207 protein-coding genes, 6 tRNA genes, 3 rRNA genes and 1 riboswitch (1 of these 217 cut by a window edge) are annotated in these 230686 nt (G+C 63.9%); of the genes, 125 read left to right on the top strand and 91 right to left on the bottom strand.

Annotated elements, in window-relative coordinates:
• The 4 genes from EG799_RS05490 to EG799_RS05475 all read right to left on the bottom strand — a co-directional run.
• On the bottom strand, window positions 1–156 hold the 5' end (the start) of the coding sequence (locus tag EG799_RS05490) for a hypothetical protein (protein WP_123879267.1). Its footprint begins 696 nt before the window's first position; the window shows 156 of its 852 coding nt (coding positions 1–156); the start codon lies at window positions 154–156; the stop codon falls past the left edge of the window.
• Window positions 156–890: a hypothetical protein gene (locus EG799_RS05485; RefSeq protein WP_123879265.1), complete on the bottom strand. Its 735-nt coding sequence runs from the start codon at window positions 888–890 to the stop codon at window positions 156–158. Before EG799_RS05485 ends, EG799_RS05490 begins: the two co-directional genes overlap by 1 nt.
• 44 nt (window positions 891–934) lie before the next feature.
• A complete protein-coding gene (locus EG799_RS05480) occupies window positions 935–1825 on the bottom strand; it encodes a 3'-5' exonuclease (RefSeq protein ID WP_123879263.1) in 891 nt (296 codons plus the stop codon).
• Window positions 1826–2035: 210 nt separating this feature from the next.
• A complete protein-coding gene (locus EG799_RS05475) occupies window positions 2036–2398 on the bottom strand; it encodes a hypothetical protein (RefSeq protein ID WP_234029038.1) in 363 nt (120 codons plus the stop codon).
• 139 nt (window positions 2399–2537) lie between these two features.
• Here EG799_RS05475 and EG799_RS05470 point away from each other — a divergent pair, with 139 nt between their 5' ends.
• The 6 genes from EG799_RS05470 (at window position 2538) to EG799_RS05445 (ending at window position 6845) form a co-directional block, all read left to right on the top strand.
• A complete protein-coding gene (locus EG799_RS05470) occupies window positions 2538–2813 on the top strand; it encodes an ArsR/SmtB family transcription factor (RefSeq protein WP_123879261.1) in 276 nt (91 codons plus the stop codon).
• A gap of 206 nt (window positions 2814–3019) precedes the next feature.
• The gene (locus EG799_RS05465) at window positions 3020–3316 is read left to right on the top strand and encodes a plasmid stabilization protein (RefSeq protein ID WP_123879259.1); all 297 of its coding nucleotides are present in this window, start codon (window positions 3020–3022) and stop codon (window positions 3314–3316) included.
• Between the two features lie 9 nt (window positions 3317–3325).
• Window positions 3326–3700 carry a hypothetical protein gene (locus EG799_RS05460; RefSeq protein WP_123879258.1) on the top strand — a complete coding sequence of 125 codons (375 nt, stop codon included), beginning with the start codon at window positions 3326–3328 and terminating at the stop codon, window positions 3698–3700.
• On the top strand, window positions 3697–4215 hold the full coding sequence (locus tag EG799_RS05455) for an HAD family hydrolase (protein ID WP_123879256.1): 519 nt from the start codon (window positions 3697–3699) through the stop codon (window positions 4213–4215). Before EG799_RS05460 ends, EG799_RS05455 begins: the two co-directional genes overlap by 4 nt.
• Complete coding sequence (locus tag EG799_RS05450; RefSeq protein ID WP_123879254.1) at window positions 4208–6178, top strand: protein-L-isoaspartate(D-aspartate) O-methyltransferase; 1971 nt, start codon at window positions 4208–4210, stop codon at window positions 6176–6178. Before EG799_RS05455 ends, EG799_RS05450 begins: the two co-directional genes overlap by 8 nt.
• 106 nt (window positions 6179–6284) lie before the next feature.
• On the top strand, window positions 6285–6845 hold the full coding sequence (locus tag EG799_RS05445) for a 3'-5' exonuclease family protein (RefSeq protein ID WP_123879251.1): 561 nt from the start codon (window positions 6285–6287) through the stop codon (window positions 6843–6845).
• Window positions 6846–7059: 214 nt separating this feature from the next.
• Here the strand turns inward: EG799_RS05445 and EG799_RS05440 are convergent, their stop codons facing one another.
• Window positions 7060–8145 carry a PepSY-associated TM helix domain-containing protein gene (locus tag EG799_RS05440; protein ID WP_123879249.1) on the bottom strand — a complete coding sequence of 362 codons (1086 nt, stop codon included), beginning with the start codon at window positions 8143–8145 and terminating at the stop codon, window positions 7060–7062.
• Window positions 8145–10280 (bottom strand): TonB-dependent receptor, encoded by a 2136-nt coding sequence (locus EG799_RS05435; protein ID WP_123879247.1) that lies wholly within the window; start codon window positions 10278–10280, stop codon window positions 8145–8147. The genes EG799_RS05440 and EG799_RS05435 overlap by 1 nt, the downstream gene beginning before the upstream one ends.
• A gap of 238 nt (window positions 10281–10518) precedes the next feature.
• Between EG799_RS05435 and EG799_RS05430 the strand changes: the two genes are divergently transcribed.
• Entirely contained in the window at window positions 10519–10869 is a 351-nt protein-coding gene (locus tag EG799_RS05430) for a response regulator (RefSeq protein ID WP_123879245.1), read from the top strand.
• Here the strand turns inward: EG799_RS05430 and EG799_RS05425 are convergent.
• Entirely contained in the window at window positions 10866–14243 is a 3378-nt protein-coding gene (locus EG799_RS05425) for a PAS domain-containing protein (RefSeq protein ID WP_123879243.1), read from the bottom strand. The two genes, EG799_RS05430 and EG799_RS05425, sit on opposite strands and share 4 nt — an antisense overlap.
• Window positions 14244–14424: 181 nt before the next feature.
• Here EG799_RS05425 and EG799_RS05420 point away from each other — a divergent pair, with 181 nt between their 5' ends.
• From EG799_RS05420 to EG799_RS05355, 14 genes are all read left to right on the top strand, one after another.
• On the top strand, window positions 14425–15642 hold the full coding sequence (locus tag EG799_RS05420) for an NnrS family protein (protein WP_158611023.1): 1218 nt from the start codon (window positions 14425–14427) through the stop codon (window positions 15640–15642).
• Window positions 15639–16124: a hypothetical protein gene (locus EG799_RS05415; RefSeq protein WP_123879239.1), complete on the top strand. Its 486-nt coding sequence runs from the start codon at window positions 15639–15641 to the stop codon at window positions 16122–16124. Before EG799_RS05420 ends, EG799_RS05415 begins: the two co-directional genes overlap by 4 nt.
• Before the next feature lie 5 nt (window positions 16125–16129).
• Window positions 16130–16852, top strand: coding sequence for a Crp/Fnr family transcriptional regulator (locus tag EG799_RS05410; protein WP_234029037.1), 723 nt, complete (start codon window positions 16130–16132; stop codon window positions 16850–16852).
• A gap of 170 nt (window positions 16853–17022) precedes the next feature.
• Window positions 17023–17658: a helix-turn-helix domain-containing protein gene (locus EG799_RS05405; RefSeq protein WP_234029181.1), complete on the top strand. Its 636-nt coding sequence runs from the start codon at window positions 17023–17025 to the stop codon at window positions 17656–17658.
• Window positions 17659–17747: 89 nt separating this feature from the next.
• A complete protein-coding gene (ccoN, locus tag EG799_RS05400) occupies window positions 17748–19424 on the top strand; it encodes a cytochrome-c oxidase, cbb3-type subunit I (protein ID WP_123879235.1) in 1677 nt (558 codons plus the stop codon).
• Window positions 19425–19435: 11 nt separating this feature from the next.
• The gene (gene ccoO, locus EG799_RS05395) at window positions 19436–20188 is read left to right on the top strand and encodes a cytochrome-c oxidase, cbb3-type subunit II (RefSeq protein WP_123879233.1); all 753 of its coding nucleotides are present in this window, start codon (window positions 19436–19438) and stop codon (window positions 20186–20188) included.
• Window positions 20185–20364 carry a CcoQ/FixQ family Cbb3-type cytochrome c oxidase assembly chaperone gene (locus EG799_RS05390; protein ID WP_123879231.1) on the top strand — a complete coding sequence of 60 codons (180 nt, stop codon included), beginning with the start codon at window positions 20185–20187 and terminating at the stop codon, window positions 20362–20364. Before ccoO ends, EG799_RS05390 begins: the two co-directional genes overlap by 4 nt.
• Window positions 20354–21265 carry a cytochrome-c oxidase, cbb3-type subunit III gene (ccoP, locus tag EG799_RS05385; protein ID WP_123879229.1) on the top strand — a complete coding sequence of 304 codons (912 nt, stop codon included), beginning with the start codon at window positions 20354–20356 and terminating at the stop codon, window positions 21263–21265. Before EG799_RS05390 ends, ccoP begins: the two co-directional genes overlap by 11 nt.
• Entirely contained in the window at window positions 21252–22808 is a 1557-nt protein-coding gene (gene ccoG, locus EG799_RS05380) for a cytochrome c oxidase accessory protein CcoG (protein WP_123879227.1), read from the top strand. The genes ccoP and ccoG overlap by 14 nt, the downstream gene beginning before the upstream one ends.
• 77 nt (window positions 22809–22885) lie before the next feature.
• The gene (locus EG799_RS05375; RefSeq protein ID WP_234029036.1) at window positions 22886–23308 is read left to right on the top strand and encodes a FixH family protein; all 423 of its coding nucleotides are present in this window, start codon (window positions 22886–22888) and stop codon (window positions 23306–23308) included.
• Complete coding sequence (locus tag EG799_RS05370; RefSeq protein WP_123879223.1) at window positions 23305–25434, top strand: heavy metal translocating P-type ATPase; 2130 nt, start codon at window positions 23305–23307, stop codon at window positions 25432–25434. Before EG799_RS05375 ends, EG799_RS05370 begins: the two co-directional genes overlap by 4 nt.
• Window positions 25431–25616, top strand: a complete 186-nt coding sequence (gene ccoS, locus EG799_RS05365; protein ID WP_123879221.1) for a cbb3-type cytochrome oxidase assembly protein CcoS — start codon at window positions 25431–25433, stop codon at window positions 25614–25616. The genes EG799_RS05370 and ccoS overlap by 4 nt, the downstream gene beginning before the upstream one ends.
• A gap of 199 nt (window positions 25617–25815) precedes the next feature.
• Window positions 25816–27162 (top strand): radical SAM protein, encoded by a 1347-nt coding sequence (locus EG799_RS05360; RefSeq protein WP_325051104.1) that lies wholly within the window; start codon window positions 25816–25818, stop codon window positions 27160–27162.
• Window positions 27163–27188: 26 nt separating this feature from the next.
• Window positions 27189–27464: a hypothetical protein gene (locus tag EG799_RS05355; protein ID WP_234029035.1), complete on the top strand. Its 276-nt coding sequence runs from the start codon at window positions 27189–27191 to the stop codon at window positions 27462–27464.
• Between the two features lie 225 nt (window positions 27465–27689).
• On the opposite strand, the gene EG799_RS05350 is transcribed toward EG799_RS05355, so the two are convergent.
• Window positions 27690–28106 carry a hypothetical protein gene (locus tag EG799_RS05350; protein ID WP_123879219.1) on the bottom strand — a complete coding sequence of 139 codons (417 nt, stop codon included), beginning with the start codon at window positions 28104–28106 and terminating at the stop codon, window positions 27690–27692.
• Between the two features lie 121 nt (window positions 28107–28227).
• Here EG799_RS05350 and EG799_RS13960 point away from each other — a divergent pair, with 121 nt between their 5' ends.
• Both EG799_RS13960 and EG799_RS14195 read left to right on the top strand, forming a co-directional pair.
• A complete protein-coding gene (locus EG799_RS13960; protein WP_158611022.1) occupies window positions 28228–28368 on the top strand; it encodes a hypothetical protein in 141 nt (46 codons plus the stop codon).
• A complete protein-coding gene (locus tag EG799_RS14195; protein ID WP_234029034.1) occupies window positions 28365–29510 on the top strand; it encodes a DNA cytosine methyltransferase in 1146 nt (381 codons plus the stop codon). The genes EG799_RS13960 and EG799_RS14195 overlap by 4 nt, the downstream gene beginning before the upstream one ends.
• Here EG799_RS14195 and EG799_RS05340 read toward each other — a convergent pair.
• The gene (locus tag EG799_RS05340; protein WP_123879217.1) at window positions 29507–30586 is read right to left on the bottom strand and encodes a restriction endonuclease, SacI family; all 1080 of its coding nucleotides are present in this window, start codon (window positions 30584–30586) and stop codon (window positions 29507–29509) included. The two genes, EG799_RS14195 and EG799_RS05340, sit on opposite strands and share 4 nt — an antisense overlap.
• An 808-nt stretch (window positions 30587–31394) precedes the next feature.
• Here EG799_RS05340 and EG799_RS05335 point away from each other — a divergent pair.
• On the top strand, window positions 31395–32198 hold the full coding sequence (locus EG799_RS05335; protein WP_123879215.1) for a hypothetical protein: 804 nt from the start codon (window positions 31395–31397) through the stop codon (window positions 32196–32198).
• On the opposite strand, the gene EG799_RS05330 is transcribed toward EG799_RS05335, so the two are convergent.
• The gene (locus EG799_RS05330; protein ID WP_123879213.1) at window positions 32186–33415 is read right to left on the bottom strand and encodes a helix-turn-helix domain-containing protein; all 1230 of its coding nucleotides are present in this window, start codon (window positions 33413–33415) and stop codon (window positions 32186–32188) included. The genes EG799_RS05335 and EG799_RS05330 overlap by 13 nt on opposite strands.
• A 58-nt stretch (window positions 33416–33473) precedes the next feature.
• Between EG799_RS05330 and EG799_RS05325 the strand changes: the two genes are divergently transcribed.
• The 8 genes from EG799_RS05325 (at window position 33474) to EG799_RS05290 (ending at window position 42990) form a co-directional block, all read left to right on the top strand.
• Complete coding sequence (locus tag EG799_RS05325; protein WP_123879211.1) at window positions 33474–33785, top strand: hypothetical protein; 312 nt, start codon at window positions 33474–33476, stop codon at window positions 33783–33785.
• A 327-nt stretch (window positions 33786–34112) separates the two neighbouring features.
• The gene (locus EG799_RS05320; protein ID WP_123879210.1) at window positions 34113–35063 is read left to right on the top strand and encodes a hypothetical protein; all 951 of its coding nucleotides are present in this window, start codon (window positions 34113–34115) and stop codon (window positions 35061–35063) included.
• Window positions 35063–37384 carry a hypothetical protein gene (locus tag EG799_RS05315; protein ID WP_123879208.1) on the top strand — a complete coding sequence of 774 codons (2322 nt, stop codon included), beginning with the start codon at window positions 35063–35065 and terminating at the stop codon, window positions 37382–37384. The genes EG799_RS05320 and EG799_RS05315 overlap by 1 nt, the downstream gene beginning before the upstream one ends.
• The gene (locus EG799_RS05310) at window positions 37326–38330 is read left to right on the top strand and encodes an AAA family ATPase (RefSeq protein WP_123879206.1); all 1005 of its coding nucleotides are present in this window, start codon (window positions 37326–37328) and stop codon (window positions 38328–38330) included. The genes EG799_RS05315 and EG799_RS05310 overlap by 59 nt, the downstream gene beginning before the upstream one ends.
• Before the next feature lie 416 nt (window positions 38331–38746).
• Entirely contained in the window at window positions 38747–40258 is a 1512-nt protein-coding gene (locus EG799_RS05305; protein WP_148085431.1) for a hypothetical protein, read from the top strand.
• A gap of 155 nt (window positions 40259–40413) precedes the next feature.
• Window positions 40414–41868, top strand: coding sequence for a cytochrome ubiquinol oxidase subunit I (locus EG799_RS05300; protein ID WP_123879202.1), 1455 nt, complete (start codon window positions 40414–40416; stop codon window positions 41866–41868).
• Window positions 41858–42865, top strand: coding sequence for a cytochrome d ubiquinol oxidase subunit II (cydB, locus tag EG799_RS05295; RefSeq protein ID WP_123879200.1), 1008 nt, complete (start codon window positions 41858–41860; stop codon window positions 42863–42865). The genes EG799_RS05300 and cydB overlap by 11 nt, the downstream gene beginning before the upstream one ends.
• Window positions 42862–42990 (top strand): DUF2474 family protein, encoded by a 129-nt coding sequence (locus tag EG799_RS05290; RefSeq protein WP_181950873.1) that lies wholly within the window; start codon window positions 42862–42864, stop codon window positions 42988–42990. The genes cydB and EG799_RS05290 overlap by 4 nt, the downstream gene beginning before the upstream one ends.
• Here the strand turns inward: EG799_RS05290 and EG799_RS05285 are convergent.
• Both EG799_RS05285 and EG799_RS05280 read right to left on the bottom strand, forming a co-directional pair.
• Window positions 42987–43970 carry a DUF2891 domain-containing protein gene (locus tag EG799_RS05285; RefSeq protein WP_123879198.1) on the bottom strand — a complete coding sequence of 328 codons (984 nt, stop codon included), beginning with the start codon at window positions 43968–43970 and terminating at the stop codon, window positions 42987–42989. The genes EG799_RS05290 and EG799_RS05285 overlap by 4 nt on opposite strands.
• Window positions 43970–47485: a hydantoinase B/oxoprolinase family protein gene (locus EG799_RS05280; RefSeq protein ID WP_123879196.1), complete on the bottom strand. Its 3516-nt coding sequence runs from the start codon at window positions 47483–47485 to the stop codon at window positions 43970–43972. Before EG799_RS05280 ends, EG799_RS05285 begins: the two co-directional genes overlap by 1 nt.
• 191 nt (window positions 47486–47676) lie before the next feature.
• Between EG799_RS05280 and EG799_RS05275 the strand changes: the two genes are divergently transcribed.
• Genes EG799_RS05275 through EG799_RS05265 form a run of 3 tightly spaced genes read left to right on the top strand, consistent with a single transcriptional unit; the run spans window position 47677 to window position 50368 of the window.
• Window positions 47677–48456, top strand: a complete 780-nt coding sequence (locus EG799_RS05275) for a Crp/Fnr family transcriptional regulator (RefSeq protein WP_234029033.1) — start codon at window positions 47677–47679, stop codon at window positions 48454–48456.
• A 53-nt stretch (window positions 48457–48509) separates the two neighbouring features.
• On the top strand, window positions 48510–49280 hold the full coding sequence (locus tag EG799_RS05270; protein WP_123879192.1) for a hypothetical protein: 771 nt from the start codon (window positions 48510–48512) through the stop codon (window positions 49278–49280).
• A 50-nt stretch (window positions 49281–49330) separates the two neighbouring features.
• On the top strand, window positions 49331–50368 hold the full coding sequence (locus EG799_RS05265) for a mannose-1-phosphate guanylyltransferase (RefSeq protein WP_123879190.1): 1038 nt from the start codon (window positions 49331–49333) through the stop codon (window positions 50366–50368).
• Window positions 50369–50378: 10 nt separating this feature from the next.
• On the opposite strand, the gene EG799_RS05260 is transcribed toward EG799_RS05265, so the two are convergent.
• Both EG799_RS05260 and EG799_RS05255 read right to left on the bottom strand, forming a co-directional pair.
• Complete coding sequence (locus tag EG799_RS05260) at window positions 50379–52964, bottom strand: HWE histidine kinase domain-containing protein (protein WP_123879188.1); 2586 nt, start codon at window positions 52962–52964, stop codon at window positions 50379–50381.
• The gene (locus EG799_RS05255; protein ID WP_123879186.1) at window positions 52961–53527 is read right to left on the bottom strand and encodes a biliverdin-producing heme oxygenase; all 567 of its coding nucleotides are present in this window, start codon (window positions 53525–53527) and stop codon (window positions 52961–52963) included. Before EG799_RS05255 ends, EG799_RS05260 begins: the two co-directional genes overlap by 4 nt.
• Window positions 53528–53654: 127 nt before the next feature.
• On the opposite strand from EG799_RS05255, the gene EG799_RS05250 reads away from it, so the two are divergent.
• Window positions 53655–54113, top strand: a complete 459-nt coding sequence (locus EG799_RS05250; RefSeq protein WP_234029032.1) for a DUF2721 domain-containing protein — start codon at window positions 53655–53657, stop codon at window positions 54111–54113.
• Window positions 54114–54125: 12 nt separating this feature from the next.
• Here the strand turns inward: EG799_RS05250 and EG799_RS05245 are convergent, their stop codons facing one another.
• The 3 genes from EG799_RS05245 to EG799_RS05235 are packed head-to-tail and all read right to left on the bottom strand — an operon-like array spanning window position 54126 to window position 56516.
• A complete protein-coding gene (locus tag EG799_RS05245) occupies window positions 54126–54434 on the bottom strand; it encodes a polyhydroxyalkanoic acid system family protein (RefSeq protein ID WP_123879184.1) in 309 nt (102 codons plus the stop codon).
• Window positions 54434–55252 carry a hypothetical protein gene (locus EG799_RS05240; RefSeq protein ID WP_123879182.1) on the bottom strand — a complete coding sequence of 273 codons (819 nt, stop codon included), beginning with the start codon at window positions 55250–55252 and terminating at the stop codon, window positions 54434–54436. The genes EG799_RS05245 and EG799_RS05240 overlap by 1 nt, the downstream gene beginning before the upstream one ends.
• A 13-nt stretch (window positions 55253–55265) precedes the next feature.
• Window positions 55266–56516, bottom strand: a complete 1251-nt coding sequence (locus tag EG799_RS05235) for a toxic anion resistance protein (RefSeq protein WP_123879180.1) — start codon at window positions 56514–56516, stop codon at window positions 55266–55268.
• A 146-nt stretch (window positions 56517–56662) separates the two neighbouring features.
• Here EG799_RS05235 and EG799_RS05230 point away from each other — a divergent pair, with 146 nt between their 5' ends.
• Genes EG799_RS05230 through EG799_RS05220 form a run of 3 tightly spaced genes read left to right on the top strand, consistent with a single transcriptional unit; the run spans window position 56663 to window position 59650 of the window.
• Window positions 56663–58264, top strand: coding sequence for a DUF389 domain-containing protein (locus tag EG799_RS05230; RefSeq protein WP_234029031.1), 1602 nt, complete (start codon window positions 56663–56665; stop codon window positions 58262–58264).
• Window positions 58265–58266: 2 nt separating this feature from the next.
• Window positions 58267–58662, top strand: a complete 396-nt coding sequence (locus EG799_RS05225) for an MAPEG family protein (protein ID WP_123879179.1) — start codon at window positions 58267–58269, stop codon at window positions 58660–58662.
• A 13-nt stretch (window positions 58663–58675) separates the two neighbouring features.
• A complete protein-coding gene (locus EG799_RS05220; RefSeq protein WP_123879177.1) occupies window positions 58676–59650 on the top strand; it encodes a hypothetical protein in 975 nt (324 codons plus the stop codon).
• On the opposite strand, the gene EG799_RS05215 is transcribed toward EG799_RS05220, so the two are convergent.
• Window positions 59647–61395 carry a fatty acyl-AMP ligase gene (locus EG799_RS05215; protein WP_123879175.1) on the bottom strand — a complete coding sequence of 583 codons (1749 nt, stop codon included), beginning with the start codon at window positions 61393–61395 and terminating at the stop codon, window positions 59647–59649. The genes EG799_RS05220 and EG799_RS05215 overlap by 4 nt on opposite strands.
• A 153-nt stretch (window positions 61396–61548) precedes the next feature.
• Here EG799_RS05215 and EG799_RS05210 point away from each other — a divergent pair, with 153 nt between their 5' ends.
• From EG799_RS05210 to EG799_RS05195, 4 genes are read left to right on the top strand one after another with little or no spacing between them, the layout of a single operon-like run.
• The gene (locus EG799_RS05210; RefSeq protein WP_123879173.1) at window positions 61549–62133 is read left to right on the top strand and encodes a RecX family transcriptional regulator; all 585 of its coding nucleotides are present in this window, start codon (window positions 61549–61551) and stop codon (window positions 62131–62133) included.
• Window positions 62117–62626: a DUF192 domain-containing protein gene (locus EG799_RS05205; protein WP_123879170.1), complete on the top strand. Its 510-nt coding sequence runs from the start codon at window positions 62117–62119 to the stop codon at window positions 62624–62626. The genes EG799_RS05210 and EG799_RS05205 overlap by 17 nt, the downstream gene beginning before the upstream one ends.
• A gap of 48 nt (window positions 62627–62674) precedes the next feature.
• Window positions 62675–63073 carry an NADH:ubiquinone oxidoreductase subunit NDUFA12 gene (locus tag EG799_RS05200; RefSeq protein ID WP_123879168.1) on the top strand — a complete coding sequence of 133 codons (399 nt, stop codon included), beginning with the start codon at window positions 62675–62677 and terminating at the stop codon, window positions 63071–63073.
• Window positions 63070–63600: a DUF2155 domain-containing protein gene (locus EG799_RS05195; RefSeq protein WP_234029030.1), complete on the top strand. Its 531-nt coding sequence runs from the start codon at window positions 63070–63072 to the stop codon at window positions 63598–63600. The genes EG799_RS05200 and EG799_RS05195 overlap by 4 nt, the downstream gene beginning before the upstream one ends.
• Here EG799_RS05195 and aat read toward each other — a convergent pair.
• Window positions 63513–64232 (bottom strand): leucyl/phenylalanyl-tRNA--protein transferase, encoded by a 720-nt coding sequence (gene aat / locus EG799_RS05190; RefSeq protein ID WP_123879166.1) that lies wholly within the window; start codon window positions 64230–64232, stop codon window positions 63513–63515. The two genes, EG799_RS05195 and aat, sit on opposite strands and share 88 nt — an antisense overlap.
• Window positions 64233–64311: 79 nt before the next feature.
• On the opposite strand from aat, the gene EG799_RS05185 reads away from it, so the two are divergent.
• The 3 genes from EG799_RS05185 to EG799_RS14065 all read left to right on the top strand — a co-directional run bounded on the left by EG799_RS05185 (window position 64312) and on the right by EG799_RS14065 (window position 65838).
• Window positions 64312–64387: transfer RNA gene (locus EG799_RS05185), tRNA-Trp, on the top strand.
• 55 nt (window positions 64388–64442) lie between these two features.
• The gene (locus tag EG799_RS05180; RefSeq protein WP_123879164.1) at window positions 64443–65678 is read left to right on the top strand and encodes a glycosyltransferase family 87 protein; all 1236 of its coding nucleotides are present in this window, start codon (window positions 64443–64445) and stop codon (window positions 65676–65678) included.
• Window positions 65679–65691: 13 nt separating this feature from the next.
• Entirely contained in the window at window positions 65692–65838 is a 147-nt protein-coding gene (locus tag EG799_RS14065) for a hypothetical protein (RefSeq protein WP_181950872.1), read from the top strand.
• Window positions 65839–65904: 66 nt separating this feature from the next.
• Here EG799_RS14065 and EG799_RS05175 read toward each other — a convergent pair whose 3' ends face one another.
• The gene (locus EG799_RS05175; protein ID WP_123879162.1) at window positions 65905–67428 is read right to left on the bottom strand and encodes an alanine/glycine:cation symporter family protein; all 1524 of its coding nucleotides are present in this window, start codon (window positions 67426–67428) and stop codon (window positions 65905–65907) included.
• A gap of 260 nt (window positions 67429–67688) precedes the next feature.
• Here EG799_RS05175 and secE point away from each other — a divergent pair, with 260 nt between their 5' ends.
• A complete protein-coding gene (gene secE, locus EG799_RS05170; RefSeq protein ID WP_123879160.1) occupies window positions 67689–67898 on the top strand; it encodes a preprotein translocase subunit SecE in 210 nt (69 codons plus the stop codon).
• Between the two features lie 48 nt (window positions 67899–67946).
• Entirely contained in the window at window positions 67947–68486 is a 540-nt protein-coding gene (gene nusG, locus EG799_RS05165; RefSeq protein WP_123879158.1) for a transcription termination/antitermination protein NusG, read from the top strand.
• Between the two features lie 110 nt (window positions 68487–68596).
• Here the strand turns inward: nusG and EG799_RS05160 are convergent, their stop codons facing one another.
• The 6 genes from EG799_RS05160 to EG799_RS05135 all read right to left on the bottom strand — a co-directional run bounded on the left by EG799_RS05160 (window position 68597) and on the right by EG799_RS05135 (window position 72483).
• Entirely contained in the window at window positions 68597–69679 is a 1083-nt protein-coding gene (locus EG799_RS05160) for a sulfotransferase (RefSeq protein ID WP_123879156.1), read from the bottom strand.
• Window positions 69680–69682: 3 nt separating this feature from the next.
• Window positions 69683–69982, bottom strand: a complete 300-nt coding sequence (locus EG799_RS05155; RefSeq protein WP_123879154.1) for a hypothetical protein — start codon at window positions 69980–69982, stop codon at window positions 69683–69685.
• A 77-nt stretch (window positions 69983–70059) separates the two neighbouring features.
• Window positions 70060–70242, bottom strand: coding sequence for a hypothetical protein (locus tag EG799_RS05150; RefSeq protein ID WP_123879152.1), 183 nt, complete (start codon window positions 70240–70242; stop codon window positions 70060–70062).
• Window positions 70243–70307: 65 nt separating this feature from the next.
• Window positions 70308–71108, bottom strand: a complete 801-nt coding sequence (locus EG799_RS05145; protein ID WP_123879150.1) for an arylsulfotransferase family protein — start codon at window positions 71106–71108, stop codon at window positions 70308–70310.
• Window positions 71109–71132: 24 nt separating this feature from the next.
• Window positions 71133–71630 carry a hypothetical protein gene (locus tag EG799_RS05140; RefSeq protein ID WP_123879148.1) on the bottom strand — a complete coding sequence of 166 codons (498 nt, stop codon included), beginning with the start codon at window positions 71628–71630 and terminating at the stop codon, window positions 71133–71135.
• An 85-nt stretch (window positions 71631–71715) separates the two neighbouring features.
• The gene (locus EG799_RS05135) at window positions 71716–72483 is read right to left on the bottom strand and encodes a CPBP family intramembrane glutamic endopeptidase (RefSeq protein ID WP_123879146.1); all 768 of its coding nucleotides are present in this window, start codon (window positions 72481–72483) and stop codon (window positions 71716–71718) included.
• Between the two features lie 275 nt (window positions 72484–72758).
• Here EG799_RS05135 and rplK point away from each other — a divergent pair, with 275 nt between their 5' ends.
• The 3 genes from rplK to EG799_RS05120 all read left to right on the top strand — a co-directional run bounded on the left by rplK (window position 72759) and on the right by EG799_RS05120 (window position 75824).
• The gene (gene rplK / locus EG799_RS05130; protein ID WP_123879144.1) at window positions 72759–73190 is read left to right on the top strand and encodes a 50S ribosomal protein L11; all 432 of its coding nucleotides are present in this window, start codon (window positions 72759–72761) and stop codon (window positions 73188–73190) included.
• Window positions 73191–73194: 4 nt separating this feature from the next.
• The gene (gene rplA, locus EG799_RS05125; RefSeq protein ID WP_123879142.1) at window positions 73195–73887 is read left to right on the top strand and encodes a 50S ribosomal protein L1; all 693 of its coding nucleotides are present in this window, start codon (window positions 73195–73197) and stop codon (window positions 73885–73887) included.
• A 140-nt stretch (window positions 73888–74027) separates the two neighbouring features.
• Entirely contained in the window at window positions 74028–75824 is a 1797-nt protein-coding gene (locus EG799_RS05120) for an SLC13 family permease (protein ID WP_123879140.1), read from the top strand.
• 4 nt (window positions 75825–75828) lie between these two features.
• Here EG799_RS05120 and EG799_RS05115 read toward each other — a convergent pair whose 3' ends face one another.
• From EG799_RS05115 to folD, 3 genes are read right to left on the bottom strand one after another with little or no spacing between them, the layout of a single operon-like run.
• Window positions 75829–76593: a competence/damage-inducible protein A gene (locus EG799_RS05115; RefSeq protein WP_123879138.1), complete on the bottom strand. Its 765-nt coding sequence runs from the start codon at window positions 76591–76593 to the stop codon at window positions 75829–75831.
• Window positions 76590–78086, bottom strand: coding sequence for a flavin-containing monooxygenase (locus EG799_RS05110; protein ID WP_123879136.1), 1497 nt, complete (start codon window positions 78084–78086; stop codon window positions 76590–76592). The genes EG799_RS05115 and EG799_RS05110 overlap by 4 nt, the downstream gene beginning before the upstream one ends.
• Complete coding sequence (folD, locus tag EG799_RS05105) at window positions 78083–79030, bottom strand: bifunctional methylenetetrahydrofolate dehydrogenase/methenyltetrahydrofolate cyclohydrolase FolD (RefSeq protein ID WP_123879134.1); 948 nt, start codon at window positions 79028–79030, stop codon at window positions 78083–78085. The genes EG799_RS05110 and folD overlap by 4 nt, the downstream gene beginning before the upstream one ends.
• A 237-nt stretch (window positions 79031–79267) precedes the next feature.
• Between folD and EG799_RS05100 the strand changes: the two genes are divergently transcribed.
• The 3 genes from EG799_RS05100 to EG799_RS05090 are packed head-to-tail and all read left to right on the top strand — an operon-like array spanning window position 79268 to window position 82903.
• Window positions 79268–80290: a sensor histidine kinase gene (locus tag EG799_RS05100; RefSeq protein WP_123879133.1), complete on the top strand. Its 1023-nt coding sequence runs from the start codon at window positions 79268–79270 to the stop codon at window positions 80288–80290.
• Between the two features lie 31 nt (window positions 80291–80321).
• Entirely contained in the window at window positions 80322–80900 is a 579-nt protein-coding gene (locus tag EG799_RS05095; protein WP_123879131.1) for a hypothetical protein, read from the top strand.
• Window positions 80901–80935: 35 nt separating this feature from the next.
• On the top strand, window positions 80936–82903 hold the full coding sequence (locus EG799_RS05090) for a TonB-dependent receptor plug domain-containing protein (RefSeq protein WP_123879129.1): 1968 nt from the start codon (window positions 80936–80938) through the stop codon (window positions 82901–82903).
• Here EG799_RS05090 and EG799_RS05085 read toward each other — a convergent pair.
• The 11 genes from EG799_RS05085 to EG799_RS05035 form a co-directional block, all read right to left on the bottom strand.
• Entirely contained in the window at window positions 82891–84423 is a 1533-nt protein-coding gene (locus EG799_RS05085) for a Ppx/GppA family phosphatase (protein WP_123879127.1), read from the bottom strand. The genes EG799_RS05090 and EG799_RS05085 overlap by 13 nt on opposite strands.
• Window positions 84420–86585 carry an RNA degradosome polyphosphate kinase gene (locus EG799_RS05080; protein ID WP_123882804.1) on the bottom strand — a complete coding sequence of 722 codons (2166 nt, stop codon included), beginning with the start codon at window positions 86583–86585 and terminating at the stop codon, window positions 84420–84422. Before EG799_RS05080 ends, EG799_RS05085 begins: the two co-directional genes overlap by 4 nt.
• 81 nt (window positions 86586–86666) lie before the next feature.
• On the bottom strand, window positions 86667–87683 hold the full coding sequence (gene virB11 / locus EG799_RS05075) for a P-type DNA transfer ATPase VirB11 (protein WP_123879125.1): 1017 nt from the start codon (window positions 87681–87683) through the stop codon (window positions 86667–86669).
• Between the two features lie 7 nt (window positions 87684–87690).
• A complete protein-coding gene (locus EG799_RS05070) occupies window positions 87691–88869 on the bottom strand; it encodes a TrbI/VirB10 family protein (RefSeq protein WP_234029029.1) in 1179 nt (392 codons plus the stop codon).
• A gap of 24 nt (window positions 88870–88893) precedes the next feature.
• Window positions 88894–89691: a TrbG/VirB9 family P-type conjugative transfer protein gene (locus EG799_RS05065; RefSeq protein ID WP_234029028.1), complete on the bottom strand. Its 798-nt coding sequence runs from the start codon at window positions 89689–89691 to the stop codon at window positions 88894–88896.
• Window positions 89691–90896 (bottom strand): type IV secretion system protein, encoded by a 1206-nt coding sequence (locus EG799_RS05060; RefSeq protein WP_123879122.1) that lies wholly within the window; start codon window positions 90894–90896, stop codon window positions 89691–89693. The genes EG799_RS05065 and EG799_RS05060 overlap by 1 nt, the downstream gene beginning before the upstream one ends.
• Window positions 90893–93325 (bottom strand): VirB4 family type IV secretion/conjugal transfer ATPase, encoded by a 2433-nt coding sequence (locus EG799_RS05055; RefSeq protein WP_123879120.1) that lies wholly within the window; start codon window positions 93323–93325, stop codon window positions 90893–90895. Before EG799_RS05055 ends, EG799_RS05060 begins: the two co-directional genes overlap by 4 nt.
• Window positions 93326–93383: 58 nt before the next feature.
• On the bottom strand, window positions 93384–93665 hold the full coding sequence (locus tag EG799_RS05050) for a type IV secretion system protein VirB3 (RefSeq protein WP_123879118.1): 282 nt from the start codon (window positions 93663–93665) through the stop codon (window positions 93384–93386).
• Window positions 93666–93677: 12 nt separating this feature from the next.
• Complete coding sequence (locus EG799_RS05045; protein ID WP_123879116.1) at window positions 93678–93983, bottom strand: TrbC/VirB2 family protein; 306 nt, start codon at window positions 93981–93983, stop codon at window positions 93678–93680.
• Window positions 93983–94630 carry a lytic transglycosylase domain-containing protein gene (locus EG799_RS05040; protein ID WP_123879114.1) on the bottom strand — a complete coding sequence of 216 codons (648 nt, stop codon included), beginning with the start codon at window positions 94628–94630 and terminating at the stop codon, window positions 93983–93985. The genes EG799_RS05045 and EG799_RS05040 overlap by 1 nt, the downstream gene beginning before the upstream one ends.
• Before the next feature lie 167 nt (window positions 94631–94797).
• Window positions 94798–95163, bottom strand: coding sequence for a tetratricopeptide repeat protein (locus tag EG799_RS05035; protein ID WP_123879112.1), 366 nt, complete (start codon window positions 95161–95163; stop codon window positions 94798–94800).
• Between the two features lie 229 nt (window positions 95164–95392).
• Here EG799_RS05035 and EG799_RS05030 point away from each other — a divergent pair, with 229 nt between their 5' ends.
• Window positions 95393–96970, top strand: coding sequence for a hypothetical protein (locus EG799_RS05030; protein WP_123879110.1), 1578 nt, complete (start codon window positions 95393–95395; stop codon window positions 96968–96970).
• Window positions 96971–97068: 98 nt separating this feature from the next.
• Window positions 97069–99852 carry a TonB-dependent receptor domain-containing protein gene (locus EG799_RS05025; protein ID WP_123879108.1) on the top strand — a complete coding sequence of 928 codons (2784 nt, stop codon included), beginning with the start codon at window positions 97069–97071 and terminating at the stop codon, window positions 99850–99852.
• A 52-nt stretch (window positions 99853–99904) separates the two neighbouring features.
• Here EG799_RS05025 and EG799_RS05020 read toward each other — a convergent pair whose 3' ends face one another.
• Together EG799_RS05020 and EG799_RS05015 are read right to left on the bottom strand one after the other, a co-directional pair.
• A complete protein-coding gene (locus EG799_RS05020; protein WP_234029027.1) occupies window positions 99905–100630 on the bottom strand; it encodes a response regulator transcription factor in 726 nt (241 codons plus the stop codon).
• Window positions 100631–100662: 32 nt separating this feature from the next.
• Window positions 100663–102201, bottom strand: a complete 1539-nt coding sequence (locus EG799_RS05015) for a tryptophan halogenase family protein (protein WP_234029026.1) — start codon at window positions 102199–102201, stop codon at window positions 100663–100665.
• Between the two features lie 179 nt (window positions 102202–102380).
• Between EG799_RS05015 and EG799_RS05010 the strand changes: the two genes are divergently transcribed.
• The 5 genes from EG799_RS05010 to EG799_RS04990 all read left to right on the top strand — a co-directional run bounded on the left by EG799_RS05010 (window position 102381) and on the right by EG799_RS04990 (window position 111897).
• On the top strand, window positions 102381–105638 hold the full coding sequence (locus tag EG799_RS05010; RefSeq protein ID WP_123879106.1) for a TonB-dependent receptor: 3258 nt from the start codon (window positions 102381–102383) through the stop codon (window positions 105636–105638).
• Between the two features lie 133 nt (window positions 105639–105771).
• Window positions 105772–106851, top strand: coding sequence for a LacI family DNA-binding transcriptional regulator (locus tag EG799_RS05005; protein ID WP_123879104.1), 1080 nt, complete (start codon window positions 105772–105774; stop codon window positions 106849–106851).
• Window positions 106844–108058 carry an MFS transporter gene (locus tag EG799_RS05000; protein WP_123879102.1) on the top strand — a complete coding sequence of 405 codons (1215 nt, stop codon included), beginning with the start codon at window positions 106844–106846 and terminating at the stop codon, window positions 108056–108058. Before EG799_RS05005 ends, EG799_RS05000 begins: the two co-directional genes overlap by 8 nt.
• Before the next feature lie 120 nt (window positions 108059–108178).
• Window positions 108179–110581: a glycoside hydrolase family 3 protein gene (locus EG799_RS04995; protein WP_123879100.1), complete on the top strand. Its 2403-nt coding sequence runs from the start codon at window positions 108179–108181 to the stop codon at window positions 110579–110581.
• Between the two features lie 32 nt (window positions 110582–110613).
• The gene (locus EG799_RS04990; RefSeq protein WP_123879098.1) at window positions 110614–111897 is read left to right on the top strand and encodes an MFS transporter; all 1284 of its coding nucleotides are present in this window, start codon (window positions 110614–110616) and stop codon (window positions 111895–111897) included.
• 57 nt (window positions 111898–111954) lie between these two features.
• Here the strand turns inward: EG799_RS04990 and EG799_RS04985 are convergent, their stop codons facing one another.
• The 5 genes from EG799_RS04985 to gcvT all read right to left on the bottom strand — a co-directional run bounded on the left by EG799_RS04985 (window position 111955) and on the right by gcvT (window position 119113).
• Window positions 111955–114579, bottom strand: a complete 2625-nt coding sequence (locus EG799_RS04985; protein ID WP_123879096.1) for a pre-peptidase C-terminal domain-containing protein — start codon at window positions 114577–114579, stop codon at window positions 111955–111957.
• 89 nt (window positions 114580–114668) lie between these two features.
• Entirely contained in the window at window positions 114669–116231 is a 1563-nt protein-coding gene (gene gcvPB / locus EG799_RS04980; RefSeq protein ID WP_123879094.1) for an aminomethyl-transferring glycine dehydrogenase subunit GcvPB, read from the bottom strand.
• Window positions 116228–117589: an aminomethyl-transferring glycine dehydrogenase subunit GcvPA gene (gcvPA, locus tag EG799_RS04975; RefSeq protein ID WP_123879092.1), complete on the bottom strand. Its 1362-nt coding sequence runs from the start codon at window positions 117587–117589 to the stop codon at window positions 116228–116230. The genes gcvPB and gcvPA overlap by 4 nt, the downstream gene beginning before the upstream one ends.
• A gap of 7 nt (window positions 117590–117596) precedes the next feature.
• On the bottom strand, window positions 117597–117971 hold the full coding sequence (gcvH, locus tag EG799_RS04970) for a glycine cleavage system protein GcvH (protein WP_123879090.1): 375 nt from the start codon (window positions 117969–117971) through the stop codon (window positions 117597–117599).
• Window positions 117972–117976: 5 nt separating this feature from the next.
• Window positions 117977–119113 (bottom strand): glycine cleavage system aminomethyltransferase GcvT, encoded by a 1137-nt coding sequence (gcvT, locus tag EG799_RS04965; RefSeq protein WP_123879088.1) that lies wholly within the window; start codon window positions 119111–119113, stop codon window positions 117977–117979.
• A gap of 171 nt (window positions 119114–119284) precedes the next feature.
• A riboswitch (glycine riboswitch) is annotated at window positions 119285–119387 on the bottom strand.
• Between the two features lie 178 nt (window positions 119388–119565).
• Here gcvT and EG799_RS04960 point away from each other — a divergent pair.
• Window positions 119566–121860, top strand: a complete 2295-nt coding sequence (locus EG799_RS04960) for an FdhF/YdeP family oxidoreductase (protein ID WP_123879086.1) — start codon at window positions 119566–119568, stop codon at window positions 121858–121860.
• A gap of 91 nt (window positions 121861–121951) precedes the next feature.
• Window positions 121952–122713, top strand: a complete 762-nt coding sequence (locus EG799_RS04955; RefSeq protein ID WP_123879084.1) for a Crp/Fnr family transcriptional regulator — start codon at window positions 121952–121954, stop codon at window positions 122711–122713.
• Here EG799_RS04955 and EG799_RS04950 read toward each other — a convergent pair.
• Window positions 122683–123732 (bottom strand): glycosyltransferase family 4 protein, encoded by a 1050-nt coding sequence (locus EG799_RS04950; protein WP_123879082.1) that lies wholly within the window; start codon window positions 123730–123732, stop codon window positions 122683–122685. The genes EG799_RS04955 and EG799_RS04950 overlap by 31 nt on opposite strands.
• Before the next feature lie 80 nt (window positions 123733–123812).
• Here EG799_RS04950 and EG799_RS04945 point away from each other — a divergent pair, with 80 nt between their 5' ends.
• Entirely contained in the window at window positions 123813–125855 is a 2043-nt protein-coding gene (locus tag EG799_RS04945) for an HAD-IIB family hydrolase (RefSeq protein WP_123879080.1), read from the top strand.
• The gene (locus tag EG799_RS04940; RefSeq protein ID WP_234029025.1) at window positions 125852–126730 is read left to right on the top strand and encodes a glycosyltransferase family 2 protein; all 879 of its coding nucleotides are present in this window, start codon (window positions 125852–125854) and stop codon (window positions 126728–126730) included. The genes EG799_RS04945 and EG799_RS04940 overlap by 4 nt, the downstream gene beginning before the upstream one ends.
• On the opposite strand, the gene EG799_RS04935 is transcribed toward EG799_RS04940, so the two are convergent.
• Entirely contained in the window at window positions 126721–127839 is a 1119-nt protein-coding gene (locus tag EG799_RS04935) for a glycosyltransferase (RefSeq protein WP_123879076.1), read from the bottom strand. The genes EG799_RS04940 and EG799_RS04935 overlap by 10 nt on opposite strands.
• Before the next feature lie 91 nt (window positions 127840–127930).
• Here EG799_RS04935 and EG799_RS04930 point away from each other — a divergent pair, with 91 nt between their 5' ends.
• Window positions 127931–128653, top strand: coding sequence for a hypothetical protein (locus tag EG799_RS04930; protein ID WP_123879074.1), 723 nt, complete (start codon window positions 127931–127933; stop codon window positions 128651–128653).
• 116 nt (window positions 128654–128769) lie between these two features.
• On the opposite strand, the gene manD is transcribed toward EG799_RS04930, so the two are convergent.
• Complete coding sequence (manD, locus tag EG799_RS04925; RefSeq protein ID WP_123879072.1) at window positions 128770–129978, bottom strand: D-mannonate dehydratase ManD; 1209 nt, start codon at window positions 129976–129978, stop codon at window positions 128770–128772.
• 312 nt (window positions 129979–130290) lie between these two features.
• Here manD and uxaC point away from each other — a divergent pair, with 312 nt between their 5' ends.
• The 5 genes from uxaC to EG799_RS04900 all read left to right on the top strand — a co-directional run bounded on the left by uxaC (window position 130291) and on the right by EG799_RS04900 (window position 136160).
• Window positions 130291–131706, top strand: a complete 1416-nt coding sequence (uxaC, locus tag EG799_RS04920) for a glucuronate isomerase (protein WP_123879070.1) — start codon at window positions 130291–130293, stop codon at window positions 131704–131706.
• Window positions 131703–133082 carry a mannitol dehydrogenase family protein gene (locus tag EG799_RS04915; RefSeq protein ID WP_234029024.1) on the top strand — a complete coding sequence of 460 codons (1380 nt, stop codon included), beginning with the start codon at window positions 131703–131705 and terminating at the stop codon, window positions 133080–133082. Before uxaC ends, EG799_RS04915 begins: the two co-directional genes overlap by 4 nt.
• A gap of 154 nt (window positions 133083–133236) precedes the next feature.
• On the top strand, window positions 133237–134124 hold the full coding sequence (locus tag EG799_RS04910; RefSeq protein ID WP_123879066.1) for an HpcH/HpaI aldolase/citrate lyase family protein: 888 nt from the start codon (window positions 133237–133239) through the stop codon (window positions 134122–134124).
• A complete protein-coding gene (locus EG799_RS04905; protein ID WP_234029023.1) occupies window positions 134121–135389 on the top strand; it encodes an acetyl-CoA hydrolase/transferase family protein in 1269 nt (422 codons plus the stop codon). The genes EG799_RS04910 and EG799_RS04905 overlap by 4 nt, the downstream gene beginning before the upstream one ends.
• A 3-nt stretch (window positions 135390–135392) precedes the next feature.
• Window positions 135393–136160 carry an enoyl-CoA hydratase/isomerase family protein gene (locus EG799_RS04900; protein WP_123879064.1) on the top strand — a complete coding sequence of 256 codons (768 nt, stop codon included), beginning with the start codon at window positions 135393–135395 and terminating at the stop codon, window positions 136158–136160.
• 373 nt (window positions 136161–136533) lie between these two features.
• Here the strand turns inward: EG799_RS04900 and EG799_RS04895 are convergent, their stop codons facing one another.
• The 5 genes from EG799_RS04895 to EG799_RS04875 form a co-directional block, all read right to left on the bottom strand.
• The gene (locus tag EG799_RS04895) at window positions 136534–137022 is read right to left on the bottom strand and encodes a DUF6692 family protein (RefSeq protein ID WP_123879062.1); all 489 of its coding nucleotides are present in this window, start codon (window positions 137020–137022) and stop codon (window positions 136534–136536) included.
• Window positions 137019–137534 carry a DUF305 domain-containing protein gene (locus EG799_RS04890; protein WP_123882785.1) on the bottom strand — a complete coding sequence of 172 codons (516 nt, stop codon included), beginning with the start codon at window positions 137532–137534 and terminating at the stop codon, window positions 137019–137021. Before EG799_RS04890 ends, EG799_RS04895 begins: the two co-directional genes overlap by 4 nt.
• Before the next feature lie 80 nt (window positions 137535–137614).
• Entirely contained in the window at window positions 137615–138382 is a 768-nt protein-coding gene (locus EG799_RS04885) for a glutaredoxin (RefSeq protein WP_234029022.1), read from the bottom strand.
• Window positions 138379–138858, bottom strand: coding sequence for a DUF411 domain-containing protein (locus EG799_RS04880; protein WP_123879060.1), 480 nt, complete (start codon window positions 138856–138858; stop codon window positions 138379–138381). The genes EG799_RS04885 and EG799_RS04880 overlap by 4 nt, the downstream gene beginning before the upstream one ends.
• Before the next feature lie 43 nt (window positions 138859–138901).
• Window positions 138902–139177, bottom strand: a complete 276-nt coding sequence (locus tag EG799_RS04875) for a metal-sensitive transcriptional regulator (protein WP_234029021.1) — start codon at window positions 139175–139177, stop codon at window positions 138902–138904.
• A gap of 94 nt (window positions 139178–139271) precedes the next feature.
• On the opposite strand from EG799_RS04875, the gene EG799_RS04870 reads away from it, so the two are divergent.
• The gene (locus tag EG799_RS04870; RefSeq protein WP_123879056.1) at window positions 139272–141047 is read left to right on the top strand and encodes a copper resistance system multicopper oxidase; all 1776 of its coding nucleotides are present in this window, start codon (window positions 139272–139274) and stop codon (window positions 141045–141047) included.
• Window positions 141047–142156, top strand: a complete 1110-nt coding sequence (locus EG799_RS04865; RefSeq protein ID WP_123879054.1) for a copper resistance protein B — start codon at window positions 141047–141049, stop codon at window positions 142154–142156. The genes EG799_RS04870 and EG799_RS04865 overlap by 1 nt, the downstream gene beginning before the upstream one ends.
• 20 nt (window positions 142157–142176) lie before the next feature.
• Here the strand turns inward: EG799_RS04865 and EG799_RS04860 are convergent.
• Window positions 142177–142268, bottom strand: a tRNA-Ser gene (locus EG799_RS04860).
• 185 nt (window positions 142269–142453) lie between these two features.
• Here EG799_RS04860 and EG799_RS04855 point away from each other — a divergent pair.
• The 3 genes from EG799_RS04855 to EG799_RS04845 all read left to right on the top strand — a co-directional run bounded on the left by EG799_RS04855 (window position 142454) and on the right by EG799_RS04845 (window position 144892).
• The gene (locus EG799_RS04855; protein ID WP_123879052.1) at window positions 142454–143308 is read left to right on the top strand and encodes a DUF1134 domain-containing protein; all 855 of its coding nucleotides are present in this window, start codon (window positions 142454–142456) and stop codon (window positions 143306–143308) included.
• A gap of 68 nt (window positions 143309–143376) precedes the next feature.
• A complete protein-coding gene (locus EG799_RS04850) occupies window positions 143377–144564 on the top strand; it encodes an amino acid aminotransferase (protein ID WP_123879050.1) in 1188 nt (395 codons plus the stop codon).
• A gap of 73 nt (window positions 144565–144637) precedes the next feature.
• Entirely contained in the window at window positions 144638–144892 is a 255-nt protein-coding gene (locus EG799_RS04845) for a hypothetical protein (protein ID WP_123879048.1), read from the top strand.
• Window positions 144893–144922: 30 nt separating this feature from the next.
• On the opposite strand, the gene EG799_RS04840 is transcribed toward EG799_RS04845, so the two are convergent.
• The 6 genes from EG799_RS04840 to EG799_RS04815 are packed head-to-tail and all read right to left on the bottom strand — an operon-like array spanning window position 144923 to window position 148822.
• Window positions 144923–145546: a riboflavin synthase gene (locus EG799_RS04840; protein ID WP_123879046.1), complete on the bottom strand. Its 624-nt coding sequence runs from the start codon at window positions 145544–145546 to the stop codon at window positions 144923–144925.
• Window positions 145547–145551: 5 nt separating this feature from the next.
• Complete coding sequence (gene ribD, locus EG799_RS04835) at window positions 145552–146532, bottom strand: bifunctional diaminohydroxyphosphoribosylaminopyrimidine deaminase/5-amino-6-(5-phosphoribosylamino)uracil reductase RibD (protein WP_123879044.1); 981 nt, start codon at window positions 146530–146532, stop codon at window positions 145552–145554.
• A complete protein-coding gene (locus EG799_RS04830; RefSeq protein WP_123879042.1) occupies window positions 146519–146989 on the bottom strand; it encodes a hypothetical protein in 471 nt (156 codons plus the stop codon). Before EG799_RS04830 ends, ribD begins: the two co-directional genes overlap by 14 nt.
• Before the next feature lie 53 nt (window positions 146990–147042).
• Window positions 147043–147777: a M48 family metallopeptidase gene (locus EG799_RS04825; protein WP_123879040.1), complete on the bottom strand. Its 735-nt coding sequence runs from the start codon at window positions 147775–147777 to the stop codon at window positions 147043–147045.
• Window positions 147774–148223, bottom strand: a complete 450-nt coding sequence (locus tag EG799_RS04820) for a YcgN family cysteine cluster protein (RefSeq protein ID WP_123882779.1) — start codon at window positions 148221–148223, stop codon at window positions 147774–147776. Before EG799_RS04820 ends, EG799_RS04825 begins: the two co-directional genes overlap by 4 nt.
• 5 nt (window positions 148224–148228) lie before the next feature.
• Entirely contained in the window at window positions 148229–148822 is a 594-nt protein-coding gene (locus EG799_RS04815) for an SCO family protein (protein ID WP_234029019.1), read from the bottom strand.
• Between the two features lie 102 nt (window positions 148823–148924).
• On the opposite strand from EG799_RS04815, the gene EG799_RS04810 reads away from it, so the two are divergent.
• The 5 genes from EG799_RS04810 to ssb all read left to right on the top strand — a co-directional run bounded on the left by EG799_RS04810 (window position 148925) and on the right by ssb (window position 152996).
• Window positions 148925–149545 carry an ankyrin repeat domain-containing protein gene (locus EG799_RS04810; RefSeq protein ID WP_234029018.1) on the top strand — a complete coding sequence of 207 codons (621 nt, stop codon included), beginning with the start codon at window positions 148925–148927 and terminating at the stop codon, window positions 149543–149545.
• A 2-nt stretch (window positions 149546–149547) separates the two neighbouring features.
• Window positions 149548–150222: a COQ9 family protein gene (locus EG799_RS04805; RefSeq protein WP_123879034.1), complete on the top strand. Its 675-nt coding sequence runs from the start codon at window positions 149548–149550 to the stop codon at window positions 150220–150222.
• An 82-nt stretch (window positions 150223–150304) separates the two neighbouring features.
• On the top strand, window positions 150305–150532 hold the full coding sequence (locus EG799_RS04800) for a FeoA family protein (RefSeq protein ID WP_123882776.1): 228 nt from the start codon (window positions 150305–150307) through the stop codon (window positions 150530–150532).
• Entirely contained in the window at window positions 150529–152376 is a 1848-nt protein-coding gene (feoB, locus tag EG799_RS04795) for a ferrous iron transporter B (RefSeq protein WP_123879032.1), read from the top strand. Before EG799_RS04800 ends, feoB begins: the two co-directional genes overlap by 4 nt.
• 104 nt (window positions 152377–152480) lie before the next feature.
• Window positions 152481–152996 (top strand): single-stranded DNA-binding protein, encoded by a 516-nt coding sequence (gene ssb, locus EG799_RS04790; protein WP_123879030.1) that lies wholly within the window; start codon window positions 152481–152483, stop codon window positions 152994–152996.
• Between the two features lie 202 nt (window positions 152997–153198).
• Here the strand turns inward: ssb and EG799_RS13955 are convergent, their stop codons facing one another.
• The 3 genes from EG799_RS13955 to EG799_RS04780 form a co-directional block, all read right to left on the bottom strand.
• Window positions 153199–153432, bottom strand: coding sequence for a DUF6894 family protein (locus tag EG799_RS13955; protein ID WP_407641218.1), 234 nt, complete (start codon window positions 153430–153432; stop codon window positions 153199–153201).
• A gap of 98 nt (window positions 153433–153530) precedes the next feature.
• Window positions 153531–154049, bottom strand: a complete 519-nt coding sequence (locus EG799_RS04785) for a YceD family protein (protein ID WP_123879028.1) — start codon at window positions 154047–154049, stop codon at window positions 153531–153533.
• Window positions 154046–154564 (bottom strand): ubiquinol-cytochrome C chaperone family protein, encoded by a 519-nt coding sequence (locus tag EG799_RS04780; protein WP_123879026.1) that lies wholly within the window; start codon window positions 154562–154564, stop codon window positions 154046–154048. The genes EG799_RS04785 and EG799_RS04780 overlap by 4 nt, the downstream gene beginning before the upstream one ends.
• A 199-nt stretch (window positions 154565–154763) precedes the next feature.
• On the opposite strand from EG799_RS04780, the gene EG799_RS04775 reads away from it, so the two are divergent.
• The 4 genes from EG799_RS04775 to EG799_RS04760 all read left to right on the top strand — a co-directional run bounded on the left by EG799_RS04775 (window position 154764) and on the right by EG799_RS04760 (window position 160196).
• A complete protein-coding gene (locus tag EG799_RS04775; protein ID WP_123879024.1) occupies window positions 154764–155240 on the top strand; it encodes an outer membrane protein assembly factor BamE in 477 nt (158 codons plus the stop codon).
• Between the two features lie 74 nt (window positions 155241–155314).
• On the top strand, window positions 155315–155875 hold the full coding sequence (gene hslV, locus EG799_RS04770) for an ATP-dependent protease subunit HslV (protein ID WP_123879022.1): 561 nt from the start codon (window positions 155315–155317) through the stop codon (window positions 155873–155875).
• Between the two features lie 93 nt (window positions 155876–155968).
• On the top strand, window positions 155969–157267 hold the full coding sequence (gene hslU / locus EG799_RS04765) for an ATP-dependent protease ATPase subunit HslU (RefSeq protein ID WP_123879020.1): 1299 nt from the start codon (window positions 155969–155971) through the stop codon (window positions 157265–157267).
• Window positions 157268–157343: 76 nt separating this feature from the next.
• The gene (locus EG799_RS04760) at window positions 157344–160196 is read left to right on the top strand and encodes a M16 family metallopeptidase (RefSeq protein WP_123879018.1); all 2853 of its coding nucleotides are present in this window, start codon (window positions 157344–157346) and stop codon (window positions 160194–160196) included.
• A gap of 69 nt (window positions 160197–160265) precedes the next feature.
• Here EG799_RS04760 and EG799_RS04755 read toward each other — a convergent pair whose 3' ends face one another.
• The 5 genes from EG799_RS04755 to EG799_RS04735 all read right to left on the bottom strand — a co-directional run bounded on the left by EG799_RS04755 (window position 160266) and on the right by EG799_RS04735 (window position 167546).
• Entirely contained in the window at window positions 160266–161771 is a 1506-nt protein-coding gene (locus tag EG799_RS04755) for a SulP family inorganic anion transporter (RefSeq protein WP_123879016.1), read from the bottom strand.
• A gap of 112 nt (window positions 161772–161883) precedes the next feature.
• Window positions 161884–163695, bottom strand: coding sequence for an ABCB family ABC transporter ATP-binding protein/permease (locus EG799_RS04750; RefSeq protein ID WP_123879014.1), 1812 nt, complete (start codon window positions 163693–163695; stop codon window positions 161884–161886).
• Between the two features lie 56 nt (window positions 163696–163751).
• Window positions 163752–164930: a hypothetical protein gene (locus EG799_RS04745; RefSeq protein ID WP_123879012.1), complete on the bottom strand. Its 1179-nt coding sequence runs from the start codon at window positions 164928–164930 to the stop codon at window positions 163752–163754.
• The gene (locus tag EG799_RS04740) at window positions 164927–166471 is read right to left on the bottom strand and encodes an oligosaccharide flippase family protein (RefSeq protein WP_234029017.1); all 1545 of its coding nucleotides are present in this window, start codon (window positions 166469–166471) and stop codon (window positions 164927–164929) included. Before EG799_RS04740 ends, EG799_RS04745 begins: the two co-directional genes overlap by 4 nt.
• 1 nt (window position 166472) lies before the next feature.
• Entirely contained in the window at window positions 166473–167546 is a 1074-nt protein-coding gene (locus tag EG799_RS04735) for a glycosyltransferase (RefSeq protein ID WP_123879010.1), read from the bottom strand.
• A 571-nt stretch (window positions 167547–168117) separates the two neighbouring features.
• On the opposite strand from EG799_RS04735, the gene EG799_RS04730 reads away from it, so the two are divergent.
• The 10 genes from EG799_RS04730 to EG799_RS04685 all read left to right on the top strand — a co-directional run bounded on the left by EG799_RS04730 (window position 168118) and on the right by EG799_RS04685 (window position 177632).
• A 16S ribosomal RNA gene (locus EG799_RS04730) occupies window positions 168118–169604 on the top strand.
• 174 nt (window positions 169605–169778) lie between these two features.
• Window positions 169779–169855, top strand: a tRNA-Ile gene (locus EG799_RS04725).
• 12 nt (window positions 169856–169867) lie between these two features.
• Window positions 169868–169943: transfer RNA gene (locus EG799_RS04720), tRNA-Ala, on the top strand.
• 245 nt (window positions 169944–170188) lie between these two features.
• Window positions 170189–172976, top strand: a 23S ribosomal RNA gene (locus tag EG799_RS04715).
• Window positions 172977–173107: 131 nt separating this feature from the next.
• Window positions 173108–173222, top strand: a 5S ribosomal RNA gene (rrf, locus tag EG799_RS04710).
• Together the 16S, 23S and 5S rRNA genes with 3 tRNA genes alongside form the textbook arrangement of a ribosomal RNA operon.
• Window positions 173223–173333: 111 nt before the next feature.
• Window positions 173334–173410 (top strand) — tRNA-Met (locus EG799_RS04705).
• Between the two features lie 379 nt (window positions 173411–173789).
• On the top strand, window positions 173790–174161 hold the full coding sequence (locus EG799_RS04700; protein ID WP_123879008.1) for a response regulator transcription factor: 372 nt from the start codon (window positions 173790–173792) through the stop codon (window positions 174159–174161).
• Entirely contained in the window at window positions 174158–175174 is a 1017-nt protein-coding gene (locus EG799_RS04695) for a YaiO family outer membrane beta-barrel protein (RefSeq protein WP_123879006.1), read from the top strand. The genes EG799_RS04700 and EG799_RS04695 overlap by 4 nt, the downstream gene beginning before the upstream one ends.
• Complete coding sequence (locus tag EG799_RS04690) at window positions 175171–176196, top strand: HEAT repeat domain-containing protein (RefSeq protein ID WP_158611020.1); 1026 nt, start codon at window positions 175171–175173, stop codon at window positions 176194–176196. The genes EG799_RS04695 and EG799_RS04690 overlap by 4 nt, the downstream gene beginning before the upstream one ends.
• Window positions 176193–177632, top strand: coding sequence for a glycosyltransferase family 2 protein (locus EG799_RS04685; RefSeq protein WP_199798269.1), 1440 nt, complete (start codon window positions 176193–176195; stop codon window positions 177630–177632). The genes EG799_RS04690 and EG799_RS04685 overlap by 4 nt, the downstream gene beginning before the upstream one ends.
• A 9-nt stretch (window positions 177633–177641) precedes the next feature.
• Here EG799_RS04685 and EG799_RS04680 read toward each other — a convergent pair whose 3' ends face one another.
• From EG799_RS04680 to EG799_RS04670, 3 genes are read right to left on the bottom strand one after another with little or no spacing between them, the layout of a single operon-like run.
• A complete protein-coding gene (locus EG799_RS04680) occupies window positions 177642–177920 on the bottom strand; it encodes an Hpt domain-containing protein (RefSeq protein ID WP_123879002.1) in 279 nt (92 codons plus the stop codon).
• Complete coding sequence (locus EG799_RS04675) at window positions 177917–178285, bottom strand: response regulator (protein ID WP_123879000.1); 369 nt, start codon at window positions 178283–178285, stop codon at window positions 177917–177919. Before EG799_RS04675 ends, EG799_RS04680 begins: the two co-directional genes overlap by 4 nt.
• A complete protein-coding gene (locus tag EG799_RS04670) occupies window positions 178282–180411 on the bottom strand; it encodes an ATP-binding protein (protein WP_158611019.1) in 2130 nt (709 codons plus the stop codon). Before EG799_RS04670 ends, EG799_RS04675 begins: the two co-directional genes overlap by 4 nt.
• Before the next feature lie 143 nt (window positions 180412–180554).
• Here EG799_RS04670 and ku point away from each other — a divergent pair, with 143 nt between their 5' ends.
• The 7 genes from ku to EG799_RS04635 all read left to right on the top strand — a co-directional run bounded on the left by ku (window position 180555) and on the right by EG799_RS04635 (window position 187900).
• Window positions 180555–181403, top strand: a complete 849-nt coding sequence (gene ku / locus EG799_RS04665) for a non-homologous end joining protein Ku (protein WP_123878996.1) — start codon at window positions 180555–180557, stop codon at window positions 181401–181403.
• Window positions 181403–181900 carry an MgtC/SapB family protein gene (locus EG799_RS04660; RefSeq protein ID WP_123878994.1) on the top strand — a complete coding sequence of 166 codons (498 nt, stop codon included), beginning with the start codon at window positions 181403–181405 and terminating at the stop codon, window positions 181898–181900. The genes ku and EG799_RS04660 overlap by 1 nt, the downstream gene beginning before the upstream one ends.
• Window positions 181897–184425 (top strand): DNA ligase D, encoded by a 2529-nt coding sequence (ligD, locus tag EG799_RS04655; protein ID WP_123878992.1) that lies wholly within the window; start codon window positions 181897–181899, stop codon window positions 184423–184425. The genes EG799_RS04660 and ligD overlap by 4 nt, the downstream gene beginning before the upstream one ends.
• A 38-nt stretch (window positions 184426–184463) precedes the next feature.
• Window positions 184464–185786 (top strand): alkaline phosphatase PhoX, encoded by a 1323-nt coding sequence (locus EG799_RS04650; RefSeq protein WP_123878990.1) that lies wholly within the window; start codon window positions 184464–184466, stop codon window positions 185784–185786.
• Window positions 185779–186252 carry a low molecular weight protein-tyrosine-phosphatase gene (locus tag EG799_RS04645; RefSeq protein ID WP_123878988.1) on the top strand — a complete coding sequence of 158 codons (474 nt, stop codon included), beginning with the start codon at window positions 185779–185781 and terminating at the stop codon, window positions 186250–186252. Before EG799_RS04650 ends, EG799_RS04645 begins: the two co-directional genes overlap by 8 nt.
• Window positions 186249–187052: a fructosamine kinase family protein gene (locus tag EG799_RS04640; RefSeq protein ID WP_123878986.1), complete on the top strand. Its 804-nt coding sequence runs from the start codon at window positions 186249–186251 to the stop codon at window positions 187050–187052. The genes EG799_RS04645 and EG799_RS04640 overlap by 4 nt, the downstream gene beginning before the upstream one ends.
• 89 nt (window positions 187053–187141) lie before the next feature.
• On the top strand, window positions 187142–187900 hold the full coding sequence (locus EG799_RS04635) for an SDR family NAD(P)-dependent oxidoreductase (RefSeq protein ID WP_123878984.1): 759 nt from the start codon (window positions 187142–187144) through the stop codon (window positions 187898–187900).
• A 1-nt stretch (window position 187901) separates the two neighbouring features.
• On the opposite strand, the gene EG799_RS04630 is transcribed toward EG799_RS04635, so the two are convergent.
• The 9 genes from EG799_RS04630 to EG799_RS14320 form a co-directional block, all read right to left on the bottom strand.
• Window positions 187902–188639 (bottom strand): 3'(2'),5'-bisphosphate nucleotidase CysQ, encoded by a 738-nt coding sequence (locus EG799_RS04630; protein ID WP_123878983.1) that lies wholly within the window; start codon window positions 188637–188639, stop codon window positions 187902–187904.
• Between the two features lie 22 nt (window positions 188640–188661).
• Window positions 188662–190572: a sulfate adenylyltransferase subunit CysN gene (gene cysN, locus EG799_RS04625; protein ID WP_123878981.1), complete on the bottom strand. Its 1911-nt coding sequence runs from the start codon at window positions 190570–190572 to the stop codon at window positions 188662–188664.
• A complete protein-coding gene (cysD, locus tag EG799_RS04620) occupies window positions 190572–191483 on the bottom strand; it encodes a sulfate adenylyltransferase subunit CysD (RefSeq protein ID WP_123878979.1) in 912 nt (303 codons plus the stop codon). Before cysD ends, cysN begins: the two co-directional genes overlap by 1 nt.
• Before the next feature lie 89 nt (window positions 191484–191572).
• A complete protein-coding gene (locus tag EG799_RS04615; protein ID WP_123878977.1) occupies window positions 191573–192622 on the bottom strand; it encodes an enoyl-CoA hydratase/isomerase family protein in 1050 nt (349 codons plus the stop codon).
• 73 nt (window positions 192623–192695) lie between these two features.
• Window positions 192696–193841 (bottom strand): acyl-CoA dehydrogenase family protein, encoded by a 1146-nt coding sequence (locus tag EG799_RS04610; RefSeq protein WP_123878975.1) that lies wholly within the window; start codon window positions 193839–193841, stop codon window positions 192696–192698.
• Between the two features lie 64 nt (window positions 193842–193905).
• Window positions 193906–194280, bottom strand: a complete 375-nt coding sequence (locus EG799_RS04605) for a hypothetical protein (RefSeq protein WP_123878973.1) — start codon at window positions 194278–194280, stop codon at window positions 193906–193908.
• A 48-nt stretch (window positions 194281–194328) separates the two neighbouring features.
• Window positions 194329–194643, bottom strand: coding sequence for an I78 family peptidase inhibitor (locus EG799_RS04600; RefSeq protein ID WP_123878971.1), 315 nt, complete (start codon window positions 194641–194643; stop codon window positions 194329–194331).
• A gap of 15 nt (window positions 194644–194658) precedes the next feature.
• The gene (locus EG799_RS04595) at window positions 194659–195156 is read right to left on the bottom strand and encodes a hypothetical protein (RefSeq protein WP_199798268.1); all 498 of its coding nucleotides are present in this window, start codon (window positions 195154–195156) and stop codon (window positions 194659–194661) included.
• Window positions 195157–195232: 76 nt separating this feature from the next.
• Window positions 195233–195853 carry a septal ring lytic transglycosylase RlpA family protein gene (locus EG799_RS14320; RefSeq protein ID WP_325051101.1) on the bottom strand — a complete coding sequence of 207 codons (621 nt, stop codon included), beginning with the start codon at window positions 195851–195853 and terminating at the stop codon, window positions 195233–195235.
• 319 nt (window positions 195854–196172) lie between these two features.
• Between EG799_RS14320 and EG799_RS04585 the strand changes: the two genes are divergently transcribed.
• Window positions 196173–197015 carry a GIY-YIG nuclease family protein gene (locus EG799_RS04585; RefSeq protein ID WP_123878969.1) on the top strand — a complete coding sequence of 281 codons (843 nt, stop codon included), beginning with the start codon at window positions 196173–196175 and terminating at the stop codon, window positions 197013–197015.
• A 5-nt stretch (window positions 197016–197020) separates the two neighbouring features.
• Here EG799_RS04585 and EG799_RS04580 read toward each other — a convergent pair whose 3' ends face one another.
• From EG799_RS04580 to EG799_RS14360, 4 genes are all read right to left on the bottom strand, one after another.
• Window positions 197021–198268 carry a type II restriction endonuclease gene (locus EG799_RS04580; RefSeq protein ID WP_123878967.1) on the bottom strand — a complete coding sequence of 416 codons (1248 nt, stop codon included), beginning with the start codon at window positions 198266–198268 and terminating at the stop codon, window positions 197021–197023.
• A 3-nt stretch (window positions 198269–198271) separates the two neighbouring features.
• On the bottom strand, window positions 198272–198724 hold the full coding sequence (locus EG799_RS04575) for a very short patch repair endonuclease (protein ID WP_123878965.1): 453 nt from the start codon (window positions 198722–198724) through the stop codon (window positions 198272–198274).
• The gene (gene dcm, locus EG799_RS04570; protein WP_123878963.1) at window positions 198717–199982 is read right to left on the bottom strand and encodes a DNA (cytosine-5-)-methyltransferase; all 1266 of its coding nucleotides are present in this window, start codon (window positions 199980–199982) and stop codon (window positions 198717–198719) included. The genes EG799_RS04575 and dcm overlap by 8 nt, the downstream gene beginning before the upstream one ends.
• A gap of 100 nt (window positions 199983–200082) precedes the next feature.
• Window positions 200083–200574: a deaminase gene (locus EG799_RS14360; protein WP_123882762.1), complete on the bottom strand. Its 492-nt coding sequence runs from the start codon at window positions 200572–200574 to the stop codon at window positions 200083–200085.
• On the opposite strand from EG799_RS14360, the gene EG799_RS04560 reads away from it, so the two are divergent.
• Both EG799_RS04560 and EG799_RS04555 read left to right on the top strand, forming a co-directional pair.
• A complete protein-coding gene (locus EG799_RS04560; RefSeq protein WP_123878961.1) occupies window positions 200573–201385 on the top strand; it encodes a dCTP deaminase domain-containing protein in 813 nt (270 codons plus the stop codon). The two genes, EG799_RS14360 and EG799_RS04560, sit on opposite strands and share 2 nt — an antisense overlap.
• Before the next feature lie 46 nt (window positions 201386–201431).
• Entirely contained in the window at window positions 201432–202271 is an 840-nt protein-coding gene (locus EG799_RS04555) for an RES family NAD+ phosphorylase (RefSeq protein WP_123878958.1), read from the top strand.
• Window positions 202272–202420: 149 nt separating this feature from the next.
• Here the strand turns inward: EG799_RS04555 and EG799_RS04550 are convergent, their stop codons facing one another.
• Window positions 202421–202627 carry a helix-turn-helix domain-containing protein gene (locus tag EG799_RS04550; protein WP_123878956.1) on the bottom strand — a complete coding sequence of 69 codons (207 nt, stop codon included), beginning with the start codon at window positions 202625–202627 and terminating at the stop codon, window positions 202421–202423.
• Between the two features lie 218 nt (window positions 202628–202845).
• Between EG799_RS04550 and EG799_RS04545 the strand changes: the two genes are divergently transcribed.
• The 7 genes from EG799_RS04545 to EG799_RS04520 all read left to right on the top strand — a co-directional run bounded on the left by EG799_RS04545 (window position 202846) and on the right by EG799_RS04520 (window position 208064).
• The gene (locus EG799_RS04545) at window positions 202846–203448 is read left to right on the top strand and encodes a hypothetical protein (RefSeq protein ID WP_148085430.1); all 603 of its coding nucleotides are present in this window, start codon (window positions 202846–202848) and stop codon (window positions 203446–203448) included.
• A gap of 114 nt (window positions 203449–203562) precedes the next feature.
• On the top strand, window positions 203563–204129 hold the full coding sequence (locus EG799_RS04540; RefSeq protein ID WP_123878952.1) for a recombinase family protein: 567 nt from the start codon (window positions 203563–203565) through the stop codon (window positions 204127–204129).
• Complete coding sequence (locus EG799_RS04535) at window positions 204126–204326, top strand: hypothetical protein (protein WP_123878950.1); 201 nt, start codon at window positions 204126–204128, stop codon at window positions 204324–204326. Before EG799_RS04540 ends, EG799_RS04535 begins: the two co-directional genes overlap by 4 nt.
• Before the next feature lie 540 nt (window positions 204327–204866).
• Window positions 204867–206237: a hypothetical protein gene (locus tag EG799_RS04530; protein ID WP_123878948.1), complete on the top strand. Its 1371-nt coding sequence runs from the start codon at window positions 204867–204869 to the stop codon at window positions 206235–206237.
• Window positions 206238–206669: 432 nt separating this feature from the next.
• The gene (locus EG799_RS14185; RefSeq protein WP_234029015.1) at window positions 206670–206837 is read left to right on the top strand and encodes a hypothetical protein; all 168 of its coding nucleotides are present in this window, start codon (window positions 206670–206672) and stop codon (window positions 206835–206837) included.
• 137 nt (window positions 206838–206974) lie between these two features.
• A complete protein-coding gene (locus EG799_RS04525) occupies window positions 206975–207943 on the top strand; it encodes a tyrosine-type recombinase/integrase (protein ID WP_158611018.1) in 969 nt (322 codons plus the stop codon).
• Between the two features lie 47 nt (window positions 207944–207990).
• Window positions 207991–208064, top strand: a tRNA-Gly gene (locus tag EG799_RS04520).
• 16 nt (window positions 208065–208080) lie between these two features.
• On the opposite strand, the gene EG799_RS04515 is transcribed toward EG799_RS04520, so the two are convergent.
• Window positions 208081–209730 (bottom strand): glycosyl hydrolase family 28-related protein, encoded by a 1650-nt coding sequence (locus EG799_RS04515; protein WP_158611017.1) that lies wholly within the window; start codon window positions 209728–209730, stop codon window positions 208081–208083.
• Between the two features lie 170 nt (window positions 209731–209900).
• On the opposite strand from EG799_RS04515, the gene EG799_RS04510 reads away from it, so the two are divergent.
• The 10 genes from EG799_RS04510 to EG799_RS04465 all read left to right on the top strand — a co-directional run bounded on the left by EG799_RS04510 (window position 209901) and on the right by EG799_RS04465 (window position 221147).
• Entirely contained in the window at window positions 209901–212741 is a 2841-nt protein-coding gene (locus EG799_RS04510) for a TonB-dependent receptor (RefSeq protein ID WP_158611016.1), read from the top strand.
• Window positions 212742–212745: 4 nt separating this feature from the next.
• Window positions 212746–213534 (top strand): 2-keto-4-pentenoate hydratase, encoded by a 789-nt coding sequence (locus tag EG799_RS04505; RefSeq protein WP_123878940.1) that lies wholly within the window; start codon window positions 212746–212748, stop codon window positions 213532–213534.
• Window positions 213531–214547, top strand: coding sequence for a TRAP transporter substrate-binding protein (locus EG799_RS04500; protein ID WP_234029014.1), 1017 nt, complete (start codon window positions 213531–213533; stop codon window positions 214545–214547). The genes EG799_RS04505 and EG799_RS04500 overlap by 4 nt, the downstream gene beginning before the upstream one ends.
• Entirely contained in the window at window positions 214544–215023 is a 480-nt protein-coding gene (locus EG799_RS04495) for a TRAP transporter small permease (RefSeq protein ID WP_234029013.1), read from the top strand. The genes EG799_RS04500 and EG799_RS04495 overlap by 4 nt, the downstream gene beginning before the upstream one ends.
• The gene (locus EG799_RS04490; RefSeq protein ID WP_123878938.1) at window positions 215023–216300 is read left to right on the top strand and encodes a TRAP transporter large permease; all 1278 of its coding nucleotides are present in this window, start codon (window positions 215023–215025) and stop codon (window positions 216298–216300) included. Before EG799_RS04495 ends, EG799_RS04490 begins: the two co-directional genes overlap by 1 nt.
• Before the next feature lie 52 nt (window positions 216301–216352).
• The gene (locus EG799_RS04485; RefSeq protein WP_123878936.1) at window positions 216353–217375 is read left to right on the top strand and encodes a LacI family DNA-binding transcriptional regulator; all 1023 of its coding nucleotides are present in this window, start codon (window positions 216353–216355) and stop codon (window positions 217373–217375) included.
• 110 nt (window positions 217376–217485) lie between these two features.
• Window positions 217486–218118: an RpiB/LacA/LacB family sugar-phosphate isomerase gene (locus EG799_RS04480; RefSeq protein WP_123878934.1), complete on the top strand. Its 633-nt coding sequence runs from the start codon at window positions 217486–217488 to the stop codon at window positions 218116–218118.
• 20 nt (window positions 218119–218138) lie between these two features.
• Window positions 218139–218912 carry a 2-dehydro-3-deoxy-D-gluconate 5-dehydrogenase KduD gene (kduD, locus tag EG799_RS04475; protein ID WP_123878932.1) on the top strand — a complete coding sequence of 258 codons (774 nt, stop codon included), beginning with the start codon at window positions 218139–218141 and terminating at the stop codon, window positions 218910–218912.
• On the top strand, window positions 218912–219934 hold the full coding sequence (locus tag EG799_RS04470) for a sugar kinase (RefSeq protein WP_123878930.1): 1023 nt from the start codon (window positions 218912–218914) through the stop codon (window positions 219932–219934). Before kduD ends, EG799_RS04470 begins: the two co-directional genes overlap by 1 nt.
• Window positions 219935–220106: 172 nt before the next feature.
• The gene (locus EG799_RS04465; protein ID WP_158611015.1) at window positions 220107–221147 is read left to right on the top strand and encodes an alginate lyase family protein; all 1041 of its coding nucleotides are present in this window, start codon (window positions 220107–220109) and stop codon (window positions 221145–221147) included.
• A 6-nt stretch (window positions 221148–221153) separates the two neighbouring features.
• Here EG799_RS04465 and EG799_RS04460 read toward each other — a convergent pair whose 3' ends face one another.
• From EG799_RS04460 to EG799_RS04450, 3 genes are read right to left on the bottom strand one after another with little or no spacing between them, the layout of a single operon-like run.
• Window positions 221154–222503: an efflux transporter outer membrane subunit gene (locus EG799_RS04460; protein WP_123878926.1), complete on the bottom strand. Its 1350-nt coding sequence runs from the start codon at window positions 222501–222503 to the stop codon at window positions 221154–221156.
• Window positions 222500–225601: an efflux RND transporter permease subunit gene (locus EG799_RS04455; RefSeq protein WP_123878924.1), complete on the bottom strand. Its 3102-nt coding sequence runs from the start codon at window positions 225599–225601 to the stop codon at window positions 222500–222502. The genes EG799_RS04460 and EG799_RS04455 overlap by 4 nt, the downstream gene beginning before the upstream one ends.
• Window positions 225591–226715: an efflux RND transporter periplasmic adaptor subunit gene (locus tag EG799_RS04450; protein WP_123878922.1), complete on the bottom strand. Its 1125-nt coding sequence runs from the start codon at window positions 226713–226715 to the stop codon at window positions 225591–225593. The genes EG799_RS04455 and EG799_RS04450 overlap by 11 nt, the downstream gene beginning before the upstream one ends.
• A gap of 366 nt (window positions 226716–227081) precedes the next feature.
• On the opposite strand from EG799_RS04450, the gene EG799_RS04445 reads away from it, so the two are divergent.
• The 3 genes from EG799_RS04445 to EG799_RS04435 all read left to right on the top strand — a co-directional run bounded on the left by EG799_RS04445 (window position 227082) and on the right by EG799_RS04435 (window position 230632).
• Window positions 227082–227522 carry a curli assembly protein CsgF gene (locus EG799_RS04445; protein WP_123878920.1) on the top strand — a complete coding sequence of 147 codons (441 nt, stop codon included), beginning with the start codon at window positions 227082–227084 and terminating at the stop codon, window positions 227520–227522.
• Window positions 227523–227530: 8 nt separating this feature from the next.
• Window positions 227531–228532 carry a CsgG/HfaB family protein gene (locus tag EG799_RS04440; protein WP_123878918.1) on the top strand — a complete coding sequence of 334 codons (1002 nt, stop codon included), beginning with the start codon at window positions 227531–227533 and terminating at the stop codon, window positions 228530–228532.
• A 489-nt stretch (window positions 228533–229021) separates the two neighbouring features.
• On the top strand, window positions 229022–230632 hold the full coding sequence (locus tag EG799_RS04435) for a hypothetical protein (RefSeq protein ID WP_123878916.1): 1611 nt from the start codon (window positions 229022–229024) through the stop codon (window positions 230630–230632).
• Window positions 230633–230686 lie beyond the last annotated feature (54 nt).

The following is a 230686-nucleotide window of genomic DNA, read 5'->3' as shown; positions in this document are numbered from 1 at the left end:
GACCGATTCCCACCGCCGGCCCTCGTCGTCGAGGAGCGGAGGGCGACCGGGCACGTCGCCGATGGAGGTCAGCCAGTATCCCCAGGGCAGGTCCGGATGCCGGCCGTCCCCGTAACGTTCGTCCGCATGGTCGAAGCGGTGGAAAGGACCCGCCATCAGGACCCACCGTCGGGGGAACCGGGCATCGGCAGACGCAAGGGATCGGTCCCATGGCGATCGCCGGACGCCCGGTTCCCGCTCAGGCGCTTCAACCCCCGGGCGAGTTCCACGCAATGTCCGTAGACGAACGACTGGTCGCGGTAGACATCGCCCTTGCGGTTCCGTCCCTGACGGGCGTTGGGTACCAGATCGCCGGGATGATCCGTGTCGAACCCGATCCACCAGAGATCCTCGTGGAACTCGTCCTGCGTGGTCTGCACCATGCGGTAGTCCTGCACCGTCCTGACCCCTGTCGTATGGCAGACGGTGTAGCGTTCCTGACGCGGCTTGCCGTGAGCCCGTCTCTCGAAGCGATTGACCTCGCACGGCTTCGCGTAGGTGATGCCACCATGGACGCTCCGGGACACGTCGTTCGGAACGGCGTCCGGTTCGAAGCCGTACAACGGGTGATCGGTCCCCACGCTCACGTAGCCGCTCATCGTCCCGTTCCGCTGGCGCAGCATGATGCAGCCCAGACCGGTCTCGGCATCGACCCAGGCGACCTTGTCGGCCTCGTCGTTCCAAGGACCGTCACCGTCGGGTCGCCGTTCCGGATTGTGGTACATCTGCAGCGCGGTGATGCTCGTGCCGGCGACCGGATAGACCACGGGTGCCGCGTTCATCAGACCGTCGGGCAATTTCGGCTCCACGATCCGCTTGCCAGTCGAACCGCGCTTCGATCTACCTGCCATGATCACATTCCTCGGGAGTGTCGGGGGGGTGATGCCTTGCGGCATCATGCGGCTCGCGATCGCCGATACCGGCTGTAGGCATCGCGCCTCGTCATCCGGGGGCCGAGGCCCCGCGCGCCCTTGTCGGGGGCATAGACCTCGCGGGCGAGCCACGACTGCTCGGACACCAGTTCGCGGTCGGAGACCTCGCGCCACCAGACCCTTCCCTCCGGATTCCAGCGGTAGCCGCGCAGACGCAGATCGTCCTTCACCGCGAAGGGCGCACCCACGGTCTCGATCAGATGGCTGTCGGAGTGGGCGTTGTCGTCCAGTTCGTAGAGGAGCGGCAATCCGTGCGTGCCCTCGTGACGCAGCAGCTGGACGACCGCGTCGACATCGTGCTGCGCCCGATGCCCGTCGAAGTACCAGCCGGCCTGCATGGCGAGATAGCCCAGCGCCCGACCCTCGAATCCGGCGCTTCGCCAGTCGATCTGTTCGCAGGAGCAGGCCCAGCGCCGGCTCGGAAGCTGCGGAAGCCGCATCTCCATCATGGGTCTGTCGAAGGCGCAATTGTGTGCGATGACGAGATCCGCCGTTGCGATGACCCTCGCCACGACGTCGTCATCGATCCGCTGGTCCTTCAGGTCACGATCGGTGAGACCGGTCAACCCGATGATCTCGGCAGGGAGCGGGAATCCCGGGTCCTCCCGCCACGTCCGGCATCGCCCGATCTCGACGATCACCCCGTCCCCGTCATACCGGATGCGTCGCATGGCGAGTTCGATGACGACGTCCCTGTCGGGATCGAGTCCGGTCGTCTCGACATCCAGGACTACGGCGGTGGTCGTAGGGCCGTCGGTGTTCCCGCGACCGGTGCGGCCGGACCGCAGGTCGATCCGTTCCAGGATCCGGACCTCCGGCGAACCGGAGACGCAGTCGCGATCGTCCTGGATCATGAAAGCCTACCCCCGGCGCGGTCGCAGACAGTCGCCGGTCGGCGGCCTGTAGCTCCTGTCGATCTCCCGATCGGCAAGTGCCGCTGGAACCGCGGGGCGACACCGACCGTCGTGATCTTGCAGGATCGCCGGGCGGTCCCGAGCGAAATCCGGCGACATGGCGGAAGGGTCGTAGGGGCCGGGTCCACCGACCGGACGGCTCGTGGCGGTTCACCGACCATCGTCATCGTCCGACAGCAGGCGATCAAGCACCGAGGGATCTGCGTCCAGACCAAGTCCGAGACCGTGGAGCAGGATGGCCTTCGAGCATTCGTCGCGCTCCATGCAGGCCTCGATCGGCGCACGCCCGTCGAACAGCCCGAGAGGCGTGACCATCCATCCGACGGGGTCGACCGCGAGGCCGTCCCTCTGCATCCGGGCTCCGGTCTCGGCCGCCACGCAGGCGATCCGAACGAGCGAGACGCGGCGCACGGCCATCATCCCCCCACCCGTCTCCTCGAGAGGATCGAGGTTCCAGTCGGACCCGTGCCCTTCAAACCAGGGGTCGAACATGTACTGCGCGGCATCGCCCATGGCACCGCTCCCCACACTCCGCACCGGACAGCCCGATGCCTGGAGAGGCGGAGATAGAAACAGAATACTAACATGTCAATACGCGTTGACAGATTGACGCATCTTGCGCCTGGGGGTATGGCTTGCTATCTGTGGGAGAATGAAAAAGATGGACGTGACCTCCCGGCTATCGGCGCTGGCGCAACCCGTACGCCTGGAGATCCTGACGGCGTTGGCCCGGCAAGGAGAAGGGCTTTCCGCGGCCCAGCTCGCCGAGATGACCGGGGCGTTGCGGACGAACACCTCGGTCCACCTCACGGTCCTGCGGAACGCCGGCCTCGTGTCCTCGAAGCGGGAAGGCCGGGGCATAACCTATCGCGTCGAGCGTGACGCCCTCCGGTCACTCTCTATGTTCATATCCCGGCTGGCCGACTAACGATGCCGCGACCTCCGGGCCAGGATCCGTCGGGTCCGGCGCCAGGATCTCTTGGGCGACGAGGTTGGCACGGCGGATCGAAGACTCCGCATCTCTCCGAAGAAGTATCGAACGGCCAATGAGCGCGGGAACGCTCGCAGCGCTCGGTTGCTTCAACTTCAGCGGGCGAACGCCGGCAACGGGAGAGCGCTGAGAGGAGAACGACGATGGCGAAAGGCGACAAATCGAGCTACACCGACAAGCAGAAGCGCAAGGCCGCCCATATCGAGGAAGGATACGAAGAGCGGGGCGTGTCCAAGAAGGAAGCGGAAAAGCGCGCCTGGGCCACTGTCAACAAGGAGTCGGGCGGAGGCAACAAGTCCGGTTCCGGCCGCGGAAAGAAGGTCACGCACGAGAGTTCGCGCAAGGGCGGCCGGAAGAGCGGCTCCGGCCAGGGTTCGGAAACGCGTTCCGAAGCGGCCAGGAAGGGCTGGGAGACGCGCCGGAAGAACGGGAATGCCTAGGTCGCTCACGTGAAGGCTACCGGATGGAAGCTCGACAGATTCCTACGCGTCCGGCTCCTCGAGCGGTTCCCGCCCGCATGGCCCGACGTGATCGCCGACCACGTGACCCTGACGCCCCCGAAGGCTCGACAGGAAGCGCCTGCGACGGCGGAGGAGGGAAGTATCGTCGGGCATGTGAACGATGGCGAGGGCCTGCAGGCCCTGGTCGTCGAGATCCGCGGCACGACCGCGAGACCGGACGGCGGCACGTATCACATCACATGGTCGATCGACCGTGCACGTGGCCGCGAGCCAAAGGACAGCAACGACGTGCTCGCGCGGCTAGGTTGGAATCCCGTAGACGCGCCAATCACGATCCCGCTCGTTCCGGCCAGCTGGCCATGACGCAGCTGTTCCTCGATTGCGATGGCGTCCTGGCCGATTTCGATCGGGGAGCGGAAGCGGTGCTGGGGATGCACCCGCGACGCTTCGAGCGCCGGTTCGGCCTCCAGGCGTTCTGGTCGCGACTTGCCGGACAACCGGATTTCTACGCCGAGCTTCCTCTCCTGCCTGACGCCCGGTGCCTCTTCGATGCCGTCCGGCATCTCGACCCGATCATCCTGACCGGCTGCCCCCGGGGCCGATGGGCGGAGGCCCAGAAGATCCGTTGGGCGGCCCGTCACTTCCCCGGAACGCAGATCATCACCTGCATGGCGCGCGACAAGCGCGACCACGCCGCGCCCGGCGATGTACTGGTGGACGACACGCTGCGTCATCGGCATCTGTGGGAGGAGATGGGCGGCATCTTCGTCCATCACACCAGCGCCGAAGAATCCCTCGATGAACTGCGCGCATCGGACGTGCTCGAAGGACAGCCCTCCGGACCGATGGACACGGAAGGGCAGGGTCGTGATGGGTGAATCCCGAAAAGATGATCGGCGCCGGATGGTGGAACGGCAGATCGCCGCGCGCGGAATAGACGACGAGGCGATCCTGCGCGCATTCGGCGAGGTCCCGCGCGAGATGTTCGTCGACGAAGGGATGGAGGAGTTCGCCTACGAGGATTCCGCGCTGCCGATCCAGTCCGGACAGACCATAAGCCAGCCCTTCATCGTCGCCTGCATGATCAATGCGGCCGACATCTCGGACGGGGACCGCGTCCTCGAGATCGGAGCGGGCTCCGGTTACGCCGCCGCTGTACTGTCCCGGATCGCACGCGAGGTGTTCGCGGTCGAGCGTCACGAGGCACTGGCCACCCGTGCGGTGCAGAGGATCGACCGCCTCGGCTACGATAACTGCGAGGTCATCCTCGGGGATGGCCTGGCAGGACTGCCCGAACAGGCGCCGTTCGACGCGATCCTGGTCGCCGCCCGGTTCGCCGAGATACCCGACGCGCTCATGAACCAGCTCCGCATCGGCGGGCGCATCGTCATGCCCGTCGGTGGCGAAGAGATCCAACAGCTGACCGTCATGGTCCGCACCGGGAGCGACGCGTGGGCGCGACGCGAGATCGCACCGGTCCGCTTCGTTCCCCTGCTGAAGATTACGGTCCCTGAAGACGGTTCGCGGGCGGCGAGCGACCACCGGGCGCTGCGCGACGCGCCGCTGCCGCAAGTCATCGCCGACGCGTGCCATCCGCTACCGCCGATTGATGACCCCGCATTCGCCCGCGCGTTCGATGGGTTCGCGGAGAAGCGCATCGTGATGCTCGGCGAATGCAGCCACGGCACGCACGAGTTCTACGCCGCGCGCGCCGCCATAACCCGGCACCTGGCGGAACGACATGGGTTCACGATCGTCGCGGTCGAAGGCGACTGGCCGGACGCAGCCGTGTATGATCGCCATATCCGGGGAGTGGAGGAGCGGTCCGGTACTTCGCCCCCCTTCCGGCGCTTCCCGACCTGGATGTGGCGAAACACGGTCATGCCGCCCTTCCTGGAGCGATTGCGATTCATCAACTCGGAACGGGCAGAGGATGCCAAGGTCGGCTTTTATGGGCTCGACATCTACAACATGTCCGGCTCCGTCCAGGCGGTGCTCGCCTATCTCGACGATGCCGATCCCGAGGCGGCCCGGGTCGCACGTGAGCGGTACGGCTGCCTGACCCCCTGGCAGTCGGAACCAGCCGCGTACGGCCGGGCCGCAATGCGCAATGGGTTCGCCGAATGCGAAGAAGCCGTCGTGGAGCAGTGCTGCGAACTCCTGAACCGTTCGCTGGAGGGCGACGGCGGCAGCTTCTCCGCGGCCATGAACGCGCGGCTCGTGGCTTCGGCCGAACGCTACTACCGCGTCATGTACCATGGCGGCGCCGAGAGCTGGAACCTGCGCGACAGCCACATGACCGAGACGCTCGCGCATCTGCTGGAGGAGCGCGGACCGGATAGCAAGGCCATCGTATGGGCGCACAACAGCCACATCGGCGATGCCCGCGCGACCGACATGGGTGCGGTCCGAGGCGAACACAATCTGGGGCAGCTCGCCCGCGAGAGATGGGGCGACGAGGTCGCGCTCATAGGTTTCGGAACGCATGCCGGGACGGTCAGTGCGGCGACGGACTGGGACGGGGAGCGGGAGACGAAGGACGTGGTACCGTCGCGGCGCGACAGCTACGAGCGACTGTGCCACGATAGCGGGGTCGAGCGGTTCCTGCTGGATCTGCGAGGCGACCACGCGGTCGTGAGACGTCTGGAGGAGCCGCGTCTCGAACGGTTCATCGGGGTGATCTACAGACCGGAGACCGAACGCTGGAGCCATTACAGTGAGGCGGTCCTGCCGAGACAGTTCGATGCCTATTGCTGGTTCGACCGGACCCGTGCGCTCGAACCGCTGACCGAGCACGAACCACATGACCGAGGCGCGGACACCTTTCCATTCGGTGTTTGAGAAGCAAATGCCCCAGCGAAGCCGGAAGGATGACGGCACAGCCGCTTTCGCGCCTCGCCATCACGACGGTCGCGATCACTGACCCCTTAACGTATCAGTTGCCCGTATGGAAGCCGAACCCGAAGACACCCGGCCGTTGCCATGGCCACTACACACGATAGATTTCGAGGCCTCGTCCCTGGACGACGGAACCTATCCCATCGAGGTCGGAGTCGCGCGGTGGGTTTCGCCCGACCGGGCCATCGAAAGCTGGTCGAGCCTGATCTCGCCGCCGTCGGCTTGGACAAGACACGGTTCGTGGTCGACCCGGTCCGCCGGAATCCATGGCATCTCCCGCGAGGAGCTGGCCCAGGGTCTCTCGCCGCAGGAGGCAATGAGACAACTCAACGAGATCCTCGGCACGAGCGTGGCTTATTGCGATGGCGGCGGCCTCGATCGCCACTGGCTGGCGATGCTGCAGCACGCGGCAGGAAGGAACGCGACGTTCGATCTCGGCGACTTCGCGATGCTGGCCTTTAGACTTCCCCATGCAGGCCACCAACGCCTCTCGTCCTGGCTGCAGGCCAGTCCGGCACCCCACCGCGGCCGACAGGACGCGGAAAGGTTGATGAAGGCGTTGGCCCGTGGACTGGGCGTCACCTACGGACAAGTCATCGATCTCGCTTGAGCGGTCCGGTCAAGTCGAACCCGGCCGCATCGGCGCGCGGTCGGCAAGGCGCCCTCCAAGGTCCGATCGGACATGGAGAAGACCTCGGAAGGGTCAGCCTAGGGTCGAACGAAGCAACCAACCGGCAATGAGCGATCGCACGTCGCGCCCGGCGCGGGCGCGCACGGACCCGGCCCATCCCGCAGGCCACCGCAGTTTCACCGGGTAAGGGAAATTAGGAGATCAGCGCGCCATCTACCCGGCTTCCACACACGGAAGCCGTGCGACCGCCGACAAGGTCCGTCCAGAAGCTGATGCTCGCCAGCAGGCCCAGGATGGTGAGGGACAGGCCCGCGAACGTCAGCACGATCCTCCACACGAGACCGCCGACCTTCGCCGCGTGGACCGGATAGTATTTCTCGGCGATGCTCGATGCCAGATCGCCCTCTGCCGGATCGGTGCTGGCGACGACGACGGCATCGGCCGGATCGACGAAGACGTAGCTCCGCCCGTTCGGCGTCCACTCGAACTCCTGCCGGTACCTGATCGCGATGGGTTCTCCCGGTGCGGTCGGCATCATCAGCCGACGGGGCTCGGCACCAGGGAAGACCTGCCCGGCGGATACCATGACCTTCAGCCAGTCGGTGCCATCGTCGACGGATCCTGATGCGCGCGGCTGCGAGTCCTCCGGACTTGCCTCGGCGAGTGGAGAAAGCAGGAGGGTCGAAAGCGCGGGAAACACCATCAGGGTCCCGGTCACCGCGACGAGCAGCAGCAGGGGGGAAGCCACCGCACCCAGATCGCGATGCTGCCGCACGATCGCGCTCCTGGTGTAGCGGGCCGGCCAGATGCGGAAGCGGAAGGTCCGCCGGACGCGCCACCACAGGATCAGGCCGCTGACGGTGAACGCCAGCAGGACCAGACCGAGCACGCCCGTCAGCGTCTTTCCCGTCTCTCCCATCAGGAGATAGTGATGAAGGTCGAAGAGCCACAGCTCGGGGCGTTCCCACATTCCGGCCCACCGTTCGACGATCGACCCGCCTTGAGTGATGTAGGCCCCGCTGCCATCGGCGTACATCGCCTGGTTCAGGCCGATCTCGTCCCCGGCGAAAGTGATGCGCGAGAGGGCTGGATCGACCTCCAGCGCTCGCTCCACGACCCGGCCGAGCGTGATCGCATCGGTGACCGGACCGTCACCGGCACCGTCGAGCAGGATCCAACTGTCCTCCCACAGCAGCACCGTTCCGGAAAGGCCGATCACCGCGAGCAACAGGCCGATCAGCCCGCCGGTCCAGCGATGGAGGAGGGCCAGCACCTTCATCAGAACGCGCCGCGCCAGCTCAGCGTGAAGGTCCGACCGCGCCCCGCGAAGAAGCGACTGTCGTCCGTCACCCGGACGGTATCGCTGTCGTAAGTGACGTAGAACTCGTCGGTCAGGTTCTGGACCGCCAGCGCTATCTCGCCGAAGTCCGTGCGATAGGCGACGAACATGTCAAGCAGCGTGTAGCCCTCGAAGTCGGTGGCGGTGGCAACATCGTTGAATTCGCGGGGAAGGTAGAAGCGCGCCTGTGCGCGTGCGGAGAGGCGTCCCTCCTCGTAGTCAGCCGCGAGATTGAGCCGATCGGGCGAGATGTTCGCACCGTCCAGGTCCTCGTCCACCAGTCCGTCGGCGTCACCATCCGTTCGACCGGAGAGAGCGGCGTACCCGCCGCTCAGCGACAGACCGGGCAAGGGCGTCTGCCAATCGACGCTCGCTTCGAAACCCTCGATCTCGATCGGCTGGCGCTCGACCTCGAATACGTCGTTGCGGAGCACGAGGAGCGAGCCGAAGTCGCTCGAGGACCAGAAATAGCTCGCGGAAGCCGACAGCGGTCCCCGGTCCCATTCGAGCCCGATCTCCCGGTTGTTCGAGATCACCGGTTCCAGCGAGAGGAAATCGTCGACGTCGACCCCCGCCCGGCTGATGCCCCGCAGGATCCGGCCGACGTCGGCGATGGTGAAGCCCTCCGCGTAGCTGCCATACGCGCGCAGGCCGTCGATCGGTTCGAGGATGACGCCGCCGTTCCACAGGACGTCCTGGAACGACGGCGATCCCCCCTCCACATCAACCGCTCCGTAACTCGCCAGCGTGGTGAAGTCACCGACCTCCAGCTCGACGTTCTCGTAGCGGAGGCCCCCGGCCAGGCGGACGAGACCATCGGCCAGAGCCAGGTTGCCCTGCAGGAAGGGAGCAAGGCTGCGGAAATCGCTGCGCGGAACCCAGACGCGATCGGTCTGGACCAGCGACTGCTCGGTCCGATCGAAGAGCGCATCGAACCCGGCAGTCAGCACGAGGTCCTCGAGACCCGGCATCGCCCGTTCGTAGCTGATCTTGCCTCCCAGCTTGCGCGAGCGGTTGGCGGACTGGTCGAAGAGCGTGCCGGTGGGATCGATGGTCGGATCCTGGAACGTGCCGAACACACCGCCGCCGAAGACGTCATCGGTCCGGCTGTAGAAACCCTGCAGGACGAACGTCCCCCCGCCGAGGTCGGGATCGGTCAGCGACGCGGAAACGAGCTCGGCGGTGTTTGATGGCGGATCCCCAAGGGTCATCCCGCGTTCGCTCGTCGCCGGGGTCCCAGTCGCCCGGCTACCCGGAACCAGGACGTAGTTGGCATTGCCTTCCAGTTCGAAGCGATTGGCTACCAGTTCGATCCGCGCGCCGCTCGCCAGTTCATAGCCGAGCCGACCGAAGACCGACCAGCTGTCGCTGTCCTGCACCTCTCCCTGGGTGCCGTCCACACCGATGCGATTGCCCCGCCCGTCGAAAAAGGCACCGCGACGTTCCAGCGTGGCTCCGAAGCTCGCGTCGATAGGACCGTCACGATAGCCGAGCAGCGCTCCCGCCTTCGCGCCGATCCCTTCGCCGTCGAATCCATCGGGAAGGGTGATCTGTGCCAGCGAACGAACGGCGATGCCGTCCGCCCTTGGCGCGCCGACGGTCACCTGGTTGACGACTCCGCCAGTGGCACCGATGCCCTGGAGAGCGTTGGACCCGTAGATGACCTCGACCCGATCGATGAAGAACGGATCGATCGTGTAGCCCTCGCGGGAGCCGTCGCGGACGGGCGTCGACTGGGGTATGCCATTGATCGCGTAGAGTGGAGACCGTCCGCGGAGGCTCTCACCGGCACCGGACAGCTTCTCGCGCGTGGGCGAGAACGAGGGAAGCAGGGCGGAGACCGCATCGACCGTCGAACCGGAGACCTGCACCTGTCGCTCCAGCGCTTCGGTGTCGATGACGTCGACAGTCAGAGGCAACGCGCTGGCGGGAAGACGCGTACGGGCCGCCGTGACGACGATTGCGTCATCAAGCATCCTGCCCTCGACCCCCTCATCCGCCGGCGGATCGGCCTCCTGCGCGAGAACGGGCGAAACGGGAACGAGCGCGAGAGCGCCCACGAGACAGCGATACATCATTGACTCCTCGAAAAGGGATGCGTCGCCTATCCCGCTTGCGAATGGTTCGCAATAGCATTTGTCCGAATGCGCTGTGAATTGGTGGAGGGGTAACGATCGCCATAAGGACGATCGCGTGTTTCTCGCATACTGTTCAAACGTGGGGCAAGGTTCATGACGCACACATCCGTAACCTCTTGACTGACTTTCCAAAAACGAAGGATTAGGTCATGGAGGCAGAACAGGGGAGGTCGGTGTGTCGAAAAAGATAATGATCGTCGAAGACGACGGGATGATCGCAATGTTGCTCGAAGACATACTCGACGCTCTCGGTTATGAGATCGTTGGACCGGCGGGATCGATCCCTTCGGCGCTCGAAATCCTCGATGACTGTCAACCCGACGCGGCCATCGTCGACCTGCGCCTGGGGGAGCATGACAGCTATCCCGTGATGGATCGCCTGCGGGAGCTGGACATCCCCTTCGCGGTGGCCAGCGGCTATGGAGCCGACATCGACAGGTCACGTTCCGGGAGCGAGACGGTCATCATACCCAAGCCCTACGTGCTGGAGGACGTCGAAAGGGCGCTGGGAGAGATGCTGGGTTAGTTCTTCCCGGAACCGGAACCGTCGCACCGCACCTTCAGCCGCCGCAGCAACGTGGTAACCTCGGCGGGACGATCGGGCGTCGGGGCGACCGCGACGCACCGATCCTCCAGGTCCTTCAGCCGTTCCCATCCGTCGGACAGGACTAGAATCGGCAGGTCCTCCGCGAAGGATCGCAGGGACCTGACCGTGCGGCGTACATCGATGCGGTGCGACCGGTCGTCGAGGACGACGCAGTCGAAGCGCCCTTCGCTGAGCCGGACCTTGTCCTCCAGCTCGCGCACGGTATGCACCACGTCCACCTCGTAACCGGACGAGCCCAGCGCCTCGCGGGCCGGACCGTGCGCCCGGCCCTCGTCCACGAGAGTCACCGCCCGGCCGAGATTGCCGAGTTCGAGGACGTCACGGACCTTGCGAGCGAGCTCGGCGAAGTTGAACGGCTTCTGCAGGAGCGCGACCCCGGGCTGCAACCGGCCCGAATGCATGATGGCATCCCTAGTGTATCCCGATGCGTACAGGACCTTGAGGTCGGGCCTGTCCTCGCGCAGGTCCGCTGCCAGTTCCTCCCCGGTCATCCCCGGCATCACCACATCGGTAAAGAGCAGATCGATCCGATCCCTCGTCCGCTCGAGCGTCCGCTTCGCCTCCTCCCCGGAGCCGGCCTCCAGCACCCTGTAGCCGAGTTCGCGAAGACAGTCGGCCGTGTAGGCGCGCACGTCCTCGTCATCCTCGACAAGCAGGACGAGTTCCTCCTGTTCGCTCTCCTCGAGCGCCTCCTCCCCACCCTCGTCCCCGTCCGCCTCCGTCTCGTCGAGCAGTCGCGGCAGGTAGATCTTGACCGTCGTGCCCCGATCCTGCTCGCTATAAATCTTCACGTGCCCGCCGGACTGCTTGACCAGACCGTAAACCATGCTGAGGCCCAGGCCGGTCCCCTTGCCGACCTCCTTGGTCGTGAAGAAGGGTTCGAAGACCTTGTCCAGGAGTTCCGGAGGCATGCCGGTACCGGTGTCGCTGATCGCGAGCATGACGTACTGACCCGGCGCGACCTCCGCATGACGGGCGGCGTAGCCCTCGTCCAGCCGTGCGTTGCTGACCTCGATCGTCAGCTTGCCGCCATCGGGCATAGCGTCGCGGGCGTTCACGGCGAGATTCACGATCACGGATTCGAGTTCGTTGGGATCGACCTCGACCTGCCACAATCCCGGCGCACCCACGAACTCGATCTCGACACGCTCGCCGAGCGAGCGATCGAGCAGGTCGGACATTCCGCGGATGAGCCTGTCCATCCTGATCGGCTTGGGATGCAACGGTTGGCGCCGTGCGAAGGCGAGCAGGCGCTGGGTCAACGACGCGGCACGTTGGGCTCCCTTCTGCGCCCCCTCCAGCGCACGCGTGACGCGCGGATTGCCCTCCCCGGCATCCCCGATGGCGCGGGTGGCCATGTCGATGTTCCCGGCGATCACGGTCAGGAGGTTGTTGAAGTCGTGCGCGATGCCGCCGGTGAGCTGGCCCACTGCCTCCATCTTCTGTGCCTGTCGGAGCGCCTCCTCCGCGTTGGAGCGGCGCTCGACCTCCTCCGCCACCCGCTGCTCGAGGGTCTCGGTCAATTCCCTCAGATCCGCCTCGACGCGTCGCCTCTCGGCGAGCTCGTCCTGCGCGGAGCGGTAGAGGCGTGCGTTGTCGATGGCGATGGCCGCCTGCGCGGCGATGCCGGTGACCAGACGCTCGTGCTGCTCGGTGAAGCGGCCCGGCTCGGGATGCCCGAAGAGCAACGCGCCTATGACTTCGGCCTCGCGGCCCATGACGGGCACTGCCAGATAGCTGCGGACCGGGAGGTGGTCCTTCGGCATCCCATGATGCGGGGCGCTCAGACCGTAGCGCGGGTCCTTCGTGACGTCGTCCGAGCGGATCGTGCCCTCTCCCGAGAAGGTCGGACGGAAGATGTCGGTTATGCGGGGACGCCCCAGCTTCTCGAAATCCGACCTGTCCGCACCCGACAGCGTATAGAGGAGATACTGACCTCCGTTCTCGTCCCTCACATTGTAGAAGAAGGCTCCGAACTGCGCCCCGATGAGTTCGACCCCGGCATCGGTGACCTTCTGGACGAGCGACTCCAGTTCGAGTTCCGCCGCCAGTTCGCTTCCCGTGCGACGCAAGGTCTCGAGCCGCGCCTTTTCCGCTGCAAGGGCCTGCGCCGCTTCCCTTCGATCATGGAGATCGACGGCCACGCCTATCCAAGACTCTACCTGTCCGTCCCCGCCGAGAACGGGGCGGCCCCTGACCAGATGCCAGCGCCACGAGCCATCGTCTCCCCGACGCAGGGGCAGTTCGACGGACCATTCGACCGCTTCGCGGCTTCCCTTCTGCCAGGCGGTCCGCAGAGTGGCTACGTGATCGGGGTGGATCGCCGCCTCCCAGCCATTCTCCGCCGATCCTTCGATCGTCTGCCCGCTGTAATCGAACCATTGCCGGTTGGCGTAGGTCAGGTGGCCGCCGGGGTCGGCCATCCAGACGATCTGGGGCGACACCTCGGTCAGGACGCGATAACGCTGCTCGCTTTCCGCGAGCGTCGTCCTCACCTTCCGCAGATCGCTGAGGTCGAGCATCGCGCCGATCATGCGCACGGCCCGGCCTGAGCTTTCCCGCATCACGCTGCCACGGTCGTAGACGGTCGCGAAGGTCCCGTCCCCCCGGCGGAATCGATACTCCGACTCCCATTCGGTGCCATCGCCATCGATCACGGCATGGATGTCGCGGTCCACACGTTCTCGGTCGTTTGGATGGATCTGTTCCAACCACCAGCCGCCCGTCGGTTCGACCGAGTGCGGCGCGTGCCCGAAGGTCGAATAGAGCGCGTCGCTCCACTCGACCCGGTCGCCCTCAAGATCCCAGTTCCAGATCGCGTCGTTCGTCGCCTCCAGGACGCGGCGATGCTGCATCTCGGTATCGCGCAGTTCGTCCTGCGTCCGGAGGATCGACGATACGTCCACCACCGCTCCGACGAAACGCACGGCCTCGCGCGCCCCGTCGCGTTCCTCGAAATAGGCTCGGCCGGTCGCCGCCACATGTCGCAGACGGCCGTCCTCTATGCCGATGGTCCGGTAGGCTATTTCGTAGCTTCCGGGACCACCGGGATCCAGGGCGCGCTGGACAGCGGCACCGGCCTCGTCCCGATCTTCAGGGTGCAGGCCATCGAGAAACGTCTGGTAGTCGACCTCTCGCGAGGACGAGATCCCGAACAGCTCCCGGCAACGTCGATCCCAGTCCAGTTCACCGGAACGGGGGTCGAATTCCCATATGCCGATGCCCGCGGCGCGAGCCGCGTCCTCCAGCCGATCCACGTTGGGGACATCATTGTCGTCATCTTCCGAAGACATGGAAAAGCGGTTTCGACATCATAGCCTGAATGTCAATTCTCCCGTTGCGTCGGCGATGGCCGTCCTGTTTCCGATCCTCCCCGGTGTCTTGCCGCAGGAAACGCCGCGCGGCGATTGATCCACCTCAATGAAGAGAGCGTCGCCACCTGTAGATCAACCGCATACCGCGGATCGACCGAACATGACGACGAACACAGAACGCCTCGAATTGCGCCGTCGCAGGATGGCGCAGAGTCCACCGATCCTCCGGGGCGGATTTCGCCCGTTCTTCTTGGGAGCAGGCGCGTGGGCGCTCATCGCGCTCACGATCTGGCTGGCGTTCCTGTTCGGGTGGGACTCAGCCCGGCTGATCGACGACCCCGTCGCCTGGCACCGGCACGAGATGCTGTTCGGCTTCGCCGGTGCCGCGATCGCCGGGTTCGCGCTCACGGCGGTGCCGAACTGGACCGGGCGTCTGCCCATAGCAGGCGGCGCGCTGGCAGGTCTGTTCGGCCTCTGGCTCATGGGAAGGATCGTCCCGTTGACCACTGCGGGGCATCCGGTGGCCTCGGCGCTCCTCGATGGTGGCTTCCAAATCCTGCTGGCCTTCCTGCTCGGGCGGGAGATCGTCCGGAGCGGCAACCGGAACGTTCCGGTCGTCGCGATCATCGCCGCCTTCGGCATCGCCAGCACACTGGACCGGCTCGAGATGGGCGGGGTCGTCGACGTCGGTGCGATCGGATGGCGTGGCGGCCTGGCACTTGTCGCGGTGCTGATCGCGCTGATCGGGGGAAGGATCGTTCCCAGCTTCACGCGGAACTGGCTCGCCTCGCAAGGGTGCGAGGGCCGCCTTCCGGCACAGGCGGACCGTTTCGACCTCGCCATCATGGTCCTCGGCGGCATGGCGCTGCTGTCCTGGCTGGCGCTTCCCGGATCCCTCTCATCCGGTTGGCTGCTGCTGGGCGCGGGGATCGGACACGCTTTGCGGCTGGCCCGCTGGCAGGGGTGGCGCTGCGCGTCCAACGCGCTCGTGGCGATCCTCCATATGGGCTATGGCTGGCTATCGGCAGGGCTGATGCTGCTCGGTCTGGCCGCCTTCGACCTCGTGACGGAAACACTGGCCGTGCACGCCCTGACCACCGGAGCGATCGCGACCATGATCCTCGCGGTGATGACCCGAGCGACCCTGGGCCATACGGGCCGACCGCTCATGGCGAGCGGAATCACGAAGCTCTCGTACGTCCTCATCACCGTCGCCGCCGTCGCGCGCGTGCTGGCCGGTCTCGCGATCGCGCCGTCCCACGCGCTGATGGCCGTGGCGGGGGCCGCGTGGTGCGCCGCCTTCACCCTGTTCCTCCTCGAATACGGACCGATGCTGTGGTCGCCACGACTGGACGAGCACAAGGTAGCCAGGACGTGACTGCGTACAGGCGTTCCTCGGCGACCGCGATGGTCGCGGTGGCGGCTTGCACCATTCTCTTCGCGCTGTCCTTCCTCGCGACCCCGGTGAAGTTCCTCGCCGATGGCGTACCGATCGAGCACCTACTGGCCGTCGGAAGGGTCACGTTCCGGGCCTCGGCAGCATCGGAGGCCGTCCTACTCGTCCTCCTCGTCATCCTCGCCCCGGGCAGGTCCCGCATCGTCGCATGTTCGGTCGCCGCCCTGCTGGCGTTCCAGTGGCTCGTCCTCATGCCCGAACTCGACGCGCGTACGCTCGCCCGCATGTCGGGAAGGGTCATGCCGTCCTCCGGACTCCACGGCTGGTGGATCGCACTGGATGTCCTGCGCATCGTCCTGTACGCCGCGATCGCCAGAGCCGCGATCGCCCGGGCCATGATGCGGGTCGGCAAAACGCCGCCCGCGGCGAACGACTTGGAAAGGGGATCGCCGACCGCTATCTGAGACCGATGGACGATACCGGAACTAGCGACGAGCTGAACTTCTGCCAGGCGTGCTCGATCCGCAACCGCGCCATCTGCGCCGACCTCGACGACACGGAGATCGCGCTGCTCAACCGCATCGGACGCAGGAAGAATCTCTCGGCAGGGGAATCTCTGCTGTGGGAAGGCGACCAAGCCGTCTTCGTGGCGAACGTCGTCACCGGCATGCTCAAGCTGTCCACGACGACCGGCGACGGGCGCGAGCAGATCCTCGGCCTCTCCTATCCGTCCGACTTCCTCGGCAGGCCCTATGGCGAAAGGACCCCGTACGATGCGCAGGCCCTGACGGAGACGACGGTATGCGTGTTCCGTCGCGTGGACTTCGAACGCTTCGCGCACGAACATCCCCGGCTCGAACGCAAGCTGCTCGAGCGGACCCTGGGGGAACTGGACAGATCGAGACGCTGGATGCTGCTCCTCGGGCGCATGTCGGCCGAAGAGAGGCTCGCCACCCTCCTGCTGGAGATATCCGAACGACTGGCGGCGAGCACGTGCGGAGGCGACGCATCGCCGCTCGACGTCTTCGAACTCCCCGTGTCGCGCCAGCAGATCGCGGACATCCTGGGATTGACGATCGAAACGGTGAGCCGGCAGTTCACCCGTCTGCGGGAAGAGGAGATCATAGGGATGAATGGAAGAAGGGACGTCGAGGTCCTGCGACGCGATCTTCTCGAAGCCATCGTGGGCTAGAGCACCTGCGAACGCTCGCGGAAATTCCGGCGCGTGCAGGCTTCCGCGTTTGACCTGAATCAAGGACCCGACCGCATCGGCATGCGAACGGCGACCCGAAGGGAAACCGGAGGTCCGCCACCTTGTCGCAAGAAGCTTCCAGCCGGACCCGCAACACCGGTCACTTGAGGATGCACGCCTCGCATCCGTTGTCCGCGTTCCTGCCGACACGGCAGCTCCGCGTTCCGCAGGGAGACTTCGACGACGAGATAGGGACGGACGGAAGGACCATCGTCTACATCGAGGAAGGGGTGGTCAAGCTCGTCGGACACCTCGGAGCGGACCGGGAACAGATCGCCGCGTTCGCGTTCGAGGGGGACGTCCTCGTCGTCCCGGCCCATGTGTCCACTCCGCATACGCTCCACGCCCTGAAGGACAGCGTCGTGTACTTCCTGCGATCGGACGATCTGCTTCTGAAGGGAAGACCGGCCACGGGCGCGGGACAGCTGCTCGACCGCATCCTCGCCGATCTCGGGCGCTCCCGCGAACTGTCCGCCCTCCTCGGCAGGAAATCGGCACGAGAACGAATCTGCGGTTTCCTCGTCGAGATGGAAGAACGCATCGGAAGACGGGAGAACGGAGCCGTCACACTCGATCTGCCGATGTCGCGCAGGGAGATCGGCGACCATCTCGGGCTCACAATCGAGACCGTCAGCCGGCAGCTGACCGATCTCCGGGAACGAAGGGCCATCGCGACGTGCGGAAGGTCACGCATCGACATCCTCGATCCGCAAGGCCTGCGTGCGCTCGCCGGCTCGGTTGATTGAGGCGACCAATCTTTTCCCGAATTTGACCTCGATCAATGCAGTGCGCGCGGTGGCCCCATAGGCATGGATCGAAGCGATCGGAGCGATAGATGCAGGCAGAAGCGGCCCTGGGGCGGGCGGGACTATGGTTCGGTGTCCTCATTCTTTCGATAGTCATGGCCGCCACGGCGCGCGATCCGGGCTTCTCTGCCCACGCGACGATCATCGGCGTCGTGGCCTTCGTGCTCATGTGGATGTCGGCGGCGCGGTTCGACCCCATGGGCCGAGCGCGCGGGTTCTTCCGGATGCCCGAAGGGTTCTCGCGATACGACGACGATCCCGTCCGCTGGGGTGTCCTCGCCACCATGTTCTGGGCGATCGTGGGCATGCTGGCGGGAGTTTTCATCGCCTCGCAACTGGCCTTTCCGCAGCTCAACATCGAGCCATACTTCAACTTCGGACGGGTCCGACCGCTGCACACGTCTGCGGTGATCTTCGCCTTCGGCGGCAACATCCTGATCGCGAGCAGCTTCTACGTGGTCCAGCGGACCTGCCGCGCGCAGCTCGCCTTCCCCGCGCTCGCGCGGTTCGTCTTCTGGGGCTACCAGCTGTTCATCGTCCTCGCCGCCTCGGGCTACCTGTTCGGCGTCACGCAGAGCCGGGAATATGCGGAACCCGAATGGTACGTGGATCTGTGGCTGACCGTCGTATGGGTCGCCTACCTGATCGTCTTCGTCGGCACGCTGGCGCGCCGGACGGAGCCGCACATCTACGTCGCCAACTGGTTCTATCTCTCCTTCATCATCACCATCGCGATGCTGCACATCGTCAACAACCTGGCGGTGCCCGTCTCGCTTAACGGCTCGCTGTCGTTCTCCGCCTTCGCCGGGGTGCAGGACGCGCTGACGCAGTGGTGGTACGGCCACAATGCCGTCGCGTTCTTCCTGACAGTACCGTTCCTCGCCATGATGTACTACTTCGTGCCCAAGCAGGCCGAACGTCCGGTCTACAGCTACCGGCTCTCGATCATACACTTCTGGTCGCTGATCTTCCTCTACATCTGGGCCGGGCCGCACCATCTCCACTACACGGCGCTCCCCGACTGGGCGCAGACGCTCGGAATGGTGTTCTCGGTGATCCTGTGGATGCCCAGCTGGGGCGGGATGATCAACGGGCTCATGACGCTCAACGGGGCATGGGACAAGGTCCGCACCGATCCGATCATCCGCATGATGGTCATGGCAATGGCCTTCTACGGCATGGCCACCTTCGAAGGACCCATGCTCAGCATCAAGGCGGTCAATTCGCTCTCGCATTACACCGACTGGACAGTGGGCCACGTGCATTCGGGCGCGCTCGGGTGGAACGGGCTGATCAGCTTCGCCGCGGTCTACTTCCTCGTCCCGCGCCTGTGGAAGCGCGAGCGGATGTATTCGCTGCGCATGATCAACTGGCACTTCTGGCTCGCGACGCTCGGCATCGTCTTCTACGCGGCGAGCATGTGGGTGGCCGGCATCACCCAGGGCCTGATGTGGCGCGAATACGGGGCGGACGGATACCTGGTGAACAGCTTCGCAGAGACCGTCGCGGCCTTGCACGAACTCTACATCATCCGAGCCGTCGGCGGGGCGATGTACCTCGCCGGTGCCATCATCATGGGGTTCAACGTCTGTATGACGATAGCAGGCCGGCTCCGCGAGGAGGCGCCTATGGGCGCAATGCCGGCCTACGACCCGGACAAGGACCGCCCCCTCGCCGGGTCGGCCCTCCCCGAGCCCGCGGAATAGGACAGAACGTCATGGGTCTCGCATCCCAGCACAAAAAGCTGGAGAAAAACATCAACCTCCTCGCGATCTTCTCCTTCATCGCCGTGGCGATAGGGGGGATCGTCGAGATCGCGCCCCTGTTCTGGATCGACAACACGATCGAGGAAGTCGAGGGCATGCGACCCTACACGCCGCTCGAGCAGGCGGGACGCAACATCTACGTGCGGGAGGGGTGCTACTCCTGCCACAGCCAGATGATCCGGCCCTTCCGGGACGAGGTGGAACGATACGGGCACTACAGTCTCGCTGCCGAGAGCATGTACGACCATCCCTTCCAATGGGGATCGAAGCGCACCGGCCCCGACCTCGCGCGCGTTGGCGGCAGGTATTCGGACGAATGGCACGTGCAGCATCTCGAGGATCCGCAGAGCGTCGTGCCGGAGAGCATCATGCCGCAGTACTCGTTCCTCGGCCGGACCAGGCTAGACACGGACAACGCCGCCGACATGCTGCTGGCGCTGCGGCGGGTGGGTGTCCCCTATTCCGACCGCGACATAGGCCAAGCGATGGCGGACATCATCCTCCAGGCCGACTCGGACGCCGATGGCGACGTCGAGGATTTCCAGCGACGCTATCCCAAGGCGCAGGTCCGCGACTTCGATGGCGATCCCGGCCGCGTGACCGAAATGGACGCGCTCGTCGCCTACCTGCAGATGCTCGGCACCCTGGTCGACGTGGACAGCGCGGCGGCGCAGGAACGGCTGGCAGAGGAGAAGGGGCGATGAGCCTCTACGACCAGCTGCGCCACCTCGCCGACGGCTACGGGCTGATCGGACTCCTCGTCCTGTTCCTCGGGCTGTGCCTTTGGGTGTTCCGGCCGGGCGCGAAGCAGCAGAACCGGGAGGCGGCACACCTGATATTCCGCGACGACGAGATCGAAGGGCGAGACGATGGCCGATAAGCGCATAGACGAGCCGACCGGGACGCCGACCGTCGGGCACGAATGGGACGGCATCGAGGAACTCGACACGCCGATGCCGCGCTGGTGGCTGTGGACACTCTACCTCACCATCGTCTGGGGCGTGGTTTATGTCGTCCTCTACCCGGCATGGCCGCTCGTCGACAGGGCTACGGAAGGCGTACTGGGCTGGTCCAGCCGCGGCGAACTGGCCGAGGAGATGAGCGTCGTCGATCAGGCTCGCACCACGATACGCGAGGAGCTCGCCCGCATACCGGTGGAGCGCCTGCCGGAGAACAGCGAACTGTTCGCACAAGCGGTAGCCGGGGGCCGCTCCGCCTTCCAAGTCCACTGCTCGCAATGCCACGGGTCGGGAGCGGCCGGAAGCCAGACGCTCGGCTACCCCAATCTGAACGACGACGACTGGCTCTGGGGCGGCGATCTCAAGGCGATCGAATACACCCTCGTGAACGGCATCCGAGCTCCAGGCGTGGACGACACCCGAACCAGCATCATGCCACCGTTCGCCGGGGCGTTCGAACGGTCCCAGCTGGACGCGCTCGTGAACCACGTACTCTCGCTCGATGGGCGGGGGACGTCATCAAGCGCGGGTGCGCAGACCTACCGGGACAACTGCAGCGCCTGCCACGGCGTCGCCGGGGAAGGGAACCGCGAACTCGGCGCGCCACGTCTGAACGACGCGATCTGGCTCTACGGCAATTCTCCTGCCGACATACGTGCCCAGATACTGGATCCGAGGATGGGAAGGATGCCCCACTGGAGCGGCCGTCTCGATCCGGTCACGATCAAGATGCTCTCGGCCTACGTCTGGTCCCTGGGCGGAGGCGAGGAGCTCGTCGAGGTCGCCGAGAACCCCACGGTGGAGGTCGATGCGGAACCGTGATCCCGGTCGCGCGTCGAGCGCTCCGCCGCGCCGGGAGGGCGGGGACCGCGACTGGTCGGTCGTCGTCGAGGACGGACGGGCGAAGACGAACGAGCCGGTCTCGAGCGCGGTGGCCGAACCCGAAGCGACGACGCTGCGCCACGAACCGCACGAACCACCGCGCCAACAGCTGCCGACGAAACTGTTCGAAAAGCGCACGAAGGTCCACAACAAGCGGATCGACGGACCCTTCCGCCGCTTCAAGTGGTTCGTCATGGCCGTCACCCTGGCGATCTACTACGGCACGCCCTGGATACGATGGGACCGCGGCCCCTACGCACCCGACCAGGCGGTGCTCGTCGATCTCGCCAACCGCCGTTTCTACATGTTCGGCATCGAGATCTGGCCGCACGAGTTCTACTACGTCGCCGGCCTCCTCATCATGGCGGCGCTCGGCCTCTTCCTCGTCACCAGCGCGGTGGGCCGCGCATGGTGCGGATACGCCTGCCCGCAGACCGTGTGGACCGACCTGTTCCAGCACGTCGACCGTCTCGTCGACGGCGATCGCAACGCCCGGATCAGGCTGGACGCGGCACCCCTAGGTCCCGGAAAGCTCGCCAAGCGGACGTTCAAGTATGCGATCTACCTCGTCATCAGCTTCTGGACCGGTGGCGCATGGATCATGTACTTCGCCGATGCGCCGACACTGGTGCGCGACTTCTGGGCGGGCGAGGCGGCGCCGGCGGCCTACATCACCGTCGCCATCCTGACGCTCACCACCTTCACGCTCGGCGGGTTCATGCGCGAACAGGTGTGCATCTACATGTGCCCCTGGCCCCGCATCCAGACCGCGATGATGGACGAGAAGTCGCTGCTGGTCACCTACAAGGACTGGCGCGGCGAACCGCGCGGCAGCGTCAAGAAGGCCCGGAGGAACCCGGGCGAGTTCGGCGACTGCATCGACTGCCTGCAATGCGTCGCCGTCTGCCCCACAGGGATCGACATCCGCGAAGGTCCTCAGGTCGGCTGCATCACCTGCGCGCTGTGCATCGACGCCTGCGACAGGGTGATGGCGGACATCGGCCGCCCCCGCGGACTGATCGACTACGCCACACTGGAGGACTGCGAGAAGGAGGCGAACGGCGAGCCCACTCCCTCCCCGTACAGGACCCTCCTGCGACCCCGTACGATCGCGTACTTCCTGATCTGGGGAAGCATCGGCCTCGCCATGCTGTTCGCGCTCGGTGTCCGCAACCACGTGGGACTATCGGTCTCCCCGGATCGCAACCCGCCCTACATCCTGATGAGCGACGGATCGGTGCGCAACTCCTACACGCTCAGGTTGCGCAACATGGAGAGCCGTCCACGCGAGATGGAGATCGCGATCGACGGCCTTCCCGGCGCAGTGATGTGGACCGACATGGGCGGGCGCGACGCGGCCGCGCGGACCCAGGTGAAGACCGTTCCCGCCGACGAGGTGCTGACGGTGCGGGCGTATGTCGTCGTACCCGAAGGAGCGTCAACGCAGGACTTCGACTTCACCGTGACGTCGCGCGACGAGTAGCGGGAGACCGCTACGGCGGAGGCGCGGTTCGACGCCCCGGGGGGCGGGCAATGAAGCGCGAATTCACAGGCAGGCACATGGCCATGATCATCGTGTCGGGGTTCGGCGTCATCATAGCGGTCAACCTCTTCATGGCGACGCTCGCGGTACGCGGCTTCGGGGGCGTCATCGTCGAGAACTCCTATGCCGCCAGCCAGGAATTCAACGGGTGGCTCGATACCGCGAGGCGACAGAAGGCCTTCGGATGGTCCGCGCGGATCACCCGCAACGATGACGCTCGTCTCGAGGTGGCGACCTCAGCAGTACCCGCCGGTGCCACCGTCACCGCCACGGCGCGTCGTCCCCTGGGGCGACCGGAGACCACCAAGCTGGCCTTCATCGAGACGACCCCCGGACGATACATCGCGCGTCAGCCCCTGGACGAGGGACGTTGGATCGTCCGGCTGACGATCGTCTCCCCGGATCGGCGGACCTGGTCGACCGAGGAGCATCTGCAGTGAATGCTCCGGCAAACCCGGGTTCGCCCCGACCTGCCCAATCCCTCGACAGTCGCTTCGTCGTTCCGGGAATGCGGTGTGCGGCATGCATCGCCAGGATAGAACGCGGCCTGCTCGATCTGGATGGCGTCGAAGCCGCGCGCGTCAACCTGTCCGCCAAGAGGGTCGCGATCAGGCACAACCCCGAAGTGGACTCCGAATTTCTGCTGGGTGCACTCGGCAGGATCGGTTTCGAGGCGCAGGTCGTCGACCTCGGAAGTGTTTCGAAAGACGATGGCGAAAGCCGCATGCTCCTTCGTGCTCTGGCCGTGGCCGGCTTCGGCATGATGAACATCATGCTGCTGTCGGTTAGCGTGTGGTCGGGCGCAGGAGGCGTCACCAGGGAACTGTTCCACTGGGTGTCCGCACTCATCGCCCTGCCGGTGGTGGCCTATGCCGGACGACCTTTCTTCGCGAGCGCGGTCGCGGCAATGCGCCATCGCCGGACGAACATGGACGTGCCGATCTCGATCGGCGTCCTGCTGGCCACCGCGCTCAGTGTCCACGAGACGGTGATCGGAGGCGAACACGCCTACTTCGACAGCGCGGTCATGCTGCTTTTCTTCCTCCTCGCGGGACGTGCGCTCGACGCTACGATGCGCGACCGGACGCGGGCCGGCATCGGTGCGCTGCTTTCGCGGATGGGGAAGTCAGCCCGCGTGCTGGCGGAGGACGGCTCCACCCGAACCCTCGCTGCGGAAGATCTCGAAAAGGGGATGGTCATGCTCGTGGCGGCCGGCGAAGCGCTGGCAGCTGACGGCGTCGTCCAGGACGGGCGGAGCGCGGTCGACAACTCGATGCTCACGGGCGAGAGCGCACCCCAGTCCGTCCGCGAGGGCGATACGGTCCATGCCGGGTCCATCAACCTGGGCGATCCCATTCACGTGCGGGTGGTCGCCGCCTCGTCCGACACGGCGATCGCAGGGATAGCGCGGATGATGGACGAAGCGGGACAGTCGCGCAGTCGTTACGTCCGCGTCGCGGATCGCGCTTCCCGTCTCTACGCCCCTGCGGTGCATACGCTAGCGCTGCTCGCGTTCGCCGGCTGGATGATCGCGGGGGCGGGCTGGCACCAGTCTCTGGTGATCGCGATCGCGGTGCTCATCATCACCTGCCCCTGCGCTCTGGGACTGGCCGTCCCGGCCGCGCAGGTGGTCGCATCGGGCGCGCTCGTCCGGCGTGGGCTCCTGGTGAAGGACGGCAGCGCGCTGGAAAGGCTGGCCGAAGTCGATACGGCGCTGTTCGACAAGACCGGTACGCTGACGCTGGGCGAACCCGTCGCCGCCATCGATCACCTGACGCCGGAACAGAAGGCGATCGGTCTCGCACTGGCGCAGTCCAGCCGGCATCCCCTCAGCAGGGGTATCGCAACCGCCGTCGAGGCGACCGGCATCCGGCCCGCCTCGCTCAAGGCGGTCGCCGAGGTGCCTGGACTGGGCGTCAGCGGAATGCTCGGTGAGGTTCCCGTATCGCTGACACGCGGACGAGAGGATCGAGCAGGCCTCGCCTCGATCCTGCGCATCGGTTCGGAAAGCGTCGAGATCACATTCACCGATCCGGTGCGCGAGGACGCGACCCCGACCCTCGACGCGCTTCGCGCCATGGGCGTGCGCAGCAGGATCGTGTCGGGCGACCGGGACGCGGCGGTCGAAGCGCTCGCCGCGCAACTAGGGCTCGTCGGCGAAGGCGAAAAGCGTCCAGAGAGCAAGCTGGCGCTGCTCGAGGCGCTGAAGGCGGACGGGCATCGACTCCTCATGGTTGGGGACGGGATCAACGACGGACCCGCCATGGCGGCAGCGCACGCCTCCATCGCGCCCGGCACGGCCAGCGACGTGAGCCAGCAGGCGGCGGATGCGGTCTTCCTCGGCAGTTCGCTGATGCCCGTCGCGGCGGCGATCGCAATCGCGCGCCGGACCATGCGCATCGTTCGCCAGAACTTCGGCTTCGCGATCGGTTACAACGTGCTCGCCGTGCCCCTGGCAATCTCCGGCCTCGTCACCCCCCTGATCGCGGCGATAGCCATGTCGGTCAGCTCCCTGGTCGTCGTCGGCAACTCGCTCCGGCTGGCGAAGACCGGAAGCGAGCCGTGAACATCCTCGCCTTCCTCATCCCGGTGGCACTGCTGCTGGGCGGCGCCGGGCTCGCCCTGTTCTTCTGGGCCATGCGGGACGGGCAGTTCGAGGATCTCGAAGGCGCGGCGAACCGCATCCTGATAGACGAGGAGGTGGAGCGGGAAGGAAGTGATGGCGTGGAAAAGGAGACTGGCAGATGAAGACCGGCCTGTTCGCACTGGCGGCGATCGTCCCGGCCTCGGTCGGACCACTTCCGACGCCAACCATCACCATCAAGGCGGAGGTATGCGGCGGGAGCATGGTAGCCATCCGATTCCCTGGGCGGGTACCCCTCGAGTCGCCCTGTCATGCCAAGGGTTGCCACGCTGCCCGTACGCGCAAGCTGTTTGATCGAGCGCAATGATCGAGGCTCCGATCAGACGTACCGGGTCGGCCATGTGGCCCTATCACCCTGACCTGCTGGAGACTCCGGTCCCCCGCTACACGAGCTATCCGACGGCTGCCGAATTCGGACCCATGCCGGCCGCGCGATACGCACAGGCGCTGGAGGGCGCGCAGGGGGACGTGTCGCTCTATGTCCACATCCCGTTCTGCGAGCAGATTTGCTTCTACTGCGCCTGCAACACCGGAAAGGCGGGAAAGCGCCAGCGGCTCGACGCCTATCTAGAGGCGCTCGAGGACGAGATCGAACGCGTGTCAGATATGCTCCCCGTCGATGCCAAGGTGCGCCGTGTGGCATTCGGGGGCGGAAGCCCCAATGCCCTGGAGCCCGGCCAGTTCCTCCGCCTCGTCGATCGCCTCGTCTCGAGCTTCGCCATAGAACGGACCGTCTTCTCCATCGAACTCGACCCCAGGACCTTTTCGCCAGAATGGGCGGAGGCGATCGGGAGCGTCGGGATCGAGCGCGCGAGCCTCGGCGTCCAGACCTTCGCACCCCGCTGCCAGGCGGCCATCGGACGGGTCCAGTCCGGAGCGCTCATCGAACGGACCGTCGATCTCCTCCGGCGGCACGGCGTGTCATCATTGAACTTCGACCTCATGTACGGGCTGCCCGGACAGTCTCACGATGACCTTCGCGACAGTCTGACCAGATCGGTCGATCTCGGACCCGACCGCATCGCGCTGTTCGGCTATGCGCACGTTCCGCACCTCGTCCCGCGACAGCGCGTGATCGACGCCTCAGCGCTGCCGGGACAGGCCGAACGCTTCGGCATGGCCTGGCTGGGTCATGAGATGCTGACCGGGCAGGGCTACGACGCCATAGGTTTCGACCACTTCGCCAAGCCTGGCGACCCGGTCGCCGATGCATGCGCGAAGGACGCACTGCGACGCAATTTCCAGGGCTTCACCGATGATTCAGCCGGGATCGTCATCGGGTTCGGAGGCTCGGCGGTGAGCAGTTTTTCCGACCTCCTCGTACAGAACGAAAAGAACAGCGGGCGGTACCGGATGCTGGTCGGCCAAGGTCGGCTGGCGACGATGACGGGCGTCGTCCGTTCGGTAGAAGACCAGATACGAGGACGCATGATCGAACAGCTACTCTGCCGCGGCGCGACTGATATCGGTCCGATAGCCGACGACATGCTCAGCGACGCCCTCGTTCCTTTCCTCGACCGGGGACTTGTCGCTCTCAACGACGACCTGCTCACCGTCGTGCCGGACGGGCTGCCCTACGCCCGCCTCGTATGCGCGCTGCTGGACGGACACCGTCCGCAGTCCGCGCGCCGTTTCAGTTCGGCCGTCTGATCACGGCTCAACACGGAGATCTGCCCATGCCCCTGTGGTTCCTTCCCGCCCTCATCGCGTTCTTCGCCATCGTCAGCCTGGCTGCGGGGATATGGCTCCTGCTGCACCTGCGCGATGTCGCGCGCGTCTTCCGCGGCGACCGACCCGGCGAGATGGTGCGCGGGCCGGGGCGACGACGGGCGACCTTTGCAGCGGTATGGACGGCCATCGTCATCTTCAACGCCGGCTGGATCGCCTGCATCGTGATCTGGATCTTCGTGCTCGGGGGCGAGGCCAACACGGTGGTGGACGCTGCCGCCTAGATTTCCCTGCTCTAATTCGCTCCTGTGACCGCAAGGATTCTCGTGGTCGGTGAGGACGTGCGGAACCAAGCTTCCATTCGGTTGATCTTGACACGCTCGGCGCATGTCAGCACATCCTCGGGGAGCCTCCATCCGCAGTGGCTGGAACGTCGTTCGACGGGCCACCGGGTCGCAATCGGGGATGGGGGCGCCTTCCGCCCGACTGGAGGCCAAGCGCGAGCCGCTTCAGTCCGGTAGGCAGGTCACATCCATCACATCCAGCCACGCGGTGGCGATGACACTCACCATTGCCACGGACAGAGAGTCGCGGGACTGGAAGCTGCATTCGATGTCCAGATCAGCGATGGAGACCGAGGCGATGACAGACTTGTGGGGGGACCGGGACATCATCACCCCGACGTCCGAGCAAAGATCGAGCAGTATGAGCTCGGATGCATGCGCATCGAACAATCGTTCGACCTGAGCCGAACCGAGCGTGTTCCCGAAGCGTCGCCGCAAGGTCAAGGGTGCTCGGGCGAGCAAGCGGAGCAGCTGCCGCACGATCGACCGGACATCGTCCTCAGTACGGTCGCGCGCGGGATGGCACCGCATGATGAGAGTCTCGACTTCGGCGGACCACAACGTCGGATCGGGATCAGGCAACCAGCGACCTCCAGGCGAACGATCAGATCCGATAGCGTGATCGAGCATCGCGGCGCGACCTCGCTGACCGCACTCGATCGGTTCGATCGACAGCTCGACCAGCTCCAGTGTTTCCGAAGGATTGCTTCAGGGCCACCCGGTGATGGGCAAGGTGCGCACCTCGCAGTTCAGCCGTTGCAGAGATGGCGACGTGACCATCATCGCGATGAACAAGGGAACCGAGAAGTTCGAGCATATCGAAACGCTGGCGTGTCCGCGATGATGATGCCCTCGTCCGGACTTCGACGCAGTTCCCATCATGGATCTCAGCGGATCCAATTAACGGAAACCGACTTCTGCGCAACTATCGGACTTGCGGGAACAGCACGGGAACGTCTACGATTCTCTTATCTACCGAGGAAAGCGGGAAGTGGAGACGAAAAGGTGAGCGATATCACGGCCATAGATCTGTTCTGCGGAGCGGGTGGCCTTACGCTCGGAATGAAGCGCGCCGGTGTCCGCACCGTCGCTGCGGTCGAATACGATCGCGATGCGTGCCGGACGTTCGGGGCATCCTTTCCGGACGTGACACTGGTCGACGACGACATCCGCAACGTGGATTTCCGATCTTACGCCAACATCGACCTCGTGGTTGGCGGGCCGCCCTGTCAGCCCTGGTCGACAGGGGGCAAGAGGATGGGTGAACGGGATTCCCGCGACATGCTCCCCGAATTCGTCCGGGCGGTGCTCGAATCCCGGCCCAAGGCGTTCCTGATGGAGAACGTACCCGGTCTTGCCGGAACCCATCTAGAATATCTCATGGAAACGGTGCGGCCATTGCGCGACCATTACGACATCGGCGAGCCGGCTATGGTCAATGCGGCCGACCACGGTGTCCCGCAGAAGCGTCGTCGCATGCTATTGACCGGATATCGCAGGGACGTGGGCGGATCTTTCAAGGTGCCCCCGAGCCAAGCGATCGTGCCGGCGTCAGCCGCGATCGGAAAGAAGGTCGTCGGCGAACACAATCCTTCGAAAGTCACCTACGCGAAGAATCCCGACATACGCCCCAACCCCTTCGATGGTCAGCTGTTCAACGGCGGCGGCCGTGGGATCGATCTGGCCAGACCTTCGCCCACGATCCTGGCAAGCGCCGGCGGCAACAAGACGCCCTTCATCGACGTGGCCGATCTCGTCCCGGCGTACCATGCTCATCTTCTCGCCGGTGGAAGGCCGCGCAGCGGCACACTCCCGAACGCTCGCAGAATCTCCGTGCGCGAATGCGCAAGGCTTCAGACGTTTCCCGACGATATGGTGTTCCACGGAAGGCGATCATCGCAATACCGTCAGGTCGGGAATGCCGTTCTGCCGGTCCTGGCCGAGGTAGCAGCCCGCGCCCTGCTCCAGGGAATGTGCGTCGTCTAGGCCGTGACACCCGCCGTCGACAGTAGCCGCACATAGGCGTTAGTTCTCTCGATTTCAGGCTGATGGCGATCGAGGAGTTCATAGAGTCTTCGCAGCGCGCTCGCTCGCGCGGGCTTGCGCATGAAGGCGGCAAGACCATGCAACAACGCTCGCAGGTCCAATACGGACACATCCACATCCGATGGCAGAGCGAGCAGAGCGGAGACGTCACCGAGTGAGCCGCCACCCACCTTGCCAGCAATATGGATCCTCGCGAGATCGTGAGCCTTCATGGAAGCCACCGCATCAGCCGGCTTGCCCGACCAGTCGTTGGCCGTCACCTCGAACGCTTCCTCGAATCGGTTGCCCCGTTTGATCTGGACATCCGAGGCAGACCTCGAACTCGCATCGCTGGCGTTGATGTTCTTCGTTTCCACATGCACGCCGCCTCGACCGGTCAGGGAATACTCGTCCAACAGGCCATGGACGAACGCGGCAAGAAGGAACTGTTCGAACGCTCCTCCCGACTGGGTCTCCAGCATTCCGTTGATCAGGCGGACCATCCTTGCGAACGTCAGGTTCGCCACGTGGAGTTCGGGAAACGCGAGCACCGGACGAGCCATGGACGCCGTGGTCGCAGCCAGGAATTCGAAGGCTTCCCTGCGCCGTGACGGCGTAGCGGTATTTATCCAAGCGAGAAGGTCGTCGTAGGCCTCCACATTTCCGCGGACGAGGTTCGTGCTGTTCTTCCCGATGTTCTGAAACGCGTCCTTCACACCCGGGATGTGCAGATCGCTGCATAGAGCGCCCAAGCTCTTCGAAACGTTCCCGCCCCCCTCCTGCCGTTCCCGAAAGTCCGCCTTCTTTTCGACGTCCTTCTCCGCACTCAACGCATAGGCGAGCTGAATGAGAATCCCGTCCCGGTAGGAATCGCGAGCGGAGAGAACGCCCGTCAACATCCTTGCCAGATCCGGATCGGATAGCGCTGCCTTCTGCGGCGGAGTACCAGAAGACGATTGGGTCATGAACTCGTTCAGGGTGCGAGCGAGCAACTTCCATGCCCGCTCGCTCCACCTCTCGATAGCCGGATCGTCCAAGAAGTCCTCCTCGGGCGCGCTTACAACTAGAGCCGGCCCCGTCTCCTAGAACCTCGAACAACACCCGAGGTCAAACGAAACCACATGGCGAGACCGCGCTCGCTATGGTTTCCAAGCCCATTGCGCTCGGGGTCTCCGATCGTGGATGTATGACAGATCGCCTCGTTCACCTCTCGATCCGCCATTCACGATACTTGGCAGATAAGCCTGTCATTCAGAGTGTGAGAGGAAAAATGGAGAACGGTCTTCCACCCGTCCCCCGCGTTGGGTCGTCATCGCGCCCAAGGCGTCCCTGATGCCCAAGCGATACCCGCGCCGACCCGCGACCGCCGTTGCGATCGAACGCAACGGCGCTCCGCCCAACCTTCCCAAGCGCGACCGAGCGCGACCAGAGGAAGCGGCTTCCACGTCCTCATGCTCCCGCCTTCCGGTTCGAGCCTAGACCACGCCGGCGTTCCAATCCGCCGTCCCCATCGAGCGCAGCGTTAATCTTTCAAGGGCGCACGGAACCGCCACCGCCACAACAGGGAAGGACGGTCCACGACCGTGGCCACGCCGGAGAAATCGCCTTCATTGGCGCCACGACCCCAACAAAACTCGGGTTTCTCCTGACCTCAGCGCTCTTGAACCCAGACTCCGCAACATCGTCCGTCGACGTATCGAAGCGATCGGGCGGTTCGAAGCATCACCGGGGCGACTGAACGCCGAGCGGCTGGCCAAGGAGATCGGCCTCGGAACCGCGCAGTTCTACAACCTCGTCAAGGCTTGGAGAACGCTCCGCGATCCGCGGAAGCTGGCAGGACCGGAAATGTCACGCAACAAGCCGGTCGGCCTGGATGAAGAGCAGCAGCGTGTCATCGAACAGGCCATCGAAAGTGCTCCCACGGACGGTCCGGACGAGATCGTCCGGACGGCGATCAGGGAAGGCGAAGCCCAGAACGTCCCCATGCCGACGAGGGAGAAGGTCCGCCGGTTCGTCCTCGCCCGTCGAGAACCCCGCCTGACGGACGAACTCGCATCCCTGGCAAACCTGATCGTCGATCATACGGTACTCGAACTGCCGGTGGACTTCGGCACCGGGATGATCGAGCGCCCACTGGCCACCGTGGTCATCGACGCGACGATCCACCGGATCGTGGCTCTCGAGATCAGCAGGGGGCCGCCATCGACCAAGATTATCGCATCCAGTCTGCGGGCCGCACTCGGACCCGCCCGGAAGCCCGAAGGCGAGCATGTGATCGAGCGCATAGCCGTCCCCCGCGTATCGGATAAGGACTGGCCATTGCTGTGCGACGCGATCGATCGAGCCGGTCTCTCGCTCAACGTCCTGGAGGTCGGCCCCTACGGGCACGGCCGGTGCATCGAGGCTCTTCTCGGCCAGAGGCAGGAAGGCATGCGCTTTCGCCCACGCCTGGTGGAGGCGAGCCCCGACAGGCGATCCATCCTCCCGCGCAGTTCCCACGTCCCGCTGGACGCGGAGCGGACGCGCGATCTGGTCAAGGCGAGATTGAAAGTCGACGATGATACAGGGCTTTCCTGCGATCTGACCGGGCCTTGCTTTCGGGAACTGCTCGATCGCCTCGGCTCGTTGTCCGGGGATCAGGCGTCCTGAATCTCGCGGAGGAAGCCGTCGACCGCATGGAAGACGTCGGACATCCGCCCTATCGGCGAACTCGCAGCGAAGACCCCTGGCCTGTCCTTCCATCGAGCGTCCGCCGCGAACACGCTTCCCGTCTGCATCGCGCGGAAGACCGGATCGTTGTGTCGCAGGACCTCACGGCGCCAAAGGGCGTCCGCCTCCGGCCCCGGCAGCTCGACGATCCTGCGATTGTCGGAGAACGGTACGCTATCGACCGCCAGGGTCCGACGGGGGGCCAAGGGGATCCGACCGATCCTGGGTCCGAGCAACTGCACCAGTTCCCGGCCGAACGCATACCTGCCGGGGCCACGCACCACCAATTCGCTGGTGACCGCGCGCAGCTCGTCGTCGCGGACTGGACCATCGGTCGCAGGGGGGAGCATGAGGTGCAGTCCGCACGGTGGCCACACGCCGGAAGCGCGATCGGCCGCATGGTCACGAACGTAACGCCAGGCGTCGTCGACGGCACTCCGCTGGAGTTCGAGCGTCGTCCTGAGCCGACCGATCGCGGTGCCCAGGACGAGCCCGCTCGCGACGTCGACACAGAAAGCGGCGACCGCGAGTTCCCTCTCGCCCTCCAGGACGATCGAAACGGCGCTGACGTCCACCAATATCCGACGGCCGTAATTGACGCGCAGATATGCCCCGTCCCTCGCCAACGCACGCCGTTCATGCCTGACCAGCCTCTCCGCCCACTGCAGCCGGGTCTGCGCCGAGCCGCCGCCGATCTCGTCGTCCGGGCCGGCCTGCTCGACCAGCCGGCGGGCCAGTTCGGCGTTTCCGCAGGAGAGGCCGTCCTCGATCAGAAGGCGCCTGGCACGTCGCCGGATGGGCGCGTCGGGCGCGGTCTCGATACGCCGCGGTGCCTGCCTCGCGAAAGGGATGACGCCCTCGAGCGATCGCTCACGCCAGTGGCGCCGGAGATTGAAGAACGCCGAGCGCCCGAGACCGAGTGTACGGGCGAGAGGCTTCCAAGCCTCTCCGTTCTCCGCCCTCCAGACCGCCTCGAGTCGGGCGAGGACCTCGGCACGGTCATCGGTCGAGAGGCCCTCGAAGATGACGCGTTCCCTCTCCGGAACGCCGTCCTCCCACACCAGTCCGAAAAGGCGTTCCACGTCATCAGCATCGGGGTCCATGTGCCGTACGTTAACCATCGGCTCGCACGCCGTCCACTGCAATATGCTTGACATGCCGCGATTTCGCATCCAACTCGCAAGTCGTCCACTGCTTTATACGTGTATTGGAGAAATGGCGATGCTGATCGGAAGGTGGTTACTAAGCGCAAGGTGCGACCAGCCGGACGGCGCGAGCCAACCGGAGGTGAACGGCGCGGCCCCGCTCCGTCCGGCAACGCGACCGGTCGCTGGAAGCCAGGAGAAGCACGAAGCTGCGCATCGATCGGATACCGGACCGGGCGATCACGAGCGCCAGCGCGCAATGCACCTGCAGATCGTAAGGGAGGAGCTCGCGTTCCTCGCGGAAGCGTGGAACTCCGATCCCCGGCTGGACAAGGCCACGATCCACGCCCTGGCCTGCGATCTGCTTCGACGGAGCCTCTGACATGGACGAAGATCCCGACCACGATCTTGGATCGACGGAGCGGTCGGACCCGACCGAGACGCTGGCTGACCCCGTTCGCGAGCCCGGACCCAGCCGGACAGGTCCTACCTGCCGGGCGGCGACTAATATCGCATGCCCGCCCCGGTACCGCGTCCTCGACGGTGTGGTTAGGATCGGTGCCACGAGACCCGTCGCCCGCCGTCATGCGACCGTCGAGAGGAGGCTTCGGCTGCAATCACGCGACAGGCACCGCGACGTCTGGTCCCGATGTCACGGAAGCCATCGGAAGCCGCCAGTGAACCCGCGGGACAGGCCGGAGCCGCCGAGATGACCCGCCCGCTCACCGGAAGGGAAGCGATGGCGTCGGCCTACCTCTCCTCGAATTCACCGCTCTGCCCGCCCGCCTACGACCGCCATGCCGCCCGTGTCGGCGACCGGCTTCCCACGCCTCGCGAGCTGCTGCCCCGTCGTCCCAAGCGCCGACCGCGCTGGGTCCCCGGCCGGTCGCATCTTCTGCGCGACGAGGCCCACGTGAGGACCCATGCTCCCGCCGCCGTCCGATACAGATCGAGCGAGGACCTCGGTCACGTGCGCGTGAACTTCAGATACAGGAACTGGTTCTCGACGGCGGCGCACTACTCGCAGAAGGCGCGTCGCGCGCAATACACCGAAGGTCCCCACGAACTCAACTTCCTCCGTTGGTTCTCGATCAATCCCCTGATCAGTGACTTCCAGTTCCAGCCGATCGAGCTGGAGATCTGCGACGAGTTCGGGAACGTGACGGTCTACACCCTCGACGTCGCCGTGGAGCTCGTCTCGGGGGGCCTCGTATTCGCCGAGATAAAACCGGTCGCGAGCTACTTCCATCTGCCGGAGGTCGTCTTCGCGACCGCCGCCGCCGAAGACGCGCTCGCGCGAGAAGGCGCGGCATTCGAGCGCTTGCGCGGCGACCTCTTCGACGAAGTGACCGCAGGCACCATCGCCGACGTCTACGCCCACAGGCTCGAAGCGTTCGACATCGAAAACGACTACGGGACGATCGAGACCGCGATCGAAAGCGGCGGTGGCGTCGTCGACCTGCGCACCGCGAAGGCCGTCCTCGGCGGACGACCCTCCGATGCCCGCGCGAAGCTCGATGCGATGATGGCCGCCCGGCTGATCGCCATCGACGTGTCGCTGCCACCTACAGCCGAGACACCCGTCCGTCTGGCTCCCCCGGCCCGCAGGCCCAGGGCATTGCGCGATTTCCTGGAGCGCTTCGTCCGGCAGGAAGACTGATGGACACGACGCCTCTTCCCGTGACACCAGGCCGAACATTCTTCTGGCAGGAGAAGAAGTTCGTCTACGTCGGTCGGATCCTCGACGATCTGCTCCATATCGACGACGAGGTGGGCAGACCCCTGCTGGTCACGGACGAGGCGACGGGACTGGAGGCATATCCCGACCCCGCCTGGTTCCTCCACGAGCTGATATCCGACCGGATCCGCATACCCACCAGCAAGACCGAGTGCCAGCAGCGTCTGCAGCGTTTCCTCCATCTCGACATGATCGCCTGCGCCACGCGCGACCCGGCCAGTTTCGTCAGGTGGAAGTGGGGCCGGGCGGCCGCCGAGGCGGCCCTGCCGCAGAGTGAACCGAAGGCCGACGCCTTCGTCGCGGCGAACCACCCGCTTCCGCTGCCGAAGCTCTCATGGTTGCACGGGAACCGTTCGCTCACCACGAAGCTCCTAAGGCTCCTGCAGGTCCGACCGAGTGGTCGATCCGTGATGAGGGCGGCCAAGAAGTACCGCCGCTACAACGGAGCGATCGGGGCCTTCGTCAATCAGTCCGGCCGGCTGCCAGGGGAGTCACAGCTGCCCGACCGGGTCGACCGGCTCGTGAATGCGGTCGTCGAAATCTACTGGCGGGATCACGAACTGAGCGACAAGGAGATGGCCGGGGCGCTGGCGGTCCGGTTCTGGGACCTTCTCGATCAGGCGGGACACGGCGACATCGGTGCCAGTCCGCCCTCGTTCGAGGCCGTGCGCAACCGCATCAACCGGGCAGAAACGCGCGCCAACTGGGCCAGGCGCTACGGCGTCGTGGCCGCGGAGAAGAAGTTCGCCCCGAGCGGCGAACCGATCGAGGTCACGAGACCCTTCGAACGCATCTACTTCGATGCGACCGAATTCCGCCACTACACGACGTTCTCGGACGAGTGGGGCGAGATCGCGGGGAAGATGAAGGGCATCTATGCCATGGACGTCTTCTCGCAGTACGTCTTCGAACCTTCCATATTCTGCGGAAACCTGCGGCCCCAGATGGCCCGCATCGCCCTCATGAACGTGTTGGGTCCGCGCCATGTCGACAAGGAGGACATACGGTCGAAGGACCGGTCCGCCCTGATCTACGGCATCGGCGAACTGCTGATGTACGACAACGACAAGGCGATCCTCCCGCCGAGTTCCGTACCGGGGATGTCGACGATCGCGACCACCGAACTGGCGGCCGCCTACCACAGCGACGCCAAGTCGATCCTCGAGAACTTCTTCAAGTTCCCCAAGGCCAAGGTGCGGGGCCTGAAGGGGCTCGTGATGGCTCCCCGACAGAAGCGCGACCCGCGGATCGACCCGGCGGTGGAGGCGAACGTGACCCGGGCGGAGTACAAGGCGATGCTGGAGCAGGGCAGGCACGCCTGGAACACGACGCCGAAGACTTGCCTCAACGGCTGGACGCCGGAGGAGGTCATGCTCGCCCACATCGGCAGCTTCGGTCTGCCCGCGCTGTCGCCGCGCGAGCTGCACCGCCACCTCGCCGACCATCCCGGTGGCAGGTTCGCACTGACGACCGACGGACTCGTCTACGACAACGTCCATTACCGGTGGAACCCCGACGGCACGGCCGAGACGCTCGACAACAACCACCATGCGCACCCCTTCCGACAGCGCCTGCAGGACACGGCCAAATGCATGGTTCCGATCCGAGTCTGGAACGGCGACATCGACATGATCGAGGTGCTGGACGAGACCACCGGCAAGTACCATCCGATGTGGTCTACCGACCCCGAGTACACCGGCGGTCTGAGTCGCTGGGAACACCACCACTATCGCGACATGCTCAAGATGGCGGGGCGAGGACCGGCGACCGACCGGTCCCGCATACGCGCGAAGTCCAAGCAGGAGGTACTGAAGAAGTTCGACTCCCTCCTCGACGAACTCGCGATCCGGGACCGTGCCGTCCCGATGGGGCTGATCGAGAGCGAGGAGATGCGAGAAGCGCAGCTCGCAGCCGGGACAGCGGGGGCGGGCCCGGTCTCCCCCCACCATCGCGAGGCGAGGGTTCCCGACGAAGGAAGGGAGGACGTCCCGACCCCCCCGCCACAGAGCAGGTCCACCGATCGCAAGGGCAGACCCAGATCCAAGCCTCTCAAGCGAGCGGAGGACTACGGGACCGCGAGCACGGCGACGCATACGCGCCCGGGGACGCGACCCGGAATCCGTGTCCCCGGTGGGAACACGCGAAGGGAAGGTTTCATGTTCGACGAAAGAGAGGATACACGAGATGGCCAGGAAGACGGAAAAGAAGCAGCCGGACCCCCTGACGGGACGCCGGACCCCTGACTGGTCGGATCCGACGCTCTCCGCGAACGTGGACAAGGCCAGAACCGCCATGGAGGGCATCTGGATCGATCACGAGCCGCAGCTGGCGATCATCGCTCAACTGCGCGAATACATCGCCGAAACTTGCGGCAAGCTCGGACGACCGATCTCCGGACGCCGGCTCAGTCAGAAGTCGCAGGCCGGCAAGTCGGCCCTGGCATGGCATTTGAAGCATCAGCTCGAAACCGAGGGCAAGGCACAGGGTCTCGCCGTCAATCCTTACCAGCTGATCATAGTGACGATCGAGAAGGGAATGACGCTCAAGGGCTTCATGCAGGCCCTTCTCAAGCAGATGGGGGATGATTTCCTGGACAGTCATGACGACGGTCGCAAGACGGTCGATGATCGGCGCACGATCCCGGTGCTCGAGAAGCGGATAGCGGAATGGGTCCCGAAGCTCGGCGTCGAACTGGTCGTCGCCGACGAGGTCCAGCGACTCAAGGGGGCGCTCGGCGAGTCCAACAGGGTGACCGAGCGCTTCCAGACGATGCTCGATCGCGGCATCGCGCCGCTCCTCCTCATCGGCAACGGCGAGTCGGTGGACTTCTTCAGCAGCAATCCCGACCTGTGCGCGCGTCTGGGAATGCCGCTGGAACTCGCCCCTCTGGATCCCGAGAGGAGGGAGCCGGCCAGGCTGTTCCAGAAGTTCTGCCGCGAGTACGACCTGATGCTCAGGAACCGAGGGGTCTTCGGGATCCCCAGCGACCTCGGCGAGAGACCGATCATCGACGGCCTCGCGCTCGTATCGGGCGGTCATGTCGGAAGGGCGGCCCGGGTCATCCAGGAAGCCGTGCCGCTGGCGGTCAGACGCGGTGCGCTCAAGATCGAGCCGTTCGACCTCAGCTGCGTCACGCAAGGCTATGCGATGGCGAACGGCTGGATCGACGAGGATCCGTTCTCGTCGTGACCGGACAGCGAAGGCACGACGAGCCGGCTCCGCACCCGGACACGAGGGGCCGACCCGCGCGCTCACCGAAGCGGGTCCGCTTCCCGATCGAAGTCGCGGAGGACGAGAGCCTGATCGGGATAGTGTCACGTTCGGCGCGGGAGCACGTCCTGGGGCGTGTGTGGCCGATACTCCATGCGGCAGGCATCGACACGTACACACCGGGCGCCGTCACAGTCGCCGATCCCCGTCTGATCGCAAGACTGGCCGAGGTCCTCCGGCAGGAACCCGCGACGCTGGGAGCGAGACATGCCGTCAAGGGCGGAATGAGCACGACGTTCGGTGACCTCGTTCTGCCGATGGGCACCATCGACCTTCGGATCCGGCGCATCGCTCCACGGTCCCTCGAGTTGTCACCGCACCATAGGGCGCACTGGATGAACCGCCTGCTCGCGTGCTGCCCGGTCACCGGCGAGCGTCTCGTCGACCGCTGCGAGACGTGCGGAGCCGAACTGGGCTGGTACCTGGCATGGGGCATCGACACGTGCGAGCACTGCCTGAACATGATCGAACCCGCGCCCGTTCCGCTGCTCGAGGGCGCGGACCTCGAAGGCTATCGCCTCGTGGCCGATCTCATGTCACCGATAAGAGGAGATCGGATTCGAGCGCTCGCCCCGCTGCCATCCGCGCTCTCGTCGCTCGCGCCCGGGACCATCGCACTGACCGCGATCCAGCTGGCCGCATCCCTGCAGAGCACGCCGGATGCCACCGCGGACATGAAGGCAATCCGGATGCTGGATCCGGACCGGCAGGTCCCCATCGTCTGCGATGCCGGAAGGATGCTGCTCGGATGGCCGCGCACGGTACGGGAGATGCTGCACGAGAGCATGGAGTCCCACGGTTCGGACCACGGTGCGTTCTTCAAGTCCTGGAGGAGGTTGAAGAGGATGGCGAGCGAGAAGCTGAGCGGTCCGGAGAGGGCGGAGATGGTGCTGGCCGGGATCCCGGACCTCGCCGACAACATCTGGAACTCGTTCGCGGCCGGGATGCGTACCTACAACACTTCGGAGGCGATGGAGGTCCTCGGCATCGACAACCGACGCACCAAGCGGCTTGCGGAGATCCCCGAGGTCGTCCTCGTCAGCAAGCCGAGCAGGTATCGCGGCAACAGGCAGTTCATCGCCGACAGTATCGACGACCTCCGTGAGCGCAAGGACCGATCGGTCAATCTGGCCACGGTCGGATACGATCTGCGGATCCCGCTGTACGGGGTCGAACAGTTGGCGGCGTCGAAGCAGCTGGAGTTCAGGGGCGACCAGGCGATGCTGACGGCCTACCCACGCGCGATGGCGAGCCGAGCATCCTTTGAGGAACTCGTCTCCGGTCTTTCCGCAAATGCTCTCGACACCGCGATCCCGGGGGACGCTCGCAGGCTGTCCGACTGCGTCAGGCTGCTGGGCGGAGACCTCAAGCCATGGAGTTCCATCATCGGTGCACTGCTCCGAGGACAGATCGAATACTGGTCCGAAGGCGAGCGGTTTGACACCAGGACATGCTTCGTCATGCCCGACGATCTGAAGGCCTTCCTCGGCGTTCGGTTCGACGAATGCGAGCACGACTTCCCGTTCAGCGCAGTGCTGACGAAGGAGGAGGTGGCCGAAGTCCTGACGATCGACACCCCCCAACTCGCCGCGTCTTGCGAGGCAATGGATCTGGCCTTCGAGAAAAGCGGTCGACGCATGCAGGTGGAAAAGGACCAGGTCAGGTCGATCGCGCGACGGATCATCTCGAACGCGGAGATCGGCGAACACTGGAACCTGTCGCCGAAAAGCGTCCGACATGACGCGAGAACGTCGGGAGTGCGCCGCATTGCCTACGGATGGGATCGTGCCCAGATGGTAGCAGCCGGTCTTGTCCCGGACCATATGCGGCCTAAGGGTCAGTCATGAAGAAGGACGGAGTTCGCGCCACATCGTTGGTTTTGTGACAGGGTAAGGTTGTGCTAGCGTAAGCTGCATCCGGTCGGCTGTTGCGTGTGGTGCAACGGAACGTGCGATGTTCGACATGGCGCAACGTCTCGGGGGCTGTTAAGTCCCCTCCCGCAATGTTCGATACAGCCGACGCACTGGTGCTGGCCCGTATTCAATTCGCCTTTACGGTCAGCTTCCACTTCATCTTTCCCGCCTTCTCCATCGGACTGGCGAGCTACCTCGCCGTTCTGGAAGGTCTGTGGCTGAAGACCGGCAGGCAACTCTACCACGATCTGTTCAAGTACTGGCTGAAGATTTTCGCCATCGCCTTTGCCATGGGCGTCGTCTCTGGCATCGTGATGAGCTACCAGTTCGGCACCAACTGGTCGGTCTTTTCCGACAGGGCGGGCCCGGTGGTCGGTCCATTGATGGCGTACGAGGTGCTGACGGCCTTTTTCCTCGAAGCGGGTTTTCTTGGCGTCATGCTGTTCGGGATGGAAAAGGTCGGGCGCAGGCTGCATTTCGCGGCGACCCTGATGGTGGCGGTCGGAACGTTCATCTCCGCTTTCTGGATATTGTCGGTCAACAGTTGGATGCATACGCCCGCAGGGTTCGAAATGGGTGCCAACGGGCAATTTCTGCCCGGAGACAGCTGGCTGGCGATCATCTTCAATCCCAGCTTTCCCTACCGCCTCGTTCACACCGTCACCGCCGCCTATCTTACGACGGCCTTCGTGGTCGGCGGGGTGGGGGCGTGGCATCTGCTGAGGGACAGGGCCAATCCGCATGCCCGCAAGATGTTCTCGATGGCGATGTGGATGGCGGCCCTGGTGGCCCCGGTGCAGATTTTTCTCGGCGATGCGCAGGGTCTCAACACTCTCGAGCATCAGCCGCAAAAGGTCATGGCGATGGAGGGGCATTACGAAAGCCATCCCGACGGCGCCCCGCTGTATCTGTTCGGAATCCCGAACGAGAAGGAACAGCGGCTGGACTATGCGGTCGGGATACCCAAGGTGTCGAGCCTTATTCTCGAGCACTCGCTCGACGCGCCGCTGGCCGGGCTCGACACCATACCGGACGACGAGCAGCCGCCCGTCAGCATCGTGTTCTGGTCTTTCCGTGTCATGGTCGGCATCGGCTTCGCGATGCTCGGTATCGGGGTGTGGAGCCTGCTGGCCCGCTGGCGTGGCCGACTTTACGACTGGCCCTTGCTGCACCGCTTCGCCGTCGTCATGGCACCGTCCGGCTTTGCCGCTGTCATCGCCGGCTGGATCACCACGGAGGTCGGCCGCCAGCCTTACGTGATCTATGGCCTGATGCGAACCGCCGACGCGGCCAGCCCTCTCGACGCGCCCGCCGTCGGGTCGTCACTGCTGGCATTCATTGTCGTCTATTTCGCCGTGTTCGGGGTGGGCGTATGGTACATCATGCGCTTGATGAGCAAGTCTCCCCAGCCTGGCGAGGTCGGCGTCAAGCGCGGCGACAAGGGGCCGATCCGCACGGCCGGCTTCACACCCGGTCCGACGCAGAACCCCGGTGACGGAGAGAAACTGCCGCGCGGTCCGCACGAGGCGAGCCGTGAACGTTAACGTCGATCTGACTACCGTGTGGGCGTTCATCATCGCCTTCGCCGTCTTCGCCTATGTGGTCATGGACGGGTTCGATCTGGGCATCGGAATACTCTTCCCGGCCTTCGAGGCGGGTCCGGAGCGCGACCGCGCGATGAATTCGATAGCGCCGGTCTGGGATGGCAACGAAACCTGGCTGGTACTGGGCGGCGGCGGGCTTTTCGCAGCCTTTCCCCTGGCCTACGCCGTTATCCTGCCAGCAACCTATCCGCTCGTCATCGCCATGCTGCTCGGACTGGTTTTTCGCGGTGTGGCGTTCGAGTATCGCTGGCGCGACCCGTCGCATCGGCGCTTCTGGGACGCCGCCTTCACCGGCGGATCCCTGGTCGCTGCTCTCGCGCAGGGAATGACGCTGGGCGCGTTGCTGCAGGGCGTGGATGTGACCGGCCGAGCCTATTCCGGCAGCTGGTTCGACTGGCTGACGCCGTATACCCTGCTTACCGGGTTCGGAACCGTCGCCGGATACGCGCTGCTCGGCGCGACCTGGCTTGTCTGGAAGATGGAAGGTCCCGAGCAGGAGCACGCCCGCCGGCTGGCGAAGGTCGCGGCCTGGGCGACCGTGCTGCTCATGGGGGTGGTCAGCCTCTACAACCTTCTCCTGAACGCGGAGTACGCTGATCGGTGGCTCACGGCTCCGGAAATCTATCTGGCCGCACCGGTGCCGATCGTCACTGCGGTTCTCGTCATCGCGCTGCTGCGCGCCCTTTCTCGAGAGCGCCATTCCAAGCCCTTCTGGCTATCCATCTCGCTATTCCTCATGGGGATGGCGGGATTGGGATTCACCATGTGGCCTTACGTGGTGCCGCCCGGGATCACCATCTGGGACGCCGCCGCTCCCGAGCGCAGCCAGATCTTCATGCTGGTCGGCGTGGCAATCACCATGCCGCTCATCCTGATCTATACGGGCTGGGCGTACTGGGTCTTTCGCGGCAAGACGAGCGACGAGGGCTACCATTGATCGGGGACCAGGCAGAGAGCCGCCCGCTCTGGCGCAGGATAGCCTGGATGGCGACCATCTGGGCGGCGAGCGTCGCGGTGGTGGGCGCAGTCGCCTGGGTGCTTCGCGCCTGGCTCGCGCCCTAGGCTTCGGGCGATGCGAGCAGCGCCAGCAGCGCGAAGCTCGCCAGCCAGTGCGACCCCATGTAGTGACCGTCGACCGCCCCGATCGAGGCGGCGAAATGTCGATCGGCGATGCGCTGGACGGCTTCGCCGTGGTCGGGCAGCCCGGCCGCGATAGCGCGCAGACACCAGGCGCGGGACAGGTTGAGGCCGTCGAGATGGGCCATCTTCCCGTCGGCCGGATCCGTGACGCTGACCGGCTGGCAGGTCTCTACGAGCCAGCCATTGCCAAGCGCGCCATCGAACCACCGCGCGAACCCGCCCTGGTCACGAACGCGGGACATCAGCAGCGTGGCGGTGAGAATGGGCGAGAGAAACTCGTCCCCGCCCGGTTCCCACCCGCGATAGTCGGTCACTGGTCCGAAGGCGTCTTCGGCGTAGGCAGCGATCGCGTCCGCCAAGGGGCCATCGTGTTCGCGGCCCCAATCATGGGCCAGCACCAGCGCGAAGGCGGTATTGAAGTGCGTACCGGTGTAGATCGGGAAGGCCAGCTTTGTGAGATAGGGCCGAAAACCGGCTGCAAGGTGGCGAGCCATCGGCGCAAGCCTGTCCGCCCAGTCCCGGTCTGCGTGCCGCGCCGCCTCCGCGTGAAGGGCGAGAAACCAAGCCCATCCGTAGGGGCGTTCGAACCCGCCGCCCTCCGGTCTCGTAAAATAGGCGAGTTCGCCCTCGAGATTGCCTGCGGTGAAGGTTCTGTCCGCCAGGGCGGCGATCGACGCGGCTTCCGGACTGTCCGGAAACAGGCGGCGCAGGGTCAGCAGCGTCCACCACGAATGCACGCAGCTGTGCCAGTCGAAACTGCCGAAGAAGGCCGGATGCATCTGCCGCGGGGTCAGGGCGTCGGCATCGCCCTGCATGACATGCGCGATCGAGTTGGGATATTCGCGCGCGACGTGCGACAGTGCGGTGCGTGCCAGCCTGCCGGCGAAGGCTTCATCCAGCATCACGCTTCGCCGTAGCCCCCGCCGCCCGGCGTGCGGATCACGAACACATCGCCTGGCTGCATGTCCGCACCGCCCGTCGCACCGAGATCAAGCAGGCTCCCATCCGCCCGCTCGACGAAGCTCTCCCCCACCGCCCCGTCGCCGCCACCGGCGATCCCGCGCGGTGCGACCGTGCGGCGGTTGGCGAGAATTTGCGCGCGCATCGGAGTGAGAAACACGATGCGCCGCTCCACGCCCTCCCCACCGGACCATTGCCCTTCCCCGCCCGAGCCGGAGCGAATGGCGAACCGCTCGACGCGAACGGGGAACCGGCTTTCCAGCACTTCGGGATCGGTCAGGCGACTGTTGGTCATATGGGTTTGCACCGCATCGGTCCCGCAATGCCCATTTCCTGCCCCGGACCCCCCTGCGATGGTTTCGTAGTACTGACGCTCCTCGTCGCCGAAGGTGAAATTGTTCATGGTGCCCTGCGCGCAGGCCAGTGACCCGCAGGCAGCCAGGATCGTATCGGTGACGACCTGGCTGGTCTCCACATTGCCGGCCACCACCGCCGCCGGCGGTTCGGGCGCGAGCATGGATCCGGGGGGCACGACGATCTCGACCGGGCGCAGGCATCCGTCGTTCAGGGGGATCTCGTCATCGACCAGCGTTCGCAGCGCGTAGAGCACGGCGGCGCGGGCAATCGCGGCGGGTGCGTTGAAATTGTTCGGCAATTGCCCGCTCGTCCCGGTGAAGTCGAACCGGGCGGTGCGGACATCCCGGTCGATCGTCAGCCTGAGGGAGACTTCGGCCCCGTTATCCATCGCATAGGTGAAGCTGCCTTCGATCAGGCTTTCGAACAGCTGGCGGACTGCCGCCTCGCCGTGGTCGAGGACGTGCCCGAGATAGGCGGCAACAACGTCCGCACCGTGGGTCTGTGCCGCATCGGCAAGAAGATCGGCCCCCCGCGCGCATGCTGCGAGCTGCGCCTTGAGGTCGGAGATGTTGCGATCCGGATTGCGCGCCGGGTACGGACCGGACGAAAGCAGTTCTCGCAAACCGGTTTCGCGAAACACGCCTTCGTCCACCAGCAACACGTCGTCGAGGCGGATACCTTCGTCCTCGATCGTGCGGCTGTCGGGCGGCATGGAACCGGGCGCGATGCCGCCGATATCGGCATGGTGCCCACGGGCCGCGACGAAGGCGTCAGGTACCTTGCCTTCCGCGAAAAAGACCGGGACGATCACCGTTACATCGGGCAGATGCGTGCCGCCGTGAAAGGGATCGTTGAGGCAGAAGGCATCACCCCGGCGGAGGCCGCGCTCGCTGTTCGCACGGTTGCTTATTATCCGCCGCACGCTCTGCGACATGGATCCCAGATGCACCGGAATATGGGGTGCATTCGCAATGAGCGAACCTTCCGCGTCGAACACGGCGCAGCTGAAATCGAGGCGTTCTTTGATGTTCACGCTGCTCGCGGTGGCTTCGAGCACCAGGCCCATCTCCTCCGCGATGGCCATGAACAGGTTGTTGAAGATGGCGAGGCGTAGCGGATCGACGCGTGTCTCGGCCGTGCTGTCGCGTTCGTGAGGCACCCTGCGGGTAAGGACGAGACTGCGATCCTCGGCAAGCGTGGCTCGCCATCCGTCCTCCAGAATGGTGGTGGAGCCGGGGTCGGCGATCATGGCGGGACCATCGATCGCTTCCCCGATCGCCATGCTGGCACGTGTGCGGATATCGCCCGCCGGTTCCTCTGTCTGATCCAGCGCGGCCGCGTCGGATAATCCGCCGCTCGTGCTCCGCGCCTCGACGCTGATCGCTTCGAGCACGATCTCCGCATCCGCGTCCGACCAGCCGAAGCGTTGTCGGTGCGCCTCGCGGAAACGGGCATCGAGGTCGCCGCCGACCGGCAGGTCGATGGTCGTGTCGCTGCCAGCGAAGCGCAAGCGAAGATTTGTAATGGTAGAAATGCCCTCACGCACGATTCCCTGCGCGATCAGGTCGTCGGTGGCGGAGCGTTCGAGATCGGTCCGGGCCTGCGTGAAATCTTCCGTTATCGGCCGGACGATTCCGCTCTCCCGGATGACGGTAACCGGGGCGAGGCCAATGCCATAGGCTGACAGCATCCCTGCGAGCGGGTGGACGAGGACGGTCTCGATGCCCAGTTCGTCCGCCACGCGGCAGGCGAACTGGCCGCCCGCTCCGCCGAAACAGGCGAGAGCATGCGCGGTTACGTCGTGACCGCGCGCCGTACTGATCTTGCGGATGGCATTGGCCATCTCGTCCACCGCCAGGGCCAGGAAGGCTTCGGCCAGATCTTCGGAGGCCATGGGTTCCGGAAGCGCCGTGGCGACCGCGTCGAGCCGTGCCCGTGCGGCATCCCGGGCCAGCGGCTGGTCGCCATCGGGTCCGAAGACCTTGGGGAAGTGTTCGGGATCGATCCGGCCCAGGACGAGATTGCAGTCGGTCACGGTCAGCGGCCCGCCCTTGCGATAGCATGCGGGGCCTGGATCGGCGCCGGCGCTTTCCGGGCCCACCCGCAGGCGCGATCCGTCGTATCGGCAGATCGAACCACCTCCGGCCGCCACCGTATGCACCTGCATCATCGGCGCGGCGATGCGAACGCCGGCGACCACGCTCGCCCCCGTACGCTCGAACTCGCCGGCATAGTGACACACGTCGGTGCTGGTCCCACCCATGTCGAAGCCGATGAGCTTCGTGTGCCCCAGACGCCTTGCGGTCTCGACCATGCCGACCACGCCGCCGGCCGGGCCGGACAACACCGCGTCCTTGCCGCGAAAGGCGCGCGCATCGGCGAGGCCGCCGTTCGATTGCATGAAGCGCAGACTTCCGTGATCGGGCAACCGCTCCGCCAGCTGCTCGACATAATCGCGGATGACGGGTGACAGGTAAGCGTCGACCACGCTGGTATCTCCACGCGGCACCAGCTTTATCAGCGGAGAGACTTCATGGCTCGCGCTTACCTGACGGAAGCCGGCCTCGTATGCCAGTTCGGCCAGTCGTCTTTCGTGTTCCGGGAAGCGCCATCCGTGCATGAGCACGACGGCGATCGCTTCGAACCCCTGTCGGCGCAGATCGGCAAGGTTCCTGCGCGCGTCCTCCTCGTCAAGCGGACGAAGCACGGTTCCGTCCGCGCCGACACGCTCGTCGATCTCGATCGTCGCCGTCTCGAGCCGCTTGGGCAGGACGATGTGACGAGCGAAGATTTCCGGACGCGCCTGATTGCCTATCCGCAGCGCATCGCGATGCCCCGCGGTGATGGCAAGGGCCGTCGGCTCTCCCTGACGCTCGAGCAATGCGTTGGTTGCGATCGTCGTGCCTATGCGCAGCTCGTCCACCGGGGCTTCGCCATGCGTGCGAAGGATGCGCCGAACGGCTTCGCTGGCGGCATCATCGTACTGTTCCGGATTGCTGGACAGCAGCTTCATCGTCACCAGCCCGCCGCCGGGCGTTTGCGCGACAACGTCGGTAAAGGTGCCGCCGCGATCGATGGCGAAGCGATAGGAACTCGTCATGGCGAAAGTCCTATCGGCTTCGGCGCGCCGCGTCGACCAGCCCCTGCCGGCACCACAGACGCACCAAACTGACAAAGATTTATTTCGATCGCCGCGTGCTTGCGAAACCCCTTGAAGAAGTTATCGAAAGCGACGCGACGAACGGCAGGCATTCGCGACCTGACCACGGAAAAAGCATTATGGGGGGCGCCTTGTCCGCGCGACTGGAACTGGATCGCTACCCGCTTACCGGGCGGTTCCTTCTCGGACGCCTTCGCGATGCCATGAGCGAGGATGAAAAGGCGACGATCGAATCGCTTATCGAACGGGTCGAAGACTTCGATGCCAGCCAGCAGATACTCGCCCGGGGACAATTGTGCGACAAGTCCACCGTTCTTATCGAAGGGTTCGCGCTTCGCACCATCGAGGAAGGGAACAAGCGGTTTGTCGTCGGCATTCAGGTGCCGGGCGACTTCATCGACCTGCATGCCTTCGCTCTCAAGCGGCTGGACCACAACATCGTAACGCTCGGACCCGCGCGCGTCGGCTTCTGTTCGCATAAGCGGATCGAGCGGGTGATGGAAACCAACGCCCATCTTGCTCGCCTGCTGTGGTTCTCGACCCTGCTCGACGCGGCCATTCACCGCGAATGGATCATGAAGCTGGAGCAATTGCGCGCGTCGCGCCGTGCCGCGCACATCCTGTGTGAGATCTGGCAACGGCTCGATTTCGTGGAACTGGGCCGCCTGGGCCGCATCGAGACGCCGCTCACGCAATCCGACCTCGCCGACATGTGCGGGACGACCGCCATTCATATGAACCGCGCGCTAGCGCAGTTGCGCAAGGATGACCTCGCCCATTTCCAGCGCGGATCGGTAAAGGTCCCGGACCGCAGACTGCTGGAACGCTATTCCCATTTCGATCCGACCTACCTCTATGGCGAGGGCGTGCTCGGGATGCAGGGCGAACTGACCATGAAGAACGGTGAATGAGAGGCGGGGCAACCACTCGTGCGAAAGCGGGAAAAGTCCGCTAGGCGCCGGGCATGGCGAAACCACGATACGCGCCCCGCAGGAAGCTGAACTGGAAAACGCTGGCGCTCGTCGCCCTCCTGCATGTGCTGGTCGCGATCGGCCTGGTCCGCACCTTCGCCCCCGATCTCACCGATCGCATAGTGGAGACAGCGACGAGCTTCACCAGCGTGACGGTGGCGACTTACGAGGAGCCACCGCCCCCTCCGCCAGAGCCCGAACCCAGCGAGCAGCCCGCTCGCCAACCGTCCGTCCGGGACGAGGGAGCCGCTGCCGAGGCGGGCAAGCAGGCCGTCGCACGGGCCGAAACCGCGCCCGATCCGGCCGTCGTGCTGCCCAACCCGAACCCCGCGCCCCGGGCATCGTCCACCGGCACCGCGAACAATTCCGGCGGAGCGGATCAGGGGAGCGGCACCGGCGCCGGCGGCGAGGGCGAGGGTACCGGAAGCGGAAACCGAGGAGCGGGTCGCGGGTCGGGCTCCGGCGGCGGCGTGGCCGTCGGCCCGTCGGTAAAATCCGGACGGATCGACGCCGTGCGGGACTTCCCCATTCCGGAGGGCGGACGGGCTTCGCGTGCCGGAACCTCGGTCGTCGTCGAATTCACCGTTGGCGTGGACGGACGCGCCCACGATTGCAACGTGACCCAGCCAGGACCGGATCCGGCAACGAATGCCCTCGTATGCCCGCTCGTCATCGAGCGCATTCGCTTCAATCCGGCGCGCGACCGCGACGGAAATCCAGTTCCTGCACGCTACGGCTGGCGGCAGGACTTCTTCCGTCGCTAGAAGGGCCTATATCGCTCTCGCGGCAACCAGGCGGGCAAAGGACAAGACATATGACGAGTATCCACCCGGTAATCCTGTGCGGCGGTAGCGGAACTCGGCTCTGGCCGCGCAGCCGCAAGGCAAAGCCCAAGCCTTTCCTGCCCCTCGTCGGCGACCGGACCTTGTTCGAGGCGACGCTCGCCCGGTGTCCGCCGGCGGAGGGGTTCGCCTACCCCGTCATCGTCACCGGTGCCGTACATGTCCCGCATGTCGAGACGCAAATCGGCGAGGCCACGGACGCGCGCATCGTCGTCGAGCCCGCCCCGAAGAACACTGCGGCGGCGATCGCACTCGCCGCGCAGCGCCTACCCACCGATGCCGTCATGCTCGTATGTCCGAGCGATCACCATATCGGAAATCCGAAAGCTTTCCGACAGGCCGCCCACGCGGCGGCGCGGCTTGCGCGCGATGGGATGATGGTTGCTATGGCGATAGAGCCCACGCACCCCGAAACCGGATACGGCTACATTCGTCATGGCGAACCGATCGAGGGCGGCGGGCGCCGCATCGCGCAATTCGTCGAAAAGCCCGATCTGGCGCGGGCGACGCAGTTCCTGGCCGAGGGGGGATACAGCTGGAACGGGGGAATTTTCGCGTTCCGCGCGGGCGATTTCCTGGAAGAACTGGCGACATACCGGCCGGCGCTTGCCGAAGCAGTGCGCCGTTCGGTGGAGGAGGGGTGCGAAACCGGGTCTGCATTTCATCCAGACGCCGGGCACTTCGCGAAGATCGAGCCGGAATCGGTCGATTATGCGGTGATGGAAGAGACGCGCCGCGCCGCGATGGTTCCGGCCGCGATGGGTTGGTCCGACATCGGCGGCTGGCCCGCCCTTCGCGACACGCTCGAAGGCGACGAGCGTGGAAATCGCACGAGGGGGAAGGTGGAACTGCGAGATTGCCGCAACGTGCTTGCCGACACGGACGGACCACGCATCTCCATCATCGGTATGGACGACATCGCCGTCGTGGTCGATGGGGACGAAGTGCTCGTGACTTCGATGAGCGGTGCTCAGGAAGTCGGCAAGCTCGAAGGGGCAGCCAATCAGTGAGGAACAGCGTTTAGTCGCCGTCCCGCTTTTGCGACAACTGACTGACCAGCCTTTGCAGGTCGTCCCTGGTATAAGGCTTCTGCAACACGCCGCGGGCCTCGCTTTTCGACAGTTGCTGCACCGCGTCGCCATAGCCGGTCACGAACCAGAACGGCACTGACCTTTCGGTCAGCTTGCGGGCAATCGCCTCGCTGGTTCCATCACCGAGGTTGAAATCGAGCAGAGCCAGGATCGGCTCCTTCTTGGCGATCTCGGCCAAGGCCGTTTCGGTGCTGCTCGCGACAACGACATTCGAAAAGCCGATCTGACGCAACATTTCCTCGGCGTCCATCGCGATGATCATGCTGTCCTCTACGACCAGGACGGGGCGATCGGTTTCGTCTTCCGCAAAATCCTCCGCCGCGACGCGTTCCGCTTCCGCTTCAGCCTGCCCTTGCGTGGCGGGCTGTTCGTCCGGCGCGGCCTCGGCGAAGCGCGAAGGAATGACGAAGTCGGCTTCCAGACCGCTCAGCTTGTACCGAACGTCTGCATTGCCCTTGAGTTCGAATGGTATCGACTTTTCGATAATCGTGGAGCCGAAGCCGCGACGCGTGGGGGCCTTGACCGGGGGGCCTCCGTGTTCGCGCCAGGCAATTGCAAGGTCGCGATGCTCGGTGAAGGAGATCTCGATATCGAGCGAACCGCTGCTGTCGCAAAGGGAGCCGTACTTGGCCGAATTGGTCATCATCTCATGCACGACCAGAGCGAGGACGGTATAGGCCTCCGGATTGACCAGGGCATCCTCTCCGGTGATGTTTACCCGGTTCGCCTTACCGACCAGATAGGCCTCCGCTTCCGACTTCAACAGCTCCACCAGCGATGCCGACGCCCAATTCTCGCGCGTGATGTGATCGTGCGCCATGGCGAGCGCGCGGATACGGCCGCCGATAAGGTCGGCGAACTGATCAATAGACTTCGCCTCGCCCTTCGATTGGCCGATCAGACTGCGGATGAGCGTCAGGATGTTCCGCACGCGATGGTTGAGTTCCGCGATCAGCAATTCCTGTCGTTCCTGAGCGCGGGCACGTTCCTGAACCTGTTCGTCCGTCACGCGCAGGATGACCTCGAGCAGGGTCACGCGCAGGCGTTCCGCTATGCCGAGCTCTTCTTGCGACCAGTCGGCAGAGCGGCCGCTGACCGATTCCTGCCAGGCGGCGAAGCTCTTGCGCGGCGTAAGCCGATCGCCGTTAGGGCCGATGGTCGCGACCTTCTCCGGATTTCCCGCCCAGGTGACGGTCTGCTGCAATTCCCGGCGCCAGAGGGTGACGTAATCGCGCGGGCGGCGCGATACCGGGATGATCAGCGCGCCCACCACGCGACCGGCAAAGGCCTGGGCCTTGGGGATGAGGTCCGCCAGCGCATCCGAGTGCACGATCGAACTTGTAGACGAGGTGTTGAGAGCAGGCACCAGAGCCCGGAATTCTTCCTCGTTGGGTGCAGCCCCGCGCGAACGGTATTCCCCGTTGATATACGCGCTCAGCCCGTCATGCGGAATTAACTTCGCCAGCGCATTTTCGATCACTTCCAAATTGTCCGCCAGCGAACTGCCGCCGATCAGCTGGCTCATCAACCGGTCGTGCAGGTCGCGCGCCCGTTCCTTCGCCGCGTTGCCCGCCGCCATGATCGCGATTTCTAGCTGAAGCGAAAATAGCTGCGAGAATAGTTCGGCGGCGGTGCGCTGTTTGAACGGCAGGCGGCGTGCGGAATAGTGATGACAGGCAAACAGCCCCCAGAGTTTCCCCTCCACGATGATGGAAATGGACAGCGAGGCGCCGACGCCCATGTTCTGGAGATATTCGATGTGGATCGGGGAAACCGCCCGCAGCGTGCTCTTCGACAGGTCGAGCGGATCGCCTCCTAGCGCAGTGCGCGGCTCGAGCGGCACCGGTTCGGCGTTCACGTCACTGATGATGCGAAACAGGTTGGTACGGTAGAGTCGCCTCGCCTGCTGCGGGATGTCCGTCTTGGGGTAGCGAAGCGAGAGAAACGTATCGAGATGCGATTCTCTCGCTTCTGCAATCACCTCGCCGCTTTCGTCCGGATGAAACTTGTAGACCATGACCCGGTCAAAACCGAGAAAGCGCTTGAGCTGCGTCGCGGCTTCCTCGCACAGGTCTTTTGCGGATGTCGTATGCTGAAGGCGTTCGACCATAGGTCGCAGGGCGGCGGTGTATTCGATTCCGGCGCCGGTATCGCTCGGTTCGATCTCGATGATATTGTAAGGACCGGTCGAATGGACTGCGATGTCGAACGGGCGCCCGCTTTCATCCAGATCGATACCGAACAGGCGTTCGACGACGCCGAGCTTGCCGGCATCCCCAGCGTGCCTGCGCAGACTCTCGAGTGCAGCCGCGCTGAAATGATCGGCTAGCCTGTCACCGATCTCGACGGGTTTGCGCAACCCCAGGACTTCGTGGCAATTCCGGGATTTGAAAGCGACGTTCCAGTCCGACGTCACCGCAATCAGCGCGCCGAAGTCCTGGATCAGGCCGAGCTGATGGATCGGCTCTCGATCGCAACTCGTCAGATCAACCTCGTAGCTGGTCTCGACATTCATGCCGCGAGCCTGGAGGATGCGCCGTCTACAGCGAACGCCCGGAGAAACCGCGCAAACACCGCCCTGGCACCCAGAACGGCGGCCTTGCCCAGAGCGCGCGAGACATCCCGCTCGATCGCGGGGCGCAAGCTTTTCCAGAACGCCATCATGGCTTGATCGCCGAAGAACGACACCGGCAGGTCTGATTGTGCATCGGCAAGAGACTTCAACATCGCCCGATTACCCAGATGCGACCCTGCCAGTGCCCAGGCAAGACCGATCGGGTCGGCCCCGTCGGGTAGTGTGAAGCCCTCATCAAACTTCGGCGTCGACCGACCGAGTAGGGCAAGGTCGTTGGCAATCAGCGGGCAGGCTGCGGGAGGCGCGCTATGCGAGGCCATCGTCCGCGCGGCCCAGGCTTCGATCGGACGTCGGGCGACGAATTGCCGTTCCAGGAAGCGGACATACTCGTCCCGGTCGCGAAGCGATGCGGGCACCGTTCGACTATCCAGGGCGTCGTGCAGCGCAGCGGTTTCGCCCCTGAGGAAAGTCCGTAGATGAACCTGATTGCCGTTATCGGCCAATGGCGACATATCCCTACATGAAAGGCGGCAGTCAGGCCCCGATAGACCGGACTCGTCAGCCCTTAAAGCACTACAAGCCTCTCATTTGGCAAAACGTTCCACGGATTGAAAGGGCAGGGTAAGCGCAATGAACATGGTGGACGGGTTCATCGCGCAGACCATCCAGCTGTCCCTGGCGCCGGTTTTCGTTCTGGTGGCCATCGGCGCTATCATGAATATCCTGTCCACCCGCCTTGGCCGTGTCGTCGATCGCTCCCGAGCCCTCGTAGAGCGACATGGAGCGACCGAGGGAGCCGAGCATGATAACATAGTTCGCGAAATGCGCACCATAGACGCGCGCATACAGCTGATCGGTGATGCCTTGCTGCGGTTGGTGACGGCGTCACTCATGATCGGCGTAACCGTGGTCCTCCTGTTCCTGGAAGAGTTCGCGCATATCGGGCTCAATCCGGTGGCAGCGGGCACGTTCATCCTCGCCATAGCCTTGCTGATGTGGGCGCTGGTCCTGTTTCTGCGGGAAACGCGGCTTGCGACCGGAGCGCTTCGCATTCCGGCCAGCCTGCTAGAATACGACCGACAGCTTTAGCGAGAAGTGCGTTCAGTCTTTCGGCGCAGCGAGAAGGCGCTGACCCTGGTCCCGGATCGCTCCCTCGACGATCGGTTGCACGAACCCGAGCGCTGGCGGCAGAATCATGTGGAACACGACCTTGTGATCGTGAATGTCGACATGTCCGGTTATCGCCTGTCCGAGCGCCGTGACGGACAACGCCATACGGTCCTCGCTCGGCCAGCTGGTCTTCACCTCGGCCATGCCGCCGGGGATGCCGGCAGCGATGCGATGGGAATTGTCCCTGAACCGGCGGCGAACCTCGTCGCGACCCAGGCTGTGGGGTATCTCTACGTCCATCAGCGATCGTCCAGAGGTACGGAAGACGGTGCCGCTGGCTGCGGGGGTTCGGCCGGAACGGGCGGCGCGGAGGGGGAGGGCAGGGCAGTCTCCGCGTCACCATAGCGGTAATCGAGGTAACGACTCTTGATAGCCAGATCGTCGAGCGAACCTTCGGCAAGCTGCCGCGTAACGTGATCGATCTCGCGGCTTATCTTGTCCAGCGAATCGACAAGCTGCGCGTCGGGTGTCGAGCCGGCACGTTCCTCGCCCCGCAAGTTGCCGGGTATGCGCCGATAGCTGTCAATCGTCTCGGGCAGGTGTTCGCCGACCAGCTTGCGCGTTTCGCGAGCAGCGGGATGGGCAGGATCGACATTGGCCAGTTGTCGCCCGAGTTCATCAAGCTGTACGCCCAGGTCATCGACCAGTTTCACCGCCGGGGGCGGGAGGGCGGGGCGCTGGCTTTCCAGCCACAATTCCGTCTGCGCGACCAGTTTTCCGGCGTCATTGGTGCGTGCGAGGTCGGCGCGCTTTGGCTCCCTGACACGGGGGAACTGGGAAAACAGGATCGCCGCCGCAATCATCGCGAAGGCCGCGATCATGACGCCGACGAACCCGATCCCGTTGAGGATGATTCCCGCCGCGGTCATCGCCGCCAGAATGGCGAACACGGCGATCCCGAAATAGCCCGCCCGCTTCAGCAGGTTGCGAGCCTTCGCCTTGCGCGAACCTTGTCCGATGGATACCCGGCGGTGCCGCCCGCCGGAGCGGTTGTCGCGCACCAGTGCCCGGCTCTCGGCCAGGATCCGGTCGGAATTGCGCGTCAGGTCTTGGACCATCGGAATTCCCTTTTCAGCCTTCCAGGCTCAGCAGGCCGCTGTCGTTGACCTGCTTCGCCGCCTGCGATTGCCCCTCCGCCCGGGCGATATAGCCCTTGGAGCGCTCTACCTCGTCCGACAGCACGTTGACCGTCTGCTTCATCGAATCGAGCGCGCGAAGCTTGAACTGATCGACCTCGTCCATAGTGTCGTAGATGTTCTGGAACGCGCGTTGCAGCGTTTCGAGCGGGATCGTGCTCGCCGCTGCCTGCTCGTGGATCTTGCCGGTGTTGTCGCGCAGCATCTGGCTCGTGGAATCGATTATACCGGCGGTAGTCTCGTTCAGCGCGGTGATCTGCCCCAGAACCAGCTTCTGGTTGGTCATCGCTTGCGCCACCGTCACCGCTGTGCGCAGCGCGCCCACCGTGGTGGTCGAGGCGCGATCGACGCCCTTCACCAGCTCGACGTTGTTCTTCTTCACCAGGTCGAGCGAAAGATAACCCTGCACACTGACCGCCATCTGCGTGAGAAGGTCCTGCGTGCGCTGCCGGACGTAGAACAGAGCTGTCTCCCGGATCGCCTTGGCCTTTTCCGGATCGGTCAAATCGAGCTCGTTCGCCTCTTCCTCGAGCCGGGAATCCAGCGTCTTGCCGATGTGAATCATCTGTTCGAGGTTGCCCATCGCCTCCCACAGCTTCTGGCGCTCCACATCGATGGCGGCATTGTCCATCAGCAGTTCGTCCTTGCCGCTGGAAAGACGCGCGAGGATCGACTGGATGTGGCCCTGAGCGGAGGTGTAGCTGTCGAAATAGTTCTTCAGCTTGTTGCCGAAGGGAATGATTCCCAGGAACTTGCGTCCTGTCAGCTTGCCCTTGCGGCCGGGATCGAGTTCCTCGACCGTACGGCGCAATTCGGTAAGGTCGGCGCCAACCCCTGAATCCTGATCCATCGCGCGTACCGGCCGATCGAGGAAGCGGTTGGACATCTGAGCCGCCGCCTGGATCTCCTTGCGCCCCATATTGGTGATCTGGTCGACCTTTTTGCCGAAGTCGGGAGAATTGGCATCGAGCGCAACCAGTTCGGAGACGAAGCCGTCCACTTTCTCGTCGAGAGCCGATCGTTTCTCCTCGCTGACCGGAACAAGGCCCGCAGCCTTTTCCGGCGCCACGGCAGGAACCGGATCGGGAGGGGTCAGATCGAAATCGGATTTTACCGCCGTAGCCGTCGTTGCCGGTGCGGGCGCGGATGCGGGCGGAGCCGTTTGCGGGTCAAGCTGATCGCTCATTCTCTTTTCGTCCTTCCGTCCGGGTCATATGGCAGCGGCAAGTGTATTATGCAAATACAACAGCAAGAGGATGGCAATGCCCAACGCCCGGCGCAAGAGGCATCGCGCGTTCACCGCTTTACGCGGCCCCGTTCACGGACGTAAGGATGGACTTCGGGCGCATCGGGCGGGGGACGGCATTGGCGAGCGAAGCGGTCAGCGGCACTCCTGACAGGAGCAAGTCGGGAGGACGCGAACCTGACGACGGGCCGACCCTGCCGCTGGACCGGACGCTGACGAAGTTCCGTCGTTGGTGGCGCCTGGCGGTCGTCGAAAGTGTCGATCGCGCCGCGGTCATCGAGGCGCGGCGGGAAGAAGCCTATACTAGTCCGCGCTACCTGTTCATGCTGGCCATGTCCGCCGGCATCGCGATGCTCGGCATGCTGCTGTCGAGCCCCGCCGTGGTGATCGGAGCGATGCTGATCGCGCCGCTGATGGGACCGATCATCGGTGCCGGTTTCGCGCTCGCCATTGGTGATTACAAGTGGCTGCGCGGATCGGTGCGGGCATTGGCGGCGGGGATGATCCTGGCCGTGGCAATTTGCGCCCTGATCGTGTTCGTCTCGCCCATCCAGACGGTGACGCCGGAGATTGCGGCACGAACCCGCCCCAACCTGTTCGACCTCGCAGTCGCCATCTTTTCCGCGCTGGCGGGCGCCTATTCGATGATCCGGGGCCGGGAGGGGACGATTGTCGGCGTAGCCATTGCCACCGCACTGATGCCGCCGCTCGCTGCGGTCGGTTTCGGCCTGGCTACGACGAACTGGACGGTTTTTTCCGGTGCCTTGCTGCTGTTCGTGACCAACCTGATGACCATCGCGCTGGTGGCGACCGTCATGGCGCGCATTTATGGTTTCAGCGCTGCCCTTTCGGAAACACAGACACGGTTGCAGACCATGATAATCGTTGGCGTGTTCGTCGCGCTCGCCATTCCGTTGTACCTGGCGCTCAAGCAGATCGCGTGGGAATCCATAGCGCAACGCCAGATCCGCGATACGGTACTGTCGCAGTTCGATGGCGATGCGCGGATATCGCAGCTGGATTTCGATCTCGAGGCCGATCCCGTCAGCGTTGACACGACCGTCCTGACGCCGACCATTCACGCCGGCGCGCAGCGGGCCACTCAGGACGCGCTTGCCGACCTGCTGGAAGAGCAGGTCGATCTTCGTCTCACGCAGTTCCGCGTCGGCACCGCAGCACAGGCCGAGGCCGCTGAACTTGCCGCGGCGAGCGCGCGGCAGGAACAGCAGGCCGAGGCCGCGATGGCAGACCGGGCTCGTACTCTCGCCCGCGACCTCGCGCTCGTCGCGGGGGTCGATCCTTCGGACGTGCTGGTGGATCGCTCCGAGCGGCGCGCGCTCGTGCGCGCCCGTCCGCTCCCCGGAGCGACGCTGGCCACTTACAGAACGCTCGAGGCGCGCATAGCCGGCGCCTTTGACGGATGGCGTGTCGCGATCCAGCCTCCGCTCGCACCGTTACCATCGATCGCGTTCGCCCAAGGGGAACCGACCGATGAAGGACGCGCGGCCCTCGCCTTGATCTCCTGGGCGGCGCAGCGGCGGGATATGCCGGTGATGCTGCAGGGCGGAACGCCAGCAACTCGCGAACTCGCCGCCGCGATCCTGCGTCAGGAGGGCATCGACATCACGCTTTCGGTCGGCGGCCCGCTGATGCAGGCAAACTGGCGGACCGATCTGGAAGGAGAATAATGATGCCGACCGAACTCCTCGTCCTGGCGCTTGGCGCGCTTTTGCTGCTCGTTCACATCCTGCTGGCAGCGCATTTCAAGACGAAGCAGTACGGCGTCGAGTGGAACGTCGGCGCGCGGGACGAAAACGTGCCTGCGTTGAACGATCTCGCCGCCCGGCTGCAACGGGCGCAGGAGAATTTCAAGGAAACATTGCCTGTCGCGGTGATAGCCCTGCTAAGCGTGGTCATTACCGGAAAGGCCAATGACGTTACCGCCATCGCCGCGTGGACTTGGCTGGCTTCCCGGCTGATCTACCTGCCGCTGTACTGGAAAGGAATTCCGGTCGTGCGAACGCTCGTCTGGGGCGTATCGCTCGTTGCGCTTCTCGTTATACTGGGCGTCCTGATGTTCGGCTGAAAGGATTGCGCGAATGCGGTGGTGGTTACTGGCGGTTGCTGCGGCCTTGTCAGGCGCAACGGGGGTCGCACGAGCGCAAGGGGTCGATCCTCTCGACGCCCGACTCGAAACGCGGGATGCAGAGCGGTTTGCCCAGCTATGGCACGATAGTGACGGCGCGCCCGATGCGCCGGCACTTCAGAGGAATTATCTCGATGGTGCCTCGGATGGCGTGGCGGTGTTCACGCCCCACAGGATCGAAAGCGCCGCGAACCTCGCTGCCGCCATCGCGGCCGAACCGGAAATCTATCGCGACGCGGTGGAACGCTGCCTGCCGTGGGCGGCGCAGACGAGCGATGAACTGCGCGCGACCTATCTCGGTTTTCACGGTCTGCTGCCAGAGACGGAACTTCCGCGCGTCAGTCTGGTGGTAGGGGCCAACAACAGCGGCGGTACCGCCGCGCCGGGCATGCAGGTTCTCGGTCTGGAAGTGATTTGCCGGCTTTCATCCGATGAACAGCAGTTCCGCGACATCATGCGAAGGTTCTACGCGCACGAGACCGTCCATACCTGGCAGGACATCGATTACGACAGCCTAGGTCCGGTCGCATCCGGCATTGCCAATATCCTTGCCGAAGGGACGGCCGACTACCTCGCATGGCTGGTGACGGGTCGCGTTCCAGACCCTGCTCGAGACGCGTGGGCACGCCAGCACGAAGACTTCGTCTGGGGCGAGTTCGCGAAGGATGTCGCGGCCTATCACGATCCGTCGCTGAATGATGCGGGGCGCCGGGCTATCGCGCGGCGGTGGACGGGCAATGCCGGTCATCCGCCGGAAGGCTGGCCGTCCGAACTCGGATATTGGGTTGGGATGCGTATCGCAGAGGGCTACGTCGCCAATTCAGGTGACCGGCACGCTGCCATCCGCGAACTGCTGACGCTCGACGATCCGATGGCGATTGTCCAGGCGAGCGGACTGGCCAACCGGATCGCGCCGACCGCGCGCTAGGCCGCGACGTCGAGCGGCTCGATCTCGCCCGACAGATACAGCTTCTTGGCCTTTGCGCGGCTGAGCTTGCCCGACGAGGTCCGTGGCAGGGTTCGTGGCGGAACCAGCTCGACGACGCAGTTCATGCCGGTGACGGACCGCACCTTGTCCGCGATCTGGTTGCGCAACGAAATGCGCTCGGCCGGGTCGGACACGCGGCAATGCACCAGCACCGCCGGCGCTTCCTCTCCGCTATCGGTTTCGATGGAAAACGCAGCGATGTCGCCATGGTTGAAACCGGGGAGTTGCTCCACTGCCCATTCGATATCCTGAGGCCAGTGGTTCTTGCCGTTGATGATGATCATGTCCTTCGCCCGCCCGACGATGAACAGATACCCGTCTGCCATGTAGCCCATGTCGCCCGTATCCAGCCATCCGTCGACCAGGCAGTCGCGCGTCGCATCCTCGTTGCGGAAATAGGAATGCATGACGGACGGGCCGCGGCACCATACCTTGCCGATCTGGTGATCGCCTTTCGCCTCGCCGTTCTCGCCGCGTATCTCCACATCCATGTCGGGCAACGGCTTGCCGCAATTGACGATGGCGCGGTAACGGGCCGGCCGCGACAGGTTGCGTTCCGAACCTGAAAGCCGCTCTTCCTCGACCAGCTCGATCTTGATGCCTTCGCCAGGGGGCATGACGGTGACGGCAAGGGTCGCCTCCGCAAGACCGTATGACGGGGTGAAGGCGCTGGCCTTGAATCCGGCGGGGGCGAAGGCATTGACGAAGCCCTGCATAACGTCGGGGCGTATCATGTCCGCGCCGTTTCCCGCGACGCGCCAGCGCGACAGGTCGAAACGATCACCGACGTTGCTCTGGCTGGAGATGCGCCGCGCGCAGATGTCATAGCCGAAGGTGGGCGAGTAACTGAGCGTGGTGCCCTCGTTCCGGCTGATGAGGTCGAGCCAGGCCAGCGGACGCCGGGCGAAGTGCTCGGTCTTGAGATAGTCGACGCTGACCTGGTTCGAGATAAGAGACAGGAAGCAGCCGACCAGTCCCATGTCGTGATACCAGGGCAGCCAGCTCGCGACGCGGTCGTCTCCGCCCAGTTCCATGCTGGCGGCATGTCCGTACAGATTGTGGAGCAGCGCCTTGTGTGTCACCGCGACGCCGGTGGGGAAGCGGGTCGAACCGCTCGAATATTGCAGGTAGCAGATGTCGTCGGGCTCGGCTTCCGGCAGGTCGCACGGCGGGGCGGGGCGACTGGCGAAGCTGTCCCAATCCTCCCCCATGCAGCCCTTTCGTGTGGCCGCCTCTTTCGTCATCTCGGCGATCTCCGCCGGGTAGAGCAAAAGCCTGGGGTCGGCGCTTTCAAGCTGCACGGCGAGCTGATCGATATAGTTGTCCCGTCCGCCGAACGTGGTGGGGAGCGGCAGGGGAACGGGCCAGATACCGGCATAGACACAGGCGCAGAACAAAGCGGCGAATTCGGGACTCGTTTCCGCGATCAGCGCGACCCGGTCGCCCTTCTCCAGCCCCATGTCGAGAAGGCGCGCGGCATGATCGAGTGCGTCCTCGCGCATTCGGGTGAAGGTGTAGACCCGCTCGAGTTCACCGCGCATGTCATGGAAATTCATGCCCTTCTCGCTGCGCGCGGCGTAGTCGATCGCGGCATTGAAGGTCGGAAAGTCCGACCGGATGCGGGGCAGGGGGCAATTGTTGGGCGTGGGCGTGAGGCCGCCCTCTGGCGCGGAAGTCTCAGTCATGGAAATTATGGCTTATCCTTCATCACGCGCTCTATCCGGCGCTGTCCCTGTATGACCCCTGTATCAAAAACGGCGCCGAACGCATCCGGTGCCGCCAGCAGGTTCCACATCAAACTTTCCCATTTGAAGGGAAGTGTGGCACGATTATGGCCGATGCCGTTCGATAGCAGACCACGCGAGACGAAGCGACGCCAGCGAAAGCCGCTCGACGCTGCGAAGCTGGACGAACTCGCACTCGCCTACGTCGCGCGTTTTGCGACCAGCGCCCGCAAGCTCGAACAGTATCTCGTCCGCAAGCTGCGCGAGCGCGGGTGGGAGGGTCGGGAAGAGGGTGAGCCGGAACCGGATGTGGGCGCACTCGTCGCTCGCTACGTTGAGCGCGGCTATGTCGATGACGAGGTTTACGCCCGGGCCAAGGCTGGCGACCTGTTGCGGCGTGGGTACGGCGGAAGGCGGGTGAGGCAGGCACTGGGCCAGGCGGGCATAGCCGAAGAAATCGGAGAAAAATTCGCCCCGGGCGAAAGGGCAGCGCGCGAAGCCGCGCTGCACCTCGCCAGGCGGCGCCGGTTCGGCCCTTTCGGAGCCGAGACACCGGAGCGCGACGTCCGCGAAAAACAGATTGCGGCAATGCTGCGGGCAGGTCACAGCTTCGAAAGCGCCCGCGAGCTAGTCGAGGCACCTAGCGAACAGGCCGCGCGGGAGTGGGTGCGGGAGGCAGGCGATGCGCAGGACAGTTGAGACATCGGTCTTTCATGGCGTGATCCTCGCACTGGCAGCCGGAACGCTGGCCGCGTGTTCTCCGCAATCCACCCGGCAGGTCGCCGAACCTGGAAGCACGTCCTCTCCACCCGTCCACCCCCGGTCCGGGCTCGAGATCGTTCCCGTTACCATTACGGCCAATGATGAGGACCACACCATAGCCGCCGAAGTGGCGGCGACACGCGAAGCGCAGTCGCGCGGCCTCATGTTTCGCACCGAACTCGGACCGGACGAAGGCATGCTGTTTCTCTACGATCAGCCACGGATCTTGAGCTTCTGGATGCGCAACACCGTACTTCCGCTCGACCTGATCTTCATCGACGCGACCAGGCGCGTCATCAATATCGGGCATGGCGAGCCTTACAACGAGACGTCCATCACGTCGAACAGGCCCGGGATCGCCGTACTCGAACTCAACGCCGGTCGCGCCGCGGAACTGGGTCTGGAACCTGGCGACACGATAGACTGGTAACAGCAAATCCTTGCCACCCGGACGCGGCCCCGGCTATTGGCGCGGCCTATGGGCTTCTTCTCCAAGATCTTCACCTGGTGGGACGGTGCTACGCTCGGCACGCAGCTTTGGTCCTCTCGCAACGGGGAACATGTCGGCACCGATGCGCAGGGCAACAGGTACTATCGCTCCAGGCGGAAGCACGGCGACGGTCGAGAGCGGCGCTGGGTCATCTACAAGGGCGCCAACGATGCGAGCCGCGTCCCGAGCGAATGGCACGGCTGGCTCCACGGGTCGTACGACGACCTGCCCGAAAGTCACCTTCCTCCGCCAAAGATCTGGGAAGCCGATTATACTCCGAACGCAACGGGGACACCGGGCAAGTATCTTCCGGCCGGAGCCCTGGAGCGCGGCGGCAGCCGTGCCCCCGCGCGCGGCGACTACGAAGCGTGGACTCCGGACGCGTGAGGGCACTGGCGACGGCGATCGTCCTGCCGGCTGTGTTGCTGGCGGCTTGTGATAACGAGGCACCCGAACCCGAGGCGCAGCAAACCGAGATCCCCGAGGGCCTCGGCGGCGGTCCGTTGCCGCCCCCCGCCGACACCGCCGGCGTAGGAACGCCGATGGAAGAGCGAGTGGCGACACTCGGCCTTCTGAACAAGCGGAACAACATCTCGCGCGACATCGAGATGTCGCCGGGTGAATCGCGCCGGGTGGATGATGTCATCGTCCGCCTTTCGGCTTGCGAGCGAACCGCGCCATGGGAGGATCCGGAGGAAACCGGCGCGTTCGTTCAGGTGTTCGTCAACGAACGGGCGGATGCGGATACTGACGCGCAGTGGAACCGTGTCTTCTCCGGCTGGCTGTTCAAGAATTCGCCCAGCCTGAACGTCGTCGAACATCCGATCTACGATGTCTGGGTGAAGGATTGCGCGATGAGCTTTCCGGGTGAAGAGGGTGGCCCGCCCGCTGACGACGCCGACGCGGCCGCCTGAAGCAATCGCGCATGGGCGGCGGGCAGGCCCTCCGCCGGTGCCGCGTCGCATGCGTGGGACAACCGGGCGAGATATTCTTCCCGGGGGATTTCCACGGCCCCCAGCGAAGCGAGATGTTCGGTCATGAACTGGCAGTCGAGCAGCGTGTAACCGGCTCGCCGCAACAGCGCGACAAGCCAGGCGAGTGCGACCTTGCTGGCGTTGTCGGCCCGGCTGAACATGCTTTCGCCGCAGAACGCGCGATGTAGCGACACCCCGTACAGCCCGCCAACCAGCCGCTCCCCCTCCCAGCATTCGATCGAATGCGCGCCGCCGTGATGATGCAGGTTGCGGTAGCTGGCGGCGATCTTGTGGCTGATCCAGGTTCCCGCCCCGTCGGCGCGCGGACCGGCACAGGCTTCCACGACGCCGCCGAAGTCGGCATCAACGGTCACCCGGTAGCGGTCACGACGGACGATCTTTGCCAGCGAACGGGAACAGTGAAAGCCATCGAGCGGGAGGATTGCGCGATGTCGCGGCTCGACCCAGAACACCTCGTCGTCTTCGCGCGAATCGGCCATCGGGAACACGCCGCTGCGATAAGCCAGAAGCAGGACTTCGGGCGGAATGACTTCGGAAGTTGGCGCGTGCATGTCGCGCCGCATACAACATCTCGCGCCGCGCGTCGCTTGCCAAGGACGAGCGGCGGCGATAGAGGGCGCGTCTGGCTGCAGGGGTGTAGCTCAGTTGGTAGAGCATCGGTCTCCAAAACCGAGGGCCACGGGTTCGAATCCTGTCACCCCTGCCACTTGTTCGTTCCAGACCGATCCTGAAAATTAACCATGACCGCGTAACGCGCTTTCATGCGCGCTTCGGTTCTCGATCTTTGTCGCACCGCCGAATGGCTGACGGCCCGGCGCGTACGCGGCTATGCGGTCATCCTGATCCTCGCCAGTATAGGGCTCTTGGCGAATTCATACGTCAAGGCGATGGGGACGGACGGAACCGATTTTCTCGCCTTCTGGGGAGCGGGTCACGTCACCGCGGGAGGCGATCCGAGCGCCGCCTACGATCTTTCGGTACAGGAGCGCGTACAGACAGCGACGGGCAGCAAAGGCTGGTTTGCCTTCGTCAATCCGCCTCCCTTCCTGTTTGTCGCGGCACCGTTCGGCTGGCTGTCTTTTCCCCTCGCCTGGGTCGCGTGGGTGGGCAGTTGGTTCATGCTCTGGACCTGGGCCACGATTCGCGCGTTCCCTCGTTATTGGCTGCCGGTCCTGGCCTTCCCCGGCGCGTTGCTCGCCGCGGGACATGCACAGACGGGTCTGCTCACAGGAGCGCTGCTCGTAAGCGGCGTCACGCTGCTCGATCGGCGTCCCCTCCTTTCGGGAGCCCTGCTTGGCGCGCTCGTCATCAAGCCGCACCTCGCGCTGCTCGTCCCGTTCTGGCTGGCGGCCGGGGGACGGTGGCGCAGCTTCACCGCAGCGGGAACAAGCGCGCTGGCCTTGCTCACCGTGTCCTGGGTTGTCTTCGGGACGCAGACCATGCTCGCCTACACGACCAGTTGGGACGCGAGCGCCGCCATCATGGCGAGCGACGACCCGCAATTCTACCTGCGCATGGCGAGTGTATACAGCCAGCTTCGCCTGTTCGCTACGCCTTCCCTCGCGCTGGCGACCAACGCCGTGGTCATGCTGGGATTGGTTGGCCTCGCAATGTTTTCTTGGCGGCAGGCGGGCGGAGATGCGATGGCGAGTGGGACAGCCATGCTGACCGGCACCGCGCTCGCTTCCCCCTATCTCTTCAATTACGATCTGCCGTTCCTGATCGTCCCGATACTCTGGTTGGCCAATGAAGGGCGAACCCGCGGTTTCCGGTCCTTCGAAAAGCTCGCTCTGATCGGTCTGTTCCTCGCTCCTTACGCAACCCGCGCCGCGGCCCTGCCGCTCGGAGTCAACCTCATGCCGTTGGCATCGGCAATCCTGTGCTGGCTGGTCTGGACGCGCGCAGGACGGACCGCACGCGGTAAGACGGAAGGGGCCGATGCGACGAACCGGGGAACCGCGCACAAATGTGGCGAGTTAATGGCGTCGATGGGTTGATCAGGAGTTTGTCATGGCCAAGATGTTTCGCAGCAGCCGGCCCGATAGCTGGAGCAGCCCCCGGCCGTGGAGCGATCCCAGCTACCGCACGATGTCGCACGGCAAGATCCTGCCGATGGAAGAGCCGGGATTTCTGGAAAGGTTGTTCGGCCGCCGCTGAAGCCGGCCGACGGTAAAAAGAAAGACCCCGCGCCGGATCGCTCCGACGCGGGGTCTTTGTTTACCCTCAGTATTCTTCGGGTTCTTCCGGCGTATTTTCGTAATGGTCGGGTCCGGCGGTCCGGTTTCCCCGGGCAAGCGCGAATACCACGCCCGAAAGCAGGAGCAGCGCCAGGAGGTTCGGCAGAACCATGACGGCGTTCGCGATATCGCCCAGCCGCCAGATGAGGTCGGACTCCCTGCTGGCGCCGATGAAGATGCCAACGCACCACAGGACGCGCCAGATCATGTGCAGCACCTTCTCTCCGCGCAATGTCGAGCCGGGGATGCGGTCGTAGATGAAGGTGATCGCCCGTTCGCCGTAATAGCTCCACGTAAGCAGGGTGGTGAAGACGAACAGGAGCAGCGCGATCGACGCAATGAGCGTTCCGATCGGAATCGAGCCGATGGCGAAGGGGAACGCCGCGGCGAACGCGCCGCTGGTGACTGCGAAGCCATCGAGATCGGTCGATTGCCAGGCATGAAGGACCGGCTGCCCGTTGGCCAGGAAATCCCCCTCGACGGTCAGGATAACGAGCGCGGTCATCGTGCAGATGACGATCGTGTCGATGAAGGTGCCCAGCATCGCCATACGGCCCTGGAACTGGGGATCGTCGGTCTGCGCCACGGCGTGGGCGATGGGGGTGGAGCCCTGTCCCGCCTCGTTCGAGAACAGGCCGCGCGCGACGCCTGCGCGGATTGCCAGGATAACCGCTGCACCGACGAAGCCGCCACTGGCCGCCTGCTGGTTGAAGGCCCCGTGGAAGATGCGCTGGAATGTTTCGGGGATATCCTGAATGTTCAGGATTATGGCGATGATCGCCATGACGATGTAGGCGGCCGCCATGAAAGGGACGACACTTTCCGCGACACGCCCGATCGACTTGATGCCGCCGATGATGACGATGAAGACGAGGATGGCGACGATCAGGCCGCCAAGCCATTCCTCTATGCCGAACAATTCGTTCAGACCGTCGGCTACCGCATTGGCCTGGATGGCGTTACCCGTCACGAGTCCGCTGATGAGCGTACCGACGCAGAAGAAGACGGCTAGCCAGGTCCACTTCTTTCCCAGCCCCATCATGATATAGCTCATCGGACCGCCGCGGTAGACGCCTTCGCTGGTCGTCTCGCGATAGCGAATGGCGAGAGAGCCTTCCGCAAAGGCGAGTGCCATGCCGAACAGGGCGGTGATCCACATCCAGAAGATCGCACCCGGACCGCCGAGCGCTATCGCGGTGGCGACGCCGGCGAGATTGCCCGTGCCGACCTGCCCCGACAGGGCCGTCGACAGCGCCGCGAATGGCGAGATCTCGCCCTTTCCTTCACCCTTGCGGCCCGCGAACAGATTTTTCAGCGCGGGCACGAAATTGGTTACAGGATAGGCGCGCAAGCCGATCATGAACCACAGGCCAGCGCCCAGAAGGACGATGGCGAGCGGCGGAAAGGGAAGCACTTCTGCCCCGTTCCACGTACCGCCCCAGATGAAGTCCGCCACGTTCGTGACGGGCCCCAGCAGCTGCTGGTCGATTGTCGCTGCATCGGCTGCCATGCGTCGATTTCCCCCTTTGCGTCCCTTGGTTCTTCGTGTTGCCTATCGGCGCTTAGCGGACAACGCTACCCCCAATGTCCGGAACAAGGCCGCCCCCTTTACGAGTCAGGCAAGCCTTGCCATGCCCGGGAACCGCGACTAGATAAGCCACCGCTTTCCGACATCGGTAGCTTTGCCAGCCCCTCCCGGACATCTCGACCGGGGCGGCGAAGAACCCTACCCGGAAGGCAAGAGATTTTTGGACACACGAGTTTGAGCAGATGGCAGAAGAGCGCAAGACCAGGACCAGCCCGGGCGAATTCATCCGTCAGGTGCGTTCCGAAACCTCCAAGGTTGTCTGGCCCACCTGGCCGGAAACAGCGCGCACTGCCATCTTCGTGGGCATCATGGTGCTGTTCCTCTCGCTGTTCTTCCTGGGCGTCGATTCGCTGTTCGGCTGGGTCGTCGGCCAGCTGCTCGCGCTGCTCTGAGCGCGCCACCCCTCCCTACCGATCTGAAGCTTTCCGAAAGAGACTGACATGGCTGCCCGCTGGTACATCATCCACGCCTATTCCGGCTTCGAGAACAAGGTCCGCGATTCGATTCTCGCGGAGGCGGAGCGGTTGAACCTGTCGGAAGGGGTCGAGGAGGTCGAGGTGCCGACCGAGACGGTAACCGAGATCAAGCGGGGCAAGAAGGTCCAGGTCGAGCGCAAGTTCATGCCCGGTTACGTGCTGGCCAAGCTGAACCTGACGGACGATGTGTATCACCTCGTCAAGAACACGCCCAAGGTCACCGGTTTCCTCGGGTCGGGCAACAAGCCGCAGGCCATCTCGGAAAAGGAGGCTGCACGCTATTTCGGCGGTGTCGAGGAAGCGAAGTCAGCGCCGAAGAAGGATATCAGCGTCGATTACGAGATCGGCGACCAGGTCAAGGTCCTCGAAGGCCCGTTCGCCAGCTTCAACGGCGAGGTCGAGGAACTCGATTTCGACAAGGCCAAGGTCAAGGTGAGCGTGTCGATCTTCGGCCGTGCGACGCCCGTGGAGCTGGACTTCGATCAGGTTGAACTGGTCAAGTAGTCTCCGTTCGCGGAAGTCCGTTTTCACGGACGCGAACCGGACCGGACCGGACCTTCGGGTTTCATCCTTACCCGCTGACGAAACAGGTGGAGTAACACCCTCGCTTCGGTTCAGGCGGCGCGGTGGGACCTGTTCGCTGCATCGAAACGTGCGGCCCGGCGGCGAAGGTTGCGGTAGAGTTCCAGTGCCTCTTCCTCGAACGCAGTGCAGCCGTCATTATCGTAGCTGGCAATGGGCCTGATCATATCTTGCGCGTGTGCCTGCGCTTGCGGGGCCGGCGCTAGGGCGAGGTCTTGGAAGAGGGCAGCCACGCCTTGCGCAGAGCGGGTGAATGTCGCCATGTCGATGATCTCGCCTATCCCGTTTACGGATATGTGCCGCATCGCGGCGATCCAGTAGGCCAGCCAGTAATCGAGGCTATCGGGCGAATGGTCGGCCATGATCCGTTCCATTCCGGCGAAGCCGATGGGTCGATGATGCAAACCGAATTCGAAATGTCCGACATCGCGCGGCCACGCACTGGTGAAACCTCCCGACGCTTGGCTGGCAAGAGCCCTCCTATGCTGGCGCAACAACGAATGCGCCTGGTCGATCGGATGCCGCAGGGGAATTAGGATCCGTGCCTCAGGAAAGGCCTTGGCGAGGGCCGGCAGACGGGCGATATTGGCGTTGTTCTTCGAGACATAGCGCGTGGCCTCCGGGCCGCGCGCGGTCGCCACCGAATGCATCAGCCGGACAAGCCGGCGAACGGTGTCATCCGGCACCGTCTCCCGTAGGCTTATCTGACCGCGCGCAAAGTCTCCGGGTATTTCTCGCAGCCAGAATACTTCCTCGAACGCTTCCGGGCTCTCGGGTCCGACCATCATGCCGTCCCCGTGACTGCGCTCCTTCATGGGTGAATGTCCACGGTAGCGCTGCGAGAAATTCTGCCAGATCGCCGGGGACAGGACGAAGGGCATGTCGCGACTGATATGCGTCGCAGTCGACGGATGGCATGCCAGTACTTCGAGCAGCAGAGTAGTCCCCGCTCTCGGCAGGCTCGTGACGAAGATCGGCGGTCCCATCTGCTGCGCCGTCATGAGGTCGCAGAACCGGCTCAGCTCGATATCGGTCAGAAGGCGTTGAGGGGTCGACGTGCCGAACGCGATGCGATGGACCAGCCGGTCAGCCCAGGAATAGTCTTCTACCGCCACCGGTCAGTTCGTCGGGAGCCGCGAGCGGAGCCACGGGGCTGCGGCGAATACGGCCACCGTCGCCACCACCACCGCGGGCCGCAGCGAGAAAGCCAGGAAACCGCGCCAGTCCAGCCAACCTGCCATCTCGGCGACCGCGACCGGTGCAGCGGCGGCGAGGAAGGTCGCGGCAAGGGCCGCCGTCACCGTCGCCACGAGGCCGAAAGCTTCGACAGACTGACGGCGCAGCAGGCGCTCTTTTTCTTCATCGCTGAGCGTCCGGTCGCGCAGGATCGAAACCGCGACGCGCAGGGTTTCGGTCATAGCGAGAGTGCGAGGCCAGATACGCAACCCGTTGAAGGCGAAGGCCAGAAACGCGCAACTCAGGATGTAAGCGGCAATCACGTTTGCGTATCGTCATCGCGCCGATCGGCCTCTACCGCGGGCGCGTCCTCGTTCTTTCCGGTGAATTTGCGGATGGCACGCTTCAGCGGAAACCAGACGAAGCCCACCACCATAAGCAGCATGACGCCGAGAAAGCTCAGCATCGAACCGAGGGCGCTCAATCCGACCCCTGCGCCCATGTAAGCGTGCGCAGGAGCCGCCCCTATTGCGAATGCCGCTGCGAGTGCGATGGCGGATGGGTGACCTAGCTTGAACATCGCGGAATTCCCTTGTCGAAATAATCGTCCGGCACGTGCATGCCGAAGGTGAACATGGCGGCGTAATCCTCGTCGTAGGGCAAGCGATAATCCCACACGACCTCGCCCGACGGCGTAACTTCGAAAATTCTTCCCGCCCGTGTTTCGGTGATCAGACGATTGCCGTTCGCCATCGTCTGATGGACCCCCATCGTGTCGGTTTCGAAAGCATCGGCACGGCCCTTGGGAAAGACGACCGCGGTGTTCTCGGTCGCCGGATCGTAGCGAAGGATCTGACTGCCGGGATGTTGCCATCCGATGAGCGGATTGCGGTTATTGAAGATTTCTATGGTCCCGTCCGGCATGATATCCGGGTCGTGCTGGCGCAGCCACGGTCCTTGCTTGTGCCATTCGAGCGCGCCCGTGTCCTTGTCCAGGATGGCGAGCATGTTCATGGCGCGCAAGGACACGAGAATGTCGCCCGGTTTGACACCCTCGATCCGCGCGGCGAGCGGCGCGGTCACGATCCCGATGTCGTTGAGATGCGTCGCGTCGGATGTCGTCTCCACCATCGACTGATAGAGCGCACCTTCGAGACCGGCATCCACTATGGCCTTGAGAACCGACAGCTTCTTCAGGGTTCTGCCGTTGCCATCCATCAACACGACAGCGTCGTGGTAATAGTAGTCCGTCTCGATCTTGTCGTTGAGAGTACGCGGTGTCGTTCCCTGCGGAACCCAGCCGGCGGGCGTTTCATCAGGAGTAAATTGCCCCGGTATCCAGAAAGTCCCGTCGTTTACCGGCGTCACCGAATGGTGGTGCGGTTCCGTCGATCACCAGACCGTGTTCGAGCACGCATCGATCCGGGCGGAGCCGAGCCCGGTCAGGTTCACGATGAGCGATCCGTCGCGCATCGGCCACATGCCTTGCGTGACGTAGTTGTTCTTCGAGACGGGAATGCGCCTCGTTGGGATAATACCATCCGCATCGGGCCAGATCCGGAAGAAATCGACATCCCAGCGGTGCAGTTCGTTACCGTCATGATCCAGCAGACGCACTTGCGGTCCGCCAGGCAGGAGGCCTTGTACTAGCGTCAGCCCGGACTGGCTCCGGGCTGGATCGTTCGCGACCAGTCCCGATCCTGAATAGCGGATGGGAAGCAGAATGTCCGGCCTGTCGGCCAGCGCCCCGCGCGCTGCCTCGACAGTCGTTCGTGCGCCCTCGGCGATCTGCGGAAACGGTGACACGCCGAGGCCGCCGAGCAAGCCCCCGGCGGCAACGGACGCGAACAGCACGAACAGCCGCTCCATCGTGCTTCCCGAATTCGCCACCTGGAACCTCCCCCTTTCGCGAGAAGGATGTTAACGGCTCATGGTAAACGGCAGGTAAAAGCCGTCCGGGGCCGAGACTTGCGGATCAATTCGCGTACCAGCCCAGCTCGCCGGCGTACGCGGAGGCCATGACCACCGTGTCGACCGCGGCATGCGCAATGATTGCCGCCCACAGATTGCCGCGCTGCCGCAAGCGGATGATGCCGAACAACAGGCCGACCACTCCGGTCACGATTACACCGCCCCAGCCTTGATAGACATGCGGCAGGCCGAATAGTGCCGCCTGGATGACCAGCACCGCCGGGGCGCGTCGGCGCAGCCCCGGAAGGCGCGAGAGACGATCCATCAGGAAGCCGCGCCACAGCAATTCCTCGCCGAACCCGGCGGCCGCCCACGATACCGCGATGACCCACAGCACAAAGGCAACCGGGCTTTCGGTCACGAGCGCGAGCACCGCCTGGGGATCCGGGGCGTCGAGGCCGAACGCCTGCACGAGCGGGGCGCCCGCAGCGAAGATCGCGAGCGCGCCAATCGTGCCGAGCGCCGCCCAGCCCAGCGCGCTACGCCAGCTTGGCGGTCGGCCGAGAGCAAAGGCCGGACCGGTTGCACCGTCCCTGTGCAGCCAGAACCAAGCGACCAGCAGGGCTCCCGCCATCGACACCACGGCGGACAGGGCCACGCCCGTGGAAGTCGTACCGAGGATCATCAAGGGCGGCACGGACGCCGCGACATAGACGATTGCGACCGTCGCGATCTGTGCCGCGAACCGCCCCCAGCCGAGCGAACGGCCATTACCGCCCGGCTGATCCGGACGCTGGCCATCCGGCTTTTCGCGATATTGGCTCGCTACCATGTTCAACGCCGACCCGCTCTTTCTGCATCCGATCCCGTGCACACGGTTCATATCGGCCGCGCGGGACGGCTATCGCCAATTCCTTGCGATACCGCCAACACCATCTGCGTTCACCCCGACCCGCTTGCAAAATCGGATGCGCGCGCTATGTGCGCCCCTTCCCGGCGAGAGCGATCGGGAACCCACGCGGGAGGTGCGGCAATTCGCACTGTCTGACCGCTTAACAGGAGCCGGCCTGGTGAAGCAGGGCGGCAGCAGTGTGAAAGGAAGCCATTATGGCCAAGAAAATCGAAGGTTACATCAACCTTCAGGTGCCCGCCGGCACCGCCAACCCGTCTCCGCCCATTGGCCCGGCCCTCGGTCAGCGCGGCGTCAACATCATGGAATTCTGCAAGGCGTTCAACGCTGCGACGCAGGATCTCGAGAAGGGCGCGCCGATCCCGACCAAGATCACGGTCTATGCGGATCGCAGCTTCACGTTTGTGACCAAGACCCCTCCCGCCAGCTTCCTGCTGAAGAAAGCGGCCAAGGTGCAGAAGGGTTCGGGCGAGCCGAACAAGAAGACCGTCGGCAAGATCAAGGCGAGCCAGATCAAGGAAATCGCCGAAACCAAGATGGCCGATCTCAACGCCAACGATATCGATCAGGCCATGAAGATCATCGCGGGGTCCGCCCGTTCGATGGGTCTTGAAGTGGTGGAGGGTTGAACCGATGGCACAGCTGACCAAGAAGCAGAAGAAGACCGCGGAACTCGACTCCGAAAAGCTCTACAGCGTCGACGAGGCGCTCGCCACGCTGAGGGAACACAAGGCCGGATTCGACGAGACGGTAGAGGTCGCGATGAACCTTGGGGTGGATCCGCGTCACGCCGATCAGATGGTGCGCGGAATGGTGTCGCTGCCTTCGGGTACCGGCAAGGAAATCAAGGTTGCCGTGTTCGCGCGCGGTGACAAGGCGGACGAGGCGAGGGAAGCCGGGGCCGACAAGGTTGGTGCCGAGGACCTGATGGAAGAGATGCAGAACGGCGATCTCGACTACGACCGTGTCATCGCTTCGCCGGACATGATGGGCGTCGTCGGGCGGCTGGGCAAGGTACTGGGCCCCAAGGGTCTGATGCCGAACCCCAAGCTGGGCACAGTAACCCCCAACGTGGCCCAGGCCGTGAAGGACGCCAAGGGTGGCCAGGTCGAGTTCCGTGTCGAGAAGATGGGCATCATCCACTCCGGCATCGGCAAGCTGTCGTTTGCGGACGAGGACATCAAGGCCAACTTCAAGGCGCTGACAGATGCCGTCGTGAAGGCCAAGCCGAGCGGCGCGAAGGGCAAGTTCGTCAAGAAGGTGTCGCTCACAAGCACGATGGGACCGGGACTGAAGGTCGATCTCGCCGAGGTCGAAGGCGCCTGACGCGCCTTTCGAACGAAGAAGAGCAGGCTGAAAGGGCCGGGAGGGTAATGCCTTCCCGGCCCTTTTCGCTTTTCGCCGTCATCGAAGTGTGTACCTAGGTCGCGGGATTGGCGCTGCTGGCAGGGGGTGGCGATTCGCTGATGAGGGAGCTGATCGCCAGTCACGCCGCCGCCATCGGGCTGCTCGTGCTCCTTGCAACATTGATAGCTTTCGCCATGGAACGGCGCCCGCCGGTCGTGATTGCATCGGTCGGTGCTGCGGTGATGCTCGTCCTGGGGTTCCTCGACGGGGATGAGCTTCTCGGCGTATTCTCGAACCCCGCTCCGATCACGATCGCGGCGATGTTCATCCTGTCGGGCGCGCTGTTGCGAACGGGCGCGCTGGAAGCCGTTTCGGGCTGGGTGATCCGGCGTACCCTGCGCAAGCCGGGCATGGCCCTTGGCGAGCTGGCCGCGGGGACCCTTCTCGCGTCGGCTTTCATGAACAATACGCCAGTCGTGATCGTCATGATCCCCATCGTCCGGCGGATTGCCCGCGTACTCGGGATCGCCGCGACGCGTTTGCTGATCCCTCTTTCCTACCTCACGATCCTTGGCGGAACGATGACGCTGATCGGAACCTCGACCAACCTGCTGGTCGATGGCGTGGCCCAGGAACAGGGTCTGCCAGCCTTCGGAATTTTCGAGATTTCCGTGGTCGGCCTGTGCGCAGCGGCGGGGGGACTCGTCACCCTGCTGATCCTCGGCCCCTGGCTGCTTCCCGAACGCGGTTCGCGCGGGCTCGACGCGGAACACGAGGGCGACGCCTATCTGTCGCATCTCGTCCTGTTGCCGACCAGCCGACTTGCCGGACAGCGTATCGACAGCACCGGTTTTGCCAGGCGCACCGGGGTGAAGGTTCTGGCAGCGCGGCGTGGTGCGAAACTGGAACGCCGCGGCCTGGGCAGCTGGATTCTGGCGCCCGGCGATCATCTCGTCGTCAGTGCCACGCCCGACGAGCTCGTCTCGCTGGCCGAAGCCGCCGATTTCCGGACCGGTCTGACGGGCCTTGGCGGGGGCGTGGCGACCGTTGGAAGGGACCGTCCGGTGGACTTGCAATACATCGAGGCGATCGTCTCGACCACGCATCCCATCGTGGGACGGAAGCTGTCGGAAATATCGTTGCTGTCGCGAGTCAGAGTGCGTGTCCTCGGCCTGTCACGTCCACGACACGTCGCCGGACCCGAACTGGCGAGCGTTCGCGTCAGGCCCGGCGACCGGTTGCTGGTTGCAGCAGGCGCAGATGCGGCCGAAGCGTTGCAGGCGAATATTCAGCTCACCAACGTCGCGAAGGCCCCGGCGCGGGCCTTCCGCCGCAACAAGGTCGGTTGGGCGGTGGCTACGCTGGCGGGGGTGGTCATCGGCGCGGCGGTTTTCGACATGCCGATACAGGTCACGGCCCTGCTTGGTGTCGCGATCGTGCTGCTCGTGCGTTGTATCGATCCGGAGGATGCCTGGGCCAGTCTTGACGGAAACACGCTCGTGCTGATCTTCGCCATGCTGGCGCTGGGCAAAGGTCTGGAAAATGCGGGAACGGTCGAACTGATCGTAGGAAGCGTCGCACCCTATCTGACCGTCACGTCGCCGGTTCTGGTCCTGATCTGCGTTTACGCGATTACCAGTGCGCTGACCGAGAGCGTGACCAACAACGCTGTCGCCGTCATTATGACGCCCATCGCGATCGGTCTGGCCGAAACTTCTCCGATAGACGCTCGGCAACTGGTGGTGGCGGTCATGTTCGGGGCCAGCGCCAGCTTCGCCACGCCGATCGGGTATCAGACCAATACGCTGGTCTACGGCGCGGCCAGTTACCGGTTCATGGACTTCGTCAAGATCGGCGTGCCCATGAACCTGACGGTCGGTATCGCGACCTGTCTTGCGATTATGCTGGTCTACTGATCTGTCAGATGCCGCCCGGCGTGAAGTCGTAACCTTCTTCGCCGAGCGCTTCGCACAGCGTGTCGACGGCGCTGTCCAGCTCCTCCCGGTCAGTCGAGCGAATGACGAAATTGGCTCCGACCCGGCCTTCGCGGAAGAAGGGGTAGCTACCGACCTGGCAGTTCGCATGCGCCTTCTCCACCTCGCGCAGAATGCCGGCGACTTCGCTTTCTGCCGTCCAGCAGCCAACCGTTTCGGAGATGAGAGGTGCGCCGCCTTCCAGCCTGCCGGTCAGCCAATCGAGCATGCCGGCGGTGATGTGCGGAACCCCCGCCATCAGGAAGATGTTCTCGATACGGATGCCCGGTGCCCCGGACATGCGGTTCTCGATCAGGTCCGCCCCGTCAGGCACGCGCGCCATGCGTAGCCGTGCCTCGGTCAGACCCCCGGGCTTGTCGGCGTAATAGCGTTCGAGGATCGCTCTCGCCTGCGGATGGACGACCACGCCAACGCCGAGCGCCCGTGCCACGGCATCGACGGTGATATCGTCATGCGTCGGTCCGATGCCGCCGGTGGTGAAGAGATAGTCGTTGCGGACCCTCAGAGTGTTCACCGCCTCTGCAATCGCGTCCATGTCGTCGGACACCACGCGCGCTTCGGCCAGGCGAATACCCTGAACCTGCAACCAGCTGGCCAGCTGGGCGATATTCCTGTCATGCGTCCGCCCCGAGAGGATCTCGTCCCCGATGACGACGAGTGCTGCCGTCCAGATCTTATCGGAAGCGTTCATTCGGCGGCATCCTTGAGGTCAAGCTCAGCCGGATTGGAGAAGCGCAGCAATCCGTCCGCCACAGGTCGGTTGCGAAAATCCCGCCGATCCTCGAGATAATCGTGATTGAGTTTCCAGGGCAGGTTCGCCGCGTTCTTGGGCATCAGCGACAGTGCGCGTTGCAGATAGCCCGATGTATAATCGAACGGTTCGGCGACTTGGGGCTCGGCGTCCTTCGCCAGAACCGGCATGGCTACGGTACTGCCCGTGTTTTCCATATGGTTGAGCACGGCGGTCACGTAGCGGGCGACATTGTCGGCCCGCAGCGTCCAGCTGGCGTTGAGGTAGCCGAACACCATCGCCAGGTTCGGGACATTGGAAAACATCGCTCCGCGATAGAAGAAGTGCTCGGTGAAATCGATCGGCTCGCCATCCATGGTCAGGTCGATCTTGCCACCCATCACCAGCTTCAGGCCTGTCGCGGTGACGACGATGTCGGCCGCCAAACGATCCCCCGAAGTCAGGCGGACCGCGTCACTGTCGAAACCTTCGATGTGACCGGTCACGATCCGGGCGCGCTCGTCCTTCAGCGCGGCGAACAGATCGCCATCGGGGACGAGGCAGAGGCGCTGCTCCCACGGGTTGTAGGGAGGTTCGAAATGCTCCTCCGTGTATTTCGGTCCCAGCGCATGGCGCAGACGGCGGCGCAGCATTTCGGCGACCTTGGCGGGTTTGCGGCGCGACAGGTCGAAGAAATAGGATCTGAGCGCGATGTTTTTCTGCCGGGTGAGGAAATAGGCAAGGCGGTCGGGCAGCCAACGGCGCAACAGCTCGCCTATCCTGTCCCGCCGTGGTCCTTCTCCCATCCAGGTCGGCGTGCGCTGGAGCATCGTGACGCTACCTGCCGTCTGCGCCATCGCAGGTACGATCGTCACCGCTGTAGCGCCCGAGCCGACAACCACCACGGCCTTGCCGGCATAGTCCAGATCCTGGGGCCAGAACTGCGGATGCACGACCTCTCCGCCGAACTTTTCCAGCCCGGGCAGGCGGGCGTCGTAGGGTTCGTCATAATCGTAGTAGCCCGAGGCGAGGTAGAGCCAGCGACAGTTGCAAACGCTCTCCTGTCCATCGGTAGTGCGCGAAACCACTTGCCACATCGCCCCGGCGCTGTCCCAGTTTGCCGAAACGACCAGCGTGTCGAAACGAATTCGGTCGAGCGCACCGCACTCGCGCGCCGTCCGTTCGAGATATTCGAGGATCGCCGGACCATCGGCAATGGCGTCTTCGTGCGTCCAAGGCTGGAATTCGAAGCCCAACGTATGCATGTCGGAATCGGAACGGACGCCCGGATATCGGAACAGATCCCAGGTGCCGCCGATATTGGCGCGCCGTTCCAGAATGGCGTAGCTACGCTGTGGGCATTCCAGGGCGATATGCCCGGCCATCGCTATGCCGGAAATACCGGCTCCAACGATCAGGATATCGACATCGGGCGAAGGTACCGGTCCGCTCATCGTTCGCCCGCCGTGGCTCCGCCTGCCAGGACGCTGCGCGTCGGCAGATCTGCGTAGTCGATGCCCGGGTCACGGCTTCGCTCGCCCAGCATCATGGCCCTTGCGGCACGTTGCGTGTTCGACAGGAGACAGGCGATCGTCATCGGTCCGACGCCGCCCGGCACCGGCGAGACGGCGCGCGCATGCTGCACCTCGTCGAAAGCGACATCGCCCGTAAGCCGGGTCTTGCCTTCCGGCGTCTGAACGCGGGTAATGCCGACATCGATGATGACCGCCCCTTCCTTGATCCAGAAGCCGCGCACGAGTTCGGGCGCGCCAGCGGCCGCGACGACGATATCGGCCTGTCGCACGATCTCGGGAAGGCCTGCGGTATGAATATGCGTAACGGTAACGGTACATTCGGCATCGAGCAGCAGGTTGGCGATGGGCTTGCCGACGATGTTGGACTTGCCGATGACCACCGCATCCAGCCCCTCGAACCGGTCGATGACGGTTTCCAGCATCATCATTACGCCCAGCGGCGTACACGGCACGATGCCCCCGGTGCCAGTCGACAATCGTCCGACATTGACCGGATGAAAGCCGTCGACATCCTTTTCGGGAGCGATGGCGCCCAGAACCAACCTCGTATCGATCTGGTCGGGCAGGGGAACCTGGCAGAGAATGCCGTGAACCGTATCGTCGTCGTTCAGTGCTTCGATGAGCGCAAGGAGCTCTTCCTGACCGGTATCGGCGGGCAGCGCGTATTTGCTCGAACGGATACCAACCCTTTCGCATGCGCGGATCTTGTGCCGGACGTAGATTTCGCTGGCCGGATCATCTCCCACCAGAATGACCGCAAGCCCGGGACGCTGGCAGCCCGCAGCGACCAATTCCTCCACCTTGGTCCTGGTTTCCTCGTCGAGCCGGCCGGCGATAGCGCGACCATCGATGATGTCGGCCATGGCCGCTCCTCCGATCGGTTTCGCTGCGTCCTATAAGGGCGCACGTGGCGAATGGCACCCCTTTGCCAGTGGTTTCCCGGCCATTCGGGCGCGGCTTCGCCGACAGTGTTCAATTGCATGCCCGGCATGCCTATCTTGCGAGCCTCACTCGGAATATTTCATAGGCTTTTGAGGGATATCGCAATACATCGGCCCAGTTGGCCGGCATACGCGGCGCTTTGAGGGGTTCGGGTGGCAATGAAGCGGCTTGCCAGTTTCGACGTTAGCCGCCGCTTCGCGCGCGGCAGCAGCCGGCACCTGGTCGAAATCCTGTTCGGCGTGCTCGCCGCACTGGCCATGATTGCGCTACGTTCCTTGCTCGATACGGTAGCGGCACTGGCCGGGCCGTTCGCGCTGGTCTACCCGGCCGTGCTCATCGCGACGCTATACGGGCACTGGCGCGGAGGCCTGACCGCGTTCACCATAGCGTTCCTCTACGCATGGTACTTCGTTCTGCCTGCTCCGCAGTCTTTCCAGTTCGAAGTCGCTACCGATCCATCGCGCGTGGCAATCAATGCCGCGTCCGCTCTGGTGGTCGTTGTCTTTGCCGAAGGCTTCCGCCGCGCGGTGCGAACCGCGATGGCCGAACGGGATGAAGAAATCGAACGGCGCATCGTTCTGATGCAGGAACTCGAGCACCGTACGAAGAACAATTTCGCGCTCGCGGCCAGTCTTCTGGAAATGCAGAAGCGGCGGGCCGGGTCGCAGGAAGTAGAGAACGCGCTCGACACTGCCATAGCGCGCATTCATTCCTTCGCCGGAGCCTACGCCAATCTGGCCCAGACACAGGGCGAGGGTGCGCGTGTCGCCATGCGCGACTACCTCGAGGATGTGGTTGACCGTGTCGGCGCCGGGGCTTTCCATGATGGGATCACGGTAAATGTCGAGGCGGCCAATATATATATGCCGCGCGAAATTGCCGTCGCGATCGGCCTTTTCACGAACGAGGCGCTCACCAATTGTGCCAAATATGCCTTCCCCGACGATCGCAAGGGGCGCGTGGAGGTGGCGTTCCGCGGCAGGGCCGATGATTGGACGCTGGAAATCTCTGACGACGGAGTAGGCATTGCGGGGGCACCCGACGCACTTCGCGGCAAGGACGGAGGCGGCGTGGGGACGCGCCTCATGGACGCGTTCGCCCGTCAGGCTTGCGCGACAAGCGATATTTCCCTCACCGACGGGGGTTGCAGGCTTGTGCTGGCAAGCGCGGATGGTGCCTGAGTAGTCGGGAAGGGCGCTCGTCCATTCAATCATGGCCAAAACGTTCGCTCTTTCCGGGACGTCTCCCGAATTTCCCCGTCGCTCGGTCTTGATTGCCGTTGCCGCTTTGCCCGTGGCTGCGGGGGCGGGTTGGTGGGAACTCGGCCGCGGGAAGCCGACGGTCCAGGTCGCGCCCGGACTGTTTCACGATCCCGGTCAAACCGCCGGAGTACGGTTCGCTGAAGCCGTCAGACAGGGAAGTGCGCGGTCTCTGGCGCTGACCGGCGATGCCGCAGCGGCCGTGCGACCAACACTCCGCGCACGACCGCGCATCGTCGCCGGCCTTGCTTCGTATCGCCTCGCAAACCCGGTGATCGCGCAACTCGGCGAGGCGGGATACGCTCTTGCCGCGCAACTGTCGCCATCCTCGAACGGTTCGTGTGAAGCCTTCACCTGTCAGGCAGAATGGAACGCCTTCAACCGGGCGATCGTAGGCGCCGGGGGGTACTGGCCTGAAGCTTTCGGGTTATGGGCGACCGGTTTCCAGATCGGCGTGCCACCGGAAGTGCAGATCAGCGAACCGGTTGATCGCAGCGACGAGGTAGCAGGCTGGGTGATGATGCGCGCGTGACGCCAAGCTCGCGCGGCGTTAGGGCGAGCTCCGCCATGCGCCAGGTCTTCTATACACTCGCCATTTGTCTGTCCGTTCCCGCCGCCGCGCAGGATGATGACCAGACGCCCGTGATCGTTGTGCTCGGCGATGGCCTGGAGGAAACGCCGGCGACGCCGGCATACGCGACCGTGACCCTTCCACGAGAACGGATTGTCACCACCGCCTCCGGACGGCTCGAGGATGTACTGGCGGACGTGGCGGGAATACAGACCTTCCGCCGCTCTGACAGCCGCGCTTCGAATCCGACGGCACAGGGACTGACGCTGCGCGCGCTCGGAGGCAACGCGACGACGCGCACGCTCGTCCTCCTCGATGGGGTGCCGCTTACCGATCCATTCTTCGGCTACGTTCCCTTCAATGCGGTCGCACCCGAACGACTGGCGAGTGTGCGCGTAACGCGTGGCAGCGGCTCCGGTCCGTTCGGCGCGGGCGCGCTGGCGGGCACCGTGGAACTCGATAGCGCCGATGCCGCGACGCTCGGGCCACTGAGCGCGCAGTCGCTGGTTAACGATCGCGCGGAAACGCAGGCTTCCGCTACGCTGGCACAAAGCCTGGCCGACGGATACGCCGTCTTGTCGGGCAGATGGGATCGCGGCCGGGGCTTTTACACCACGCCAGTCGGCGAACGCGTTCCCGCAACGGTGCGTGCGCGGTTCGATAGCTGGTCCGTCAGCGCCCGGCTGGTCCAGCCGCTGGGAAGCGGGTTGGAAGCGCAGTTGCGCGGCCTGTCGTTCAGGGATTCCCGTACCTTGCGGTTCGAAGGGGCGGACAGCACGAATGACGGGCAGGATATCTCCGCACGCCTGATTGCTCGTGGTTCCTGGCAAGCCGATGCGATCGTCTATGCCCAGTGGCGCAACTTCACCAACGTCGTGATCTCGTCTTCGAGTTTCGAGCCGGTTCTGAATCAGCGTGATACGCCGTCGACCGGACTCGGGGGGAAGCTGGAACTGCGGCCCCCCATAGCCGACGCCCATACGTTGCGAATGGGCCTCGATTATCGCCGGGCGAGCGGCAATCTGGAAGAGGTGAACGCCTTTTCGGGTCTGAGGCAGGCGGGCGGGGTGAACGAAGACGCCGGCCTGTTCGTGGAAGACGACTGGGTAAGCGGCGATATCAAGCTGACCGGCGGGATTCGTCTCGACCGTTCGATCATCCGGGACGGATATTTCGAGACGATCGCTGACGGACGCACGCTCTATCCCGATCGCACCGACTGGCTGTTTTCCTGGCGCGGCGGTGCGGTTTACGCGGCATCTCGCACCGTGTCCCTGCGCGGCGCAGTCTATACCGGTCTGCGCCAGCCGACGCTTAACGAGCTTTATCGTCCCTACCAGATTTTTCCGGTCACTTACCTGGCCAATGCACGACTGAAGCCGGAACGCCTGGAGGGATACGAAGCAGGGATCGACTGGCGCCCTGCCCCCGGCGCGTCGCTGATGCTGACCGCGTTCGATAACCGGGTGAAAGACGCCATCGCCAACGTCACGATCGGCGAGGACACCAATCAGCGCCGCAATCTCGATGCTATCCACGCGCGCGGTATTGAAATTGGTGGTCGCTACGCCCGGCATCATTTCGATGCCTCGGCTTCACTGGCCCTGACTGACGCGGAGGTCGAGGGCACTGGCCTCGCCGCCGCCCTCAACGGACTGCGACCCGCGCAGACGCCTCGCGTCGCGGCAAGCGCCACTCTCGGCTGGAGGCCGGGGCCTCGTACCGCCGTTTCCGCGACGCTTCGCCACACCGGCGCGCAGTTCGAAGACGATCTGGAGACCTACCTGCTGCCCGCGGCCACGACCCTCGACCTGTTCGGACAGATTCCGGTTACGAGGGCGCTGATTCTGGTCGGGCGAGTGGAAAATCTGACCGACGAGAAGATCATCACGCTGAACCGTGGCGACCAGACCGATCTCGGCACGCCTCGTACCGTATGGGCAGGGTTGCGCTACGGGTTCTGACCTTCCGCTCCATGCGCTGGCACGCCTTCCTCGATCCGCCAGTCGAGGTCGAGCCACTCCGCAAGGGTCGCCAGTTCGCTTTTCACAATGTCCGAGACGAGTTCCATCCGCTCTGGCTCGATCCACAACGTCAGCGCATCATCACTTCGATTGAGCCTGCTGGTCAGCAAGGAGGCGCGCGACCCCGCGCCAAGCCTGCGGCACAAACGGAACGCGAGTCCCCAGCCGGCGGCTTCGCGCAGGGACTTGCCGCTGGCCAGCAGGTTCAGCGCATCGGTCGGCTCGGGGTTGCCGCACGCCCCGCGCAGGGCCGCGCCGATCAGGGCCCGACCACGGTGAGAAAGGCCCAGCCAGCGCTTTTCCATGGCCCAGTCGAAACTGTGCGCCAGCCGCATGTTCGGCTCGAGCCGCATCTGGGCCATTGCCAGCATCATCGCCGCCAGTCGAAGCCGCTCCTCGCCTTCATGCGTGCGCTCCCCACCGCGAGCAGCCTCGCTCGTCCAGGCGGCAATCTGGGTAGCATGCGACATGCTTGCCCCGCGCGGTTCGGTGAAATGAGCAATCGCGGCCAACAGGGGGTCGCGTTGCGCTACCAGCGGATCGAGAGAGCGGTATAACAGACCCTCGCGCAGCCCCCAGGAAGAGAAGACTAGCCCATCGGGTCTAAGCGCCTTCAACAGCGGGCGGAGCATGGCCGCGGCATCCGGCAGGCCGGCAGCGCGCGAGGACGAGATGCCTGGTATGTCCTCGAGCTTGTTCGGGTCCGCCTTCTCGAGTTTGCGGGCGATTTTTTCGGCCTCGTCCACACGCAGCGTGAACGCCTGCGGATCGGTAAGGGGATAGGCAGACTTGTGCATGGCGAAGGTTGCCAGGGCGCGCCACGTGCCGCCGACCATGTAGAGGGGACCGTCGTGATGTCGCGCCCAGTCGGCGCGGGTCAGGTCTTTCTTCACCGCCTTGCGGAATTCGGTTGGACCGCGTTCCCTGAGTGCTGGCAGGCGTAGCGTGCCGAGCGGCAGGCTGACGCCGTGTGAGGTTTTACCGTTCTCGATGGCGACAAGCTCCAGACTGCCGCCGCCAAGGTCAGCGACAACGCCGCGCGCGCCTGGGAAACCGCCGATTACACCGTAAGCGCTGGCTTCCGCCTCCTCCTCTCCGGTAAGGACTCGCACATCGAGACCCAGCTTCTCGACCGACTCGACGAAGGCAGGACCGTTGCAGGCGTCCCGCGTAGCAGCGGTGGCCACGGTCTGGACATCGGCGACGCCGATATCGCGGCAGATGAGAGCAAAGCGCGCAAGACCGGCCAGCGCCAACTCTCGCGCGTCCTCCGGTATTCGTCCGGTCGTCGCGAGATCGCGCCCCAGGCGGGCGGTGACCTTTTCGTTAAGCCAAACCGCAGGTGCCCGGGGCGGACCGGAATAGACCACCAGGCGCACGGTATTGGAGCCGATATCGATGACCGCCCGCTGCGGTCCGTCATGCTTCAGGCGAAGGTCTCGCTTTGCCGAAGCGATCATATCGCTCCCTTGCGTAGCGACAGATCCGGCACGCGGCTGTCCTTCAACGCATCGCCGCGCCCGGAGAGTGACGGGTTGGTCATGAAGTAATCGTGGCAGTTGAAGCCTTCGGCGTCATGCGTCATGCGCTCGTATTCCCCCGTTTCCCCGTCCAGCAGCCAGCTCTGCCCGGTATCGAGAAGATTGGCGAGCAACACCTGCTCCAGCACCTGATCGTGAACGGTCGCATTCTCTATCGGGAGAAGGTATTCGACGCGCCGGTGCAAGTTGCGATCCATCAGGTCGGCACTCGAGATGTAGACACGGGCCTTGTCGCCGGGCAGTTCTTCCCCCCCGCCGAACGCATAGATCCGGCTATGCTCGAGAAAACGGCCGATGATCGACTTCACGCGGATGTTCTCCGACAGGCCGGGAACGCCGGGACGAAGGCAGCAGATGCCGCGCACGACAAGCGTGATCTGCACCCCCGCCTGGCTGGCATCGTACAGCAGATCGATCATGCCCTGTTCGGTGAGCGAGTTCATCTTTGCCCAGATCGCGGCGGGCCTGCCTTCGCGGGCGAAGCCGATTTCGCGCTCGATGTCGGCCTGGAGGACTTCCAGCATGTTCACCGGACTGATCGCGAGCTGTTCGAGCTTTTGCGGGCGGACGTAGCCGGTAACGAAATTGAACAGCTTGGCCGCGTCGCGTCCCACCGCCGGATCGGCGGTGAAGTAGGACAGGTCGGTATAGATTTTCGCGGTAAGCGGATGGTAGTTGCCGGTGCCGAAATGGCAGTAGGTGCGATACCCGCCTTCTTCCTCGCGCACGATCATGGAGACCTTGGCATGGGTCTTCCAGTCGACGAAACCGTAGATGACCTGCACGCCGGAGCGTTCCAGCTCTCCCGCCCATTTAAGGTTCTGCTCCTCGTCGAAACGAGCCTTCAGTTCGACGACTGCCGTCACCGACTTCCCCGCTTCCGCCGCGGCGCACAGGGCGCTGATCACAGGCGATTGCTGACCCGCGCGATAGAGCGTCTGCTTGATGGAAATGACCTTGGGATCGCGGGCGGCCTGACGGAGGAAATCGACCACCACCTCGAAACTTTCGTACGGGTGGTGGATGACGATGTCCTTTTCCCCGATGGCGGCAAATGCGTCGCCATCGTGTTCCATGATGCGTTCGGGAAAGCGCGGCGAGTAGGACGTGAACTTGAGGTCGGGGCGATCTTCGGCGACCACGCAATCCAGGCCCGCGATACCCAGCATCCCCTCGGTTTTGGTCACGAACGCCTGTTCGAGCCCCAGCTTGTCGCGCAGCAATTCCTCGGCTTCGGGATCGAAACTCTCGTCGATCTCCAGCGCGATGACCTGGCCGCGGCGGCGGCGCTGGATCGCGCTACGGAAGAAGCGCACCAGATCCTCTGCCTCCTCTTCCACCTCGATGTCGCTATCGCGCAGTACGCGGAACACACCGTCGCCGTTCACGCGGAATCCAGGGAAGAGCAGTTCGGCATAACGACAGACCAGCCGCTCGATCGCGACATAGGTCGCATCTTCGCCCGGAATTCTGATGAAGCGCGGCAGGGCGGATGGTATCAGCACCATTTCAACGAGCGCGCTGCCATCGCTCTCTCGCGTCAGGTTGAAAAGCGCGCCGATTCCCATGTTCGCAACGAAGGGAAAGGGATGGCCGGGATCGATCGCCTGCGGAGTTATGACCGGCATGATCGAATCGATGAAGTACTGGCGCAGCCATTCCTCCGCCCCGTCGTCGATCCGGTCCTCGCCCCTTATGTGGATGCCGGCTTCTTCCAGCAGCGGGCACAGGTCGAGCAGGGCCCTTTGCTGCTTGGCCTCAAGCTCGCGCAAGCGCTGGTTGATGGCAGCGAGCTGCTGGCGCGGGGTACGCCCATCGATCGACGTTTCCGCAACGCCGGTACGAACCTGCCCCGCAAGTCCGGCGACGCGGATCATCATGAACTCGTCGAGATTGCTGCCCGAAATGGACAGGAAGCGCAGCCGCTCGAGCGGCGGGTAATCGAGTCGCGTCGCCTCCTCCAATACGCGGTCGTTGAAGGCGAGCCAGCTTAATTCGCGGTTGAAGTATCGCTGTTGCAGCGTGAGCGCGTCGGGATCGGTGCTGGTGGGAACAGGTGCGGGAACGGGAACGGTGCTCATCGGAACGCTCGACTGGTGACGTCTGACAACGGGTCTGGTCACCGTTTGGTCCCGTCAGATGACAACCATGTGGCGCGCGGGTCAAGCCTCGGCGATGTCTGCCGAGCGCGCGATCGCCGCTATCCCACGCCTGCCATCGTTGCGTTCGAGCTGTACGATCACGTCTATGACGTTGGCGGCATAGGCGATGGTGTCGCTCCGGGTCAGACCGATTCCGGTCTGCATGACCATCAGCGAGAGCTGCTCCAGCGCCCCGCGTAGCGAATTGGCGTGGATCGTGGAGAAACTTCCCGGGTGGCCGGTATTGATGGCGCGCAGGAAGCTGACGCTTTCCGCTCCGCGCAATTCCCCCAGAACGATACGATCGGGCCTGAGGCGCAAGGCCGATTGCAGCAATTCGTTCGGACCGACCTTGGCCTCTCCCAGCTCTCCCTTGACCGCCACCAGGCCGACTCCATTGGCACCCGGCAGCCGCAGTTCGGGCGTATCCTCGACCAGCACGACACGTTCGTCGCGAGGAATTTCACCGAGCATTGCGTTGAGGAAGGTCGTTTTCCCGGTACTGGTGCCGCCTGAAATGAGAATGGTCTTGCGGGCTGCGATGGCGGCGCGGAGAAAGGGAACGGGTTGCTGCACCGGATCGGGCATCTCCGCCTCGTCCCTTGGTTTCAGCGGACCGGAATCGTAGGCATCCAGGGGAAGGTCGAGCCGGCGGTGACGGCGTATCGCCATCGCCCAGTGTCGCCGCGTGGCGGGCGGCCCGCAGAACTGGATGCGCGCGCCGTCGGGCAGGGTCGCGCCGAGAAGCGGATGTTCGCGATTGATACCCTGATGGCTGATGCGGGCAACCTGCTCTGCGAGACGCTGGACCAGCTTGTCGTCCACCGCCGGCAATTCCACTCGCGTCATGCCGGGGCTGGCAGCGTCCTCCACCCACATTTCGCCCGGCCGATTGACCAGAATTTCGGTAACGGTATCGCGGTCGAGCCATTCGCGGAACGGCGCGAGATAGGCGTCGAGATAGACCGAACCGCTGGGTACCTGCGGCAAGTCTTCGGCGACCGTCGCCTCCGTCAGCTCATGGACCCCGGCGCTCATCGACCGGTCAGCGGGCGCGCGGCGCCTGCCCGAAGTCGAGGTCGCGGGCGGTATAGACGCGGATCGGTTCACCCATCCGCACGCGGACTGTCGGCGAACGCTGACCGTCCTGCTGAAGCGCGGTGTTCGCGGCACTCTGCCCGCCACCCAGCACCACCGACGCGCCGCCGGTGGCAAGGTTTGACAGGCCGCCGATGACCGAAAGCAGCATGGCCGAACCAAAGCGCGAGAAGAAATGGCTGTCGACGTCGCCCCGCAACCCGGCGGTGCCATCGAAACTGGTGGCGGGGCTCTGCAGGCTGACTGTAACCCCGTCCGGGCGGATGACCCGCGTCCAAATGACGTAGGCCCGGCGCTGACCGGCCTGCAATCCGGACTGGTACTGACCGACCAGACGGCTGGAGCGCGGGATAAGAACCCGGCTGCCGTCGAAGCTGCGCACATCCTGACTGACCACCGCCCGGACGAACCCGGGCACGTCGGTGTTGATCGCGGTTTCGAGAATGGCGGGGATCATCGTTCCCTGCGTCACCGTGGTCGCGGGATTGACGTCGCGTCGTGCGATCGCGGGACCGCCCCCGACACCGCCGACGCGAGCCGCGAACTCGCCTGCTGCGCCGCCGCCCGGAACGACGCTGCCTTCGGGCGTCGTGGCCATCGCTTGCTCGGCTGCTGCAGCAGCGTTTGCCGCGCTGGTCGGCGCGGTCCCGCCGTCGAAGACCAGCGTGGGCGAGGAATAGGGATTGGCGGTCGGGTTGTAGCCGGGCTGACCGCCGGGTTCGCGCGCCAGCACGGGGCTGGGCGCCGGGTCGGCAACGGGACCGTATCCCCCCGCGGTGCCCTCGTCTGCACCCGGAAGATCGTCAATAAGCGTCGGAGCGTACCCGGCCTGGGTCTGCGCGGAATGGTCGACGGACGCGGTCTGCACAGCGCCGTCGCCCGGGGCGGTCTCTTCCTTCATCCGGCTCGCGTTCAGTCCCCACAAGGTAGCCGCACCGAGCAGGGCGACGAAGCCAACGCCGGCGGCAAGACCAAGCGCGTCGGACCTGCCCTTGCGATTGGCGACCGCCGGATAGGACGTGCGGCTGGCCAGATCTATGATCTCGGTCGATTCGCTATCGCGCGGGTCGGCATCGTTCGCCGCGGCCTGTCGCGTCGTCTCAGGAAGGCGCATTGCGAGTTTCATGAAGCTGTGCTCCGTTTGCCGTTGTCAGGCGCCGCGGGCCGTGCCGTCGGCGGTGGTGGCGCTGGGTGTGCCGTTGTTGACGAGCGTCGCGGCGTTGTCGCCGCTGCGCAGGATGATTTCCCGCGGCACCAGGTCGAGGACGATCGTGTCCCCGCGCACCGCGAAGTTGACAGGCCCCTCGGTACCCTCGTGATCTTTCACCAGTATGGCAGGCATGGGCGTGCCTACCGGCCAGGCGAGGAAGGTCGCGTTGCCATCGTCATAGACTTCCTCGGGCAGGAGCGAAGCGTCGCCCTCGCTGGACCAGTCGAAGTTAAGGCTGGCAGGATCGACCACGGCGTAGTCGTCGTTCGCCGCGGCGACCTCTACCGCATTGGGTAGCACCCCGGGGTTTCGCGCTTCGGCCATCCGGGGTTCCTCAACAGGCTGCAGCTCGACCGGGTAGGTGAAGGTCAGCATGTAGAGCGGGTTGCGCATGTTCGGCGTCGCCACCAGATCGAACAGATAGGTGCGGCGGTTTGTGACGACGGTCATGTTCGTGCTGGCGCGCGGTTCCAGCGGCTTGACGAACAACAGATTGGCGCGGCGGTTGGGGGTCACTTGCCAGGCGGTCGAATCGCCGATGGCGACGTTTTCGATCGCCTCGCCCTCGCCGAAGCGAATGGTCGATTGCACGTTCACCTTGCCCTCCACCCGCACCACCTGACCCGGGTCGTAGAGACGTTCGACCATGCGCGGATCGTCCGCGGCGGCAGGTGCGGCCAGCGGGCCCGCGATCATCGCGACGGCGGCGCAGGCGGTGAACAGGGACTGGCGATGCATCAGAATTTCTCCGTTGATCGGACTGGCGCGGACTTGAAGCGGCTGCCCACCCCCCGCACCCGGCTGACGGCGGCTTTCGCATCGCTATCGCCGTTTCGAGATGACCCTGCGCTGACAAGGCGCGTTTCGCGACTTGTCGAATGACCCGGCCCGCTGTCGTTGGCAGCAACCGGTGTTGCGGCAGGCACGCGGATGTCGCGGCGTGCGATGGACGCGGCGCCCGCTGCCCGCTCCGACGCAGGCAATGGGAGCCCGCGAGGGTCAGAAGCACCGCGCGCGAACGCGCTGGTCTGCGACGCAGCGAAGTCGGGACCGCCGCGTTCGTCCGCCCTGTCATTGGCAGCCAGGCCGAACACGCTCCAGCCCTTCACCATGGTAGCGGCTACCTTGAGGACCATGAACATCAGCGCCAGATGAACCGCTCCGATCATGAAGAAGGCCATGGCCGCCCGCACGTCGATCTTGCCGCCAACCGTGCTGATTCCGGACAGGACCGGGACCGCTAGTTCCAGCATCAGCGATCCGCCGAGCACGGCGAAAAGCGGCGCGAGCGCCATCATCACCACGCCCTTTAACCAGCCCGTGAACAGCCCGCGGGTGGCGGTGAACAGAGCCAGGACGATGAAGATCGGACCCAGGCCCATGAGGATGGCAAGCGCGATCTTGCAGGTCGCCAGCACGCCTACCGTCCCCAGCAGCAGCATGGTGCCGCCCGACCAGAGTAATCCCGGCGGAGAGAAGAACGAGGTATTGGCGTCCATCGCCCCATCGCCCGACGCCTGCATCAGCGAAAGCATCACCACGTCGAGCTTGTCCGCGAAGATCGTGGTGGCGCTGCCATCGGTGCCCATAAGGACAGTGGCGATTTCGTCCGGAGCGCCGACGGCAAGGTTCCAGAACACGCTCTGGAAGGCGACCCAGCTCGTGGCGAAGGTCAGGACCAGCACCAGCGTCACCATGCGCGGCGTGAGCGTGGACAGACCCAGCCGGGTACGGCCGGTGATGAGGCCGAAACCCAGAAAAGCGATCCACAATGTCAGCAGGATGGTCAAGGCGGGGCCGAATGTGCCGTCTGCGCTGAACAGGCGGTTGAAGGCGGCTTGCGCCATTTCGGACGCGGCGCAGTCAACCCCGCGCAGGGACGAGCCGATGCCCGAGCCCACGCCTTCCATCGCGCGCTGGCAGGTTGCCGCTGCATTGGTCATTCCGCCGCCTCGCTATCCGGGAACACACCCGGTATTTCATCGTCGTTGGTCGCACCCGGCCACGCCCTGCTGGTCAGCGCGGGATACCATTCGGCGGGGTTGTCGCCCACCGCCTCCCGCAGCAGATCGAGCCGGCGGACGCTGCTTTCGCGGCCCGACAGCATGGTAAGGACTTCGGGAGCGCCGGACAGATCGAGCCGGACGACGACACTCGCGTCGGGTTGGCGGACGAGGAAGCATCGGGAATGGGCGGGGAGCGACCTGATAAGAGCCAGTTCGTGTTCGGTCAGGCCGAAGCCCTCGCAATAGTCTTCCGCCCGGGCGCGGGCGTTGGGCATGAACACCATCGTGGCGGTCTGTTCGACCAGCGCGGTAGCGATCCGCGAATCGAGCGCGTCGCGCGCGCTCTGAGTCGCGAAGCCGACGAGCGCATTTCTCTTCCGCAGGGTTTTCAGCCAATCGCGAATGCGGGCGGCGAAGACTTCGTCATCCAGCGCCTTCCAGCCCTCGTCGATCAGGATCATCGTCGGATCCCCGTCCAGCCGTTCCTCTATGCGGTGGAACAGATACATCATGGTCGGTGTGCGCAGCTTGGGGTTTTCCAGCAGCGCGGTCATGTCGAAGCCCATCACGCGGGTGGTGAGGTCGAGCCGGTCCTCCGCATTATCGAAGAGCCAGCCATGCTCGCCGTCTTCGATCCAGCCGGACAGGCGATCGGCGAGGTCGCCCGGTTGCGGTCGGCGGGCCCCGGAGACGAGTTCGCGAAAGTGCCGCAGGCGCCGCAGCGAGGAATCGTTGGCATAGGCGGCATCGACCGCGGTGGCGATCGTCGCGCTTTCCTCCGGTCCCTCGGCATGCAGCAGAACGCCCAGCCAGTCGCGCAGGAAGCCCCTGTTTGCGGGCGTGTCGGGCAGGGCCAGCGGGTTGAAGCCGCTCGGCTCGCCGGAACGGATGCGGTCGTAATTGCCGCCGATCCCGCGGATGAACAGTTCCGCGCCGCGATCCTTGTCGAACAGGATGGTGCGGGGCGAGAATTTCTGCGCCTGGGCGGCGAGGAAATTCATCACCACGGTCTTGCCCGAACCAGACGGTCCGATGACCGAGAAATTGCCCAGATCACCGTGATGGAAGTTGAAAAAGAACGGCGTCGCGCTAGTCGTCTGCAGCAAGGTGACCGCCTCGCCCCAGTGATTGCCCTCCGCCTGGCCGAGCGCGAACCCGTGCAGGCTGCCGAAACTCGCCATGTTGGCGGTGGAGATCATCGCCCGGCGCACGACATACTGCTCGTTTCCCGGGAACTGACCCCAGAAGGCAGGCTCGAGATTGGTGTCCTCTCGCACCGCGATGGCGCCGGTGTCGGACAGCGTCGCGGCTACGGCGGCGGTGGCGTCGTCCAGTCGGTCCAGATTGCTCTCGCGCACCAGCACCGTCATGTGGTGATCGCCGAAGCCCACGCTGCCCGCACCGAGCTCGTCGCGCGCGGCCATCATCTCGCCCCGTTCGGCCATCGCCTCTTCGTCCGCGGTCTTGAGGCGGCGGATGGCGAGGTCGATCTTCTCGCGGGCGGTCTGCCGTTCCTGTGGCGCGTAGCTTTCGGAAACCACCATCTCGTAGGGCAGGCGCAGCATCGCGTCGAGCAGGCCGGGGCTGGTCGCCTCCGGATAGTCCTTCAGCGACAGCATCGAAGCGAAATCGGCTCCGCCACTACCGCGAAGTTCCATCGCGTCGATGCCGAAACTGGCGCGGCGGTAGGGCAGCATGTTCCCGATATCGGTATCGAAGTCGGGTCGGCGCACCGGGCGCATTTCCCCGTTGTAGAGCGCGGAAAGCAGTTCCAGCAGCTCGTTGTTGGTGTTGCCCGAAGGTCCGACGTAATCGCCGAGCGGCTGCGCCCCGTAATCGCCCAGGGTGGCGGCCAGCGCCTGCAACGCCGCCCGCAGGCTGCGAGCGTCTTTCGGGTCGATATCGCCAGCATCCCTGCCGCGCCGTTTGAGCATCTTGCCCGCGCGTTCGGCCAGCCCGGCCTTGCCGCGTGCCGGCCGGCGCACCAATGTCACGAACTGGTCGTTCACGAACAGCGATCCCGACGACAGCTTCTCGCGCCAGCGAGCATCGATATGGGCCGACAACGGATCGTCGAAACGCGCATCGAGCGTTACCGCCACCCGCCGGCGGATCACGTGATGATACATGACGAAACGCGCATCGAGGTTGGAGCGAAGCATGACCTCGCGCGTGGCGGCGTGCGCGTTGAGCGCGTCGGTGTCCTCGGTCTCGAACAGCAGTCCGGGTACCTGCAACGCACCCATCAGCGAGCCATCGCGCAGCATCAGCATGTTCGCATCGACGAGCTGCGCGTAGGGCAGGCGATCGCCGGCGACCGCTTCCCTGGCGCTCCATCCGGCGGCTCCGAGCCACTTGGTCTTCATCGCGTTGCTCCCTCGCCGCTGCGATTGGCGCGGCGGAAATTCGTGTAGGCCACGCGCGTCACGCGGCGTAGCTGTTGCAGCCCCAGCGCTTGTAGTTCTTTACCCGCGGGCACTTGCTGACCTTCGTCAGCCACAGGTCGAAGATGCGCGGTTCGCGCAGGCAGGCGAAATAACCGATGACATGCATCACGAATGGCACTGGAACGATCCACCAGCTTTTCGTGATGAGAAACGCCTCCACCGTCACCAGTGCATTGATGACGAAGAAATTCAGCGTCACCCCGGCGAACATCTGCGGTCGGGTGAGCGCGCGGTGGACGGGGTGGCGGACAAGTTGCAAGAGCGTATTTCCTCAGCCCACCGCCGCGCCCTGGATGCCCGCCACGATCGAGCCGGCTCCGAAGATGATGAAGACCCCAAGGATCACGGTCGCGCCAAAGCGCCAGTTCATCCGTCCCGTCAGCATCATGAAGCCAACGGCGGCCACTGCCATCACCGCCACGGTGGTGGCGACCGTCCCCAGAAGCGTACCCTGCATCCAGCCCAGAGCGGCATTGATCGGGCCGGAACCGGCGGGATCCTGCGCAAGCGCTCCGGACGGGAAGGCCACGGCTGAAAGCAGCGTCGCAGCTGCGGCGAGACGGGCAAGAACTTGCATTATCGGTCGGAACTCCGCGAGTGGTCGGACAGGCGGCCCATGACGGCCGCGACGTATCCGCGTGTTTCAGTGATCGCCGGAACCCCGCCTGAACGGATCACCCGCCCGGGTCCGGCGTTGTAGGCGGCCAGCGCACGCTCGATATCGCCGTCGAAGCGATCGAGCTGTTCGCGCAGGTACCGCGCTCCGCCCTCGAGATTGGCGAACGGATCGCGCGGATTGACGCCGAGCTCGCGCGCGGTACCGGGCATCAGCTGCGCCAGGCCCACGGCCCCGACCGGGGAAACGGCGTCGGCGCGCCAGCGGCTTTCCTGCCACACCAAAGCCTCGATGAGGGCGGGGGAAAGGTCGAACCGGGCGGCCAGTTCGGCTACCTTGGCAGCATAGGCCCTTGGGACGATGCGGGCCTGGTAGGCGGTATCGGCGACGGCGGATTCGGGCACGAGAGCCGTCGCATCGACCGGGACTTCCTCCAGCGCGGCGGCCTGTGCATTCGTCATGGCGAAGCTCGGTGCAGCGACGGACGCGCCGGCGATCCAGCGCGCCTCACCATCGTCACCTACTTCCAGCACGTCCGCCCGGGCGCTGCCAGCGCCGAGCACTGCCAGCACGAATGCGGCGGCAGACGTGAAACCACGCAGAATCATCTGTGCAACCCTCCAATGCCCGGGCCTTGCTTACATGAAATGACACAGGCGTGACAGTCCCGAGATCAGGTACTCGCAACGCGCAGTAACGTCGTCCATTCCCGCTGGAACGGACGACGCGTGCGATGGATCGTTCGAGAGGACTTCAGCGTTGGAGGGGCACCGGCCTAGCGCATGGCCACCATGTCACGTTCGAGTTCACGCAGGGCGAGCCGTGCCGCGCTACGCGGATCCATCCATTCGCCGTTGGCGAGTTCGAGCTCGTAGCGGTCGTCGCTGGCGATTGCGGCGCGATAGCATTCACCGGCCTTTTCGAAATTGCCCGTCGCGGCGTAGGCGGCGCCGAGATTGATCAGCAGCGCCGGGTCATCCGGCATGCGCTCTCTCGCGGCTTCCAGGCGCGCGATCGCCTGCTGGGCTTCTCCGGCCGCGATCTGATCGTAGGCCACTTCGTGCTGGTCAGCCTGCGCGGCAAGGACGGGGGCGGCGCTGCCAAGCAGGGCTGCCACACCCAGAAGCAGGGACGTCTTCATCGCTTTTCTCCCAATGCGTTCGATGAAGTGTGCACCGGTACCGGGCGAGGCGCAACAAAAGCGTCACAATGTCACAAAACTGATACAATGGCTCGTCTCGCCGCAAACCCTGTGGAAAGCGACACCGCGCTGTCACACTGACCGAAAACTGTCACCCCACGGTCCTAGCTGGCGAGTCGCGACACGCAATTCGCGATTCATTCACCGGTTTTTGAGGGGACCGTCAGCCGTGACCAACATTTCTCGTAACCTTATTCTCGGGTGCTCCTTGCTGGCGTTGAGCGCCTGCGGTCCCGACGAGATCGCTTCGCCGGGCACTGGTGGCGACATCATCATCAACAATCCCAGCCCGACGCCGAGCCCGACACCCACGCCGACTCCGACGAGTGGCGGCGTGACGGCCGCTGCCGGTTGCCCGACCATCGCCGACGCGCAAGGATTGACCGACGAGGGAACGATTTCCGGCCCCACCGGCGAATACCGCGTCTGCGCCACGCCGATCCGGTTCAACAGCTCGTCCACGCTCTCCTACGTTCCCGGACTGCTCTATCGCCTGCCGGGCCAGGTCAGCGTGGGCACCGACGGCGGTCCCGCTCCCGACAACAGCGATGGCTTCGACGATACCGATGTCGAACTAACTATCGAGCCCGGAGTCATCATCTATGCCAGCGGCTCGTCTTTCCTCAACGTGACGCGCGGCAACTCGATCGACGCCAACGGCACCGAAGATCGCCCGATCATCTTTACCAGCCGTGACAACATCCTGGGTCTCAACAACGACAATTCTTCCGGTCAGTGGGGCGGTGTAGTCCTGTCGGGCCGCGCGCCGGTGACGGACTGCTTCCAGCCGGGCGCGACGCCGGGTACCGTCAACTGCGAACGTCAGGTCGAAGGTGCGGCGGATCCGAACTTCTTCGGCGGAGCCACTCCCGACGACAGCTCGGGTTCGATGAGCTACGTGCAGATACGCTTCTCCGGCTTCGTGCTTTCGGGCGATAACGAGCTGCAGTCGCTGACGACCGGTGGCGTCGGCTCGGGGACCGACCTCAGTTACATCCAGTCGGTCAACAGTTCCGACGACGGCGCGGAGTTCTTCGGCGGCCGCGTCAATCTCTCCCACCTCATCGTCGCCGGTGCGGAGGACGATTCGCTCGACACCGACACCGGGGTGAAGGCGAACTTCCAGTACGTCCTTGCCGCGCAGCGCAGCGGCGTCGGCGACACGATGATCGAGGCGGATTCGAGCAACGGGTTGGAGGATCAGACCCCGCGTCAGAACACCCAGGTAGCGAACTTCACCTTCATCCAGCGCCGATCGGGCGACCAGGTGATCCGTCTGCGGGGCGGAACCGACTACGGTCTGTACAATGGTGTGGTCATCGATCAGTCGTCGTCCGGTACGCCATGCATCCGGATCGACGATCAGGAGACGATCCGGGCCGCCAATGCCGGCCTCGACGACGTCGGCCCGCCGCGCTTTAATTCGGTTGCGCTCGATTGCCAGACCAATTTCCGAGCCGGCAGCGACGGTGTGACGGTCGCCGATGTGGAGGCCATCTTAACTTCCGGGACCGGAAACACGCTCGATTACGACAACACGATCCAGAACGGCTATCTGAACGGAGCGAACGAGGATGGCTACATGCCGATCTTCGATGTCACCTCGCTCAGCAGCTTCTTCGAATCGGCCAGCTTCATCGGTGCGGTTTCCGCATCGAACGACTGGACCCAGGGCTGGACCTGCGATTCGGCCGCGATCACGTTCGGTAACAACACCGGCAACTGCCTGACCCTGCCAGTCTACTGATCCGGAGCTGGTTGAGGGGGCGCGTTTTCCCCGCGCCCCCTTTCCCATAGTCGCGGCCCGCGACGGGCGGGCCGGTCATCCTTACGCGGGATCGTACAATGCTTGATAGAACGTCCAGGATTTCCCGGCGGCTGCTTGCCGCATTCGCGCTGACCACCGCGCTCACCATGCCCGTTGCCGCGCTGGCGCAGGGCACACAGGGCGCGGGACAGACCGGGGCCGGGGGCGCGCAGGCCCCGACCGAGGAGGAGGCCGAGCGCAATGCCGAGAACGAGCAGTCGATACCCGGACCCAATCCGGATGAACAGACGCCCGCCGACGCGCAGCTGCCCGACGAGGGTTACGAGGATCCCGACGTTTCCATCCCCGGGGGCGCGATCGTCGTCACCGGTCGCATCAACCGCGACCCCACACGCAATTCCAGCCAGGTCATAAGCGTCCTGTCGACCGAGGACATTGCACGCACCGGTGAGGGCGATATCGCCGGCGCGTTGAGCCGTGTGACCGGCCTTTCGGTGCAGGGGCAGGGCTTCGTCTATGTTCGCGGTCTGGGCGATCGTTACTCGCTCGCGCTGCTGAACGGCCTGCCGCTGCCTTCTCCGCAACCCCTCAGCCGCGTCGTCCCGCTGGACATCTTCCCGACCAACGTGGTCGCCTCGAGCCTGGTGCAGAAAACCTATTCGGCGAACTTCCCCGGCGAATTCGGCGGCGGTGTCATCAACCTGACCACCAGCGCCGTGCCGGACGAAAGCTTCGTCACGATCAGCGGCGGAATCAGCGCCGACACCGAAACCACCTTCCACAACGGCCTTGCCTATTACGGCAGCGACTATGACTGGTTCGGCTTCGACGACGGCACGCGTGACGTACCGCCTGCCCTGCAGACCTATTTCAACAGCGGATTGCGGCTCAGTCAGGTGCCGCTGGATTCGGCCCAGAACGTCGACGGTACGCCCTTTACCCAAGCCGACATCGCATTCCAGCTGGGCAACCCGAACCTCGTGCTGCTCCAGAAAATCGGCGATCTGCCGGTCAACTTCTCGGGCGGGATAACCGCCGGTACGTCCTTCGACGTGTTTTCCGACGGCCAGCTGGGGGTCATCGCCACCGCTTCGATCAGCAACAAATGGCGCACGCGCGATATCACGTCACAGTCCATCCTCGCGGATTTCTCGCTCGATACCGACTTCAACGACCTGGTGACCGACAACCGCATTCTCGTGAACGGTCTGCTCGGCTTCGGACTCGAGTTCGGCGACAGCCGTATCCGGTGGACCAACCTGTTCATCCGCGACACGGTAAAGCAGGCCACCTTGTCGCAGGGAGAAGATTTCCAGGATGATGATTCCATCCAGCAGCAGCAGACCGGCTGGTTCGAACGCCAGCTGATCGACAGTCAACTGGTGGCGGAACTCGAATTCGGCGATCTCGGTGTCGATCTGCGGGGCGGCTATGCGCGCACCGATCGCGAGGCACCCTACGAATATACCTTCACCTACGTCCGCGACAACGCCAACGGTCCGTTGTCGGATCAGTTCATCAACGTACTCGATCGCCAGACGGGCGATGCGAGCGTCGTGTTCTCGGACCTGCAGGAAGAACTGTATTCGGCGGGCATCGATATCTCCTATCCCGTGCTGGACACCCTGACCGCAACGGTCGGTTATGCCTACAGCGACACTGATCGCTATTCGGAGCGCCGCGAATTCCTGTTCAACGCGCCAACCAGCTTTCCCGACGGCATCGGCCTGTTCCGACCGGACCTTCTGCTTGGCGATGCGGTGATCGAATATTACGATATCGGCCTCATCGAATCGACGGAAGCCAATCCGGCGTTCGCGGCCGCGCTGAAAATTCATGGCGGCTACGGCAAGATCAACTGGCAGATCCTCGACCGCGTCCAGATTGATGCAGGCGTGCGCTACGAGGATGCGAAGCAGACGGTCAATCCGGTCGAGCTGTTCGCCGATTCCCTGACTTCGAACGCCTCCACGCTACTCGAGAACGATTATTGGCTGCCCGCCGCGACCGTCACCTTTGAACCGATCGACGACTTGCAACTGCGTGCGAGCGCCTCGCGCACGCTGGCACGACCCCAGTTTCGAGAACTTATCTTCCAGACCTACTACGATCCCGAAACCAACCGTCAGTTCAACGGCAATCCGCTGCTGATCGACAGCGAACTGACGAATTACGAAGTGCGTGCAGAATACTACTTCGGCGGCGGCGACCGGGTGTCGGTCGCAGGGTTCTGGAAGGATATCGAAAATCCGATCGAGGCGTTCTCGAGCTTTTCCGACAACGCGCAGTTGACGAGCTTTGCCAACGCCCCCAGCGCCACCCTGAAGGGTGTGGAGGTCGATGCGCAGTACACGATCGGCCTCTACGACGTCGGCGGTTTCTTCCAGACAAAGGAACTGGCCCTGTTCGCCAACTATACCTACACCGATTCCGCGATATCGGTTTCGGACGGGGATACGACCCTGCTCTTCCCCGGCGGGGCAACGCCTGCCAGCAACCTGTTCAATGACGGCGTGCCGCTTACCGGCCAGTCCGACCATCTCGCCAACCTTCAGTTGAGCCTGCAGGACACAGATAAGCTGCAACAGCTGACCGTCCTTGGAAGCTATGCGAGCAAGCGGGTAACGAGCCGCGGTACGGCCGGTTTGCCGGACATTATCGAAGATCCCGGCTTCCGCCTTGATCTCGTCGCGCGTCAGGGCTTCGAATTTCGCGGACTGAACGCGGAATTCAAGCTGGAAGCGCGCAACATCCTCGGCCGCCGGCACGAGGAATACCAGACCGACGGAACGCAGCGCGCCGAGATCAACACCTACGATGTGGGCACCACCCTGGGCGCATCGCTGGCGCTGACTTTCTGAACGGGACGCCGGGCGGCATCGGATACCGGGTCCGTTGCCGCCCGGCAGCCTCTCAGGGGCGGTCGAGAACGTAGCCCTTGCCGTGAACCGTGCGCAGCAGGTGGCCGGCATCGACATCGCGCAGGCCCATGCGCAGCCGTTTGATCCAGACATCCACCGTGCGCAGGTAATTCGGATCGCCTGCCTTGCCGAGCGCCTCCACGAGTTCCTGCCGCGACAGCACCCGGTCCGGATTTTCCGCCATGAAGCGCAGCAGGCGAAATTCGTTGGGGCGCAGGACCACCGGGCGGCCCCGCCAGCGCGCCTGCTCTGCCGCGGGATTGATGGAAAGATCGCCCAGCGCCAAGGCCGTCCGGGCTGCCGGGCGAACAGCGCTGCCAAACAGGGCGAGGACGCGATCGAGCATGGCGTTGCGTTTCAGGGGGCCGACCATGTAATCGTCGGCCCCGGCCTTCAGCGAACGGCGCCGCTCGTCCGGATCATCCTCGTCCAGCACCATCGTGATGTGGCTTTCCGCGAAGCGGGGGTCCGCGCGAAGCCGCCGGACCATCTCCAGACCGCTCATCGTGTCCATCACCCAGTCGACGAAGAACCAGCAGGGCTGTTCGACGAGCCCGCCGGGTCCGTGCGGTCCTATCAGCGCGAAGCGTATGACGACTTCGCCCTGATCGAATTCGTCGAATTGTGCCACTTCCCTGTCGGTTGCGAATATCGTTACGCGATCCATCGTGCCGGGCGGCCCCCTGTCTTTCGTCAGGGCACTCTGGCGCGGAAGCATGACTTCCCCGTGACAGGATTGTGGTGTGTGTCTTACGGCGTTCCCGGGCAGTACCCCGCGAGGAAATCAGCATGTGCGGGCATGTGCTGCACGAGAAAACGGATGCTCTTCTCTATTTCGTCGAGTTCCTTGCGGGTCTTCGCCGGATCGAGCGTATCGGCCAGGGCGTTGTGGCCCCGCATGGCGATACCCTGCCCCATCATCACCGCCGCCCAGCTCGTTTCGGTGAACAATTCGTCCTCCTCCCTGAAGATCTGTCCGGTATCGCGGAACAACGCGATCTTCTCGGTCAGGCTGTCGGGGACGGACATCGTGCGGCAATAGTTCCAGAACTCTGAATCGTCGCGCGCCGTCGCGTGGTAATGCAGGATCAGGAAATCGCGGATCTTCTCGTATTCGCGGCCCGTGATCCGGTTGAAGGTGTTGCGCTGCGCGTCCGTGATACCGTCGAGCGAAAGCGTCGCGATCAACTTGGTGACGCCGGTATTGATCAGGTGGATCGATGTCGATTCCAGCGGCTCCATGAACCCCGCCGAAAGGCCCAGCGCCACCACGTTGCGGTTCCAGAACAGCCTGCGCCGCCCCGTCACGAACCGCAGGTGGTTCGGCTCGGCGGTCGGCTTCCCCGCCATGTTCGCCATCAGAATGTCGGTCGCCTCGTCCGCGTCCATATAGGCGTCGCAATAGACATGGCCGTTGCCGTTGCGATGCTGCAGGGGCACCTGCCATTGCCAGCCTGCGGCGTGAGCGGTAGCAACCGTGAAGGGCGGCGGACCGCTCCCGTCGTCCCGATGGCAGGGGAGGGCAACCGCCCGGTTGCACGGAAGCCAGTGCGTCCAGTCCTCGTATCCCGTTTCCAGCGCCTGTTCGATCAACAGTCCGCGAAAACCCGTGCAATCCACGAAGAGGTCGCCCGCGACGACCTCTCCGCTTTCCAGCCTGATGGAAACGACGTCGCCGCGATCGCCATGTAGCGCCACGTCCTCGACACGCCCCTCCTGACGAACCACGCCCCGTTTCTCGGCGTAGCGGCGCAGGAAGCCGGCGTAGCGTGAGGCGTCGATATGGTAGGCGTAGTTGATCGGCGGCAAGTCGTCGCGGTCCATGCCCTGGGTGCGCTGGAAGCGGCCGAAATAGGCGGCCATCGTTTCGGCATTGAATACCTGGATCGGCCTTTTGTCGCCATGTGCGCGGGCGTGGTGCCAGACATGATGGAACCCGACCGAGCCGATCTGGTAGCCGTAATTGCCGAACGGATGGATGTAGCTGTCACCCTGCCGTCCCCAGTTGCGAAACTGGATGCCGAGCTTGAACGTGCCTTGGACGGCGGCGAGCATCTCCGCCTCGTCGATCTCGAGTAACTGGTTGAATTCCACGAAGGGGGGGATCGTGGCCTCCCCCACCCCGACCGTACCGATCGATTCCGATTCAACCAGGGTAATCGCCAGTTCGCGCCCGGCGCGAAGACGCGAGAGCGCGGCCGCGGCCATCCAGCCTGCCGTCCCCCCGCCGACGATGACGATGTGCTCGATTGTCATGCCGAAACCGCTCTCCCTATCCGCCGCGTTCATGCCTCGATGCGCCGAGTAATGCAAAAATGTTACACAAGACGTCCCGCGTTGTGAACGTTCATATTTGCGCTTGTGAACGATCACATCGGTGTTAGACGAGACGTGGAGCCCGGTAACGGGACCGACGTTTAGTGCATCCGCGCCGCGACAAGCTGGCGGGATTCAATGGGAGGAAGCCTGTGTCCAAGTCCAGCCGCGAATCCGATTTCACGCTTGCCAACCGCCTGCGCGTGCTTGGCACCGTATCCCTGCTTGCCGTAAGTCTGGGGAGCGCCCAGCTCGCCCATGCGCAGGATACGCTGGAGGAGGAGCAGGAGCAGGAGGCGGATAACGACATCGTCGACGAATCGCCTAACGTCATCGTCGTCAGCGGTTTTCGCGCCTCACTGGAAAGTGCGCAGGATTTCAAGGAACGCGCCGATACCGTGGTCGACGTCATCACGGCCGAGGACATCGGAGCGTTGCCCGATCGTTCCGTCGCCGAGGCCTTGCAGCGCGTACCGGGCGTCAACATCTCTCGTTTCGCGTCGCCCGACGATCCCGACCGCTTCAGCGTCGAGGGTTCGGGCGTCATCATTCGCGGCCTTTCCTTCGTGCGCTCGGAGTTGAACGGGCGCGACATCTTTTCCGCAGACGGCGGCCGGGTCCTCAGCTTCAACGACGTCTCGCCCGAACTTCTTGGCCGGGTTGAAGTGTACAAGAACACCACTGCCGACATGGTCGATGGCGGTATCTCGGGTACCGTCAACCTGGTCACTCGCAAGCCGCTGGACGAACTCGGTTTCCACATCGGCGGCACGGCAGAGGTCAATTACGGCGACTTGGCGCAGGAATGGTCGCCCGGTTTTTCGGTGCTCGGTTCGAACACCTTCGAAACCGGAATGGGCACGTTCGGCCTGCAACTGGCTTACGCCCAGCAGGAACTGGTGACGCGCACCGATGCGTCGCAGATCACTGACCCCTGCTATCGCCCCAGCGACCTCAATTCCGGTGGCTGTCTGCGCGCCCGCGACGTGGGATCGGGCGGTTTTGCCGGGGACGGTAATTTCGACCAGACCAATTTTCCTCCGGAAGGGAGTGTCGTCGTTCCGAAGGGCGCGGGCGTTCGCACCACCACGCTCAGCCGTGATCGGCAGGCCTATTCCGCCGTCGGCCAGTTCGAGAGCAGCGACCGCCGCTTCCTCCTGACCGCTGAATATCTACGCGCCGAAACGCAGGGGTCGCTGGAAGAATTCGCCATGCTGGCGCTCGTCAACAACGACGCCTTCTTCCCCATTCCCCAGCCCGGGACCAGCATCACTTTCGACGAGAGCGGGCAGTTCCAGACCGGCTATATCACGCAGACCTCGGAAGGCGGTATACCTGGCATCTCGACGGAGAACCTGCGGTTTCAGCAGGAAAGCGAAACGAAGACCGAGGACTTCTCGCTCGACGTCGATATCGAATTCACCGATCGTTTCCGCGCGAATTTCGAAGGCCAGTACATCAACTCGACGCTGAACGCGGCCGGCATCATCCTCAACATGCAGACCTACGCGGACATCTTCCTCGATGCCTCGACGCAGACGCCCCAGGTTCGCTTCCTCCAGCCCGGAACGCAGGAATCGCCGGCGGGGTACTTCACCGATCCGGACCTCACCTATTTCTGGTTCCATCTCGACAACCAGATCGACAACGAGGGCGACCTCTACTCTCTGCGCAGCGATTTCGAATACGACGTTTCCGACTCCGGCTTCTTTCGCAAGGCCCGCTTCGGAGCGCGCTGGTCGGAGCGTGGACGCACGACGCGCAACGCCAATTATTCGAACTGGTCGAACCTCGGCGCGCCCTGGACCGGGCGTGGCGGCAACTGGAACTGCGCGGACCCGCAGGTCTATGGCTGCGGCGGCGCCTACGCCAAGGACTTCCCCGACAGCGCCGGCGTGTTCTCGCCCTTCGGCGATAATTTCCAGCGGGGCAACGCGCCCGCGCCGACCGGCAATGGCTCCGCCATCTACTATGGCGGTGACGATCTGGTCGACGCCTACCTGTCCGGCGAACTCGGCGATGACCTGCAGGCGATCAAGGATTTCACCCTTACGACAGAGGGCCGCCCGCTCATCGGCGGTCGCACGCAGCAGCAGCCCGGCGGCACAGTCGTGGCCTGTGATCCGTTCTGTCCGTCGGAAATCGTACCGATCGAGGAGACGACGGATGCCGGCTACGTCCGGCTGGACTTCGGGCACGATTTCGATAGCGGTCTGGAGTTCTCGGGCAATGTCGGCGTGCGCTACGTGCGCACCAACGTCCGCTCGCGCGGCCTCGTCGGTTTCATCGCGCCCGATTACGTCGACGATCCGGTCGACATGGGGGGCGTCAACGCCGGCGGTAACGGGAACGGCGTTGCCGAAGTGTCCGACCTGCAGAACCGCTGCGCCAATATTTCGACGGGCCAGCAGGGCCCGGGCTACTGCAACCTCTCTCCCGAGCGTCAGGCCGAGTTCGTCGCGGGTCTGACCGGCGACGTGTTCCTGGACCAGTCGGACGAGACTTACGACCATTGGCTTCCGAGCTTCAACGCGCGGTTGAACTTCACCAATGGCGTCGTTCTGCGAGCGGCGATCTCCAAGGGTATCTTCCGCCCCGACCTGGCAGCCTTCCGCACCGGTGGTTTCGTCTACGATAACACCAACAATCTAGTGCAGGGCGGTACCGAGGATACCGGCGCGCTGTTCGGGCTCACCACGGGCAATCGCAGCCTGCGTCCGGTCGAAAGCTGGAACTACGACCTTTCCGCCGAATGGTATTTCGACGCGGTCGGATCGCTGACGGCGGCGTTCTTCGCGAAGGATATCTCCAATCAGGAGATTTCGGGAGCATCACTGCAACCGATCACAAGCCCTCAGGGCAATACTGTCAACGTCATCATCAATGGCCCTGTCAATTCGGACAGCAGCACACTTTATGGCGCGGAACTGGCCTATCAGCAGGTCTACGATTTCCTCCCCGGGCCGTTGTCGGGTTTCGGTTCGCAGCTGACCTATACCTATGTCGATGCGGGATCGTTCTCGAACAACAATATCGGTGCCGAGCGCAGTCCGTTCGCCAACAACCTGCCGCTGACCGGTATTTCCAAGCATACCGTCAACGCGGTACTGTTCTACGAGAAATACGGCTTCAGCGCGCGTGCGGCGTATAACTGGCGAGACGATTACCTGCTGACGACGCGGGACGTGATCTTCCCGTTCCAGCCGATCTTCAACGAGAGCACGGGTCAGCTGGACGCATCGCTGTTTTACGACCTGACGCCCAACATCAAGATCGGCGTGCAGGGTGTGAATCTTCTCGACGAGGTGACGGTCACGAGCCAGGTGTTCGATTTTGACGGTACTCGAGTGACCCGATCGGCATTCCGCAACGACCGGCGATACACCTTCCTCGTCCGGGTGGATTTCTAGGGCGGATAAACTTTTCGCCCCATGAAAAACTGATTATCGACGGGCCCCGGCGTATGCCCTACGCCGGGGCCCGTTCAGCATCGGCCCGCCTCAGCGGCCATGCCGGGAAGGGCAGCCAGCAAGGGAAAGTCTCGTGCCCAGACGTCGCCAGTCCGTGACCATCAAGCACGTCGCCGCTGATGCGGGCGTATCGCTGCAGACGGTCAGCCGCGTGATCAACAACGAAGCGAACGTGCGGCCCCAAATGAAGGAGCGCGTTCAGAAGTCGATAGACAAGCTTGGCTACGTACCCTCCATCGCCGCGCGTCGGATGAGCGGGTCGCGATCCTACCTGATACTCGCGCTCAACGATCGCGAGCGGACCATTGCCGACTGGCGCGCGCGCGAAGGGTCCGACTGGGTCGATCAGATGCTGCTGGGCGGAATGCTCAAATGCGCCGAGCACGGCTATCGCCTTATGGTAGAGCTCGTCGATACCCATTCCGACCATGTGCAGCGCGAGTTGCGCGCGGCGATAGCCGCGTTGCAGCCCGATGGCGTTTTGCTGACCCCGCCGCACTCGGACAACCGGCTGATCACCGATCTTCTGGAAGACGCGAAAATCCCGTTTGCCCGGATCGGCTCGCGCGTTCAGGATGACGCGATCGCCCTTACTATGGGTGACGACCGGCTGGCGAAGCGCGCCGTGCGCCACCTTGTCGAGAAGGGGCACCGAAGGATCGGTTTCATCGCCGGACCGAAGGACTATGCCATCAGCGACTGGCGCAAGGCCGGCTGGATGGAGGCGATGGCGGAGGCGGGTCTTCGTACCGACAAGCTTTGCGAGCGGGGCGACTTCGGTTTTGCGTCGGGCGAACGCGCAGCACGCAAGCTGCTCGAACGCCGCGAGAGACCGACCGCGATCATCGCCAGCAACGATCAGATGGCGATGGCGGCGAATGCCGTGGCGCACGACATGGGGTTGCGGGTGCCGGGTGATTTGTCGCTCGTCAGCTTCGACAACACCCCGGTCGTACGCTTCGTGCAGCCGCCGCTGACCGCAATCGACCAGCCGATCGCCGAGACGGTGGCCCGAGCGGTGGAACTGCTGATCGCGGCGAAGAACGGGGACGAACTACCCCCCATGCCGGTGGTGGTGGAAGGCGAACTGATCGAACGGCAATCCGTTTCCCGCCCGCCCAGCCAGTTGGCCGCCGCCCGCGCGAATGGCTGAGGGGATCGTCGAGCCGGCTTCTGCGAGGCGACAGGATACAAGGTTCCTGATCCTTTATGCGCTGGCGTCGGCGGGCGGTGCGATTGCCTATGTTCCGTTGCTAACGATCCTGCTGCCCGTCCGGGTGGAAGCGATGGCAGGAGAGGAAAGCGTCCGCTGGTTGGCCTATTGCGCATTCTTCGGCGCCGTTTCGGCGAGCCTGGGAAACATCCTTTTCGGCTGGTTGTCGGATATAACAGGCAACCGGCGCGGCTGGATCGTCGGCGGCCTTGTATTGAGCAGCGCGTTGCTGCTGGCCTTGACGCGGATCGATTCCCTGCCGGGGCTGATCTGGATGCTGGTCGCCTGGCAATTGTGCCTCAACATGATGCTCGGTCCGCTGTCAGCCTGGGCGGGAGACGTCGTGCCCGACCGGCAGAAGGGCACTCTGGGGGGTTTGCTCGCCTTCGCGCCTGCCCTTGGCGCCCTATCGGGCACCCTGGTCACGATACCGGGCCTTGCGGGAGCCGACACCCGTCTCACGCTCGTTGTCGTCATCGTCGTGGCTCTCGTCTTACCGGTGCTTTTCGTCGGGCGGCCCGTCACCTTTCCCGAATTGATGCGACCGTCCGAACCCGATTTCTCCGTCGATGTTCGGGAATCCCGCCGGGCCCGCGCGCTGGTCGTGCGCATGTGGCTCGCGCGCCTGCTGGTACAGATCTCGGAAGCGGCCCTGTTCGCCTATCTCTATCTGTGGTTTCGCACCATCGCGCCCGGGATCACCGACAACGGTACCGCCAAGGTCTTCGGCGCGACCTTGCTGGTGGCGGTCCCGCTGGCGCTGTTGATAGGGCGCTGGGCGGACAGGACGGACCGGCCGATCATGCCCCTGTCGCTCTCTGCCGGAATTTGCGCGCTCGCGCTGCTGCTGATGGCGGGGGCCAACGGTTTGAAGGCGGCCATGGCCGGTTATGCCATGTTCGGTCTCGCAGCTTCGGTGTTCCTTGCGCTGCATACCGCGCAGACGCTGCGTGTGCTTCCGCGGCCGCTTCGCCGCGGGCGCGATCTCGGCCTGTTCAACCTGACCAATACCGTGCCCTCGCTCATCATGCCGGGCCTGACGCTCGCGATGGTTCCCGTGTTCGGTTTTTCCGGGCTGTTCGTCCTGCTCTGCGTGCTCGCGGCCATTGCCGCGCTTCTCCTGCTGGGCGCCGCGCGCCCCCGATAGGCGCTTGCTTCACACGAAACGCCGTGCCACAAAACCCGAAATGATAACGTTCCCAAAACGGGGACGCGGTGGGAGAGAACGGTAATGATTGCGCGCTCGGGTAGGGGCAGAATTGCGGCCATGGCCATGATGTTGGGGGTGGGAACCGGGCTGACCGGGTGCGCCACAGTTCCTGCCGAAACGGGCCATGTCGATCAGGCCGCGGCGAGTGGTGATCGCTTCGATACGGCTGTTACCGACCTGCTTTCGCGCATGTCGATAGAAAGCAAGGTCGCGCAGATCATCATGCCCGACATCTCTACCATCACGCCCGCGGACATGGAGCGGTATCGCTTCGGCATGTATCTCAACGGCGGCAATAGCGGCCCGGGTGGCGACGACCTTGCCCCGGCGCGGGACTATCTCGAACTGGCGGACGCGATGTGGGCAGCCTCTACGCGCGCGCGAACCGATGGCGAACCCGTCATCCCCACCTTGTGGGCGACCGATGCCGTGCATGGGCACGCCAACGTGCCCGGGGCAACGGTCTTTCCCCACAATATCGGCCTCGGCGCGGCCAACGATCCCGAGCTCATGCGCCGGATCGGCGCGGCCACCGCGGCCGAAATCACCGTGACCGGCATCGACTGGACCTTCGCCCCCACTCTCGCAGTCGTCACCGATACGCGGTGGGGCCGGACTTACGAGAGCTTTTCGAGCGACCCGGCGATCGTCGGAAGCCTGGGTGCGGCCATGATTACCGGCCTTCAGGGTGAGACAGGCAGCGCGGAATTCCTCGATCAAAGTCACGTGATCGCCACCGCGAAGCACTGGTTCGGCGATGGCGGCACCGGCGGCCTCGATCAGGGCGATACGACGGGCGACCTGTCCGATCTGATCGCGCTGCACGCGGCGCCCTATGCGCCGGCCTTCGACGCCGGCGTGGCGAGTGTCATGGCGTCCTTCAGTTCGATCAACGGGAAAAAGATGCATGGCAATGGCAGGTTGCTGGACGGATTGCTGCGCGATTCCATGGGCTTCGACGGTGTTACCGTTGGCGACTGGAACGGGCACGGTCAGGTCGAGGGCTGCACCGATTCCGATTGTGCGGCTGCGCTGATGGCCGGCCTTGACGTGTTCATGGTCCCCGAACAGTGGCGCGCGCTTTACGATACCACCATTGCGCAGGTTCGCGACGGCACGATCCCGATGTGGCGGCTGAACGAGGCGGCGGGCCGGATGCTGCGGTTGAAGATGGCCTACGGTGCCTTTGACAAGCCCGCACCTTCGCAGCGAGAACTGGGCGGAAAGTTTGATCGACTCGGTAGCGGGGCTCACCGCGCCGTCGCGCGCGAGGCGGTAAGAAAATCCTTGGTTCTGCTCGAAAACAACGGCGTCCTGCCCATCGGATCCGGTGTGCGCGTCCTCGTCGCGGGCGAGGCGGCGGACAACGTCGTGCAGCAATCGGGTGGCTGGACGGTGACCTGGCAGGGAGGCGGCGATCTGACCGAAGCCAACCTGCCGGGCGCGACGTCCATCTATGATGGCATCGCCGAGGCAATGGCCCGGGGCGGCGGCGAGGCGACGCTTTCGGCAAGCGGCGACTACGCGCGGCGGCCCGATGTCGCCATCGTCGTGTTTGGCGAAGACCCGTATGCGGAGTTCGAGGGCGACCGGCCCGACAATCTGATGGAAGGCACCGATGGTCTGGCATTGCTGACCCGATACCGCGAGGCGGGCATTCCGACCGTTGCCGTGCTCTTGAGCGGGCGTCCGCTCTGGATGAACCGCGAGATCGCGATGGCCGACGCTTTCGTTGCCGCGTGGCTGCCGGGAAGCGAGGGCGCTGGCGTGGCGGATGTCCTGATCGGCGATGCCGAGGGCCGGGCGCGGACCGATTTCTCCGGGCGCCTGCCGTTCGCCTGGCCGGCAGACTGCACGGCGGGGGCCAGCTCCCTTCTCGGACGCGGCGCGGGGTTGAGCTACGCGGACAGCCCGATGCAGCTCGATGTCGCGACCGATTGCGCCGAGCTGTCGCGGGGGTCCGGAAATACGCTCGCGATCTTCGAACGCGGTCTCGTGCGGGGCGTAAACGCGACAGCGTTGGCGGGCGGTGTGCGGACGGATCTTCCGGGCCTTCGCGGGGAAAGCGCCGACGGCGCCCTCAGCGCGACCGGCGTCGATCTGAACGCACAGGAGGATGCGCGCGGGATCACCTTTACCGTCCCGGCCTCGATAACTTTCGACTTCGCGGACGTCGGCCGCGTCCCGCCCGATGCGGTGCTCGATCTGACCTATCTCGTCAGCGACCGACCGACGGGCAATGTCACTCTCCGGGCCGAGGGGCGTACGGTCGATCTCACCAGCACGCTGGTCCGCGGGCAGGGCAAGGGTGTGCGCACCGCCCGTGTACCGCTTTCCTGCCTCGGAGAGGGAGATATCGACGCAATCACGCTTTCCGCGGATGGGCCCGCGCAATTGGTGATTGCCGGAATGACACTGGTGAGCCACACCGGTGAAACGGAGTGCACGGGACCGTTCTAAGAAGCGGGTCGCATCGAGGGAGCATGACACACATGAATTCAGGAAGCGAACCGCGCACCGCCGTGCGCGCCGCGTTCATCGCGGTCACGACGCTTTTCTTCGCATGGGGTTTCATCACCTCGCTCATCGACCCGCTGGTCGCGGCGGTGAAGGGTATCTTCACCCTCAGCGACAGTCAGGCGATGCTGTCCGCCTCGGCCTTCTTTATCGCATACGGTCTCATCAGCTTCCCCGCTGCCGCCATCATCGCGAGGTGGAGAGCGGTCCCGTCCATCCTGATCGCGCTGGTGATGATGGTCCTTGCCTGCCTTATCATGCTGGGCGCAGCCAACGTCGCCAACTACAACCTGGTTCTTCTCGGATTGTTCGTTCTGGCAAGCGGAATCACCATCCTGCAGGTTGCCGCGAACCCGCTTGCCGCCGCGCTAGGCGATCCTGAGAAGAGCCATTTCCGGCTTACGCTGGCGCAGACCTTCAACAGTTTCGGTACCATCATCGGCCCCTGGCTCGGCTCGCTGCTGTTCCTCGGCGGCGTGGAGGTCGTCGAGGGTGTCGCGCTTACCGACGAGGTAAGGTCCAACGCGCTGGCCGGTATCGATACGGCCTATTTCTGGATCTGCGGTCTCCTGATCGCGCTGCTCGCCTTCTTCTTTCTCCTGCGCAAGACGGTGTCGGGCGCGGCGCCGGTTATCGGTTCGGGAAAGAACCTGGTGCAACTTATCGGGGATGCCTTCTCCGCGAAGTGGGCTCTCATCGGTGCAGGTGCGATCTTCCTCTATGTCGGTGCGGAAGTGTCCATTGGTGCGCAGATGGCACTGTTCCTCAACAGCGACAACACCTGGGGTATCAGCCTCCAACGGGCCGGCTCGCTCGTCTCATATTACTGGGGGGGTGCGTTCGTCGGTCGGTTGATCGGATCGTTCCTGCTATACCGCTTCAAGGCGCATCGCCTGCTGACCGCATTCACCGCTATCGCTGCGCTGATGTGTCTCTACGTCTTCACGGTCGGCGGCGTAAGCGCCGGTTATGTCGCGCTCGCCATCGGGTTGTTCAACTCGATCATGTTCCCGGTCATCTTCACCCTCACGCTGGAGCGTTCCACCGCCAGCGAGGAGGCGACGTCGGCCATGCTGTGCACCGGCATCGTTGGCGGGGCGGCTATCCCGGTGATCGTGGGTACGGTCTCGGGCGCGAGCAGCTATACCGTGGCCTTTATCGTTCCCGCTCTTTGTTACGCGCTGCTCTGCCTGTTCGCCGTTTCGGCGGGGCGGGCCCGGCCGGTGCACAAGGGCGCCGAGGTCGCCGCCTTCCACTGAGAAAGGCGTTTGAAAAGAGGGGCAGCGGCGCGATGAACCGCTGCCCCTCGTTCCCGTTCAGTTCGCGGCCACCGCCACGCTCTCCATTTGGACACCTGCGGTTTCCGGTTCGCCAAGTTGCAGGAGTACCTGCGAATAGGGCATTCCGTCGCCGCCGCGATCCACCACCAGATGCTGATAGCTCATCGCCCGCTGGCCGAGAAAGTCGCGCCCTTCTGTTTCGAGCGGGGAATCGAGGGCCACGCGGTAGAAGCCCCGGCGCATGTATTCCGACAACTCACCCGCGCTGATGGCATTGTCGGCATTGGCATCGGCATCGCCCGAAAGCGCTTCGCGCAGCAGCGGAGAAACGTAGCCACCGGCCTTGAACTTCGCGGCCACCAGGCTCAGCACGTCACTGTCCGACGAGAAGATTCCCATGCGGTCCACCCGTGCGTCGATCACGTCGTCGAAACCTCCCGAGAAGCATGAATCGAGCACGAGCAACACCCGAGCGTCGACATCGGCGAACATCTCGCGCAGTTCGTAATCGTGGAGGGGCGTGTCGAACAGTTCGATCGTCTCGCTGCTGCCGTCCATCTCCGTGGTGACACCTTCGATCTTGTCGCCGTGGCCGGAAAAGAACAGCAGGAACAGGTCGTCGGGCTTGATCGCCGATGCGATCGCATCGAAGGCCGCGACGAAGTTCTCCCGCGTCGCGTCCGCATTCACCAGCGTGACGCTTTCCGGGGCAAGCCGACCTTCCCGGCGGAGCAGTTCGGTCAGCTTTTGTGCGTCCTCGTCGGTCATGGTCAGCGGACTTGCGCGTTCGTAATCCGCAACGCCGACGCTCAGCGCGTAGATGCGTGCCGCCGGGCCAGTGGGCGTGATCGTGCGGGTGTGCGGATCGGGCTCTGCCATGCTGAGGGTATAATCCCCCGCCTCTCCGCTGCCGTAACTGCTGGCCGTGATGCGGTAAGTGCCGTCCTCGGGCAGCGTTACCGCAAGCTGGCTATCGGTGCTGTCGCCTTCGCCGATACGGTCGTCGTTTACCTCCCGCTCTCCGCCTGGCAGGGTCAGGACGAGATAGGTGTCGAGATCTTCCGACTGCATGGTGAACGCGACCCGTTCGCCCCGGTGGCCTTCGAACGTATAGACATCGCCGTACGATCCATCGTCGAACGTCGCGTCGCCTGCCGCCAGAGTACCCGTTACACTCTGGCCCAGCGCCAGCGTTCCGACGGCCGCGGCGGAAGCCGCATCGCCCGACCCGCCTTCGCGCGCGGCAAGGCGGAACGAACCAGTCTCCGCAGGACGATAGGACGATACGGTGAGACGATATGTGCCCGGGGCGGTCAGTGTGGTGCGGATGCGGCTGTTGCGCGATCCACCGCGGTCGTCGTCGTCGTTTTCCTGGCTGAAGCCGCCCGGTCCGTCGATCCGGAGGACCGGATCGAATGCATCCGATGTCAGCAGGAATTCGACGTCGCGTTCGTCGTCGATGGTGAAGGCGTAGGTCTGCGGCGCGCTCAGCACGCCGTCGACCGACTGGCCGAGAACCAGTGGTTCGGCCTGCGATACGTCGACCGCGCCGCCCCCTTCCACGGTATCCGCGCTAAGCGTGTAGCGGCCCGTCTCGTCGCCGGCGTAACTGGTTGCGGCGACGGTGAACCGCCCCGACGCCGGCACCACGACGTCCAGCGCGCTGTCCGTGCTGTCGTCGGTCGCGTCGTCGTTGCTGCCGAGCACGCCGTCCTCATCCATCGCTAGCAGGAAGGAGTCGAACGCGCCGGACTGCATCCGTACGGCGATGCGCGTGCCGGGGTCGGCGGAAACCGTCCAGACGTCGAAATGCTCACCTTCCTCGAGCACCGGATCGCTTTCTTCGAGCATGCCGGCGACGGGGGTGCCGAGTGTCAACGTGTCTCCGGCACCGCCAGCGCGAATCGTGGCGGCAGGACCGACCTTGGCGACAAGCGATGCCACACCTTCCGCTTCCAGAACGTAGGCTCCATTCTCTCCCGGCTCGAAGGACGTGACGGTTACCGAATACATTCCGTCCGCCGGCAGGACCGCGTCGATCACCGCGTCGCTTCCGCCCGCTTCCGGATCGTCGTTCTGAGCGACCGCGCCGTCGGGACCGGACAACATCAAATAGGTATCGAAGTCGTCGGACAGGGCCGTCAGATGGACTGCGGTACCGCGTCGGCCGTCGAAGGTATAAGCGTCGGCAAATTCGCCGGAGTTCAGTTGCTCGTCCCCGTTCTCGAGCGTACCGGCCTGCTGCGTCGAGATCCCGCTGGCGTCCGCCGCTTCGCTCGTTGCGGCGCGCAGAAGATAGCGGCCCGTCTCGCCGTTCTCGAAGCTGGTGACGGTTATCGCATAGGTACCGCTCGCCGGTAGTCGCTGCATGATGGCCGCATTGGTCGTCCCGTCGCGCGCGTCGTCGTTGTCGAACTGGGCGCCGCCCGGGCCCCGAACCATTAGAAACGCGTCGAAATCGTCCGACATCGCCTCGACTTCGAGCAGCTGACCCTCGGCGCCCTCGATCGTGTAGGTATCCGAATATTCCCCGGTCTCGAGCTGTTCGTCGCCAGCGGCAAGTTCGCCCGCCTCGGTCAGTTCGCTCTGAGCGATTGCCGGCGCGCTTGCGAAACAGGCCAGCGCCGCAAGACAGGTCGAACGCAGCAATAGTGTACGCATAAAAGTGTAACCCCCAAGTTGACCCCGTTACACGCCAGTCGCGCTTGCGAGGGTCATCTTAGTGCAGGTTCGTTAACGCGCCACTGTTTTCAGCCGCCGGGTTCGCTCCATGTCAGCGTCGGCTTTCGAGCTGCCAGGGCCTCGTCAAGTCGGGCACGCGGAGCGTGGTGAGGGGCGGTCTTCAGCGTCTCGTCCCCATCCCGCGCCCGCCGGGCGAGCGAGCGCATGGCCATCACGAACTGATCGAGCGCACCCTTGCTTTCGGTCTCGGTCGGCTCGACCAGCATCGCGCCGTGGACGACCAACGGGAAATACATGGTCATCGGATGGAAGCCCTCGTCGATCAGTCCCTTGGAGAAATCCAGTGTCGAAAGACCGTCGGCAAAGCCATCGTCGCCGAACAGCGCCTCGTGCATGCACGGTCCCGCCGCGCCGAAGGGTGCATCCAGCACGTCATCGAGTGATCGCAGGACGTAGTTGGCATTCAGAACCGCGTCGCCAGAGGCCTGGCGCAGTCCGTCCGCCCCGTGGCTGAGGATGTAGGTCAGCGCCCGGGTGAACATGCCCATCTGCCCGTGAAAGGCGGTCATGCGGCCGAAACTGTCGGGAAATTCCGCCCCCGCGTTCTCTTCCTCGACCAGGTGCATCGAACCGTCGGCATGCTTCGTGACGAAGGGAAGCGGGGCGAAGGGTGCAAGCGCCTCCGATAGCACCACCGGCCCCGAGCCGGGCCCGCCGCCGCCATGCGGCGTGGAGAAGGTCTTGTGCAGGTTGATGTGCATCGCATCGATGCCGAGGTCGCCCGGCCGCACCCGGCCCATTATCGCGTTGAAGTTCGCCCCGTCGCAATAGACCAGGCCCCCCGCCGCGTGGACCGCTTCCGAGATGGTCTTCATGTCGCGTTCGAACAGACCGCAGGTGTTGGGATTGGTAATCATGACACCGGCAACGTCCGGTCCCAACCGGTTCTTGAGCGCGGCGAGATCGACGCGCCCGTCACTGTCGGCGGGAATACCCTCTACCTCGTAACCGGCAAAAGCGGCGGTTGCGGGATTCGTGCCGTGCGCGCTTTCGGGAACGAGCACCACGCTGCGCGGATCGCCGCGCGCTTCCAGCGCGGCCCGGATACACAGGATGCCGCATAACTCGCCATGGGCGCCTGCCTTGGGGCTCATGGCAACGGCGCTCATCCCGGTCAGCGCGATCAGCCAGTGCGAAAGCTGGTCGATCACTTCCAGCGCGCCCTGAACCGTGTCGGTTGGCTGCAACGGATGAACATCGGCGAAACCGGGCATTCGCGCGACCTTCTCGTTCAGCCGCGGATTATGCTTCATGGTGCAGCTGCCGAGCGGAAACAGGCCGAGATCGATGGCGTAGTTCTGCCGGCTGAGCCGGGTGTAGTGACGAACGGTTTCGGGTTCGGACAGGCCGGGCAGGCCGGTCGGCTTCGTACGCGCGAACGAGCCGAGGCGGTTGGGCGCATCGGCGTCGGGTTCTGGCAGGTCGACGCCGGAGGTCTGGTCGGTGCCGATCTCGAAGATCAACGGCTCTTCCAGCATGAGGGCCCGGTTGCCGGTAGCGGTCGGGTAGGCGATCGCTTCGTCGGCTGCGACGGGCGTGCCGGGCCTCCATCCGGACTGGTTGATGTTCATGACAGCGCCTCCTGAAGCGCGTTGGCGAGCGCCTCGATGTCCTCTTCGGTGGACGTTTCCGTTACCGTGACGAGCAACCCGCCCGAAAGAGAGGCTTCATCGGGGAACAGGCGGCCGAGCGAAATGCCCGCAAGGATGCCCTTGTCCGCCAGATCGCGCACCAGCTGCCGCGCGTCGCGGTCGAAGGTCACGGTGAATTCGTTGAAAAACGTGTCGTTCAATACCTTCAGGCCGGGAACCCTTCCCAGCCGGTCCGCCGCCTTGCAGGCCAGCGCGTGATTGACGGCGGCGAGGCGGCTCAGTCCGGCATCGCCCAGCAAGGTCATGTGGACCGAAAAGGCCAGCGCACACAGGCCGGAATTGGTGCAGATGTTGCTGGTTGCCTTCTCCCGCCGGATATGCTGCTCGCGCGTCGAAAGCGTCAGGACGAAGCCGCGCTTCCCGTCGGCGTCGATGGTTTCGCCGCACAACCGGCCGGGCATCTGGCGCACATGCCTGGGGTTGGCGATGGCAAAGAGGCCGAGATACGGGCCGCCGAACTGAAGGCCGACGCCGATTGCCTGGCCTTCGCCCACCACGATGTCCGCACCCAGATCGCCGGGAGCCTCCAGCGCGCCCAGTGCCACGGGTTCGGTATTGACCGCAATCAGCAGCGCGCCCTTGTCGTGCGCGGCATCGGCGATGCGCTGTAGGTCGGGGATGCGACCGAGGATGTCGGGATACTGCACCACGACACATGACGTTTCCTCATCGATCCGATCGATGATCGCGTCTTCCCCGGCACCGGCCTCCAGCACGGGGACGGCAGTATCGACGCTCGCGCGAGTGAAACGCGCCAGCGTCGTCGCGACGGAAACGTAGTGCGGATGCAGTCCGGCGGCGCAGACCACGCGGGTGCGCTTGGTAATGCGTTCCGCCATTACCATCGCTTCCCAGCAGGCGGTCGAGCCGTCGTACATGGAAGCGTTGGCGATCGCACAGCCATAGAGGCGCGCCACCTGGGTCTGAAACTCGAACAGCATCTGCAAGGTGCCCTGGGCGATTTCCGGCTGGTAGGGCGTGTAGGCAGTCAGGAATTCGCCGCGCTGGATGATGTGGTCGACCGTTGCGGGAACATGATGGCGATAGGCACCCGCCCCCAGGAAGAACGGGGTGTCGGCGGCTGCCAGGTTCTTCTTCGACAACCGGCGCATGTGCCTTTCCACCGCCATCTCGCTGGCATGGAGGGGCAGCCCCTCGACCGGACCGTCGAGATAGAGATCCGAAGGCACATCCGAGAACAACGCGTCGACGCTGTCCGCGCCGATCGTATCGAGCATGGCAGCGCGATCGATGTCGGTATGGGGGAGATAGCGCATGGGGCAATCAGTCCAATGTATCGACGAAGGCCTTGTAGGCTTTTTCGTCCATGAGCCCCTCGAGCTCGGAGCGGTCGGCGATGGTCAGCCGGAAGAACCAGCCATCTTCCTCGGGGCTGGAATTGACGAGCGCCGGATCGTCTTCCAGCGCGGAATTGCCTTCGGTCACCGTGCCACCGATGGGGGCATAGACATCGCTCGCCGCCTTGACGCTTTCCACCACGGCCGCTTCCTTGCCCTTGGCGACTTCGGTGCCCTCGTCGGGAACCTCCACGAACACCACGTCGCCCAGTTGTTCCTGGGCGTAGTCGGTGATGCCGATAGTCGCGGTATCGCCTTCGACGTCGATCCATTCATGTTCTTCGGTGAAGTAGCGGGACATAGGCGTCAGGCTCCTTTGCGGTGATATTTGTGCGGGACGAAGGGCAGCGGCACGACGCGCGTCGGCAGCCGCTTGCCGCGAACGTCGATGGTCAGCTGCGTACCGTCGGGCGCATGGCGGGTGTCGACATACCCCATCGCGACCGGATGGCCGAGCGTGGGCGAATGACCGCCACTCGTGACCTTGCCGACCAGTTTGTCGCCAGAGTAGATCTTCGCCCCCTCTCGCGCGGGCTGGCGACCTTCGAGCACCAACCCGACGCGCGTGTCGGCGCAGCCGCCGTCCTCCAGCCTGGCGATGCAGGCCGCGTGGCCAAGATAGCCGCCTTCCTCGCGGCGTTTCTTGCTGAGCGCGAAGCCGAGGCCGGCGTTGACCGGGTTGGTGTCGGTCGTGAGATCGTGACCGTAGAGAGGTAGCCCGGCCTCGAGCCGCAGGCTGTCGCGGGCACCAAGCCCGGCGGGATGCACCCGCTCGTCCGCCACGAGAGCATCGGCAAGCGCCGAAACACCGCTCTCGTGAATCGAAATCTCGAACCCGTCCTCTCCGGTATAGCCGGCGCGCGCGACCCAGATCGGGGTTCCATCGAATTCGAAGGAACCGCCGGTCATGAACGAGAGATCGGCCACGCCCGGAATGATGCTGCCGAGAACCTCGGCTGCTTTGGGCCCCTGCAATGCGAGCAGCGCCTGATCGTCGTAATGGGTCAGGGTGATGGAATCGGGCAGATGCTCGCGCAGATGGGCGATATCGTCCCACTTGCATGCGCCGTTCACCACCATGGCCAGGTTCGGGCCGGTATTGGTCACGATGAGATCGTCGAGAATGCCACCATCCTCGTCCAGCAGCAGCGAGTAGCGCATCCGCCCTTCTTTCAGCGAGGCGATCGCTCCGGGCAGCAGCTTCTCCAGTTCCGTTGCGGCGTTTGCTCCGCTGATCGAAAGCTGGCCCATATGGCTGACGTCGAACAGGCTCGCCGCGTTGCGCGTCCAGTCGTGCTCGGCGACGATCCCGCCGTGTTCGCCGGTGTACTGGATGGGCATGCGATAGCCGGCGAATTCGACCATGCGTGCGCCGTGCCGGCGATGCCAGGCGTCGAGCGGCAGGGTTTGGATCGGCGGCTGCTCTTCGTTCTCGTCACTCATTCGCGAATCCCCGAATCGGCCTGGCAATGCCCCCGCGCCGTGCGGATGCCTTGTGCCATGCCCCCTCTGTCGGGAAACCTGAGAGACTTGACGCCGCCCGTCCCGGACAACGCTTACCCCTTCGGTGGTGGCCCGCAAACACTTGCGAACGCACGCTTTCCAGAGTGCCTGACCAAGTGCGCGGTCCTTTTGGCCTGAGAGTTTCCGGGGCGGTTGCTCCTTCGGCGTCCGTCACCCTTCGAAGGGGGCTGCCGGACTCTCCCGCGCGCCTGGCCGAACGGTGCGGACATCGTTCGACAGACATGGCGCCGGTTTCGCGTAATCTACGCCACCGGTCAATCGCCAATGCACGCGGCTTTCGCTTTCGATAATCGACACCGGGCCGAAAATCCCGTTACACTCGTAGAGTGGGCTCGGGTTCGGGTTCGATGGTGTCATGAAAGGATCGAAGGATGGCAGAGGACGGACGCGAGCCGAAGGGATATGACGGCCCTACCGGCGGCTGGGGTTCGCTGCGCGGCATGACCCGGATCGAATTGAGCGCGAGAGCCGGCCCCGGCGCTACCTTGACCCTCAAGGAACAGAACAAGCCCGGCGGTTACATGTGTTCCTCCTGCGCATGGACCAAACCTGAAGACCCGCACGCCTTCGAATTTTGCGAGAATGGCGCGAAGGCCACCTTCTGGGATCTCACGACCTCGCGCTGCGAGCCGGAGTTCTTCGAAACCCGAACCGTGACCGAACTGCGCGAATGGGGCGACTACCGTCTCGAAAAGGCCGGGAGACTGACCGAACCGCTGCGTTACAATCCCGATACCGACAAGTACGAACGCACCAGCTGGGACGAGGCGTTCAGCGCTATCGGCGCGAAGCTGCGCGAGCTCGATCCCAAATCGGTCACTTTCTACGCCAGCGGGAAGGCGGCGCTCGAGCCATCCTACCTCTATGCCGTGTTCGCACGCGCATACGGTCACAACAACCTCCCCGACAGTTCCAACATGTGCCACGAGACGACGTCGGTCGGACTGAAGAAGGTCACGGGGTCATCCGTGGGCACATGCCAGATGGAGGATTTCGACCACGTCGATGCGATCTTCTATCTGGGTCAGAATCCGGGCACCAACAGTCCGCGCATCCTGAGCACGTTGCAAGAGGTCGTGGAGCGCGGCTGCCGTATTGTCGTGTTCAACCCCCTGCGCGAAAAAGGCCTTCGCGAATTCGTCAGTCCGCAAGACCCGGTGCAGATGACCGTCGGCAAGCCGACCCGGATCGACCACCTGTATTGCCAGGTAAGGCCGGGCGGAGACATCGCCGCCCTCATGGGGGTTTGCAAGCGGGTGCTGGAACGCGACGCCGAAGCCCAGCGCCTCGGTCGGCAGCGCGTGCTGGACCTCAAGTTCATAGAGCAGCACACCAACGGTATCGGTGCGTTCCTGAAAACGCTTACCGACACCAGCTGGGGCGAACTCGAGACAGCGAGCGGCCTCTCAAGGTTCCAGATGGAACAGGCGGGCGACGTCTACGCCACCTCGAGCAACGTGATGGGCATTTACGGCATGGGCTTGACCCAGCACGTGCACGGGTCACAATCGATAGGGATGCTGGTCAACCTGCTGCTGCTGGGCGGCAATATCGGGCGCAAGGGGGCAGGATGTTCGCCCATTCGCGGTCATTCCAACGTCCAGGGCCAGCGCACCGTCGGTATCACGGAAAAGGTGAAGCTGGCGCCGGTCGAGAAATATCGCGAACTGCTCGATCTCGAAACGCCGCAGGAGGACGGTCACAATACGGTCCATTTTGTCGAAGGCGTGCTTGACGGTTCGCAGAAAGGGTTTGTCGGTCTGGGCGGCAACCTCGCGAACGCTGTTCCCGATCATGCGCGCGTGCACGAGAAGTGGCGAGACCTGGACATCACCGTTCATGTCGCGACCCGCCTCAACACCACGCACTGCCTGCCCGGGAAGACGAGCTGGATCCTGCCCTGCCTCGTCCGGGCGGAGGAGGATGAACAGGCCAGCGGCAAGCAATGGGTAAGCATCGAGGATTCCTTCAGCCACATCTACGGCAGCCGGTCCTCGCGCAGGCCCGCCAGCCCTCATCTGAAAAGCGAGACGGCGATCGTCTGCGGCCTCGCCAAGGCGACGCTCGACGGCAGCAATCCCAAGCTCGACTGGGACGGCTGGACAGCCGACTATTCGCGCATCCGCGATCTGATCGCCGCAACCTATCCGGAGGAATTTCACGACATGAACGCCCGGATGAACGAGCCGGGCGGCTTCTGGCGAGGCAATCCGGCGCACGAGCGGAACTGGAAAACCGACAGCGGCAAGGCCGAATTCACCGATCCGACCGTCCTCAATGCTTGCGGCATAGGCGATGCGGACGGACGCTTTCATCTCGTCACCCTGCGATCGAACGATCAGTTCAATACCACGATCTACGGTCATTCAGATCGCCTGCGGGGTCTTTCGGGCAGTCGCATGATCGTGCTGATGAGCCCGGAGGACATGCGCGCGAACGATCTGATCGAGGGCGATCAGGTGACGCTGGCAACCGATAATGACGGACGTGAGGGCGACATGCGCCGGGCGGTCACCGGATTGAAGATCGTCCCCTACGACCTGCCGGGCGGAACGCTGGCGGGGTATTTTCCCGAACTCAATCCCCTGGTCCCCCTCTGGTATCACGAGGAGTTGTCGCAGACGCCAGCGAGCAAGGGCATTCCGGTCCGGATCGAGCGTGGCTGACCGGCGATGACAACACCCCCCGCGCCGCTTTTGACAAGAGGTGCGGGCGAAACTACCGGGCTAGAGCGAACAGCGCGGGAGAAGCTGAGACGTGAAGACCGAATTGTTCCTGAAAGGACGCCTGCGCCACGATCTGACCGATGCCGAAAAGGGCGCGCTGTCCGATGCCGTCTCCCAGACGCTCGATCTCGGTCCGAGAAAGACACTGGTGACGCGCGGCGACCGGCTGGAGAATTCGTACTACATCATCGAAGGCACGATGCTGCGGCATCTCCAGGACAACAAGGGCAACCGGCAACTCGTCGGCCTCAACATCGCTGGTGACTTCGTCGATCTGCACGGCTTCGCCATGAAGCGCCTCGATCACCATGTCGAATCGCTCGGTCCCGTAAAATTGGCGCAGGTGCCGCACAAACGCATCGCCGAACTTCTCGATCGATGGCCACACCTTGCCCGCGCGATGTGGTTCTCCACGCTTCTTGACGCGGCCATGCACCGCGAATGGATCTTCCGCATCGGGCGCCTGAATGCGGAAGGGCGTATTGCCCATCTGATCTGCGAGATCATCACGCGCCTGCGTTTCGTAAATCTCTACGATGGCCAAAACTTGCCTATGCTTCTTCTTCAGCGCGACTATGCCGAAGCCTGCGGTATCACGCCGGTCCATGCCAATCGCAGCTTCAAGAACCTACGCGATCGCGGCATTCTCGAAACGCACGGAGATGGCCGGGTGACCGTACTGGACGAAGACGGCCTGCGCCGTCTCGCTCAGTTCGATGGAAGCTACCTGTACGGCGAGGGGGATCTCGCGCTCGATGGTCTCTACGACGCCCCAGTTAACGCCCGCCGATAGAGGGCAAGTGTCTCCCGCGCCATGCGATCCGCGCCGAAACGACGTTCGAATGTCGCCCTGATCGCCTTGCGGTCGAGCAATCGGATGTCGTTCATCCTTTCAAGCGCCTCCGCCATGCTATCAACCACGAAGCCCGTCAGACCGTTATCCACAATTTCCGCGGCGCTACCGCGCCGCCAGGCGATGACGGGCGTACCACAGGCCATCGCCTCGATCATGACCAGACCGAAAGGTTCGGGCCAGTCGATCGGAAAAACCAGCGCCAGCGCACCGCCCAGCAGGGTCTGCTTGCCCCGCTCGTCGACCAGGCCGATGTGCGTGATCGAATGGTCGAGTTCTGGCTCTACGACCCGCGCGAAATACCCGGGATTGCCGGGATCGACCGGACCGGCGAGCTTCAGATCGAGGCCGGTCGCCTGGGCAAGGCTGATGGCCCGGTCGGGCCGCTTCTGGTCTGTCATCCGCCCGAGAAAAGCCAGATAGCCGCCGCTGCCCGATCCGAACGACAGGCGATCGACCGGGATGCCGTGATGAACGACTCCGGCCAGGCTGGAGGGAGGGACATCGCTCGCTTGCGCGTTTGAAATTGCGATCACGCGTTCTTGCGGAAAGCCTGCGAAGTGTTCGCGGTGGTCGGCTTCGTCGGCGCGCCAGTGAATAGTGCGAAAGGCCGGCAGACCGAGCGATGCGGCCACCGCACTTGCGTGGGCGCTGCCGTGAACATGCAGCACGTCGCACGACCCGGCCCGCTTCAGCAGGTCGCGCAGCTGCTGCGCTTCCAGTTCTGCCGGAAGGCCCGGGGGCAAGTCTCCTTCAGCCTGCCGCCGATGCCAGGCGATCGAATGATAGTCTCCCACCCGATGAACCTGGTCCAGACTGCTGTCCGCAGCGGCGAACAGCGTAACCTCGTGTCCTGCTGCAACCTGCTCCCGGGCAAGGTCGGCAATGACCCTTTCGGTCCCGCCGTAATGGCGAGGCGGAACGGGATAAATAACGGGCGCAACGTGACCTATATGCATGTTTATAACAAAGATCGTCCAATTATTCAGGAACGGCGAGAGCGGAAATGAATCGTCATCCCGTAGAAGGGAAGCCATTCATGTTCATCTGCCATGTCGCTTTGCAGGGATGCCTGACTTTGCGCAACGTGCCATACGGACTGACCGCGGATACGGGCGGACATATCAAATACCTTCTGGAACTCGCGCAGGCCAATGCGGAAGACGAGGCAATAATGCGGGTCGATCTGGTGACGCGCGGTTTCGTGGACGAGATGACCGGAGATCGTTTCGCTCCCGGATGCAGCGAACGAGACGGAAAGATCAACCTCGTACGGCTCGACGACGGCGATCCGACCTATCTCCCGAAGGAAGAACTGGCATCCCGCCACGCTGCCTTATGCGATGCCTTTCTCGCCTATCTCGCTGATCTGCCCCGGTTGCCGGACGTCATTCATTGCCACTACGCGGATGCGGGGATCCTGGGCGCGGCGGCGAAGGAGCGATACGATATCCCGATGATTTTCACCGCTCATTCGCTGGGCGCGGTCAAGAAGGCGGCGAATGGCGGCGGCGATGCGATTCTCGACGAGCGAATAGCCATCGAAGAGCGTGTGCTGGAAAGCGCGGACGCAATAATCGCCAGTTCTAGGGATGAGGCGGAAGCGCAATACGCTCATTATGCGAATGCCGAGGTCGGACGGATCAGGGTCATTCCTCCCGGTTGCGAACTCTCTTCCTACCAGGCCGCTAAGCCGACGGCGAAAGTGCGCAAGGATGTAGGACGCTTTCTCACCGATCCCGACAAGCCGATCCTCCTTGCCATCGCCAGACCGGTGCGAAAGAAGAACCTTCTCGCCCTGGTCGATGCGTATGCCGGCGACAAGGCCCTTCAGAACGCCGCCAATCTCGTCCTTGTTGCCGGATGCCGCGGTCTTCTGACCGATCTGGAGGTAGAGTGCCGCGAGGTTCTCGAGGAATTGATACTGGCGGTCGAGAAGCACGACCTCTACGGCCGCGTCGCCTATCCCAAACGACACGAACCGGACGACATTCCGGCCTATTATGCGCTCGCGCGCGAAAGCGGCGGGGTCTTCGTCAACCCCGCGCTCAACGAACCTTTCGGACTTACCCTGCTGGAAGCAGCGGCAGCGCGGCTGCCGGTCGTTGCCACCGACAGCGGGGGGCCGAACGACATCATCGAGCGGTGTCGCAATGGACTGCTCGTTCCGCCCACAGACAGCAATGCCATCGCGCATGCCTGCAAGAGCATCATCAAGGATCGTCGGCAGTGGCTACGCTTCTCGAATGCAGGGGCGGGCGCGGTTGCGGCGTATGACTGGGCCGGCCATGCCGAGATCTATCATCGTCTTATAGGCGATCTGACAGCGATCCCGACCGCCACACCGCGCTGGAAGCGACTGCTGGTATGCGACATCGACAACACCCTGCTGGGGGACCGCGAAGCGTTGCGCGATTTCCTCGACTGGCAAAGCGAACAGGCGGGGAAGATGGCCCTCGGGATCGCGACCGGACGAAGTTTCAACAGCGCCCAGGCGATACTGGCAGCCGAAGGCGTGCCGACGCCCGACGTTATCGTCTCCGGTGTGGGTACGCAAATTCACTGGTACGATCGCGCAACGCGTCGCTACATCGAGGATGCAGATTGGGCGCAGCGCATGGCGAAGGACTGGAATCCGGCCAGGATCGCCCAAATCGCGCAGACGATCGGCCTTCGCCCGCAATCGCTTCTCGAACAGAAGACCGGAAAGACCAGCTTCTTTCTCGATGACCATGACGAGGCAGACGTTCGGCGTGCCTTTCGGGACGCCGATCTGCCAGTGGAAGTCATCGCCAGCCACTCCCGCTATCTCGACGTGCTTCCCGGCGGCGTCGGCAAGGATGCGGCGGTGATGCATGTCGCCGAACGTCTTGGTCTGCTCCTGTCGCGGGTCGTCGTCGCCGGCGACAGCGGTAACGACCGGGCCATGTTGCGGTCCTGCCCGCATCCGATCGTCGTCGGTAACTGGAGCGATGGCCTGGCCGACGATCCTGCCCTTTCCCACGCCTATATCGCGTCGGCCAGCCACGCCGCAGGCGTGCTCGAGGGGGTCAAGCACTTTCGAGCGCAGGGAAGTTGGTGAGCGCGGTATCCGTCCTGACCCTGATCCGGGGGCGGCAGCGGCATTTCGATCATCTTCTGGCGGGGCTCGCAGCGCAGGATCAACTACCGCTGGAGCTGGTTGTTGCCTACATGCAGGATCACCCGCCTGCGGTACGCGAAGATCTTCCCTTTCCGGTTAGGACCGTGCAGGTTCCGGGAGAGACGATGCCGCTGGCGCGGGCCCGCAACGCTGCCGCTGCCGGGGCGCGGGGCGACATCCTGGCGTTTCTCGACGTCGACTGCATCCCAGACCAGCGGTTCGTGCGCCGCGCGGAGGACGTGGCGTGGATGGACGCGAACGGCGTCTTTCTTCCCGAGGTGCGCTACCTGCCTGGCTGCGAGGCGGGCTGGTTGGAGGGGGACGGCTTGCCCGATTATCATCGGTTGCTCGCATCAGCCCGGCGACATCCGGCGAAGCCCGCCATAGCGCATGCGGATACGCTGCCAATTGACGATTTCGGCGAGCTTTGGGGGCTTGCCTTCATCCTCTCGGCCTCGACCTGGAGCGACGCTGGCGGGATGGACGAGGCCTACATCGGTTACGGTGCGGAAGAAACCGACTTCGGCAGGCGATTGCGGGCAAGCGATGCCCGTCTGCACTGGGTCGGAGGGACGGTCTGTTTCCACCAGCATCACCGCGTCCACAAACCGCCCCTGCAACATTTCAGCTCGATAATTCGCAATGCCCGCCTCTTTCGCGAACGGTGGGGCGAATGGTGCATGCAGTACTGGATCGACGATTTCGCCCGGCGCGGCCTGGTCCGCTTCGATGCGGACGAACTGACAGTATTGCGCGCCCCGAACCCGGACGAGATTGCCGCTACCAAGCAGGGGGCGGACGTTCTCTACAGCTGATCGGCCCACAGCCGATTGGCCTGAGCCTCCAGCCAACGAGCGGCGTTTCGAGCCGCCCCCTCGTCGTGCAGGGCAGCAAGCTTGTCGGTATCGAGCGCATCGGTCCGGGCGAGGACATCTTGCCATTCGGGAATCGAGGCTGGCCAGGTTTCGCAGGTTACTGCCGCACTCAGTCGTTCGAGTTCCCGCGCCTTGGCTCGCTGCTCGTCGAAATAGCGCCATTCCGGGATGCACAGAAACGGTTTTCGCGCCCGTGCTATTTCGTGCACGGTATTGTCTCCTGCCGAAGCCACCACCCGGTCCGCAGCGCACAGGTAGGCAGTCAGATTGTCGATCCAGCCGAGTTCACGAAGATTGCCGAAATCGGTCTCGTGTCCTTCGCGGTGAACGGGGCCGGCGACAAGCCATAGTGCATCGGGTTCGGCCCTGGCTGCCACTGTCAGCGGAGCGTACGGCGTTCCCGATCCGCCACCGCCGGCAATGACCAGGGTTACAGACCGGTCAGGGTCCAGATCGAGACGCTCGCGCGCCTTCTGCTTCGCTTCGATCGCATCCTTCGTCGTGCACAAGCCGCCTGTGTAGAAAGTGCGCGCGCGCAATCGCTCCGGATAGTCGCTTTGCTCCAGCGCCTCGTCGAACGGGGCCAGCATTGCAACGGACGCTTCGTAACCCGCAAGATGACCCGCATCGCTACGCGCGCCATGCATCCGGATCGTGATGGCGGGAACGCTCATGATCCGGGCGAGCAGCGCGATCTCTGCGGATACATCTATCACGAACAGCGCCGGGTCGACGTGCCGCAAGGTTTCGGCGATGATACCCATATGTTCGCGAACTTCCGGCACGCCGAGAGGGACGCAATGCATGACCGATGGTGTCGGCTGATCGTGCAGCGCGGCACTGTGCGAAGGTGCTCCGATCATGTCGGGCAACCTAACGATCTTCGCATCTCTGGAAATTGCATCGAACTGCGACGGCTTTGCGGTGAGCACGACTAACGGGCGGTTCTCCGGAATATGCTGAGCGATGGCCATGATGCGGTTGGCATGGCCACGCCCCTGATGGTGCGCGAAGAATACGAGGGGCCGCGGCCCGGATCGGGTCGTCATGCCCTGGGAGACGAAAGAGGGAGCGGTTCGTTTCATCGACGCAATATAGATTGTATCGATTTTCCGTAAATCGTGCTTAGGCGCGGCCAGAATGAGAAAGCGCAGAACCGAAAGAGCCGAGACGATCAGACGCGTGCAGGTCTATGGCCAGCGTTGCAGCGGAACAAACGCCCTGATCAGTTTGATAGAAGCGAATTTTCCGTCACTGCAGTTCACCGAGGAATTCGGTTTCAAGCACTGGTTCGTACCTGACTGCACAGACATTCCGGCAGACGTGATGGTAATCGCTGTCGCGCGTGAAGCGAGCGACTGGCTGCAAAGCTTGTTCCGCAATCCGTGGCATGCCCATCCCGATCTGAAAGCGATGTCCTTTGCGGACTTCATTCGCGCCGAATGGAACAGCGTCTGGGATACGCATTTCTGGGGCATCGACGCGGATCATCCCCTGCACGGCAGACCGATCGCGGAAGAACTGTGCCCGAAAACGGGGGAGCGGTTCGGCAATGTCTTGCTCAAGCGACGGGCGAAGCTGGAAAACTGGCGCAGCGCGGCTCAGCGCGCGGGTGCTTCTTTCCTGGTTTCCCATAGCCGGGTGGTAGGCGATCAGAAGGGGCTCGTGGCGGACATCGCCAGGGCGGCGGGTATATCGCCCCCCGCCCAATTCACTCCAGTGGCCAGTTACAAGGGGCAGAACAACCGACCGTTCATTCCGTCGCGATACCCCGAACTCGAACCGGAAGATCGCGACTTCGTGCTGAACCATGTCGATCCCGAACTTGAACGCGCGTTCGGTCTGTTCCCGGCCGTTGCGTAGTGTTGAACCGATCGGCGAACGATAACGGTAACACCTCGTCCCAACGTAGTTTCGCACGTTTGGGTATTTGACGGCCTGCTACGCGGCCACCGTATCGAAGGCCGAAATGCGCGGGGCTACCAATTCCACATCGTGCCGTCGTCGAGCCGGGCTACGGGAAGGCATTTCTGGTCATACGGATATTTCGCAGCCAGATCCTCGTCGATGTCGACACCGTGCCCCGGTGTGTTTCCGCAGATGAGGTAACCATCCTCGAAGCGGTAATCGTGAGGGAAGACTGCGTCGGTTTCTTGCGAATGACGCATGTATTCCTGAATGCCGAAATTGGGAACCCAGCTGTCGAAGTGAAGCGCCGCGCCCATCGTCACGGGGGACAGGTCCGTGGCGCCATGACAACCGGTGCGGACCTGATAGAGCGCCGCCAGATCGGCGATCCGTCGCAGGTGGGTTATGCCGCCCGCCCCGACCACCGTTGCGCGAATGAAATCGATCGACTGGCTCTCGATGAGGCCACGGGCCTGCCAGATCGTATTGAATATTTCGCCCACGGCTAGCGGCGTCGTCGTGTGCTGGCGCACGAGTTCGAATCCTTGCGGATTTTCAGCCGGTGTTACGTCTTCCAGCCAGAACAATTGGTAAGGTTCCAGCATCTGGCCGAGGTTGGCGGCTTCCTGCGGCGTGTATCGGTGGTGGCCGTCGTGCAGCAGATGATGCTCGAAACCATAGGTATCGCGCAGCTTTTCGAACAAACGGGGCACCGTGTTGAGCGCCTTGCGCGTGTCCCACCCGCCCACGCTTGGCAGGCGCGTATCGGCCGGTTCGTATTGCAGCTTGCCCCGGCCTACACCGTACGCATCCTCGACCCCGGGTATGCCGGTTTGCGCCCGGATCGCGCGATAACCCATGTCGATATAGGCCCCCACGGCGTCGACCGTCTCGGAGATGTCGGAGCCGTTGGCATGGCCATAGACCATGACCCGCTCCCGGCTTTTCCCACCGAGGAGATCGTAAAGGGGCATCCCGGCCAACTTTGCCTTGATGTCCCATAACGCCACGTCGACGGCAGCGATGGCGCGCATCGTTACCGGCCCGCCCCGCCAGTAGGCACCGCGATACAGATATTGCCAGATATCCTCGATCCGGCGCGGGTCCATGCCGAGGATGCAGGGGATTACGTGATCCTGCAGGTAGGATACCACGGCCAACTCCCGCCCGTTCAGCGTGGCGTCGCCGATGCCGTGAATGCCCTGGTCGGTCTCGATCTTCAGCGTCGTGAAATTGCGACCCGGAGAACAGACGATGACGCGCGCACCGGTAATTTTCACAGGGTGTTACCTCTACAAACCACTCTGGCCGGCAAATTCTTGACATCCCGTATCGGCCTGTCAACTTCTCGCAAACAGTCCTGTCCCCTTCCGCATCGGCATCGCCGGACAGGCACTTCGTTCTGGTTGCAATTGGTAAAGGAGCTTCCCCACCCTTGTGCAATCCCCATCTCGCAGCAGTTTGGCAAGCCATGGGCAATCATCCGAAGCAGGCCTTGGACCTGTCGCATTTTGCCCTGCATCGCGCCCCTGCCGCCAGTCGATCGAATATTTACCGAAAAATGTGTTCTGCATGACCGGCCGAAAGAGAACATGACGACCCGTCCGCTTCATCTTCATCCCGATCGCCTTCTGCCGGCGAACGCTACCGTCCGGACCATTGCGCGAGGGCTTTACGATAGTGTCAGGGATCTGCCCATCGTCAGCCCTCACGGTCATACCGACCCCCGCTGGTGGGCGCGAAATGATTGCTTCGCCAATGCCACCGATCTGTTGCTGGTGCCCGACCATTATCTGTTCCGGATGCTCTACTCGCAAGGCGTCCGGCTGGAGGAACTGGGTGTGCCCGACGCGACGGGCCGATCGAGCGCCGATCCGCGCACCGCATGGAGGACATTCGCCGAAAACTATCACCTGTTCCGTGGAACTCCTTCGCGGATCTGGCTCGATTGGGTGTTCGCCGAGACCTTCGGTATCGATGTGCGGCTCGACGGAGAAACAGCGGATTTCTACTTCGAGACGATAACTGCCAAGCTCGCGACCGACGCATTTCGTCCGCGTGCGCTGTTCGACCGTTTCGGAATCGAGGTCATCGCCACGACGGAGGGACCGCTCGATACGTTGGAACACCATGCCGCCATACGCGATAGCGAATGGACCGGGCGCGTCATTACAGCCTACCGACCCGATGCGGTCGTCGACCCCGAATTCGAGGGGTTTGCCGATAATCTTGGCGCGCTTTCCGACCTGACGGGAGAAGATTGCGGAACCTGGCGCGGCTATCTTGACGCCCACCGGCAACGGCGCGCCTTCTTCAAGAAGATGGGCGCGACATCGAGCGACCACGGACACCCGACACCGCGCACGGCCGATCTTCCCGATACCGATGCGGCGGCTTTGTTTGACCGGGTGAAGGGTGGTGATGCGAGTAGCGCCGATGCCGAACTGTTCCGCGCGCAGATGCTGACCGAAATGGCCGGAATGAGTAGGGACGACGGATTGGTCATGCAGATTCATCCCGGTTCCTTCCGGAACCACAATCGCCAGCTGTTCGACCGGTTCGGTCGCGACAAGGGCGCCGACATACCGGTCCAGACCGAATATGTCGACGCACTGCGGCCGCTCCTTTCGCGCCACGGCAACGCACGCGATCTGTCGATTATCCTCTTCACGTTGGATGAGACGGCGTATTCGCGCGAACTGGCCCCGCTTGCCGGACATTATCCGTGCCTCAAGCTCGGGCCGGCCTGGTGGTTTCACGACAGTCCGGAGGGGATGCGCCGCTTCCGCCGCCGGACGACCGAGACGGCCGGGTTTTATAACACCGTCGGCTTCAACGACGATACGCGCGCGTTTCTGTCCATTCCGGCGCGGCACGACCTTGCGCGGAGGATCGATTGCGGGTTCCTCGCCGAGCTTGTTGTCGAACACCGTCTCGAAGAATGGGAAGCCGCGGAACTGGCCCGGGGGCTCGCCTACGATTTCGCCAAGACGGCCTATCGGTTGTGAGATTGTCTCCCGATACGCTCGCCGGCCGGGGCGGCGTGGCGACGCAACCTTCCTATGATCGCTCCCAGAACGCGGGCATCGTCCATTTCGGCATTGGCGCGTTCCACCGCGCGCATCAGGCGTGGTACACCGACGCGTGCCTCGCCGCGGGGGAGCGCGACTGGATGACAACCGGTGTTTCCATGCGCTCGGCGCGGGTGGCGAACCAACTCAATCCGCAGGGCGGCCTGTTCACGCTGACCGAACGGTCTCGCGATGGAGAGGAAACCCGCGCGATCGGGGCAGTGCAGGGCGTTCTGATCGCGGGGCGAGACCGGTCAGCGATCGCGCAGCGACTGGCTCGGCCCGAATGTCATGTCGCGAGCTTCACCGTAACCGAAAAGGGCTATTGCAGAGCGTCCGACGGCTCGCTCGATCGCGAACTGGCGCGAGCGGGGTTCTATCCGCTCCTCACAGATGCGCTGATGCAGCGCCGGCAGGCAGGCCGAAGCGGGCTTACCCTGCTGAGTTGCGACAATCTTTCGGGTAACGGATCGCAACTGGGCCGGCTAATGCGCGACTGGCTTGCTGGCGAAGCCCCGGGCATGGTGGACTGGTTTGATGCCAATTGCAGCACGCCTGACAGCATGGTCGATCGCATCGTTCCAGCGACGACCGAGCGCGACATCGCCTCGCTCGAGGACCGTATCGGCCTTCGCGACGAAGGGGCGGTTTTCACCGAACCGTTCAGCCAGTGGATCATCGCGGACGATTTCGCCGGGGCGCGGCCGCGTTGGGACGATCATGGGGCAAAAATCGTTACCGACGTTACGCCCTACGAGACCGCGAAGCTGCGGATGCTGAACGGTGCGCATTCGTTGCTCGCCTATGCCGGCCTCGATGCGGGGCACAAATTCGTCCACCAGGCGATTGCCAATCCGGTCCTGCGCGGGCAAACCCTGGCTCTCATGCGAGAGGAGGCCGCCCCCACGATCGCAGCCGGAGAAGGCCAGAATCTGACTGGCTATGCCGACGCGCTCATTGCGCGGTTCGAAAATCCGGGGCTCGATCACCGGCTATTCCAGATCGCGATGGACGGTAGCCAGAAGATTCCGCAGCGCTGGCTGGAAACGCTTGCGATCCAGCGTGAACGTGGTCGCCGATGCCCGGTCATCCTGCAGGGAATCGGCCACTGGCTGTTGCATGTAAGAGGGGATCGGAGGCCGGTCGAAGATCCCCTGGCAGACCGTATGCGGGCATTGTGGCGGCAGGCCGGAGTGGGCGGTATTGTCAATGCGATCTTCGGGCGCGGCGGGCTTCTTGCATCGCAGTGGCAGCCCGATCGGATCGAGGCGGAAACGATCCGCGGCGTCCTTCTGTCCGAAAGCTCGTTGTAGGAATCGACCGGAATGCCTTGCCGATGGTGTCGCACCGCGCTTGCACAAGTTTCGATTTCCGCCCACCGCTTCGGGACATCGCGGGGGTGGTGAACGTCCTCGCCGAGAGAATGCCTGACCTTCCCGAGCTGACCCGAGAGGCACAACGTCGACAATGACCGATCTGAAACAACGGCCGATGCGCTCTTGGTTGTTCTCTCCCGGCGACAGCGAAAGGAAAATGACGAAGTGCGCCAAGAGCGCTGCCGATATCGCGATCTTCGATCTGGAAGACGCCGTCTCCATCGAGAACAAGGCTGCCGCGCGGCAGATGGTGCATGATTTCCTTTCCGGCTACGAAGGCGACGCCAACCGTATCTTCGTGCGCATCAATCCGCTTGACGGACCTTATGCCTTGCTCGACCTCGCTGCGATCATGCCGGCGAAGCCCGGTGGCATCATGCTGCCGAAGGCCCAAGGCAGGCATGATGTCGAGACGCTGGACAAGTATCTCGAGGCCCTCGAGGTCGCGAACGACATCGAACGCGGTACCACGCCGGTTATCGTGCTCGTGACGGAGACTGCCGAAAGCATGTTCCGCTGCGGTGACTTCAAGGATGCGCCGCGCCTCGTGGCGATGACCTGGGGGGCGGAAGATCTTGCCGACGCTATCGGAGCGAGTTCCAATCGCGACGAGAGCGGCGGATACTCCCACACCTATGAGATGGCTCGAAGCCTGTGCCTGCTTGGCGCATCGAGCGCGAATATAGCACCTGTCGAAACCATCGAGGGCAATTTCCGCGATCTCGAGGGTCTGCGCAAACGTGCCGAGCGCGTGAGACGCGACGGCTTTCGCGGAATGCTCGCCATCCATCCGGCGCAGGTCGCCGTCATCAACGAGGCCTTCACCCCGGGCGCAGACGAAATTGCCGAAGCACATGAGATCGTCGCCCTGTTCGACGCGAATCCGGGGGCGGGCGCAATCGGCTACAAGGGCCGGATGCTCGACCGGCCGCACCTCGCTCGCGCGCGGCACCTTCTGGCAACGGCAGAAAGTCGGTGAACGCGAAGTCGGCGGCCGAACTCGACCTGACCTGCGTTCTCAAACCGGGGGATGCCATCGTCATGGGGCAAGCCTGCGGGGAGCCGGGCGACCTGGTTGAGGCGCTGATCCGGCAGGCGGAGGAGCTCACCGGCATAACGCTGTTCATCGCCACGAGCTTTTCCGGCGACCTCACGCCCGATTTCGCGGCTCGAATCGGCGTGTCGAGCATGGGCGCGATCGGCGCTTTGCGGAACTTGGCGAAGACCGGGCGGCTTCAGATCATTCCCGTGCATGTCAGCCAGGTCGCGCCGCTCATCACCGCCGGCATACTCCCCTGCGATGTCGCCATGGTGCAACTGAGCCCGGCGGACGAGACCGGGCGGCACAGTTGCGGCCTGATAAGCGATTACGTCACCGCGGCGGTCGCGAAAGCGCGGTTGGTCGTGGCCGAGGTCAATTCGCGGGTGCCCTTCACGTGCGGAGAGAGCGTGGCCGCTTCGGATATCGACGTGCTTGTTGAAAGCGATCGCGCTCCGGTGGAGGTGCAAGGAACGACGATAACACAAGCCGATCAGGCGATTGCAAGGCACTGCGCCGAGTATATCGGGGACGGCTCGGTGATCCAGATCGGTGTGGGTGGTATCCCCGATGCGGTCCTGCGTCTGCTGGGCGACCGGAAGGATCTCGGCGTACATTCGGGAATGCTCGGAGACGGTATCGTCGATCTGGCAGAGGCGGGTATCGTGACGAATGCGCGCAAGGAAATCGATCGGGGCGTGTCGATCAATGGCGCGCTTATCGGTTCGCGAAAGCTGTTTGACTGGGCGCATCGCAACAATACGATCCGGATGTGCGCGACGAACTATACCCACGACGCGGCGGTGTTGGGAAAACTGTCACGGCTGGTCACCATCAATTCCGCCGTCGAGATCGATCTGACAGGACAGGTGAATGCAGAGCAGGCCGGCTCCGCCTATCTCGGCGGTACGGGTGGGCAGGTGGACTTCGTGCGCGCCGGAGCACGGTCCAGCGGCGGAGCGGCCATCACTGCCCTGGGCGCTACCGCCAGAAATGGCACTCTCAGCAAGATCGTCGAGAAGTTCGACGGTCCCGTGACTACCGCGCGTAGCGAGGTGGATGTCGTCGTCACGGAATTCGGCCGGGCGGAACTCAAGGGCCAGACGCTTGCCGAGCGTGCGAGGCGGCTCGTCGCGATTGCGCATCCCGACTTTCGCGAAGACCTGTCGCGCGCCGCGCGCGACATCGAGAGGAGGGGATACTGAACCATGTCCGATGCCGTAAAATATCAAGCCCGCGATGACGCGATAGCCATCATCACGATTGACCGCCCCGAGCAGCGCAATGCGCTGGGCCGGGAGGTGCGCGAAGGGCTGTTCGCGGCGTGGGACCGGTTCGAGAAGGACGATCGCGCGCGCATAGCTATCCTCACGGGGGCGGGCGACAAGGCTTTTTGTGCCGGTGGGGATCTGAAGGAGATGGTGGAGACGAAACTGCGGGTTCCCCCGCGGGACATGTTTCCCGTACCCTACGACAATATCGAATTGACCAAGCCCACCATCGCGGCGGTCAACGGCGCGGCCCTGGCCGGCGGCTGGATGATTGCCCAGGCCTGCGACCTTTGCGTCGCGAGTACCGGGGCGAAGTTTGGCATCACCGAGGTAAAGGTGGGGCGCGGTTCTCCTTGGGCAGCTCCGCTTATCCACATGATTCCACAGCGGATCATGATGGAAATCATCCTGACCGGAAAACCGATTACCGCCCAGCGCGCCTACGAAATCGGACTCGTCAACAGACTGGCCGAACCGGCGGAACTGATGACCGCCGCAATCACGCTCGCCCACGAAGTGCTGGAGGGTGCGCCGCTATCGGTGAAGGCCGGGCGCGAGACGGTGATGTTGGCGACGGAGATGGGGCGCAGCGCCGCCCTGCAGGCTGCCCGTGCCGTGCATGAGATAACCTATACCAGCGAAGACGCGCAGGAAGGCCCGCGTGCCTTTGCGGAAAAGCGCAAACCCGAATGGAAACGCCGCTAGCTTCCGCGACACCGCTCGAACGGGAGATGCTCCGATCATCTGGAGCCCTGCGTTTGGGAGCCCAACGCATTCGCGCGAATTATCGGGTCCGCCGTTCGAAAAAGGCAACCACGCCCATCCCGCCTAGCATCGCGGCGACTAAGATCACGGCGGACAGGAAGTCCGAGGATAAACAGCCGCGCGCTGGAAAGTGCGATGCTGCTGCCGCCGAGGCCAGCCGCCTTCGCAGCGAGTCAGGACGCGCCCGCGATACGTCCTAGCCCACAGCAGGATAGGCGCCGCTAATCCTATCAGGAAGCAGAACGACATCGGGAAAGCCGGGAATGACCGCGTAATATCCAAAACCAATCAAGGTATGGGGGGCTGACAGGTGTCAGGGTTTGGCACAGGTCGTGTAGCCGCGATAGCCCAGCTCGTCGCCCGCTTGCGGAGGAACGACGAGGATTTCCATCGCCTGCAATCCGGCATTGCCGGTTTCGTCAACGAAACGCGTAGCGACGACAAGCCCGCCGCTGACGAAGCGATCCGCGCCCGTGGCGGATAGCGGGATGATCCTTCCGTTGAGCTTCAGGAAACCCTGTTCGCCCGGACGATAGACGAAAGCTGGAAAGCCGACCTCGGTGAAAGTGAACACACACCGTCCCGAGGTTCCACCAAGGGCGGCGATGTCTGCATCGGTCATGGTTTCGGGTTTGACGAGCGCGGTCGCGATGTTCGCCAGAGCGGTTTCCGCCGGCTCGATTGGTGCGGCCGCTGCCGGCGGGTCAAGCGCCGCTTCCCGGTCGTTGCCGATCGCGGTGTTCTGGTTGCAGGCCGCCAGGGCAAGCGTGCCGCTGACGGCGATCAGGTGCGAAATCTTCATTGCGCCGCTCCTTCGCGAGAGGACGGGTCCGGATCGGACGCGGATGTCGCCCCCGCAAGACCGGCGGGCAGCCGCTCCGACCTTCGCACGCCGTTCTCCTCGATATCGGCGATCAAATATTTCATCTGCGCGATTTCGCGTCGCTGCGCGAGGATGATGTCGTGGGCGAGCTTGCGTACCCGCGGATCCTTCAGGCTCGCGCGTTCGCTGGTCATGATGGCAATGGAATGGTGCGGTATCATCGCGGCCATGTACTCCTCGTCATCCACAGTGGTCTGGCTCCGGACCAGCCAGAGACCCAGGGCGAAGACGACCGCGGCTACCGCCAGGATGATGAAGTTCTTTTTTCGGTCCCGATACATGCCCCACATGAAGAGCAGCATCACGACCATCATCATCGCGCCCATGACGAACATCATCCAGAAGCGCGTCTCGCTCCAGAATATTTGATCGGCGTCATAGGTGTTGGTGTACATCAGGAAGAACATGATGACTGTCGACGTCGCCACCATGGCCATGAAGCGCCAATAACTGCCGCCATCGCGACTGCGATCTCTGCTTCCAGCCGTTTCCATTTCACGATCCCCCAAGGTTACACGGTGATCCAGCCAAGCGCTCTGGCACCCATCCACAGGCCCATGCCGATCATGAACAGGTTTTCGGTCAGCGACACGAAGCCCAGCGGCACGTTCGAGCTGCCGCCGACGCAGGCGCATTTCAGTTCCCGCTTGTCGATGTAGACCGCCTTGAAGACGCTGATCGCGCCGACCGTTCCGATGAACAGAGAAACCGGGACCGATATGATCGGCAAGGCATGAGCGACCATCAGGATACCTGCCAGTGCCTCGCCGAAGGGATAGACAAAGCCGTACCGTACCCAGCGACGCGCCAGGAGATCGTAATTCAGGAACATCGTCGAGAAGCTGCGCACGTCCTGCAATTTCTGGAGGGCGAGCAGCGCCATCGACAAGCTGACGAACCACTCGAGAGTCTGCACGGTCAGCAGCGCATCGAAAACGTACCAGGTGATTGCCATGGCCAGAAGGAAGGCGACCGCAAAGATCGCGATAACCGGTTGGTAAGTGGTTTCGTCTTCGGCCTGCACCGATTTGCCGAAATGCTCGCGCAGATCGTCATAGCCGCCGATGCGCTTGCCACCGATGAAGGTCTGCGGGGTCGTCGCGACACCGTGCTTTTCCTTGAAGGCGTCGGTTTCCTCTCGCGTTTCGAGGTGGTGGTCCTCGATCGCGTAACCTTCCCGCTTCAGCAGATCGACGGTCTTGAGCCCATAGGGGCAAACGTGGTCGGGCATGACCATCCGATAGACGGTGGCAGTCTTGGTTTGGCGGCGGTCGCTCATGCTGCGGTCTCCGGATAGCTGGCCCATAGGGCCCGCCCGGCGGGACCAAAGGCTATGACCTGATAAGGTTGATGACGCCCGCCCTGTTCCATTCCGGGCGATCCGACGGGCATTCCGGCGACGGCGAGACCGGTCACCCCGGCAGGGCGTCGGTCGAGCAAACGCTCGACATCGGCAGCAGGAACATGCCCCTCGATCACGTAGCCATCGACAGTGGCAGTATGGCAGGATCGCAATTCGATCGGCACGCCATGTTCCGCCTTGATCGCGGCCATGTCGGGATGGTCGACCGCTGCGACGTCGTGCCTTCCGCCGTGTTCCATGTGGTCTGCCCAGCCGAGACAGCAGCCACAGCCGGGGTCACGATACATGGTGACGGATGCCGCCTGCGCGGCGCACGCCGTCAACCCCGTGCCAAGCAGCAGGGCGCTGCCGATAGCGCGTCGAAAAAGCGCCGCGCGGATGGTGCCGATCATGCTGATCTCCTGATGATATTCTGACTGCGGCGCAAAACCGATCTCATCGCTTTGCGCGTTCGAAAAGATCGACCAGTTCGCCGAATTTCTGCTGCTGCTCGGCGGGGTCGCCGCTCGCAATCGCCTCTGCAACGCAGCAGCTGGCATGGCGCTTCAGGATCTCGCTCTCCGCCCGGCCGAGGGCTGCCTTCACGGCTTGAAGCTGGTTAAGGATGTCGATGCAGTACCGGTCATCCTCGACCATCTGTGCGACACCGCGCACCTGCCCCTCGATACGGCGCAGACGGTTTACGATCTTGGTCTGATCGGTCGTTGGCACCGACATCTATCTCCTTGGGTCTGAACTCTGGTCGGGCGCCTTGTAATACCCCTAGGGGGTATATATGTCGCTTTTCGAAGGAGTTGCAAGGCTGATGTCCACTTTACCGCTTTCACGCCGCCATCTTCTCGGAGCGGGAACCTTCGGTATCGGAGCGCTGGCGATGCCGGCCTGGGCGAGGGGGGGTGCCATCAACGACAGCGCGATCCGCGCGGGCTTCGACGAAGTTTCCGGTACCAGCATCGATCTGACCGTCGGGGAGGGCATGCGGACCGTTCAGGGTCGCCGCGGCCGCGGAATCGCGGTCAACGGCAGCGTGCCTGGCCCGCTTCTCAGACTCAAGGAAGGCACGAGCGTTCGCCTCAACGTCCGCAATACCCTCGATCACGACAGTTCTGTTCACTGGCACGGCTTGCTTGTCCCCTTCTATCTCGACGGCGTGCCGGGCGTCAGCTTCCCCGGGATTTCGCCGGGAGAAACGTTCACCGCGGAATTCCCCGTGCGGCAGGCCGGTACGTATTGGTGGCACTCGCATTCGGCCTTACAGGAGCAGGCCGGTCATTACGGCCCGATCGTCGTCGATCCCGCGGGGCCGGATCCGGTCGAAGCGGATCGCGACTATGTGCTGTTGCTGAGCGAGTTCACGCCGCTCGATCCGCACACGATCATGAAGAAGCTCAAGAAGGGGGAGGGGTATTTCAATTACCAGCAGACCAGCTGGACCGACGACTATCCCCTGGATGCAGGGCAGCGTCTGATGTGGGGGCGGATGCGGATGATGGCGACTGACATCCTCGACGTCACCGGATCGACCTACACCTATCTCGCCAACGGGCACGGCCCCGAAGAGGGGCTGGAATTCGCCTTTTCTCCGGGAGAGAGGGTTCGCCTTCGCGTGATCAACGGCAGCGCGATGAGCTTTTTCAACGTGCGAATACCCGGCGCGGTAATGCACGTCGTTGCCGCCGACGGGCAGAACGTACGGCCCGTTCCGGTGGAAGAATTTCAGATTGGCACGGCCGAAACCTACGACATAGTGGTCGAACCGGTGGGCGAAGCCATGACCATCGTCGCCGAGGCCATGGACCGATCCGGCATGGCCGTCGCGACCCTCGCCAGGCGGCCCGGTGCGCGTGCGGCAATCCCGCCTCTGCGCGAACCGCCACTGCTGACCGTGGCCGACATGGGAATGAACCACGGCAGTGGCGCCGGCGATATGGAGGGCATGGATCACGCCGCCATGGGGCACGACATGCCGGCGATGACCACTGCGCCGGAACCGATGGGCGGCATGGATATGGGGGGCATGTCCATGCGCGATACCTCGCTGCTGCCGCCAACCGTAAAAGTCGGTCCGGGCATTGACATGGTGGCCATGAACCCTGTCGATCGCATGGGCGATCCGGGTATCGGGCTCGACAGGGTGGGCCACCGGGTGCTGACCTACAACGACCTCGTCTCGCTTGTCCGTAATGACGATCCGCGCACCCCTTCGCGGATGCTGGAAATTCACCTCACCGGCAACATGGAACGGTACATGTGGTCGTTCGACGGAAAGAAATACTCCGCCGTCAGCGACGATCCCATTCGCTTCGCCTACGATGAGCGCGTGCGGGTCAAGCTGGTGAACGACACCATGATGGCTCACCCCATCCACCTGCACGGCCATTTCTTCGAACTCGTAAACGGTGCTCCCGAGGGGTTTCAGCCACAAAAGCACACGGTCATCGTTCAGCCGGGCGGATTCGTGCAGTTCGATCTCACGGCCGATGAGCCCGGCGACTGGGCGTTTCACTGCCACCTTCTCTACCACATGCATTCGGGGATGTTCCAGGTCGTCAGCGTCGCGGAACCGGGAGGGGTCGGGTAATGCGAACCTCGATCTTTTCCGCATTTTTGCTGGGCGCCACCGCGACGCCAGTTCTGGCACAAGGCCATTCCGCGCACGGTAATCAGCAGACATCTGCCGAGACCGGAAAAGACGATCTTCAGGACGAAGAGAGCCGCGCAGGGGAGGATACCGCCGAAGCTGCCAGCGCGCCCGCCGTTCGAAGCGATCAGGCGGACCATCATGCTATGGATCATGGGTCGATGGCCCACGGTGCGATGGAACCCGGCACGGTGGAGGACACCGCTTCGGGCGATGGCGCGATGGATCATTCGGCGATGAATCACGCGGCGGTGGACCACACGGCGATGGGTCACTCCGTCAGCGAGCGCGAGAGCGCGCTAATTCCGATCCTGCCGCCGCCGCCCGAGGCCGGTTTCGGTCCGCCTGTCGCCGCCGATGCGATATGGGGGGCCGAAGCGATGCACGACAGCCGCGGAGCGCTGGCGCGGGAGAACGGTCGGATGATGACCGCCGGTCTGTTCGTCGATCGCCTGGAATATCGATCACGAGAGGGCGAAGACGGGTACCTTTGGGATGCCAGCGGGTGGTACGGCGGAGATCTCGACAGGATATGGCTGAAATCGGAAGGCGAGGGCCGTGCCTCGGGCGATCTGGAGCACGCCTTTGTGACCGTGCTTTACGGGCGTGCGGTATCTCCGTGGTTCGATGCGCGAGTTGGCTTGCGCCGGGATCTGACCGGGCCGACGCGAACCTATATCGATGCGGGAATACAAGGTCTTGCGCCTTATCTCTTCGAGTTAGAGGCGGACCTGTATCTTTCCACGAACGGCGATCTGACCGCGCGGGCCGAAGTCGAACTCGATCAGAGTATCACGCAGCGCCTCATCCTCCAGCCCCGCGCCGAAATCGCCCTGGCGGTCCAGGATGTTCCCGAACTCGGGATCGGCGCCGGTATCGATACCGTGGAGACGGGCCTGCGCCTGCGCTACGAGATCGCCCGAGAACTTGCCCCGTATGTGGGCGTTGCACAGGAGTGGAAGCTGGGCGGCAGCGCGGATTTCGCTCGCGCCGCAGGTGAAGAAGCCAGCGCCACGAACGTTGTTGTGGGCATACGCTTCTGGTTCTGATCGGCGCGCCGGGTTGCCGGTGGCGGAGACGGAGGGATTCGAACCCTCGATACCCCGATAGGGGTATGGTTCCTTAGCAGGGAACTGGTTTCAGCCACTCACCCACGTCTCCGGACACAGCGGCAGGGCACGCGCTATAACGACGGGGATGCTCTGCTTCAAGGCGCGAATCGCGTTGTTCGGGAACGATCTCCATTCGGCGCGAAACGGATTCGGTCTGCCGCCTATTCATTGCCGCTTCAGCCGCGAAGGACTCTGCTGGACGCCGTACAGGTTTGCCAGTCAGGGGTCTTGGCCATGATTTTCCATCTCGCGCGTTCGGTTCGCACCGTGGCAGCCAGAATGTGCCTGGCATCTCTGGGATTGCCGTTGCTCGTCGCGATGACTGTCCCGGCTACCGCCCAGATCCAGTCCGTCGATCCGGATACCGCGATCGACGGCGACCTCATGGACGATACAGACGACAGTGCGGCGCGCGGATCGGGAGACTATGCCTTCGATGGCGCTTACGAAACGACGCGAGCGGATTCGCGGTATGACGAGGCTCAGCCCGTAACGTCTGCCGACGATCGCCCCGCGTCGGACCTTCCCCCCGCCGCCGCGGGCGGGACATACGATTCGGACGAAGCCGTCGAGGCTGTTGCGGTCGAACAGGCGCATAATCCATCCGATACCTATGCCGAAGACGATCTGATCGGAGCGGCGGAAGGGCTGTTCGGTCGCGGTGCGGAAGGCTTGGCCCGCCTGATCCAGGATATCCTCTCCGACCAGGGCGAACCCAACGGCTACATCGTCGGGCGCGAAGGCGGGGGCGCATTCATTCTCGGCGTGCGCTACGGTTCTGGCACCCTGTTCCACAAGGTCGAGGGCAACATGCCCGTTTACTGGACCGGCCCGTCAATCGGCCTCGATGCCGGGGCCAACGCGGGCAACACTTTCGTGCTCGTCTATAACCTGCACGATACGGACGAGTTGTACGAACGCTTCCCGGCCGGAGAGGGGCAGGCCTATTTCGTCGGTGGTTTCAATGCCAGTTACGTGCGCAAGGGCGATATCGTTCTGATACCCATTCGGGTCGGCGCCGGCCTCCGGCTGGGCATCAACGCAGGCTACATGAAGTTCTCGCGCAAACAGCGCTGGTCTCCGTTCTGATTGCGGAAAGCGCGGTCAGTGCGGGGGAACCTTGAAAGCCGGAGCGCAGGGCGGCATTGAACCGCACCATGCTAGACCGACTCGATCAACAGGCTCCCGATGCCCTGCTCGCCCTCATCAAGCTCTACAACGCCGATGCGCGCGAAGAGAAGATCGACCTTGGCGTTGGCGTCTATCGCACGGCGGACGGCGATACACCGGTTTTCTCGGCGATAAAGGGGGCTGAAGCGCGCCTGCTCGAAGAGCAGGAGTCGAAAGGGTATCTCGGTCCCGAAGGGGATATGGGTTTCGTCGAGGCATTGCTACCGCATCTGCTCGGCCGGGATCTACTGGGTACTCTGCGCGAAGAGGGCCGCATCGACGGCATGCAAACGCCCGGCGGCACCGGCGCGGTGCGCCTCGCGGTGGCGCTCGCGCAGCGCGCCGGGGTGGAAACGGTTCTTATGGGAGCGCCCAGCTGGCCCAATCATGCGCAGATTCTGGCCGATGTAGGGGTGGAGACCGTTGCCTTCGACCATGCGCAGCCTGACGGACGCGCGAACATGGAGGCCCTGCGTGCCGCGCTGGAGGGACGCGGTCCGGGCGATGCCCTGCTGCTGCACGGGTGTTGCCACAATCCGACGGGGGTCGACTATACAGACGCCGAATGGGACGAGATCGCCGACCTGCTGCGGACCACGGGCGTCTTGCCGATACTCGACCTGGCTTATCAGGGTCTGGGAGAGGGCATGGCCGAAGACGCCTACGGCGTTCGCCGTGTGGTGTCCGCGGTTTCCGAAGCGCTCATCGCTTATAGCTGCGACAAGAACTTCGGCCTTTATCGCGATCGCGTAGGCGCCTTCTATGCAGTCGGCTCGAAATCGGATGATCTCAAGCGGATCATGTCGAACGCCGCGGCGCTTGCCCGGGCGAACTGGTCAATGCCACCCGACCACGGCGGGGCCGCAGTGCGGCTGGTTCTGGAAGACGATGAACTGACCGGGCAGTGGCGTGAGGAACTCGCTTCAATGCGCCAGCGGATCGGTGCCGTGCGGGAACGACTGGCCGGACATGGGCAGGCGGGTTCGGTGGATCTCACGCCGCTTGCCAAGCAGCGCGGCATGTTCGCCATGCTTCCGGTATCGAAGGAACAGGTACAGCGTCTGCGCGAGGATCACGCGGTGTACATGGCCGGATCGGGACGAATCAACGTGGCGGGGCTGACCATGGCCAATATCGACCGGTTCGTGACCGCCCTGGCGGATGTCACGAGCTGATCGACCGCTCGATTGCGCAATGGCGTTCCCTTTCGTATCCGGGGGAGGGGCGAAGCCTGGGCGGAGGACGCGGATGGCGAACAGGAACGATGTCGACTACAGCGTGCTGGTCGGCTGGACCACGACCGTCGTCGATGCCGATCGCCTCACCCTCAGGATGCAGAGCGTTACGACCCCGCCGCCGCATTCGCGGGAAGATGTGCGTTCGCATGTCTACGTCCTCGATCGAAACCAGGCAGTGCAACTGGGCAACTTCCTGTTCGAACTGGTCGATCAGACGAAGCCGCAAGGCCGGCGAGCCGGGTGGTTCCGGCGAATGTTCGGCTAGATCGGCCTTCTGCCAATCCTGTCAGCGCCGTCAGGTAACGGTTTTCAAAGCCTGCATCCGGTTCAGATATCGGGCGATGGTGTCCACTTCCAGGTTGACCTCTCCGTTCTGTCGCAGACTGCCCAGCGTCGTGACATCGGCGGTATGGGGAATGACGTTGACCGCGAAATGAACCGCGCCGTCGGGCCGGTCGTCCACCGTATTCACCGTCAGGGAAACGCCGTCGATCGTGATCGAGCCCTTCGCTGCGACGAACGGCGCCAGATCCGGCGGGGCGGCAATGGTGATGCGGGTGGAGCCGCCGTCGGGCTGCCAGTCTGCCACGCGGCCCACGGCATCGACATGGCCCGTCACCAGATGGCCGCCCAATTCGTCGCCAAGGCGCAGGGACGGTTCGAGGTTGAGCTTCGCTCCCTGCTGCCACGTCTCGTTCGCGGTGCGCGCTACCGTCTCGGCGGAAACGTCAACCGCGAACCACGCGTCGCCCGCGCGTCCGCCCTTGTCCACGACCGTAAGACAAATGCCGGCGCAGGCGATGGATGCCCCGATCGCGATCGTACCGGGATCGAACGGGCAGTTCACGGTCACTCGCAGATCGCCCCGCCTCTCTATCGCAGTGATCTTTCCGACCGCAGTGACGATGCCGGTGAACATGAACGCTACCCCTCCTGCCGGGAGCGGATGTAGACTTCGAGCGTGTCTCTGCCAAGCGGGCGGATATCCTCGCGTCGCCAGCGATCGTGCGCATCGTTGAGGTCCGTCAGACCGATATCGCCCAGGGCGGGCCGCCCATCACCCAACAGGATCGGCGCGCGGTAGATAAGCAGGCGGTCGACCATGTCGGCGCGCAGGAACGACGCAGCCGCGCCCGCGCCACCCTCGATGAAGAGGTACCGAACACCAGGCATGCTATGAGCCCGTTCCGGAGACGCCAGAACTTTCCACCCCCCGGGTGCAGGGCCGCGCGTGAGCACCCAACGCTCAGGCGATCGGTCTTCGAGACCCTGGAGCCGCACGTCGAGCGAGGGGGTGTCCGAGCGTAGCGTTTCCCCGCCGACGAGGATCGCATCGGCCCGCGCCCGCTCGCGGTGGACGTGCGCCCGCGCTTCCGGACCGGTAATCCAGCGACTGCTGCCGTCAGGCATGGCTAGACGTCCGTCCAGGGTGAGGGCCAGCTTCAGGGTGACATGCGGACGACCGTGACGCTGAAACATCTCGTGCCCCGAAAGACTCAGCCGGGACGCTTGCAATCCCATCTGGGCGACCTCGACGCCGCTTTCAGCCAATGTCGCGAGTCCCGCGCCGGCAGTCCGCGGATCGGGATCGCACATCCCGACGACGACGCGCGCGAGACCGGCCTCGACAACCAGATCGGCGCAAGCCGGACCCCGGGCCGAACGATGCATGCACGGTTCAAGTGTAACGTAGAGCGTTGCCCCGTGCGCTGCTGACCCGGCCTTCTCCAGCGCCATCGCCTCAGCGTGCGGACGCCCGCCGAAACGGGTCCAGCCGCGACCGACAACCCTGCCTTCCTTGAGAACGATCGCACCCACGCCGGGGTTGGGGCGGCTGAGGGGGCGAGCGCGTTCCGCCAGTGCCGCCGCCGCGACAACCCACCGCTGATCGTCAACCGGTGGCACGCGAGCAGTATTCCTCCACCGATAGCGCCAATTCCTCGTCCGAAGGTCCGTCGTCGGGGTTGGCCGCTTCCTCGGCCGCCTCGCGCGCCTTTATTTCGGCTTCCATCTCGTCCACGTCGATGAACGTGGCGCGGCCGAGTGTCTTGTACATTTCGCGCCGCTTTTCGTCGTTGGCGGCGATGCGTGCGGCGATCTCGTCCTTCAGCCGCTGGTTGGCGCAGTTAGCGGCAATGATCTCGCCCTGAGTACGGTTTTCATCGAAGGTGGTGATATAGATGACCTCCGGGCGGGGAGGGGCCATGCGCTGCGTTTCGGGGATGAACAGCGTGAAGATCGCGAAGGTCGCCGCCGCCGCGACGCCGAGAATCTGCCAGCGGTGCGGCGTAGGCTGCCGCCACTGTTCCGCGAAATCCTCGACGGCACGTTTCGGATTAACGCTGCGGAAAAACTCCTTCATGCGACGCTAGATAATGCGCCGAGGGGTAGAGCGCCACCCTCGCCGGCCGGACCTCAGGCGAAATACCCGTAAAGGCTTCGCCCCTTTGTCTTGAGCCAGGCATCGCAGGCACCAAGGTCGTCGTCGAACACATCCCTTAGCCGCGCGTGGAAGGCCGCCGAGTGATCGAAATGCGTGAGATGCGCCACCTCGTGCGCCACGACGGAGCGCCGGACGGAATCGGGAGCCATGACCAGTCGCCAGTTTATGCGGATACAGCGCCCATCGTCACGTTCACCCGAACACGACCCCCAGCGTCGCCGCGCCCGAGAAAGGCGCAGTTCCGGCATTGGGAGTTCGGCGCGCGAGCAATAGAAAGCGAGATCGTCGCGTAGCAGATACAAGGCTTCGTTTTCCAGCCAGCGCCGGATGCGCGGCTCCAGCCCCTCAGAGGGGCCGCCGACCATCAGCCTCTCGCCTTCGATGACCGGTTGCCGCCTGGCCGACGGCTCGTGGCATACGGAAAACGTCTTCCCCCGATAGGGAATCGTCGCCCCATCGCGGACCGTGATCGCGGGCGAGGCGTCGCGCAACTGCCGGGCGATCCAGTCGCGACGCGCCTTCGCAAAGGTCAGCGCATCGAGAGTCCGGCCCCAGCTCGGCAAGGTGATCCGCACCTCGCTTCCATCGGATGCGACCCGCATCGTGAGGCGGCGAGCGCGGGTGTGACGACGCAAGGCAATCGGAACGAGGCGGCCATCGATCTCGATCGAGGGTTCGTTACGGTCCGCACGCAGCCAGTCGATCATGCGCCTGCCCTTTCATCCTCCCAATCGACGATATGGTGTTCGAGCGGTCCGGCTACTGTCTCGCTTACCACCCGCCCGGCAACGCAGGCTCCGGCCTCAAGCATGGCGGTCCGGTCGCCCGTCAGAAGGTGGTGCCAGTCCGGCAACGGCTTTCCCTCCGCGCGGCGGCGATAGGCACAACTGACGGGCAGCCACGGAACCTGGGCGACGAGCCGGGGTGTCAGTCGCAAACAGTCGGGCACGAAGGCCTTGCGGTGAGGGTAGTCGCGGCACCGAGCGGTGCCTGTATCGAGCAGCTTGCATGCCACATTAGTCTCGACGATTTCGCCCGTGTCCTCGTCCTCCAGCTTGTGCAGGCAGCATTTGCCGCAGCCGTCGCACAGCGCTTCCCACTCTTCCCGGGTGAGCTGGTCGAGCTCGAGTTCCCAGAACCGTTCTCTCGGCATGGAGGTCATCTGACGTAGGTTTCCAGCTCGTCCGCCACCGCCTGTCCGCTTTCGTCCACCGGCAACAGGGTAATCGGCTCCCCTCGCGGACCCATCAGATAGCCGGCATTGGAATGGTCCATCAGATAACCGCCGGACTCCGTCGTCTCACCGCGGGAATGGAAGACGCTGAACGCTTCTGCCGCCCTGTCGACCTGCTCCTGAGAACCGGTCAGTCCGATAAGTTCGTCGCCGAAATTGGCGGTGTATTCGCGCAGAACTGCGGGAGTGTCGCGCTCGGGGTCGATCGTGACGAAGAGCGGTTGCACCCGTTCGGCCAGATCGGGATGCGCGTCGGCGAAGGTGCGATATCCCTGCATCATCCTCTGCGTATCGAAGGGGCAGATATTGGGACAATAGGCATAGCCGAAATAGACCATGCGATATTTTCCGTCATAGCTGTTCTGCGTGACTGCCTGCCCGTTTTCGTCCACGAGACTGAACTGTCCGGTCAGCGCCGAGCCTTCCAGGACACCTTCCGGCGGCGGCTCGCTGCCGCAGGAGGACAAGCCCAGAAGAAGCGCGAGGATGGCGGGAACGGCCTTGATAGAAGAGGACATGGCGCGTGCGTTCATGCTCTGCTAACGCCGTCAGCGCAAGACGCCGCGGCCGAAGGGCATGGGCGTATGCCCGATAATACCGTATTGCTACAGGAGGTTGGGTTGGCCCGGCTGACACTTCGCGCTACCGCTCTATTTCTCGCAGGCCCGCTTGTTTTGCTGGCCGCCTCACCCGTAGCCGCACAGCTTTATTCCGATGGCTACAAGTTTCTGGAAGCGGTGAAGGACAAGGATGGCGAGACCGCGACCGCCATGTTGAACGAACCGGGTTCCACGATCGTCAATTCACGCGATCTTACCAGTGGTGAGACGGGGCTGCATCTGGCCGTCAACCGTCGCGACCTGACCTGGACCCGCTTCCTGCTGCAACAACATGCCAACCCGAACATCGCCGACAATCGCGGGCGCACCCCCCTTATCCTGGCGGCCGATGCCGGCTTTCTGGAAGCTGTCCAGACGCTCATCGATCACGGTGCGCAGGTCGACGTAACAACAACCACCGGAGAAACGCCCCTCATCGCGGCGGTCCACGCCCATAACATCGAGTTGATGGAGGTGCTTCTGGATGCGGGCGCCGATCCGGACCGGACCGACAATACCGGTCGCAGCGCCCGCGACTACGCGCGCCAGCCCGGGCAACCGCAGCGATTGTTGTCGATAATAGAACGTCACGAAGTGCCTTCGGACGAGCGCGAGACGCAAGTGTACGGGCCGGTCTTCTGACCATGGCAGACGCGACCCGTGCCGCTTCGCTGGACGATGCCACGCTTGCCGAAATTCGCCTGGCGCTGGCGCCCGATATCGCCATGTCGGCGGTGTTCGACGGTTGGTCCGAGGCTGCGTTGCTTGCCGCGGCTGAAGGCGTGGGAGTCAAACCGGCGCTCGCGCGGCTCGCCTACAAAGGCGGGGCGATGGACATGATCGACGGGTGGGTCGACTGGGTCGACACCATGATGGCCGCCGAATTCGCGGATGGGCGGCTCGATGCCATGCCTGTCCGCGAGCGTATCCGCGAGCTGGTTCAGTTCCGGCTCGACGCGATCGCGGGGATGGAAGAAGCGTTGCAGCGCGCGATGGCGGTGCAGGCCATGCCGCAAAACGTGGCCGCCGCGATCAAACAGGGCTGGTCGAGCGCGGACCGCATGTGGCGGTTGGCGGGAGATGCCGCGACCGATTACAATCATTACACCAAGCGCGCGATCCTGGTATCCATCTACGGTGCGACGCTGGCAATCTTCGCGGGCGACGAGAGCGAGGGGAAGGCGGATACGCGGGCCTTCCTCGACCGCCGGATCGAGAACGTCATGCAGTTCGAGAAGGCCAAAGCCCGCCTGCTGGCGGATCGCGAGACGTTCGATGTTGCCCGTTTTCTCGGCCGGTTGCGCTACCCGCAGCGGTGACGTTTTTCCTATTGCGAAGCAGTTGCAAAAAGACGCCGGCGCGCCTATCGCGCCCTGTGTGACCGAACCCCTCACACTCGACATGCTGGCCCCGCTAGAGCGGGCCGAGATCGTCGCCGTCGACTGGACCGCGCTCGCTCCTGACGAAGGCAAGCGCCTGCGTGCGCTCGGTCTCGACGAGGGTGCGCGGGTCGCCATCGCTCATCGGGGAATCTTCGCGGGCCGCGACCCGATCGCGCTGATTGTCGGCCGGATGACAATCGCCCTGCGTCGCTCCCACGCGCGAGCGATGACCGTGGAGTTCGTATGACCCGGCTTCGCACTGCGGCACTCGTGGGCAATCCAAACGCCGGCAAGAGCGCGCTGTTCAACGCGCTTACCGGCGCGCGGCAGAAGATTGCCAACTATCCGGGCGTTACCGTCGAACGCAGGGCGGGTCGCCTGGTCATGCCCACAGGTGAACCGGTTGAACTGATCGACCTGCCGGGTTCCTATTCGCTCGATGCGGCCAGTCCCGACGAGGAGGTGACGCGGCAGGTCGTTGAGGGGGAGTTTCCCGGCGAACCGCAGCCTGACGTGCTGGTCGTGGTCGTCGATGCCGCCAATCTGGAACAACACCTGGTGTTCGCTCAGGAGCTGGTTGCCCTGGGCCGCCCGATGGTGGTGGCGCTCAACATGGTCGATCTTGCCGAGCGCGACGGACTGGCGATCGACCCCGACGCCCTGAGCGCGGCTCTCGGTGTTCCCGTCGTTTCGACCGTCGCGGTGCGCAGGCGCGGGTTGGACGAGCTGGTGGACGCGCTTGGCAACGCGCATGACCAGGACGTCACCACCCGGCACGAGGTCCGAAACCTGTCCCTGCCAGAGCGTCGGCTCAATGCGCGCAACATGGCGCGCGGCGCGATCCTGTCCGAAAGCGGGCAGCATCGCCTCCACGCCAGCCTCGACAAGGTGCTCCTGCATCCCTGGCTCGGCCCGCCCATCCTGTTCGCGCTGCTGTTCGTTATCTTCCAGGCCGTATTCGCTTGGGCAACGCCCTTCGCCGACGCGCTGGACGCGGCGATCGGCGCGCTCATAGCGCTCGCGAACGGAGCATTGCCCCCCGGCATCCTGCGGGATTTCATCGCCGAAGGAGTCCTGACGGGCGTAGGCAGCGTGGTCGTATTCCTACCGCAGATCGTGATCCTGTTCGCCTTCATCCTGGCGATGGAGCAGTCGGGTTACATGGCCCGCGCAGCCTTCATAATGGACCGGCTGATGGCCTATGTCGGCCTGTCCGGACGCAGTTTCATCCCCTTGTTGTCCAGCTTCGCCTGCGCGGTCCCCGGGATCATGGCAACACGCGCCATCGCCGATCCGAAGGACCGGCTGACGACCATCCTCATCGCTCCGCTGATGACCTGTTCGGCGCGGCTGCCGGTCTACGCCGTCATCATCGCCGCCTTTATCCCGGCGACGACGGTGGGCGGCGGCGTCGGATTGCAGGGGCTGGTGCTGTTCGCGCTCTACATCGCTGGCATTCTCGGCGCGATGGGAGCCGCACTCGTGCTGCGGCGCACGGCGACGAAGGGTGGATCGTCGGGCTTCATCATGGAGCTTCCGCGATACCAGATGCCCCCCTTGCGCGATCTTGCCATCGGTCTGTGGCAGCGCGCCTGGGTGTTCCTGCGCCGCGCCGGCACCATCATCTTCACCGCCACCGTCGCCCTGTGGGTACTGTTGAGCTTCCCGCAGGCGGAGCCGGGCGAGAGCCAGCTGGACGCCAGCATCGCCGGCCATGTGGCGGATGGGCTGCACGTCCTGGTCGAGCCGATCGGCTTCAACCGGGAGATCGCGCTGGCTCTCATTCCGGCCATGGCCGCGCGCGAGGTCGCCGTGTCCGCGCTCGCCACCACCTACGCCGTCGACGCCGACGACGAGGAGGCCGAGGCGCGCGGGCTGATCCCTCAGCTTCGCGCCGGGTGGAGCCTGCCGACGGCCCTCGCCTTCCTCGCCTGGTTCGTGTTCGCGCCGCAATGCCTGTCGACCATCGCGGTCGCCCGGCGCGAGACGAACGGGTGGAAATGGCCAGCCTTCATGGTCGCCTACCTGTTCGGCGCGGCCTACGTCTTTGCCGGATTGACCTACTGGAGCGCGGCCGCGCTCGGTCTGTAGCGCCGCCCCCCGCGCCGGTGTGGACGGCGCGCACGAGGCGGGTAGCGACTCGCCCACCCCTTCGCTAAGCCCGCCGTCACGCTAGTCACGAGAGGAACGGATACATGGCGGGCAGCCTCAACAAGGTCATGCTGATCGGGAACCTGGGTCAGGATCCCGAAGTGCGCAGCTTCCAGAACGGCGGTAAGGTGTGCAATCTGCGCATCGCCACTTCGGAGCAGTGGAAGGACCGCAATACCGGAGAGCGGCAGGAGCGGACCGAGTGGCACACCGTGGCGATCTTCTCGGAGGGCCTGGTGAGCGTTGCCGAACGCTTCCTGCGCAAGGGCTCCAAGGTGTATGTCGAAGGCCAGTTGCAGACCCGCAAGTGGCAGGACCAGCAGGGCAATGACCGCTATTCGACCGAGATCGTGCTGCGCGGCTTCAACGGCACGCTGACCATGCTCGATGGCGCGTCCGGCGGCGGCGGCGGCGGTGGTGGCGGCCAGCGCGGCGGCGGCGAGGACTGGGGCCGCGGCGGCGGCAGCGGCGACTTCGGCGGCGGTTCTGGTGGTGGCGGATCGTCCTCGGGCGGGGGCAATGCCAGTTACGACGATCTCGACGACGACATTCCGTTCTGAGCCTCGTTCAGCTTTCCCGCCTGTTTCCTGCAAAGGTGTGACAGGTGTGACAGTGTCCCGAAACGAAAACCCGCGCCCCATCACGGGCGCGGGTTTTTCGAATGCGGACAGGCAGTTGCGCGGCAGGAGAAGGGCGGAGGAAACCATGCGGCCACCCGTGCCCGGCCATTCGCCCTGTAGGAAAGGGCAGAGGCGGGCGCGCTCAGCTTACATGGACGAAGCGCGTCATCGGGAAGGTCGCCAGCACCGCGCCGCTCTCGTCGGTGACGAGCATGTCCTGTCCCATGTCGAGCCTGCCCACGGCAATCTCGCGCGAGGCCAGATACCGCGCCATCTGCTTCGCCACGGGCGTGACGGCATCGATGTCGGGCAATTCCATAATCCGCTCGCCACCCTTGCAGGAGCCGCGTTCGAGTCGGAAACGGAAATGGGGCATGGGCAGCAGTCGACCAGCCGATCGTTACAGTTTCGGGACTCGCCGGGCGATCCGGGCGAAGGGCCGCTCCGGCTGCGGGCAATTCGCTGGACCGCCGGTCAATCCTTCTTCAGCCCCATCAGCGCCTCGGCCAGCGCACCGGCCTTTCCCTCTTCCATCAACCCTTTCTCGGCCCGCGTGGCGTCGGCGCCGGGGCCGGTGGCGTAAGGGTCTATGCCAAGGCCCAGTTCCTGTGCGATCGCTTCGCCGAGATCGAAGGCGGTGCCGTCGTAGGGAAGGCGGTCGAGATCGCCTTCCTCCAGCTCCACCTCCTCGGCTTCGCTGTCGGCCCAGTCGCTTTCGGGGACGAAGACGAGCGCGATCTCCTCGCATAGCTGCGTCTCCAGATCGTCGCCGGAAACGGCGCAGTCCTGCGTGAGGTCGGCCCAGAGCGTGCCGGAGGCGGTGACATTCTCTCCATCGGCGGTCAGGGTCACGCTCGCTTCGAGCCGATGGATCGCGGTGACGCCGAAGCGCCGCGCCAGCGCCGCGCGTTCGGCGTCTGTCGCCCGCAGTTCGAGCGGCGCACCGGTGATCGAGCGGCGATCGACGATGCGGGAAAATTCGGTCTCGCTCATGGCCGCACCCTTCCCGCCAGCAACCCCTCGTCGGTCTGCCGCGCGAGATCCGCGTGGAGCGCACGGGTGCGGGCGGCCAGCGCCAGCGGCGGAGTGTCCGTGGTCAGCCGCATGTTACGTTCCAGCACGGCGGCGAGTTCATCCTCGTCGTCCTTGTCCAGGGTGTTGCGCAGCGCGCCCATCCGCCCGCCGAGCGCGCTCATCAGCTTGCCCATGTTCTTGCCCACCATCAGATCGCCGACGCCGGTATCGCGCAGCTGGCGGTCCATGTCCTCCACGAACAGCTCCGTCAGCAGCGCGGTGCGCGGCGCGAGCGCCTCGCTGCGCTCCATGCGGATCATCACCAGGGCGAGGACCAGCGCGATCATGTCGAAGCGTCCGTCCACCGTGTCGGCCACCGCGCAGTCGGCATACCATTCGCGCTCCCTGCTGGTGGCGACGGTATCGTGCCACAGCGCTCGCAACTGCTCTCGCGGGTCGCGCGCGGTGCCCAGCAGGCGGGTCAGGAAAGACATGGCGTGCTTCGCTCCATCCTCGTTAAGCGGCGGTTCAATGCGTCGGCAGCACCCGGTTGCGCGACATTGCCGGTCCGCCGCACGTTGCGGCGGCGCGATCCACGCTCTAAGGGCTTGACCAGCATATAGGGCGCGGACACGGGCGGGCAATACGCCGACTGCCGCGAACCGGCGGGACGATTGAAGGACGGATACGATCATGGGTGCGACCAAGCGGATCATGGCGCTGGGGGCGGTGGGCCTCGGGCTGGCGGCGGCGGGATGCTCCTCCATCCCCGATCACAAGGGCTACATCGTGGACGAGACGCTGTTCCAGGCCGTGCAACCGGGCATCGACAATCGCGAATCGGTACGCGGAACGCTCGGCACGCCGACCATGACCAGTGAGTTCGGCGATCCGGTGTGGTATTACGTGTCCAGCCTGACGCGGCAGGCGCCGTTCCGGATGCCGCGCATCGCCGAGCATACGGTGCTGGCGGTGACATTCGATGCCGCCGGCAACGTCGTCTCGGCGGAACGCAGCGGGATCGACCAGGTCGTGCGCCTCGATCCCGAGGATGACGAGACGCCGACGCTGGGCCGCGAACGTGGCTTCCTCGAAGACCTGTTCGGCAATATCGGCACGGTCGGCACCGGCCCCGGCGCGGGCGGGGCGGGGCGCGGCCCCGGCGGGTGACGCCCGGCCTGCCGGTTCGGCGCGGATGATCCGCCTTTCTTGAACCGCGCGGGGCCTTTCCCATATCGCGCCGCATGAGCGACGACAGCGGCAGCCACGGCCTCATCCAGTGGCATTCCACCACCATCATCGGCGTCAAGCGCGGCGAGACGACCGTGCTGGCCGGAGACGGCCAGGTGTCGATGGGCAACACGGTGATGAAGCCCAATGCCCGCAAGGTCCGCCGCATCGGCGATGGCGGCAAGGTGGTGGCCGGGTTCGCCGGCGCGACCGCCGACGCCTTCACCCTGTTCGAGCGGCTGGAACGCAAGCTGGAACAGTATGGCGGGCAACTGATGCGCGCGGCGGTGGAACTGGCCAAGGACTGGCGAACCGACAAGTATCTGCGCAACCTCGAGGCGCTGATGATCGTCGCCGACAAGGACACGCTGCTGGTCCTGACCGGCAATGGCGACGTGCTGGAGCCGGAAGGCGGCATCGCCGCGATCGGCAGCGGCGGCAATTACGCGCTGGCCGCGGCGCGCGCCCTGTCCGATTACGAGGACGACCCCGAGAAGATTGCCCGCCGCGCCATGCAGGTGGCGGCGGACGTATGCGTGTTCACAAATGGCAACGTGACGGTGGAAACCGTCTGATCGCGGGGGGGGGGCGCCCGGGCCGCGTCTCGTCGAGGCCGGTCGCGCGCTTCTTTCCATCCCGCCCGAACCGAACGGAACGACTGGATTTTCATGACAGACACCCTCACCCCCAAGGCCATCGTCGCCGCGCTGGACGAACACATCGTCGGGCAGAAGGACGCCAAGCGCGCCGTCGCCGTGGCGCTGCGCAACCGCTGGCGGCGCCAGCGCCTGCCCGATGCGCTGCGCGACGAGGTGACGCCGAAGAACATTCTGATGATCGGACCCACCGGGTGCGGCAAGACCGAGATCAGCCGCCGCCTGGCGCGGCTGGCCGATGCGCCCTTCGTCAAGGTCGAGGCGACCAAGTTCACCGAGGTCGGCTATGTCGGCCGCGACGTGGAGCAGATCGCCCGCGATCTGGTGGAAGACGCCATCCGGCTGGAAAAGGACGCGCGGCGCGAGGCCGTGCGTGAGGCGGCGAGCAAGGCGGCGATGGAGCGGCTGCTCAACGCGCTGGTGGGCGAGAACGCCAGCGAGGCGACCCGCGAGAGCTTCCGCCAGCGGATCGTCGACGACTCGATGAACGACACCGAGGTGGAGATCGAGGTCGAGGACCAGCCGTCGATGCAGATGGACATCCCCGGCATGGGCGGCGGCGCGTCGATGATCAACCTGTCGGAAATGATGGGCAAGGCGTTCGGCGGCAAGACCAAGCGGCAGAAGCTCAAGGTGCCCGAGGCGTGGGACAGGCTCGTCGACGAGGAGGCCGAGAAGCGCATGGACCAGGACGACGTCGCCCGCGTCGCGCTGCGCAATGCGGAGACGAACGGGATCGTCTTTCTCGACGAGGTCGACAAGATCGCCGTCAGCGACGTGCGCGGCGGATCGGTCAGCCGCGAGGGCGTGCAGCGCGACCTGCTGCCGCTGATCGAGGGAACCACGGTCGCCACAAAGTACGGTCCGATGAAGACCGACCACGTCCTGTTCATCGCCAGCGGCGCGTTCCATGTCGCCAAGCCTTCGGACATGCTGCCCGAATTGCAGGGCCGCCTGCCGATCCGCGTCGAATTGCGCAGCCTGACGGAGGAGGACTTCGTCCGCATCCTGTCGGAAACCCGCGCCAATCTCGTCTCCCAGTACAAGGCGCTGCTGGGCACCGAGAACCTGACCGTCGAGATGACCGAGGATGCCGTGGCCGAGGTGGCGAGGATCGCCGCGCAGGTGAACGAGGGCGTCGAGAACATCGGCGCGCGGCGGTTGCAGACGGTCATGGAAAAGCTGTTCGACGAACTGAGCTTCGAGGCCGAGGAGAAGAGCGGGGAGAGCGTGACGGTCGATGCCGCCTATGTGCGCGAGCGGCTGAGCGATCTGGCCAGCGACACGGACCTGTCCAAGTATATCCTGTGATATGTGTCCGCCCCTTGCGCTGGGCGCGAGGGGCGCGCTAGGCCCGTGCCCGGGACATCTCTCGGGGGAACATCACATGACATCGCGTATCCTGGCCGTCCTGGCCGCCACCACGGCGCTGGTCGCCGCTGCACCGGCGCTCGCCGATCATCACATGGCTTCGGACGGGCAGGCCGCCGCGCTGACCGCGCCGGAAATCCAGTTCACGCAGTGGGAGCTCGACAACGGCCTTACCGTGATCGCCATTCCCGATCCTTCCACCGCCACGGTGATGACTTCGTTGTGGTACGAGGTCGGGTCGAAGAACGATCCGGAGGGCAAGAGCGGCTTTGCCCATCTGTTCGAGCATATCCTCAGCCGCAAGACGCAGAACATGCGCTACAACCTCATCTACGACCTGACGGCGGATGTGGGCGGCACCCGCAACGCATCGACGGGGTCGGACCGGACCAACTATTTCGAGATCGTACCCGCCGAATATCTCGAGACGATGCTGTGGACCCACCGCGAGCGCATGGCCTTCCCGGTGGTGGACGACGAGGTGTTCGACAACGAGCGCGCCGTGGTGAAGGAAGAATTGCGCACCCGCGTGCTGGCCCCGCCCTACGGCATTTTCAGCCGCTTCGTGATCCCCGAGAACGCCTATGACGATCTGCCGCAGCGCCGCCCGGGCATCGGCTCCATCGAGGATCTCGACAACGCCACGCTGGAGGACGCGCGCGCCTTCCATAACGCCTATTACGGTCCCGACACCGCGACGCTGATCGTCGCGGGCAATTTCGACATGGCCAATCTGCGTTCGCTGGTGGACGAATATTTCGCCGACATCCCGCGACGCGAGAATCCGGTCGACGTCACCATCGCTACGCGCGAGGACCGGCGGACCGAGGCGCGCTTCGTTACCGCCCATGCGCCCAACGTGCCGCTGCCCATCATCGGCACGATCTGGCAGACGCCCGAAATCACCGATCCCGCCGACCCCGCGCTGGAAGTGCTGGCGGCCATCCTGGGGCGGGGCGAGAACAGCCGCTTCTATTCCGCGCTGGTGGAGCCGGGGCTGGCGGTGCAATCGACGCAATACGCCTCCTCCGGAGAGGAAGGCGGCATGTTCGCGAGCTACGCCATCGTCAATCCCGACGCCGATCGCGAGGCCATCCGCGCGGTCATGGACGCCGAGATCGCGCGCGTGCGCAGCGAACCGGTAACGCCGGCCGAACTGGCCGAGGCCAAGAACGAGCTGATCGCGGCGTCCCTGCGCAGCCGGGAGACGGCGAGCGGGCGCGCCTTCGAACTGGGCGAAGCGCTGGTCAGCACCGGCGATCCGCGCGCGGCCGACAAGCGGCTGGCCGCCATCGCCAACGTGACCGCCGAAGACGTGATGCGCGTCGCGAGCGAATGGCTGACGGAGCAGTCGCGAACCGAGATCACCTACGAGCGCGGCGAGCACGATCCGGCCGAATACGCCAACCCCGAACCGATGCCGCAATTCGTGACGCTGCCGGAGGCGATCGGCCCGGTCTATTCGGTCCTGCCGGAAGACCAGCGCGAGGCGCCGCCCGGACCGGGCAGCGCGCCCACGGTCGCCCGCCCTGAGATGATGCAGCGCACGCTGGCGAACGGTGTCGACATCATCGCCGCGCAGACGGGCGACGTGCCCATCGCCACGATGACGGTGCTGCTGCCCGGCGGCAGCGCCAGCGATCCGCGGGCCAAGTCGGGCCTGGCGAACTTCGCGGTCGATCTGGCACAGAAGGGGACCGCCAACCGCACGGCGAACGAGATCGCCGCCCGGCTGGAAAGCCTGGGCGCCAGCATCGGCGGCTCGGCCCGCAGCGATGGCACCGTGCTGAGCCTGACCGCACCGGTCGGCAACATGGAGGCGGCGGGAGAAATCTTCGCCGACATCCTGCGCAACGCGAACTATCCGGCCGGCGAACTGGAGCGCGAACGGGCGCGCACGATCGATTCGCTGCAGGTCTCCCTCAGCTATCCGGGTTCGCTCGCCGGCATGGTGCTGCGCCCGGTGATCTACGGCGATGCGCCCTATGGCAGCATCGCCGGCGGCACGCCCGAATCGCTCGCCGCGATTACCCGCGACGATCTGCTGACCCACCGCCAGCGTTACTGGCATCCGGCAGAGGCCGAGGTCATCGTCAGCGGCGGTATCGCGCCCGAGCAGTCCTTCGCCCTGGTGGAGAACCTGCTGGGCGACTGGACGGTCAGCACGCCGCCGCCGCCCGCCATCGCGGATCCCGCCGGCGAGGCGCAACCTGTTCGCACGGTCGTGATCGACCTGCCCGACGCCGGTCAGTCGGCCGTCCTTCTGGCGGGCCGGGGGCCGACGCGGGCGCAGGGTGACTATTTCCCGCTGCTGCTGGCCAACGCCGTTCTGGGCGGTGGATCGAGCGGGCGGCTGTTCGAGGAAATTCGCACGAAACGCGGCCTGTCCTACGGCTCGTATTCCTCCATCGGCTCGCTGGTGGACGATCCGGTCCTGACTGCCAGCGCACAGACCGCGCACGAGACGGTGCCGGAAGTGGTCGAGGTGATGCTGTCGACCTTCGGCGGCATGGGAGAGACGCCGCTCGCCGACGACCTGTTGGACCGCCGCCGACTCTATCTCCAGGGAGGCTACGCCCGCAGCCTCGAAACCTCCTCGGGGTTCAACGGCATCGTCGCCGACCTGCTCGCCCAGGGTATCGACCCGGCGGAGGTGTCGAACTACGCCGACAATCTGCAGGGCGTGACGGCGCAGGCGGCAAGCACGGCGGCGCAGAGCTATTTCGATCCCGAAGGACTGACGGTGATCGTCGTCGGCGATGCGTCGCAGTTCATAGACGATCTGCGCGCCATCCGCCCGAACGTGGAGGTCATACCGGCCAGCGAGCTGGACCTGTTCGATCCGCAGGTGCCGATGAACGGCGGTTGATTTCGCGGGTTGTCTGGCACCCGGGGGCGCCCTCCCGCGCAGGGAGCGGCGCCCTCTTTCGTTGACGCGTCAGGGATGCGGCGCCAGGCCGATCTCCACGCCGGTCTTGTCGGTCAGCGCGAAGCGGTCGACCAGGTCCGTGCTCGCCTCGTTCAGGCCCAGCACCTGCACACTGCGCCCGTTGCGACGCATCCGCTCCACCACCTTGTCGAGCGCACCGATGGCGGAGATGTCCCAGAAATGCGCGCGTGACACGTCGATGACGACGTGGTTGGCCGGATCGGGCTGCCGGCTTTCGGGACCGAGAAAGCCGATGAAGCGGTCGACGCTGGCGAAGAATACCTGCCCGGTGACAATGTAACGCGCCTCCTCCGCCTCGCGCACGCGTACGACCTCGAACATGTTCTTGACCTTGCCGGTGAAGAAGATGCCCGACAAAAGGACGCCGACCAGCACGCCGATGGCAAGGTTGTGGGTGGCCACGACCACGACGACGGTCGCCAGCATGACGACGGAACTGGGCCAGGGATGCTGGCGCAGATTGGGGATCGAGTTCCAGCTGAACGTGCCGATCGACACCATGATCATGACCGCCACCAGCGCGGGCATCGGCACCTGGCCCACGATGGGGCCGAGCAGCCACAACAGGATCAGCAGCGTCAGCCCGGCGGTGAAGGTCGACAGGCGTCCGCGCCCGCCGCTCGTCACGTTGATAACCGACTGGCCGATCATGGCGCAGCCGCCCATGCCGCCGAAAAAGGCCGCGACGATGTTGGCGCCGCCCTGCCCTGCGCATTCGCGGCGCTTGTCGCTGTCGGTATGGGTCATGTCGTCGACGATCTGCGCGGTGAGCAGCGATTCGAGCAGGCCCACGGCAGCCATCGTCAGCGAATAGGGGGCGATAATCCGCAGCGTTTCCCAGCTGAGCGGCACGTCGGGGAGGACGAAGTAGGGCAGGCCTTCGGGTATCTCACCCATGTCGCCGACCGTATTGACCTCGATTCCCAGACCGATGGACAGCGCGCCGAGCACGATGATCGCGACCAGCGGGCTGGGGACGGCGGTGGTCAGGCGCGGCAGCAGGTAGATGATCGCCAGGCCGCCCGCGACCATGATATAGGTGGCGAGGCCCACGCCGGTATTCGCCGGATCGAGCTGGGGCAGCTGCGCCATGAAGATGAGGATCGCCAGCGCGTTGACGAAGCCGGTGATGACGCTGCGCGAGACGAACTGCATCAGCAGGTCGAGCCGGATGACGGCGGCGATCGCCTGGAAGATCCCCATCAGGATGGTCGCGGCGAACAGGTACTCCACGCCGTGATCGCGCACCAGCGGCACCACCACCACGGCCACCGCAGCGGTGGCGGCCGAAATCATGCCGGGACGCCCGCCGGTGAAGGCGATGACCATGGCGATGGCGATGGAAGCGTAGAGACCGACGCGCGGATCGACGCCGGCAATGATGGAAAAGCCGATGGCCTCCGGTATCAGCGCGAGCGCGACCACGATGCCGGCAAGGATGTCGGCGCGCGGATTGCCGAGCCAGTCGCGCTTGAGCGCTCTGGTGTCGATCATGTCAGTCTGTCCGTCTGAAGGGCGCTGGCGCGGTGGGCGCGCGCCGGTGAATTTGGCGCCGCCCCTGTCATACTGCACTGCACAACGCAAGATTTGCGAGGGCTGCGCCCCGCTATTCGGCCGCCTCGCGTTCCTCGCTCGCTTCGTTCTGTTGCCGGTTCCACATCTCGGCGTAGAGGCCATCGGCTTGCAGCAGCCGCGCATGGCTGCCCGACTCGACGATGCGGCCTGCTTCCATGACGTTGATGATGTCGGCATCGGCGATGGTCGAGAGCCGGTGCGCGATGGCGAGCGTGGTGCGGTGTTCGCTGACGCGCTTCAGCGTGGCGAGAATGTCCTGTTCGGTGCGCGAATCGAGCGCGCTGGTCGCCTCGTCCAGCAGAACGATGGGCGGATCCTTCAGCAACGTGCGGGCGATGGCCACGCGCTGCTTCTCCCCGCCCGACAGCTTGAGCCCGCGCTCGCCCACCTGAGTGTCGAACCCGTGGGGCAGGGCGGTGATGAAGGGCAGGATGGCGGCATCCGCGGCCGCGCGGCGCACCGCTTCCTCGCTCGCATCACCGCGACCGTAGGCGATGTTGTAGCCGATCGAATCGTTGAACAGCACGCTGTCCTGCGGAACGATGCCGATCTCGGCGCGCAGCGATTCCTGTCCCACCTGGCTGATGTCCTGCCCGTCGATGGTGATGCGCCCGCTCCACGGATCGTAGAAGCGGAACAGCAGCCGTCCGATGGTGGACTTGCCCGCCCCCGACGGCCCGACCAGCGCGACCGTCGCGCCCGCCGGTGCCTCGAAGCTGAGGTCGTGGAGGATCTGGCGGTCGGGATCGTAGCCGAAGGACACGTTCTCGAAGACGACCACCGGGTGGCGCACCACGATGGCGGGGGCCCCCGGCACGTCCTTCACCTCGGCCTCGGTATCCATGAGGTTGAACATGTCCGCCATGTCGATAAGCCCCTGGCGAATCGTGCGATAGACCCAGCCGAGCATGTCGAGCGGACGGAAGAGCTGCGTCAGGTAGGTCTGGATCAGCACGAGGTCGCCCGGCGTGAGCCGCCCCTGCGCCCAGCCCCAGACCGTCCAGCCCAGCGCGCCGGCCATCATCACGTTCATGATGACGGCCTGCACGATATTGAGCACGCCCAGCGAATTCTCGGTCTTGATCGCCGCCTCGGCATAGCCGCGCGCGGAATCGCCGTAGCGTTCCAGTTCGCGCCGCTCGGCACCGAAATACTTCACCGTCTCGTAATTCAGCAGCGAATCGACGGCCCGGCCCATCGCCTGCCCGTCGAGATCGTTCATCTCCTTGCGCAGCTTGACGCGCCATTCCGTGATCGCCTGCGTAACCCAGACGAAGGTGACGATGGCAACGGCAACGGCGGCAACCATCTCCCAGCCGAACATGGTCCAGAAGATGACCGATACCACGACCAGCTCGATGGCGGTGGGCAGGATGTTGAACAGGATGAAGTAGATCATCGAGCTGATCGAGCGGCTGCCGCGTTCGATCACCCGCGTTATTTCCCCGGTGCGGCGTGACAGGTGGAATCGCAGCGAGAGCTTGTGCAGCCGCTCGAACACGTCCTCGGTAAGGGACCGCACCGCGTCCTGTCCGACGCGGTTGAAGACCATGTTGCGCAAATTGTCGAAGGCGACGGTGGCGAGCCGACCCGCGGAGTAGGCGAAGACCAGTCCCAGCGCGACCCACAGCGCCGGATCGCCGTCCGCTGCCATCGTATCGACCGCGCGGGCGTAGGCGAGCGGCAGCGCGAGGGTCACGCCCTTGGCCAGCAGCACCAGGATGGTCGCGCCGACGATGCGCTTCTTCAGGTCCGGCCGGCCCTCGGGCCAGAGATAGGGCAGGAACCGGCGTATAGTCGCCCAGTCGGCGCGGCTGTCGTCGTTGCTGCGGGGGGCGGGCATGTCGCGCATCCCCGCAAAGGTGGGGCCGCCGCCGTCCGGCGGCAAGGCCGCGGCGTCTATCCGCCCCCGAGTGCGGGGGCGCCATCCGCAGACGCGCCGCGCGTCATCCCCGCCGCCGCGAACGCTTCCGCCAGCGCATCGTCGCGGGGAAGGGCAGAGCCGCCCGCATCGGCCCGTGCCCAGCGATCTTCCTTCCAGCTGTTGCTGATCGCGCGCATGTGGCGGTAGGCGAAGCGGCTATCGAGCGTGGCGTTGGCCTTCGCGCCGAACAGGTTGTGGACCGACCAGCTGTCGCCGCGCCGGTCTCCGCGATTGGGAACGACGCACCACTTGGGCGGGCAGGCGAGCGCGACCGGCGTGTCGCGGTAAACGAAGTCGGCGTGGCGGCAGGTCGCGCGCGAGACACCTTGCGGCGCATGGGTACCGATCCACAGACCGGGAAACTTGACGAAGCCGGCGGGCGAATATTCGGTCGCGGCGAAGATCGACCGGCCGCTTTCGCCCAGCACCAGTTCGTCCACGTCGACATTGAGAACCGAGCGCGCTTCCCTGAGGAAGCGGAAGCGGGCGTGCTGCAGGCTTCCGGTCTGGCAGAAATCGCTGTCCCAGTCCGTTTCCACCCCGTCCACCGCGCCGGCCATTCCGCCCTGCGGCCCGTAGGGGAAGGGCCAGGGCACCGCGAGCGCGATCATGTCCGCCCCCGCCTCCGCAGCCATCGCCGCCTGCAATTCGCCCAGCGAATAGGCCGAGGATCCGTTGTCGTAGACCAGCACGCCGTCGGCCCCGTGTATCTCGCGGTAGAAGCGCATCCAGTCGGCGATCCAGCGCAGATCGTTGTCCTTCGACAGCGTGGTGACGACGCGGCGCCCGGCGAACAGGTGCGCCATGTCCGGCTGCACGTCGATCTCGAACGCACCGAGCGGACCGTCGAAGGCAAAGCTGTCCGCTTCGCTGCGCAACCAGATTTCGCCGCGCTTCTTCTGTCCGTAGTGCCGCGCGGCGAAACGCGGGAAGCCGAACCGCCCGCGAAGCGGGGCGCTGCGCCTGAGTTCGGCAAGCAGGTTCAGGAAGGGCGGCCCCTGGAACACGACGTGCCTGTCTGCACGGAAGACATCGTAGAACAGCGTGTCCCGGTCGAACTGATCGGCATAGGCCGCATCGCGCAGATGCGGCGGGCGCGGCGGTTCCCTGTGGATTTCGCTCCGCGCGCTCGACAGGACGACGGGCGGCGTCACGGCACGGGCACCATCCGCCGGGCGACGGGGATACGCGCGAGAACCGGCGCGGCCATGCGCAGCAGATCGCCCAGCGCCGGATGCCGCATTGCGAACAGGGCCGCCAGCCAGCACGCGACGCCCGCGATCACCGCCAGCATGAGGGTGATCGTCCCGATCTCCCGCGGCCCGGCCCACAGCAGGTAGGTCAGCGCAAGCGGAGCGAGAGCAGCCAGCGTCGCCGCGCCGCTCTTGGCAAGGATCGTGCACCAGCTGCGCATGGGAAAGCCGACGATACGGTGCATGAAGCGCAGGTAAATCGCCATGAAGGCCAGCGCATAGACCATGCGCGAGGCGGCAGCGCCCCATGCGCCCGCCAGCAGCGATCCGCCGACGAGCAGACCGATGGATACCAGCGTCTCGCAGATATTCAGCACCAGCAGGCGGTTCATGCGCCCGAGCAGGATGGGCAGTTCGCTTACCAGCGGCAGCGCGCTCAGCAGCGCGGCCTGCAACGCGATCATGGAGAGCAGCGGCGCGGTTCCGATCCAGTCCTCGCCATACAGGGTCATGACCACCGGCCATGCGGCGAGCGCGAGGCCCGCCATTCCGGGCCAGACGACCGCGGTATAGCCGGCGCAGACCCGCAGATAGGCAGGTCCGAGCGGCTGGCCCGCATCGCGAATCCGCGCGAATGCCGGGTAGAACACACTGCCGATGGCCCCGGCGATCAGCACGCGCACCTGTTCGGCCAGGCTGGTCGCGCGGCTGAACAATCCTACCGCCGTAAGGGTCACGAGCTTGCCGACGACGAGGTCGGGCGTGCGCGATCCGAGTGCGCCGGTCAGATAGAGCGCGCTGGCCTTCCCGCCGAAGCCGAGCACCGGTCGCAACCCGTCCAGGCGCAGGGGAAAGATGCGCGACGGCTCCAGGGCTTGCGCGATCGCGCCCTTGGCCAGCCCCGCCGCCAGGGTGGCCCAGGCGAGGGCGAATGAGGACAGGCCCATCCACGCGAGCGTCAGCGCGACGCACGCATGGGCCGCCGCTCCGCCGACATTGACCGCGAAATGATACTGGAACCGCATCGCCCGCGCCATCAGTGCCAGCGGCACGACCGCCAGCGGCAGGAACAGGTAACTGCCGGCGATGATGAGCAGCAGGGGAGCGAGGTCGGGCAGGCCGTAGGCGAGTGCCAGCGGCCAGGCCAGCGCGGCGATGATCGCGGTGATGACCAGCGAGAACAGGAAGGCGACCGATGAGCAGCGCGCCACCTCGCCCCGGTCGAGGCGGGGCAGGCCCGAGATGTAGCGCGACAGTCCGAAATCCTGAAGCACCGCAACCAGAAGGGCGGCGGCGAGCGCGATCGAGAACAGGCCGACCTCGTCCGGATCGAGGAAGAAGCGCGAGATGACGACGCTGGTGGCGAACTGGATGACGAAACCGGCATACTGGCTCGCTATGGCCCACACCGCCGCGGCGCGTACGCCCATCGCGGCGGGTTCGCGTTCGACCTGCCGGCTCGCCGCCGCCGCCGGGGACCGTGGGGATAGCTCGTCGGCCATCTCAGCCCGCCGGGTTCGCGGTCCAGCGCGAGGCGGGCGGGACCGGCGGCGCCTGCGCGGGGCGCGAGGTCGCGAGCGCGGCTGCGAGGCGCGCGGCCCGCGCCGGTTCGCCAAGCTTGATCAGGCGCGCCGCGGTGCGCCACATGCCGCCGTGCGAACCGCCGTCGCGGATGTGGCGCAGCAGGATGTCGAACCCCTCGTCGCGAAGCGCGACCGGCGAGTGAAGGATGCCGCGCGTTACCGCCGCTCGCACGCGCCGCGAGACGCCCGCCTCGCCGAACAGCGCGTCGAGCTGATCGATGGGCGGCAGCCGTTCGAGATGTTCGGTCGGGTCGGTCCGTCCGGCATCGCGCGCGCGAAAGGCCTCGTAGGCGATGGCCGCGCCAATTTGCTGTTCGGTGGCATGACGCTTCGAGACCTGCTGCATGTAGTGGCGGTAGCGAATCAGCCGCTCGGGAATGTTGGCAAGCTTCGTCAGCGACGCCAGTCGCAGCCACAGGTCGAGATCCTCGCAATGCCGGAAGGCCGCGTGATAGCCGCCCGCTGCCAGCACCAGGTCGCGGCGGTACATCACCGAGGGGTGACACAGCAGCGGTCCGCCGTGACGCATGTTGTCGAGGAAGGCGGCATGGTCGAGCGGGTGATCGCGCCCGCCGGTGGAATACGCGCCGCCGTTCTCGTCGATGTCCTCGCTCCAGCTGCCCACGACACCGTGGTCGGGATGCGATTCGAGAAAGGCGATCTGGCGGGCGAAGCGTTCCGGCTTGCATATGTCGTCGGCGTCCATCCGCGCGACGAGAGGCGCCGAGGCGGTGGCGAGCAGCTCGTTGAGACTGGCCACGAGCCCGCGATTCTCCCGGATGATCGGCCGAATCCGCGAATCGCGCCCCGCGAAGTCGCGGATGATCGCCGGTGTTGCGTCGCCAGAGCCGTCGTCGAGGATCAGGAATTCGAAATCGGCGAAGGACTGCGCCAGCACGCTCTCGATCGCGGGCGCGAGGAAGCGTTCGCCGTCATAGACGCTCATCGCCACGCTCAGCGCGGGCGTGTGGGCCCGATTTTCCGCGGTCTTCATGCTCGTTCGCCTGCGCTCATCGTGCGAGCGCCTTACGCGGGGGTGCGTAAAGATAGCCTCAATGGGCGGGGCGACCCTTGCGATGCGCGGGCCCGGCGCCATTTCTCACGCGGACCGGAGGGCGTTTCCGGGGCTTTGCGACTTTTCTGAAATAAAATTGCAAAAAGGCGTTGACCCGAATCAAGGCCACCCATATATGCCCTCTCACCGACGCGGCGCTGACGGTTTTCACCGGCCTCGCTGAGTTGGTCGCCAACATCGATCGGACAACCGGACCCCCGGTAAAATGGGGGACCGAACGTTGTCCGCCTCTTTTGTTGGATGGCTCTTTGACATTGTCGATTTTTGATGAAGGGACATGTGGGCGACGGCACCCGGTCCGGGGACCTCAAGGCTCCGGATACCGGTTACACCTAAGCCGACGCCACATCCTGATCGGGCTCCACGTCCGGTCTGTGATGATGCATGTCCATTCGTATCCATTACGTTTGACAGTGCAGGTATCGGCTCCTTGAAGCTCTTGCCGTGCCGGTTGGCGAAGTTCGCTTCGTGCCGGTCTGGTGAGTGACACAAACTTGAGAGTTTGATCCTGGCTCAGAACGAACGCTGGCGGCATGCCTAACACATGCAAGTCGAACGCCCACTTCGGTGGGAGTGGCGCACGGGTGCGTAACGCGTGGGAACCTGCCCTTAGGTTCGGAATAACAGTTGGAAACGACTGCTAATGCCGAATAATGTCTTCGGACCAAAGATTTATCGCCTTTGGATGGGCCCGCGTTGGATTAGCTAGTTGGTGGGGTAAAGGCCTACCAAGGCGACGATCCATAGCTGGTCTTAGAGGATGATCAGCCACACTGGGACTGAGACACGGCCCAGACTCCTACGGGAGGCAGCAGTGGGGAATATTGGACAATGGGCGAAAGCCTGATCCAGCAATGCCGCGTGAGTGATGAAGGCCTTAGGGTTGTAAAGCTCTTTTACCAGGGATGATAATGACAGTACCTGGAGAATAAGCTCCGGCTAACTCCGTGCCAGCAGCCGCGGTAATACGGAGGGAGCTAGCGTTGTTCGGAAATACTGGGCGTAAAGCGAACGTAGGCGGCTTTTCAAGTCAGGGGTGAAATCCCGGGGCTCAACCCCGGAACTGCCCTTGAAACTGGATGGCTAGAATCCTGGAGAGGTCAGTGGAATTCCGAGTGTAGAGGTGAAATTCGTAGATATTCGGAAGAACACCAGTGGCGAAGGCGACTGACTGGACAGGTATTGACGCTGAGGTTCGAAAGCGTGGGGAGCAAACAGGATTAGATACCCTGGTAGTCCACGCCGTAAACGATGATAACTAGCTGTCCGGGCTCTTGGAGCTTGGGTGGCGCAGCTAACGCATTAAGTTATCCGCCTGGGGAGTACGGTCGCAAGATTAAAACTCAAAGGAATTGACGGGGGCCTGCACAAGCGGTGGAGCATGTGGTTTAATTCGAAGCAACGCGCAGAACCTTACCAGCCTTTGACATCCTCTGACGGTTACCAGAGATGGTTTCCTCCCTTCGGGGCAGAGTGACAGGTGCTGCATGGCTGTCGTCAGCTCGTGTCGTGAGATGTTGGGTTAAGTCCCGCAACGAGCGCAACCCTCATCCTTAGTTGCCATCATTTAGTTGGGAACTCTAAGGAAACTGCCGGTGATAAGCCGGAGGAAGGTGGGGATGACGTCAAGTCCTCATGGCCCTTACAGGCTGGGCTACACACGTGCTACAATGGCATCTACAGTGGGCAGCTATCACGCAAGTGTGAGCTAATCTCCAAAAGATGTCTCAGTTCGGATTGTTCTCTGCAACTCGAGAGCATGAAGGCGGAATCGCTAGTAATCGCGGATCAGCATGCCGCGGTGAATACGTTCCCAGGCCTTGTACACACCGCCCGTCACGCCATGGGAGTTGGTTTCACCCGAAGGTGGTGCGCTAACCGGTTTTCCGGAGGCAGCCAACCACGGTGGGATCAGCGACTGGGGTGAAGTCGTAACAAGGTAGCCGTAGGGGAACCTGCGGCTGGATCACCTCCTTTCTAAGGATTTATGCGGAAAGCGCCGGCCTTCGTGGTCGGAAGTGCTTCCTCATTCTCCAAAGAACATGCCGTCGTCCTCATGTCCCTTCATCACTGGAGATAACGCCTTTTGCGGGCGTTGTTTGTCTGAGCTGGCCCCACGCCGCAACGGCCCCTTGGCCGGCGCGGGCGAACGGGCCTGTAGCTCAGTTGGTTAGAGCGCACCCCTGATAAGGGTGAGGTCGGTGGTTCGAATCCACCCAGGCCCACCATCATCAGGCTACGGGGCCTTAGCTCAGCTGGGAGAGCACCTGCTTTGCAAGCAGGGGGTCATCGGTTCGATCCCGATAGGCTCCACCAGCCTCATATACTCCAGGGATGAAGAGAAAACGGATCCGGCATCTGGCCGGTAGGCGGTTTCGACCGCTGTCTTTGACATTGTGAATGGGTTTTTAAATCGATGCCGTGAGGTGTCGTCGCGCTGGTTTCGGCCAGTCGATGGCAAATCACAAATCAATCAAATTGATTATCTGGCTGAGATAATTCCTCCGCGCCATTGTATCGGTGAGCTTTTATGCAGGCTTGTCGTTGATGGTGTGGATTCTCAAGCGTGAGGTAAGAGCATTTGGTGGATGCCTTGGCATGTACAGGCGAAGAAGGACGTGGCACGCTGCGATAAGCGTCGGGGAGCTGTGAGCAAGCTTCGATCCGGCGATTTCCGAATGGGGAAACCCACCTTCACCATTTCTTCTCTCATCCGTTCGCGGGTGACTGGAGAGGTGGATAAGGTATCATCAGACTGAATATATAGGTTTGGTGAAGCGAACCCGGGGAACTGAAACATCTCAGTACCCGGAGGAAAAGACATCAACCGAGATTCCCGTAGTAGTGGCGAGCGAACCGGGACCAGGCCAGTGCCTTCAATTCAACTAGCAGAACACTTTGGAAAGAGTGGCCATAGCGGGTGACAGCCCCGTATGCGAAAGTGATGTTGGAGGACTTGAGTAGGGCGGGACACGTGAAATCCTGTCTGAACATGGGGGGACCACCCTCCAAGCCTAAATACTCGTACATGACCGATAGCGAACACAGTACCGTGAGGGAAAGGTGAAAAGCACCCCGATTAGGGGAGTGAAACAGTACCTGAAACCGAATGCTTACAATCAGTTGGAGCCCCATAGGGGGTGACAGCGTACCTCTTGCATAATGGGTCAGTGACTTAATCTACCGTGCAAGCTTAAGCCGTTAGGTGTAGGCGCAGCGAAAGCGAGTCTGAATAGGGCGACAAAGTACGATGGATTAGACCCGAACCCCGGCGATCTAGGCATGACCAGGCTGAAGGTGCGGTAACACGCACTGGAGGGCCGAACCGTTTAATGTTGAAAAATTATCGGATGAGTTGTGTTTAGGGGTGAAAGGCCAATCAAGCCGGGAAATAGCTGGTTCTCCGCGAAATCTATTGAGGTAGAGCGTCAGATTTATGCCGATGGGGGTAGAGCACTGGATGGGCTAGGGCCGCGCGAGCGGTACCAAACCTAACCAAACTCCGAATACCATCGAGTCTTGTCTGGCAGACAGACGGCGGGTGCTAAGGTCCGTCGTCAAAAGGGAAACAGCCCTAACCTACAGCTAAGGTCCCCAAGTCGTATCTAAGTGGGAAAGCATGTGGGAATCCCAAAACAACCAGGAGGTTGGCTTAGAAGCAGCCATCCTTTAAAGAAAGCGTAACAGCTCACTGGTCTAAACAAGGGTTCCTGCGGCGAAGATGTACCGGGGCTAAAGATACGCACCGAAGCTTAGGGTTGCAGTTTACTGCAGCGGTAGCGGAGCGTTCCGTAAGCGAGTGAAGCTCAAGGGTAACCGAGGGTGGACGTATCGGAAGTGCGAATGCTGACATGAGTAGCGATAAAGAGGGTGAGATGCCCTCTCGCCGAAAGACCAAGGGTTCCTGCGCAACGCTAATCGGCGCAGGGTAAGCCGGCCCCTAAGACGAGCCCGAAGGGGGTAGTCGATGGGAACCACGTTAACATTCGTGGGCCTGGAGATGTGTGACGGATGGCGGAAGTAGTTCAACCTTAACGGATTGGTTGGGCTGCCAAGTTGTCCCGGGAAATAGCCTCTCCGTATAGACCGTACCCGAAACCGACACAGGTGGTCAGGTAGAGTATACCAAGGCGCTTGAGTGAAGTATCCTGAAGGAACTCGGCAAATTGCCTCCGTACCTTCGGAAGAAGGAGGCCCTGTATCGACGCAAGTCTTTGCAGGGGGCACAGGCCAGGGGGTAGCGACTGTTTATCAAAAACACAGGACTCTGCTAAGTCGGCTTCAAGACGACGTATAGGGTCTGACGCCTGCCCGGTGCTGGAAGGTTAAGAGGAGGAGTGCAAGCTCCGAATTGAAGCCCCAGTAAACGGCGGCCGTAACTATAACGGTCCTAAGGTAGCGAAATTCCTTGTCGGGTAAGTTCCGACCTGCACGAATGGCGTAACGACTTCCCCACTGTCTCCAGGATATGCTCAGCGAAATTGAAGTTCCCGTGAAGATGCGGGATACCCGCGGTTAGACGGAAAGACCCCGTGCACCTTTACTGCAGCTTCAGAGTGGCATTAGGAAAGAACTGTGTAGCATAGGTGGGAGGCTTTGAAGCGTGGGCGCCAGTCCGCGTGGAGCCATAGGTGAAATACCACCCTGTTGTTTTCTGATGTCTAACCTCGATCCGTTATCCGGATCAGGGACCCTCTGTGGCGGGTAGTTTGACTGGGGCGGTCGCCTCCTAAAGAGTAACGGAGGCGCGCGATGGTAGGCTCAGGCCGGTTGGAAACCGGCTGCGAGAGTGCAATGGCATAAGCCTGCCTGACTGCGAGACCGACAGGTCGAGCAGAGACGAAAGTCGGTCATAGTGATCCGGTGGTCCCTCGTGGAAGGGCCATCGCTCAACGGATAAAAGGTACGCCGGGGATAACAGGCTGATACTGCCCAAGAGCTCATATCGACGGCAGTGTTTGGCACCTCGATGTCGGCTCATCACATCCTGGGGCTGGAGCAGGTCCCAAGGGTTTGGCTGTTCGCCAATTAAAGTGGTACGTGAGCTGGGTTCAGAACGTCGCGAGACAGTTTGGTCCCTATCTGCCGTGGGCGTCGATTGTTGAGAGGAGTTGCCCCTAGTACGAGAGGACCGGGGTGAACGTGCCTCTGGTGTACCAGTCATCGTGCCAACGGTGCAGCTGGGTAGCTATGCACGGAAGGGATAACCGCTGAAAGCATCTAAGCGGGAAGCCTCCCTCGAGATAAGCAATCATCGAACCGTCGTAGACCACGACGTTGATAGGCCGGGTGTGGAAGCGCAGTAATGCGTGAAGCTAACCGGTCCTAATAGTTCTGTTCGCGCTTGGTGGATCCCACCATCAACGTCAGGCCTGCTGGCCCATGCGTTGACCGGAGGAATTCTCCTGGCCGGATGATCGCCCATTGAATGCGTAACGTGCATCGATTTAGAAACCTCACGCTATCCGCCGGCTTCATTGCTTGGTGGTCTTAGCGCCCGTGGCCCACCCGATCCCATCTCGAACTCGGCCGTGAAAGCGGGCAGCGCCGATGGTACTAGTGCCTAAGCACTGGAAGAGTAGGTCGCCGCCAGGCATTGCAGCCGGCGGATGGCGAGAGGTTTGCCCATTCACATGCCAAGGGCTGTCCCGTCAGGGCGGCCCTTTTGGCGTCTTTGCCGCTCGCGTTCGAGGGGCATGATATTGGCGCGGGGTGGAGCAGTCCGGTAGCTCGTCAGGCTCATAACCTGAAGGTCGTTGGTTCAAATCCAACCCCCGCAACCAACCAGCACCCCCGAAAGCCTAGGCTTTGCGGGGGTTTTTGCAGTTTGCGTCATGCGAATCGGTCTCTAGTTGGCCTTCTGCCGGTCGATCTGCGCTTGCGTAGTCAGCGCAGTCTTCCCTTCGGGGGAGGCTGGCGCCTCCGATCTTCTCCATGCAACCCGTAGTGTGCCTGAAAATGGCAATCTGTGCGGCCGCCGTCGGCGAGCTCTCGCGCCGAGCGCTCTCCCGGGATGACCCGCTCGTTTATGCCTAGCGGACTTGCGTATTGCCCTGCCCCGGCAGCCGCGTGCATGGGCGCTTGGCGACACCGCACCTTAGGATTTTCTTAACCACGAACCCTCTAGGGATCGGTGGATTTTGCCCCGGGACACCCCTGCGTATGCCGACCATCCTCGTAGCCGACGACGAGCCGCTATTGCGCGAATTGCTCGAATTCCGGCTGACACAACGTGGTTACGACACGATCCTGGCCGCCGACGGGCGCGAGGCGGTTCGGCAGCTCGAGAATGGGTCGCCCGATGCGGTGGTGCTGGATATGATGATGCCCGTCCATGACGGTCTCGAAATCCTCCGTCGCATCCGGAGTTCGGACGATCATTCCGACACTCCCGTCGTCATGCTGACGGCCCGGCGGGGGGAGAAGGATATTGTCGGCGCTCTCGAACTGGGCGCCAACGACTACCTCGTCAAACCGTTCATGCCGGAGGAATTGCTGGCGCGGCTCGCCCGGCTGCTGAAGGGCGGGCGATGAAGCATGCCCTGTTTGCCCTGGGAGCGATCCTGCTGGCCGGATCGGCGCCCGCCCGCGCCCAGGACGATGCCTACGCCGCGGCGGTGGCCGCCCGGAGGAATGGCGATCCGTTACGGGCGATCTCCATTCTGGAACCGATCATCGCCGCCGACCCGCGCAATAGCGATGCGCGCGTTCAACTGGGCTACGCCTTGCTTGCTGCGGGGCGGCTCGACGCCGCCGAAGAGCAGTTCCGCGCCGTCGTCGCGGCGGCTCCCGATTACACCGACGCACGCGAGGGTCTGGCGCTGATCGCGCAGCGCCGGACACACCCTGCCGATGAACGCGGTTTCGTCCAGGTGGAAGGCGCGCTTTCCGATCTGGGTGAGGGCATCGCCGACTGGCAGGAAACCGCAATCGCCGTCGCCCTGCCCGCCGGCGCCACGGACCGGATCGGGGCCGGCCTGAACTGGTATCGCCGCTTCGGCGGTATCGAGGATACCGAGGCCAGCTTATCCTACGTGCATCGCTCTGGCGACGATACCTGGCTACGCCTTGGCGCGAGCTTTACGCCGCAGGCCGATTACCGGCCTGAAGCCGGATTGAGTGTCGGTCTCGATCACCGGCTGACAGCGGGGCGGAACGCTCTGGTCGCGGGCCTCGAAGGAAGCTGGCGTCGCTTCCCCGCGCAGGACGTCTGGCAGATCTCGCCCTCGCTCACCCGATATGTCGCGTCAGGGCGCGGCTCCGTCACGGTGCGCGTCAACGCACTCGCGCCCGAAGGCGACGATCTTCGTCTGGGTGCCCAGGCGCGCTTCGACTGGCATCCTGCCGAACGCCGGCGGTTGTTCGTCGGCACGGGATACGGCCCCGAAACCGCTCTGGGCGTCGTCACCGATACATGGTCGCTTTACGGCGGCGGCGAGTGGCCGCTGGGCGAAGGCTTGTCGCTGGTCGGCAGCCTGGCGCGCGAATGGCGCGACGGACCGGTCGACCGCACGGAGGCGCGGCTCGGGGTGCGGGTAGCCCTGTGACGTCGCTGCTGTTCCTGTGGGAGATTTCGCTGGTGCTGTGCGGCATTGGCCTTGCCTGCCTGCTCGCCCTGATCGTCGCGCGCCTGTTCTCGACCCATTCCGCCGACGCGCGGCGAGAGGCGCGGCGCGAGATCCTGCCGCTTCTTCTGGAAGACGGCGGATACGCCGGCCAGTTACGGGGAATGGAACTCGACGTGGCGACCGCGCTGACCATGGAACTGGCGGAGATGACCGCCGGATCGGAGCGTAGCGCGATGCTCGCAAGGGCCTCGGCGCTCGGCGTGCCCGGGCATCTTGAACGGCAGATGCATTCTCGTTCGGCGCAGACACGACTGACCGCGGTGGAGACGCTGGCGCTGTTCGACGAATGCGGAAGGCAGGCGCGGGCGGCGCTGGACGACGACAACGCCGACGTCCGCCTCGGTGCAGCTCTCGCCATAGCTCGCCGCGACGATGCCCCGCCGCCCGCCGTGATGGTCGAGAAACTGCGCGTGGGGTCGGAAGAACGCTCGCTTCTGCTCGTCTCGCTGATGTCCGACCTCGCCGAACGCGACCCCGGCGCGGTGGCGGCGATCCTGTTCGAGAAGGACATGCCCTACGATGCCAAGGTGGCGGCGACCGATGCCCTGTCGCGCACGGGTAGCGAATACGCACCGCTGCTGGCGACCATGGCGGCGGCCGCGTCGGGTGAATCGGACCTGCAACCGCGTATTTTCCGGGCGCTCGGACGCACCGGCCACCCGGCCGGACGGGCCTCCATCCTCGAAGGCCTGCACAGCGATGAATGGCCGGTGCGCGCTTCCGCCTCTGAAGCTGCCGGCAGGGCGGTGCTGGTGGATGCCGCGGAACGTCTGGGTGAATTGCTGGGCGACGAGAACTGGTGGGTCCGCTTTCGCGCGGGCGAAGCGCTGCTGCGCCTCGGTCCTCGTGGCATCGCCGTCTTGCGCGTGGCGGGCGACAGCGACGTTCCGGTCGCGCGCCTTTCCGCAGAAGCCATCCTTGCCGAGGGCCGCGCGGCATGAGCCCCGCATTGCCGATCGACTGGGCAGACTGGATGGTGGCGTGTGCCGAGGCAATCGCCCTGGTCGTGATCGTGACGGGTCTTTTGCAGACCGCGTTCTATTTCGTACAGCTCGTCTATGCCGGGGCGGCGCTGGCCGGGCGACCGCCGGTACCGCGCAGCGCGACCCTGTGGCGTCGGTATTCGGAGCAGGCGCCGGCGATCAGCGTCCTCGCGCCCGCCTATAACGAGGAACTCAACATCGTGGAGAGCACGCGCAGCCTGCTGGCGTTGCAATATCCCGATTTCGAGGTGATCGTCATCAATGACGGGTCGAAGGACGCCACGCTGCAACGGCTGATCGACGCCTACGGACTGGCCAGGGTTGATCGCTTCGTCGACGGCGCGGTCGCCCATGCCGATATTCGCGGCTTCTACGCCTCTCCCGACGTGCCGCGACTGCTGGTGGTCGACAAGGAGAACGGCGGCAAGGCCGACGCGCTCAATGCCGGCATCAATTGCTGCCGCACGTCGCTGTTCTGCGCGATCGACGCCGATTCCATCCTCGAGAGCGACGCGCTTTTGCGCGTGATACGTCCCTTCATCGACGATCCGCATCTCACCATAGCGGCGGGCGGCACCATCCGCATCGCCAACGGCTGCCGGGTCGATAGCGGGCGCATCGTGGGCATCGGCCTGCCACGCAGCTTTCTGGCGCTGGTGCAGATCGTCGAATATCTGCGCGCTTTCCTGATGGCCCGCCTCGGCCTGTCGCGGATGCAGGCGCTGACGGTCATCTCGGGCGCGTTCGGCCTGTTCAAGCGCCGCCATGTCGTCGAGGTCGGCGGATACAGCCATGCGACAGTGGGCGAGGACATGGAACTCGTCATCAAGTTGCATCGGCTGATGCGCGACCGGGGGCAGGAATACCGTATCGATTTCATCGCCGAGCCGGTTTGCTGGACCGAATGTCCCGACAGCCTGCAAATCCTCTCGCGCCAGCGCGCCCGGTGGCAGCGCGGCGCGCTCGAATGCTTCGCCAAGCACAAGGACATGCTGTTCAATCGCAAGTACGGCCGTATCGGCTTCGTCGGGTTCGGCCAGATCCTGCTGGTCGACGTGGTCGGCCCCCTGATCGAGGTGCTGGGCTACGCGCTGATCCCGCTTCTGTGGGCCTTGGGATTGCTGGCGCTGCCCTGGCTGCTCGCTTTCCTCGCGATCACCTTCACGCTTGGCCTGTTCCTGTCGATGGCCACCCTTGTGCTCGAGGAAATCCAGTTGCGCCGTTTTCCCAGGGCACGCGAGCTCGCCGTGCTGGCCGCCGTCGCGGTGCTGGAAAATTTCGGCTACCGGCAACTGTCGAACTTCTGGCGCCTGCAGGGCTGGTGGCAATGGATGCGCAAGAAGCAGAACTGGGGCACGATGACCCGCAAGGGGTTCGCCACGAGCGGGGGCTGACCCGCCCGCTCAGTCGGGTAGCGGCGCAGCGTCGAGCAGCGCGATGACCCGGTGCGCCGCGGCGGCGTGTTCCTCTCCTGCATCCACCGTCGCCTCCAGCGCCAGCGCGGCATCGCCAAGCGCGAGAAAGCCGAGCATCGGGGCGATGCCCGCCAGCTTGTGCGCCTGATCGCGCAGCGCGGGGCGATTGCAGGTTGCGAGCGCGGCCTGCAATATCTCGCGTTCCTCGGCCATTCGTTCGGCGAAGCGTGCCTTAAGGCTTGCCATGCGGGTGTCGAACTCGGTCACGCGGCGGCCAGTTCACGAACCTGGGAGGACAGCGTCATCGGGTCGAACGGCTTGGCGATGATGCCCTTGGCATCCAGCGTGGCGAACGTCTGCAATTCCGTCTTCTGCGCGCGGGCGGTGACGAAGATGACCGGGAGGTCCGCCAGTGCCGGTTCCGCCCGCATGCGCGAGAGCAGTTCCGGCCCGTCCATGCCCGGCATCATCACATCGAGCAGGGCTACGTCGGGTCGCCATTCCGCGGCCAGCGCAAGCGCCGCTTCACCGCCATTCGCGGTGCGGACTTCGAAACCGGGATCGAGCGAGAGTGAGATTTCCGCGATCTCGCGGATATCGGGTTCGTCATCGACATACATAACGCGTATCATGCTGCTTTCCTTCGACGTTCCAGCAAGGCCAACGTCGCTGCGACCAGATCGTTCACCGATGCGCGCCCTTTCACGAGCACGCGGTCGGCGCCGGGAGCGAGGCCGGGTGCCTCCTGCGCGCTGAAAACGAGAATCGGGATTGCCCTGTCCCGCCTGCGGAGTGGTACGATCAGGTCCGCGCCGTTGTCGGGATCCAGACCGATATCTATGATGGCAGCGCGGAAATCACCCGATGCGGCCAGCGCGGCGGCGTCCTCCAGCGTGTCGGCCGGCACGACGATCGCCTTCCCGGCGAACGCGGCCGCCACCACGCTGAGGGTGTCGAGATCGTCGTCGACGTGGAGGATACGGGGCAGGGCGTCATCGTCCGCTGCCGGGGCCGGTGCGGTATCGGCCGGGGCGAAGGGCAGATCGAAGCGGAACACGGTCCCGCCCCCGGCCCGATCCTCGAAAGCGACCTCGCCCCCGTGACGCCTGGCGATCTCGCGGGCGATCGACAGGCCGAGCCCGGTGCCGCCCTTGGTCCGGCTGTCAGAGGCATCGGCCATGGCGAACTTTCCGAAGATGCGGCCGCGGAAATCCTCCGGAATACCCGGCCCACGGTCGCGCACTTCGATGCGCACCATCTCGCGGTGGTGGTTGGCGAAGATCTCGACCTCGCCGCCCCTGGGCGAATGCTTGATCGCGTTGGAGACGAGGTTGGTGAGCAGTTGTTCCAGCCGGTCGGGATCGCCCTTTATGCATTGCGGCCAGGGGGGGAGGGTGGCTGTCAGCGTGACCGCGTGCTGTTCGGCAAAGCCGTTCATGGCCGCCATCGTCCGGCGCACGAGCGGGGCGACCTGCATCCGGCGCAGATCGAACTCCATCTTTCCCGATTCGATCTTCTCGATGTCGAGGATGTCGTTGATCAGGCGGATCAGACGCTCGCAATTGGTGCGCGCGATATCGACCAGCCTCGCTGCCTTGTCGTCGAGCGGACCCACGGCGCCCGCCCCAAGCAGCCCGAGCGAACCACCGATGGAGGTCAGGGGGGTGCGCAGTTCATGGCTGACGGTCGAGACGAATTCGCTTTTCAACTGTTCGGCGCGCTTGCGATCGGAGATGTCGCGAACGGCGACGACATAGCGCCGGGCGCCGCCGTCGCCGGAAACCGCACTGATGGCAATCTCGGTCTCGAAGGTGGAGCCATCGGCGCGCAGTCCGGTGAATTCCTGCCGCCGCCCCGCACCGTGCTTGCCGGCCGCCCCGATGGTGGAGAGCCACGCGGCGCTTTCCTCGGGCGAGTATTCGGCTTGCATCAGGGCGAGATTGTGCTGCCCGATCAGCTCTTCCGGACCATAGCCGAACATGCGGCTGACGCTGGGGTTCATGCGCAGGATGCGGCCGCGCTCGTCCAGCAGCATCATGCCGTCCACTGCGCCGTCGAACATCGCCCGCTGCCGCTCGGCGAATTTCTCGGCACGGTCGAGCGCGTCGCGCCGCTGCGCGATCGAGCGACCGATCAGCACGGTCAGCGCGATCAGCAGGAGCGCGAGGCCTGCGAGCAGGGCGAGAACGGTCCGTTCGACATTGCCGCGCGACCCGCGGTTGGCGGCGGTGAGGCTGCGCAGCCGTGCCTCCTCTGCTCCGTCGAGCCGCGCCACTTCGGTTCGAATGGCATCCATGATCCGCTTGCCGCGCCCGGCGGCGATCCGCTCGCGGGCCACTTCGGGCCGTCCCTCGTGGACCAGCGCGATGTTGCGCGCGGCGTTGTCCAGCTTGGCGAGGCTCAGGCGCTCGAGTGCCGCAAGGTCGCCGTCCGAAATGGTGTCGCCGCTTTCCGCCAGTTCGCGAAACACCGCCCCGCGGCGCCGCATCGCATCGTCATACGGTCCGAGGAAGCCCGGGTTCTGCGTGATGACGTAACCGCGCACGCCGGTTTCGGCGTCGATGTGCATCACCAGCAATTCGGCGAGGGCGTCGCGCGTCGATGCAGTCCGCTCGATCGTCTCGCGAAGGTCGCGCACTTGCGCGAATTCCTGGCGTACGAAGAAGAACACCGCCGCCAGGATCAGCGGCACCAGAAAGAGCGCGACCCCGGTCGCGATGCGACCGATCTGACGCGAGGAAACAGGCGATCGAGGCACGGCGGGCAAGGCTTTCGCGGCGGTTCTACCGTACTCCCATAGTCAACACATCCTTAACATCAGGTATCGCAGTCACCTCGCGCCGTTGCGGAACCATCGGCCCTCGCCAAACGCTCTTTCGCTTTAGAAGCAGGAGGTTTTTCATGGCCGCACGCGCCTATTGGCAGGGGCAGATCCGCCTCGCGCTCGTGTCCATCGCGGTAGAAGCCTATTCCGCCGTGAAATCGGGCGCGAAGATCAGCTTCAACCAGATCCACGAACCGTCGGGAAAGCGCATCCATTACGAAAAGGTCGTCGACGGGATCGGCCCTGTCGACCGCGACGAGATCATCAAGGGTTACGAGATATCCAAGGGCAATTACGTCCTGCTCGACGAGGAGGAGATCGAGGCGGTCAGGATCGAGAGCAAGAAGACCCTCGAACTGGTGCAGTTCGTGGAAGCGCACGAGATCGACCCGCTCTATTTCGAAAAGCCCTACTACGTCGCTCCGGCGGACGACCTGGCCGAGGAAGCCTTCGTCGTGCTGCGGGAGGCGCTGCGCAAGGCTAAGAAGATCGGGCTGGGCCAGTTGTCCGTGCGCGGTTCGGAAAAGCTCGTGGCCATCAAACCGTGCGGCAAGGGCCTGCTGATGGAAACGCTGCGCTATGCCGACGAGGTCAGGAAAGGCCAGTCCTTCTTCACCGAGATAGACGACAAGGAAGCACCGCAGGAGGAACTGCTCGATCTGGCGACCACGCTGATCGACAAGCGCACCGCTCCCTTCGATGCCAGCGAATTCGAGGACCACTACGCCGACGCGCTGATGAAGCTCATCGAGAAGAAGGCGAAGGCGAAAGACGGCAAGAAGGTTCTGGAGGAGGTGGACGAGCCTTCGGCTGGCAAAAAGTCCAACGTGATCGATCTGATGGCGGCTCTGAAAGAATCGGTGAAGGAGGAAAAGCCGGCGAAGAAATCGTCCGGTTCGTCTTCGAAAAGGAGGAAAAGCGCCTGATGGAGCTGAACGCGCCGACGAACATTCACTGGCTCGATTTCGATGTCATGTCGCGGCTGGGAATAGCGGCGGCGCTCGGCCTGCTGCTCGGGCTCGACCGCGAGTTGCGCGGACACGCCGCCGGAATGCGCACGCACGGTATCGTGTGCGTCGCCGCCGCCGGCATGGTCGTCTCCGTCCTCGCGCTCTACAACCAGCTCGGCGGACTGCGCATGGACCCGCTTCGCCTGTTCGAGGCGGCAGGCGCGTTCATCGGAATCATCGGTGCCGGCCTGATCGTCTTCAGCAAGGGGCAGGTCCATAACCTTACGACCGCCGCGCATCTCTGGCTGGCGACGATACTCGGCATCGCCTGCGGTGCGGGGCAATGGCCACTGGTCGCGATCCTGTCGGTGGTGAGCCTGGTGATGGTCACGCTGCTGCGCGTGGTGGAGGGCTGGTTCGGCCCGGAAGGCCGCCGCCTTGACCGCGACCTCGATGGGAGGCCCGAGCAATGACGAACACCGCCGATCCGCTAGCGAAATACAATGCCAAGCGGGACTTCGCGAAGACGAAGGAGCCCGCCGGCAAGCGCGAAAGCAGCGAGAGCGGCAACATCTTCATGGTGCAGAAACACGACGCGACCCGGCTGCACTGGGATCTCCGGCTGGAGGCGGACGGCGTGCTGAAAAGCTGGGCGGTAACGAAAGGCCCCTCGCCCGATCCCGACATCAAGCGGCTCGCCGTCAGGACCGAAGATCACCCCATGTCCTACGCCACGTTCGAGGGGACCATTCCCGAGGACGAATATGGCGGCGGCACGGTGATGCTGTGGGATCGCGGAACGTGGGAACCGGTCGAAGGCAAGAGTTGGAAGGATATCGACAAGGGGCATCTCCACTTCACGCTCCACGGCGAACGGATGAAGGGCGAGTGGCTGCTCATCAGGCTCAAGCCGCGCGAGGGGGAGAAGCGCGAGAACTGGTTGCTGCGCAAGTTGCAGGACGAATTCGCAGGCGAGGGCGATACGCTGGTGCAGCGCGAGCTGACAAGCGTATCGACGGGGCGTTCCATGGCGCAGATCGCTGGCGACGAAGAGGGTGAATTCTCGCTTGAAGGCAAGGAGGGCAGGGAATTCGCGAAGCAGATGGAGAAGGCGCACAAGCGGACCAAGACCGTCGGCAAGGGCAAGGCGAAGGGCCCGAAGGCGTCCGGCAAGCCGCCGGCGTTCCGCAAGCCTCAACTCGCCACGCTGGTCGATACGGTTCCCGCCGGGAACGGCTGGATGCACGAGATCAAGTTCGACGGGTACCGTGCCATGATCGCCTGCGCGGGCGAGACGGTAAAGGTCTATACCCGCAGCGGCAAGGACTGGACCGACAAGTTCGCGCCACTGGTCGATGCCATCGCCGGTCTCGATCTCCCGCCGTGCCTGATCGACGGGGAAATCACCGCGCCGGGCAGCGACGGCAACCCGGATTTCTCCACGCTGCAATCGGTGCTCAAGCGCGGCCACGGCGAGCAGGGCGAGGGGGACGCACTGGAGTTTCATGCCTTCGACCTTCTCGAGGCGAACGGCGAGAAACTGGACAAGCTTACCAACATCGAGCGCAAGGAGCGGCTGGAAGGCCTGCTGCGCGGAGCCGGGCCACCCGTGTACATCGCCGACCACGTGATCGGGGCGGGCGAAAAACTCTACGCCGCGATGTGCGACGCCGGGCAGGAAGGCATCATCTCCAAGAAGATCGACGCGCCCTACCGCGCCACGCGAACGAAGGCCTGGGTGAAGGTCAAGTGCACGCGGCGGCAGGAGTTCGTCGTCATCGGCTACAAGGTCAGCAAGGCGAAAGGTCGCCCGTTCTCCTCGCTTTTGCTCGCGCAGAACGAAGGCGGCGATCTCGTCTACAAGGGCAATGTCGGCACCGGCTTCACGATGGACGAATTGCAGGGTCTGGCTGCGAAGTTGCACCGGATCGAACGCAAGACGCCGCCCGCCGATGTCGACAAGGCCAGCAGCCGGGGCGTCACCTGGGTCACGCCGAAGCTGGTCGCAGAGATCGCCTTTGCCGAATTCACCGCCGACGGAAACGTGCGGCACGGTTCCTATCTCGGACTGCGATCCGACAAGGACGCTGCCGACGTCACGCCCGAAAAGCCCGCCGCGGCCCCCTCCGATACCGGGCCCGAGGTGGAGATAAGCAGCCGCGACCGGGTGGTCTTTCCCGAGAGCGGGCAGACCAAGGGCCAGCTCGCGGATTATTATGAAACGGTTGCGCCGATCATGCTGCCGTTTCTCGCCCGCCGACCCGTCAGCCTGGTGCGCTGTCCGCAGGGCAGGGCGAAGAAATGCTTCTTCCAGAAGCACGACGCGGGTTCGTTCGGCCAGCACGTCCATGCGGTACCGATCTCCGAAAAGGACGGCGGAACCGAGGACTATCTCTACGTCGAGGACGGGGCTGGCATTCTCGGCTGCGTGCAGATGGGGACGATCGAATTTCACGGCTGGGGAAGCCATGTGGCCGATGTGGAAAAGCCCGACCGCATGGTTTTCGACCTCGATCCCGACGAGGGACTCGATTTCGCCGATGTCAGGCGCGCGGCAAGGGACATTCACGACCGGCTGTCCGATATCGGTCTGGTCAGCTTTGCCATGCTGTCGGGCGGGAAGGGCGTACATGTCGTCGTGCCGCTGACCCCGGGCCATGACTGGGATACGCACAAGGATTTCAGCCGCCGCTTCGCCGAGGCGCTGAGCCTGGCGGAGCCGGACCGGTTCACCGCGAACATGAGCAAGGCGAAGCGCAAGGGAAAGATCTTCATCGATTACCTGCGCAACCAGCGCGGCAGCACCGCGGTGATGCCCTATTCCGCCCGCGCCCGCGAAGGCGCGCCGGTGGCGGTGCCGATCGCGTGGGGCGAGCTGAAGAAGATGAAGGACGCCCGCCTCCATTCCATCGACGACGCCAAGCGATTGTTGGCGCGGGCGCAGTCCAAAGGCCTGGCCGGATGGGGGTTTGCCGAACAGACGCTGCCCGAGGTCTAGACTTCCAACTGTCACCCGCAGCGCCTACATCGCCACCCATGCTTCAAGACCAGAATCGCCGGCGCTTCCTGCAAGCCACTGGCTCCGCCTTCGCCGCTCTCGCCGCCAGCGGGTGCATGCGTGTCCCCGTCCGGTCCGCCGCCGCGCCCGGCGCCGCCCCCACGACCACGCTCGTGCCCGATCCCGCCGGCATCCTCGATTTACCGCCCGGGTTCTCCTATCGCGTACTGTCCCGGCTCGACGACGAGATGAGCGATGGCAACCGCGTGCCCGACCGGGCGGACGGCATGGGCTGCTTCGATCTGGGCGGCGGCAAGCTGGCGCTGGTCCGCAATCACGAACTGTCTCCGCAGCACGATAATGGCGGGGTTTCGGGCAAGGCCTACGATACCGTAGCGCGCAGCCTCGTGCCGCTTCCCGGCGGAACGACGACGATCGTGCTGGACGCGCATACGCTGGAGGTCGAACGGGTCTATCGCAGCCTGGCCGGTACGATCCGCAATTGCGCCGGGGGGATTACCCCTTGGGGCAGCTGGCTTTCCTGCGAGGAAAATACCGATCGCGCCAATGGCCGCATCAACAAGGACCATGGTTACGTCTTCGAAGTGCCCGCCGATGCCGGCGGACTGGTCGACCCGGTCCCACTGAGGGAAATGGGCCGCTTCAATCACGAGGCCGCCTGCGTCGATCCGGCGACGGGCGTGGTGTACATGACCGAGGACAAGCAGGATTCGCTGTTCTACCGCTTCATTCCCGCCGTCCCCGGCCAGCTTGCGCGCGGGGGCAGGTTGCAGGCGCTGATGCTGAACGGCGTCGACGACACCAGCAATCGGGAAAGCGTGCAGGTGCAGGTCGGTCAGCCCGTCGCGGGTCGCTGGATCGACCTCGACAATGTGGAATCGCCCGAGGACGATCTGCGCCAGCGCGGCCACGCGCAGGGCGCGGCGATCATCGCCAGGGGCGAGGGCATCTGGATGGGTGATGGGGAGATGTACTTCACCGCCACCAGCGGCGGCGCGGCGGAGGAGGGGCAGATCTTCCGCTTCCGTCCTTCGACAGACGAGTTGACGCTGTTTTTCGAGAGTACCGATATCGCGCAGTACAGCTACGGCGACAATCTGTGCGTCGCGCCGAGCGGGCATCTGGTGGTATGCGAGGATCAGTATACCGACACTGTCGACAACCACCTGCGCGGGATCACACCGTCCGGACAGTCCTACGATCTGGGTCGGATCCGCATTCAGACCGAGCCGGCCGGCGTCAGCTTCTCCCCCGACGGGCGCACGATGTTCATGAACATCTATTCGCCGGCCATGACGCTGGCGATCCGCGGGCCGTGGCAGGATCTGTGGAATGGCTGAGGCAGGCAAGCCATCGGTCCTGTTCGTATGCCTTGGCAATATCTGCCGGTCGCCGCTTGCGGAAGGCGCGTTTCGGGAGGCGGCGCGCACACGCGGCCTCGATATCGAAATCGACAGCGCAGGAACGGGCGAATGGCATGTCGGCGATCCGCCGGACGATCGCGCGATTGCGCAGGGGCACAAGGTCGGCATCGACATTTCCGGCCTGCGTGCTCGGCAGGTAGAGGAAGCGGATTTCACACGGTTTACGCACATCTACGCGCTCGATGCGCAGAACCTTGCCAATCTGCGCCAGCTTGCGCCGGATAATTCGACAGCCGAAATCGCGCTGTTGCTCGACGCGGTTCCGGGATGGGAGGGAAAGCCGGTGTTCGACCCCTATGAAGGGGGCGCCTCCGTGTTCGAGAAGACCTGGCATATCGTGAAGACCGCCGCAGACGCGCTGGCGGACCGTTTCGCAGCGTGAGCCGCATCGCGCGCATCGCCGAAATCGCCGGTTCAACGGTTTCGGACATGCGCGAGCTGGCTGGCGGCGATCTCGGCGGGGCGACGTTCGTGACGCTTGCGGACGGGCGAAAGCTCGTCGCCAAGACGGGCGAGGGTACCAGGCGCGAGGCGGCCATGCTGCGGGCCATTGGCGATGCCTGCGGTCGCGCGCCCGAGGTGATTTTCGCCGAACCGGGGCTGTTGCTGATGGAATTCGTCGATGGCGGCGGCAGGCCCGATGCCGAAGGGTGGTGCGATCTCGCCGCCGTCCTTGGTCAGCTTCACGCCGCGAACGGCACCCGCTACGGCTGGGACGCGGACCACGCCTTCGGGCCGGTGGCGATCACCAATACGGCCAGAGACGACTGGCCGACCTTCTGGGCACGCAACCGCTTGCTGTGTCATGGCGAGAAAATTCCCGCGGGCGTCGCCGGGCGGTTGGAGAGCCTGGCGAAACGGTTGCCCGACCTGCTTCCCGCCGAACCGCGCGCCGCGCTGCTGCACGGCGACCTGTGGGGTGGCAACGTCCTGTTCGGCAAAGGCCGCGTCGCCGCGTTGATCGACCCCGCCTGCTATTACGGGCATCGCGAGGTCGATGTGGCGATGCTCACCCTGTTCGATCACCCACCGGCCGCCTTCTTCGATGCGCTGGAGCTTGATGCCGGCTGGCGGCAGCGTCTGCCCGTCTACCGCCTGTGGCCGCTGCTCGTGCATCTGCGGCTGTTCGGCCAGGCCTATCTCGGCGCGGTCGGCCGGGCGCTGGACGAATGCGGGGTCTGAGGGCCGCTCGAACGGGGAAGCCGGAACCGGGGACCGCCCCGCCGCGTCGATAGGGCACGACCCATCACGATCACGATAGGACAAGGCACATGCAGCGTTTCAAGGACAAGACCGTCATCGTCACCGGCGGTAGCTCGGGCATCGGCAAGGCAACCGCGACCCGGTTCGCACAGGAGGGCGCGCGAGTCGTCATTTTCGACATAGCGGACGATCTCGACAGCATGGCAAACGCGATCGAGGGCGACGTCAGCGCCCGCAAGCTCGATATTCGGGACAGCGCAGCGGTGAAGCAGGCGATAGATGCCGTGGCGGGCGAGCACGGCGGCATCCACGTCCTACATAACAATGCCGGTGTCGCCGTCATGAAATCGCCGACCGATCATACCGATGACGATTGGGACAAGGTCATGCGGACCAATGTCGACGGGATGTTCTACTGCTCGCGCGCGGCAATTCCGCATCTGGAAGAGAGCGGCGGATGCATCGTGAACACCAGTTCGGTTTCGGGCCTCGGGGGTGATTGGGGGATGCTGGCCTACAACACCTCGAAGGGCGCGATCAGCAACTTCACCCGGGCCCTGGCGCTCGATCTTGGCGCGAAGGGCGTCCGGGTGAACGCGGTCGCCCCGTCGCTCACCGATACGCCGCTTGCCGAGGGCATCACGGGCGATGAAAAGCTGATGGACAGGTTTCGCGATCGCATGGCGCTTCAGCCGCCCGAACAGCCCGAAGATATCGCGGCGGTGGTCGCCTTCCTCGCGAGCGACGATGCGCGCATGGTGACAGGCGCGGTAGTGCCGGTGGATGGCGGGGTGACGGCGTCGAACGGCCAGCCGCCGATCGGCTAGCTCAGGTCAGACCGGCGACTTGCGCCAGTGCCCGCTCGGCCCATTCGGGGCGGCAGATCAGCAGGTCGGGCAGATAGACGTCGCGCTGGTTGTATTCCATCGGACTGCCGTCGATTCGGCTGCAATGCAGTCCGTGCGCCTTCGCGACGGCAACGGGGGCGCAGCTGTCCCATTCGTACTGACCCCCGGAATGGAGATAGATTTCCGCCTCGCCGCGCACGATCGCCATGGCCTTGGCCCCGGCGCTTCCCATCGGCAGCAGCTCACCCCCCAGGGTCTCCGCCAGCGCGACCGCCTCGGCCGCGGGGCGCGTGCGACTGACGACGAGGCGCGGCCGGTCCGAAGCCGATCGAAGGTCGGCAGGTTCGTCGCTGCGGAGCACCACCCCGCCATCCAGACCCGGCAGCGCGACCGCGCCGATCTCCGCCACGCCGTCGATCGCAAGACCGACATGCACCGCCCAGTCCGATCGGGCTTCCCCGTATTCGCGGGTGCCGTCCACCGGATCGACGATCCAGACACGTTTCTTGTTCAGCCGTTCGAGCGTATCCTTGCTTTCCTCGGACAGCAGCCCGTCCTCGGGGCGCTGCTGTCGCAGGGCGTGCACGAGAAACTGGTTGGCGGTCTCGTCCCCGGCCTTGCCCAGCGCCTTGCCTTCGAACATGCCGCTCTCGCGTACCTGCAGAAGGATCAGTCCGGCCTGGTACGCGAGGTGCGCGGCGAGTTCGCCATCGGTCATGGAACGCGGATGCGATCGAGCATCAGGCATCTCCCAGCAACCGGTCGATGATGATGTCGGCGGCCTCGTCGGGGGTTATCGAAGTGGTGTCGATACGGATCTCGGCGTTCTCGGGTTCTTCGTAGGGACTGTCGATCCCGGTGAAGTTCTTCAGGTTTCCGGCCCTCGCCTTGGCATAAAGACCCTTTTCGTCCCGCGCTTCGGCGACCTCGAGCGGCGTATCGACAAACACTTCGATGAACTCGCCTTCGGGCAGCATGTCGCGCACCATCTGCCGTTCGGCGCGGAACGGGCTGATGAATGCGGTGATGACGATGGTGCCCGCATCCGCCATGAGCTTCGCCACTTCGCCGACGCGGCGGATATTCTCGATACGGTCGGTATCGGTAAAGCCGAGATCCTTGTTCAGCCCGTGGCGGATATTGTCTCCGTCGAGCAGGAAAGTGTGCCGGTTCATCCGGTACAGCTTCTTCTCGACTATGTTCGCGATGGTGGACTTGCCGCTACCCGACAGACCGGTGAACCAGAGCACCGCAGGCTTCTGGTTCTTGAGCGCGGCGTGCTGGTCGCGGGTGATGTCCACGGACTGCCAGTGCACGTTCTGCGAGCGCCGGAGGCTGAAATTGATCATGCCCGCCGCGACCGTCGCGTTCGTCAGCTTGTCGATCAGGATGAAGCCGCCCAGCGGCGCGCTTTCGTCGTAAGGTTCGAAGGTGATGGGCTTGTCGGTGGTCACTTCCGCCACGCCGATGGCGTTGAGCGACAGGGTCTTGGCCGCCAGATGCTCGAGCGTGTTGACGTCGATCTCGTATTTCGGCTGTGCGACGGTGGCCGTCACCTGCTGCGTGGCCAGTTTGAGCCAGTAACCGCGACCGGGAATCAGATCCTCGTCGCTCATCCACACGATATTGGCTTCGAACTGGTCCGCGCGTTCGGGTGGATCGTCCTTCGCGGCGACCACGCTGCCGCGCGAGCAATCGACCTCGTCATCGAGCGTAAGGGTGACGGCCTGACCGGCGACCGCCTCGTCTAGATCGCCATCCGCCGTAACGATGCGCGCAACCGTACTGGTCTTGCCCGAAGGCACGATCCGCACCGCATCGCCCGGCTTCACCGTGCCGGCCGCGATGAGGCCCGAGAAACCGCGAAAATCGAGATTGGGGCGGTTGACCCACTGGACCGGCATGCGGAAGGAGGCGTCCTGTGCCGCGGCGCTTTTCAGCTCGACGGTTTCCAGATGCTCGATCAGCGATGGTCCTTCGTACCACGGCGTATTGGCGGACGGGGCGGTGGTGATGTTGTCGCCCCTGAAACCGGATATCGGGATCGGCGTGAAGTCCGCGATGCCGATCTCGCTTGCGAAACTGCGATAGTCGGCAACGATGTGTTCGAAGGTCGGCTGGTCGTAATCGACCAGGTCCATCTTGTTCACCGCCAGCACGATATTCCGGATGCCGATGAGATGGGCGAGGAAACTATGCCTTTTCGTCTGCGTCAGGACGCCTTTGCGCGCGTCGATCAGGATGACGGCCAGGTCGGCCGTGCTGGCCCCCGTCACCATGTTGCGGGTGTATTGTTCGTGACCGGGGGTGTCGGCGACGATGAACTTGCGTTTTTCGGTGGCGAAGAAGCGATAGGCGACGTCGATGGTGATACCCTGTTCGCGTTCCGCCGCCAGCCCATCAACCAGCAGGGCGAAGTCGATTTCCTCGCCTTGCGTGCCCACGCGCCTGCTGTCGGCTTCCAGCGCGGCGAGCTGGTCTTCGAAGATCATCTTCGAATCGTAGAGCAGGCGACCGATCAGGGTCGATTTGCCGTCGTCCACGCTGCCGCAGGTGATGAAGCGCAGCAGCCCCTTGTTCTGATGCTGTTCCAGATAGGCTTCGATGTCTTCCGCGATCAGCGCGTCGGTCCTGTAGGAGGAATCGGTCATCAGAAATATCCCTCCTGCTTCTTCTTCTCCATGCTGGCGTCGCCCGATTCCTTGTCGATCACACGGCCTTCTCGTTCGGACGTGGTGGTCAGCAGCATTTCCTGCACCACTTCGGCCAGGGTGGAGGCCTCGCTTTCGACCGCGCCTGTCAGGGGGAAACATCCGAGCGTGCGGAAGCGGACGGACCGCATGGTAATTTCGGGCCGCCTTCCCATGACCCGCTCCAGCCGTTCGGGATCGTCGGCCATGAACAGGCCGCCTTCATAGGTATAGGTAGGCCGCTCGGCCGCGAAATAGAGCGGTACGATCTCGATCTGCTCCCGCATGATGTATTGCCAGATGTCGAGCTCGGTCCAGTTGCTCAGCGGAAAGACGCGAATGCTTTCGCCCTTCGCTTTCCGGGTGTTGTAGATGTTCCACAGTTCCGGTCGCTGGTTCTTCGGATCCCATCCATGGCTCGCCGTGCGGAAGGAGAAGATGCGTTCCTTCGCGCGGCTTTTCTCTTCGTCGCGCCGCGCGCCACCGAACGCCGCATCGAAGCCATGCTTGGTGAGCGCCTGCTTCAGCCCTTCGGTCTTCCACATGTCGGTATGCAGCGCGCCGTGGTCGAACGGATTGATGCCACGCTCCTCGGCTTCCGGGTTGCGGTGGACGATGAGGTCCATGCCGGCATCCTCGGCTGCCTTGTTGCGCAGCCTGTACATGTCCTTGAACTTCCACGTGGTATCGACATGCATGAGCGGGAAGGGCGGAGGAGAGGGATGGAACGCCTTCTTGGCAAGGTGCAGCATGACGGCGCTGTCCTTGCCGACCGAATACAGCATCACCGGCCTGGCCGACTCGGCTGCGACCTCGCGGATGATATGAACGCTCTCGGCTTCGAGCCGCTCGAGATGGGTCAGACCTTTCATGGGGCCGGTCACTGCCTTGTGCGCTGCACAAGGGCAAGTGACATGACGGATCGAAAATCTTTCGGGCGAAGTAGCCCGAAATGGTCAGACTAGCCGAAGGGCGTCCATTCCTCGCCCTGGCCTAGCGGGGCGAAGATGTCGTCCAGCATGGTGGCGCTGATGTCCTCGGGTCGATCGGGCTTCCACGCCGGCGCGTTGTCCTTGTCGATCAGCACGGCCCGCACGCCTTCGGCGAAGTCGTGCCGCATCATCATCCGGGAAGCGACCCGGTATTCCATCGCCATGTTCGCGGCGAAATCGGTGCACTGCGCGTTCTGCGCGAACTGCCGCAACGCCACCTTTCCCGTCATCGGGCATTTCGCCTGGACGGCCTTCAACTCCTTCGCCGCCCAGTCGGCCGAATCTCCGGCAAGCGCGTCGATGATCGCCTCGAGTTCGGCTGGAGCGAAAAGCTTGTCGATACTTTCCGCGTTGCCCGCGATGCGCGGTTCGGGCGCGACGATCGCAAGGTCGCCGAGTACCGCGTCGATCTCTTCACCCGACATCATCCGGCGCTTCGCCTCGGCGACGCCGTCTTGTGCGAGGTAATGGGTCGCAAGTCCGGCCCAGAGACATTCCGCCCCGTCGAGCCGCGCCGCGGTGAGCGCCAGGAACTTGCCGGTCTCACCCGGCAGGCGCGGCAGGTAATGCCCGGCGCCGACATCGGGAAACAGACCGATGGATCCTTCGGGCATGGCGAACATGGTGTTCTGTGTCGCCACGCGGAAATCGCATGGCTGCGACAGGCCGACCCCGCCACCCATAGTCACCCCGTCCATGAAGGCGACGGTCGGCTTGGGATAGGTGAACAGCAGATGGTTCATGCGATATTCGTGGAAGAAGAAGGCCCGGCCCGCCTCGCCGCCGTCCTCCAGTGCGGATCGGCGAACCATCGCGACATCGCCGCCCGCGCAAAAGCCGCGCGTACCGTCCTCGTGGTCGATCGCCACGGCGCGCACGGTATCGTTGTCTCGCCAGGCGAGCAGCGCCTCGTTGATCGCCTCGCACATGGCGGTGGTCAGCGAATGCAGCGCCCTGGGCCGGGTTAGCGTGATGCGCCCGATGCCGGCTTCGATCTGCGTGCGGACGTCGTCGGTCATCTGGGTGTTCTCCGTTCAAGCGGGGGAGGGGGCGGGATGGTCCGCCGGTCCGAAGCGGGCGATCACGCCGCCGTTACTGTCGCAGCAGGTCGCGGCCCACGATCATCCGCATGATCTGGTTCGTTCCCTCCAGAATAGAATGGACGCGCAGGTCGCGCCAGAAGCGTTCCACCGGGTAATCCTGCAGATAGCCGTATCCGCCGTGCAGTTGCAGCGCGCGGTCCACCACCGCGCTGCCGGTATCGGTCGCCAGCCGCTTGGCCATCGCCGCGAAACGGGTGCGGTCGGGCGCGCGGGAAGTGACCTTCGACGCGGCGAGATACAGCAGTGCCCGCGCAGCCTCCAGTTCGGTAGCCATGTCGGCGAGGGTGAACTGGGTGTTCTGGAAATCGGCCACGGACTGTCCGAACTGCTTGCGTTCCTTGGTATAGCGCAAGGCCTCGTCGAGACACCTCTGGGCCCCGCCCAGCGAGCAGGCTCCGATGTTTAGCCGGCCGCCGTCAAGCCCCGACATGGCGATGCGAAAGCCCTCGCCCTCGCCGCCAACCCGGTTGCCGGCGGGAACCCGCACGCTGTCGAGATTGACCGTCGCCGTCGGCTGCGAATGCCAGCCAAGCTTCTTTTCCTGCGCGCCGAAGGTCAGACCCTCGCTGTCCTTCTCGATCAGCAGGCAGGAAATGCCGCGCGGACTGTCGTCTCCGGTACGGCACATGACGAAATACAGGTCGTTATGGCCCGCGCCGGAGATGAATTGCTTGGTGCCGGTGACCAGGTAATCGTCGCCGTCACGCACGGCCTTCGTCTTGAGGGCCGCCGCGTCGGACCCGGAGCCGGGTTCGGTCAGGCAGTACGAACCGAGCAGCTCGGCCGAGATCATGTCCGGCAGGTATCTGGCCTTCAGCTCTTCGGACCCGTAGGTATCGAGCATCCAGGCGGTCATGTTATGGATGGACAGGAACGCGCTGGTCGAGGGGCAGCCATAGGACAGCGCCTCGAATATCAGCGCCGCCTCCAGTCGCCCCAGGCCGATGCCGCCGCCGTCTTCGCTGACATAGATTCCGCCGAAACCGAGTTCGGCCGCCTCGCGCAGAACGTCCACGGGGAGCGTGTGCTCCTCGTCCCATTTCGCGGCGTGGGGCGTGATGGCATCCGCCGTGAAGCGGCTGGCCATGTCCTGAATGGCAAGCTGGTCGTCGGTAAGCTGGAACTGGTCTGTCATAGGTCTCTCCGGCTGCGCCTCCTGTCATCGCGGCGCGCAGCGGGCAACCCCGTTTCTGAGCAGGTCAGTTGGCCGCGGTGCCCCACCCTTGCGCGGCGAGCGAATCCTCGGACGACGGATCGAAGCCCTGGGCATCGTCCATCGGAGCGGGATCGAACCCTTGCGTCTCGTCCATTAGCGAGGCGGCATCGGCATCGACGACCAGCGGTTCGTCGCCGTCCGTTCCCTCCGTAGTTCCGCGCTGCTGGTCGCGCAGGCGCAGGACGGCATCGCGTTCTTTCGGCGTCACGGTGCGCGCCGGGGCGCGTGGCGCGGCCGGCGCAGCGGACGCCGCACGCGCGGCGATCTGCGCTTCTGCCGCGGCCTGCCGTTCGGCGAGCGGATCCTCGCATCCGCTGAGGATCACGCTCGCGCCCAGCAGGCAGAGGACGGCGGACATTCTGGCGACGGCAATCACGGCAAGGCGGCTCTCTTCGGTTGTCGATCGTCAACCGCAATACACCCGCAATATTACCAAATCGTCGTCATAGCTGATGTTCAGGCGATCGGCGCGGTAGTCCATCGTCACGGCGGTGCGCGGCGGGATCCAGCGCAGGTTTGCCGCGCGGGCGAGTTCGAGCGCGCGGGCGCCGACGGTCTCGCTCGCCTGGCGACCGACCAGGGATTGCGCCGGCGCCGCGTCGCATTCGCCCGACGGTTCGCGCACGCGAATGGGCTCCTCCCCGCCCGGCGCGGGCATCGTCGTGCAGGCCGATACCGATGCGAGGAGACAGGCCGCCAGGCCGGAACTGCGCAGGTTCATAGGTAATCCTTCCTCTTACGGGCAGCGGGCATATCGAAACGGGCCGGGCGTCGCGTCTTCTCCGAATTCGCGCCTTACCAGGGTCGATCCTTCGTCCTGCGTCTCGAGCGCGGTATCGCGCGACCAGGTCATGCCTTCGCCGGTGAAGTCGAAGGTCGCCCGGATACTGGTGGGGGATGTCGTCGCAATATCGCTCAGCGTGGCCCGCGCTTCGTAGAAAGTCAGCGATGTCGCATCGATGGTCAGCAACCCCTTGGCATCGGCGCGGTCCGGTTCGCAATCGGCGACGTTGAGTCCCCAGCGGCCCTGAAGGGCAGCCGGGATAGAGGCTTCCGCCTCAGTCCCCGTCACGGAAGGAGTCGGAGGTTCGGGCGCCGCCGCCGCGTCCGTTCCTGGTTCTTCCGCCTGCGAAATGATCGGCCGTTCTTCACCCGGATCGCCGCCGCCGTCGCAGGCCGCCAGCATTGCCCCAATTACGGCAAGGGGCAGGGCGAACGTGAAGTGACGAACCATGAAAGACAGGCCTGTCGCTGTTGCACTCAAGCCTCGTCAACGCGCGAGGCGCGAAGCCTTTCCCCGAAGCGCGTCGTCAGGTCAGCAGAGCGAGACTGACCCTTCCGCTTCCGGCGCGGATGAGGCCGATCGCCCGCGCTGCCGCCAGGGAAAGGTCGATGACGCGGTTGCCGTGATAGGGTCCGCGATCGTTGATCCGCACGATCACGCTGTCGCCATTGCGCGGGTTGGTCACGCGTACCCTGCTGCCGAGCGGGAGGGTCCGGTGCGCGGCGGTCAGGCTTTCGGGGTCGAAGCGCTCCCCGCTGGCGGTGCGGTTCCCGGCAAGTTCGTCACCGTAATAGCTGGCGTGGCCTTCGCCGAGCGCGCTTTCCCGGGGGGAAGGGGGCGGCGGGGACAAGGCGGCAGGCTGGACCTCGGGCCGTTCCGGCAACGCGGGAACGTCGAACTGGGAAACCGCATGGTCCTCGACACTGGCCACTCCCCTGCCCAAGGGCACGACGTCGGAACGCGGGCCGGAATCGATGGCGACCGCGCTCGCCAGAATGGCGCACAGGGCCAGGCTGAAGCCCAGTCCGGCACCAAGTATCTGGCGCTGCGATTTCAGGCGCATCAGCGCGCGTAGCCGCTCGCGGCGACTGGGGAGGTGGTGGGGGTGATCGCGGTGTCGATCGGGCGTCGTTGGAAAAGTCCTCATATATCAAGAAGGAACCGCCGCCCCGCCCTGTTCCGAATTAACCGTACAGGCTAAACGCAGGGATATGCCTAACCATCTTCACTGCGCGATTGACCGTGTCACGGCGCCGCCGTAAGTCCGGGCGCACCCGCGGGTGTAGCTCAATGGTAGAGCAGCAGCTTCCCAAGCTCCCATAATCGGCGGATTTCTGCGGTTTCTGCTGTAAACCGGGCAAGATTGGGCTCCTTATATTTCAAGCACTTCAGAAATCGCTGTAAACCGATATGTTGGCACATTCGTGCAACTGGTTGCAGCGATAGGAATAGGGCGGGAGCGTGGGGTGGCACTGACTTTCAACATGGTGCTGAAGAACGGTGGGCTCGATCCTTTCAACGTGCGCCTCATGCGACACCAGCATGTAGCCGACAGCGGACTGACACCATACGCGCTATGGCGCGATGACAGAGCGGAGTTCGAGCGTTACCAGAGTGCGCAGCGGGCTAACCGGCGCGAATACTTCGCTAGTCGGTATTGGGCCAGTTTCGTGGTGCCTCCTGATGGCAGCACGATGTTCGCCGGAATGTATGAAGTATTCGGTTCGTCGCCCGCGCCCGACGATTGGGTCGATCCGCTCTACCGCCTTTCGCGCCTTCAGATGAACCTTGAACTTGACCTCTATGAGTGCTCGCGGCTGCCCGCTTTTGACCCATTCATCGGATGTTTGAAGGTGGAGTGGGGGCCGGGAGCCCGCTCGTGGGCGCAGCGAGCCGACAGCAACACGGGCGACAAGCCGATTGTTGAACTCACACAGACCTTTCGGGAGCCGGACTTTCCCGGCTTTACGCATTTTGTTGAAAATCTTGCCAGCCTTCCGAGCCTGCCTCCATCATGGGTTGCCACATTATCGGCGAGCAGGGGCGTTTATCTACTGACATGCCCCCGAACCCGAGAACAATATGTTGGTGCTGCGCATGGCTTCGAAGGGTTTTGGGGACGCTGGCAGAGCTATATCGCGACAGGGCATGGCGGTAACGTCGGCCTCAAGAGCCGCGATCCATCGGATTATCAGGTCAGCATCTTAGAGGTGGCCGGTTCAGCCGCGACGGTCGAGCAGATCATCGCGATGGAGCAACTATGGAAGCGCAAGCTCCAAAGCAGAGAAATGGGTCTGAACAAAAATTAGGTTTCCTAAGCTCGCTGCCTTGTCCGGACCATTGCCAAGAACGCTCGCATATCCATGAGCCATGCCCGTTGCGTATTTCGGTATGTCTCATGAAGCCCCCTCGGGACGACTAATTGCAAGGATTTGGCTCGCATCTCGTCAGTCTGATTTTCCGAGAGGCCCGGAGAAAGGGTGGCAAGGTGTTTTACCGGGATGCGTTCCGCCTCGGATAGCACCTGTCGCCAACGATCTTTTAGCGTGGATTTTGATCCCAGCATGGTCAGCAACTCAACCGGAAAGCTCGGGTCGCGGTATTGATCTTGACCCGGAAAGAGAAAATCCGGCTTATTCTTGTTTTCGGTTTCCGCTCCACGAGCATATCGAACGTCATGGGCTAAAAATATCGCTTCAAGATGGTTCTCAAGGGCCAAGCCAACGCGCGCCTTCCGAGTGTTCTGAACCGAGAGAGAGAACTTCAGGAAGCCATCGACATCTGCTCCATCTGGCCCAGCGAACCCGTTCGCGATCCGGTCGGCCACGATACGTCGTTCAAGCCGACGAAACATTAATTCCTCGCGTTCCATCCAAGATAGCAAGACTTCATCAGGGTCATCTTGCGCACTGATCTCGGGCAGGGAGGTTCGCGCGAGTTCAGAAAAAACCCGAGTTTTGGGGAACTTCAGCCCAAACCGCTCAATGAGACTGTCTAATAGGTCGGCCTCTGGTTCAGCAGCCTCGATGCCAAGCTCATCCAGAATAAACCGTGCTGCGAAGTCCACTTCGCCACCGCTGTCGCGGGTGATCTCCCTCTGCTCAAAAGCGAGAGAGGGTTGTTCCGATAAACCGAAAAGCCAAACAAGCTGACTTTGAATATCAGTGCCATCGGGCGTGACAATAAAGAGGATGTGGTCATCAGGGCGGCGAGCAACGAATAGACTGTCACCCGGCTCCATCAATTCCGTTACCGGATTGCCCTGATAATATAGACGCCACTCCGCTGATCTCGTCGGATCGTTGGCACGGCTATCATACCACGAAAGCCTGCCTTCCTCCGATAGCGCCTCCTGCTCCCCTCCTAGCCAAACATAGGTGGCGTGAAAGCGAGTGTCCGGCCCGCTTCGCGGCGCGCTGCGCGTGGTGTCTCCTAAAATCCGACGCAGCACCTTTGAACCAGTCACTTCATGCTGATTGGATTGCGCGGTGATAGTGTCAACGACGGCAAGCCGCTTCGCTGCCACTGCCGCGAAATGATCAGAAAGGTAGCCCCTACGCACCCCCTACTCCCCTGCGATTTCAAGCCCTGCTGCTTCATTACAAAGCCAATCCGCACATGTCCTCAAAACGTCATCGAAAGGCAATCTTGTCCGGCCTTTCAGGGCACATTCCCACACCACACCAACGCGCCAACCCAAATCAGCGAGCGCAGACATTGTCCGCGCATCCACTAATCGGTTGCGCTCGATCTTCATTTGCCAAAACTCCTGCCTGGTCGAAGGCAGCTTGAATAAGTGGCAGTCGTGACCATGCCAGAAACAGCCGTGGGCTAGAAGGACAGCGTTGTAGCGCGGAAATACAATGTCAGGCTTACCGGGCAACTCCGGCGCATGTAGACGGAAGCGGAAACCTAGTCTGTGCAGCCCCTTTCGTAGGAGAAGCTCCGGTTTCGTATTACGCCCCCGGATACCAGACATCATGCGGCTGCGCACGTCAGCCGATACGATGTCAGCCATTCGCCACCATGCGCTGTCGCGGCGGCGGTGAGATCAGCGGAATATCGCCCGGCGTTCTGATTGGTGTGTCAGCGTCGAGGGCCTGCCGCAGGTGCGGTTCCATTGCTTCGGCAATGAACTCAACGACCGGCACCACCACAGCATTGCCGAATTGGCGGTAGGCTTGCGTATCTGAAACCTCGATCCGCCAGCGCCGATCATCACGATCAAAGCCCATAAGGCGGGCACATTCCAGCGGGGTCAGACGGCGCGGGCGCTTGCCCGGCTGATCGACCAGAACTTCTGATCCGTCTTTGTAATAACGGGCCGACAAGGTTCGTGTGACGTCATCGGGGCCAAACAGACTATATCCAAATCCATTACCCTTGGCTTCATGCTTCGCCCGATAATCCTGCAAATACTGCCACAGGCGAGGGGTCAGAGTGTATTTTGGGTCCACTTCATCATGCGGTTGGAGGATGCTGCCTAATTTCGGGCCGCTCGACTTTGAAGGAAGTTCGATCTTGTCGAGATCAAACTCCGTATCGTCGCGAAAACCGACGATGAATACCCGCTCGCGCTTCTGCGGCACCCATGGCTCCGAGCTTATGACACGAGCCTGCACCCGGCTGTAGCCGAGTTCATTTTTCAGAACATTCATGATGGTGGCGAAGGTGCGCCCCTTGTCGTGACTTTCTAGGTTTTTGACGTTTTCCAGCACGAAAGCTGCCGGACGGTGATGGGCAATGATCTGCGCCGCATCAAAAAAGAGCGTGCCTTGGGTATCGCAAAGAAAACCATGCGGCTTGCCGAGAGCGTTCTTCTTGGAGACCCCGGCTATCGAAAAGGGCTGACAAGGAAACCCTGCCAAGAGAATATCGAACTCTGGTATCTTGTCAGGGGCGCTGGAAAACTCCCGGATGTCACCTCCAAGGGGATGGTTGTCCCTGAAGTTCAGAGCGTAGGTTTTACGCGCGTGCTCATCCCACTCCGACGTAAAAACACAATGCCCGCCAATCCTCTCGAAGCCGAGACGAAGTCCGCCAATCCCTGCAAAAAGGTCGATAAATCTGAAAGCCCGACGAGTGGTCTCTTTGCTCGCCCCGTTTGCGGCAGACCGCAGAACGCTTAATGCCAGACCATTGGGCCGACTTGCACCGCTCGCATACCGATAGGTTGTTCGCTCTGATACTTGAAGCAACGCAGCCGCTTGCTCTAACGTCAAACCCGCCTGATCGCAGAGAAGTTGAAACTCGTTTGGCTTGTTGACGACGCGCATGGCCGCTCCTCATCTCTGTGTCGATTTTTGACACTATGACGACGTGCATCCCGCCGATCAAGCATTTGTTCGCAGAATGTTCCGTTTTTTTGCACAGCCCCTATGCAGGAGAAGGTGATAAGTAGCGAACAGTTACACCTGCATGTCTAAGCATGTGCAGGGCTGCACGTTGAGAAACTACCCAGCGATCTTCGCCTGCAAATCCACTCGGAAAAACCGCCCTAGCGATACCGGCCCAAAGCATTGCTCGGGCACAGTCGCTGCACGGAAAGCGGGTGCCGTAAAGTGTCGCCCCTGAAAGGTCGATGCCCTTTTGGAGAGCTTGGTAGATTGCGGCGCGCTCCGCATGTTCTATCACGTGGTATCTTTCTTCATCGCTGATACCGCGCATGTCATGGCGGAAGCGGGCAGCCAGCGCCGGGGGCAAGACGTTAGCGGATCGCGCAAGCTCGACTTCTCCCTTCGCGATAACGACACCCACGCCCGATTGTGGGAAAGCCTTCGCTTTCGGGTCGTCGGTTTGTGACCTCGCACCTAACGCTTCCGCTAAGTAATGAAGGTCAGCTTCGGTTTGATTGCGGAACGTGACTATGATTTACCCTCCTGAACGGGAGGATCGTGCAATGGTGCTTAGTGGGCAAGAGATCAAGGCGAAGGGGATTGTCAAAGGAGACGTATCCAAGGGATGGCGTCCCTCGACATACGACGCCACTGTCGGATGTATCATTAAAGAGGGCGTGGAGATCGAGGGTGGAACCTATCGGCTTCCTCCGCGCGGTATCGTGTGGGTAGTCTCCGCAGAGACTTTCAGTCTGCCTGACGATGTTACCGGCCTAGCGACCTTGATGACGCGCTGGACCCATGAAGGGGTGCTGGCGCTGAATGTTGGTATTGTCGATCCCGGTTGGCGCGGCCCGTTGTCAGCGGCACTGGTGAACTTCGGGAACTCCGATTTCCCGATTAAAACCGGGGAGCCATTCTTCAGGCTCCTATTCCACCCCCATGTGGCCTCGGGGAGCAATGCCGTCGAGAAGGAGAGCGATCAATATAAGAAAGAGACCTTGGTCCGCTCTCGACTGTTTTCATCGACCTTTCTCAACATGGAGAGCTTGGCTTCGGAGGTCTCTGACAAAGTATTGCAAATGCCGCGTTGGGCTCTCCGCCTAACCATTTGGGGTCTCATCTTGGCGATGCTGGCGATTTTTGCTCCAATAGCATACGGTGTCTGGACCGACTTCGCCGGAAGTAGAGCCGAGTTAGAGCAGCTTGAGAAGCGGATAGCCGATTTAGAGGCTGGATTGGGAGCGGCGGAAAGCACGACCCTCGGCACTACGCCCGAAGATGTTCAAGACGTTGATCGGGCGGCTCCTGCGCCAGATGCCACTAGCGGGCCTTCGGGCTGATGCTGTGTGTCGATGAAGCGGCTTCGCTGCGAAGCGGGCACAGATCATGACATTTGGTTCACATGAAGCGTATCGAGATTTCGACCGCTCGGTTCGTCAGACGTATCGTTTTGCTCGAACGCAGGAGCAAACCGACTTTCTAGATGAGGTTTCCCGAACAAGCTGCAATCGCGTCAGGCGGCTTCAGGAGGGGTTACACCTATATCGGGCCCAACTCGGTTTTAGATGGCGAAAGGAGGAGATCGCGCCGGGTGTATTCGACGAGTTCCCGAGCGCGTATGCCGAAGATAGGATGTTCCCGGACGCTGCGTGGGTGGGCGATGGCCGCGTAAACGCAAGGGGCATCGCCTGCCTCTATCTGTCCACTAAGGAGGTAACGGCGGCACTCGAAGTTCGCCCGCTAATTGGTTCGCACGTGTCAATCGGCGTTTTCCGGATCAAGCGCGATCTACAAATCGTAGACTGCTCCGAAAAACTAATTCAACCCTTTGCGCGCTTAACGCAAAATGCTTGGTCTGACGAGGACATTGAGCGTCAGGTTTGGACTGACATCAACAATGCGTTTTCCGCTCCCGTCGAACGCAGTGACGCCGGTCTGACGTATGTTCCAACGCAGGTCATCGCGGAGACGCTTCGTCTTAAAGGCTACGATGGGGTCGCCTACAAGAGCGGATATGGAGAGGATGGTTTCAACGTTGCTCTGTTCGACACCACAGCAGCCGAACTCAAGATGTGTGGATTGCACACGGTTGCCAAAATGACGGTTGAGTTGAGCATGGCCGATAATCCCTATTATGTCACAGAGGAAGGAACCTTCCGAAACAAGATCACTGCGGTCTATCCTGCGCCAGAGAGTGAGCGGAGCGACGGCGACCACACGGATTAGCGACGGTCTCAAAAGCTCCTGCCCATGTGGCACATCCTCGGGACAGCGCGCCGGTGTCCCACTGAAATGGGTAATGGGCCAGTGAGACGGTGTCCCGCAGGGCCATAAAGCCTAGCGAGAACTGCAACGGGTTGCACGAGACCGCTTTGTCAGTCCAGCAACGCTCCGGGCTTCACTCGCAGCGCCTTGGCAATCCGGTCCACCACCTCGATGGTGGGATTGCGAGCCCCCCGCTCGATGTCGCTGATGTATGTGCGGTGGATACCTGCGTGATCGGCAAAGGCTTCCTGCGACCAGCCCGCTTCCTTACGGAGCCTTGCCACGTTTCGGGCTAGTCGCTGCCTGATGTCCGTCATCGGGAAGCATAGGGACCAGATGTGACTGATCGGTCCACCGACGATGAGTGACAATCACTGATCTATTGTCACTTATCGTCTACACCTGTTCTTCACTACCGTCGCGTAGCTTCCAGCGGAAATGTCGCGCAGGGAGTTCCGAAGTGCCAAATGAAATCGTGGGATGGTTGTTTCTGCTTATATGCGCGGCAGTCCCGGCTGGGCTTACGACCTATGTCGTGCTTCGCTTCCAGCGTTGGCAGAAGTGCAAGCCCGACCGGATAGGAGGCCTGATCGCAACTATACCGGACTTCGAGCCAGTCCTGCGGTTCGATCAGGCGGACAAGTATGCGAGCCTCGCGATGGACCCGGATACTAATCAGTTCGCGGTGATCCTTGTGAGCGGTTCCTATCGGGTGTTCCATTTCAGCCAGCTTGTCGCAGTCGAAATCGAGCGCGATGGCACCAAGCTAGAACTTACCAATCGCGGGAGCCAGTTGATGGGCGCAGCCGTGGGAGGCGCGCTATTGGGTCCGGTCGGCCTGCTATTGGGAGGGCTCTCCGGGTCCAAGAGGCATGAGCAGACGGTCAAGAACATCGCTCTGAAGATATTCACCAACGATCTACACGAGCCCGTCATCCGTGTGACGTTCTTCAACCATCTTGCCGGATGCAAACCCAATACCCCGGAAGTGAGAATGGCAGTAGCCACGCTTGAACAGTGGTATGGCAGGTTCCGGACAATCCTCGCTGCCCAAAGCGAGCCCTTCCAGCCGCAACCTTATACCGATGAGCCACGCGCACCGGGACGTGGGCGGGGACTGCTATCGAGCGGCGCTTGACCGTCTGCACCCGCGCCCAAGATCAGCAAGATTTTTGGTCAATAATCCAGTCTTTTCCGTGACTTAGGCGGGTCGTGCTGGTAGCCTTTCCTTCGAACAAACGAGGGAAATCAGATGCTTGTTGGCTATGCGCGCGTCTCCACCGCCGACCAGTGCGCCGGGCTTGAAGCCCAAGAACGCGAACTCCGTGCAACGGGTTGCACAAGACTGTTCACGGAGCGAGTGTCGTCGGTCGCGGAACGAAACGAGCTTGCGGCTTGTCTCGACTTCGTGCGTGACGGCGACACCCTAGTCGTGATGCGGCTCGACCGCCTAGCGCGGTCAACTGCCGACCTCCTTGCGATAATCGAGACACTTGAAGGCAAGGGCGTTGCCCTTCGCATCCTAGATTTCGGCGGTCAGGCGGTGGATACCAAATCGCCCGCTGGCCGCTTGGTCGTCACGATGTTCGGCGCGGTTGCGCAGTTCGAGCGAGAATTGGCAATGGTCAGACAGCGCGAGGGCATCGCGAAGGCCAAGTCGCTCGGCAAATACCGTGGCCGGGCACCGACAGCGCGCCGTCTGGCACCGCAGGTGCACGATCTGCACGCCACCGGGGTGCGGGCTTGCGAGATCGCTTCCCGGCTTCAGATTAGCCGTAGCTCGGTTTATCGAATACTGTCTGACGGCCAAGCCGCGTGAGCGACGCCGTTCCGGCTTTGTTTGCCGACATCACTGCCATGCTCGAAGATATGCACACCGTCGCCATCGAAGGGCAGAGCAATGACAATTCCCCGGACATGCAGTGTGCACTCATGTGCCAGCTTCGCATTGGGATCACCTCGCTGAATGGCTTGCTCGGCAACGTTCGGAAGCGTTTGGACTTTGCTTGTGACTAGCAACTCGGCGCGGCCATGGGAGACGCCATACAACGGTTGGTCTTGGGCGGAGCGGTGCGCCGTGACGCGTGTGCAGAACGCACTATTCCGCTCCGGTCAAATTGCACGGCCCACGGTCTGTTCGATCTGTGGCTTCAGCGACCCGGCCCGGCTCCGGACCAGCGGATACATATTCGCGCACCTTGAGCGATACGACCGCCCCGCTGAACTCTTTCCAGCTTGCAAGAAATGCCATGCGGCTCTCCATGCGCGCTTTCGTGACCCGCAGCGGTGGCTATGGCGCTTGCAGAGCGTTGAACTGCGTTCCGAGTGGCCCACGCTGCTCTCGCTCGATCCTGTGTCTCAATCGCGGCTATTCCGGCTCACCTACCCGGATGGATTGCCGATCCCCGCCGCGCCTCCATGTCGCCAATCGGAATTGGGGCTCTAGCAACGTCGATGGCGCAAACCGGACTTTAACGAGGCTGTCTCTACAGAGGTAACGAAAAACCCTGTGAGGCTGTCATATCAAGAACCGGGACCATACCTGACACGTCGTTCGTGCGAGCCCCGCAGCGTGGCCGCAATGGATTGCGCGCGTTCTATCCGGACCTTCGTCCCGCCCTTCCAGAAGTCGGCATCGACAGGATTTCGCTTACGGTGCGTGGACACTGGCGCTCATCAGCGGCAGCACTAGATGATCTTACGCCAGAGGGATATTTCGAGCTACTCGCCCCTCCATTTCAGCCCCATTGGTTTAAGTTCGAGCAGACGTCGGAGCGCATCCTGATCGCCACTCTGGCTAACGCGGCGACGACACTTGGTAAGGTCCATCTTTCGATCAAGAAACAGGGAGGCCAAGGAGCGATCCGGTTTAACCTCACAGGTGGTAATGTCGTCAGGACACTCCATCACCTTCTCATCCGCTACGCATCGTTGGGTGAGGCGTTCGGTTCGCATATTGCGGAAATTGATCCAGTGGCGTTTTTCTCTCGGGCCGATGAAGCCGTGCCGCGTGCATTGGGAGATACCGATAACTGGATCAGCAATCTTCGTTCCGCCCACGAGTGTCTAGGATCGGACCCCTTCGCAGCTTTCCTTCCGTTATACGTGAACCAGTTGAAACGGATGGTAGCGTGGATATGCCTCCCCGCGCCAACTGCGAGCTTGGCAAGCGACAGCGGTGACGTAATTACCAGCGTTCCTGGCCTAACCTGCCGGTTTGATTGGGAAGGGGTTAGCATCAACGAAGCGGAAGCCTTCTTCGAGCGCCGCCACACCAACGCACTTGGAGCGGTTCGATTGCTCGGGTCTGCGACATTGGCCGATTTCGACAATGCGGAAGTATGGCGCTACATTACCAATAGCAGCATGTGGACGGAGCGCGGCAATGACAATCTCTCGGTCGGGTTCGTTCTCAATGAGAGATACCGGATAGCGATCTATGCCAAGTCACCTTCTCGCATCAGGTTCGAGATGCGACGCAAAGGGCCGGGCGCTAAGGCTCCTGAAGGCCCGGAAACGCGATTGCTTCGGGTTCTCGAAATGGAGCGGCAGCACCTTGCGGACTACTATGGATGGCCGGTTATCGGCTCATTGCTGGATGAGCATCCCGCACCACAGATGAGCGACCTAGTGTCGCTCTGCAACGCGGTGCATCAGATCAGCGTCCAGCACTCCTTGCAATTCCACACGCTTCTCAATGTTCTGCTGACCGATGGAGGCATCCGCACCAACACGGCCTTTGGCTGGTCAGACGAGGTCATTGCTGACCTGTGCTCGGCGGGGATCGTCCAACGGACGACACTTCGCAGACAGGATCACCGGCGTCCGAACAAGCGATATGCACTTCGTCCGGAGTATCGCGGTATGGTCCATCTGGTCACGCGCAGCCTGATAGAAGGCCGTGGGTTGGTCCCCGAGCGTTCATGATCTGACGAGGGATTGCCCATGTGGCCGGGGCAGCTATGCGATCTTTGCGCCAACCGGCTACAGCCAAGCACTGCTTACTCGCTAAGGGCAGTTTACGGCAGTTAGGCGCATTAGTGAGAACTCAATAGCGAACTGCCGATTGACAAAAAATACAGAACTGTTCGTGACCGTTATTCATGAAGTGATGTCTAGATTTTTAACCAAATAGGCTTGCAACGAGTTGCACTCAAAACTTGTTGTCAAGCGGTATAATCTGCTTAATGTGCATGATCGTCTAAAATTGAGGCGATCATGCGAATAATACCTGTTCCTTCTAGTAATGAGCCCATTGATCCGCCACGGCGAACTCGCAGTATTCGACCGGAGCGGTTCATCGAGCAAGTAGCTGACGGTGGTCGGGCAGTAGCGCCGCGCCGTAAATCGACATTCCGCATGGCGGATATCTCCCGCGCCATTAGAGCAGCACAGAAGTGCGGCGCGGTAGTCGAGGGAGTGGACATTCGAGCCAATGGTGAAATTAGCCTGACGTTGGCGACCGGCGAACCCAAGGGGGCTGGTGCGGTCCCTACGCCGTTCGACGAATGGGAGGATCGCCTGTGAGTTCCGGCGTCCATTTCGTTCGGAAGTCCTTGGCGTCCGGAACAGCTTGGTATGTCTATGCGTGGCGGGGCGGGCCTCAAATCCTGCGCGCAAAGGGGCCTCGTAAGCCCATACTGACCCCGGCTGATTGGGTTCGCGTGGCCGAGGCGCGCAGAGCACTGGAAGAAACCCCTCGCGATGACGTTGGCAGTGTCATTACTGCCTTTCGACAGTCCGCATACTGGAAGGAACTGGCCGTCAGCACCCAGCGCACTTGGGGGCAGGCATTGGAGAGGGTGGAAGGCAAATGGGGCAAAGCGCCGCTTGCGATCTTCAATGACGCCCGGATGAAGGCGAAGATCGTAGCGTGGCGAAATACCATGAGCGCCACGCCGCGCACTGCCGACATCAGCGTTTCTGTTCTCTCCCGCTTTCTAGAATGGGCTACGCTCGAAGGAAGGATAATCCTAAATCCGGCTCACGGCATCCCAACGCTCTATCGGGCCGAGAGCCGAGCACCCGTGGTCTGGCTGCCGGAGGACATTGAGGCGCTCAAGGCAGAGGCCCAACAAGCACTGAAAGATGCAATAGACCTTGCGGCAATGACTGGCCTGCGTAGGGCGGACCTTGTCGCCTTGCGGTGGCATGAGATCAATGACCTCGCGATCCAGAGGACAGCCTCCAAGCGTTCCCGGCGCAAGCGTTATCGGGTCACCATTCCCCGACTTCCCGAGTTGGATGGCCTTCTCAATGATTTGCGGCAAAGGCCACGGCGGGAGGGCGTTGAGACCGTGCTAGTCACAAGCCAAGGGAAAGCATGGACTGGCGATGGGCTCAATTCGAGCTTCCACGAAGCCCGCAAGAAGGCGAACGGCGGCACCGGCATTTGGCATACCGAAAGAGACCCGGTCACGGGCGAGGAGCGGAGGACACAGAAGCGGCTCCACGATCTACGGGGGACTTTCGCAACCAAGATCATGACACATCCGACCGCAATGCTCTCCAATCGAGAAATAGCAGACCTCATGGGATGGTCGCCAGAACAGGTCGATGAAATCCGCAAAAGATACGTTGACGATAGTGCCATCGTGGTGTCAATCAGCCGTCGCTTGCAGGGCGAGGTGTAAACCAAAGTGTAAACTGACGGAGCACCCCCTGTCTAAGCTATTGAAATGCGGGTGTAGCTCAATGGTAGAGCAGCAGCTTCCCAAGCTGACGACGAGGGTTCGATTCCCTTCACCCGCTCCATCTACATCTCCGCGTATCAGCGTTGCGACAGCTGCCAGTCATAGAGGGATGAGGCCGCAGCAAGGCGCTGGCCGGTCGCCTCGACGTAGGGTGCGGGATCGTATTCCAGGATCAGCGGCCGGTTCCCGTGCAGGCCGACGATGCGGGCTTCGGGGCCGCCGCTGTTCTCGGTGATGATAACCGGTTCGCCCGGTTGCGCCCCACTCTCCACCTCGACATCGAGATTCCAGACGGTGTTGTAGCGACCGTGGCCCGGCTGCCAGTAACCCGCGCCGCCTGCCTTGAAGAGGTCGTAAGTCGCGCGACCGTCGCTCTCGTCCGGTCGCGGCCGGACATGCACGGTCAGCGCATCGTACAGGTTCTGGTGGTTCGCACCGGCATGCTGGTCCAGCGTCGGCTGTTCCCAACCGGTGCTGCGATGGTAGACCGAACGGGTCGACTGGGTATTGAAACTGAAGGTGTGTTCGGTCGGGTTGCGTACCTCGTTTCCGGTCACCAGCACGTTGTGCACATTGCCCATATGGACACCGTAATGGGCCTTGTGGTCGCCGGTGGTCACGACGTCCGCGATGGTGACGTTGGCCAGATCGTCGGTCAGGATGCCGCTATCGGCATTGACGATCCGGACGTTGCTTATCCACCCGTCGTGAACGCCGGTGAAGTAGATGCCGTTATAGCCGGCTTCGTTGTGATGCCCGAAATAGGGATTTTCGGGAAATACCATCGCCAAATCCTGGATACCGACTTCCGAAAGGTGATCCCAGCGAGCGAAGTAGGCGGGTAGGTCGGAGTCGATATCGTGCAACAGCGGATCGGCGATGGTGGCGCGGTCGCCCTCGATCGATTCGATCCGGGTGGCCTGGCGCACAAGCGGGCGATCGGGAAGCGTCCAGTGACGGTCGCCGATTTCGAGATCGGAGTCGCCGTACAGTTCGGTTATCAGAGGGCCGTCCTCCCCGGCACGGTTGTGCCAGTGAATCTGGACCACGTCGCCCGCGGCCAGGGAGCCGGGATCGCCCAGCCTCACCTCGCGCGTGCCGCGCGTGCCGGAACGGATCGTGGCGACGGTTTCGATCGGACGGTCGTAACTCTCCAGATAGGTTGCGTGACGCCCACCCGGATAGCGCGTCCAGATGAAGCCGCCGCTCCAGCTCCATTCGGAGAACAGGGTGTCGAGGTTGATGTCCTCGTCGCGCTGGCGCTTGTCGTACTGGGCAAGGTATTCGCGCAGTTCGTCCAGCGCGCCGCCGTCGTCGGCCTGGTCGAGCGGGCGGGGCATGTAAAGCTGCGTACCGCCCTGGCCGCTGCCCATGCCGGCAAGGACGATGCCGTTGCGCTCGATCCACAGAATCTCGGTCAGCACGTAGCGACCCGCGCCGAACTGCACGCGCACCGGCCCGTCCATTTCGTGTGCTGCGGCAAGGGCGGCCTTTATCGCCTTGCTGTCGTCGCGCCCGTCATCCGGAATCGCGCCGTAATCACCGACGTCGATGACCGCATTCACCGCGGGAATCGCCTTCAGACCGTAGCCGTAGCCCGCGTAGGAAAAGTCGGGGAGGTATGGCGCATCGCCCACTGCGGCGTGCGATAGGATTTCGGGCAGCGTATCCCTGACCTGTTGCGCGAACGCGACGCCCGGCATCGTCAGAACGAACGCGCCGGCCAAAACTATCCTTCGTTTCAAAGCCTTTACGGCCATCGCAACCCCTCCGAATTTTTCTCTCACAAATCTATTGACGAGAAATGGCACCGGTGTCAACGTATTGGGTAACCGGTGTCAAGAATGGCGCCACGGGCCGACCCGGATCGGCTAGAAAATACATCGAGGGAGGAACCATGCGTCACATCACCGATCGTTTCGCCGTGCCATCCGTGCGCACGTTCAGGGCCGGACTGCTCGCTTCGGCCATGCTGCTGGGTCAGGCGGGCATCGCCCATGCCCAGGCCGTCCCCCCCGACGAGGACGCGGACGCGATGGAAGAATCGCAGACCGGCGACAACACCATCATCGTCACCGGAGAGATCGCCCGCACCATCGAGAATTCGCTGGAAACGAAACGCCAGCTCGATGTGATCGGCGACGCCATCGTGGGCGAGGATGTGGGCGATCTGCCCGACCTTTCGGTGGCGGAAACGCTGGAGCGCATCGTCGGTGTCACCTCCGACCGGTTCAAGGGCGGGGCATCGGAACTGTCCGTGCGCGGCCTTGGTGCCTTTCTCGGTTCTTCTGTCCTGAACGGACGCGAAGTGACCTCGGGCAGCGACGGGCGCGACGTGAATTACGGACAGTTCCCTTCCGAACTCATCAACGGGGCCATCGTCTACAAGTCGCAGCAGGCCAGCTTCATCGAGGGCGGCGTGTCGGGTATCATCGAGCTGCAGACGCTGCGACCGCTCGATTACGGCAAGGGGAGATTGCAGGTCCAGGCTCTCCTGGGGTATTCCGATTACGAGGATCGCGTGGTCGACGGCGATCCGCTCAGCCAGCGCCTGACCGCATCCTACGTCGATCAGTTCGTGACCGGGGCAGGGGATATCGGTGTCGCCATCGGTTGGCAGATTCGCCGCGATACCGCTCCGGAAGACATCTACACCAGCAGTTCGACCTACTCGGTGTGCAACACCGACTATTCGATCGACGGTGGCTCGAACTGCGACTTCGTGCCCGACGGTTCGGCATCCCAGCAATATTTCGTCTCCAACCAGTATATCTACCGCGCGCTGGAAACGCAGTCCGATCGCGACGCGCTGATGGGGGCGATCCAGTGGGAGCCGACGCCCTCCCTCGATATCAATATCGACGGACAGTATTCCTATCGCGACGACAGCGAGGATCGGCAGAACCTCATCATCTCGGACGGACGCCGCCGGATCAGCCCCATCGACATCAGCGAGAGCGGCGCGCTGCTCAATTATACGGGCGAGACGCGGGTCGAGCTCAATCCCTTCCGCCAGGACCAGACCGAAGAATATGTCGGCCTCGGCGCGAACGTCGAGTGGACGGGGGACCGCCTGACGCTCGCCGCTGATGCCGGCTATTCGCAGACCCAGCGTCGTCGCGACGAGCTCGACATGCGCATCCGCACCGACGACCGCGTGACCTTCCAGCTCGATTTCCGTGACGTCGAAATTCCCGCGCTCACCTTCCTCGATACCAGCCGTGTGGAAAGTGATGTGGGCGCGCCGTTCGACCTCAACAATTACGACCAGTACACGAACGCGCTGCGCGTGCGCCGGCGGCAGGAGAATGTCGATGACGACATCCTCGCCTTCCGCCTGGATGGCCGCTACGATTTCGATGGTGCCCTGTCTTCGATCGAAGCCGGCGTAAGGTATGCCGACCGGCACCGCGTGCGCGACGACGGCATCGACCGAAGCAGCGACGATTCGACCGATCCGATCATGCTGGTCGGCGACATCTTCTCGCCCGACGCGGTCGATGCGCGCATGCCGTTCCCGGTGAAGGATTTCTACGCCGGCGCGGATACCCCGATGCAGGGCCTGACCTTTGCCAGCTGGGATCCGCAGCGACTGTTCCTGGCGCTTACGGGCGATCCCGATGCGGGGCTGCCCATCGGCTCCACCCTGTCGACCGACGATACCGACGTGACGGAGGAAACGTGGGCGGGATACGTCCAGGCGAACTTCGACACGCGCCTGTTCGGGCTGCTGGCCAGCGCCGATGTCGGCGTGCGCGCCGTGCATACCAGCATCACCTCGCTCGGCGTCAGCAGCTCGCTGATAACTTCGCCCGGCACCGATCCCGGCACGATCGACATCGAACCGGTCGGCGATCCTACGGTGAACTCCGAAACCAACGATTTCTGGAACGTGCTGCCGAGCGCCAACCTGTCGCTTGAACTGAATTCCGAGATGCTGCTGCGCTTCGCCGCCTATCGCGCCATCGCCCGGCCCGATCCGGAGGCGATGAGCGCCGCGCTGGCCATCGATAACGAGACTGACGCCGAGAATGTCGGGCAGGCCATCTCCGCGTCCGGCAATCCGTTCCTCGAACCCCTCGAGAGCTGGAACGGCGACGTATCCTTCGAATGGTATGCAGGCGACACCACTTCGCTCGCGGTGGCGGCCTATTACAAGAGCCTGCAGACCGGTTTCCGAACCGATGTCAGCACCATCAGCGTTGACGTCAACGGCACGCCGACCCCCGTCGATATCGCCCGTACGGTCAATTCCGACGACAAGAGCCGCATCATCGGCTTCGAGATCACCGCACAGCACCAGTTCGACATGGGGCTGGGCTTCCAGGTGAGTTACAATTTCGCCGATTCCGACTTCGAGTTTCCCGATCCGACCATCGGGCGCAGCGGAGAGACGCTGGCCGACTTCATCGCGCCCGCCAACATTCCCGGCTATTCGAAGCATTCGGCCAACGCCACGGTGTTCTACGAAGCCGGTCCGTTCAGCGCGCGGATCGCCTACAAGTGGCGGTCGGACTACTTCAAGCCGTTCCGCACGACGTCCAACCGCTTCGCCGGCGATCAGGGCTTCCTCGACGTCTCGACCAGCTACGACCTGCTCGACAACGTCCAGATCCGCTTCCAGGTGCTCAACATCCTCGACGAGCCGAACCTGCTCTATCGACCGACGCGCGACAGCCTGGCGGAATCGGATTTCTCCGGCACGCGCTATTTCATCGGCATCCGCGGGAAGTTCTGACGGAATGCGACAGGGCAGCAAGAATGCGGCGGGCTCTCTGCCGGACGAGCATCGCGCGATCTCGTCCGGTCTGGTCCGGGCAAGGGCGGAGGGTCGTGCCCTGCCCGGACCACCTTCCGGATTGCCGGACACGCTGGAAGCGGCCTATCGTCTGCAGGACCGATCCATAGCCGAATGGCCGGACACGGTCGCCGGATGGAAGGTGGGCGGCGTTCCCGCAGCCTATCGGGAGCGGTTCGACGAACGCTTTCTCGCCGGTCCGATCTTTGCCAGCTCCGTACGGCATGCCCGGCCCGGAGAGCCGACGCAGATGCCCGTGTTCGCCGACGGCTTCGCGGCGATCGAACCAGAATTCGTGATCAGCCTGGGAGCATCTGCGGCCACCGACCGCATGTTCATCGGCGCGGAAATCGCCAGTAGTCCCATTCCCGACATCAACGATTACGGCCCCGTCGCGGTCATCAGCGACTTCGGCAACAATAACGGGCTCCTTCTGGGAAGCGAGATCCCCGAGTGGCGCGACCGCAACGAACCGTTCAGCGTGACCTGCACGATCGACGGGGAGACGGTCGGCACGCGCGTGGTCGATGACTTCCCCGCTGCCGCGCTGGAATCGCTCGCTTTCCTGCGTCGCCTGGCCGAGCGGCGCGGCTATGACCTGCCCGAGGGTACATACGTCTCTACCGGCGCCATCACCGGTGTGCACGAGGCCTTGCCGGGCGCGCGCGGCCGCTGTGATTTCGGGACGCTGGGGGGCTTCGACCTGTTGCTGACGCCTGTGCCGACGACGTGAGCGAAGCGGTTCCCGCGACTTTGCGGCTCGGTCGCCGCGCGGTCCTGGGCGGCATCGCCGCGGGCGGGCTCGCCGGGTGTGCCCGCGTTCTTGGGCACGGCGTGCTGACATCCTCGGACACGCACCCGATCGGCTATCCCACGGTCGAGGGCGTGCGCCGCTTCGGCGAGCTGCTGTATTCTGCGACGGGCGGCCGACTGGACCTGCGCATCTACGCCGGTGGTCAACTGGGTAATGAACGCGACACGCTGGAAATCACCAGTTTCGGCGGGATCGATTTCAACCGGGTCAACCTCGCCCCGCTCAATTCGATCGAGCCGCTCACCATCGTGGCCGCGCTGCCGTTCATCTTCTCGGATACCGCGCACATGCGCCGCGTCGTGGACGGGCCCGTAGGCGACGCAATTCTCGCCTCGCTCGAGCCGCACGGCCTTGTCGGGTTGTGCTTCTACGATTCCGGCGCGCGCAGCTTCTACAACACCCGCCGCCCCATCCATCGGCCCGAAGACATGCGCGGCCTCAAATTGCGGGTACCGGGATCTGATCTCTACATCGCCATGGTCCGTTCGCTCGGCGCCGACGCTGTACCGATGCCGCTCGACGAGGTTTACCAGAGCCTGGCGCAGGGCGTGATCGACGGGGCGGAGAACAACTGGCCCAGTTTCGAGAACGGCCGCCATTTCGAGGTCGCGCGCTTCTACAGCCTGACCCGCCACCTCCTTGCACCCGAAGTCTTCGTCATGTCCAAGGTCAAGTACGACGCTCTGCCTCCCGCGGACAGGCGGGCGGTACGCCTCGCGGCGAAGCAGTCGGTGCCCTACATGCGCCGCTTGTGGGACGCGCAGGTGGAGAAAAGCCGGGCGATCGTGCTCGCCTCGGGCGTCGCGGTGAACGAGGTCGATCCGGCGCCCTTCGCCGAACGGATGACGGCCATGTGGGACGCCTCGCTCACCACGCCGCGTCAGCGCGAACTGGTCGAGCGCATCCTCGCGCAGCGCGAGGTCGCGCGGTGAAGCGGGGGTTCGAGGATCGCGCGGCGGATCTCCTCGCCCGGCTCGGCGCGGCCGGCCTGCTGGCGATGACCGCCGTGATCGGCTGGCAGGTGTTCGGCCGGTTCGTGCTCGATCACAGTCCGTCCTGGTCCGAACAGACCGCGCTGGTGCTGATGATCTGGTACGTCTTTCTGGCGGCCGCTGCCGGCGTGTGGGAGCGGTTCCATATCCGGATCGAGATCCTCGAACAGCGCCTCTCGCCCCGTGGCATGCGCAATCTGCGTATCGCGATCCATGTGCTGATCGCGGGTTTCGGCCTCGTATTCGCGATCTACGGCACCCTGCTGGCGTGGGACGTGCGCGAGCACGTGATCCCCTCGCTCGGGATAAGCCGAGCCTTCGCCTATCTGCCCATACCCTTTGCCGGTCTGCTGATGACGGTGTTCTCCATCGGCCGCATTCGCGTGCGACTGGCCGAAAAGCGAGGGGTGCGCTGATGGAAATCCTCGTCCTGTTCGCCGTGCTGCTGATCCTTCTCGCCATCGGCGTGCCAGTGGCCTTCGCCCTGTTCGGCGCGGCCCTCGCGACATTCGCCGTCGCCGACATTCCGCTGATCGTGGCGGTGCAGCGCATGGCGGCGGGCATCAGCGTCTTCACCCTGATGGCAATTCCCTTCTTCATCTTCGCCGGCGACCTGATGTACCGGGCCGGAATTGCCGAGCGGCTGGTACGGGTGGCCGATGCTGCCTTCGGGCGGGTCCGCGGCGGACTTGGGCTTGTGGACGTCGGCGCCAGCATGATGTTCGGCGCAGTGTCTGGCTCCGCCATCGCGAGCGCGTCGGCCATCGGATCGACCATGGTGCCGCTCATGGACGAGAAGGGATACGATCGCGACTTCTCGGTCAACGTCACCGTGACCGCGGCGATCGTCGGCCTGCTGATCCCGCCCTCGCATAACATGATCATCTACGCCGCGGCATCGGGCATCGGCGTTTCCATCGGCGATCTCTTCCTGGCCGGTATCGTGCCCGGAGTGCTGACCGGCGGGTTGCTGATGCTGACCACCTGGCTGGTGGCCCGCTGGCGCAACCTGCCGCGCGGCACCTTCCCCGGCTGGCGGACCTTCATTCGCGCGGCGATCTACGCCGTCCCCGGCCTGTTCACCGGCGTGCTCATCATGGGTGGCATCCTGTCGGGCATTTTCACGCCCACGGAAAGCAGCGCGGTGGCGGTGATCTACACCATCGTCGTCGGCACCTTCGTCTATCGCAACCTGGGCTGGCGCGGCACCTGGGAGGCGGCACAGAAATCGGTGCGGACCGCGGCGATGGTGCTGTTCATCATCGCCGCCGCGACCGCCTTCGGCTTTGCCCTCGCCCTGCTGGAAGTGCCTGCCGCACTCGCTGGCCTGATCGCGGTCATAACCGACAATCCGATCCTCACCCTGCTCATCATCAACGTCATGCTGCTGGCGCTGGGCACATTCATGGACATGGCCCCGCTGATCGTGATCACCACCCCGATCTTCCTGCCGGTGGCGATGGCGACCGGGGTGGACCCCGTGCATTTCGGGATCATCCTGATGCTCAATCTCGGCATCGGCCTGGTCACGCCGCCGGTCGGTTCGGTCCTGTTCGTCGGATCAGCGGTCGGCAAGGTGCCCCTGTCGCGCATGGTGGCGACGATCTGGCCCTTCTACCTCACGCTGCTGATCTCGCTGGCTCTGGTGACATATCTTCCCGGCCTCTCGCTCTGGCTACCTCACGCGCTGTAGTTTTTACTTCGCACCACTTGGCGATCCGCAAACCGGCCCATAAGGGTAGGGGATGAACGGGGGCAGCAAACCGACGATCAACGATGTCGCGAAGCGCGCGGGCGTGTCGAAAAAGACCGTCAGCCGGGTCATCAACAAGTCCCCGCTGCTGAGCGACGCGACCCGCGAACGGGTGGAAACCGTCATCGCCGACCTCGGCTACGTGCCAAATCCGCAGGCCAGGGCCCTGGCGCTGCGGCGCAATTTCATCATCGCCGTCATTCATGACAATCCCAACGCGCAGTTCCTGGTGAACGTCCAGAAGGGTATCCTCGATGCGCTGGAGAACAGCGAATTCGGCCTGATGGTGCAGCCGGTCGACCGCACCTCGCCGACGATCGAGGACGATCTGCGCGGCTTCTTCGAACGCCAGCGCCCTTACGGCGTCGTGCTGTTGCCGCCGATATCCGAGCGCGACAACATCGCCGAACTGTGCCGCGAGTTCGGCTGCCGGTACGTGCGGATGGGATCCGTCAAGCTCGACGCGGCTGAAAACACCGTCACCTCGAACGACAGGGAGGCGGTGCAAGATGCGGTCTCCTACCTGATCGCCAAGGGCCATTCCCGCATCGCTCTCATCGAGGGGCCGGAAGGCTTCACCTCTCCGCAGGAACGCCGCGCCGGCTTCGAGCAGGCGATGATCGAAGCCGGCCTGGTGGTGGACGAGGCGCTGGTGCGTCCCGGCAGCTACACGTTCGAATCGGGCGTTGCGGCGGCGGAAAGCCTCGTCACGCTGGACCCGCGACCGACCGCGATCTTCGCCTGCAACGACGAGATGGCCATCGGGGCGATGATCGCGGCGAGGCGCAGCGGGCTGCGCATTCCAGAGGACATGTCCATCGTCGGTTTCGACGATACGCCGCTCTCGAGTCATGTCTGGCCGTCGCTGACGACGGTTCGCTGGCCCATCGTCGAAATGGCTTTCGCCGCGGCCCGCAAGCTGATCTGCCCGGAAGACGCCGCGGCGGAAGAACCCTGGCTGCTCCCGTCCACGCTGGTCGAACGCAGCTCGGTCGTCCCTCCTGCCGGAACCTGACGCAGGCGCGATGGTGGAACGCTTGCATTTGCTGATGACACCGGTTACCAAAACGGGGACAGATCGCGATCCGCAGGTCGCGTGCAGACATTGAGAGAGGACATTCCGGTATGAAGATCGCGCTCATCAACGAGAACAGCCAGGCGGCGAAGAACTCGATCATTCACGAGGCGCTGACCTCGGTGGTCGAACCGCTCGGTCACGAGGTTCACAATTACGGCATGTATACCGCCGACGACGCGGCGCAGGTGACCTATCCGATGGTTGGCCTGCTCACCGGCATCCTGCTCAATTCCGGCGCCGCCGATTTCGTGGTGACGGGGTGCGGCACCGGGACCGGGTCGATGCTGGCGGCCAACGCCATGCCGGGTGTGTTCTGCGGTTTGGTGATCGATCCGACCGACGCCTTCCTGTTCGCGCAGATCAACGACGGCAACGCCATCGCCATGCCCTATGCCAAGGGCTTCGGATGGGCGGCGGAGCTTAATCTGCAGGATTGCTACCGCAAGCTGTTCGAAGGCGAGAGCGGTGTCGGCTATCCCCGGGAGCGCGCGGAGATCATGGCGAAGAACCGCGGCGTCCTGGCCGAGCTCAAGTCCAAGACCTGTCACGACATGGTGACCGTGCTGAAGAATGTCGATCAGGACTTGCTCAAGGCGGCCATTGCGGGCGAGAAGTTCGCCGACCAGTTCTACGCCAACGCGAAGGACGACGCGATCAGCGACTATCTGCGAGCGCTTTGATCGGCAGGAGGGGACAGGACATGGCCAATAATCCGTTCGACCTGACCGGGCGCACCGCGATGGTGACCGGCGCCAATACCGGCATCGGGCAGGGTATTGCCGTCGCTCTCGCCCGCGCGGGTGCGAACCTGGTGCTCGTCGGGCGCAGCGCGTGCGACGAGACACAGGGCCTGGTAGAGAAGGCGGGGCGGCGCGCGGCGCTGATCCGGGCCGACCTGTCGAGCACCGCCCCCGTGTCCGGCGTGGTGGAACAGGCTGTCGACGCCTTCGATCGCGTCGACATCCTCGTCAACAACGCCGGTATCATCCGCCGCGAAGACGCGCTCGACTTTTCCGAGGAGGACTGGGACGCGGTGATGGACGTCAACCTCAAGGTCCTGTTCTTCCTCAGCCAGGCGGTCGCCCGGCAGATGACGGGCTGGGCGGCGCCGTACGCTCTGCGCGGCAAGATCGTCAACATCGCTTCGATGCTCACCTTCCAGGGCGGGATTCGCGTGCCGAGCTACACCGCGAGCAAGAGCGGAGTCGGCGGCCTGACCAAGCTGATGGCGAATGAATGGGCTGCCAAGGGCATCAACGTCAACGCCATCGCGCCCGGCTACATCGCCACCAACAACACCGCCGCCCTGCAGGCCGACGAGACGCGCAACCGGCAGATCGTCGAACGCATCCCGGAAGGGCGCTGGGGCGACCCGGCGGATATCGGTGGCGCCGCCGTCTTTCTCGCCAGCCGGGCGGCCGATTACGTACAGGGCCATATTCTGGCTGTGGACGGAGGCTGGCTGGCGCGCTGATGACCCTTACCGTTCCAGACCGGACCCTCGTCGCCTGTTTCGGAGAGGTGCTGCTGCGCCTTTCCCCGGAGGCGGGTGGCACGGTTCGCGATGCCTCCCGCTTCGATGTCCATGTCGGCGGGGCCGAGGCGAATGTCGCCGTGGCGCTCGCCAATCTGGGCATTCCCGCACGCATGATCACCGCCTTGCCCGAAGGCGATCTCGGCGAGCACGCCCGCCGAACTCTTCGGGCGGAAGGGATCGACACCTCCGGTATCGCCGGCGGCGAAGGACGGATGGGTCTCTATTTCCTCAATCCCGCAATCGGACCCCTCGCGGGCCGGGTCCACTACGACCGCGCGCAAAGCGTGTTCGCTCTTGCCGAGAAGTACGATCCTTCGGCGCTCGACGGCGCAACCCACCTGCATCTCTCGGGAATCTCGCTCGCGGTCAGCGAGGCGGCATCGCGCGTGACGAGAAGTGTGGCGAAGGCGGCCAGGGATCGGGGGATGACGCTTTCCTTCGATGGCAATTTCCGTCCGTCGCTATGGGCGAGAACCGGGCGGGAACCGCGCCCGGAAATCGCCGAACTGGTGGGGCTGGCAAACCTGTTCATCGGCAACCACAAGGACATCGCGCTGCTGTTGGACCGCGACTTTTCCGGCGGTGGTAGCGAGCGCCGCCGCGACGCTGCGCTCGCCGCTCTAGACGCATTTCCGAACCTTGACGCCATTGCCTCGACCGCGCGGCATGTGGAAGACGACGGCACGCACCGGATCACTGGCCGTATCGACACCGCCCGGACCAGCGCGGAAAGCCGCGAGCGGGTTCTGTCGGGAATCGTCGATCGAATTGGCACGGGCGATGCCTTCACCGCGGGCGTACTCGCGGGCTGGCTGAGCGATCCGGGAAATCTCGAACGCGCTGTCGAGGCAGGCACTGCCCTGTCTGCACTCAAGCACTACACACCCGGCGATTTCGTTCGGGTCTCGCACGAGGATTGGGTCGCTGTAATGGCCGGGGGCGGCGATGTCTCTCGGTAGAAGGGCGCTCGTTGCGGTAGTCGCCCTCGCGTGGTTGCCGCCGGCTTCCGCGCAGGGACAAGCCCCGGCGCCCGCCTTTCGTGCAGCATCGGAAGCACCCTCCTGCCAGGCGGAGGCAGGCTATGGGCCCGAATTCGGCGGGCGGCGCACCTTCCTGTGGCGACCCCGCTGGTTGGAAGCCATCGCGGCCGATCCGGCGCTGCATGAAGAAGCCTTGTCGGATGCAGTTGAAGCGCTTTCGCGCGGTCCCTACTCGGTTACGGACAAACCTCGCGCGCTGGCGGATGCGGGCCTGCACGACTACGCTTCGATCGGCCCGTACTGGTGGCCTGACCCAGTAGCGGACGATGGCCTTCCCTATGTGCGGCGCGACGGGGTGGTCAATCCCGAACGCGACGGACCGGAATTTGACAAGTCGCGTCTCAGGGCGCTTTCAGAGGACATGCGCGCGCTGGCGCTTGGCTACTATCTTTCGCAGGATGAACGCTTCGCCGAACACGCGGCCATGCTCGCGCGGACCTGGTTCATCGACTCCGCGACAAGGATGACCCCGAATTTCGACTTTGCCCAGGGCATTCCCGGACGGGTCGACGGTCGAGGCGAGGGTATCATCGAGGCGTCGCACCTCTCCACGATCGTCGAGTCGCTGGGACTGCTTCGTCCCTCCGCCGCCTTCGGCGCCCAAGACGAGCGGGCCTTGCGCGAGTGGTATCGCGACTTTCTGGTGTGGATGGCGACCAGCGACAATGGCGACGACGAAATGCGAAAGGCGAACAATCACGGCGTGTTCTTCGACTTCTATCTCGCTCATTTCGCCCTGTTCGCCGGCGCGCCCGATGTCGCGCGCAATGTGGTCGCGGCCTTTCCGGACTATCGGCTCGGCGTGCAGATGGACCGGCAGGGGCGGTTTTTTGCTGAACTCGGTCGGACGCGAAGCTGGCACTACGCACATTACGTCGTCGACGGCGCGGCGCGGCTGGCCACGATCGGGGAATGCGTTGGTCTAGACCTGTGGGGCGCAAACCTGGACGATGGACGAAGTCTCTCGACCGCAAGGCAGTTCTTGCTGCGCTACGCCGAAAACCCGGCAGGCTGGCCCTTTCCGGACACCGATCTCGACGCGGGCCGGATCGAGCGCATGCGCGGCGTCTCGCGCGAGGTTCTGTTCCTGTGGGGTGAAGACGGACCGGTCGATCTCGACGAGTTGCCGTGACAGGTTCTACCAGTCCGATCCGACGGCCGCGTGAAAGGAAACGAACGAACTGGCCAGCGCTGCCTCGCTGTCGATCAGCGCCTGCCGGCTGGCGATAAGCTGGCGCTGCGCATCGAGCACGTCGAAAAGCGAGGCCAGGCCTTCGCGGTAGAGCGCATTCGACTGCGACAGCGCCGTTTCGCTCTGGTCGATGGCTTCGGTCAGCGCGCCGTTGCGCTGACGGTAGGCCTGGATCGCGACCAGGGCGTTCTCGACCTCGCCAAGCGCATCGAGGAAGGTCGTGCGGTATTCCGCCAACCGCGCCTGCGCCAGGCCTTCGGCCGCGTCGACTTCCGCGCGCCGGCGTCCGCCGTCGAAGATCGGCAGGTCGATGGCCGCACCAAGGCCCAGCAGGAAGTCGCCGAACAGTCCGCCAAGCGTCCCGTCGCCAAGACCGATACTGCCCGGAATGGTCAGCAAGGGCCGCAGATCGGCCTGTTCGATGCCGATATCCGCTGCGGCACGGGCGAGGCGGGCTTCCGCTGCGAGGATGTCTGTTCGCCTGCGCAACAGATCGGCAGGTACCCCTGCGGCGGGTCCGGCTCCGTAGTCCGGGATCTCCTGGTTCTGCGCGGGAGGCGGTATGCGGAATACCCCCGGCGGCGCGGCCAGAAGAACCGCGAGCGCGTTCAGAGCATTCGCACGCGAAATCTCGATAAGGCCGCGACGCGCGCGCGTCTGAGCGAGATCGGCGGCGGCGCGGCGTACGTCGAGATTGGCGGCCAGACCAGCTTCGTAGCGCAGTGTCACGATCCGGAGCGTCTGTTCCTGCAAGCCGGTCGATTGCTCCAGCAGATCGAGTTGCGCCCCGGTCCGACGGTATTCGATATACTGGCTGGCGACGGCCGCTGCGACAAGCCGGCGCTGGTCCGCGAGCAAGTATTCCGCTTCGGCGTAGTCGGCGGCGGTGGCGCGGATTTCCGCAGCGAGGCGCCCGTCTATGTCGGGATTGAACAGACCGAACAGACCGGCGGTCGCGGTAAGTTCGCTGTCGGTGCCAAGGCTTATCCCCGCATCCCCCGTGCCGTCGATCGAAGGCAGGCGGTCGGCCCGCTCGGCGCGCAGCAGGGCTGCCGCCGATACCAGCCGGCCTGCCGCCGCGTCGACATCGAGATTGGCGGCAAGCCCTTGCTCGACAAGATCGCTCAGCACCGGATCGCCGAAGCCGGTCCACCATTCTCGGTCGAGTCCTGCTGGGGGAAGGTCGGTAGCGTAGACCCGTGGCGGGGCGATGTCCGGTTGCAGGACCACTGGGTCCACGCCGGCACATCCGGCGAGCGAAAACGCCGAGGCGAGGAGGGCCGCTCGTGCAATCATGCCGGAGCCATGGTCATGTCCTCGTCCACTTCCGCGATCTCATCGCGCAGGCGCTCGAGATCGACGTTGCGCGGCTTTCCGAACCGGGCGACGGCAAGATAGATGACAGGGGTAAGGAACAGGGTGAACACTCCGGCGATGCCCAGCCCCCCGAAGATCACCCAGCCGATCGACTGGCGCGCCTCCGCCCCCGCACCGCTTGCGAGGATCAGCGGCACCGCGCCCATGACCGTGGAGATCAGCGTCATGGCGATGGGGCGCAGCCGGATGGCCGCGGCTTCTTCCACCGCCTCACGCACGCTTCGACCCTGATGGCGCAACTGGTCGGCGAATTCGACGATCAGAATACCGTTCTTCGCCATGAGGCCGATCAGCATCACGAGACCGATCTGGGAATAGATGTTGAGCGATACGCCCGACAGGAACAGCGAGAAGATTGCCGCCGCCAGCGCGAAGGGCACCGTCAGCAACACGACCAGCGCACTCGTCAGGCTCTCGAACTGCGCGACCAGCACCAGGAACACGATGACCAGCGCGAAGGCGTAGGTCAGAAGCAGGTCGTTGGAGGTTTCCTCGAGGCTTTCCGCGTCGCCCTGCAAAAGCATGTCGATTCCGGGGCCGACCGCTTCATCTCCCAGCCGCTCGATTTCGTCCACAGCATCGCGAAGCGGAGTGCCGGGGGCGATGTCGGCGCTGACCTCGATGGCGCGGCGCTGTTCGGTCCGGTCGAGTTCGGCGGCAATGCCCTGTTCCTCGATTGTCGTGACGCTCGACAGGGGGATCAGCGAATTCGCTGTCCCGCGGACGTAGAGATTGCGCAGGTCGGACGGATTGGTGACGCTGACGGCCTGCGCGGTAAGGAAGATCGGAACGGCCTGATCGCGGACATTGAGGTCAACCAGATCGTCTCCCCCTACCATGGCGCGCAAGGTCTGGGCGAGGTCTTCGAGATCGACACCGAGGTCGGCGGCGCGTTGGCGGTCGATCCGGACCGACAGCTGCGGCTGGGTCGGCTGGTAGGAGATGTCGGCGTTGGAAAGCATGTCTGACCGGGTATCGATGGCTTCGGCCAGCGCCTGCGCGGAATCGTAGATCGTGTCGTATTCGGCTCCGGTCAGGGCAACCTCGATCCCGTCGCCGCCGCCGCCGAAGCTCAACGTACCGCGGCCGCGCGCATTGGTCCGCGAACCGGGAATATCCTGCAACGGATCGTTCAGTTCCTCAACGATCTCCGTCTGGCTGCGGTCGCGATCGCCCCAGTCGGCCAGTTGCGCGGTGACGCGCACGCGGTTGGGATCGTAGCGCCCGACGATAGAGAAGGTGCTCTCGATTTCGCCGCTATCGAGGTAGGGCTGAAGCACCCGCTCAACCTCGTCCAGCTCGCCGTCCATGAAATCGATGCCGACGCCGTCCGGCCCGGTTGCGTCAACGGTGATGACCCCGCGATCCTCGTCGGGGACGAGCTCGTTGTCGAGCTGCGCATAGAGCAATCCGGCCAGCCCGGCGAGCACCACCGACACGATGCCCACCATCCGGGGACGATCGAGGCAGCGGGCGAGCGCGCTTTCGTACCAGTGGTTCGCGCGGTGGCCCCACCTGGCAAGGCGACCCGGAGCCTGGTCGTCGCTCGTCAGGTCGAACCGGGCAGCTAGCGCCGGAACGAGGGACAGGGCGACGAAGCTGGAAATGATGACGGCGACAGCGAGCACGAAGCCGAATTCGCGGAACAGACGCCCGGCCTCCGATGGCAGGAAACTGATCGGCACGAATACCGAGACCAGCACCGCGGTCGTCGCGACCACGGCGAAGAACACCTGGCGTGTGCCGACCACGGCGGCGGCGCGGCGACCAAGCCCCTTGTTCTGCAAGCGCTGCGAGTTCTCCAGCACGACGATGGCGTCATCCACGATCAGCCCGGTGGCCAGGACGAGAGCGAGCAGGGTGAGCAGGTTGATCGAGAAGCCCATCAGCCAGATACCGGCGATCACACCGATGAGAGCCACCGGTATGGTGGCGCTCGGTATGATGGTCGGTCGCCAGGCGCGGAAGAACAGCAGCATCGTGCCGATAACGACAGCGATGGTGAAGCCGAGGGTGATAAGCACCTCGCGCACCGAGATGCGGATGAATTCCGCGTCGTCCGACACGACCTCGATACGCAGGTCGTCGAACCGATCATTGAGGCGATCCACATTCTCGCGAATGGCGCTTGAAATCTCGATGGTATTGGAGGTGGCCTGCCGCACCACGCCAAGACCGACGATCGGCTGGCCGTCGAGGCGGACGAAATTGGTGGCGTTGGCGGGGGCGAAGTCGGCCTGGGCAACATCGCCGATACGCGTGCTACCATCTATGACGACATTCTCGATCTGTGCCGGATCGATGGCGCTTGCCTCTGCGCGCACGACCAGTTCCTGCGCATCCGACCGGAAAGACCCGACCGGCACGTCGTAGGGGGCACTCTCCAGCGCCGTCACCACATCGCTCAGCGTCAGGCCGAAGCGGTTGAGCCTGGCCGGATCGACCGCCACGCGCATCTGCCGGGCGCGGGTACCGAATTGCTCGATGCTGGCGACACCCTCGGCCGCCAGCAGCTCGGGAACGATGTCGTTCTCCACCATGCGCGTCAGTTCGGCCTGGTCGTAGGCAGTTGAAAGCACCGTTAAAGTCATGATCGGCTGCGCGTCCTGGTCGGCCTTGACGACGCGCACCTGTTCCACCCGGTCGGGCAGGTCGCGGCTTACGCGGCTCACTGCCTCGCGCACATCGGAGGCGGCAGTGTCGAGGTCGACGCCCGGATTGAACTCGACACGGATGCGCGAATTGTTCTCTTCGCTCGAAGCGTTGATCTGGCGCACGCCCGACACGCGCGCGACCGCGTCTTCCAGTACGCTCGTGACTTCGGAATCCATGGTTTCCGGCGCGGCACCGGGCAGGTTGGCGGTAACCGACACGACCGGACGATCGACGTTGGGAAGTTCGCGCACCTCGACGCCGAGGAGGGCGGCGATACCGGCAATGACGATCAGAAGATTGAGAACGCCGATCAGCAACGGTCGTTTGACCGCCAGCATGGGCAGGTCGGAGCTAGTCTTCATCGGTGCTGGCCGCCATCGGCCCGGTCGCCGGCCCCGATCGCGCCCTCTCGCGCGGTTCGCGAACCTCGACCTGCTGCTCGCCCGCACCCTCCTGCCGCACCAGCCGGATCTCCTGACCGTCGCGGACCTTCTGCACACCTTCCACGATCACTCGGTCGTCCGGTTCGATAGCACCGTCGACGAACACCGAACCTTCGCGCCGGGCGGTGATGGTGACGGGCACCTGGCGTGCCTTGCCGCCACGCACGACGAACAGGTGCGAGCCTTCGCCGCCCCACACGATCGCTTCTTCCGGCACGACGGGCCGCGCTTCGCCTGCCCGGGTAAAGACGACACGGAAGCTCATGCCGGGGCGCAGGCGGTCCTCGGAATTGGGGATCGCGGCGCGAACGATGAAGTCGCGGCTGTCCCGGGCGACGCGATTGTCGGTGGTGACGATGCGGGCATCGATGGTGCGCGAGGGGTCGGAGAACGGCGTTACCTGCACGACCTGCCCCGGCCTCAGGGCGTTGAAGGCTGCTTCGGGCGCCGGAAAGTCGACATAGAGAGTACCGCGCTGATCGATCTGCGTGATCGGTGTAGAATCGTTCACACGGTCGCCGATGTCGATTTCGGTCAGGCCTACGTGACCGGAAAACGGTGCCCGCACCGTACGGTCCGCCAGTGCCGTCTCCGCCTGCTCGAGCGCCACGCGGGCTGAGGCGAGCGCCGTCTCCCCGGCCTCGATCTGGCTTTCCGACAATGCGCCGGTATCCTCGATTCGGCGATAGCGGGCCAGCAACTGGTCGGCTTCGCGCACCTGTACGCGCGCAGCTTCCACCGCGAGCCGCTCCTGACGGGAATCGAGCCGCAGGAGGGGCGCACCGCTGCGCACGTAGTCGCCGGCCTCGAACAGCACCGCGGTGACGCGGCCTGCCGTTTCGGCGAAGATTTCCGCCGAGGTCGCGGCGCGAGCGGAACCGATAGCCTCGATCTCCATCCGTTCGGGGGCGATCCGGACCTGCTGCGCCACGACAGGCGGGAGATCCCGCTCGGGTTCAGCTTCGTCATCGCTGCACGCCCCCAGCGCGAGCAGGGCAACGAGGGCGGCAAGACGGGTTGAACAGCGCGACACGAATGCCGGCCTACCGAATAACGCCCCCAGCGGGAAGGCATCTTCGGGTATTGCAGGTACCGCAAATCGTGGGTGGTTCTACCTATGCATCATTTGTTAGGCGCAATAGTATAAAGTGGCTGGAGAAGGCGGCGTCTGCCCAATTCGTCACGGTTTGACAACATGGCGACACTGTTCGAAACAGCGGCGACCTGTCCCTAAACCGGACGATAGCGACGCAATCGTCGCCGTAACTGATCTTACCTGCAAAAAACCCGGTAGCGAATCGGCGGTGATTGGGTTAACCATCACTTAAGGCTCTGGGGAAACGTGAACGCGGCTTCGTATGGCTGCGGTTGCGAGAGCCGATGAAACTTGGGGGTGGGGATGTCTCGTATCGGTAATCACGGCACGCTTCTCGCGGGCATCGGGGTTGCGTTGCTTTCGGTTCTGGCCCCGTCGGCCAGTGCGCAGGATGTCGTCTACGAACCGATCGATCCGTCGTTCGGTGGCAACCCGTTCAATTCCGCGCATCTGCTGGGTGTCGCCAACGCCCAGAACGATTACCGCGATCCCGACGCGCGCACCTCCGGTTCGCAGGCGGACATCTTCGCGCGGCAGTTGCAGTCGCGGCTTCTTTCCGCCCTGTCGTCGCAGATCGTCGACGCCATCTTCGGCGACAATCCGCAGGAAAGCGGAACGATCAGTTTCGGCGGCCAGACGATCAACTTCGTTCGCGGACTCACGGAAGTGACGCTGACCATCATCAATGACGATACGGGCGAAGTGACCGAAATCGTCATTCCGACCTTCCTCGAGATCGACTGAGCGGACGGATGATCGGACGGTTCCTTCTTTCCCTCGGCGTCCTGGCCTCGCTGGCGGGATGCGCCACGGTTACGGAAAACGGGCGGACCCTGTTTCCGGAAACGCGGTCCGAGGCCTTCATTCCCGATCGCACGCAGACGCAGGGGCTGCTGGCGCAACTGCCCGCTCCTTCCCGTCCCATCGCGGTGGCGGCTTACGGCTTCGTCGATCAGACGGGTCAGTACAAGCCCACGGAGGCCGGACAGACGCTGTCTCGCGCGGTAACGCAGGGCGGGGGGTCGATCCTCGTGAAGGCCTTGCAGGATGCCGGAAACCGTCAGTGGTTCACCATCGTGGAACGGGAATCACTGCGCAACCTCCTTAACGAACGGCAGATCATCCGCGAAATGCGCGAGCGCTATCTGGGCGAAGAGGAGGTCAATCCGCAGGCGCTGCCGGCGCTGCTTTTTGCCGGCGTCCTCCTCGAGGGCGGGGTTATCGGCTATGATACCAACACGGTGACAGGCGGCGCAGGTGCCGCCTTCCTGGGCATTGGCGGGCGTAGCGAATACCGTCAGGACACGGTGACTGTCTATCTTCGTGCCGTTTCCGTGCGCACCGGTGAAGTGCTGACCAGCGTAACGGCCTCGAAGACCATCGCCAGCCAGTCCATCGGGGCCAACGCGTTCCGTTATGTCGCGTTCAAGGAACTGCTTCAGGCCGAAGCCGGCTACACCACCAACGAACCCGATCTGGTCGCATTGCAGCAGGCGATCGAGAAGGCCGTCTACTCGCTCGTTCTCGAGGGGGTCGAGCTGAACCTTTGGGAATTCGCCGATCCGCAGGCCGGCGCACCCCTGCTTGCCGAATATCAGCGCGAACGCGACGGCTATGTCGACGAAGCGCGAATCGCCCAGGTGCTCAGCACTCTTCCGCCCATCGAGCCGCAGCGCATCGTGCGCACTGCGGATGCCGATCAGGTTGCGGAAGGCGACGGCGGGCGCAGTGCGCGGCAGTCGCTGCGGCGATAGGTTTACGGACAGGCGGGCGCCGGACCCGCCGGGGAAATGTCCGAATGCTCCGGTGGCCGTCCGGCGATGTTGCAGCATCGCCGGGGGTCAGAATGAAGAAGGCGCGCCGGAGTTGCAGCTCCGACGCGCCCGGTAAGACTGAGTTGCGGTAACAACCAAGCCTGGGTGGCATTGCAGCCATCCCGGCATGGTTATGAAGTTCCGAGGGGGAATTGACAACCATGTTCTGTGGCGAACGCCTTGACTCTCCAAGAGAATCAACAGGCTCGTCATGGTGGCCTTCCCGGCCAATCTCCTTTTTCGACTTTGTTCCGCTTCCACCTAGTCCGGGCGCCATCGCGCGCGTCCACACGCAACCGACCGAAGGTTGGCGATAAAACGTATCGTGGGAAGTATATGCTCCGAAATGGAGCAACTGCATATTATCGGTTTGCGTGAACGTGCAAGACAAAGATTGTAGTCGAGTGTTCGATAAGAAAGGAATTGGACGTGAAAAAAGTTATTTTCTCCACCGTTTCGGCTGCCGCGGTCGCTGTTGCGATGCCGGCTTTCGCCCAGGACAACGATTCGACCGTCACGCAGACTGGTCAGAACGATAGCGCCGTCATCATGCAGACCGGTAGCGACAACGTTTCCGGCGTGACCCAAGGCGGCCAGTATAACGAGGCCGAAGTCGACCAGAGTGGCACCAACGGTCTCTCCACCATCAGCCAGACGGGTATCGGCACGCAGAACACCAATGAAGCCGGCGAGAACCGTGTTTCGGTGACGCAGATGGGTGACAGCGCGGAAAGCATCGTCACGCAGACCGGCGCCGACTTCAACGAGGCTGAAGTCACGCAGGATGGCGACAGCTATTCCTCGATCACCCAGAACGGCACCCGCCAGGGCGCCGAGGTCAATCAGCTGGGCGACCTCAACAGCTCGATCGTCATGCAGGACGGCAACAGCAACCAGGTCGGCAACGCCTTTGGCGACGGCCTGACCGGCGTGGTCCAGACGGGTGACGGCAACACTTCGGTCGTTGATCAGGATCCCGCCAGCTATGTCCGTGCCTTCGTCACGCAGACCGGCGATCAGAACGCATCCGACGTCAAGCAGGAGTCCTTTGGCGGCGCTGGCGCGAACCGCACATTCGCGACGGTGACACAGACCGGCGACCTGAACGATTCCAGCGTCGATCAGAGCAGCACGGTTGCTCCCTCGCGGCAGGACGCCACGGTGTCGCAGACGGGCACCAGCAACATCTCCGGCCTGATCCAGAGCGGCCAGGACAACGATGCGACGGTGACACAGGACGGCACCTCCAACGACTCCTCGCTGATCCAGCGCGGCAACCTGGCCGACGCCACCGTCGACCAGACAGGCACCGGCAACATCTCCCGCGTCGAGCAGGGCTCGCCGAACCGCATCACGGCCGGTCAGACGCTGGCTGTGACGCAGGACGGCACGGCCAACGAATCCTACGCCACGCAGTTCGGCAATCTTGGTGACGCGATCGTCAATCAGAGCGGCGAGGCGAACGTCTCGCGTGTGTCGCAGGGCGGGCTCGACAACGACGTTGCCAATATCGACCAGATCGGCAACCGCAACGACAGCTTTGTGGAGCAGAGCGCCAATTTCGGCATCGCCGACGTCGATCAGATCGGCGACGACCTGACCAGCTCGATCGTGCAGACCGGCCGCGCCAACTTCGCGTCGGCGACGGTGCTGCAGGAAGGATCGGACAACGACAGCGAGATCACGCAGACCGCCGAAGCGCCGCCCTCCGGCCCTGCGTTCAACCTCGTCGCCGAAGTCCGCCAGAGCGGTAGCGGCAACGAGAGCGACCTGACGCAGACCAACACCTTTGGCGATCCGCAGTCGTCGGCCAACAACGCGCTGGTCATCCAGAGCGGAATCGATGGCTACTCCTCCATCTATCAGGATGGCCACGGCAACGACGCCGATCTCGACCAGAGTGGCTTCGACAACGCGAGCTACATCGATCAGTTCGGTACGGAGAACGTCGCGGACGTGACCCAGACCGGCACCTCTGCCGTGTCCAACGTCTATCAGGACGGCACCGGCAACGTCGCCACCGTTACCCAGGGCAACTGACCGCGAAAGCGCGGACCGGCTTCCTTTCAGGGCCGGTCCGCGACCTTCGCCAAG

Origin of the sequence: Aurantiacibacter spongiae (assembly GCF_003815535.1) — a bacterium.
Classification (GTDB): domain Bacteria; phylum Pseudomonadota; class Alphaproteobacteria; order Sphingomonadales; family Sphingomonadaceae; genus Alteraurantiacibacter; species Alteraurantiacibacter spongiae.
Note: the sequence above shows the minus strand (reverse complement) of the source record. Positions and strands in the feature narration are given on the sequence as shown.

Excerpts from the sequence above, each read along its gene's own strand:
- ccoO (WP_123879233.1), top strand. The coding sequence starts at position 19,436 with ATGGGTCTCGCATCCCAGCACAAAAAGCTGGAGAAAAACATCAACCTC.
- EG799_RS05455 (WP_123879256.1), top strand. The coding sequence starts at position 3,697 with ATGACGCAGCTGTTCCTCGATTGCGATGGCGTCCTGGCCGATTTCGAT.
- gcvT (WP_123879088.1), bottom strand. The coding sequence starts at position 119,113 with ATGAGTGACGAGAACGAAGAGCAGCCGCCGATCCAAACCCTGCCGCTC.
- EG799_RS04455 (WP_123878924.1), bottom strand. The coding sequence starts at position 225,601 with ATGAAGACTAGCTCCGACCTGCCCATGCTGGCGGTCAAACGACCGTTG.
- EG799_RS05265 (WP_123879190.1), top strand. The coding sequence starts at position 49,331 with ATGACGAGTATCCACCCGGTAATCCTGTGCGGCGGTAGCGGAACTCGG.
- EG799_RS14320 (WP_325051101.1), bottom strand. The coding sequence starts at position 195,853 with ATGAGGACTTTTCCAACGACGCCCGATCGACACCGCGATCACCCCCAC.
- EG799_RS04960 (WP_123879086.1), top strand. The coding sequence starts at position 119,566 with ATGGCAGAGGACGGACGCGAGCCGAAGGGATATGACGGCCCTACCGGC.
- EG799_RS04995 (WP_123879100.1), top strand. The coding sequence starts at position 108,179 with ATGGCCATGATGTTGGGGGTGGGAACCGGGCTGACCGGGTGCGCCACA.
- EG799_RS04945 (WP_123879080.1), top strand. The coding sequence starts at position 123,813 with ATGTTCATCTGCCATGTCGCTTTGCAGGGATGCCTGACTTTGCGCAAC.
- hslV (WP_123879022.1), top strand. The coding sequence starts at position 155,315 with ATGAGCGACGACAGCGGCAGCCACGGCCTCATCCAGTGGCATTCCACC.
- EG799_RS04775 (WP_123879024.1), top strand. The coding sequence starts at position 154,764 with ATGGGTGCGACCAAGCGGATCATGGCGCTGGGGGCGGTGGGCCTCGGG.
- EG799_RS05100 (WP_123879133.1), top strand. The coding sequence starts at position 79,268 with ATGAAGCGGCTTGCCAGTTTCGACGTTAGCCGCCGCTTCGCGCGCGGC.
- EG799_RS04685 (WP_199798269.1), top strand. The coding sequence starts at position 176,193 with ATGAGCCCCGCATTGCCGATCGACTGGGCAGACTGGATGGTGGCGTGT.
- EG799_RS05325 (WP_123879211.1), top strand. The coding sequence starts at position 33,474 with ATGGCGATGCTGATCGGAAGGTGGTTACTAAGCGCAAGGTGCGACCAG.
- rplK (WP_123879144.1), top strand. The coding sequence starts at position 72,759 with ATGGCCAAGAAAATCGAAGGTTACATCAACCTTCAGGTGCCCGCCGGC.
- EG799_RS04845 (WP_123879048.1), top strand. The coding sequence starts at position 144,638 with ATGGCGAACAGGAACGATGTCGACTACAGCGTGCTGGTCGGCTGGACC.
- ccoN (WP_123879235.1), top strand. The coding sequence starts at position 17,748 with ATGCAGGCAGAAGCGGCCCTGGGGCGGGCGGGACTATGGTTCGGTGTC.
- EG799_RS05210 (WP_123879173.1), top strand. The coding sequence starts at position 61,549 with ATGCCGTTCGATAGCAGACCACGCGAGACGAAGCGACGCCAGCGAAAG.
- EG799_RS05315 (WP_123879208.1), top strand. The coding sequence starts at position 35,063 with ATGGACACGACGCCTCTTCCCGTGACACCAGGCCGAACATTCTTCTGG.
- EG799_RS05405 (WP_234029181.1), top strand. The coding sequence starts at position 17,023 with ATGCACGCCTCGCATCCGTTGTCCGCGTTCCTGCCGACACGGCAGCTC.
- EG799_RS04485 (WP_123878936.1), top strand. The coding sequence starts at position 216,353 with ATGAACGGGGGCAGCAAACCGACGATCAACGATGTCGCGAAGCGCGCG.
- cysD (WP_123878979.1), bottom strand. The coding sequence starts at position 191,483 with ATGAAAGGTCTGACCCATCTCGAGCGGCTCGAAGCCGAGAGCGTTCAT.
- ccoG (WP_123879227.1), top strand. The coding sequence starts at position 21,252 with ATGCGGAACCGTGATCCCGGTCGCGCGTCGAGCGCTCCGCCGCGCCGG.
- EG799_RS04890 (WP_123882785.1), bottom strand. The coding sequence starts at position 137,534 with ATGGTGGCGACGTCGACAGTCATCATGTTCTTCCTGATGTACACCAAC.
- EG799_RS05060 (WP_123879122.1), bottom strand. The coding sequence starts at position 90,896 with ATGACCAATGCAGCGGCAACCTGCCAGCGCGCGATGGAAGGCGTGGGC.
- EG799_RS04510 (WP_158611016.1), top strand. The coding sequence starts at position 209,901 with ATGCGTCACATCACCGATCGTTTCGCCGTGCCATCCGTGCGCACGTTC.
- EG799_RS05375 (WP_234029036.1), top strand. The coding sequence starts at position 22,886 with ATGGCCATGATCATCGTGTCGGGGTTCGGCGTCATCATAGCGGTCAAC.
- EG799_RS05040 (WP_123879114.1), bottom strand. The coding sequence starts at position 94,630 with ATGATTCTGCGTGGTTTCACGTCTGCCGCCGCATTCGTGCTGGCAGTG.
- EG799_RS04950 (WP_123879082.1), bottom strand. The coding sequence starts at position 123,732 with ATGCATATAGGTCACGTTGCGCCCGTTATTTATCCCGTTCCGCCTCGC.
- gcvH (WP_123879090.1), bottom strand. The coding sequence starts at position 117,971 with ATGTCCCGCTACTTCACCGAAGAACATGAATGGATCGACGTCGAAGGC.
- EG799_RS04610 (WP_123878975.1), bottom strand. The coding sequence starts at position 193,841 with ATGACAGACCAGTTCCAGCTTACCGACGACCAGCTTGCCATTCAGGAC.
- EG799_RS04830 (WP_123879042.1), bottom strand. The coding sequence starts at position 146,989 with ATGAAGGAGTTTTTCCGCAGCGTTAATCCGAAACGTGCCGTCGAGGAT.
- EG799_RS05240 (WP_123879182.1), bottom strand. The coding sequence starts at position 55,252 with ATGGTCCAAGACCTGACGCGCAATTCCGACCGGATCCTGGCCGAGAGC.
- EG799_RS04490 (WP_123878938.1), top strand. The coding sequence starts at position 215,023 with ATGGAAATCCTCGTCCTGTTCGCCGTGCTGCTGATCCTTCTCGCCATC.
- EG799_RS14065 (WP_181950872.1), top strand. The coding sequence starts at position 65,692 with ATGGCCAAGATGTTTCGCAGCAGCCGGCCCGATAGCTGGAGCAGCCCC.
- EG799_RS04780 (WP_123879026.1), bottom strand. The coding sequence starts at position 154,564 with ATGTCTTTCCTGACCCGCCTGCTGGGCACCGCGCGCGACCCGCGAGAG.
- EG799_RS04470 (WP_123878930.1), top strand. The coding sequence starts at position 218,912 with ATGACCCTTACCGTTCCAGACCGGACCCTCGTCGCCTGTTTCGGAGAG.
- EG799_RS04630 (WP_123878983.1), bottom strand. The coding sequence starts at position 188,639 with ATGACCGATGGCGAACTCGCCGCGCACCTCGCGTACCAGGCCGGACTG.
- EG799_RS04460 (WP_123878926.1), bottom strand. The coding sequence starts at position 222,503 with ATGATTGCACGAGCGGCCCTCCTCGCCTCGGCGTTTTCGCTCGCCGGA.
- EG799_RS05120 (WP_123879140.1), top strand. The coding sequence starts at position 74,028 with ATGAGGGAGCTGATCGCCAGTCACGCCGCCGCCATCGGGCTGCTCGTG.
- EG799_RS05420 (WP_158611023.1), top strand. The coding sequence starts at position 14,425 with ATGACGACGAACACAGAACGCCTCGAATTGCGCCGTCGCAGGATGGCG.
- hslU (WP_123879020.1), top strand. The coding sequence starts at position 155,969 with ATGACAGACACCCTCACCCCCAAGGCCATCGTCGCCGCGCTGGACGAA.
- EG799_RS05180 (WP_123879164.1), top strand. The coding sequence starts at position 64,443 with ATGCGCGCTTCGGTTCTCGATCTTTGTCGCACCGCCGAATGGCTGACG.
- EG799_RS05150 (WP_123879152.1), bottom strand. The coding sequence starts at position 70,242 with ATGGGCGCAGGGGTCGGATTGAGCGCCCTCGGTTCGATGCTGAGCTTT.
- EG799_RS04445 (WP_123878920.1), top strand. The coding sequence starts at position 227,082 with ATGTCTCGTATCGGTAATCACGGCACGCTTCTCGCGGGCATCGGGGTT.
- ligD (WP_123878992.1), top strand. The coding sequence starts at position 181,897 with ATGACGAACACCGCCGATCCGCTAGCGAAATACAATGCCAAGCGGGAC.
- EG799_RS04820 (WP_123882779.1), bottom strand. The coding sequence starts at position 148,223 with ATGCCGAGAGAACGGTTCTGGGAACTCGAGCTCGACCAGCTCACCCGG.
- EG799_RS05410 (WP_234029037.1), top strand. The coding sequence starts at position 16,130 with ATGGACGATACCGGAACTAGCGACGAGCTGAACTTCTGCCAGGCGTGC.
- EG799_RS05305 (WP_148085431.1), top strand. The coding sequence starts at position 38,747 with ATGAACCGCCTGCTCGCGTGCTGCCCGGTCACCGGCGAGCGTCTCGTC.
- EG799_RS05480 (WP_123879263.1), bottom strand. The coding sequence starts at position 1,825 with ATGATCCAGGACGATCGCGACTGCGTCTCCGGTTCGCCGGAGGTCCGG.
- EG799_RS05235 (WP_123879180.1), bottom strand. The coding sequence starts at position 56,516 with ATGAGCGATCAGCTTGACCCGCAAACGGCTCCGCCCGCATCCGCGCCC.
- rplA (WP_123879142.1), top strand. The coding sequence starts at position 73,195 with ATGGCACAGCTGACCAAGAAGCAGAAGAAGACCGCGGAACTCGACTCC.
- EG799_RS04850 (WP_123879050.1), top strand. The coding sequence starts at position 143,377 with ATGCTAGACCGACTCGATCAACAGGCTCCCGATGCCCTGCTCGCCCTC.
- EG799_RS05470 (WP_123879261.1), top strand. The coding sequence starts at position 2,538 with ATGAAAAAGATGGACGTGACCTCCCGGCTATCGGCGCTGGCGCAACCC.
- EG799_RS04550 (WP_123878956.1), bottom strand. The coding sequence starts at position 202,627 with ATGACGGACATCAGGCAGCGACTAGCCCGAAACGTGGCAAGGCTCCGT.
- EG799_RS05135 (WP_123879146.1), bottom strand. The coding sequence starts at position 72,483 with ATGGTAGCGAGCCAATATCGCGAAAAGCCGGATGGCCAGCGTCCGGAT.
- EG799_RS04480 (WP_123878934.1), top strand. The coding sequence starts at position 217,486 with ATGAAGATCGCGCTCATCAACGAGAACAGCCAGGCGGCGAAGAACTCG.
- EG799_RS04695 (WP_123879006.1), top strand. The coding sequence starts at position 174,158 with ATGAAGCATGCCCTGTTTGCCCTGGGAGCGATCCTGCTGGCCGGATCG.
- EG799_RS05110 (WP_123879136.1), bottom strand. The coding sequence starts at position 78,086 with ATGAGCGGACCGGTACCTTCGCCCGATGTCGATATCCTGATCGTTGGA.
- EG799_RS05070 (WP_234029029.1), bottom strand. The coding sequence starts at position 88,869 with ATGAAACTCGCAATGCGCCTTCCTGAGACGACGCGACAGGCCGCGGCG.
- ssb (WP_123879030.1), top strand. The coding sequence starts at position 152,481 with ATGGCGGGCAGCCTCAACAAGGTCATGCTGATCGGGAACCTGGGTCAG.
- aat (WP_123879166.1), bottom strand. The coding sequence starts at position 64,232 with ATGCACGCGCCAACTTCCGAAGTCATTCCGCCCGAAGTCCTGCTTCTG.
- EG799_RS05360 (WP_325051104.1), top strand. The coding sequence starts at position 25,816 with ATGATCGAGGCTCCGATCAGACGTACCGGGTCGGCCATGTGGCCCTAT.
- EG799_RS04855 (WP_123879052.1), top strand. The coding sequence starts at position 142,454 with ATGATTTTCCATCTCGCGCGTTCGGTTCGCACCGTGGCAGCCAGAATG.
- EG799_RS04870 (WP_123879056.1), top strand. The coding sequence starts at position 139,272 with ATGTCCACTTTACCGCTTTCACGCCGCCATCTTCTCGGAGCGGGAACC.
- EG799_RS04540 (WP_123878952.1), top strand. The coding sequence starts at position 203,563 with ATGCTTGTTGGCTATGCGCGCGTCTCCACCGCCGACCAGTGCGCCGGG.
- EG799_RS04555 (WP_123878958.1), top strand. The coding sequence starts at position 201,432 with ATGACATTTGGTTCACATGAAGCGTATCGAGATTTCGACCGCTCGGTT.
- EG799_RS05465 (WP_123879259.1), top strand. The coding sequence starts at position 3,020 with ATGGCGAAAGGCGACAAATCGAGCTACACCGACAAGCAGAAGCGCAAG.
- EG799_RS04935 (WP_123879076.1), bottom strand. The coding sequence starts at position 127,839 with ATGACGACCCGATCCGGGCCGCGGCCCCTCGTATTCTTCGCGCACCAT.
- EG799_RS05390 (WP_123879231.1), top strand. The coding sequence starts at position 20,185 with ATGAGCCTCTACGACCAGCTGCGCCACCTCGCCGACGGCTACGGGCTG.
- EG799_RS04605 (WP_123878973.1), bottom strand. The coding sequence starts at position 194,280 with ATGTCCGCCGTCCTCTGCCTGCTGGGCGCGAGCGTGATCCTCAGCGGA.
- EG799_RS04825 (WP_123879040.1), bottom strand. The coding sequence starts at position 147,777 with ATGATCGACTGGCTGCGTGCGGACCGTAACGAACCCTCGATCGAGATC.
- EG799_RS04750 (WP_123879014.1), bottom strand. The coding sequence starts at position 163,695 with ATGCCCGCCCCCCGCAGCAACGACGACAGCCGCGCCGACTGGGCGACT.
- EG799_RS04635 (WP_123878984.1), top strand. The coding sequence starts at position 187,142 with ATGCAGCGTTTCAAGGACAAGACCGTCATCGTCACCGGCGGTAGCTCG.
- EG799_RS04755 (WP_123879016.1), bottom strand. The coding sequence starts at position 161,771 with ATGATCGACACCAGAGCGCTCAAGCGCGACTGGCTCGGCAATCCGCGC.
- EG799_RS04800 (WP_123882776.1), top strand. The coding sequence starts at position 150,305 with ATGCTGGCCCCGCTAGAGCGGGCCGAGATCGTCGCCGTCGACTGGACC.
- EG799_RS04505 (WP_123878940.1), top strand. The coding sequence starts at position 212,746 with ATGCGACAGGGCAGCAAGAATGCGGCGGGCTCTCTGCCGGACGAGCAT.
- gcvPA (WP_123879092.1), bottom strand. The coding sequence starts at position 117,589 with ATGCGCTATCTCCCCCATACCGACATCGATCGCGCTGCCATGCTCGAT.
- EG799_RS04910 (WP_123879066.1), top strand. The coding sequence starts at position 133,237 with ATGACCGATCTGAAACAACGGCCGATGCGCTCTTGGTTGTTCTCTCCC.
- EG799_RS05230 (WP_234029031.1), top strand. The coding sequence starts at position 56,663 with ATGGACTTCGGGCGCATCGGGCGGGGGACGGCATTGGCGAGCGAAGCG.
- dcm (WP_123878963.1), bottom strand. The coding sequence starts at position 199,982 with ATGCGCGTCGTCAACAAGCCAAACGAGTTTCAACTTCTCTGCGATCAG.
- gcvPB (WP_123879094.1), bottom strand. The coding sequence starts at position 116,231 with ATGAACATCAACCAGTCCGGATGGAGGCCCGGCACGCCCGTCGCAGCC.
- EG799_RS04440 (WP_123878918.1), top strand. The coding sequence starts at position 227,531 with ATGATCGGACGGTTCCTTCTTTCCCTCGGCGTCCTGGCCTCGCTGGCG.
- EG799_RS04595 (WP_199798268.1), bottom strand. The coding sequence starts at position 195,156 with ATGGTTCGTCACTTCACGTTCGCCCTGCCCCTTGCCGTAATTGGGGCA.
- EG799_RS04615 (WP_123878977.1), bottom strand. The coding sequence starts at position 192,622 with ATGACCGACGACGTCCGCACGCAGATCGAAGCCGGCATCGGGCGCATC.
- EG799_RS05450 (WP_123879254.1), top strand. The coding sequence starts at position 4,208 with ATGGGTGAATCCCGAAAAGATGATCGGCGCCGGATGGTGGAACGGCAG.
- EG799_RS05435 (WP_123879247.1), bottom strand. The coding sequence starts at position 10,280 with ATGTATCGCTGTCTCGTGGGCGCTCTCGCGCTCGTTCCCGTTTCGCCC.
- EG799_RS05080 (WP_123882804.1), bottom strand. The coding sequence starts at position 86,585 with ATGAGCACCGTTCCCGTTCCCGCACCTGTTCCCACCAGCACCGATCCC.
- EG799_RS05280 (WP_123879196.1), bottom strand. The coding sequence starts at position 47,485 with ATGACGAGTTCCTATCGCTTCGCCATCGATCGCGGCGGCACCTTTACC.
- EG799_RS14185 (WP_234029015.1), top strand. The coding sequence starts at position 206,670 with ATGGCGGATATCTCCCGCGCCATTAGAGCAGCACAGAAGTGCGGCGCG.
- EG799_RS04760 (WP_123879018.1), top strand. The coding sequence starts at position 157,344 with ATGACATCGCGTATCCTGGCCGTCCTGGCCGCCACCACGGCGCTGGTC.
- EG799_RS04805 (WP_123879034.1), top strand. The coding sequence starts at position 149,548 with ATGGCAGACGCGACCCGTGCCGCTTCGCTGGACGATGCCACGCTTGCC.
- folD (WP_123879134.1), bottom strand. The coding sequence starts at position 79,030 with ATGGCCGACATCATCGATGGTCGCGCTATCGCCGGCCGGCTCGACGAG.
- EG799_RS05260 (WP_123879188.1), bottom strand. The coding sequence starts at position 52,964 with ATGAATGTCGAGACCAGCTACGAGGTTGATCTGACGAGTTGCGATCGA.
- EG799_RS04645 (WP_123878988.1), top strand. The coding sequence starts at position 185,779 with ATGGCTGAGGCAGGCAAGCCATCGGTCCTGTTCGTATGCCTTGGCAAT.
- EG799_RS05020 (WP_234029027.1), bottom strand. The coding sequence starts at position 100,630 with ATGCTTCCGCGCCAGAGTGCCCTGACGAAAGACAGGGGGCCGCCCGGC.
- EG799_RS04885 (WP_234029022.1), bottom strand. The coding sequence starts at position 138,382 with ATGAGCGACCGCCGCCAAACCAAGACTGCCACCGTCTATCGGATGGTC.
- EG799_RS04840 (WP_123879046.1), bottom strand. The coding sequence starts at position 145,546 with ATGTTCACCGGCATCGTCACTGCGGTCGGAAAGATCACTGCGATAGAG.
- EG799_RS04660 (WP_123878994.1), top strand. The coding sequence starts at position 181,403 with ATGGAGCTGAACGCGCCGACGAACATTCACTGGCTCGATTTCGATGTC.
- EG799_RS05220 (WP_123879177.1), top strand. The coding sequence starts at position 58,676 with ATGCGGTGGTGGTTACTGGCGGTTGCTGCGGCCTTGTCAGGCGCAACG.
- EG799_RS05175 (WP_123879162.1), bottom strand. The coding sequence starts at position 67,428 with ATGGCAGCCGATGCAGCGACAATCGACCAGCAGCTGCTGGGGCCCGTC.
- EG799_RS05335 (WP_123879215.1), top strand. The coding sequence starts at position 31,395 with ATGTCACGCAACAAGCCGGTCGGCCTGGATGAAGAGCAGCAGCGTGTC.
- feoB (WP_123879032.1), top strand. The coding sequence starts at position 150,529 with ATGACCCGGCTTCGCACTGCGGCACTCGTGGGCAATCCAAACGCCGGC.
- EG799_RS05475 (WP_234029038.1), bottom strand. The coding sequence starts at position 2,398 with ATGGGCGATGCCGCGCAGTACATGTTCGACCCCTGGTTTGAAGGGCAC.
- EG799_RS04990 (WP_123879098.1), top strand. The coding sequence starts at position 110,614 with ATGAATTCAGGAAGCGAACCGCGCACCGCCGTGCGCGCCGCGTTCATC.
- EG799_RS04815 (WP_234029019.1), bottom strand. The coding sequence starts at position 148,822 with ATGTCCTCTTCTATCAAGGCCGTTCCCGCCATCCTCGCGCTTCTTCTG.
- secE (WP_123879160.1), top strand. The coding sequence starts at position 67,689 with ATGGCAGAAGAGCGCAAGACCAGGACCAGCCCGGGCGAATTCATCCGT.
- EG799_RS05250 (WP_234029032.1), top strand. The coding sequence starts at position 53,655 with ATGAACATGGTGGACGGGTTCATCGCGCAGACCATCCAGCTGTCCCTG.
- EG799_RS04895 (WP_123879062.1), bottom strand. The coding sequence starts at position 137,022 with ATGAAGATTTCGCACCTGATCGCCGTCAGCGGCACGCTTGCCCTGGCG.
- EG799_RS05285 (WP_123879198.1), bottom strand. The coding sequence starts at position 43,970 with ATGCTGGATGAAGCCTTCGCCGGCAGGCTGGCACGCACCGCACTGTCG.
- EG799_RS05035 (WP_123879112.1), bottom strand. The coding sequence starts at position 95,163 with ATGAAGACGTCCCTGCTTCTGGGTGTGGCAGCCCTGCTTGGCAGCGCC.
- ccoP (WP_123879229.1), top strand. The coding sequence starts at position 20,354 with ATGGCCGATAAGCGCATAGACGAGCCGACCGGGACGCCGACCGTCGGG.
- EG799_RS04700 (WP_123879008.1), top strand. The coding sequence starts at position 173,790 with ATGCCGACCATCCTCGTAGCCGACGACGAGCCGCTATTGCGCGAATTG.
- EG799_RS05115 (WP_123879138.1), bottom strand. The coding sequence starts at position 76,593 with ATGAACGCTTCCGATAAGATCTGGACGGCAGCACTCGTCGTCATCGGG.
- EG799_RS04600 (WP_123878971.1), bottom strand. The coding sequence starts at position 194,643 with ATGAACCTGCGCAGTTCCGGCCTGGCGGCCTGTCTCCTCGCATCGGTA.
- EG799_RS05445 (WP_123879251.1), top strand. The coding sequence starts at position 6,285 with ATGGAAGCCGAACCCGAAGACACCCGGCCGTTGCCATGGCCACTACAC.
- EG799_RS04560 (WP_123878961.1), top strand. The coding sequence starts at position 200,573 with ATGATTTACCCTCCTGAACGGGAGGATCGTGCAATGGTGCTTAGTGGG.
- EG799_RS05045 (WP_123879116.1), bottom strand. The coding sequence starts at position 93,983 with ATGCAAGTTCTTGCCCGTCTCGCCGCAGCTGCGACGCTGCTTTCAGCC.
- EG799_RS04900 (WP_123879064.1), top strand. The coding sequence starts at position 135,393 with ATGTCCGATGCCGTAAAATATCAAGCCCGCGATGACGCGATAGCCATC.
- EG799_RS04880 (WP_123879060.1), bottom strand. The coding sequence starts at position 138,858 with ATGATCGGCACCATCCGCGCGGCGCTTTTTCGACGCGCTATCGGCAGC.
- virB11 (WP_123879125.1), bottom strand. The coding sequence starts at position 87,683 with ATGAGCGCCGGGGTCCATGAGCTGACGGAGGCGACGGTCGCCGAAGAC.
- EG799_RS05085 (WP_123879127.1), bottom strand. The coding sequence starts at position 84,423 with ATGATCGCTTCGGCAAAGCGAGACCTTCGCCTGAAGCATGACGGACCG.
- EG799_RS05200 (WP_123879168.1), top strand. The coding sequence starts at position 62,675 with ATGGGCTTCTTCTCCAAGATCTTCACCTGGTGGGACGGTGCTACGCTC.
- EG799_RS04735 (WP_123879010.1), bottom strand. The coding sequence starts at position 167,546 with ATGAAGACCGCGGAAAATCGGGCCCACACGCCCGCGCTGAGCGTGGCG.
- EG799_RS05000 (WP_123879102.1), top strand. The coding sequence starts at position 106,844 with ATGGCTGAGGGGATCGTCGAGCCGGCTTCTGCGAGGCGACAGGATACA.
- EG799_RS05090 (WP_123879129.1), top strand. The coding sequence starts at position 80,936 with ATGCGCCAGGTCTTCTATACACTCGCCATTTGTCTGTCCGTTCCCGCC.
- EG799_RS05055 (WP_123879120.1), bottom strand. The coding sequence starts at position 93,325 with ATGAAGACCAAGTGGCTCGGAGCCGCCGGATGGAGCGCCAGGGAAGCG.
- cysN (WP_123878981.1), bottom strand. The coding sequence starts at position 190,572 with ATGACCGATTCCTCCTACAGGACCGACGCGCTGATCGCGGAAGACATC.
- EG799_RS05355 (WP_234029035.1), top strand. The coding sequence starts at position 27,189 with ATGCCCCTGTGGTTCCTTCCCGCCCTCATCGCGTTCTTCGCCATCGTC.
- EG799_RS05320 (WP_123879210.1), top strand. The coding sequence starts at position 34,113 with ATGACCCGCCCGCTCACCGGAAGGGAAGCGATGGCGTCGGCCTACCTC.
- nusG (WP_123879158.1), top strand. The coding sequence starts at position 67,947 with ATGGCTGCCCGCTGGTACATCATCCACGCCTATTCCGGCTTCGAGAAC.
- EG799_RS05425 (WP_123879243.1), bottom strand. The coding sequence starts at position 14,243 with ATGTCTTCGGAAGATGACGACAATGATGTCCCCAACGTGGATCGGCTG.
- EG799_RS04675 (WP_123879000.1), bottom strand. The coding sequence starts at position 178,285 with ATGATACGCGTTATGTATGTCGATGACGAACCCGATATCCGCGAGATC.
- EG799_RS04650 (WP_123878990.1), top strand. The coding sequence starts at position 184,464 with ATGCTTCAAGACCAGAATCGCCGGCGCTTCCTGCAAGCCACTGGCTCC.
- ku (WP_123878996.1), top strand. The coding sequence starts at position 180,555 with ATGGCCGCACGCGCCTATTGGCAGGGGCAGATCCGCCTCGCGCTCGTG.
- EG799_RS04740 (WP_234029017.1), bottom strand. The coding sequence starts at position 166,471 with ATGGCCGACGAGCTATCCCCACGGTCCCCGGCGGCGGCGGCGAGCCGG.
- EG799_RS05225 (WP_123879179.1), top strand. The coding sequence starts at position 58,267 with ATGCCGACCGAACTCCTCGTCCTGGCGCTTGGCGCGCTTTTGCTGCTC.
- uxaC (WP_123879070.1), top strand. The coding sequence starts at position 130,291 with ATGACGACCCGTCCGCTTCATCTTCATCCCGATCGCCTTCTGCCGGCG.
- EG799_RS05485 (WP_123879265.1), bottom strand. The coding sequence starts at position 890 with ATGGCAGGTAGATCGAAGCGCGGTTCGACTGGCAAGCGGATCGTGGAG.
- EG799_RS05310 (WP_123879206.1), top strand. The coding sequence starts at position 37,326 with ATGGCCAGGAAGACGGAAAAGAAGCAGCCGGACCCCCTGACGGGACGC.
- EG799_RS13955 (WP_407641218.1), bottom strand. The coding sequence starts at position 153,432 with ATGCCCCATTTCCGTTTCCGACTCGAACGCGGCTCCTGCAAGGGTGGC.
- EG799_RS04575 (WP_123878965.1), bottom strand. The coding sequence starts at position 198,724 with ATGGCTGACATCGTATCGGCTGACGTGCGCAGCCGCATGATGTCTGGT.
- EG799_RS05215 (WP_123879175.1), bottom strand. The coding sequence starts at position 61,395 with ATGACTGAGACTTCCGCGCCAGAGGGCGGCCTCACGCCCACGCCCAAC.
- kduD (WP_123878932.1), top strand. The coding sequence starts at position 218,139 with ATGGCCAATAATCCGTTCGACCTGACCGGGCGCACCGCGATGGTGACC.
- EG799_RS04985 (WP_123879096.1), bottom strand. The coding sequence starts at position 114,579 with ATGCGTACACTATTGCTGCGTTCGACCTGTCTTGCGGCGCTGGCCTGT.
- EG799_RS04865 (WP_123879054.1), top strand. The coding sequence starts at position 141,047 with ATGCGAACCTCGATCTTTTCCGCATTTTTGCTGGGCGCCACCGCGACG.
- EG799_RS05025 (WP_123879108.1), top strand. The coding sequence starts at position 97,069 with ATGCTTGATAGAACGTCCAGGATTTCCCGGCGGCTGCTTGCCGCATTC.
- EG799_RS04785 (WP_123879028.1), bottom strand. The coding sequence starts at position 154,049 with ATGAGCGAGACCGAATTTTCCCGCATCGTCGATCGCCGCTCGATCACC.
- EG799_RS05205 (WP_123879170.1), top strand. The coding sequence starts at position 62,117 with ATGCGCAGGACAGTTGAGACATCGGTCTTTCATGGCGTGATCCTCGCA.
- EG799_RS05300 (WP_123879202.1), top strand. The coding sequence starts at position 40,414 with ATGTTCGATACAGCCGACGCACTGGTGCTGGCCCGTATTCAATTCGCC.
- EG799_RS05155 (WP_123879154.1), bottom strand. The coding sequence starts at position 69,982 with ATGACCGAAACCCTGCGCGTCGCGGTTTCGATCCTGCGCGACCGGACG.
- EG799_RS04930 (WP_123879074.1), top strand. The coding sequence starts at position 127,931 with ATGAGAAAGCGCAGAACCGAAAGAGCCGAGACGATCAGACGCGTGCAG.
- EG799_RS05270 (WP_123879192.1), top strand. The coding sequence starts at position 48,510 with ATGGCGAAACCACGATACGCGCCCCGCAGGAAGCTGAACTGGAAAACG.
- EG799_RS05065 (WP_234029028.1), bottom strand. The coding sequence starts at position 89,691 with ATGCATCGCCAGTCCCTGTTCACCGCCTGCGCCGCCGTCGCGATGATC.
- EG799_RS05440 (WP_123879249.1), bottom strand. The coding sequence starts at position 8,145 with ATGAAGGTGCTGGCCCTCCTCCATCGCTGGACCGGCGGGCTGATCGGC.
- EG799_RS14195 (WP_234029034.1), top strand. The coding sequence starts at position 28,365 with ATGATGATGCCCTCGTCCGGACTTCGACGCAGTTCCCATCATGGATCT.
- EG799_RS05245 (WP_123879184.1), bottom strand. The coding sequence starts at position 54,434 with ATGGACGTAGAGATACCCCACAGCCTGGGTCGCGACGAGGTTCGCCGC.
- EG799_RS05330 (WP_123879213.1), bottom strand. The coding sequence starts at position 33,415 with ATGTCAAGCATATTGCAGTGGACGGCGTGCGAGCCGATGGTTAACGTA.
- EG799_RS05095 (WP_123879131.1), top strand. The coding sequence starts at position 80,322 with ATGGCCAAAACGTTCGCTCTTTCCGGGACGTCTCCCGAATTTCCCCGT.
- EG799_RS05015 (WP_234029026.1), bottom strand. The coding sequence starts at position 102,201 with ATGAACGCGGCGGATAGGGAGAGCGGTTTCGGCATGACAATCGAGCAC.